This window comes from Methylobacterium sp. GXF4, assembly GCF_000272495.1.
Classification (GTDB): domain Bacteria; phylum Pseudomonadota; class Alphaproteobacteria; order Rhizobiales; family Beijerinckiaceae; genus Methylobacterium; species Methylobacterium brachiatum.
Map to the genome: position 1 here is coordinate 7,501 of NZ_AKFK01000054.1, position 206,711 is coordinate 214,211.

The 206,711-nt window shown below is 70.8% G+C and carries 195 protein-coding genes, 1 other RNA gene and 1 pseudogene (1 of these 197 running past the window's edge); 110 read left to right on the forward strand and 87 right to left on the reverse strand.

Annotated features, from left to right (window positions below):
• The 3 genes in view from WYO_RS10825 to WYO_RS10835 are tightly spaced (at most 3 nt apart) and all read left to right on the forward strand, a layout consistent with a single transcriptional unit that may run on beyond the window.
• Nucleotides 1–2,023: the 3' portion of a TonB-dependent receptor gene (locus WYO_RS10825; RefSeq protein ID WP_007562221.1), read on the forward strand. 197 nt of this gene lie to the left of the window's left edge; the window shows 2,023 of its 2,220 coding nt (coding positions 198–2,220); its start codon lies beyond the left edge, outside the window; it ends in the stop codon at nucleotides 2,021–2,023.
• Between the two features lie 3 nt (nucleotides 2,024–2,026).
• The gene (locus WYO_RS10830) at nucleotides 2,027–2,389 is read left to right on the forward strand and encodes a hypothetical protein (protein ID WP_007562223.1); all 363 of its coding nucleotides are present in this window, start codon (nucleotides 2,027–2,029) and stop codon (nucleotides 2,387–2,389) included.
• Nucleotides 2,386–3,630 carry an MFS transporter gene (locus WYO_RS10835; protein ID WP_007562225.1) on the forward strand — a complete coding sequence of 415 codons (1,245 nt, stop codon included), beginning with the start codon at nucleotides 2,386–2,388 and terminating at the stop codon, nucleotides 3,628–3,630. The genes WYO_RS10830 and WYO_RS10835 overlap by 4 nt, the downstream gene beginning before the upstream one ends.
• On the opposite strand, the gene WYO_RS10840 is transcribed toward WYO_RS10835, so the two are convergent.
• Complete coding sequence (locus WYO_RS10840; RefSeq protein ID WP_007562227.1) at nucleotides 3,615–4,808, reverse strand: MFS transporter; 1,194 nt, start codon at nucleotides 4,806–4,808, stop codon at nucleotides 3,615–3,617. The genes WYO_RS10835 and WYO_RS10840 overlap by 16 nt on opposite strands.
• A 152-nt stretch (nucleotides 4,809–4,960) precedes the next feature.
• Here WYO_RS10840 and WYO_RS10845 point away from each other — a divergent pair, with 152 nt between their 5' ends.
• The 4 genes and pseudogenes from WYO_RS10845 (at nucleotide 4,961) to WYO_RS10860 (ending at nucleotide 11,016) form a co-directional block, all read left to right on the forward strand.
• The gene (locus tag WYO_RS10845; protein ID WP_007562229.1) at nucleotides 4,961–6,775 is read left to right on the forward strand and encodes an IucA/IucC family protein; all 1,815 of its coding nucleotides are present in this window, start codon (nucleotides 4,961–4,963) and stop codon (nucleotides 6,773–6,775) included.
• Nucleotides 6,772–7,779: pseudogene (locus WYO_RS32375) on the forward strand (GNAT family N-acetyltransferase); the annotation flags it as partial. The gene WYO_RS10845 and the pseudogene WYO_RS32375, both read left to right, overlap by 4 nt.
• A 73-nt stretch (nucleotides 7,780–7,852) precedes the next feature.
• The gene (locus tag WYO_RS10855; protein ID WP_128754982.1) at nucleotides 7,853–9,709 is read left to right on the forward strand and encodes an IucA/IucC family siderophore biosynthesis protein; all 1,857 of its coding nucleotides are present in this window, start codon (nucleotides 7,853–7,855) and stop codon (nucleotides 9,707–9,709) included.
• Entirely contained in the window at nucleotides 9,706–11,016 is a 1,311-nt protein-coding gene (locus WYO_RS10860) for a SidA/IucD/PvdA family monooxygenase (RefSeq protein ID WP_007562235.1), read from the forward strand. Before WYO_RS10855 ends, WYO_RS10860 begins: the two co-directional genes overlap by 4 nt.
• A gap of 797 nt (nucleotides 11,017–11,813) precedes the next feature.
• On the opposite strand, the gene WYO_RS10865 is transcribed toward WYO_RS10860, so the two are convergent.
• Entirely contained in the window at nucleotides 11,814–12,821 is a 1,008-nt protein-coding gene (locus WYO_RS10865) for an NAD(P)-dependent alcohol dehydrogenase (protein ID WP_128754984.1), read from the reverse strand.
• 109 nt (nucleotides 12,822–12,930) lie between these two features.
• Between WYO_RS10865 and WYO_RS10870 the strand changes: the two genes are divergently transcribed.
• The 4 genes from WYO_RS10870 (at nucleotide 12,931) to WYO_RS10885 (ending at nucleotide 21,483) form a co-directional block, all read left to right on the forward strand.
• The gene (locus tag WYO_RS10870) at nucleotides 12,931–13,872 is read left to right on the forward strand and encodes a LysR family transcriptional regulator (RefSeq protein WP_039902714.1); all 942 of its coding nucleotides are present in this window, start codon (nucleotides 12,931–12,933) and stop codon (nucleotides 13,870–13,872) included.
• Nucleotides 13,873–14,217: 345 nt separating this feature from the next.
• Complete coding sequence (locus WYO_RS10875; RefSeq protein ID WP_007562242.1) at nucleotides 14,218–16,161, forward strand: BamA/TamA family outer membrane protein; 1,944 nt, start codon at nucleotides 14,218–14,220, stop codon at nucleotides 16,159–16,161.
• A 300-nt stretch (nucleotides 16,162–16,461) separates the two neighbouring features.
• Complete coding sequence (locus WYO_RS10880) at nucleotides 16,462–20,724, forward strand: translocation/assembly module TamB domain-containing protein (RefSeq protein WP_244424148.1); 4,263 nt, start codon at nucleotides 16,462–16,464, stop codon at nucleotides 20,722–20,724.
• A 441-nt stretch (nucleotides 20,725–21,165) separates the two neighbouring features.
• A complete protein-coding gene (locus tag WYO_RS10885) occupies nucleotides 21,166–21,483 on the forward strand; it encodes an HPr family phosphocarrier protein (protein WP_007562246.1) in 318 nt (105 codons plus the stop codon).
• A 6-nt stretch (nucleotides 21,484–21,489) separates the two neighbouring features.
• Here WYO_RS10885 and nth read toward each other — a convergent pair whose 3' ends face one another.
• The 4 genes from nth to WYO_RS10905 all read right to left on the reverse strand — a co-directional run bounded on the left by nth (nucleotide 21,490) and on the right by WYO_RS10905 (nucleotide 25,460).
• Nucleotides 21,490–22,194, reverse strand: coding sequence for an endonuclease III (gene nth, locus WYO_RS10890; RefSeq protein ID WP_007562248.1), 705 nt, complete (start codon nucleotides 22,192–22,194; stop codon nucleotides 21,490–21,492).
• 57 nt (nucleotides 22,195–22,251) lie between these two features.
• Nucleotides 22,252–22,746: a hypothetical protein gene (locus WYO_RS10895; RefSeq protein ID WP_007562250.1), complete on the reverse strand. Its 495-nt coding sequence runs from the start codon at nucleotides 22,744–22,746 to the stop codon at nucleotides 22,252–22,254.
• A 103-nt stretch (nucleotides 22,747–22,849) separates the two neighbouring features.
• Nucleotides 22,850–23,944 carry a GTP-binding protein gene (locus WYO_RS10900; protein WP_007562252.1) on the reverse strand — a complete coding sequence of 365 codons (1,095 nt, stop codon included), beginning with the start codon at nucleotides 23,942–23,944 and terminating at the stop codon, nucleotides 22,850–22,852.
• A gap of 64 nt (nucleotides 23,945–24,008) precedes the next feature.
• Complete coding sequence (locus tag WYO_RS10905) at nucleotides 24,009–25,460, reverse strand: D-alanyl-D-alanine carboxypeptidase family protein (protein WP_047170788.1); 1,452 nt, start codon at nucleotides 25,458–25,460, stop codon at nucleotides 24,009–24,011.
• A 299-nt stretch (nucleotides 25,461–25,759) separates the two neighbouring features.
• Here WYO_RS10905 and queE point away from each other — a divergent pair, with 299 nt between their 5' ends.
• From queE to WYO_RS10930, 5 genes are all read left to right on the forward strand, one after another.
• Nucleotides 25,760–26,392, forward strand: a complete 633-nt coding sequence (queE, locus tag WYO_RS10910) for a 7-carboxy-7-deazaguanine synthase (RefSeq protein ID WP_039902741.1) — start codon at nucleotides 25,760–25,762, stop codon at nucleotides 26,390–26,392.
• Between the two features lie 182 nt (nucleotides 26,393–26,574).
• Entirely contained in the window at nucleotides 26,575–27,933 is a 1,359-nt protein-coding gene (locus WYO_RS10915) for a hypothetical protein (RefSeq protein ID WP_007562258.1), read from the forward strand.
• A 23-nt stretch (nucleotides 27,934–27,956) separates the two neighbouring features.
• Complete coding sequence (locus WYO_RS10920; protein WP_244424142.1) at nucleotides 27,957–29,459, forward strand: hypothetical protein; 1,503 nt, start codon at nucleotides 27,957–27,959, stop codon at nucleotides 29,457–29,459.
• Nucleotides 29,456–29,944 (forward strand): hypothetical protein, encoded by a 489-nt coding sequence (locus tag WYO_RS28990; protein WP_007562262.1) that lies wholly within the window; start codon nucleotides 29,456–29,458, stop codon nucleotides 29,942–29,944. Before WYO_RS10920 ends, WYO_RS28990 begins: the two co-directional genes overlap by 4 nt.
• A 4-nt stretch (nucleotides 29,945–29,948) precedes the next feature.
• Nucleotides 29,949–33,500: a tubulin-like doman-containing protein gene (locus tag WYO_RS10930; protein ID WP_007562265.1), complete on the forward strand. Its 3,552-nt coding sequence runs from the start codon at nucleotides 29,949–29,951 to the stop codon at nucleotides 33,498–33,500.
• 153 nt (nucleotides 33,501–33,653) lie between these two features.
• Here the strand turns inward: WYO_RS10930 and WYO_RS10935 are convergent, their stop codons facing one another.
• Nucleotides 33,654–34,559 (reverse strand): hypothetical protein, encoded by a 906-nt coding sequence (locus WYO_RS10935; RefSeq protein WP_039902744.1) that lies wholly within the window; start codon nucleotides 34,557–34,559, stop codon nucleotides 33,654–33,656.
• 212 nt (nucleotides 34,560–34,771) lie between these two features.
• Between WYO_RS10935 and rfbC the strand changes: the two genes are divergently transcribed.
• The 4 genes from rfbC (at nucleotide 34,772) to rfbA (ending at nucleotide 38,273) form a co-directional block, all read left to right on the forward strand.
• Complete coding sequence (rfbC, locus tag WYO_RS10940; RefSeq protein ID WP_039902746.1) at nucleotides 34,772–35,323, forward strand: dTDP-4-dehydrorhamnose 3,5-epimerase; 552 nt, start codon at nucleotides 34,772–34,774, stop codon at nucleotides 35,321–35,323.
• Nucleotides 35,324–35,431: 108 nt separating this feature from the next.
• Nucleotides 35,432–36,481, forward strand: a complete 1,050-nt coding sequence (rfbB, locus tag WYO_RS10945) for a dTDP-glucose 4,6-dehydratase (RefSeq protein ID WP_007562270.1) — start codon at nucleotides 35,432–35,434, stop codon at nucleotides 36,479–36,481.
• A complete protein-coding gene (gene rfbD / locus WYO_RS10950) occupies nucleotides 36,481–37,386 on the forward strand; it encodes a dTDP-4-dehydrorhamnose reductase (protein WP_007562272.1) in 906 nt (301 codons plus the stop codon). The genes rfbB and rfbD overlap by 1 nt, the downstream gene beginning before the upstream one ends.
• Nucleotides 37,383–38,273, forward strand: a complete 891-nt coding sequence (gene rfbA / locus WYO_RS10955) for a glucose-1-phosphate thymidylyltransferase RfbA (RefSeq protein ID WP_007562274.1) — start codon at nucleotides 37,383–37,385, stop codon at nucleotides 38,271–38,273. The genes rfbD and rfbA overlap by 4 nt, the downstream gene beginning before the upstream one ends.
• A 111-nt stretch (nucleotides 38,274–38,384) precedes the next feature.
• Here rfbA and WYO_RS10960 read toward each other — a convergent pair whose 3' ends face one another.
• From WYO_RS10960 to WYO_RS10970, 3 genes are all read right to left on the reverse strand, one after another.
• A complete protein-coding gene (locus WYO_RS10960) occupies nucleotides 38,385–38,783 on the reverse strand; it encodes a type II toxin-antitoxin system VapC family toxin (RefSeq protein ID WP_007562276.1) in 399 nt (132 codons plus the stop codon).
• On the reverse strand, nucleotides 38,780–39,046 hold the full coding sequence (locus WYO_RS10965) for an AbrB/MazE/SpoVT family DNA-binding domain-containing protein (RefSeq protein ID WP_007562278.1): 267 nt from the start codon (nucleotides 39,044–39,046) through the stop codon (nucleotides 38,780–38,782). Before WYO_RS10965 ends, WYO_RS10960 begins: the two co-directional genes overlap by 4 nt.
• 87 nt (nucleotides 39,047–39,133) lie before the next feature.
• Entirely contained in the window at nucleotides 39,134–39,400 is a 267-nt protein-coding gene (locus WYO_RS10970; protein ID WP_007562280.1) for a hypothetical protein, read from the reverse strand.
• Nucleotides 39,401–39,559: 159 nt separating this feature from the next.
• On the opposite strand from WYO_RS10970, the gene WYO_RS10975 reads away from it, so the two are divergent.
• The 4 genes from WYO_RS10975 to WYO_RS10990 all read left to right on the forward strand — a co-directional run bounded on the left by WYO_RS10975 (nucleotide 39,560) and on the right by WYO_RS10990 (nucleotide 44,151).
• Entirely contained in the window at nucleotides 39,560–40,657 is a 1,098-nt protein-coding gene (locus WYO_RS10975; protein ID WP_007562282.1) for an OpgC domain-containing protein, read from the forward strand.
• A gap of 17 nt (nucleotides 40,658–40,674) precedes the next feature.
• A complete protein-coding gene (locus WYO_RS10980; RefSeq protein ID WP_244424144.1) occupies nucleotides 40,675–41,499 on the forward strand; it encodes a GDSL-type esterase/lipase family protein in 825 nt (274 codons plus the stop codon).
• Nucleotides 41,500–41,656: 157 nt separating this feature from the next.
• Nucleotides 41,657–43,012 (forward strand): lipopolysaccharide biosynthesis protein, encoded by a 1,356-nt coding sequence (locus WYO_RS10985; protein WP_007562285.1) that lies wholly within the window; start codon nucleotides 41,657–41,659, stop codon nucleotides 43,010–43,012.
• A complete protein-coding gene (locus WYO_RS10990; RefSeq protein ID WP_007562286.1) occupies nucleotides 43,009–44,151 on the forward strand; it encodes a GNAT family N-acetyltransferase in 1,143 nt (380 codons plus the stop codon). The genes WYO_RS10985 and WYO_RS10990 overlap by 4 nt, the downstream gene beginning before the upstream one ends.
• 9 nt (nucleotides 44,152–44,160) lie before the next feature.
• On the opposite strand, the gene WYO_RS10995 is transcribed toward WYO_RS10990, so the two are convergent.
• Nucleotides 44,161–44,445, reverse strand: a complete 285-nt coding sequence (locus tag WYO_RS10995) for a hypothetical protein (RefSeq protein ID WP_007562288.1) — start codon at nucleotides 44,443–44,445, stop codon at nucleotides 44,161–44,163.
• A gap of 151 nt (nucleotides 44,446–44,596) precedes the next feature.
• Between WYO_RS10995 and WYO_RS11000 the strand changes: the two genes are divergently transcribed.
• A complete protein-coding gene (locus tag WYO_RS11000) occupies nucleotides 44,597–44,851 on the forward strand; it encodes a hypothetical protein (RefSeq protein ID WP_007562290.1) in 255 nt (84 codons plus the stop codon).
• A gap of 13 nt (nucleotides 44,852–44,864) precedes the next feature.
• Here WYO_RS11000 and WYO_RS11005 read toward each other — a convergent pair whose 3' ends face one another.
• From WYO_RS11005 to WYO_RS11030, 6 genes are all read right to left on the reverse strand, one after another.
• Nucleotides 44,865–47,207, reverse strand: coding sequence for a PAS domain-containing sensor histidine kinase (locus WYO_RS11005; protein ID WP_007562292.1), 2,343 nt, complete (start codon nucleotides 47,205–47,207; stop codon nucleotides 44,865–44,867).
• A gap of 179 nt (nucleotides 47,208–47,386) precedes the next feature.
• Entirely contained in the window at nucleotides 47,387–50,008 is a 2,622-nt protein-coding gene (gene pepN, locus WYO_RS11010; protein WP_007562294.1) for an aminopeptidase N, read from the reverse strand.
• A 111-nt stretch (nucleotides 50,009–50,119) separates the two neighbouring features.
• Nucleotides 50,120–51,307 (reverse strand): MFS transporter, encoded by a 1,188-nt coding sequence (locus tag WYO_RS11015; RefSeq protein ID WP_007562296.1) that lies wholly within the window; start codon nucleotides 51,305–51,307, stop codon nucleotides 50,120–50,122.
• Nucleotides 51,308–51,311: 4 nt separating this feature from the next.
• On the reverse strand, nucleotides 51,312–52,607 hold the full coding sequence (locus WYO_RS11020) for an arsenic transporter (protein WP_007562299.1): 1,296 nt from the start codon (nucleotides 52,605–52,607) through the stop codon (nucleotides 51,312–51,314).
• A gap of 27 nt (nucleotides 52,608–52,634) precedes the next feature.
• Entirely contained in the window at nucleotides 52,635–53,075 is a 441-nt protein-coding gene (gene arsC / locus WYO_RS11025; RefSeq protein ID WP_007562301.1) for an arsenate reductase (glutaredoxin), read from the reverse strand.
• The gene (locus WYO_RS11030; RefSeq protein ID WP_007562303.1) at nucleotides 53,068–53,427 is read right to left on the reverse strand and encodes a metalloregulator ArsR/SmtB family transcription factor; all 360 of its coding nucleotides are present in this window, start codon (nucleotides 53,425–53,427) and stop codon (nucleotides 53,068–53,070) included. Before WYO_RS11030 ends, arsC begins: the two co-directional genes overlap by 8 nt.
• A 50-nt stretch (nucleotides 53,428–53,477) precedes the next feature.
• Here WYO_RS11030 and arsH point away from each other — a divergent pair, with 50 nt between their 5' ends.
• From arsH to murD, 10 genes are all read left to right on the forward strand, one after another.
• On the forward strand, nucleotides 53,478–54,224 hold the full coding sequence (gene arsH, locus WYO_RS11035) for an arsenical resistance protein ArsH (protein WP_039902715.1): 747 nt from the start codon (nucleotides 53,478–53,480) through the stop codon (nucleotides 54,222–54,224).
• 130 nt (nucleotides 54,225–54,354) lie between these two features.
• Nucleotides 54,355–54,795, forward strand: coding sequence for a VOC family protein (locus WYO_RS11040; RefSeq protein ID WP_007562307.1), 441 nt, complete (start codon nucleotides 54,355–54,357; stop codon nucleotides 54,793–54,795).
• A 52-nt stretch (nucleotides 54,796–54,847) separates the two neighbouring features.
• Nucleotides 54,848–55,246, forward strand: an RNA gene (rnpB, locus tag WYO_RS29335) — RNase P RNA component class A.
• 403 nt (nucleotides 55,247–55,649) lie between these two features.
• On the forward strand, nucleotides 55,650–56,717 hold the full coding sequence (gene rsmH / locus WYO_RS11045) for a 16S rRNA (cytosine(1402)-N(4))-methyltransferase RsmH (protein ID WP_007562308.1): 1,068 nt from the start codon (nucleotides 55,650–55,652) through the stop codon (nucleotides 56,715–56,717).
• Nucleotides 56,714–57,127 carry a hypothetical protein gene (locus tag WYO_RS11050; protein ID WP_007562310.1) on the forward strand — a complete coding sequence of 138 codons (414 nt, stop codon included), beginning with the start codon at nucleotides 56,714–56,716 and terminating at the stop codon, nucleotides 57,125–57,127. The genes rsmH and WYO_RS11050 overlap by 4 nt, the downstream gene beginning before the upstream one ends.
• 144 nt (nucleotides 57,128–57,271) lie before the next feature.
• A complete protein-coding gene (locus tag WYO_RS11055; RefSeq protein WP_244424150.1) occupies nucleotides 57,272–59,029 on the forward strand; it encodes a penicillin-binding protein 2 in 1,758 nt (585 codons plus the stop codon).
• Nucleotides 59,030–59,039: 10 nt separating this feature from the next.
• Nucleotides 59,040–60,500, forward strand: a complete 1,461-nt coding sequence (locus WYO_RS11060; RefSeq protein WP_007562315.1) for a UDP-N-acetylmuramoyl-L-alanyl-D-glutamate--2,6-diaminopimelate ligase — start codon at nucleotides 59,040–59,042, stop codon at nucleotides 60,498–60,500.
• Nucleotides 60,501–60,532: 32 nt separating this feature from the next.
• The gene (locus WYO_RS11065; protein ID WP_039902718.1) at nucleotides 60,533–61,984 is read left to right on the forward strand and encodes a UDP-N-acetylmuramoylalanyl-D-glutamyl-2,6-diaminopimelate--D-alanyl-D-alanine ligase; all 1,452 of its coding nucleotides are present in this window, start codon (nucleotides 60,533–60,535) and stop codon (nucleotides 61,982–61,984) included.
• Nucleotides 61,985–62,074: 90 nt separating this feature from the next.
• A complete protein-coding gene (mraY, locus tag WYO_RS11070) occupies nucleotides 62,075–63,160 on the forward strand; it encodes a phospho-N-acetylmuramoyl-pentapeptide-transferase (RefSeq protein WP_007562319.1) in 1,086 nt (361 codons plus the stop codon).
• Nucleotides 63,161–63,364: 204 nt separating this feature from the next.
• Complete coding sequence (gene murD / locus WYO_RS11075; RefSeq protein WP_007562321.1) at nucleotides 63,365–64,729, forward strand: UDP-N-acetylmuramoyl-L-alanine--D-glutamate ligase; 1,365 nt, start codon at nucleotides 63,365–63,367, stop codon at nucleotides 64,727–64,729.
• A gap of 254 nt (nucleotides 64,730–64,983) precedes the next feature.
• On the opposite strand, the gene WYO_RS11080 is transcribed toward murD, so the two are convergent.
• Nucleotides 64,984–66,459 (reverse strand): PAS domain-containing methyl-accepting chemotaxis protein, encoded by a 1,476-nt coding sequence (locus tag WYO_RS11080; RefSeq protein ID WP_007562322.1) that lies wholly within the window; start codon nucleotides 66,457–66,459, stop codon nucleotides 64,984–64,986.
• 284 nt (nucleotides 66,460–66,743) lie between these two features.
• Here WYO_RS11080 and WYO_RS11085 point away from each other — a divergent pair, with 284 nt between their 5' ends.
• The 3 genes from WYO_RS11085 (at nucleotide 66,744) to murC (ending at nucleotide 70,558) form a co-directional block, all read left to right on the forward strand.
• Complete coding sequence (locus WYO_RS11085; protein ID WP_007562323.1) at nucleotides 66,744–67,910, forward strand: putative peptidoglycan glycosyltransferase FtsW; 1,167 nt, start codon at nucleotides 66,744–66,746, stop codon at nucleotides 67,908–67,910.
• Nucleotides 67,907–69,016 carry an undecaprenyldiphospho-muramoylpentapeptide beta-N-acetylglucosaminyltransferase gene (gene murG, locus WYO_RS11090; protein WP_007562324.1) on the forward strand — a complete coding sequence of 370 codons (1,110 nt, stop codon included), beginning with the start codon at nucleotides 67,907–67,909 and terminating at the stop codon, nucleotides 69,014–69,016. Before WYO_RS11085 ends, murG begins: the two co-directional genes overlap by 4 nt.
• A 135-nt stretch (nucleotides 69,017–69,151) precedes the next feature.
• A complete protein-coding gene (gene murC / locus WYO_RS11095; RefSeq protein ID WP_007562325.1) occupies nucleotides 69,152–70,558 on the forward strand; it encodes a UDP-N-acetylmuramate--L-alanine ligase in 1,407 nt (468 codons plus the stop codon).
• Between the two features lie 16 nt (nucleotides 70,559–70,574).
• On the opposite strand, the gene WYO_RS11100 is transcribed toward murC, so the two are convergent.
• Nucleotides 70,575–70,958: a helix-turn-helix domain-containing protein gene (locus WYO_RS11100; RefSeq protein ID WP_007562326.1), complete on the reverse strand. Its 384-nt coding sequence runs from the start codon at nucleotides 70,956–70,958 to the stop codon at nucleotides 70,575–70,577.
• A gap of 10 nt (nucleotides 70,959–70,968) precedes the next feature.
• Nucleotides 70,969–71,238: a type II toxin-antitoxin system RelE/ParE family toxin gene (locus tag WYO_RS11105; protein WP_007562327.1), complete on the reverse strand. Its 270-nt coding sequence runs from the start codon at nucleotides 71,236–71,238 to the stop codon at nucleotides 70,969–70,971.
• A gap of 50 nt (nucleotides 71,239–71,288) precedes the next feature.
• On the opposite strand from WYO_RS11105, the gene murB reads away from it, so the two are divergent.
• The 11 genes from murB to WYO_RS29330 all read left to right on the forward strand — a co-directional run bounded on the left by murB (nucleotide 71,289) and on the right by WYO_RS29330 (nucleotide 82,594).
• Nucleotides 71,289–72,221: a UDP-N-acetylmuramate dehydrogenase gene (gene murB, locus WYO_RS11110; protein ID WP_007562328.1), complete on the forward strand. Its 933-nt coding sequence runs from the start codon at nucleotides 71,289–71,291 to the stop codon at nucleotides 72,219–72,221.
• A gap of 30 nt (nucleotides 72,222–72,251) precedes the next feature.
• A complete protein-coding gene (locus WYO_RS11115; protein WP_007562329.1) occupies nucleotides 72,252–72,485 on the forward strand; it encodes a hypothetical protein in 234 nt (77 codons plus the stop codon).
• Nucleotides 72,472–72,828: a type II toxin-antitoxin system PemK/MazF family toxin gene (locus WYO_RS11120; protein WP_007562330.1), complete on the forward strand. Its 357-nt coding sequence runs from the start codon at nucleotides 72,472–72,474 to the stop codon at nucleotides 72,826–72,828. The genes WYO_RS11115 and WYO_RS11120 overlap by 14 nt, the downstream gene beginning before the upstream one ends.
• A 35-nt stretch (nucleotides 72,829–72,863) precedes the next feature.
• Nucleotides 72,864–73,787 (forward strand): D-alanine--D-alanine ligase, encoded by a 924-nt coding sequence (locus tag WYO_RS11125; protein ID WP_007562331.1) that lies wholly within the window; start codon nucleotides 72,864–72,866, stop codon nucleotides 73,785–73,787.
• A complete protein-coding gene (locus tag WYO_RS11130) occupies nucleotides 73,754–74,710 on the forward strand; it encodes a cell division protein FtsQ/DivIB (RefSeq protein WP_007562332.1) in 957 nt (318 codons plus the stop codon). Before WYO_RS11125 ends, WYO_RS11130 begins: the two co-directional genes overlap by 34 nt.
• A gap of 52 nt (nucleotides 74,711–74,762) precedes the next feature.
• On the forward strand, nucleotides 74,763–76,085 hold the full coding sequence (ftsA, locus tag WYO_RS11135) for a cell division protein FtsA (protein ID WP_007562333.1): 1,323 nt from the start codon (nucleotides 74,763–74,765) through the stop codon (nucleotides 76,083–76,085).
• 91 nt (nucleotides 76,086–76,176) lie between these two features.
• The gene (gene ftsZ, locus WYO_RS11140; protein WP_007562334.1) at nucleotides 76,177–77,940 is read left to right on the forward strand and encodes a cell division protein FtsZ; all 1,764 of its coding nucleotides are present in this window, start codon (nucleotides 76,177–76,179) and stop codon (nucleotides 77,938–77,940) included.
• 440 nt (nucleotides 77,941–78,380) lie between these two features.
• A complete protein-coding gene (lpxC, locus tag WYO_RS11145) occupies nucleotides 78,381–79,328 on the forward strand; it encodes a UDP-3-O-acyl-N-acetylglucosamine deacetylase (RefSeq protein WP_007562335.1) in 948 nt (315 codons plus the stop codon).
• 192 nt (nucleotides 79,329–79,520) lie between these two features.
• Nucleotides 79,521–80,402, forward strand: a complete 882-nt coding sequence (locus WYO_RS11150; RefSeq protein WP_007562336.1) for an outer membrane protein assembly factor BamD — start codon at nucleotides 79,521–79,523, stop codon at nucleotides 80,400–80,402.
• Nucleotides 80,403–80,602: 200 nt separating this feature from the next.
• The gene (gene recN / locus WYO_RS11155) at nucleotides 80,603–82,276 is read left to right on the forward strand and encodes a DNA repair protein RecN (RefSeq protein ID WP_007562337.1); all 1,674 of its coding nucleotides are present in this window, start codon (nucleotides 80,603–80,605) and stop codon (nucleotides 82,274–82,276) included.
• Between the two features lie 117 nt (nucleotides 82,277–82,393).
• The gene (locus WYO_RS29330) at nucleotides 82,394–82,594 is read left to right on the forward strand and encodes a hypothetical protein (protein WP_007562339.1); all 201 of its coding nucleotides are present in this window, start codon (nucleotides 82,394–82,396) and stop codon (nucleotides 82,592–82,594) included.
• Between the two features lie 67 nt (nucleotides 82,595–82,661).
• On the opposite strand, the gene WYO_RS11165 is transcribed toward WYO_RS29330, so the two are convergent.
• Nucleotides 82,662–82,922 carry a hypothetical protein gene (locus tag WYO_RS11165; protein WP_007562340.1) on the reverse strand — a complete coding sequence of 87 codons (261 nt, stop codon included), beginning with the start codon at nucleotides 82,920–82,922 and terminating at the stop codon, nucleotides 82,662–82,664.
• Nucleotides 82,923–83,196: 274 nt separating this feature from the next.
• Between WYO_RS11165 and pstS the strand changes: the two genes are divergently transcribed.
• The 6 genes from pstS (at nucleotide 83,197) to phoB (ending at nucleotide 89,019) form a co-directional block, all read left to right on the forward strand.
• Nucleotides 83,197–84,237, forward strand: a complete 1,041-nt coding sequence (gene pstS / locus WYO_RS11170) for a phosphate ABC transporter substrate-binding protein PstS (RefSeq protein ID WP_007562343.1) — start codon at nucleotides 83,197–83,199, stop codon at nucleotides 84,235–84,237.
• Nucleotides 84,238–84,323: 86 nt separating this feature from the next.
• The gene (gene pstC, locus WYO_RS11175; protein ID WP_007562346.1) at nucleotides 84,324–85,301 is read left to right on the forward strand and encodes a phosphate ABC transporter permease subunit PstC; all 978 of its coding nucleotides are present in this window, start codon (nucleotides 84,324–84,326) and stop codon (nucleotides 85,299–85,301) included.
• Nucleotides 85,302–85,313: 12 nt separating this feature from the next.
• The gene (gene pstA / locus WYO_RS11180) at nucleotides 85,314–86,210 is read left to right on the forward strand and encodes a phosphate ABC transporter permease PstA (RefSeq protein ID WP_007562348.1); all 897 of its coding nucleotides are present in this window, start codon (nucleotides 85,314–85,316) and stop codon (nucleotides 86,208–86,210) included.
• Between the two features lie 22 nt (nucleotides 86,211–86,232).
• Nucleotides 86,233–87,048, forward strand: a complete 816-nt coding sequence (pstB, locus tag WYO_RS11185) for a phosphate ABC transporter ATP-binding protein PstB (protein WP_007562351.1) — start codon at nucleotides 86,233–86,235, stop codon at nucleotides 87,046–87,048.
• A gap of 375 nt (nucleotides 87,049–87,423) precedes the next feature.
• A complete protein-coding gene (phoU, locus tag WYO_RS11190; RefSeq protein WP_007562352.1) occupies nucleotides 87,424–88,146 on the forward strand; it encodes a phosphate signaling complex protein PhoU in 723 nt (240 codons plus the stop codon).
• 177 nt (nucleotides 88,147–88,323) lie between these two features.
• Nucleotides 88,324–89,019, forward strand: coding sequence for a phosphate regulon transcriptional regulator PhoB (gene phoB / locus WYO_RS11195; RefSeq protein WP_007562354.1), 696 nt, complete (start codon nucleotides 88,324–88,326; stop codon nucleotides 89,017–89,019).
• 13 nt (nucleotides 89,020–89,032) lie between these two features.
• On the opposite strand, the gene WYO_RS11200 is transcribed toward phoB, so the two are convergent.
• The 4 genes from WYO_RS11200 to WYO_RS11215 all read right to left on the reverse strand — a co-directional run bounded on the left by WYO_RS11200 (nucleotide 89,033) and on the right by WYO_RS11215 (nucleotide 94,093).
• Nucleotides 89,033–91,183 carry a protein-disulfide reductase DsbD domain-containing protein gene (locus WYO_RS11200; protein WP_007562356.1) on the reverse strand — a complete coding sequence of 717 codons (2,151 nt, stop codon included), beginning with the start codon at nucleotides 91,181–91,183 and terminating at the stop codon, nucleotides 89,033–89,035.
• 156 nt (nucleotides 91,184–91,339) lie between these two features.
• Nucleotides 91,340–91,849 carry a hypothetical protein gene (locus WYO_RS11205; protein WP_007562358.1) on the reverse strand — a complete coding sequence of 170 codons (510 nt, stop codon included), beginning with the start codon at nucleotides 91,847–91,849 and terminating at the stop codon, nucleotides 91,340–91,342.
• Nucleotides 91,836–92,129: a hypothetical protein gene (locus tag WYO_RS11210; protein ID WP_007562360.1), complete on the reverse strand. Its 294-nt coding sequence runs from the start codon at nucleotides 92,127–92,129 to the stop codon at nucleotides 91,836–91,838. The genes WYO_RS11205 and WYO_RS11210 overlap by 14 nt, the downstream gene beginning before the upstream one ends.
• Nucleotides 92,130–92,260: 131 nt before the next feature.
• Nucleotides 92,261–94,093: an aminopeptidase P family protein gene (locus WYO_RS11215; RefSeq protein ID WP_007562362.1), complete on the reverse strand. Its 1,833-nt coding sequence runs from the start codon at nucleotides 94,091–94,093 to the stop codon at nucleotides 92,261–92,263.
• A 187-nt stretch (nucleotides 94,094–94,280) separates the two neighbouring features.
• Here WYO_RS11215 and WYO_RS11220 point away from each other — a divergent pair, with 187 nt between their 5' ends.
• Complete coding sequence (locus tag WYO_RS11220) at nucleotides 94,281–94,541, forward strand: hypothetical protein (RefSeq protein WP_007562364.1); 261 nt, start codon at nucleotides 94,281–94,283, stop codon at nucleotides 94,539–94,541.
• Nucleotides 94,542–94,553: 12 nt separating this feature from the next.
• On the opposite strand, the gene WYO_RS11225 is transcribed toward WYO_RS11220, so the two are convergent.
• Together WYO_RS11225 and WYO_RS11230 are read right to left on the reverse strand one after the other, a co-directional pair.
• Nucleotides 94,554–94,742, reverse strand: a complete 189-nt coding sequence (locus WYO_RS11225) for an Rmf/CrpP family protein (RefSeq protein WP_007562366.1) — start codon at nucleotides 94,740–94,742, stop codon at nucleotides 94,554–94,556.
• 30 nt (nucleotides 94,743–94,772) lie between these two features.
• Nucleotides 94,773–95,693, reverse strand: coding sequence for a 50S ribosomal protein L11 methyltransferase (locus tag WYO_RS11230; RefSeq protein ID WP_039902755.1), 921 nt, complete (start codon nucleotides 95,691–95,693; stop codon nucleotides 94,773–94,775).
• Between the two features lie 310 nt (nucleotides 95,694–96,003).
• Between WYO_RS11230 and WYO_RS31525 the strand changes: the two genes are divergently transcribed.
• The 4 genes from WYO_RS31525 to modB all read left to right on the forward strand — a co-directional run bounded on the left by WYO_RS31525 (nucleotide 96,004) and on the right by modB (nucleotide 98,133).
• Nucleotides 96,004–96,147: a hypothetical protein gene (locus tag WYO_RS31525; protein ID WP_007562371.1), complete on the forward strand. Its 144-nt coding sequence runs from the start codon at nucleotides 96,004–96,006 to the stop codon at nucleotides 96,145–96,147.
• Between the two features lie 43 nt (nucleotides 96,148–96,190).
• A complete protein-coding gene (locus WYO_RS32155) occupies nucleotides 96,191–96,508 on the forward strand; it encodes a hypothetical protein (protein ID WP_007562373.1) in 318 nt (105 codons plus the stop codon).
• A 115-nt stretch (nucleotides 96,509–96,623) separates the two neighbouring features.
• Nucleotides 96,624–97,430: a molybdate ABC transporter substrate-binding protein gene (gene modA, locus WYO_RS11240; RefSeq protein ID WP_007562375.1), complete on the forward strand. Its 807-nt coding sequence runs from the start codon at nucleotides 96,624–96,626 to the stop codon at nucleotides 97,428–97,430.
• A gap of 10 nt (nucleotides 97,431–97,440) precedes the next feature.
• A complete protein-coding gene (modB, locus tag WYO_RS11245; protein ID WP_007562378.1) occupies nucleotides 97,441–98,133 on the forward strand; it encodes a molybdate ABC transporter permease subunit in 693 nt (230 codons plus the stop codon).
• A gap of 39 nt (nucleotides 98,134–98,172) precedes the next feature.
• On the opposite strand, the gene WYO_RS11250 is transcribed toward modB, so the two are convergent.
• Nucleotides 98,173–98,829 (reverse strand): glutathione S-transferase, encoded by a 657-nt coding sequence (locus WYO_RS11250; protein WP_007562380.1) that lies wholly within the window; start codon nucleotides 98,827–98,829, stop codon nucleotides 98,173–98,175.
• Nucleotides 98,830–98,894: 65 nt separating this feature from the next.
• Between WYO_RS11250 and modC the strand changes: the two genes are divergently transcribed.
• The 3 genes from modC (at nucleotide 98,895) to WYO_RS11265 (ending at nucleotide 102,216) form a co-directional block, all read left to right on the forward strand.
• Nucleotides 98,895–100,001 (forward strand): molybdenum ABC transporter ATP-binding protein, encoded by a 1,107-nt coding sequence (gene modC, locus WYO_RS11255; RefSeq protein WP_007562382.1) that lies wholly within the window; start codon nucleotides 98,895–98,897, stop codon nucleotides 99,999–100,001.
• Between the two features lie 164 nt (nucleotides 100,002–100,165).
• Nucleotides 100,166–100,570, forward strand: a complete 405-nt coding sequence (locus WYO_RS11260; RefSeq protein ID WP_244424146.1) for a TadE family protein — start codon at nucleotides 100,166–100,168, stop codon at nucleotides 100,568–100,570.
• Nucleotides 100,567–102,216, forward strand: coding sequence for a TadG family pilus assembly protein (locus WYO_RS11265; protein ID WP_007562387.1), 1,650 nt, complete (start codon nucleotides 100,567–100,569; stop codon nucleotides 102,214–102,216). The genes WYO_RS11260 and WYO_RS11265 overlap by 4 nt, the downstream gene beginning before the upstream one ends.
• 17 nt (nucleotides 102,217–102,233) lie before the next feature.
• Here WYO_RS11265 and WYO_RS11270 read toward each other — a convergent pair whose 3' ends face one another.
• Nucleotides 102,234–102,836 carry a PAS domain-containing protein gene (locus tag WYO_RS11270; protein ID WP_007562389.1) on the reverse strand — a complete coding sequence of 201 codons (603 nt, stop codon included), beginning with the start codon at nucleotides 102,834–102,836 and terminating at the stop codon, nucleotides 102,234–102,236.
• A gap of 526 nt (nucleotides 102,837–103,362) precedes the next feature.
• Between WYO_RS11270 and WYO_RS11275 the strand changes: the two genes are divergently transcribed.
• The 4 genes from WYO_RS11275 (at nucleotide 103,363) to WYO_RS11290 (ending at nucleotide 106,185) form a co-directional block, all read left to right on the forward strand.
• Nucleotides 103,363–104,262 (forward strand): alpha/beta hydrolase, encoded by a 900-nt coding sequence (locus WYO_RS11275; protein WP_007562394.1) that lies wholly within the window; start codon nucleotides 103,363–103,365, stop codon nucleotides 104,260–104,262.
• Nucleotides 104,263–104,272: 10 nt separating this feature from the next.
• Nucleotides 104,273–105,052, forward strand: a complete 780-nt coding sequence (locus tag WYO_RS11280; protein ID WP_007562396.1) for a helix-turn-helix transcriptional regulator — start codon at nucleotides 104,273–104,275, stop codon at nucleotides 105,050–105,052.
• Nucleotides 105,053–105,157: 105 nt separating this feature from the next.
• Nucleotides 105,158–105,625 carry a nuclear transport factor 2 family protein gene (locus tag WYO_RS11285; protein WP_007562398.1) on the forward strand — a complete coding sequence of 156 codons (468 nt, stop codon included), beginning with the start codon at nucleotides 105,158–105,160 and terminating at the stop codon, nucleotides 105,623–105,625.
• A gap of 5 nt (nucleotides 105,626–105,630) precedes the next feature.
• Nucleotides 105,631–106,185, forward strand: a complete 555-nt coding sequence (locus WYO_RS11290) for a TetR/AcrR family transcriptional regulator (RefSeq protein ID WP_007562400.1) — start codon at nucleotides 105,631–105,633, stop codon at nucleotides 106,183–106,185.
• 9 nt (nucleotides 106,186–106,194) lie between these two features.
• Here the strand turns inward: WYO_RS11290 and WYO_RS11295 are convergent, their stop codons facing one another.
• From WYO_RS11295 to WYO_RS11315, 5 genes are all read right to left on the reverse strand, one after another.
• Nucleotides 106,195–107,352, reverse strand: coding sequence for a M20 aminoacylase family protein (locus WYO_RS11295; RefSeq protein WP_007562403.1), 1,158 nt, complete (start codon nucleotides 107,350–107,352; stop codon nucleotides 106,195–106,197).
• Nucleotides 107,349–108,626: a GNAT family N-acetyltransferase gene (locus WYO_RS11300; RefSeq protein WP_007562405.1), complete on the reverse strand. Its 1,278-nt coding sequence runs from the start codon at nucleotides 108,624–108,626 to the stop codon at nucleotides 107,349–107,351. The genes WYO_RS11295 and WYO_RS11300 overlap by 4 nt, the downstream gene beginning before the upstream one ends.
• A gap of 210 nt (nucleotides 108,627–108,836) precedes the next feature.
• Nucleotides 108,837–109,265 (reverse strand): lysozyme inhibitor LprI family protein, encoded by a 429-nt coding sequence (locus WYO_RS11305; RefSeq protein ID WP_007562407.1) that lies wholly within the window; start codon nucleotides 109,263–109,265, stop codon nucleotides 108,837–108,839.
• Nucleotides 109,262–110,011: a glycerophosphodiester phosphodiesterase family protein gene (locus WYO_RS11310; protein WP_007562408.1), complete on the reverse strand. Its 750-nt coding sequence runs from the start codon at nucleotides 110,009–110,011 to the stop codon at nucleotides 109,262–109,264. Before WYO_RS11310 ends, WYO_RS11305 begins: the two co-directional genes overlap by 4 nt.
• A 2-nt stretch (nucleotides 110,012–110,013) precedes the next feature.
• On the reverse strand, nucleotides 110,014–110,487 hold the full coding sequence (locus WYO_RS11315) for a RidA family protein (protein ID WP_007562410.1): 474 nt from the start codon (nucleotides 110,485–110,487) through the stop codon (nucleotides 110,014–110,016).
• Between the two features lie 283 nt (nucleotides 110,488–110,770).
• Here WYO_RS11315 and WYO_RS11320 point away from each other — a divergent pair, with 283 nt between their 5' ends.
• The 4 genes from WYO_RS11320 (at nucleotide 110,771) to WYO_RS11335 (ending at nucleotide 115,749) form a co-directional block, all read left to right on the forward strand.
• Nucleotides 110,771–111,961 (forward strand): aspartate aminotransferase family protein, encoded by a 1,191-nt coding sequence (locus WYO_RS11320; RefSeq protein ID WP_007562412.1) that lies wholly within the window; start codon nucleotides 110,771–110,773, stop codon nucleotides 111,959–111,961.
• A 179-nt stretch (nucleotides 111,962–112,140) separates the two neighbouring features.
• On the forward strand, nucleotides 112,141–113,121 hold the full coding sequence (gene argF / locus WYO_RS11325; RefSeq protein ID WP_007562413.1) for an ornithine carbamoyltransferase: 981 nt from the start codon (nucleotides 112,141–112,143) through the stop codon (nucleotides 113,119–113,121).
• 308 nt (nucleotides 113,122–113,429) lie between these two features.
• The gene (locus tag WYO_RS11330; protein ID WP_047170784.1) at nucleotides 113,430–114,434 is read left to right on the forward strand and encodes an Hsp33 family molecular chaperone; all 1,005 of its coding nucleotides are present in this window, start codon (nucleotides 113,430–113,432) and stop codon (nucleotides 114,432–114,434) included.
• Nucleotides 114,435–114,606: 172 nt separating this feature from the next.
• Nucleotides 114,607–115,749, forward strand: a complete 1,143-nt coding sequence (locus tag WYO_RS11335; protein ID WP_007562418.1) for a hypothetical protein — start codon at nucleotides 114,607–114,609, stop codon at nucleotides 115,747–115,749.
• A 45-nt stretch (nucleotides 115,750–115,794) separates the two neighbouring features.
• Here the strand turns inward: WYO_RS11335 and speG are convergent, their stop codons facing one another.
• The 3 genes from speG to apaG are packed head-to-tail and all read right to left on the reverse strand — an operon-like array spanning nucleotide 115,795 to nucleotide 117,955.
• A complete protein-coding gene (gene speG / locus WYO_RS11340; protein ID WP_163006211.1) occupies nucleotides 115,795–116,343 on the reverse strand; it encodes a spermidine N1-acetyltransferase in 549 nt (182 codons plus the stop codon).
• A 14-nt stretch (nucleotides 116,344–116,357) separates the two neighbouring features.
• Nucleotides 116,358–117,527: an acetylornithine deacetylase gene (gene argE / locus WYO_RS11345; protein ID WP_007562422.1), complete on the reverse strand. Its 1,170-nt coding sequence runs from the start codon at nucleotides 117,525–117,527 to the stop codon at nucleotides 116,358–116,360.
• A 35-nt stretch (nucleotides 117,528–117,562) separates the two neighbouring features.
• Nucleotides 117,563–117,955, reverse strand: coding sequence for a Co2+/Mg2+ efflux protein ApaG (apaG, locus tag WYO_RS11350; protein WP_007562424.1), 393 nt, complete (start codon nucleotides 117,953–117,955; stop codon nucleotides 117,563–117,565).
• 262 nt (nucleotides 117,956–118,217) lie between these two features.
• Here apaG and WYO_RS11355 point away from each other — a divergent pair, with 262 nt between their 5' ends.
• Both WYO_RS11355 and WYO_RS11360 read left to right on the forward strand, forming a co-directional pair.
• Entirely contained in the window at nucleotides 118,218–119,357 is a 1,140-nt protein-coding gene (locus tag WYO_RS11355; protein WP_007562426.1) for a 2'-deoxycytidine 5'-triphosphate deaminase, read from the forward strand.
• A gap of 38 nt (nucleotides 119,358–119,395) precedes the next feature.
• A complete protein-coding gene (locus WYO_RS11360) occupies nucleotides 119,396–119,857 on the forward strand; it encodes an Lrp/AsnC family transcriptional regulator (protein WP_007562427.1) in 462 nt (153 codons plus the stop codon).
• Between the two features lie 106 nt (nucleotides 119,858–119,963).
• Here the strand turns inward: WYO_RS11360 and WYO_RS11365 are convergent, their stop codons facing one another.
• The 7 genes from WYO_RS11365 to WYO_RS11395 form a co-directional block, all read right to left on the reverse strand.
• Nucleotides 119,964–120,485 carry a cysteine dioxygenase family protein gene (locus WYO_RS11365; protein WP_007562430.1) on the reverse strand — a complete coding sequence of 174 codons (522 nt, stop codon included), beginning with the start codon at nucleotides 120,483–120,485 and terminating at the stop codon, nucleotides 119,964–119,966.
• A gap of 290 nt (nucleotides 120,486–120,775) precedes the next feature.
• Nucleotides 120,776–121,501 (reverse strand): 6-phosphogluconolactonase, encoded by a 726-nt coding sequence (gene pgl / locus WYO_RS11370; protein WP_007562432.1) that lies wholly within the window; start codon nucleotides 121,499–121,501, stop codon nucleotides 120,776–120,778.
• A gap of 25 nt (nucleotides 121,502–121,526) precedes the next feature.
• Nucleotides 121,527–122,507, reverse strand: a complete 981-nt coding sequence (gene gnd, locus WYO_RS11375; protein ID WP_007562434.1) for a phosphogluconate dehydrogenase (NAD(+)-dependent, decarboxylating) — start codon at nucleotides 122,505–122,507, stop codon at nucleotides 121,527–121,529.
• A gap of 56 nt (nucleotides 122,508–122,563) precedes the next feature.
• Nucleotides 122,564–125,410, reverse strand: coding sequence for a bifunctional transaldolase/phosoglucose isomerase (locus WYO_RS11380; protein ID WP_007562436.1), 2,847 nt, complete (start codon nucleotides 125,408–125,410; stop codon nucleotides 122,564–122,566).
• 281 nt (nucleotides 125,411–125,691) lie between these two features.
• A complete protein-coding gene (tkt, locus tag WYO_RS11385) occupies nucleotides 125,692–127,767 on the reverse strand; it encodes a transketolase (protein ID WP_007562438.1) in 2,076 nt (691 codons plus the stop codon).
• Entirely contained in the window at nucleotides 127,764–129,680 is a 1,917-nt protein-coding gene (locus tag WYO_RS11390; RefSeq protein ID WP_280109747.1) for a glycoside hydrolase family 15 protein, read from the reverse strand. The genes tkt and WYO_RS11390 overlap by 4 nt, the downstream gene beginning before the upstream one ends.
• Nucleotides 129,681–129,791: 111 nt before the next feature.
• Nucleotides 129,792–130,343, reverse strand: a complete 552-nt coding sequence (locus WYO_RS11395; RefSeq protein ID WP_007562442.1) for a hypothetical protein — start codon at nucleotides 130,341–130,343, stop codon at nucleotides 129,792–129,794.
• Nucleotides 130,344–130,579: 236 nt separating this feature from the next.
• On the opposite strand from WYO_RS11395, the gene WYO_RS11400 reads away from it, so the two are divergent.
• The 11 genes from WYO_RS11400 to WYO_RS11450 all read left to right on the forward strand — a co-directional run bounded on the left by WYO_RS11400 (nucleotide 130,580) and on the right by WYO_RS11450 (nucleotide 143,512).
• On the forward strand, nucleotides 130,580–131,167 hold the full coding sequence (locus tag WYO_RS11400; RefSeq protein ID WP_007562443.1) for an ANTAR domain-containing protein: 588 nt from the start codon (nucleotides 130,580–130,582) through the stop codon (nucleotides 131,165–131,167).
• Nucleotides 131,164–132,177 carry a CmpA/NrtA family ABC transporter substrate-binding protein gene (locus tag WYO_RS11405; RefSeq protein WP_007562445.1) on the forward strand — a complete coding sequence of 338 codons (1,014 nt, stop codon included), beginning with the start codon at nucleotides 131,164–131,166 and terminating at the stop codon, nucleotides 132,175–132,177. Before WYO_RS11400 ends, WYO_RS11405 begins: the two co-directional genes overlap by 4 nt.
• A 66-nt stretch (nucleotides 132,178–132,243) precedes the next feature.
• The gene (locus WYO_RS11410) at nucleotides 132,244–132,486 is read left to right on the forward strand and encodes a hypothetical protein (protein ID WP_128754983.1); all 243 of its coding nucleotides are present in this window, start codon (nucleotides 132,244–132,246) and stop codon (nucleotides 132,484–132,486) included.
• Between the two features lie 506 nt (nucleotides 132,487–132,992).
• Complete coding sequence (locus WYO_RS11415; protein ID WP_007562447.1) at nucleotides 132,993–134,264, forward strand: FAD-dependent oxidoreductase; 1,272 nt, start codon at nucleotides 132,993–132,995, stop codon at nucleotides 134,262–134,264.
• 10 nt (nucleotides 134,265–134,274) lie between these two features.
• Nucleotides 134,275–136,086 carry a NirA family protein gene (locus tag WYO_RS11420; RefSeq protein ID WP_007562449.1) on the forward strand — a complete coding sequence of 604 codons (1,812 nt, stop codon included), beginning with the start codon at nucleotides 134,275–134,277 and terminating at the stop codon, nucleotides 136,084–136,086.
• Nucleotides 136,083–137,687: a sulfite reductase subunit alpha gene (locus WYO_RS11425; protein ID WP_007562451.1), complete on the forward strand. Its 1,605-nt coding sequence runs from the start codon at nucleotides 136,083–136,085 to the stop codon at nucleotides 137,685–137,687. Before WYO_RS11420 ends, WYO_RS11425 begins: the two co-directional genes overlap by 4 nt.
• Before the next feature lie 178 nt (nucleotides 137,688–137,865).
• Nucleotides 137,866–140,562: a nitrate reductase gene (locus WYO_RS11430; protein WP_007562454.1), complete on the forward strand. Its 2,697-nt coding sequence runs from the start codon at nucleotides 137,866–137,868 to the stop codon at nucleotides 140,560–140,562.
• A 229-nt stretch (nucleotides 140,563–140,791) separates the two neighbouring features.
• A complete protein-coding gene (cysG, locus tag WYO_RS11435; protein WP_039902763.1) occupies nucleotides 140,792–142,249 on the forward strand; it encodes a siroheme synthase CysG in 1,458 nt (485 codons plus the stop codon).
• A gap of 89 nt (nucleotides 142,250–142,338) precedes the next feature.
• Complete coding sequence (locus WYO_RS11440) at nucleotides 142,339–142,584, forward strand: type II toxin-antitoxin system Phd/YefM family antitoxin (protein ID WP_007562457.1); 246 nt, start codon at nucleotides 142,339–142,341, stop codon at nucleotides 142,582–142,584.
• Nucleotides 142,574–142,861: a type II toxin-antitoxin system RelE/ParE family toxin gene (locus WYO_RS11445; protein ID WP_007562458.1), complete on the forward strand. Its 288-nt coding sequence runs from the start codon at nucleotides 142,574–142,576 to the stop codon at nucleotides 142,859–142,861. Before WYO_RS11440 ends, WYO_RS11445 begins: the two co-directional genes overlap by 11 nt.
• Before the next feature lie 156 nt (nucleotides 142,862–143,017).
• Nucleotides 143,018–143,512 carry a cupin domain-containing protein gene (locus WYO_RS11450; protein ID WP_007562459.1) on the forward strand — a complete coding sequence of 165 codons (495 nt, stop codon included), beginning with the start codon at nucleotides 143,018–143,020 and terminating at the stop codon, nucleotides 143,510–143,512.
• 15 nt (nucleotides 143,513–143,527) lie between these two features.
• On the opposite strand, the gene nudC is transcribed toward WYO_RS11450, so the two are convergent.
• The 5 genes from nudC to WYO_RS11475 form a co-directional block, all read right to left on the reverse strand.
• Entirely contained in the window at nucleotides 143,528–144,427 is a 900-nt protein-coding gene (nudC, locus tag WYO_RS11455; protein ID WP_007562460.1) for an NAD(+) diphosphatase, read from the reverse strand.
• 6 nt (nucleotides 144,428–144,433) lie between these two features.
• Complete coding sequence (locus WYO_RS11460; protein ID WP_007562462.1) at nucleotides 144,434–144,853, reverse strand: HIT domain-containing protein; 420 nt, start codon at nucleotides 144,851–144,853, stop codon at nucleotides 144,434–144,436.
• Nucleotides 144,854–144,939: 86 nt separating this feature from the next.
• A complete protein-coding gene (locus WYO_RS11465; protein WP_007562463.1) occupies nucleotides 144,940–145,545 on the reverse strand; it encodes a hypothetical protein in 606 nt (201 codons plus the stop codon).
• Nucleotides 145,546–145,606: 61 nt separating this feature from the next.
• A complete protein-coding gene (locus tag WYO_RS11470) occupies nucleotides 145,607–146,470 on the reverse strand; it encodes a universal stress protein (RefSeq protein WP_007562464.1) in 864 nt (287 codons plus the stop codon).
• A gap of 27 nt (nucleotides 146,471–146,497) precedes the next feature.
• Nucleotides 146,498–147,646, reverse strand: coding sequence for an acyltransferase (locus WYO_RS11475; RefSeq protein WP_007562466.1), 1,149 nt, complete (start codon nucleotides 147,644–147,646; stop codon nucleotides 146,498–146,500).
• A 211-nt stretch (nucleotides 147,647–147,857) separates the two neighbouring features.
• Between WYO_RS11475 and WYO_RS11480 the strand changes: the two genes are divergently transcribed.
• The gene (locus tag WYO_RS11480; protein ID WP_007562468.1) at nucleotides 147,858–148,562 is read left to right on the forward strand and encodes a DUF4142 domain-containing protein; all 705 of its coding nucleotides are present in this window, start codon (nucleotides 147,858–147,860) and stop codon (nucleotides 148,560–148,562) included.
• 242 nt (nucleotides 148,563–148,804) lie between these two features.
• On the opposite strand, the gene WYO_RS11485 is transcribed toward WYO_RS11480, so the two are convergent.
• The 3 genes from WYO_RS11485 to WYO_RS11495 all read right to left on the reverse strand — a co-directional run bounded on the left by WYO_RS11485 (nucleotide 148,805) and on the right by WYO_RS11495 (nucleotide 150,859).
• Nucleotides 148,805–149,467: a carbonic anhydrase gene (locus WYO_RS11485; RefSeq protein WP_007562470.1), complete on the reverse strand. Its 663-nt coding sequence runs from the start codon at nucleotides 149,465–149,467 to the stop codon at nucleotides 148,805–148,807.
• A gap of 45 nt (nucleotides 149,468–149,512) precedes the next feature.
• Complete coding sequence (locus WYO_RS11490) at nucleotides 149,513–150,028, reverse strand: NUDIX domain-containing protein (protein WP_007562472.1); 516 nt, start codon at nucleotides 150,026–150,028, stop codon at nucleotides 149,513–149,515.
• Nucleotides 150,029–150,118: 90 nt separating this feature from the next.
• Nucleotides 150,119–150,859 (reverse strand): DUF429 domain-containing protein, encoded by a 741-nt coding sequence (locus WYO_RS11495; protein WP_007562473.1) that lies wholly within the window; start codon nucleotides 150,857–150,859, stop codon nucleotides 150,119–150,121.
• A gap of 103 nt (nucleotides 150,860–150,962) precedes the next feature.
• On the opposite strand from WYO_RS11495, the gene WYO_RS11500 reads away from it, so the two are divergent.
• From WYO_RS11500 to WYO_RS11510, 3 genes are all read left to right on the forward strand, one after another.
• Nucleotides 150,963–151,844: a CoA ester lyase gene (locus tag WYO_RS11500; RefSeq protein WP_007562475.1), complete on the forward strand. Its 882-nt coding sequence runs from the start codon at nucleotides 150,963–150,965 to the stop codon at nucleotides 151,842–151,844.
• Nucleotides 151,841–152,311, forward strand: a complete 471-nt coding sequence (gene dut / locus WYO_RS11505) for a dUTP diphosphatase (protein ID WP_007562477.1) — start codon at nucleotides 151,841–151,843, stop codon at nucleotides 152,309–152,311. Before WYO_RS11500 ends, dut begins: the two co-directional genes overlap by 4 nt.
• 413 nt (nucleotides 152,312–152,724) lie before the next feature.
• Entirely contained in the window at nucleotides 152,725–154,887 is a 2,163-nt protein-coding gene (locus WYO_RS11510; RefSeq protein WP_165486551.1) for a TonB-dependent receptor, read from the forward strand.
• Nucleotides 154,888–155,029: 142 nt separating this feature from the next.
• On the opposite strand, the gene WYO_RS11515 is transcribed toward WYO_RS11510, so the two are convergent.
• Nucleotides 155,030–155,896 carry an ATP-binding protein gene (locus tag WYO_RS11515; RefSeq protein WP_007562479.1) on the reverse strand — a complete coding sequence of 289 codons (867 nt, stop codon included), beginning with the start codon at nucleotides 155,894–155,896 and terminating at the stop codon, nucleotides 155,030–155,032.
• Between the two features lie 154 nt (nucleotides 155,897–156,050).
• Here WYO_RS11515 and WYO_RS11520 point away from each other — a divergent pair, with 154 nt between their 5' ends.
• The 5 genes from WYO_RS11520 to WYO_RS11540 all read left to right on the forward strand — a co-directional run bounded on the left by WYO_RS11520 (nucleotide 156,051) and on the right by WYO_RS11540 (nucleotide 159,871).
• On the forward strand, nucleotides 156,051–156,494 hold the full coding sequence (locus WYO_RS11520) for an OsmC family protein (RefSeq protein WP_007562480.1): 444 nt from the start codon (nucleotides 156,051–156,053) through the stop codon (nucleotides 156,492–156,494).
• 120 nt (nucleotides 156,495–156,614) lie between these two features.
• Nucleotides 156,615–156,980: a nuclear transport factor 2 family protein gene (locus tag WYO_RS11525; RefSeq protein ID WP_007562481.1), complete on the forward strand. Its 366-nt coding sequence runs from the start codon at nucleotides 156,615–156,617 to the stop codon at nucleotides 156,978–156,980.
• An 88-nt stretch (nucleotides 156,981–157,068) separates the two neighbouring features.
• Nucleotides 157,069–158,463 (forward strand): serine--tRNA ligase, encoded by a 1,395-nt coding sequence (gene serS, locus WYO_RS11530; RefSeq protein ID WP_007562483.1) that lies wholly within the window; start codon nucleotides 157,069–157,071, stop codon nucleotides 158,461–158,463.
• The gene (surE, locus tag WYO_RS11535) at nucleotides 158,463–159,227 is read left to right on the forward strand and encodes a 5'/3'-nucleotidase SurE (RefSeq protein ID WP_007562485.1); all 765 of its coding nucleotides are present in this window, start codon (nucleotides 158,463–158,465) and stop codon (nucleotides 159,225–159,227) included. The genes serS and surE overlap by 1 nt, the downstream gene beginning before the upstream one ends.
• Nucleotides 159,224–159,871: a methyltransferase domain-containing protein gene (locus WYO_RS11540; RefSeq protein ID WP_007562487.1), complete on the forward strand. Its 648-nt coding sequence runs from the start codon at nucleotides 159,224–159,226 to the stop codon at nucleotides 159,869–159,871. Before surE ends, WYO_RS11540 begins: the two co-directional genes overlap by 4 nt.
• Before the next feature lie 155 nt (nucleotides 159,872–160,026).
• Here WYO_RS11540 and WYO_RS11545 read toward each other — a convergent pair whose 3' ends face one another.
• The 6 genes from WYO_RS11545 to WYO_RS11570 all read right to left on the reverse strand — a co-directional run bounded on the left by WYO_RS11545 (nucleotide 160,027) and on the right by WYO_RS11570 (nucleotide 165,493).
• Nucleotides 160,027–160,905 (reverse strand): phytoene/squalene synthase family protein, encoded by an 879-nt coding sequence (locus tag WYO_RS11545; RefSeq protein WP_007562489.1) that lies wholly within the window; start codon nucleotides 160,903–160,905, stop codon nucleotides 160,027–160,029.
• Entirely contained in the window at nucleotides 160,905–161,303 is a 399-nt protein-coding gene (locus WYO_RS11550; protein WP_007562490.1) for an MTH938/NDUFAF3 family protein, read from the reverse strand. Before WYO_RS11550 ends, WYO_RS11545 begins: the two co-directional genes overlap by 1 nt.
• A gap of 12 nt (nucleotides 161,304–161,315) precedes the next feature.
• Entirely contained in the window at nucleotides 161,316–162,257 is a 942-nt protein-coding gene (gene secF, locus WYO_RS11555; RefSeq protein ID WP_007562491.1) for a protein translocase subunit SecF, read from the reverse strand.
• A gap of 233 nt (nucleotides 162,258–162,490) precedes the next feature.
• Complete coding sequence (secD, locus tag WYO_RS11560; RefSeq protein WP_007562492.1) at nucleotides 162,491–164,095, reverse strand: protein translocase subunit SecD; 1,605 nt, start codon at nucleotides 164,093–164,095, stop codon at nucleotides 162,491–162,493.
• Nucleotides 164,096–164,152: 57 nt separating this feature from the next.
• Nucleotides 164,153–164,488: a preprotein translocase subunit YajC gene (yajC, locus tag WYO_RS11565; protein ID WP_007562493.1), complete on the reverse strand. Its 336-nt coding sequence runs from the start codon at nucleotides 164,486–164,488 to the stop codon at nucleotides 164,153–164,155.
• A gap of 120 nt (nucleotides 164,489–164,608) precedes the next feature.
• Nucleotides 164,609–165,493, reverse strand: coding sequence for an alpha/beta hydrolase (locus WYO_RS11570; protein ID WP_007562495.1), 885 nt, complete (start codon nucleotides 165,491–165,493; stop codon nucleotides 164,609–164,611).
• 54 nt (nucleotides 165,494–165,547) lie between these two features.
• Here WYO_RS11570 and WYO_RS11575 point away from each other — a divergent pair, with 54 nt between their 5' ends.
• Nucleotides 165,548–166,009 (forward strand): YidB family protein, encoded by a 462-nt coding sequence (locus WYO_RS11575; RefSeq protein WP_268868725.1) that lies wholly within the window; start codon nucleotides 165,548–165,550, stop codon nucleotides 166,007–166,009.
• Nucleotides 166,010–166,063: 54 nt separating this feature from the next.
• Here the strand turns inward: WYO_RS11575 and WYO_RS11580 are convergent, their stop codons facing one another.
• Nucleotides 166,064–167,524 carry a peptidoglycan DD-metalloendopeptidase family protein gene (locus WYO_RS11580; RefSeq protein WP_007562499.1) on the reverse strand — a complete coding sequence of 487 codons (1,461 nt, stop codon included), beginning with the start codon at nucleotides 167,522–167,524 and terminating at the stop codon, nucleotides 166,064–166,066.
• Nucleotides 167,525–167,714: 190 nt separating this feature from the next.
• Between WYO_RS11580 and WYO_RS11585 the strand changes: the two genes are divergently transcribed.
• Nucleotides 167,715–168,281, forward strand: coding sequence for a GNAT family N-acetyltransferase (locus WYO_RS11585; protein ID WP_007562500.1), 567 nt, complete (start codon nucleotides 167,715–167,717; stop codon nucleotides 168,279–168,281).
• Nucleotides 168,282–168,335: 54 nt separating this feature from the next.
• Here WYO_RS11585 and WYO_RS11590 read toward each other — a convergent pair whose 3' ends face one another.
• The 6 genes from WYO_RS11590 to WYO_RS11615 all read right to left on the reverse strand — a co-directional run bounded on the left by WYO_RS11590 (nucleotide 168,336) and on the right by WYO_RS11615 (nucleotide 173,648).
• Complete coding sequence (locus WYO_RS11590) at nucleotides 168,336–168,650, reverse strand: hypothetical protein (protein WP_007562502.1); 315 nt, start codon at nucleotides 168,648–168,650, stop codon at nucleotides 168,336–168,338.
• Between the two features lie 296 nt (nucleotides 168,651–168,946).
• Nucleotides 168,947–170,233, reverse strand: coding sequence for a porin (locus WYO_RS11595; protein ID WP_007562504.1), 1,287 nt, complete (start codon nucleotides 170,231–170,233; stop codon nucleotides 168,947–168,949).
• Nucleotides 170,234–170,457: 224 nt separating this feature from the next.
• A complete protein-coding gene (gene rlmJ, locus WYO_RS11600) occupies nucleotides 170,458–171,306 on the reverse strand; it encodes a 23S rRNA (adenine(2030)-N(6))-methyltransferase RlmJ (protein WP_007562506.1) in 849 nt (282 codons plus the stop codon).
• 66 nt (nucleotides 171,307–171,372) lie between these two features.
• Nucleotides 171,373–172,035, reverse strand: a complete 663-nt coding sequence (locus WYO_RS11605) for a ribonuclease T2 (protein ID WP_007562508.1) — start codon at nucleotides 172,033–172,035, stop codon at nucleotides 171,373–171,375.
• A 2-nt stretch (nucleotides 172,036–172,037) separates the two neighbouring features.
• Nucleotides 172,038–172,499, reverse strand: coding sequence for a hypothetical protein (locus WYO_RS11610; protein WP_007562510.1), 462 nt, complete (start codon nucleotides 172,497–172,499; stop codon nucleotides 172,038–172,040).
• A 162-nt stretch (nucleotides 172,500–172,661) separates the two neighbouring features.
• On the reverse strand, nucleotides 172,662–173,648 hold the full coding sequence (locus WYO_RS11615) for an extensin family protein (protein ID WP_039902770.1): 987 nt from the start codon (nucleotides 173,646–173,648) through the stop codon (nucleotides 172,662–172,664).
• Between the two features lie 213 nt (nucleotides 173,649–173,861).
• On the opposite strand from WYO_RS11615, the gene WYO_RS11620 reads away from it, so the two are divergent.
• Nucleotides 173,862–175,094: an amidase gene (locus WYO_RS11620; protein WP_007562514.1), complete on the forward strand. Its 1,233-nt coding sequence runs from the start codon at nucleotides 173,862–173,864 to the stop codon at nucleotides 175,092–175,094.
• 42 nt (nucleotides 175,095–175,136) lie between these two features.
• Here WYO_RS11620 and WYO_RS11625 read toward each other — a convergent pair whose 3' ends face one another.
• A complete protein-coding gene (locus WYO_RS11625; protein ID WP_039902726.1) occupies nucleotides 175,137–176,030 on the reverse strand; it encodes a LysR substrate-binding domain-containing protein in 894 nt (297 codons plus the stop codon).
• Between the two features lie 111 nt (nucleotides 176,031–176,141).
• Here WYO_RS11625 and WYO_RS11630 point away from each other — a divergent pair, with 111 nt between their 5' ends.
• A complete protein-coding gene (locus WYO_RS11630) occupies nucleotides 176,142–176,897 on the forward strand; it encodes a glucose 1-dehydrogenase (protein ID WP_007562524.1) in 756 nt (251 codons plus the stop codon).
• A gap of 397 nt (nucleotides 176,898–177,294) precedes the next feature.
• On the forward strand, nucleotides 177,295–178,272 hold the full coding sequence (gene argC / locus WYO_RS11635) for an N-acetyl-gamma-glutamyl-phosphate reductase (RefSeq protein WP_007562526.1): 978 nt from the start codon (nucleotides 177,295–177,297) through the stop codon (nucleotides 178,270–178,272).
• Between the two features lie 19 nt (nucleotides 178,273–178,291).
• Here argC and WYO_RS11640 read toward each other — a convergent pair whose 3' ends face one another.
• Nucleotides 178,292–179,437, reverse strand: coding sequence for an AI-2E family transporter (locus WYO_RS11640; protein WP_007562528.1), 1,146 nt, complete (start codon nucleotides 179,435–179,437; stop codon nucleotides 178,292–178,294).
• Nucleotides 179,438–179,601: 164 nt separating this feature from the next.
• Between WYO_RS11640 and WYO_RS31530 the strand changes: the two genes are divergently transcribed.
• Entirely contained in the window at nucleotides 179,602–179,742 is a 141-nt protein-coding gene (locus WYO_RS31530) for a hypothetical protein (protein ID WP_007562530.1), read from the forward strand.
• A gap of 6 nt (nucleotides 179,743–179,748) precedes the next feature.
• Here WYO_RS31530 and WYO_RS11645 read toward each other — a convergent pair whose 3' ends face one another.
• Complete coding sequence (locus tag WYO_RS11645; protein WP_007562533.1) at nucleotides 179,749–180,216, reverse strand: molybdenum cofactor biosynthesis protein MoaE; 468 nt, start codon at nucleotides 180,214–180,216, stop codon at nucleotides 179,749–179,751.
• 150 nt (nucleotides 180,217–180,366) lie between these two features.
• On the opposite strand from WYO_RS11645, the gene WYO_RS11650 reads away from it, so the two are divergent.
• The 3 genes from WYO_RS11650 (at nucleotide 180,367) to WYO_RS11660 (ending at nucleotide 182,097) form a co-directional block, all read left to right on the forward strand.
• On the forward strand, nucleotides 180,367–181,386 hold the full coding sequence (locus WYO_RS11650) for a gamma carbonic anhydrase family protein (RefSeq protein ID WP_007562535.1): 1,020 nt from the start codon (nucleotides 180,367–180,369) through the stop codon (nucleotides 181,384–181,386).
• A 113-nt stretch (nucleotides 181,387–181,499) separates the two neighbouring features.
• Nucleotides 181,500–181,778, forward strand: a complete 279-nt coding sequence (locus tag WYO_RS11655) for a BrnT family toxin (protein ID WP_007562537.1) — start codon at nucleotides 181,500–181,502, stop codon at nucleotides 181,776–181,778.
• Complete coding sequence (locus WYO_RS11660) at nucleotides 181,765–182,097, forward strand: BrnA antitoxin family protein (protein ID WP_007562539.1); 333 nt, start codon at nucleotides 181,765–181,767, stop codon at nucleotides 182,095–182,097. Before WYO_RS11655 ends, WYO_RS11660 begins: the two co-directional genes overlap by 14 nt.
• Before the next feature lie 65 nt (nucleotides 182,098–182,162).
• Here WYO_RS11660 and WYO_RS11665 read toward each other — a convergent pair whose 3' ends face one another.
• From WYO_RS11665 to WYO_RS11710, 10 genes are all read right to left on the reverse strand, one after another.
• Nucleotides 182,163–182,891, reverse strand: coding sequence for an amino acid ABC transporter ATP-binding protein (locus WYO_RS11665; protein ID WP_039902772.1), 729 nt, complete (start codon nucleotides 182,889–182,891; stop codon nucleotides 182,163–182,165).
• A gap of 152 nt (nucleotides 182,892–183,043) precedes the next feature.
• Entirely contained in the window at nucleotides 183,044–183,736 is a 693-nt protein-coding gene (locus tag WYO_RS11670) for an ABC transporter permease subunit (protein ID WP_007562543.1), read from the reverse strand.
• Between the two features lie 63 nt (nucleotides 183,737–183,799).
• The gene (locus WYO_RS11675; RefSeq protein WP_007562545.1) at nucleotides 183,800–184,522 is read right to left on the reverse strand and encodes an amino acid ABC transporter permease; all 723 of its coding nucleotides are present in this window, start codon (nucleotides 184,520–184,522) and stop codon (nucleotides 183,800–183,802) included.
• A 77-nt stretch (nucleotides 184,523–184,599) separates the two neighbouring features.
• Nucleotides 184,600–185,523, reverse strand: coding sequence for an amino acid ABC transporter substrate-binding protein (locus WYO_RS11680; protein WP_007562547.1), 924 nt, complete (start codon nucleotides 185,521–185,523; stop codon nucleotides 184,600–184,602).
• A 381-nt stretch (nucleotides 185,524–185,904) separates the two neighbouring features.
• Nucleotides 185,905–187,026, reverse strand: a complete 1,122-nt coding sequence (locus tag WYO_RS11685; protein ID WP_007562549.1) for a branched-chain amino acid ABC transporter substrate-binding protein — start codon at nucleotides 187,024–187,026, stop codon at nucleotides 185,905–185,907.
• Between the two features lie 50 nt (nucleotides 187,027–187,076).
• On the reverse strand, nucleotides 187,077–187,454 hold the full coding sequence (locus WYO_RS11690; protein WP_007562551.1) for a DUF6867 family protein: 378 nt from the start codon (nucleotides 187,452–187,454) through the stop codon (nucleotides 187,077–187,079).
• Nucleotides 187,451–188,248, reverse strand: coding sequence for an ABC transporter ATP-binding protein (locus WYO_RS11695; RefSeq protein ID WP_007562552.1), 798 nt, complete (start codon nucleotides 188,246–188,248; stop codon nucleotides 187,451–187,453). Before WYO_RS11695 ends, WYO_RS11690 begins: the two co-directional genes overlap by 4 nt.
• Nucleotides 188,245–189,174, reverse strand: coding sequence for an ABC transporter ATP-binding protein (locus tag WYO_RS11700; protein WP_007562555.1), 930 nt, complete (start codon nucleotides 189,172–189,174; stop codon nucleotides 188,245–188,247). Before WYO_RS11700 ends, WYO_RS11695 begins: the two co-directional genes overlap by 4 nt.
• Entirely contained in the window at nucleotides 189,174–190,580 is a 1,407-nt protein-coding gene (livM, locus tag WYO_RS11705) for a high-affinity branched-chain amino acid ABC transporter permease LivM (protein WP_007562556.1), read from the reverse strand. Before livM ends, WYO_RS11700 begins: the two co-directional genes overlap by 1 nt.
• On the reverse strand, nucleotides 190,580–191,497 hold the full coding sequence (locus tag WYO_RS11710; protein WP_007562557.1) for a branched-chain amino acid ABC transporter permease: 918 nt from the start codon (nucleotides 191,495–191,497) through the stop codon (nucleotides 190,580–190,582). Before WYO_RS11710 ends, livM begins: the two co-directional genes overlap by 1 nt.
• A 244-nt stretch (nucleotides 191,498–191,741) precedes the next feature.
• Here WYO_RS11710 and WYO_RS11715 point away from each other — a divergent pair, with 244 nt between their 5' ends.
• The 5 genes from WYO_RS11715 (at nucleotide 191,742) to WYO_RS11735 (ending at nucleotide 196,600) form a co-directional block, all read left to right on the forward strand.
• The gene (locus tag WYO_RS11715) at nucleotides 191,742–193,022 is read left to right on the forward strand and encodes a dicarboxylate/amino acid:cation symporter (protein ID WP_007562559.1); all 1,281 of its coding nucleotides are present in this window, start codon (nucleotides 191,742–191,744) and stop codon (nucleotides 193,020–193,022) included.
• Nucleotides 193,023–193,061: 39 nt separating this feature from the next.
• Entirely contained in the window at nucleotides 193,062–193,979 is a 918-nt protein-coding gene (locus WYO_RS11720; protein WP_128754986.1) for an amino acid ABC transporter substrate-binding protein, read from the forward strand.
• Nucleotides 193,980–194,092: 113 nt separating this feature from the next.
• On the forward strand, nucleotides 194,093–194,767 hold the full coding sequence (locus WYO_RS11725; protein WP_007562563.1) for a DUF1007 family protein: 675 nt from the start codon (nucleotides 194,093–194,095) through the stop codon (nucleotides 194,765–194,767).
• A complete protein-coding gene (locus WYO_RS11730) occupies nucleotides 194,758–195,750 on the forward strand; it encodes a nickel/cobalt transporter (RefSeq protein ID WP_007562564.1) in 993 nt (330 codons plus the stop codon). The genes WYO_RS11725 and WYO_RS11730 overlap by 10 nt, the downstream gene beginning before the upstream one ends.
• A gap of 133 nt (nucleotides 195,751–195,883) precedes the next feature.
• Complete coding sequence (locus WYO_RS11735) at nucleotides 195,884–196,600, forward strand: hypothetical protein (protein ID WP_007562567.1); 717 nt, start codon at nucleotides 195,884–195,886, stop codon at nucleotides 196,598–196,600.
• Here WYO_RS11735 and WYO_RS11740 read toward each other — a convergent pair whose 3' ends face one another.
• Both WYO_RS11740 and WYO_RS11745 read right to left on the reverse strand, forming a co-directional pair.
• Nucleotides 196,601–197,188 (reverse strand): histidine phosphatase family protein, encoded by a 588-nt coding sequence (locus tag WYO_RS11740; protein ID WP_007562571.1) that lies wholly within the window; start codon nucleotides 197,186–197,188, stop codon nucleotides 196,601–196,603.
• A 38-nt stretch (nucleotides 197,189–197,226) separates the two neighbouring features.
• Nucleotides 197,227–197,622 carry a VOC family protein gene (locus tag WYO_RS11745; protein WP_007562573.1) on the reverse strand — a complete coding sequence of 132 codons (396 nt, stop codon included), beginning with the start codon at nucleotides 197,620–197,622 and terminating at the stop codon, nucleotides 197,227–197,229.
• 453 nt (nucleotides 197,623–198,075) lie between these two features.
• Between WYO_RS11745 and WYO_RS11750 the strand changes: the two genes are divergently transcribed.
• Nucleotides 198,076–199,767 (forward strand): HAMP domain-containing methyl-accepting chemotaxis protein, encoded by a 1,692-nt coding sequence (locus WYO_RS11750; RefSeq protein ID WP_007562575.1) that lies wholly within the window; start codon nucleotides 198,076–198,078, stop codon nucleotides 199,765–199,767.
• A gap of 16 nt (nucleotides 199,768–199,783) precedes the next feature.
• Here the strand turns inward: WYO_RS11750 and WYO_RS11755 are convergent, their stop codons facing one another.
• Nucleotides 199,784–200,494, reverse strand: a complete 711-nt coding sequence (locus WYO_RS11755; protein ID WP_039902777.1) for a L,D-transpeptidase — start codon at nucleotides 200,492–200,494, stop codon at nucleotides 199,784–199,786.
• Nucleotides 200,495–200,736: 242 nt separating this feature from the next.
• Between WYO_RS11755 and WYO_RS11760 the strand changes: the two genes are divergently transcribed.
• Nucleotides 200,737–201,855 carry a metallophosphoesterase gene (locus tag WYO_RS11760; protein ID WP_007562579.1) on the forward strand — a complete coding sequence of 373 codons (1,119 nt, stop codon included), beginning with the start codon at nucleotides 200,737–200,739 and terminating at the stop codon, nucleotides 201,853–201,855.
• 55 nt (nucleotides 201,856–201,910) lie between these two features.
• Here the strand turns inward: WYO_RS11760 and recF are convergent, their stop codons facing one another.
• From recF to dnaN, 4 genes are read right to left on the reverse strand one after another with little or no spacing between them, the layout of a single operon-like run.
• Nucleotides 201,911–203,047: a DNA replication/repair protein RecF gene (gene recF, locus WYO_RS11765; protein WP_007562581.1), complete on the reverse strand. Its 1,137-nt coding sequence runs from the start codon at nucleotides 203,045–203,047 to the stop codon at nucleotides 201,911–201,913.
• Entirely contained in the window at nucleotides 203,040–203,321 is a 282-nt protein-coding gene (locus tag WYO_RS11770) for a type II toxin-antitoxin system RelE/ParE family toxin (RefSeq protein WP_244424154.1), read from the reverse strand. The genes recF and WYO_RS11770 overlap by 8 nt, the downstream gene beginning before the upstream one ends.
• Before the next feature lie 11 nt (nucleotides 203,322–203,332).
• On the reverse strand, nucleotides 203,333–203,584 hold the full coding sequence (locus tag WYO_RS28995) for a type II toxin-antitoxin system ParD family antitoxin (RefSeq protein ID WP_007562584.1): 252 nt from the start codon (nucleotides 203,582–203,584) through the stop codon (nucleotides 203,333–203,335).
• Nucleotides 203,585–203,596: 12 nt separating this feature from the next.
• Entirely contained in the window at nucleotides 203,597–204,718 is a 1,122-nt protein-coding gene (dnaN, locus tag WYO_RS11780) for a DNA polymerase III subunit beta (protein ID WP_007562586.1), read from the reverse strand.
• Nucleotides 204,719–204,940: 222 nt separating this feature from the next.
• On the opposite strand from dnaN, the gene WYO_RS11785 reads away from it, so the two are divergent.
• Nucleotides 204,941–206,251: an MFS transporter gene (locus WYO_RS11785; RefSeq protein WP_007562588.1), complete on the forward strand. Its 1,311-nt coding sequence runs from the start codon at nucleotides 204,941–204,943 to the stop codon at nucleotides 206,249–206,251.
• Between the two features lie 27 nt (nucleotides 206,252–206,278).
• On the opposite strand, the gene WYO_RS11790 is transcribed toward WYO_RS11785, so the two are convergent.
• Complete coding sequence (locus WYO_RS11790) at nucleotides 206,279–206,500, reverse strand: hypothetical protein (RefSeq protein ID WP_007562590.1); 222 nt, start codon at nucleotides 206,498–206,500, stop codon at nucleotides 206,279–206,281.
• Nucleotides 206,501–206,711: the final 211 nt, after the last annotated feature.

Below are 206,711 nucleotides of genomic sequence, written 5' to 3' on the forward strand. Positions count from 1 at the left end.
GACCCCGAACCCCTCGGCGGTACTCTCGAAGCTGGTCCCGGGCTTCACGGTGCCGAACGGGACGATCTCCAGCGCCTCCGAGAACTTCCGGGGCCGCAACCTCCTAGTCCTCATCGACGGCGTGCCCGTGAACACGCCGCTGCGCGACGTCTCACGCCTCCTCAACCTGATCGACCTGAATTCGGTGGAACGGATCGAGGTGGTGGCTGGCGCCTCCAGCCTCTACAGCGCGGGCGCTACCGGCGGCACCGTCAACTTCATCACCCGGCGCCCGACGGACGGGGCCCCGGTCGTCACGGTCAACACCGCGGTCCGGACCTTCACGGCTGACCCGGTCCACGGCGTTGCGCCCGAGACCTCGATCAGCGTCACCGGCAAGGTGCCGGACGGCGTCGATTACGCCTTCACCGGCTCCGGCCGGTTCGCCGCCCGTACCTATGACGGCAAAGGCCGGGAACTGCCCTCGGACGGCCAGCTCGGACAGGGTGGCGGCGACCGCTTCCAGCTCGGCAACATCAATTTGCGGCTCGGCTACGACCTGGATCTGGCCAAGCGCGTCGAGTTCGGCCTCACCCAGATCCTGCTCAACCAGGATCCGCGCTACCTGACCGATTACACCGGCGCCTTCGCCCGACCGAATTACGCGCGACCCTATATCGGGCTGCCCGTCGCCGAGGATACGCGCTCGCTCTACCTGCGCTATACGGACCGCGACACGCCGCTCGGCAGTCTGTCGATCCTCGGTTACTACAACGACATCAACAAGCGCTTCAATTACACGCAGTTCGCCTACCCGGCCAATCCGTTCGTCACGTATTCGTTCAATCCGACCGCGCCCACGAGCCTCGCCAACCAGACGGCGCTCGCGACCGAGCGTGGCGGCATCAACCTCACCCTCGACACGGACCTGAGCGCCCTCCTGCCCGGGCTGAAGCTGACCTGGGGCTCCGACGTGATCTCGGAATCCACCCGTCAGCGGGCGCGAGACGGCACCGACGTGTTCACGCCCCTGCAGCAGAACAGCTATGCCGGCTTCGCCCTGATCCAGCTGCCCGTGGGCGAGCGGCTGACCCTGCGCGCCGGCATGCGCTACGAGCATTTCGACCTCGACGTGTCGGGCTTCACGCGACCGACGACCTTTGCGGCGACGGCGGCGCGCAACGCGCTGGGCTACTCGACCTTCGTGCTGCCGGCCCTCAACGTCACCGGCGGCAAGTTCGCCTATTCGGCCCCGACCTTCAACGCGGGGGCGACCTTCAATCTCGTGCCCGGCCTCGATCTCTACGGCGGCTTCAGCCAGGGCTACGCGCTGGCCGATATCGGCGCCTTCACGCGCCGGGCCGGCCTGTCGCTGGCCTATGCCTGCCCGGTGACGCGGCCCTTCTGCCTGCCCGCCGGCACCACCATCGCCTATGCCAGCATCGCGCCCCAGGCGCAGATCGTGAACTCCTACGATTTCGGCATCCGCGGCCGGAGCGGGATCTTCTCCGGCAGCCTCGGCGGCTTCGTGTCGACCTCCGACGACGGCACGACCTTCGACCCGCTCACCAACCGTCTGAGCCAGCAGAAGGAGATGATCTACGGCGTCGAGTTCGTCGGGAACGCGCAGGTCACGGAGCAGCTGAACCTCGGCACCGTGCTGGGCTACCGCGAGGGCCGCTACGACACCAACAAGGACGGCCGCCTCGACAGCGACCTGCCGAACAACCGCATCGGTGCGCCCTTCCACGGCACGGTCTCGGGGACCTACCTGTTCGCGAACGGCGTCTCGCTCCGGGTCGAGGGCGAGGGTTTCAGCGGCCGCGACGCCCGCATCGACCTCGTGGGCACCCGCTATCGCCTCAAGGACGCCTTCACGGTGAACGCCGCGATCGGCGCGCCGCTCGCCGGGGGCGAGCTCTATGCCTCCGTCGACAACCTGTTCGACCGCGCCTACTGGAATCCGACCGCGACCGCGGTGCGCAACCTGACCGTCTACGGGCTCGGGCGCACCGTCACGGTCGGCTACCGCCGGACCTTCTGAGGGATGGTCGCCCTCGAGGAGACCGGCGACCTCGTGGTCCTGCGCTATCTCGGGCCGCCCGAGCCCGGCGACGAGACCGCCTATCTCGACGCCCTGGAGCAGGTCGGGGTGCGGTCCGCGCCGTTCGCGCTGATCCTGATCTTCGGCGGCATCGGCAAGCTCTCGGCCGCCGCCGAACGGGCCCAGGCCCTCTGGTTCAAGCGCACCCGCGCCGATCTCGACCGGCGCTGCCGCGGCCTCGTGATCGTGCGGCCGGGCTTCGAGGAGGCGAGCGCCGACCTGTTCCGCCGGCTCTGGACCTTCCCCATCACGATCGCCCCGGACGAGGCCGCGGCCCGGGCCGCGGCGCAGGCCTACCTGGCATGAGCGCGGCTCCCACCGCCCTGGCCGCTCGGGAAGCAGGTCGCCGCGAGCGGATGTCGCTCTTCGCGGTGCTCGCCGCCCTCTACTTGGCGCAGGCGATCCCCTCCTATCTGATCGCCGCGGCGCTGCCGCCGATCATGCGCGAGGCCGGCGTATCCCGGGCGGCGATCGGCTATCTCAGCCTCCTGTTCCTGCCCCTCGTCCTGAAGTTCCTCTGGGCGCCGCTGATCGACCGGGTCCGGCCTTTTGCGCGGGCCCACCGAGCGGGCTGGGTGGTGGTGACACAGGTCGGCGTGATCGGATGCATCCTCGCTCTGCTGCCGCTCGGCCCTACCAATGTGCCCGGGATCATCGGGATCGGCTTCCTCGCCGCGCTGCTGATCGCGACGCAGGACATCGCCACCGACGGCTACGCCGTGAAACGGCTGCGGCCGGAGGATCGCGCCATCGGCAACGCCATACAGGGCGGCTCGGTGGCCCTCGGGGTGGTGGTCGGCGGTACGCTGAGCCTCGTCCTCTACCACCATGTCGGCTGGGCCGGCATGCTGCTGACCGCGGCCGCCTTCTCGGTGCCGCCGTTGTTCGCCGCCTTCGCCATGCGCGAGGGGCCGCCCGAGATCGGCGCCTCCGCGCCGCGCCCCTCAATCCGGGCCTTCCTGCGACGGCCGGAGATGCGCACCATCCTCTGGGTCGCACTCACCTACCGGGTGAGCGAGGGGCTTGTGAAGGCGATGGAGGGCGCCTACCTCGTCGATGCGGGCGTGCCCCTCGATCGGATCGGCTACCTGTCCGGCGTCTCGGCGATGACTGCAGGACTCGCGGGCTCCGGCGTCGCGGCGCTGCTGGTCCGCCGCTACGGCACGGCCGCGACCCTCGGCCTGCTGGGCGGATTGCGGACCCTCTGCTTCGGCCTGTTTACGGCCCACGCCCTCGGGGCCGTGGTCGGCCTCGGGCCGCTCTTCGGCGCGGCCGGGTTCCAGACCCTGATCCGCTACATGGAGATCGTCGCGCTCTACAGCCTGTTCATGGCGGTCTCCTCCGCGGAGCAGCCGGGCACCGACTTCACGATCCTCGCCTGCGCGCAGCTCGTGGTCTACCTGGTCGGCGCGCTGATCTCGGGCAAGCTCGCCGACCTTCTCAGTTACGGGGCCCTGTTCGGGGTGGCCACCCTGCTCTCCGGCCTCGCCACCGTGGCGACCGTTCGCCTGCTCGGCTCGGGCCGCACAGATCAGGCGACCGGATGACGAGGATCGTCCAGCCGAAGCCGCGCCGCGGCGCCGATCAGGGCAAGCCCCAGGGCCGCGCAGGTCCAGAACGGCAGCGCCGGCGCGATCCGGAATGCCGCGCCGCCGCACAGGGCGCCGATCCCCTGGCCGAGCACGTGGACGCTCGCGAGCCAGCCGGCGGCTGCGGCCTGAGCCTGCACGGGCACCCGGGCGACCAGGGCGGCGGTGTAATGCGGGGTCGCCAGGGCGATGCCGGCGCCCGCCAGGACAGCCCCGAGCATGGCGAGCCAAGCGCCGGGGGCACAGGCGATCAAACCGGTGCCCACCGCGAAGCCGGCGAGCCCGAGGCCGAGATTGCGCCGCAGGTTCGGGCCGAGGCGCGGCACCAGCAGAAGCTGTGTCAGGATCATCGTCACCGCGACGAGGGCGAAGGTCGCGCCAGCCAGTCCCGCTGCCGCGGCGGCGTCGAAGCCGAAGCGCTGCTGCAGGAGCAGGCCGAGCACGATCTGGATCTGGCCGAGGCCCAGGGTCAGGGCGAAGCCGATCCCCATGAGCGGACCGGCCGCGCGCAGGCCGCCGTGGCTGTGCATTCTCGCCGGCTTGGCCTTGGGGCCGCCTGCAAGGTCGGGCGCGGCCAGGAGCAGCAGCGGGCTCGCCGCCAGCGCCACCAGAGGAGCAGCCGTTCCGAGGATTCCGACGCTCATCACCAGATAGCCGAGGATGCGCCCCACCGACAGGCCCGCGCTGAGCCGGCCGAGCGCCGTCGGGCGCGCCGGTTCCGCCACAGCCCCCGCCACGGCGGCCTGAGCGTGCGGCATCACCCCGGCCGCGCCCGCCCCGTAGGCGATCCGCGAGATGACCAGCAGCGCCAGGGCCGCGGCGGTGGGCAGATTCGGCACCGCGAGGGCGAGGGCGAACAGACCGTGGCCGAGCGTCATCAAGGCGGCGAGGACCGCGAACAGCCGGCGCAGGCCCCAGCCGGTCCCCCAATGCCCCCAGAGGGGCGCGCAGACCAGGAACGCGACCGCACCGGCGAAGGCGACGCCCCCGATCGCGGCCGCATCGAGTCCCGTGCGCTCGGCCGCCACCGGTACCAGGGCGAGCACCGCCGATTGCCCGAACCCCACTGAGGCCGCGGCAAGGGATAGCCGCTCGGCCGCCCCATCCCCGGGAGCGCGCGCATCGATTCGAACCATGACATCTCCGTCCGTGGGCAGATTCTATCGGCGCAATTTCGAACATGGCAATCATCAAATGGTATATTTAAAATAGTTCTATAGTAATGATCCCGCATTGCGCCGCGTTATATGGTCATCTATAGCCCATACCGCGAGATGAAGAGGATCGAATGATCGAAGCTGACATCTCATCTGCCGACGTTGCTTGCCAGATATCGGCACGCAGCTTCCTCAACAGCCTGATGCGGGAATGGGCCGGCTGGACCCTGGCGGCTGCCGATTCCCGCGCGGGCGATTCGGCGCGTCCCCTGTTGCGCGTCCCGCTGCCGCGCCGGGGTTCGGTGGTCGAGATCGCGGTCACCCATGTCTCGTCCGTTGGCCAGCACGTGTTCCGACTGCCGTTCCGCGAGCGGCGCGTCGGCCAGCCGTCCCGCATCATCGCCTTCGCCGAGTTCGCCGCCGCGGTCGCCAACGAGCCCACCATCGTCGGACCGACTGCCCCCCAGGCTGCGCCGACCTTCCTGCGTCGGCTCTTCCAGAGCCTCGCAACCGTCGAGGATATTCTCGCCCACGCCCCCGCGCCCGGCATCTTCCTGAGGCGCGACCCGAGTTTCCTCGAAGCCGAGCGGGCGCTCCGCTTCGGCCATTCGGTGCACCCGACCCCGCGCAGCCGGGACGAGTTCACCCTCACGGATTCGCGCCGCTTCGCCCCCGAATACGGACGGGGCTTTCCGTTGCGCTGGTGGTCGGCGGCGCCGGAGGCGGTCGTCCAGGGCTTGGCGCGGACGGAGAGCGCCGCCGACCTCTGCTCAGGTCTCGCCACGGCGGACCCCGCCTTCGATCCAAAAATCCGCGCCGCGAGCGAGGGCCGCGTGCTCCTGCCGATGCATCCGTGGCAGGCGGCGCGCCTCGCGCTCGATCCCGAGATCGACGCCCTGTTCCGCACCGGGCGCCTGCGCGACCACGGTCATGCCGGCGCGCCCTGGTACGCGACCACCTCGCTGCGCAGCCTCTACGCACCGCAGGCGCGCTTCATGCTCAAGCATTCGCTGAGCCTCCGGCTCACCAACTCGCTGCGCCTCATCAAGGACGTCGAGTGCACGCGCGGGCTCGTGGTCGATGCGGTGCTGCGCGGCCCGGTCGGCACGGAGATCGCCGCGCGTTGGCCGTGTTTCCGCGTCCTCGGCGAACCAGCCTACCTCGCCCTCCGCGGGGCCGACGGAAAGCTGCTGCCGCAGACGATCGTGGCGCTGCGCGACAACCCGTTCCGCGGGGCGGACGAGCGGCCGGCCGCGGTCTTGGCCGCCCTCTGCGAGGTCTATCCTGACGGGCGGGGCAGCGGGCTGGCCGATACGATCCTGCGCATCGCCGCGCGCGAAGGTTCCGCCGGTGCAGGCCCCGTTGAAGCCGTGGCCCTGCGCTGGTTCGAGCGCTTCCTCGCCGTCACGGTGGGGCCGATCCTCGAGATCCAGTGCGCGCTCGGCCTGCTGTTCGGCGCGCACCAGCAGAACCTGGTCCTCGGGCTGGAGGATGGCTGGCCGGTCGCGACCTTCTTCCGCGACTGCCAGGGCACGGGCTTCGTGCGCGAATTCCTGCCTGCGCTCCGCGAGGCCGCACCCGGGCTCGACCTGGAAGCCGGGCACCTCCTGACCTCCGCGGAGGCCGCGCGGATCATGGCCTACTACCTCGTGGTCAACAGCGTCTTCGCCGTCACCGGGGCGATCGGCATTGCCGGACTGGCGCCGGAGACCGCCCTCACCGGGGCCCTGAGCCGCTTCGTCGCGGCGCTCGCCGCGAAAGATCTTCGGGACAGGACCTGCCTGCGCCTGCTGCTCGACGCCCCGGCCCTGGGGAGCAAGGGCAACTTCATGATTTGCTTCCGCAATATCAACGAGAACACCGACGTGACCGACCCCCTGGCGAGCTACGTGGACCTTCCGAACCCACTGGTGGAACCGCGCGGTCGCAGGGCGGTCCGGTCATGACGCTGCGCCCCTGCATCGATGCCGCCTCCGGGACGGTGCTGGACGGTTGGGCCGGGACGAGCCGCCACTGGCCCGTCGCCGACGCGGATATCGCGGTCGAGTGCTTGCCTCGCGATGTCCGCGCGGCCCGGCTGCTTGCCTTGCGCGATGGCGAGCCGATCGCCGAAGCAGAGCTGCGCTCAGACCCGGACGGCGTGCGCCTCGCGCTCACCGGCTCCGTGGGCCGCCATCCCGCCGACGCACCGGTCGTGACGGCCCTGGTCGAGGCTGCGTTCCAGCGCTGCCCGGATGCGCGGCGGCTGCGCGTTTCCGGACTCGGGGGCGCGCCGGCCCTGCTCGCCCTGGCCGCGACGGTGGAGAATACCCCGGCCGCCCCCGATGCCATCGTGGAGCGTGCCCTGTTCTACCAGCTCCCCCTGCTCTGGCTGACCGCCGGGGCGCGGACGGCCTATCCGCTGATCCGCTCGCAGCTCGGGCCGCAAGACCGGCTGCCGCCCCTGCGACCGCCACAGCCGAACGGCCCGTTCTACCGGCGCTGGCTGCCGCAGCTCGGCACGACCCTGTCGTTTCGCGCCATCGATCGGCGGCACGACCTCGGCCTGTTCCACGGCTGGATGAACCAGAAGCGCGTCGCCTTCTACTGGGAGCTCGCACAGAGCGAGGCGGAGCTGGACCGCTACCTCGCCGACCAGGAGGCCGACCCGCACCTGTTCGGGGTGATCGGCAGCTTCGACGACGTGCCGGTCGGCTATTTCGAGTTCTACTGGGCGAAGGAGGACCGGCTCGGGCCCTATTACGACGCCGAGGATTTCGACCGCGGCTGGCACGGGCTGATCGGCAATGTCGAGCATCTGGGACGGCCGAAGACGCTGGCCTGGTTCAGGGCGATCACGCACTACCTGTTCCTGGACGAACCCCGGACCCGGCGGATCATGGGCGAGCCGCGGGCCACGCACCGCAAGATGCTGAGCTACTGCGCGGATGCGGCCTACGAGACGCTGAAGGAGTTCGACTTCCCCCATAAGCGCGCGGCCCTGGTCTGCTGCGAGCGCGAGCGCTTCTTCCGCGAGGCCCCCCGTGAGCGCCGGCCCGCTGCCGCACGGCGGGGCGGTGACGGCGCCGCTCTGGCTCGCTCTCAACCGGGCGCTCATCGCCAAGACGATCGCCGAGCTCGCCTTCGAGGAGGCGCTGGCGCCGGAGCCCACCGATCGGGCCGGCACCCAGTGGCTTCTGCGCCTCGACGACGGGATCGCCTACCGCTTCGCTGCGGAGCGCCGGATCTGGGGCAACCTCGCGATTGATCCGGCCAGCCTGGTTCGCATCGCGGGCGCCCATGTGAGCCCGGCCGGCGACGCAGCAGGTTTCCTCGTGGATGCGAGCCGGACGCTCGCGATCGAGCCAGCCACTCTCTGCGCCTATGCGGGAGAGGTGCTGAGCACGCTCTCGGCCGATGCCCGCATCGCGGCGATTGGCCGGGACATGACGGGGGCGGATTTCCTCGCCTTGAGCGACCGCATCCTGCAGGCCTATCTCGACGGCCACCCGAAAGCGCCCGCCAGCAAGGGGCGGATCGGCTGGGGGCTGGCCGATTTCGAGGCCTACGCACCGGAGTTCAGCCCCGAGATCCGCTTGTTCTGGATCGCGGCGGACCGCACCGTCTGCCGCCTCAGCCTGGAGCCCGGCCTCGCCGAGGCCGACCTCGTGGCCGATTCCCTCGACGGGCCCGAGCGCGCTCGGCTGGCGGCAGCCTGTGCTGCGCAGGGCGTCGACTCCACGACTCACCTGCTCCTGCCGGTCCATCCCTGGCAGTGGGACAACAAGATCGTGCTGCACTTCGCGGGCGAGATCGCGGCGCGGCGCCTCGTCCCCCTCGGGGTCTTCGGCCGCGCCTACCTGCCCCAGCAATCGCTGCGGACGCTCGCCCGCGCGGATGCGGACGGCCGCCTCGACGTGAAGCTCGCACTCACGATCCTCAACACCTCCGCCTGGCGCGGGGTGCCGGGCCAGTACATGGCGATCGGCCCGGCTTTTTCGGCCTGGCTCGCGGACAAGGCCGCGCGGGACCCGGCGCTTGCCGGCACGGTGATCCTGCGCGAGCGGGCCGGCGCCTTCTACCCCCACCCCGTCTACGAGCGGATCGCGGCCGCGCCCTACCAGTACCGCGAGATGCTCGGGGTGATCTGGCGGGAGGGCATCGCCGGCCGCCTCGAACCCGGCCGATCCGCGATGATGATGGGTGCGCTCCTGAAGGCGGATGCTGCGGGCCGCCCGCTTGTCTCCAGCTTGATTGCGCGCTCCGGCCTCGCCCCGGAAGCTTGGCTCGAGCGGCTGTTCGACCACGTCGCAGTGCCGCTCTACCATTTCCTCTGCCGCTACGGCGTCGGCTTCATCGCTCACGGCCAGAACGTTACCCTGATCCTGAAGGATGGCGTGCCTTGCGGCGTCGCGCTGAAGGATTTTCAGGGCGACGCCGACCTCGTGGACCAGGACTTTCCCGAGGCCGCAGACCTGCCGGAGGGGGTGCGGGAGACCCTGCTGCGGCGGCCGGCGGCGCATCTGCTGCAGCACCTGCAGACCGGCCATTTCGCCAGCCTGCTGCGTTTCGTCTCGGACGCGCTCCTGCGCAGCGATGGGCTGCCCGAGGTCGCCTTCTACGGCGCGCTCGCGCGGGCTCTGCGCCGCTATCAGGCCCGGCACCCCGACCTCGCCGACCGATTCCGCCAGTTCGAGCTGTTCGCGCCGACCGTGCCACGGATCTGCATCAACCGCGTGCGCCTCAGCCTCGGCTACGGCGATTCCAACCTGCGACCGGTGCCGCGGCTCGGCAGCCCGCTGATCAACCCGCTCCATCGCGCGGAAGCCTCAGCGCTCGTGGAAGCCGGCGCCGCGATCGGCGTCGGGGCAGGCACACAGGCAGGATCCCGCGCATCATGACGGATCACCCGCTCGACCTCGCCGGCATCGGCATCGGCCCGTTCAACCTGAGCCTCGCGGCACAGCTCGACGCGGTGGGCGACCTCGATGCCCTGTTCTTCGACCGGGCGCCGGCCTTCGACTGGCACCCCGGCATGATGCTTCCGGACGTCGCGCTGCAGACCTCCTTCCTCAAGGATCTCGTCACGGCGGTGAATCCGACGAGCCCCTGGAGCTTCCTCGCCTATCTAGTGGCGCAGAAGCGCTTCTACGAATTCCTCAACGCCGAGTTCGAGGCGGTGCCGCGGCGGGAATTCGCTCAGTATCTCGCCTGGGTCGCGGCCCGGCTGCCGAGCCTGCGCTTCGGCACAGCGATCCGCGAAGTCCATTTCGAGGGACGGGCCTTCCGCCTCGACAGCGACCGGGGGACCACACGCGCCCGCAACCTCGCCCTCGGGGTCGGGCTGCAGCCGAGCCTTCCCGCCTTTGCGGAGAAGCTCGACCCGCGCGACCACGTCCATAGCTCCCAGGCCATCTTCGCCCTCGACCGGATCGCGGGCAAGCGGGTCGCGGTGATCGGTGGCGGCCAGAGCGGCGCCGAGATCGTGCTGAACCTGCTGAACCGGGACTCGGACGCGCCCGCCGCTCTCTCCTGGATCAGCCGGCGCCCGAACTTCCAGCCGATCGATGCGACGCCGTTCACGAACGAGCTGTTCACGCCCGGCTACGTCGGGAGCTTCCACGCTCTGCCGGAGGCGCGGCGCCGCTCCACGGTGGGACGCCAGAAGCTTGCGGGCGACGGCATCTCGGCCGCGACCCTGCGGGCGATCTATCAGCGCCTCTACATGCTCCGACATCTCGCCGAGAAACGCCTCGACACGAGCCTGCTGCCCCACCGCACGGTGCTCGATGTCGATCGGGCTGGCGGCTACCGCCTCATCATGCGCAACGGCTTCGACGGGGGCATCGAGGTCGCCCACGCCGACATCGTCATCCTGGCCACGGGCTACCGCTACACGCTGCCGCCGTGCCTGGATCCGCTACGCGAGCGCCTCACCCTCGACGAGGATGGCCGGCCCGAGATCGGCGCGGACTTCTCCGCATCCTGGGACGGTCCCGCGGACCACCGCCTCTTCGTCCTCAACGGCGGCCTCGTCAGCCACGGCATCGCAGAACCGCAACTCAGCCTCATGGCATGGCGCAGCGGTGTCATCGTCAACGCCTTGGCCGGGCGCCCGGTCTTCGAAACTGCTCCACCGGCGCCGCCCTTGACCTGGCCCACCACCCAACCTGAGCGCGTGTTTCACGAGGGAGAAGGCTGCCAGTAACGGGATTGCCCCAATTGATTGAATACGGAGAACGCTTCGCCCGAGGGGTCATTTCAACACCCGAGCGCAGTTCGATACCCCGCCGAGTTTCACCACCGAACGATCGCATTGGGCCGCGCCGGACAAGCAACGGGTCAATTCCGCTGCGGGTGTGTAATGCCGCTTAGGGTTGATCCAGACGCGCTGGAGTGGGGCCCTGATGCTGTGCATGTATATGGGGATCGGCTTCTTATCCTGAGCCGGTCGATCTGTATGGTCCTGGGACGATCCGATGCTGCCGGCATTCCAGAGCGCGTTACACGGCAGGGAGCAACTGACTGTCCTCGAATCCGACAGCGTGAGACCAATACGGTTGTCGGCGGACCGAAAGTAAATCGAGCTCGATTTCAGAGCACTTCACAAAACGCCCGATCACCAAGCGCCCCCCTCCCTCTGCACGCGACTGCGCCGCGGGCGTTATGTGAGAAGTGCTATGCGGGGCAGCAATGCCGGTAGCTTCGGTATATTTCTCTTAATCAATTTCACAAAAAAATTGTTGGGCACCCTTCAACCAACAATCCTTGCGCAATACTGATCGCCGACTTTCACCAGGATCGGATGTTGTTGGTTCCCGCGACCAAGGACGCGCCACCAAATAAATCAAGCGGTCCACTCGCGCAGGCCGACATTGCTGCGTTCAGGGCTAGGTCTGGTGTGAACGTCGAACAGCTAGATCAGGGTCCAATTGTGCGGAAAAAGTGGTGGCGCGCCGAGGCAGGGGAGGGGGCCGCGACGCAGCCCCGCCCGCCGCCTTGCGGTCAGTCGAACCCGATGACGATCTTTCCGAAGGGGCCGCGCTCCAGGTGATCGAGAGCGGCGGGCACGTCCTCGAGGGCGTAGCGTCGATCGATCACCGGCTTCAACGCCATGACGTCCACGGCTCGGACGAGGTCTTCGAGGGCCCGCCGATGGCCGACGCGGATGCCTTGGACCGTGGCGGATTTGAGCATCAGGTTCCCTGCGGCGCCGGACAGGTCGTATCCCGCGATGACGCCGATCACCGAGACGCGCCCATCGACGGCCACGGCTTCGAGCGATCGCGCGAGGTGCGCGCCGCCGACGATCTCCAGGATGTGGTCGATCCCGCGATCCGCGGTGAGCCGATAGACGGCTTCGACCCAACCGTCGCGGTCGATGGCGTGGTCGGCGCCCAGGGCGCGCGCGCGCTCGCGCTTGTCGGGGGCACTCGAGGTGACGAAGACCTCGGCGCCGTGCGCCTTGGCGATCTGAAGACCGAACAGGGCGACGCCGCCGGTCCCCTGGACCAGCACGCTCTGGCCCGCCTTGAGCCGCCCGCGCTCGACGAGCGCGAACCAGGCCGTGAGACCGGCACAGGGCAGGGTGCTGGCTTCCACGAGATCGAGGCTGTGCGGAGCAGCGACGCACCAATCCTCCGGTACGGCGATGTATTCTGCCAGGACGCCGGGATGGACGCCGCCGAGGCATCGGACATCCAGAGCCTTCGCGGTTCCCGGGGGAGGGCCGGCGATCCAGCCGGGGAAGAAGGTCGTGATAACCCGGTCGCCCACCTGGAAGCGAGTGACGCCCGCGCCGATGGCCGCGATCGTCCCGGCGAGATCGGATGCCGGGGTGAACGGGAAATCGAGGGCGAGCCCCATCCCGTGCTCGATCACGAGCGTGTCGCGGTAGTTCAACGACACCGCCGCGGACTTCACCAGGATGTGCCCCGGCCCTGGTTCAGGGATGGGGACCCGCTGCAGCCGGAGTGCCTCGCGGCCGAAGCCGGTCATCTCCCAACGCCTCATCATGGTCATTCGCGAATCTCCGATCGTCTGCCGACCGGTGATGCGTAGCGTTGATCGACGGCCCCCTGTGGCGATAGTTCGGACCCGGATCGGTGCGTGCGGGGCAACAATGATTCCGGGTGATCTGCTGGCGGACCTGCCGATGTTCGTCGCGGCCGTCGAGGCCGGCAGCTTCGCCGCGGCGGCCGCGAAACTGAACCTGACGCGCTCGGCGGTCGGGCGAAGCATCGCCCGGCTGGAACGCCGGCTCGGTGTCCGGCTGTTCCACCGCACGACCCGCTCCCTCGCCTTGACCGAGGACGGGCTGACCCTGTTCGAGCATGCGCGGCGCGCCCTCGGCGAGGTGCAGCTCGCGACCGCGCTGCTCGATTCCGGCCGGCACACGATCGCGGGCCGGCTGCGCGTCTCGATGCCGGTCCTGTTCGGGCGCCTGCGCATCGCGCCGATCCTGATCCGCCTGGCCGACGCACATCCGAAGCTGGAGCTCGATCTCAACTTCAGTGACCGGCTGGTCGACGTGGTCGAGGACGGTTTCGACCTCGTGGTGCGCAACGGGCAATTGCAGAATTGGCCCGGCTTGATCGCGCGGCGGATCGCGTCCCAGCCCATGCGCGTCTGCGCGGCGCCGCACTATCTCGATGGCGCGGGCGCGCCCGAATCCCTGGCGGACCTGACCGGCCATCACGCCGTGCTCTATGGCCGTCCCGGGCGGGTACGTTCCTGGCTGTTTCCACAACCGAGCGGACCAGCGACGGAGATCGTCCCGCCGAGCCGGATGCGGTTCGACGATCTCGGCGCGCTTCGCGACGTGGCGCTCGGCGGGCACGGCCTTGCCTGGCTTCCAGCCTGGCTGATCCAGGACGACGTGGCCGCGGGACGACTCGTGACCGTGCTCGACCATCTGCCGGCGCATGCCTTCGAAAGCCACGCGCTCTGGCCGCAGAGCCCGCATCTGCCGCTGCGCGTGCGCCTCGCGATCGACGCGCTGGCAGCGCTGGTCGCGGAATCGACCTTTCGGGCCGAAAGCGGCCGATCGCCCGCATCGGCTTGAGACCATGCGCAGGCGCCGTCGGCGCGTCATATCGCGGCTCGGTGCGGCAATGCCGCCGTGGTCGCACCACCGGATCTGCCTTCCCGGCCTCTCCCGGGCAAGCGTTTCCCGCCCCGGTCATCCCCCGTCCGTCCCCAGGCCGGGCCGCCCGCATTTGGCGTTCGGCACCCGGAGCTTTACAATACGTGCGGGGACGCGGCTTCAGCTGCGGAGGGGGGATCATGACGCATCACCGCGCGCGCCGCGCCGCCGACTGCGAACGGAGCTGAAGACCGCGTTTTGCGCGTGTCCGTTCGCCTAGGTCGATCGAGTCTGTCCGGTGCGCCGCGTGCGCTGCCGCGGCTGATGCTTGTCGCGGCAACATCCGTGACGCTCGTTGCCGCGCAGCCCGAGACGGCGCGGGCCTTCGACCTGTTCGGCCTGTTCGGCTCGGAGCCTGAGCCGCCGGCACCGAGCCCGACCGCCCTGCCGTATGCGGTGCGAATTACCGGCACCGACGATTCCGACGTGCTTCAGGCGCTCAAGGACATCTCGACCCTCTACCGCCTGCGCCAGGACCCGCCGCCGGACGGGGAGGGGCTCCTGCGCCGGGCCGAGACCGATCTGCCCAAGCTCACCGATGTCCTGTCGGGCTACGGCTATTACCAAGGGACCGCCGCGATCCGGATCGACTCCGTGCCGGTGGCGGGTCAGGCTGCGGCCGCCTCCGCCGTGGGGGCCGCGGAGCGGTGGCGCAATCGCGGCCTCGTGCCGGTGCGGATCGCGGTGGATCTCGGGCCGCTCTATACGTTGCGCCGGATCACGGTCCGCGACGTCGCCGGCCGGCCGTTCCCCGACGATGTGCTGCCGCCGCGGATCACCCGGGTGGACGAGGACGTGCCGGCCCGCTCGGCCACGGTGCTGGCCCGGGAAGCCCGGATCGTGGACGAATTCCGGGCGCAGGGGCACCCCTTCGCCAAGGTAGTAGCGCGCGATCCGGTGGTGGACGATGCCGCCCACGTGATGGATGTGACCTTCACGGTCGATCCCGGGCCGGTGGCCGGGCTCGGGCCCGTGGCGGTCAGCGGTGCGCCGGGGATCGACCCGGCGACGATCCGGTCGTTCATCTATGCCGAGCCGGGGGACCCGTACTCACCCCAGGCGGTGGCGGCGATCCGCAAGTCGCTGACGCGCATCGAGGCGATCGGAGCCGCGCGGGTCCGCGAAGGGACGGCGCTCGACGCGGACGGAGACCTGCCGCTCTTCGCCGAATTGACCGAGCGCGAGCGCAATCTCGTCGGCGTCTCGGCGCGCTATTCCACGGTCGACGGCCCGGGGGTGCGCGCCTACTACGCCAACCGCAACCTGTTCGGGGGCGGCGAGACGTTCCGGCTCGATGCCGACATCTACTACCTCGGGTTGGGCAACGATCCGTTCGCGACCCAGCGCAAGATCGCCCGGATCGGCACCAATGGACTCGGCGGGCGCCTGTCGGCGACCTATGTCCAGCCGGCGCTCGGCGGCACCCGCAACGACTTCCTGGCCAACGCCTTCATCACCCGTGAGGTCCAGCAGAGCTATCTGGTGGATGGCGGCGGGGTCTCGGCGGCGATCCGGCACCGGTTCTCCGACACGTTCTCGGCCCAGATCGGATTGGATGCCCAGGCCGGTCGCTCGAAGGATGCGCTGGGCACGGTCAATTACCGGCTGATCGGCGTGCCGGCCTCGGTGACCTACGATTCGACCGACAGCCTGCTCGACCCAACCAAGGGGTTCCGGGCGATCGCGTCGCTGGCGGCCTACCCCGGTGCGATCTCGTCGCCCGGGATCGTCGTCGCGAAGGCGCAAGGCTCGACCTATTATTCCCTGGACGACGAGTCTCGGTACATCCTGGCCGGGCGGATCGGCTTCGGCTCGGTGTCCGGCGCGCCGCTCGGGGACATCCCGGACAATTTCCGCTTCTTCGCCGGCGGCGGCGGCTCGGTGCGCGGCTATCCGTACCGGACGCTCGGGCCGATCGGGCCGTTCAACCTGCCGATCGGCGGCCGCAGCCTGCTGGAAGCGTCGGTGGAGGCGCGGATCAAGATCACCGACACGATCGGCGTGGTGCCGTTCTTCGATGCGGGCACCGCCTTCGCCTCGTCACTGCCGGATTTCGATGAGAAGATCCGAAAATCGGTGGGCATCGGCCTGCGCTACTACACCGGCATCGGCCCGATCCGCGCGGATCTCGCCTTCCCGCTCGATCCCTACAAGGGCGGCCATGTCCGCCCGGCCGTCCTGTATCTCAGCCTCGGGCAGGCGTTCTGAATGGCTGGTTTTTTCGGGACGCTGAGACAGGCCGGTTCGTCGGCGGTGAACCCCGGCGACGACCCGTTCTCGTGCCAACCTCACACCCATCAGGATGCGGCGCGGGTCCCCTCTCCCGTGCGGGAGAGGGACAGGGTGAGGGGTGCGACTTTTCCGGAGCAACCTGGTCCCTCACCCCAACCCTCTCCCGAACGGGAGAGGGGGCTCGTCGCGGCCTTCACGCACGAATCTGCGCGTCTCGTGGTCTGCAGGGAAGGCAAGAAGGCCGCGCTTGTGCTGGCCTGCCTCGCGCTTCTCTTTATTCTTCTGATCCCCACCGCCGTCCCAACTCACGCCGACGACGGCGAGAAATCCGTGCTCGGCGGGCTCCTGTCCCGGGCGCTCTCGACCCCGTCGTCGCGGGTGGCGATCGGCGCGGTGGACGGCGCGCTCTCTTCGGATGCCACGATCCGCGACGTGGCGGTGAGCGACCGCGACGGCGTCTGGCTGAAGCTCGACCGGGCCCGGATCGTCTGGCGCCGGCTCGCTTTGCTGTCGGGACGGCTGGAGGTGGACAGCCTCGAGATCGGGCGGCTCGAGGTCCTGCGCCGGCCGATTCCCGGGCCGACCCCGCCGGAGGCCAAGCCCGACGGCAAGCTGCTGCCCGACCTGCCCGTGAAGGTCGAGATCAAGGGGTTCAAGCTGGCCGAGCTGGTGCTGGGCGAGCCCGTCGCCGGTCAGCCGGCGCGGCTCTCGGCGGAGGGCAAGGCCCGGCTCGGGGCGGCCAGCGAGGGGCTCGACCTGCAGGCCAGGGCCCAGCGCCTCGACGCCGCCGGGCGCTTCCTGCTTTCCTTGGTCTACGTGCCGGAGGGCGACAAGCTGGAGCTGAGAGCCAATCTCGTCGAGCCGGCCGGCGGCCTGCTGTCGAAGGCGGCCAACGTCCCCGGCACGCCGCCGATCGATTTCGATCTGGCCGGCACCGGCACGCTGGACGCCTGGAACGCCCGGCTCGATTTCGCCGCCGGCCCGGATATCGGCGCCAAGGGCGGCGCCAAGATTTCCCGGATCGGCGCCGAGCGCCGGCTGGCGCTCGACCTCGCCGCGCGGATCGAGGGCCTGGTGCCGGGGCCGGCCGCCTCCGTTTTCGCCGGCACGACCAAGCTCGACGGCAGCGTCGCCTTCGCGGATAGCGGCGCCTTCCGGATCGACCGGCTGGAACTGACCTCGCGCACCGCGCGGCTCGCCGCCGGCGGCAGCCTGACCAAGGACCGGATCGCCGACCTGACGTTGCAGGCCCGGGCCCTGCCCACCGAGGGCGCGGTGACCAAGGCCGGCGATGCCGAGATCGAGAAGCTGGTCTTCGATGGCAGCGTGAAGGGTCCGCTCACCGCGCCGACGGTGCGGGGCAACCTCGACGCGGCCGGCCTGCGCAGCCGCGAATCGGCGCTGGAGCGCGTCGAGGCGCGCCTCGGGGTCGATCCGCAGGGCGACCCGTCGGCCCAGCGCTTTGCCATCACGGCGGACGGCAAGGTCGAGGGATTGCGGCTGGCAGATCCGGCCCTGCGCCGGGCGATCGGCAGCCGCGCGCAGCTGACCCTGCGGGCCGCCTCCGGGCCGGACGGGGTGATCGACGTCGCGAGCCTCCGGGTCGAATCCGACACCGCCAAGGCGAGCTATGCCGGCCGCGTCGGCCAGAACACCCTCGCCGGCACGCTGGACGCCGCCCTGCCGGATCTCGCCGTGTTCTCCGGCCTTGCCGGGCGCGGGCTCGCCGGCAGCCTCGACGCCAAGGCGCGGCTCAGCGGCGATCCGGCCCGCAAGGCGCTGGCGGCCGACCTCACCGTGACCAGCGCCGGCCTCGCCACCGGGATCGCGGCGGCCGACCGGGTGCTCGGCCGCGCCCCGACGCTCCAGGGCCGGGTGTCGCAATCCTATGACGGCTACGGCTTCGACCACCTGCGCCTGGAGGGCTCCGGCCTGACCGCGACCCTGCAGGGCGAGGCGACCTCGGCCGCCGCGGACGTGACCGGACGGGTCGACCTCAAAAGCCTTGCCGACCTCGACGGCCGCCTGACCGGCCGCGCCGGCATCGACGCGCGCATGACCGGCTCCCTGGAGCATCCGCTTCTGGCCGCGACAGTCACGGCGCCGTCGGCGACCGCGGACGGAAAGCCGATCCGCGACCTGCGCGCCGAGGCCGTCCTCAGCGACGCGCTGCTCGCGCCCGACGGCACCCTGAAACTGTCCGGCGAGGTTGCCGGCAAGGCGCTGCGCGGCGGCGCCCATGTCGCGAAGGCCGGGGCCGACTGGGTGCTCGACCGGCTCGACCTCGATCTCGGCTCCGTCTCCGTCTCGGGCAACGCGATCGCGGCGGCCGAGACCTGGCTGTCGGCCGGAACGCTCTCGGTGAAGGCGGGCGACCTCGCCGACATCTCCCCGCTGGCCCCGGAGCCCCTGGCCGGGCAGCTCGACGCTACGGTGAACCTCGCCCGCGACGGCGGCCGTCAGGACGCGGCGATCCGGGCGACCGGTGCCGCCCTGCGCTACGGCGCTTACGGGCTCAACCGCCTCGACGCCGACCTGAAGGGCCGCGACCTGCACGCCCACCCGGTCCTCGACGGGCGCCTCGACGCCGAAAGGCTGCTGGCCGCGGGTCAGCAGATCGATACGGTGCGGCTAGCCGCGCTCAGCAGCCCGGCGGGCAGCGACGTGACGCTCACCGCCAAGGCGCGCGGCTTCAACCTCGACGGGGCGGTCCGGCTCGTGCCGGCCGACGACACGCGCATCGACATCCAGCGTCTGTCCGCCGCTCGCGGCGGCGACCACTTCGCCCTGACCGGTCCGGCCAGCATCACCCTGCGCGACGGCGGCGCGGTGATCGACGGATTGTCGATCGCGGCCGGCTCCGGCCGGGTGACGGTCTCGGGCCGGGCCGGCCAGGCGCTCGATCTCAAGGTGGCGATCCGCGCGCTGCCGCTGTCGCTCGCCCGGATCGCCGCGCCGGACCTCGCCCTCTCGGGCACGCTGGACGGCGACGCCGACCTGCACGGGCCGGCCGCGAGCCCAGAGGGCCATTACGCACTCACGGTCTCGAAGCTCGTGGCGCCGCAGACCCGCCAGGCCGGCCTGCCGCCGGTGGATGCCAGCGCCAAGGGCACCCTGTCGGACGGGCAGGCCAGCCTCGACGGTCGGGTCACGGCCGGGAAGGGCGTCGCCCTGACCGTGGCAGGTTCCCTGCCGGTGGAGGCCGGCGGTCCGCTGAACCTGCGCGCCCGCGGCACCCTCGACGCGTCGCTCGCCAACACGCTCCTGAGCGTCGGCGGCCAGAGCGTCACCGGGCGGATCGCCGTCGACGGCGGCGTGACCGGCACCCTCGCAGCGCCCCGGGCCCAGGGCTCGGCCGTGCTCACCGGCGGCAGCTTCACCGACCCGCTCAACGGCATCCGTCTCACCGATATCGACGGCCGCGTCACCGGCCGAGGCGACAGCCTCGTGGTCGAGCGGCTGACGGCCTCGGCCCGCAACGGCGGCCGCCTCTCGGTGACCGGCCGGGTCGCCCTGGAGCCGGATTTTCCGGGTCAGTTCCACGTCACCGCCGACAGGGCCGAGCTGGTCTCCAGCCCGCTGATGACCGCGGTGTCGAGCGTCGATCTCAACCTCTCCGGGCCGCTCGCCCGGACGCCGCGCATCACCGGCCGGGTCGATGTCGTGTCGATCGACGTGGCCGTGCCCGACCGCCTGCCCGCCACGGTCAGGCCGCTGCCGGGAGTCCGCCACGTCAACACCTCGCCGGAGGCCCGGGCGCGGCTGGCCCAGCGGGCCGACCGGAAGGCGGCAGGGAAGCCCGGGCGGCGCGCGACCAAACCCGCCGTGCCGTTCGACGCCACCCTGGACGTGCGGATCGATGCGCCGAGCCGGATCTTCGTGCGCGGGCGCGGCATCGACGCCGAGCTCGGCGGGTCGCTCCGGGTCACCGGCACGTCGCGATCGCCGAACGCGGTGGGTGGCTTCGGCCTGCGGCGCGGGGTGTTCCAGCTCGTCGGCCAGCGCCTGGATTTCAGCCGCGGCAACCTGACCTTTGCGGGCAGCCTCGCCACCCCGGCCCTCGACTTCGCCGCCGAGACCAAGGCCGGCGACGTCACCGCCAGGGTGGCGGTGAGCGGCTTCGCCGACGCGCCGCAATTCACCCTGACCTCCGACCCGGTGCTGCCGCAGGACGAGATCCTGTCGCGCCTGCTGTTCAAGAAGGCGGCCGGCGGGCTGTCGCCGTTCCAGGCCCTGCAGCTCGCCCAGGCGGTGGCGCAGCTGTCGGGCGGGGCCGCCGGCCCGGACGTGTTCGAGCAGGCCCGCAAGGGGCTGGGCCTCGACAGCCTCGACGTGTCCACGGGCGCGAGCGGCGGCCCGGCGCTCGGGGCCTCGCGCTACATCTCGGACCGGGTCAGCGTCGGCGTGAAGGCCGGGGCCAATCCGGCCGACACGGCCGTGGGGGTGGATGTCGACGTCACCCGCCGGATCAAGCTGAAGGGCGAAGCCGGCAGTGACGGCCGGACCAGCCTGGGGGTGGGGGCGGAATACGAGTGGTAGGGGCGAGGGCGCACCGGACGTCTGTCTTCGTTTCGCGATCTGCCTGAACCATTCGATCATCCTCGCAGTCATCCCGGGGCCGCGTAGCGGAGCCCGGGATCCAGAGCCGCCGACAGGTGAAGGTCTTGCACCGGCGGCGTTTCTGGATCCCGGGCTCGCCTGCGGCGCCCCGGGATGACGGAGCGATCGATTTTGCCGTAGGCGCACACCGGCGCGACGCCGAGCGGTAAGAAACTCTCGTCCCCTCGATCCCGCCGTATCGCCGCGATCGACCAATGATCGGTGCGAACTCCACCACACCGCGGCGCGGTTTCGCGTTCAAAATCCCCATCGGCTCAAACACCTCGGCCGAAGATCCGTTGGCCGGCCGGGCCAAGTCTGCTTAGGTGTCGAAGCAAGCGGCGCGATCAGCCGGAATCCGGGCGGGAAACACGAAGGGCGATGGACGACCTGTTCGAGACGGACGACAATCTTCCCGTGCCCGAGGGCGGCTTCCTGCGGATGCTGCCTATCATCAACCGGCGCGGCCTCCATGCCCGGGCCTCGGCGAAGTTCGTCCAGACCGTCGAGCGGTTCGACGCCGCCGTGACCGTGACCCGGGCCGGCGAGACGGTGGGCGGCCGCTCGATCATGGGCCTGCTGACGCTCGGCGCCGCCATGGGCACGCGCATCGCCGTCACCGCGGTCGGCCCGGATGCGGAGACCTGCCTCGACACGATCGAGGCGCTGCTCGCCAACCGCTTCGGCGAGGACGAGTAGGCCGGCTCAGGTCTCCTTGCCGGGCCAGGTGCAGAGGTCCGAGACCGGGCAGCGCGTGCAGGCGGGCTTGCGGGCCGTGCAGGTGTCGCGCCCGTGCCGGAACAGCCAAATATGGGCGCCGTCCTTGAACCGCTCGGGCACGGCCTGGGCGAGCCCGTCGGCCACCGCGTCCACCGTGGTGCCTTGGGCCAGCGGGATCCGGTTCGAGACCCGGAACACGTGGGTGTCTACCGCGATCACCGGCTCGTGGAAGGCGAAATTCGCCGTCACCTCGGCGCTCTTGCGGCCGATCCCCGGGAGCTTTCGCATCTCGGCCGCGCTGCGCGGCACCGCGCCGCCGTAGGTCTCGATCAGGGCCGCCGACAGCTTGACGATGTTGCGCGCCTTGGACGGCCCGAGCCCCACCGGGCGGATGATCTCGGTGATCTGCGCCGCGCCGAGATCCAGCATCCCGGCCGGGTCCGTGACCCGGGCGAACAGCGCGTCGGCGATGCGCGCCACCGTCGGGCCGGTGGATTGCGCCGAGAGCAGCACGGTCACCAGCAGCCGGAACGGATCGGTGTCGTCGAACCCGGCCTTCGGGTCCGGATCGGCCGCGGCGAGCCGCGCCAGCACGGCCTCGACCCGGCCAACCTCACCCGGCTGCGGCGCGGCGCGGGCCTTGCTCCGTCGCTGTGCGGGCCGGAGGCCGTGGGTTGTGTCGCGCGTCATGGCCAGCAGCTAGGGCCGGGACGGCCGGCCCGACACGCGGCGGATTGACGGCCCCTCTCAGCCCCGCACCCGGCGCCAGGCCACGGGGCCTGCGCCGGGGCCGAAGGTGCCGGCCGCGAATCCCTCGACCCGGCGCAGGAATGCCGACCGGAGGGCGCCGCTCCGGGCCGAGAGCCGGCCCCAGATGTTTTCGGAGGCGCCGGCCGGCTCGCGATCCGCGACGACCGGCACGGCGACCTCGGGCGGCGCCCAGCCCTCGGGCCGCACGCCGAGCAGGTTCTCGGCCGGGATCGCCCGCGGCCGGCGGGGGCGATCCGCCGCCCGGGCGGGAGCGGCGGGCCGACCCGCGCGACCGAGCGCCGCCAGCCGTGTGCGGATCGCCCGGTCGACCGCCGCAGCGGCGTCGGCATCGAGCAGGACGGGGGCCGCTTGGACGGTGAGAGCATCCCGGCTCCAGACGAGGACGAGCACCGGGCGCGGCCGGTCCGACGCGGGTTGCCGGGCCGTCGTCCCGGGAAGGCCGCCCTGTATCACGGTGAAGCGTCGCGCCATCGCCTGTCCCGACCTCTCGACCAATCGTCCCATTCCGGGACGGCGGGGCGCCCCGGAGGCGCCGTTCGGGGCAATGGCTTCAAGGACGGTGCCGCCGGGCAGCTCAGCTCCCGGGGATCGCCAGCGGGTTGTCGGTCAGCGCCGCGGCGTCGGGCGCGTCCACGCGTGGGCGGCCCAGGAAGGCGTCCCAGAGGCGCTGGACGAAGGCCGGGTCGAGGTCGCGCAGGATCAGGACGAGGCGGGAGGTGTGGTCGGGATCGGGCCAAGCCGGCAGGGTCAGGGGGGCGTGGAACACGTGCTGGACCCCGTGGACCACGATCGGGCGCTCCGGGTCGTCGGCCAGCGCCACGATCCCCTTGAGCCGCAAGAGCTTCGGCCCGTGGCCGGAGCGCAGCAGGTCCATGAACATCTCGAAGGCCGGCCGCGGCACCGGCGCGGCGCTGGTGAGGCACAGGGCCTGGATCGCCGCGTCGTGGCGGTTCACGTCGCCGGGGTGGTGGTGCGCGTCCTCCATGGCCGCGTCGCCGAGCCAGGCACGCACGTCGGCGCCCTTGCCGTCGAGGCCGAACAGCCCGCCGAGCAGGTCCTCGGCCGCCGCATCCGGCGGCAGGATCGGCGCTGCCGGGTTGAGGGCGGCGAGCCGCGCCCGGATCCCGGCGGTGTCGTCGGCGAGGTCGGCCTTGGTCAGCACGATCCGATCGGCCACCGCGGCCTGGCGCACGGCCTCCGGATGGGCATCGAGGGAGGCAGCGCCGGTCACCGCATCGACCACCGTCACCACCGCCTGCAGCCGGTACCGGAGCACGAGATAGGGGTGGTAGATCAGCGCGTGCAGGATCGGCGCCGGGTCGGCGAGGCCGGTGGTCTCGATTACCACCCGGCGGAACGGCTTGATCCGGCCGTTGTCGCGCTTGCGCAGCAGGTCTTCGAGGGTCGCGATCAGGTCGCCGCGCACCGTGCAGCACAGGCAGCCGGCGCCGAGCAGGACCATGTCCTCGTCGATCGTCTCGATCAGCAAGTGGTCGAGGCCGATCTCGCCGAACTCGTTGACGATCACCACCGTGTCGGCGAGCGCCGGATCGCGCAGCAGCCGGTTGAGCAGGGTGGTCTTGCCGGCCCCCAGGAAGCCGGTGAGCACGGTGAGCGGGATCGGCTCCGGGCGGCGCGGATCCGGGGCGGGCGAGGCGGTCAGGGACATGACCGCGCAGATGGGGGTTTTCGGGGACGGAGGCAACGCGCCGGGGCGCGATGCCGGGAGGCCGCTACTCCTCGGCGGTCGCCTTCTTGGCCGGCGCCTTCTTCACCTCGGCCTTCTTGCCCTCGGGCTTGGCCGGCGCCTTGTGGGCGGCGGGCTTCGAGAGGCCCTTGCCGGGCTTGGCCTCCGGCATGCCGGGCGTCTCCGCCGACGACGTATAGGCGCTGGCGCTGCGCGGCAGGCCATGGGCCGGCTTCGCGGCGATTTTCGAGGCCGGCTTGGCCGCGGCCTTGGCGGCGCTGGCGGCCTTGGCCTGCTCCAGCCGGGCCTCGCGGGCCTGCTTGGCAGCCTGCAGCGCGGCCTCGCGCTTGGCCTTGGCGGCTTCGAGCTTGGCGGCCCGCGTGTTGGCGGCGGCCGTCTTCTGGGCGTTCTCCTGCGCCTCGAGGATCTGCTGACCCTCGGCCGGGTTGCGGCCGATCCAGACCGCGATCGGCTGGAGCGGCGCCCGGGGCGGGAGCGTCCGGGCGCGCAGAGCCGGGCTGGAGAAGGCGGCCATGGCGAGCGCCGGGGAATTGGCCGCGGAGCCGCCGATCAGCTGCGCCGCCGAGCCGGGGGCGCTGACCGCGCCGGGGCCGTCGTCGATCGCCGGGGGCTTCTTGCCGCCGCAGACGAAGGGACGCATGTCCGGCGGCGCGCCGAGCGCCGAGGCCGGCAGGGCGTCGAGGGTCGGGCTGGTCCAGCCGGCGCTCTGGGTGAAGGCGTAATCGAACAGGTCGGCGGCCTTCACGTCGCGCTCGCGCGGGCTCGGCTGGCCCATCACGACGGTGATGACCCGGCGGCCGTTGCGCGAGGCGGTCGCGACCACGTTGAAGCCGCCCGAGCAGATGAAGCCGGTCTTCATGCCGTCGGCGCCGGGATAGCGCCCGAGCAAGCCGTTGTGGTTGGCCATGACCGCCCGGCCGAACTGGATCGCCGAGATCGAGAACAGGTCGTGGGAATCCGGGAAGTCGCGGATCAGCGCCCGGGCCAGCACGGCCATGTCGCGGGCCGAGGTCCACTGGCGCGGATCGGGCAGGCCGTTGGGATTGGTCCAGCGGCTGTCGCGCATGCCGATCCGCTGCGCGGTCTCGTTCATCAGGTCGGCGAAGCCCTCGATCGAGCCGCCGAGATTCTCGCCGATCGCGTAGGCGATGTCGTTGGCCGACTTGACCATGATGATCTTGAGGGCGTTGTCGAGGGTGAGCTGCGTCCCCGGCTTGAAGCCCATCTTGGAGGGCGGCTCGGAGGCCGCCGCCGTCGAGATCGTGATCATCGAATCGAGCGAGACCTTGCCCTGCCGCACCAGGTCCAGGGCGACGTAGGTGGTCATCAGCTTGGTGATCGAGGCCGGGTACCAGGGATCCGTCGGCGCCTGGGAATAGATCACCTTGCCGGAATCGACATCGACCACGAGGATCGGTGCGGTGACCGCGTTGGCGGCCTGGATCCCGATCAGGCTCGTGCCGAGAAGACCCGTCATCGCCGCGAGTCCGACGGTCACGCGCCGGAGGAGTGAAGAGGACATTCGAGCCCGACTCGTCAGAGGATCGCCAGGGTCGGCACCGCGAGGCACCGCTCTTCCGGCCGGCCGGCCGGGATTCGCGCAGCCCGGACCGCCGGGGCGGCCATCGTGCTGCATCACGGCATCAACGTCTCCACCGTGGCAAGAGCAAGGCGAGACACAACCGCGGGGCTGCGCCGCCTGGTTGTCGGTGGTCCGGGAGGCCCGCGCCGCTTATGTGCGGGATCACGGTCGAGCGAAAAGGTTTCGGGGACACGGTGGCTTACGCGGTCAAGGAGATTTTCCACACCCTTCAGGGGGAGGGCGCCCAGGCGGGACGGGCCGCGGTGTTCTGCCGATTCGCCGGCTGCAACCTCTGGTCCGGGCGCGAGGCGGATCGCGCCGCGGCGGCCTGCCGGTTCTGCGACACCGATTTCGTCGGCCTGGACGGGGAGGGCGGCGGCCGCTTCGCGGATGCGACGGCGCTGGCGGACGCCATCGCCCGGACCTGGGCCGGGGGGCCGGAATGCCGCTACGTGGTGTTCACCGGCGGCGAGCCGCTGCTCCAGCTCGATTCCGCGCTGATCGACGCCGTGCACGGGCATGGGTTCGAGATCGCGATCGAGACCAACGGCACCCTGCCGGCGCCTCCGGGCATCGACTGGATCTGCGTCAGCCCCAAGGGCTCCAATCCCCTGGCACAGACGACCGGCCACGAGCTGAAGCTGGTCTATCCCCAGGCCGATGCCGACCCGGCGGATTTCGTCGGTCTCGCCTTCCGGCACCGCTTCCTCCAGCCGATGGACGGGCCGGAGCAGGGCGCCAGCACCCAGGCCGCCATCGCCTATTGCCGCCAGGACGCCCGCTGGCGCCTGTCGCTGCAGACCCACAAGATGATCGGAATCCCGTGAGGGTGCGGCCGGCCGGCGTAGCTCTGCCGTGCGGGCGCATCTCCCCTCGCCCCGCTTGCGGGCAGAGGGGGGACCCGTATCTCGTTCTGGCGTGAACGGGCCGTCCCATCGCCCCCACCCTTCCCATCCCGCTAAAAATCGGGAACGATCCCCGTCACTTTCCCGCCCCTGGACCGGTGCCCTTGAACCTGGACGATCCATCGCCGCTCGCCCACGCCGCACCGGAGGGCATCTGGCCGATCGATCCGGACCCGCGGGTCACGGATCTGCCCGGGCGTCAGCGCTGGACCTTCGGGGGCGGGCGGGCCCGCGCGGCCGAGGTCGCGGGAACCCTGGTCCCGGCGAGCGATGCCCGGATCGCCTATCTGGGCATCCGCCGGGACGGGCAGGGCCGGCCTTTTCCGGCCGCCTTCACGCACTCGCCCGAGACCGGCGCCGCGCTGGGCCCGCCGGTCCCGCTTCCGGCCCCGGACATCCTCGACATCGACCTGGACAGCCTCGCCGACGTGCCGCTGCCGAGCGGCGTGCCGGCGCTGATCCGGGCCGGACACCCGGCCGCGCTGTACCTGTTCCAGGAGAATCTCGGCGCGTTCGCGGAATGGGACGGCCGAAATTTCGTGGGCCACGAACGGCTGCCGCCGCATCCGGTCGGAACCGGCATCACCGCAAGCCGCAGGGGCATCGCCTACGCCACCGCCGAGGTGCTGGTCGGCGTGAAACTGCCGCAACTTGGGCGCGGTCTGGTCCACACCGAGACCCGGGCGGCAGGCCTGCGGTTCCTGTCGGCGCCGTGCTGGCGCGGCGGCGACCTCCTCGTCCTCGGCGAGCGGGGCGGGCGCCTCGTCCTCTGCCGCCTTGCGGCCGAGTCGGACGCCCTCGACCTGCGCGACCTCGGGCGCGCCGCCCCCGATGCGGATTTCGCCGGGCCGTGGATGAACCGGCTCGGCGACGCCGTCTGGACCGGCCCGGACGGGTTCGTCGCCTGCCGGACGCTCGGTGACGAGACCACGGCCACTCCCTGGCCCGGGGGCTTCACGCCGGTCATCGCCCAGGCGCCCTGGCGGGACCGCGCCGACCTGTATCACCAGCTCGGCATGGCGGAGGGCCGCTATCACGTCGCCGCGCTGGCTCCGGATCCGAACCTCCACCGCCTCGACGGGCCGCATCTGGCGGCCAAACCCTGCACCTATTCCGGCGCGGAGCGGTTCGACGTGCCCTGGCAGGCCGCCGAGGAGGTCCTCAATCTCGGCACCCATGCGGGCAACCTGCTGGTGCCCCGCCTGTCGATGGCCCGCGACACGATCCTGCTCGCCCTCGACATTCCCGGTCCGCGCGGCGGTTTCCTGCGCGGCGAGCGCCTGTCGGGGCCGGTGACCGGCCACGTCCTCCACCACGCCCACGGGGCCGGGCTGCGCCGCCTGCCGGTGGGTCTGGCGGTGTCGCGGATCGGCGACGCGCGGGCGCTGTTGCACGACGGCGTGCTCTACCTCTGGAGCCGGTCGGAATGCCGCTGCCACGCCCTGCGGCTGCGCGCGGCATGAGCATGGTCCTGCGGATCTTTCTGATGCTTGTCCTCGCGCTCGGCGGACATGCCCGGGCCGAGGCGCCGGTGCGGCAGGTCTTCCTCGTGCAGGATTCCGGCTGGATGGAGCCGTTCCTGACCGCGGAGGGCTCGCAGTTCCGGCCCCTGGTCGAGGCCCTGGTCGCGGCAACCCGGGTTCCGGGAGCCGATATGGCCGTGGCGACCTTCGACCAGGACGGGCAGGTCCCGGGCCGGCCCTCGCCGCGCATCCTGTATGACGGCGCCTACGACGCCGCGAAGGTCCGGGCGGCGATCGCCTCGATCGACCTGCCGCGCAAGGCCGGCAGCACGGCCTATGCCGATGCGGATTTCAACGGCGCGCTGCTCGGGGCGATCCGCACCGGCCTGCGCGGCCGGGACGGGGTGATCTGGATGGTCACCAACAACAAGAACAGCCCCGGGAACAGCGCCGAGGTCGAGCGCAACACCGCCGCCTTCTACGCGGCCCTGCGCGACTCGGCGGCGATCAGCCGGATCGTCGCCTACCCGGTGCGGATGCCCCTCAAAGGTCGCAACTTCTCGGAGGGCGGGTTCGTCATCTACGGCATCGGCTACGGCGCGGCCGGCGGCCGAGCCCTCGAATCCGCCGTCAGCGCCCCGGCGCTCAAGGCCCTGTTCAGCCACCCGTCGGTGAGCCTGAAGCCGGTGCTGGCCGGCGGCCTGACCTTGCGCTTCGACCGGCTCGACACCGGCGGCTTGCAGGCCGGGTTGGAGAACGGCGTCCTGATCGTGAGCGGGGCCGATGCCGCCGCCGGCACCGCCCTGCGGCTGACCGCCCATCTGCGCAACGGCCTCTACCCGCAGCGCGTCGCGGCGGCCCGGCTCGCCCTGAGCTGGAGCGAGGTCGGCACCGAGGCGGGGCTGGCCCAGGCCGCGGTCTCGCCCGCCGAGATCGCCGACCTGGCGCCGCAGGCCGAGAGCGGGCCGCTCTCCGTGGTGCTGACCCTGCCGCCGATTCCGCGCCCGAGCGGCCTCGCCGGATTGCTCTCCGACGGCCGCACCGTGGATGGCACCCTGACTCTGCGGCTCGCGGACTTGCGCCTGGCGCTGGATCCGGCCTTCCTGGAACGGGTGCGGCCGATCTTCGGCAGCGGGTTGTTGTCCGGGGACCAGATGGGCGGGCCGGTCGGGGATGCGCGTGCGGTGGAGGGCCGGCTGCCCGGCCTGTTCCGCGACTATCGCGGCGTCTCGGAAGCGTCGGTGAGCCTGCCGGTGCGGATCGAGGCGGCGTTCTCGCCCTGGCCGCTGATCGCCGCCGCCTCCGCCGCCCTGGCGCTGGCCGCCGCGGCCGGCCTCGGGGCCCTCGCACTCGCCCGGGCGCGGGTCCAGACCGTGATGCTCGGCACCGTCCCGAAGCGGGTGAGCCTCCGGCCGTACCGCACCCAGACCCTGCGCGCCCCCGACGGCAGCCGCTGGCAGGTGCGGGCGGGGCTGTGGGGGCCGGCCCGCGCCACCCGCCTGCAGGAGCCCGAACCCGGCGCATGATTCCTTTGCATCTCGACCGCCTGGGGCCTCCCGGGCTCGTTCACGTCCAGGCCCGGACCGGGCAGGATTTCACCATCCCCGCCCCGCAGAACCCGGCCCCGCAGGCCGATCCGATCCAGACCGCGCCGGCCCCCACCGGGACGAGCACCGGGGCGAACCCGTTCAGCACCCTCGAACGGGGGCCGACCACCACGGAATTCGCGCTCGGCGCCGCCGCCCTGGTGGTTCTGGCGGTGCTGTTCCTGTTCGTCCGCCAGGGCGTGCGCACCCACCTGATCAACCGCCGGGCGACGCTGGACGCCGCCAACGGTGCGAGCTGGATGCTGTTCTCGGCGCTGATGCTCACCGCCGCGATCCTGGTCAGCGCCACGGTCGGCCGGCTCTGGCAGGCCTGGGCCGGGCTCGCGGCCGGCTTCGCCCTCTGCCTCGTGCTGTTCGGCGCCGCCCTGGTGCTGTTCCTGCGCGCACCCGAACGGAGGCGCTGAGACCATGGCTGACGCCCGGCCCGCCGAGACCGAGACGCTCCTGAAGGTCCGCCCGACCGTGTTCGTGGCGCTCGGCGGCACCGGCATGGAGGTGCTGCTGCGCCTGCGCCGGCGCATCCTCCAGGCCGACTGGAACGGGACGCGGATCAGCGCCCTCGATCAGTTCCCGGCCGCGTCCTTCCTCTACTTCGACACCGACACCCTGGAGGCCCGCGAGGCCGGCCGGGCGGCCGCCACCGACGCGCTCTCGGCCAAGGTCGCGTTCCGCGAGGGCGAGACCCTGCAGAAGGCGGTCAACCTCGCTCGCTACCAGGCCGAGCGGCGCAGCTACCCGCATATCGATTCCTGGCTGCCCGCCCGGGACCTGTCGCGCATCGACGCCTCGAAGGGCGCGGGGCAGATCCGCGCCATCGCGCGGCTGCTGTTCTTCGACGAGGTGCGCAGCTTCATGGACCGGCTGACCGCCAAGGCCGGCGCGGTGCTGGCCAACGTCTCGAACGAGGCGCAGCTGCGCGCGCTCGGCCTCGACACCGCCACGGACCTGCGCGTCGTCGTGGTGGCGTCGGTGGCCGGCGGCACCGGCTCGGGGGCGGTGATCGATGCCGGCTACGCGATCTCCTCGCTGGAGACGCCCAAGCGACCGGACGCGGTCGATCTCTTCCTCGTCCTGCCCTCGGGCTATGTCGGCGCCAACAAGGACCGGGTCTTCGCCAACGGCGTCGCGACCCTGTCCGAGCTCGAATACGCCATGCGCGGCAATCCCGAGCCGCCCTATGTCGAGAGCTGGGGCGACCATGCCCGGGTCGCCCGCGGGGTCGAGCGGCCGTTCAGCGACGTCTACCTGTTCGACACCCAGAACCTCGCCGACCAGCGCACCGCCGCGATCGGCGACCTCTACGACATGATGGCCGACGTGCTGTTCGAGGATTTCGGCAATTCCGAATTTTCGGGCCGCAAGCGCTCGACCGGCGTCAACCAGACTCAGCACAAGATGCGCAAATGGGCGCCGCCGAGCCCGGACCGCGCCGGCCGCGCCGCCCTGTTCTCCCTGAACTACTCGGCCCTCGGCCAGGCCGTGCTGGCCACACGCGGCAGCCTCGAATTCGAGGAGCACGCCGCCCGGGCGGGTCTGGGCATGGTCGAGGCGTTCTTCGGCGTCGCCCGGGGGCAGGGGGAGCGCCACATCCCCACGGTCGAGGAGCGCGACCGCTTCGCCGCCGACCGGCTCGCCCTGCGCTTCTCCGCCTTCGAGGCCTTCCCGAAGGTGCTGCGCCCGGCGCCCCCCGGCATCCCCGAATACGACCTCGTCGGCACGCTGCTGCAACGGGCGGACGGCTCCTCGATCCAGGAATCGGTGGCGCTCGGCGTCGAGGAGGCGGTGGACGCGATCCGGACCGAGATCGCCAGCCCCCGGGACTGGGCGCCGAACCTGCGCAAGGAGGCCGAGCGCCTGCGCGACGACATCCTGGGCCGCACCGGCTCGGGCGCCGCCTACGGCCCCCGCGGCGCCGAGGTGCTGGACGTGCGCGCCAAGCTCGAGGCGGCCTGGCTCTCCGACCAGGACGGCGCGCTGCCCGCCGCCCTCTACCGCCTGCTCGACGACCAGGAGCGCGGCGGCCTCGACTACGCCCGGGCGCTGATCGAGGGTGTGAAGGAGCTGGTCGAGGCCGATGGCGGCGCGCTCGCCCGTCTCAATGCCGCCGCCGACACCTATGCGCGGCTCGCCGACGAGATGCTGGCCGAGCATTTTTCCGCCTCGCTCAGCCGGCTCGACCAGGTCCGTCCCGGCCTGATCTTCTCGCACCGGCGCGACGCCGAGCGCTACCTGGAGCAGGCCCGGGAGGATCTGCGCGGCTCCTGCGTCCTGCGCATCCGTTCGGTGGCCGCCCGCGAGGCGGCCGAGCTGCTGCGCCGGGTCTCGGCCAAGCTCGGCACCCGGACCGGGCGGGATCCGGAGACCGGCGCCGCCCGCTACGACGGCCTGCTCGGCGCCCTGAACCAGGGCCACGAGGATGTCGGCCGGCTGATGCGCGAGCTGCGTCTCGACATCGCCGAGATCCGCAATGCCATCGAGCGCCCCTCGGGCGGCACCTTCCTGGTCCTGCCCTCGGGCGACCTGCCGGACAAGATCGCGGTCGCGCCCGCCGAGCAGCTGGCCTGGGCCCGGGAGGCGTTCCGGGCCTATGGCGGCTCCCGGGCGATCTTCGCGCTGCTGCGCGAGGAAGACACCCGCGCCGACCTGCTCAACGCGGTGCGCGACATGGCCCGGCGCCGGCTCGGGCCGCACCGCGCCCGCATCCCCTCGGCGCTCGACGCCCTGCGGGAGTTGCCCCCCGCCCGGCAGCGCGAGACCCTGGAGCTGATGCTGCTGCGCTGCATGCCCTGGATCTACGCGCGCTTCGACGCCTTCAGTCCGGGCGGCGACCAGTTCAAGACGATCCTGGCGGTGGAGGGCGCGCGCGCCTTCCAGGCCGAGTTCGGCCCGATCCTCCGGGCGAGCCTGCCGCCGGTGCTCGGCGCCGGCGAGATCGGCTTCCTCGAATCGAGCCAGCGCGGCCGGATCGTCTGCTACTGCGAGCTGTCCGGCGTGCCGCTCGACGTGCTCGGCCCCCTGCGGCGCGACTGGCGCAACGCCTACGCGCAGGAGCTCGACCGCCTCGACGCGATCCCGCTCCACAACCACAAGGACTATCTGCGCTTCCCGGACCCGGTCGCCCCCTCGGCCGAGGAATCCGACGCCCTGCGCGAGACCCTGTCGCTGTTCCTGCGCGCGGTCTGCCTCGGCCTGCTCCAGCGCGCGCCGGAAACCGGGCTGTGGCGCTTCGCCTTCGAACCGGGGGATTGGCGCAGCGTCGGCTCGGAGCGGACCCTGCGGCGCAAGCTGTTCGACCGGGTTCAGCGCGCGGCGATCGCGGCCCAGCTCGCCGAGGCCGAGGCGGCCCTGTCGCCGGTCCAGAACCTCGCGATGGCGGCGCTCTTCGCCTGGACCGCCAAGCGCGCCTACGCGCCCCGGCGCGAGACGGTGAATTTCGACGCCGAGGCCCGGGTCGGCGGGATCGGCCACGCGGTGGCGGACGCGCTGAGCCGGCGCTGGCGCCAGGGCGCCGTCGAGGCCGGCGGCCTGCCGGGCGATCCGGACCGGCTGTTCGACGCGTTCCTCGCCCAAATCGACGCCTGGACGAAGCCGATCCCGGGCAGCCTCGCCGACGTGCCCGCCGAGGAGGCCAACCGCGACCCGGCCGACCCGCCAGCCCTGCGGGCCGTGGACAAGCGCGTGATCGAGCCCGCTTCCTTCACCACGGAGGGGCTGCTGCGGCTCGCCAACCCGGCCGCGTCCGCCCCGCCGCCACCGCCGCCGGCCGCGCTCTTCTACGTCTACCGGGACACGGTCGAAGGCCCGTTCCCGCTTTCCGAACTGGCCGCCCAGGCGCGCGCCGGCACCCTGAGCGCAGCCACCCAGATCCACCCGCAGGGCGGAGCCTGGATCGCCGCCGGCGACCACCCAGCGCTCGCCCCGCTCCTGGCACCACCGCCGCCACCGCCTCCGGCTCGCTGAACGCGCATGCGGTTGGCGACGGTGTGGTCAACGGTCTCACGCGGGCCACACCGTCATTGCGAGCGCAGCGAAGCAACCCAGTGTAGCCCCACATCTTGAGAACGCGCGCTGCCCTCGGTTGCTTCGCTGCGCTCGCAATGACGGCGGTGGCGCTCAGCCACGCATCGCCAAAACCTGCGCCCGCGCCGCCCGGATCGCCGAGCGGGCGAAGCGACCGTTCACCAGCGTGGGATCGGGTTCATCGCCATCCAGCACAGTCCGTCGAAGCGCCGTGAGGGCCGGGTCGCCCCAGGCGTCGAGCAGGCGCCCGAAGGCGAGATGGCGGGCGGCATCGAAGCCGGCCCGGCGGTCGGCCGCGTCCTTGGCGGGATGCGCCGGATGGAGCGCCGCGCAGGGCACGAGGCCGGTCGGGATCGGCGCGGTCGCCGCATGGGTCCGGCCGAGACGCAGGAGTTTGGGCAGGATGTGGCTGTGCGGCCCGGGGGCGCTCGCGCCGCCGGCCGGCGGGATCGGCGTGTAGACCTCGATCCGGCCGAACCGGGCCAGGAACACCCGGTGCGGGCTCGCCGCCACGAGCATCGGCCCGATCGGGTTGCCGGGCGCGAAGACCGGCCGGCCGGCGGCGGCCCGCAGGGCGTCGATCAAGCCGGGATCGGCCACGCGCAGGCAGGCATCGACCGCCCGAAGCCGGAGGCCGAGATCGAACAGGATCGCCCCGCGATCCTGCACCCGCGCGGCCGCCGCGTCGGGCCCGAGCTCCGTCAGCACCGCGCGCCGGCCCATGGTGCAATCCGCCTCGGGCAGGCACAGGGCGACCGCCTGGCTCCAGCCGCCGGTGAAACCGGTCTCGTAGGCGAACGGCACCAAGTCCGGTGACGCGGTGAGCGCGATCGCGCCCCGCGGGGTCGCAAGCCCGATCCGGCCGTCCTCGCGGATCGCCACGGGCTCGGCCGGATCCCGCGCGAAGGCCGCCACCGCCCCGTAGGCGCCGAGGCTCCAGGCACAGGCCGGGTCGGCGATGTGGTCGCGCAGCAGGGACTCAACCGATCCGCCCGTCATCGGCGCCCCATAACGCAAGACCAGCCCTGGCAAAAACCGCTCGGGCGAACATCCCCGCAGGCAACACGCCTTGACACGGCCGGCGAATGACCGGAAGTCGCGGGTCGATCATCGAGGTTGTTCTCGGCGGGGCGGGCGCGATGCCCGGGACGACCGAGGCGGAGATGTCCGCGGGGCTAGCCGACGGCATCCGCGGGGAGGGACGCGCTGGCATGGACGTGATCGAGACCGAGATTCCGGACGTCAAGCGCATCAAGCCGAAGCGCTTCGGCGACAGCCGCGGCTGGTTCTCGGAGACGTTCCGGGTCGACGCGATGGAAAAGGCCGGGATCACGACGCCGTTCGTGCAGGACAACCAGTCCTTCTCGGCGCCGCAGGGCACGATCCGCGGCCTGCATTTCCAGATCGCCCCGCAGGCGCAGGCCAAGCTGATCCGGGTGCTCCAGGGCGCGATCCTCGACGTGGCGGTGGATATCCGCAGCGCCTCGCCGACCTTCGGCAAGTTCGTCGCCGTGACGCTCGACGCGGAGAGCGGCGAGCAGCTCTACATCCCGCACGGCTTCGCCCACGGCTTCTGTACCCTGACCCCCGACGTCATGGTCGCCTACAAGGTCGACGCCTATTACAGCCCCGAGCACGACCGGGCGCTGGCCTGGGACGATCCCGAGATCGGGATCCCGTGGCCGGTCTCCGGCGCGGCCGCGATCCTATCCGACAAGGACCGCCGCGCGCCGAAGCTCGCCGACCTCGGCCAGGTGTTCTGAACGGCGTTTCCAGCCGCCCCGCGGCCGGGCCGTATTTTCGTCACGCCGGGCGGTCTTTAGCTGCCGGCAGCTCATTTTCATCCGCGATCGATCCGAAGGGGACCCGCCATGCGCATTCTCGTGACCGGAGGCTGCGGCTTCATCGGCTCGGCGCTGGTGCTGCATCTCGTCAACGATCTCGGCCACGAGGTCTGCACCCTCGACGCGATGACCTACGCGGCCAACCCGATCTCCCTGGCGTCGCTGGCCGACAACCCGCGCCACCGCCTCGTCGAGGCCGATATCTGCGACCGCGCCGCCGTGCAGGCCGCCATCGCCGACTTCAAGCCGCAGGCGGTGATGCACCTGGCCGCCGAGAGCCATGTCGACCGCTCGATCACCGATCCGGGCGCCTTCGTGCGCACCAACGTCATCGGCACCCAGACCATGCTGGACGGGGCGCGAGGCTATTACGAGGCCCTGCCGGAGGCGGAGAAGACGACCTTCCGGTTCCTGCACGTCTCCACCGATGAGGTCTACGGCTCGCTGCCGCCGGACGCGTTCTTCACCGAGGACAGCCGCTACGACCCGCGCTCGCCCTACTCGGCCTCGAAGGCCGCCTCCGACCATCTGGCGCGCGCCTGGCACGAGACCTACGGGCTGCCGGTGCTGGTAACCAATTGCTCGAACAATTACGGGCCGCGGCACTTCCCGGAGAAGCTGATCCCGCTGATGATCCTCAACGCCCTCGAGGGCAAGAAGCTGCCGGTCTACGGCGACGGGCTGAACGAGCGCGACTGGATCCATGTCGAGGACCACGCCAAGGGCCTGGTCGCCGTGCTGGAGCGCGGCCGCATCGGCAACACCTACCTGCTCGGCGGCCGGGCGGTGCGCAACAACCTCGCGGTGGTGAAGGCGCTCTGCGCGGCCTTCGACCGGCTGCGGCCCGAGAACGGCCCGCACGAGCGGCTGATCAGCTTCGTCACCGACCGGCCCGGCCACGACCGGCGCTACGCCATCGACTGCACCAAGGCCGAGACCGAGCTCGGCTGGCGGCCGCAGAAGACCTTCGAGCAGGCCCTGGAGGAGACCGTGGCCTGGTATCTCGACAACGAGAGCTGGTGGCGCCCGATCCGCGAGGGCCGCTACACCGGCGAGCGCCTGGGGCTGACCCGCTGATGGACATTCTGGTCCTCGGCGGCGCCGGTCAGGTCGGCACCGAGCTGCAGGCCCTGGCTTGGCCGGGCGGCGTGTCGGTGCACGCGCCGACCCGGGCTGAGCTCGACATCACCGATGCGGGCGCCGTCGCCCGGACCCTGGAGGCGCGCGCCTACCGGGCGGTGATCAACACCGCCGCCTACACCGCCGTCGATAAGGCCGAGTCCGACGTGGTCGAGGCCTGGCGCCTCAACGCGCTCGCCCCGGCGATCCTGGCGGCCGCGACCGCTGCCAAGGCGATCCCGCTCGTGCACGTCTCGACCGACTACGTCTTCGCCGGCACCAAGCCGGACGGCGCCTACGCGCCGGACGCGCCGATCGACCCGCAGAGCGTCTACGGCGCCAGCAAGGCCGCGGGCGAACTCGCCGTGCGCAGCGCCAACCCGCGCCACGCGATCGTGCGCACCGCCTGGGTGGTGAGCCCGCACCGGGGCAACTTCGTCAAGACGATGCTGCGGCTCGCCGGCGAGCGCGACGCCCTGACGGTGGTCAACGACCAGCACGGCTGCCCGACCTCCGCCGCCGACCTCGCCGCCGCCCTGGCGACGATCGCCCGGCGCCTGGCCGCGGATCCGGACGCGCCCACCGGGACGTTCCATTATGTGAATGCCGGCGCCACCACCTGGCACGGCTTCGCCGAGGCGATCGTGGCGGGATCCGCCAAACGCGGCGGCCGGTCGATCCCGGTCACCGGCATCCCGACCTCCGCCTACCCGACCCCGGCCCGGCGGCCGGCCAATTCGCGCCTGTCCACCGACAGCCTGACGGCGGCCTACGGCATGACGCCCCGGCCCTGGCAGGCGGCGCTCGACGATATCCTCGACCGGCTCGTGGGGCCGGTTCGAGAGGGAGCTTCCAAGCCATGAAGGGCATCGTTCTGGCCGGCGGATCCGGCACGCGCCTGCATCCGGCCACGCTGTCGATCAACAAGCAGCTGCTGCCGGTCTACGACAAGCCGATGATCTACTACCCGATCTCGGTGCTGATGCTCGCCGGCATCCGCGAGATCCTGATCATCTCCTCGCCGGAGCACCTCGACAATTACAAGCGCCTGTTCGGCACCGGCGAGCAGTTCGGCCTGGAGTTCACCTACGCAGTGCAGCCGCGGCCGGAGGGCCTCGCCCAGGCCTTCGTGATCGGGCGCGACTTCGTCGGCACCGACGACGTGGCGCTGATCCTCGGCGACAACCTGTTCTTCGGCGCCGGCATGCGCGAGCTGCTGAATGAGGCGCGCGCCCGCAAGGCCGGCGCGACGGTGTTCGCCTACCACGTCGACAACCCGCAGGCCTACGGCGTGGTCAATCTCGACAAGACCGGGCGCCCGACCAAGATCGTCGAGAAGCCGCAGAAGCCGGAATCGACCTGGGCGGTGACCGGGCTGTACTTCTACGACAACCAGGTGCTCGACATCGCCGCCGCGGTGAAGCCCTCGGCCCGGGGCGAGCTGGAGATCACCAGCGTCAACGAGGCCTATCTCGAGCGCGGCCAGCTCTACGTTGAGCGGATGTCGCGCGGCTATGCCTGGCTCGACACCGGGACCCATGACAGCCTGCTGGAGGCGAGCGAGTTTGTCCGCACCCTGCAGAACCGCCAGGGTCTCCAGGTGGCCTGCCTGGAGGAGATCGCCTTCCTGCAGAACTTCATCACCCGCGATCAGCTCATCGCCCGCGGCGAGATGTTCGCCAAGACCAATTACGGCCAGAACCTGCTCCGCCTCGCCCGCGAGAGCGAGGACGAGCTCGCGCTGCGGTGAGGGCGCGGGGCTGGCCCCAAGAGTGAAATGTCGGGTGCGGTGGCGCTCCTTCGATGTGCACCGCACTTCGGAAAGCCGCAACAGGGCCGGCGTCGACGCAGTCCCCGGTCGTTACGACAACAGGAAGGCGTCGATCCCACGCTCGGCGAGCAGCTTCACGGCCTTCCGGTCAAACGACGCGAATGTCTCGGCGCCGAGCCGCCGACCGTCGAAGGCAATCACGCCGTCCGCGAAGTCGCCGCCGGCCTCCAGCAAGGCAAGCCCCGCTTCGACCGCGGGGCGATCGAACACCACGTTTCGTGTTTCCATGAATTGCCGGATCGCCCGCGCGATCTGGGATCGAGGTGCGCCATAACGGCGCTCCATCACCCACGCTAATTCGCAGAAGACGTGTACACTGATCGCGACAAGATCGGCGGTCTTTAACGTTCCGATCGCGATGTCTTGCTGCTGCGCGTCATCGGGGGTGACGAGGCGCAGCAGCAGATTCGTGTCGGCCGTGAGTTTCATTCCTCGCCAGCGCCGGCGGCAGCCCCCGCTTCGGCGATGGCGTCTTTGATATCCTCGATCGAGAGCTTTGCGCCATTCGTCGACCCAGCGAAGAAGTTGCGCAGGTTCTCCCACGACCCTTGAGCCCGATCGGCTTTGAGCTCCGCCCGCCCGTCAGGCAGCAGGTCAAGCCTGATCTTGTCACCAGGTTCGATGCCGAGATGCTTCAGCACATCCTTCCGGAAAGTGACTTGTCCGCGCGCCGTCACGGTCAGCGTCGCCATGATGGAGCCTCCGATTCATGACCTGAGGGTAAGATACAGGGATCTGACCCTCAAGCGTAACGCAGCGCAGGCGTCCGGCCGCATCTGTCACTTCGGGCTGCAGCCGATGCAGATGCCCTGAGAGATCTTGTCGTCCTGGATCTGCTGCTGGGTGCGATCGCGCCGATCGTTCGGGGTGGCGGCGCCGGCGCCGGAGGCGGGCGGCATCGTGCGGCCGACGGGAGAGGTGTGCGGCGCCGTGACCGTCGAGGTCGGTCCGCCGCCGGTTCCGGTCTGGGACTGCGCCGCGGCGGCCGTCGCGGCCAGCATCGGCAGCAGGGCCGAGAGGCCGAGGATCGTCATGGTGCGGGTCATCTGTCCGGATCTCCTTGCCCGGACCTAACGCGAGCGTGACCACCCGGTTCGCGCCCCCGGGCGAACTCCCCGTTTGTTCGCCTTTGCAGACCGGGCCCGGCGCCGTATCAGGGGCGCGCATCCCCGATCCAGTGTCGAAACCCCGGAGCCGCCGCGACGATGCGGGACCCCAACGCGATCGACTTCTGGCGCGGCTTCGCCCTCGTGACGATTTTCGTCAACCACATCCCGGGCAACACCTTCGAGCGCTACACCTTCTCGCAATACGGCATCTCGGATGCCGCCGAGCTGTTCGTGTTTCTGGCGGGCTGGTCGATCGGCATCGCCACGCGCCGGCGCGACGGGACCCCGGAGCCGGCCGGCCAGAGCGTGGTCCGGCTGCTCGCCCGCACCGTCGAGGTCTACCGCGCGCAGCTCACCGTGATGCTGCTGGCGCTGGCGCTCATCGCCGGGTCGGCGCTGCTGCTCGACAACCCGCTGATCCTCGAATGGCACAATGCCGGCGGCTTCTTCGCGGACCCGATCCAATCGGTCTGCGGCATGGCGCTGATGACCTACCAGCTCGGGTTCTTCAACATCCTGCCGCTCTACGTGGTGCTGATCGGCATCGCCCCGATCTTCGTGCTGGTCGGCCGTGTCAGCCTGATCGCGGCCCTGGCGCTGTCGGGGGCGATCTATCTCGCCAGCCTCGTCTTCGAGTGGAACGTCCCGTCCTGGCCCGGGGAGGGGGATTGGTTCTTCGATCCGTTCTGCTGGCAGGTTCTGCTGGTGCTGGGCTTCGTGCTCCAGGGCTGGAACCTGCGCTCCGATACCCTGCGCCGCTGGTCGCGACGCCTGATTCCGGCCGGCGTGGTCATCGTCATCCTGGGCATCGCGCTCGCCGTGACGGGTCTCCGGCCGGATCCGCTGATGGTGCCCGAGCCGCGGTTGCTGTTCACGTTCGAGAAAACCTACCTGACACCGGCGCGGCTTCTTCATTTCCTGGGGGTATTGCTCGCCTTCGCGCCGCTCTACGCATTTCTGGCTCCCCGAATCGGGGTGGTCGGGCGCTATCTGAGTCAGCTGGGCCGGAACTCCCTGGCGGTCTTCTCCATGGGCTCGATCCTGAGCCTGATCGGGCAGCTCGTGCGTTTCCAGACCGGCGGCGGCGTGCTGGTCGATATGCTGGTCGCCGGAAGCGGCCTGGTCGGTCTGGGGTTCACCGCATGGTTCGTCGAATGGCGCAGCCGCACCAAGTCGTCCCGGGCCCGGTCGTGAGGCGTGCGCGCGTCCCCGTGCCCCGCTGGGCGCTGGCCGCGCTGATCCTGGGGGCATTGGTGCCGGGGGCGGCTGCGGAGCAACCGGCCGACACGGGCGCCGGTGACCAGCCCGGCCTGTCGCAGGAATGCCGGGTCCCGGGCGCGCAGCTCTACACCATGGCCAAGCTGGGCGCGGTCCGGACCGCGCTCGGCGAGAACCGTCCGCTCAGGATCCTGGCGATCGGCGGCAGCGCCGCGCCGGGCGCCTCGGCCTCTTACCCGGCCAAGCTCGAAGCCGCCCTGGAACGGGCGCTGCCGAAGACCGACGTGTCGATCGACCATCGCGGCCTGCCCGGGGAGATCGCCTCCGGGGCGGCCGAGCGCCTGCGCACCATGGTGGCGGAGGCCGAGCCCGATCTCGTGGTCTGGCAGGTCGGCACCCATGACGCCATCGCCCGGGTCGATGCCGACGCCTTCGCGAGCGCGCTCAGCGAGGCCGTGGCCTGGATCCGCTCGCACGGGATCGACGTGGTTCTGGTCGATCCGATCTACACCGCCAGCATGGCCGCCGACGTCGATTACAACCGGATCGTCGAGGCGGTCCGCACCGTGGCCGCCCAGCAGCAGGTGCCGCTGGTGCGCCGCTACGAGGCCCTGCATTACCTGTCGAGCCGCAGCGACAGGGGCGAGGGCCACATGCTCGGCCGCCAGTTCCGGCTCAACGATCTCGGCCTGCGCTGCATGGCCGAGCACGTGGCGCTGACCATCGCCACCTCGCTGATGCGCACCGACCCGGCTCCGGACCCGAAGGCCGCCCCGGGCGCGCCGCCTTTAACCGAGCCGCAACGCGCCCCGGGCTAGACCCGGAAACCCGCGATCGTTCACCCACGATCACTGGACTATCGCCCCGGATATTGGATCTCGGACGATGCTCCAGCGGGTTTGACGGGACATCGTCTGTTTCCGATCCGGCGGCCGCCTTTCGGGACGATGCTCCGAGCCCGGCGCGGAGCGCGTAGTGTCAGCCACGGCCGTCCCAGCCCCCACCAAGCTCGCCGCCGCCGGCCGGCGGCTCCACGCTTTGCGGAGCGGCCCGGCGCGGGCGGCGCTGACCGTCTTCGCCATCCGGGTCGGGGCGGCCGGCTTCGCCTACGCGGCCCAGGTGCTCGCCGCCCGGCTGATGGGCTGGGACGCCTACGGGGTGTTCGCTGCCGTCTGGGTCTGGACCGCCATGCTCGGCCACACCCTGACGCTCGGCCTGTCGCAGGGCGCCTGCCGCTTCGTGCCAACCGACCAGGCACGGGGCGATCTCGACCTCGCCAGGGGCTATATCCGGGCCGGTGCCCTGGTCACCGGCGGGGCGGCGCTCAGCGTGGCGGGTCTCGGCGGTGCCCTGTTGTGGTTGGAGCCCGGCCTGTTCGCGCCGGCCTACCGGGCGCCGATCGCCGTCGCGCTCTGCGTGATGCCGCTCTTCGCGCTCCAGGATTATCTCGAGGGCGTGGCCCGCAGCCAGAACTGGGTCGGGCTCGCCATCGCGCCGCCCTACCTGCTGCGCCAGAGCCTGATGATGGCCTGCATGGTCGGGGCCGTGCTGCTCGGGGCGCCGCCCCGGGCCGAGGTCGCGATGGCCTGCATGCTGGTCGCCGCCGCCATCGCCACCGCGCTGCAGGCCGGCCTGCTCGTGGCGCGGCTGCGGGCGGATCTGCCCGCCGGCCCGCAGCGCTACCGGTGGCGGACCTGGCTCGGCACCAGCCTGCCGATCGCCGGGATCGACCTCGCCAATGCCGGCTTCACCTTCGTCGACGTGATCGTGCTCGGCGCCCTGGTGAGCCCGGCCGAGCTCGGCCTGTATTTCGCCGCGACCCGGATCCAGCAATTCGTGGTGTTCGTGCATTTCGCCGCCAGCGCGGCGACGCTCCAGCGCTACAGCGCCGCCCATGCCCGGGCCGACCGTCCCCTGCTCGCCGACCTGGTGCGCCGCCAGGGCCGGCTCACCGCGGGCGCCACGGCCCTGGTCGGCGGCGCGATCGTGGGCTTGAGCCCCCTGCTGCTGGCGATGTTCGGCCCCGGCCTCGGGTCCAGCGTGCCGATCCTGGCCGTGCTGGTCGCCGGCAGCGTCGCGGCGAGCCTGTTCGGACCGGGCGAGGACCTCCTGACCATGCTGGGCGGCGAACGCCTCTGCGCCGGGATCACCGCCCTCATGCTGATCGTGGCCTGCGCCCTATGCCTGATGCTGATCCCGCCCTTCGGCCCCCTGGGCGCGGCCCTGGCGGTGGCGCTCGCCACGATCGCGCGCGCCGGCCTGCTCGCCCGCGCCGCCGGCCGACTGCACGGGCTGCCGACCCCGATCTGGTCCGCGGGAGCGATCCGGTGAACGCCGTGGCGCAATCCAAGCGGACGACATCCGGCCTGTCGGTCTCGATCGGCCCCGCGCCCGAGCCGGCGGCGTGGGACGCGCTGTACGCGTCGAGCGCCGCCCCGCACCCGCACTACACGCACCACGCGGTCGCGGCCCATCGGGAAGCCGGGCTGCTGCCCGGGGCGCTCAGCTTCGTCACGGTCCACCGCGGCGGCGATCCGGTCGCGCTCCTGCCCTTCACGCTGCGGCGCGATCTCGCCGGTCTCGGCGGCCGGGTGGCGCAGCCGTTCCTGTCGCCCTTGGTGACCGCCACAGCGCCCCAGGTGATCGACGGACCCGACCGCGCGGCGGCGATCCAGGCCCTGGTCGCCGGGCTGGAACAGGCGTCCGGCGGACGGGCCTGGCGCTGGCCGCTCCTGCCGACGGAAGACGGGGCCGTCCCCGAGATGCTCGCGGCGATGCGGGCGCGCGGCTGGGCCATCGGCATCGTGACGGCGTTCGAGCGCCCTTTGATGGTGCGACGCGCCGATCACGATGCGTTCCTGGCCGGGCACCCGAACCGGTCCCGGTTCAAGGATCTGCGTCGGCGCACCCGCCGCCTCTCCGAGGCCGGCACCGTGGCCCATGTCGGCGCCGCGGGCGGCCCGGAACTGGCACGGCTTGTGGCGGATTTCCTGGCCCTCGAGCGGAAGGGCTGGAAGGGTCAGGCCGGCACCGCCATGGCCTGCCGGTTGGACAGGGCGGCACTCGCGCGGGCTCTCTTCGCCGAACGGCCCGGCCCCATCGGCGTCCGGGCGGATGCACTCACGCTCGACGGCCGGCCGATCGCGATCAGCCTGGCCCTGGTCGGTGGGGGCAGAGCGACGCTCCTGAAGACCGCCTACGACGAGGATCTGCGCAGCCACGCCCCCGGCCTGCTCTTGGAGGCGGAGATCGTGCGCGCCTGCCACGAGACCGGCTTTGCGGACATGCTCGATTCGGCGACGCTCGACGGCTCGGCCCTGGAGAGCCTCTACCGCGAGCGAACCCGTATCGCCGAGATCATCGCCTTGCCGCCGGGGGATCACACCCTGTCCCTGGAGCGACGCCTGCGGCTCGCCCGGTTCGAGCACGCGGCGCGCGCCGCGGCCAAGCGGGCTCTGCGGCGGCGCTGAATCCGACGCCTACCGGTTGCGGTACGGCCCCTCGCCCTGGACCTGGTCGTAGACGCCGTGCCCGGTCCGGGCCCGATAGGCCCTGCCGGCGATCTGGCCGGGGGTGGGCGGCGTGCCGGGCTGGGCGAAGCTCGTCTCCGGACGATAGGCTGGGCCCCAGCCGATCTCCTCGTCGCCGGCCGGGTCTTTGCCGGGGAAGCCGGTGGCGTAGCCGACGCTCTGCGCCAGAGCCGGGGCCGCGGCCAGCCCGAGCAGGGCCGCGAGGGTGAAGCGGAGCGTGGTCCTGGAGCGCATCGATCGTCTCTTTCCATGGCGATCCGCCGGGCGGATCCTCTGAGGGGGAAACGCCGGTGCGCGACGCGCGTTCTCGGGGGCGCATCCGTGTCGCGGGGGGATCCTGCTCCGCCGGCCCGGACGATTCCTCGCCGCGGGGGCCCGGGTCGCCATGGAGGATTGGAAGGCCGGGTTGCGGGCCGAATTGCGGGCGATCGAGATCGCCACCGCCGATGCGGCGGCGTCGGTGCTGCCGGATTTGCTGCGACGCCTGCGCCATCATCAGGCCGGGCTCGGCGGCCCCGCTCTCCTGACGCTCTACCGGCGCTGGCGGATCCGGCGTCTCTCCCGGGCGGTGGCGGATGCGCGCTGGCAGGTGGAGCAGGGTCGGCTGGCGCGTCTCGGCGGTCTCGATCCGCGCCGGTGAATGGGCGACCGGCTCAGGCCGCGGCCGACCGGCGTGCGCCCGGACGTGCGGCCTCCCGCTTCGTGCCGGCGGCACGGCCCGGCTGCTCCTTCTGCTCGGCCGCCGGGGCCGGGAGGCGCACGAGGACGACGGTGCCGACCGTTTCCTCGGAGCGGATGCGCAGCGAGCCGCCGTGCAGCTCGACCATGGAGCGGGTGATCGCCAGCCCGAGCCCCGAGCCCTTGTGGCTGCGGGTCATCTGAGCCTCGACCTGGGTGAACGGCCGACCGAGCCGGGCGAGGTCGGCCCGGGGGATGCCGATGCCGCTATCCTCGACGAACAGGTGGGTGCTGGCGCCCGCCCGGCGGACCCGGACCGCGACGCGCCCCCCGGCCGGCGTGAACTTCACGGCGTTCTGGACGAGATTTGCCAGGATCTGCTGCATCGCGCTCGGATCGGCCAGCAGCTCGATCCCGGGCTGGACGTCGACGCCCAGCGCGATCCCCTTGTCCCGGGCGGCCGCCTCGACCAGCCCGAGCGCGGAGGCGACAGCGGCCTCGGCCGGGATCGGCCGCGGGTTCAGCCGCACCCGGCGTGCCTCGAGCCGGGCCATGTTGAGGATGTCGTCGATCATCGAGAGCAGGTGCGAGCCGCTCTCGCGGATGTCGCGGCAATATTCGGTGTAGCGCGGGGTGCCGAGCGGCCCGAGGACCGCGTTCTCCATCACGTCGGCGAAGCCGATGATCGCGTTGAGCGGCGTGCGCAACTCGTGGCTCATATTGGCCAGGAATTCGGACTTGGCCTGGCTGGCGGCCTCGGCGGCGGCCTTCTGGTCGAGGTAGCGCTCGGCCAAGTCGGCGAGCTGCTGGGTCTGGAGTTCGAGGGTGCGGCGGGAGCGCTTGAGGTCCTTGACGGTCTCGATCAGCTCGCGCTCGGACGCCTGGAGCTGCTCCTGGTGGCGCTTCAGGCTGGTGATGTCGGTCCCGACCGAGACGTAGCCGCCATCCTTGGTGCGGCGCTCGCTGATCTGAAGCCAGCGGCCGTCCGTGAGCTCGGCCTCGAAGGTCCGGGCGGCCATATCGGTGAGGGCGAGGCCGGCCTCGGGGGATTCCCGTCGGACCTGGGGCAGCACGCCCCGGCCCATCACGTCGGTGTAGCTCCGGCCGGATTGCGCATCCTCGGGGCTGAGGGCGTGGAGGTGGCGGAACTTCGAATTGCACAGCACCAGGCGGTTGCCGGTATCCCAGAGGACGAAGGCCTCGGAGATGGCCTCGACGGCGTCGCGCAGGCGCATGTCGGAGGCCGCGTTGGTCTCCTCCAGGGCGCGCTGCTCGGTGATGTCGGTGGCGATGCCGACGAGGTGGCGCCCGCCATCGGTGGCGTCGGGCATGACCTCGGCCCGGGCGCGCAGCCAGACATAGGCGCCGTCGGCGCCCCGCATCCGGAAGGCGTGGTCGACGCAGGTCTGGGCGGCGGCGAGACCCCGGGCGAGGCTGTAGAGGTCGCCGTCATCGGGATGGACCAGGGCGTTCACGGCCCCGAAGGAGAGATATTCGTGCTGCCTCTGGTAGCCGAGCAGGGCGTACATCGAATCGGACCAGTAGATCCGGCCCCGGGCGATGTCCCAATCCCACAGCCCGCAGGCGCCGCGGCGCAGGGCGGTCTCGAGCCGGCCGCGGATCTGCTCGCGGGCGCGGTCGGCCCGGGTGGCCTGGCGGCTCTGCAGCCCGTAGGCCAGGCCGACGCCGACGATCACCAGGATCGCGGCCCCGACCAGCACGATCTGGTCCCGGGCCCGGGCGCTCCAGCCGCGCATCAGCGGCTCGATCGGCTGCAGCACCGCGACCTGTCCGGCCCCGTCGGGCAGGCTGTGGATGGCCGCGAGCACGCTCTCGCCGCCGGGCAGGTCGAGGGCCATGGCGCCGGCGCGCTCGCCGAGCCCGGAGAGCGGCTCGCTGTCGCCGAGCACCTGGGCCAGGGTCGTGGCGTCGGAGGGAAGGGGCGGATGGGCGGCGGCGATGCGGGTATCGGGCCGCACCAGCAGCAGGCGCCGGCCGGGATGCCGCTCGCTCTCCGGCATCAGCACGCGCAGGTCCGAGGCCTTACCGGCGCTCGGGACGATCGCCCGGGCGGCCAGGCGGGCGAAGCCCTCGACCTCGGCCTTGGCGCCGGCCAGGATCTCGGCACGCTGCCCCTGGATGTGGAGCGCCGCGAGCCCGACCAGGCAGGCCAGGAACACCGCCAGGATGCCCGGCACGGCGTAGCGCAGCCACCGCTCGATCAGACCGAGCCGCGGATCCCGTACGCGCATCGGCCAGGAAACGGCGAGACTCGAATCCGCACGCGCGGAGAAGGAAGCGGAAGCCGCCTCCGGCATGGCCGAACCTCACCCAAGGGAACTGCGATCCGTCCGTGGCGTCTCGCGCCCCTCGAATCTGACGGGATAGAACCATCTTCGAGGGGCGTTTGTCCACGGATTTTTTACCATTCGGCCTTGACGGACCCGATGGGTTGCGACTCGGCGAGAGAATCGATTTCTACCGCAAGTTCAGGTACTTAGCCACCTCCCAGGGTGCGTGCGACGATGTCGGCCGTGTCCCGCGACAGGCCCGGGATCGCCTTGATCCGATTAAGCATTTCGCCGGCTTTCGCGGCCCGCGATTTTTCCAGCCGACGCCAGGATCCGAAGGCCGTCAGCAGGCGCGCGGCAACCTGTGGGTTGGTCGAATCCAGCGCCGCGACCGTGTCGGCGACGAGGGAAAATCCGGCGCCGTCGGCCCGTGCGAACTGCGTCGGGTTGCCGAACGCCAAGGTTCCGATCAGCGCGCGCACCCGATTCGGGTTGGTCATTGTGAAGGCCGGGTGCGCTTTCAGCCGGGCGATTCGCTCCAGGGTGCCGGGCTCGGGGATCTGCGCCTGGATCGCGAACCACTTGTCGAGGACCAGCGGCTCGTCGGCGAAGCGCTTCGCGAAGCCCGCCAGCGCGTCCTCCCGGGCCTGACCGGGGATCAGCGCCAGGGTGCCGAGCGCCGCCAGCCGGTCGGTCATGTTGGTGGCGTTCGCCAGGCGCTCGGCCGCGCGCTGCGTCCCGGCCTCGGGATCGCCCGCGGCGATCAGGTCGAGGGCGGCGTTGCGCAGGGACCGGCGCCCGGCCGAGGCCGCGTCCGGGCTGTAGCCCGCGCCGTCGGCCGGGGCGAGGGCGCCGTCGAGGCGCTCCAGGCGCGAGCGAAGGGCCCGGCCGAGGCGCGCCCGCAGGTCGAACCGCGCCCGGTGGATCGCGTCGGGATTGACGTCGGCGGACAGGGAATCGGCGGCTTCACCCTCGCTCGGCAGGGTGAGGACCAGGGCCGCGAAGGCCGGGTCGGCCAGGGCTTCGCCGTCGAGGAAGCGCCCGAGCGCGTCCGCGAAGGCGTCGGCCCGGGCGGGATCGGGGTCGAGGATCAGCCGCAGGGCGACGTCCTGGGCCGCCTGCCAGCGGTTGAACGGGTCGCTGTCCTGCGCCAGCAGCCGCATGCGCTGGGCGTCGGTGAGGTCGAAATCGAGCCGCACCGGGGCTGAGAAGTCGCGCAGGAGCGAGGGCACCGGCTCCTCGGTGACCTGCTCGAACACGACCTCGGCCGCGGCACGGTCGAGGACATAGACCCCGTTCCGGACATCCGGGCAGGTGGCGTTGGTGAGCGGCCCCGCAGCGCCGACGAGGCCGAGCGCCACCGGGATCACCAGGGGCGGGGCGTCGGGGCCGGTCTCGCCAGGGAGGCTCTGGGCGAAGCGCAGGGTGCAGCGGGCGGCCTGCGGATCGTAGGCCATGGCGACGGACAGGCGCGGCGTGCCGGGCCGCTCGTACCAGCCGGCGAAGGCCGAGAGGTCGCGCCCGGTCACGGTGGCGAAGGCCGCCAGGAAGTCCTCCACCGTGGCGGCGCGGCCGTCATTGTCGGCGAAGTAGCGGTCCATGCCGGCCCGGAACGCCTCCGGGCCGATCAGCGTCCGCAGCATCCGGACGATCTCGGCACCCTTGTCGTAGACGGTCGCCGTGTAGAAGTTGTTGATCTCGGCATAGGCCCGCGGCCGCACCGGATGGCGCAAGGGGCCGGCATCCTCGGGGAACTGGCGCGCCCGCAGGGACCGGACCTCGGAGATCCGGTGGACCGGCCGGGACCGCATGTCGGACGAGAATTCCTGGTCGCGGAAGACCGTCAGCCCCTCCTTGAGGCAGAGCTGGAACCAGTCCCGGCAGGTGACCCGGTTGCCCGACCAGTTGTGGAAATACTCGTGGGCGATGATCGCCTCGATCGCCGCGTAATCCCCGTCGGTCGCGGTCTCGGGGCTCGCCAGAACGTACTTGTCGTTGAAGATGTTGAGGCCCTTATTCTCCATGGCGCCCATGTTGAAGTCGGACACGGCGACGACGTTGAATACGTCGAGGTCGTAGGCGCGGCCGAAGGCGGTCTCGTCCCACCTCATGGAACGGATCACGGCATCGAGGGCGTAGTCGGCGCGGGCCTCCTTGCCGGGCTCGACATAGACCGCGCAGGTGACGGCGCGTCCCTCCTGGGTGGTGAAGTTGGTCTCGACCTTGCCGAGCCGGCCGCCCACCAGCGCGAACAGGTACGCGGGCTTCGGATGCGGGTCGTGCCAGATCGCGAAGTGCCGATCGGCCCCGGCGGGGCCGGATTCGACCAGGTTGCCGTTACCGAGCAGCACCGGCGCCTCGGTCCGGTCCGCCTCGATGCGGGTGGTGTAGATTGCCATCACGTCGGGGCGGTCGAGGAAGTAGGTGATCCGGCGGAAGCCGTCGGCCTCGCACTGGGTGCAATAGACCCCGCTCGAGCGGTAGAGGCCCATCAGCTTGGTGTTGGCGGTCGGATCGACCTCGGTGACGAGGCGTAAAGCGAACGGCTGCTGGGGCGGGGCGTGCAGGGTGAGGCCCGACGGGGTCGCGGTGTAAGAAACCGCGGCGAGCGCCGCGCCGTCGAGATCCGCCGAGACCAGGCGAAGGTCGTCGCCGTCGAGATGCAGCGGCGCGCCGGCGCGGCCCGCCGGGTTCGGACGCAGGGCCAGGGTCGCGTCGATCCGGGTGGCGTGCGGGTCGAGGCGGATGTCGAGATCGACGCGGTCGATCAGGTAGTCGCTCGGCCGGTATTCCTCCAGGCGGATCAGCGGCGGCGTCTCGGTGCGCATTCGGCTCTCTCTCCGGATCGGGTTCGGGCCCGTTCTGGTCCCTCGCGCGGCCCGGCGCAACGCGGGCGCGCAGCTCGGATCACGGATCGGAAAGGCGCGGCGGGCCCGGGGTCAGGACGATGTGGCGGCGATGCCCTTCATGCGCCACAACCCGCCGATCAGGACGAGGTTGATCGCGGCGAGCAGCGCCAGCAGGCCCCACAGGGCGTCGGGCCCGATCCGCACCAGCAGGAACGCGCCGAGCGGCGGCGCGAGCGCCTGGGCGACCAAGCCCGGCCGGGCCAGCCGGCCGACGAGCCCCGCGTAGCGCTCCGGTCCGAACAGCACGAGGGGCACGGTGCCCCGCGCGATCGAGTAGACCCCGTTGCCGGCCCCGTAGACGGCCAGGGCGAGGCCGATCACCGGCCCGTGCGCGGCCAGGAGCAGCAGCCCGAGGGCGACCAGCACGAAGGCGGCGGTCAGGGTCCAGAGCGGGTGGTGCCGGCCGCGGTTGGCGATCTCGATCAGCCGCGCCCCGACCTGCGACGGCCCGATCAGCCCGCCATAGGCGACCGCGGTCGCCAGCGTCTCGCCCCGGGCCTGGAGCAGGGTCAGCAGGTGCACCGACACCAGCGCCATGATGGTGCCGCCGAGCACCAGCACGCCCGCCATCAGCAGGAACGCCTGCGCCTGCCAGGGCGCCAGCGGCGCGACCGGCCGCGCCCGCCCGGTCGCCGCCATCGCCGGGGGCGGGGCCGGGGGGATCAGGACGAGGACGAGCGGCAGCGTCACCGCGAGGTGCAGGCCGGCATAGGCGAAGCACGTCCCCCGCCAGCCGAGATGGGCGACCAGGAAGGCCGAGAGCGGCCAGCACAAGGTGCTGGCGAAGCCGCCGATCAGGGTGAGGGCGGTGATCGCCGAGCGCGCCTCGGCGCCGTAGAGCCGGCCGAGGGTGGCGTAGGCGGGATCGTACAGGCCGCAGCCCATGCCGAGGCCGAGGATCAACCAGCCGCCGAGGAAGACCGGGAGCGTGGGGGCGAGGCCGAGCACCGCGAGCCCCGCGGCGAGCAGCAGGGCCGCCGCCGCCAGGACCGGCCGTCCCCCGCGCCTCTGGATGACGGCGCCGACCCGCGGCGACGCGAAGGCCGCGACCAGCAGGCCGAGGGACAAGCCGCCGACGATCCAGGCCAGCGGCCAGCCGGTGTCCCGGGCGATCGGCTCCGCCAGCACGGCGGGAATGTAGAAGGAGGAGCCCCAGGCGAGGATCTGGACCACGCCGAGGGCTGAGATCACCGGCCAGCGGCGGGTCCGGTCGGCCATCGGATCAGCTGGGGCCGAGCAGCGGCAACCACAGAGCCAGCGCCAGCAGCGCGGCCAGCAGCACCGGCACGGTGATCACCAGGCCGACCCGCATGTACTGGCCCCAGCCGATCCGGTAGCCCTTGCTGGCCAGGACGTGCAGCCAGAGCAGCGTCGCGAGGCTGCCGATGGGGGTGAATTTCGGTCCGAGGTCGCACCCGATGACGTTGGCGTAGACCAGGAGCTCGCGCATCAGCGGCGCGAGATCCGGGGCCTGCTGGATCGCCAGGGCGCCGATCAGCACGCTCGGCATGTTGTTCATGACCGAGGACAGGATCGCGGCTCCGAAGCCGGCCCCGACGGTGGCCGCCACCGGCCCGTAGCCGGTGAGCCAGACGAGACCGCGCGCCAGCCCGTCGGTCAGGCCGGCATTCTTGAGGCCGTAGACGACGAGATACATGCCGAGGCTGAACAGCACGATCTGCCAGGGCGCGCCGGCCAGCACCGTCCGGATCGGAATGCGGCCACCGCGCCGGGCCAGTACCAGCATCAGAGCTGCGCCCGCGCAGGTCACGACCGAGACCGGGACCCCGAACGGCGCCGTGACGAAATAGGCGACGAGCAGCAGCCCGAGCAGCGGGAACGCCGCCCGGAACAGGAGCGGGTCGCGGATCGCCTCGCGGGGCGGCTCCAGCCTGCCGACCGGGTAGGCGGCCGGCACGGCGCGGCGGAAATAGAGACCCAGCACCGCCAGGGTCGCCGCGAGCGAGACCAGGTCGACCGGCACCATCACGGCGGCGTAGCGCCCGAAGCTCAGGTCGAAGACGTTGGCCGAGACGATGTTGACGAGGTTGGAGATGACCAGCGGCAGGCTGGTGGAATCCGCCACGAAGCCGCAGGCGATGATGAAAGCCAGAGCCGCCTGAGGCTTGAAGTCGAGCTTGAGCAGGATCGCCAGTACGATCGGCGTCAGCAGCAGGGCCGCGCCGTCATTGGCGAACACCGCCGCGATGGCGGCGCCGAGCACCACGACCAGGGGGAACAGACGGCGGCCCCGTCCGCCGCCCCAGCGCGCGACATGCAGCGCCGCCCAGTGGAAGAACCCGGCCTCGTCGAGCAGCAGCGAGATGATGATCAGGGCGACGAACGTGAAGGTCGCGTCCCACACGATGTGCCAGACCACCGGCACGTCGGCCGGCTGGATGACCCCCGTCGCCAGGGCGACGCCCGCGCCGATCAGGGCGCTCCAGCCGATCCCGAATCCCCCGGGCTGCCAGATGACGAAGACCAGGGTGACGGCGAAGATGGAGAGCGCGAGCATGCTTGTGCGAGTCTCGTCCGCAGCGGCTCAGGCCAGCCCGACGCGGCGGCCCTGCGCGTCGACGACCGGCTCGCCATCCTCCTTGACGAACTCGCCCTGCTGCGCGGGCAGCAGCTCGAGCACCGCCTCGGAGGGCCGGCACAGGCGGACGCCCTTCGGGCTGACCACGAGCGGCCGGTTGAGCAGGATCGGGTGCACCGCGATGGCGTCGAGGAGCTGGTCGTCGCTGAGCGCGGGATCGCCCAGCCCCAGCTCGGCGTAGGGCGTGCCCTTCTCGCGCAGGGCGGCGCGCACCGAGAGGCCCGCGCGGGCCAGGAGCTGCTTGAGCAGCGCCCGCGCGGGCGGGGTCTTCAGGTACTCGACGATGTGGGGCTCGATGCCGGCGTTGCGAATCATCGCCAGGGTGTTGCGCGAGGTGCCGCAATCCGGGTTGTGGTAGATCACCACGTCGATGGCGCGATCAGGCATGGTCCACGTCCTTCGTGTTGGGGCCGCAGGCCGACAGGGCGGCCAGCGCCGGCGCGCAGACCTCCGGGTGACCCTGGCAGCAATCCGTCATGAGAAATTCGACCAGCCCGGATAGGATCGGATAGGCGACGCTGTAGATGATCGAGCGCCCCGCCCGCCGGGACCCGATCAGCCCCGCCTGCTGCAGCTCCTTCAGATGGAAGGAGATGGTGGAGGCGGAGACCCCGATGGCGGCGGCCAGGGCGCCCGAGGCCATGCCGTCCGGGCCGGCCTTCACCAGCGCCCGGAGCGCCCGCAACCGGTGCTCCTGGCCCAGGGCCATGAAGGCTGCGAGGGCTTGCGACTCGTCCATTTTCGTTTCAACATTCAAACGATCGTGCGATCATACGAGAAAGCGTGCCCGTGAACAAGCCTGCGCAGCCCTTCGCCGACGGGATCCCGAACCTGAGCCGGCCGCATTTCGCGGTGCCGACCTCCGGGCAGCTCGCGGTGGCGCAACCCTTCGCGCACGCGCCGCGCTTCCTGATCCTCTACGGCTCGCTGCGGGCGCGCTCGTTCAGCCGCTTCCTCGCCTACGAGGCGGCCCGCCTCCTCGAAGCGATGGGCGGCGAGGTCCGGATCTACGACGCGCACGGCCTGCCGCTGCCCGACGATTCCACCGCCGACCACCCGAAGGTGCAGGAGCTGCGCGCGCTCTCGCTCTGGTCGGAGGGGCAGGTCTGGGTCTCGCCGGAGCGGCACGGCAACCTCACCGGCGTGATGAAGAGCCAGATCGACTGGCTGCCGCTCAGCGAGGGATCGGTGCGCCCGACGCAGGGGCGCACGCTCGCGGTGATGCAGGTCTCGGGCGGCTCGCAGAGCTTCAACGCGGTCAACAGCCTGCGCCTGCTCGGCCGCTGGATGCGGATGATCACCATCCCCAACCAATCCTCGGTGCCGATGGCCTACAAGGAATTCGACGAGGCCGGCCGGATGAAGCCGGGGCCGCTCTACGAGCGCGTGGTCGATGTCTGCGAGGAGCTGATGAAGTTCACGCTGCTGACCCGGGAGCGGGCCGGGTATCTCGTCGACCGCTACAGCGAGCGCAAGGAGCGGGCGCCGGACCGGCTGCAGGACGTGGCGGCCGATATCGGCATCGGGAAGCCGTGACATGGACAGCGCGGCCTACTCGGCCGGGGAGGCGCGCTCTAGCTAGGACAGCGACCGGCCCCGCCGGCCATGTCCGTTTCCGCAGAGGGCGTCGCGACGGCCCTCGCTCCGACAGAGGGATAGCCGCCTGATGGAATACCTGCACACCATGGTCCGGGTGGCCGATCTCGATCGCGCGCTCGCCTTCTACGTCGACGCGTTCGGCCTGAAGGAGGTCCGCCGGGTCGAGAACGAGAAGGGCCGCTTCACCCTGGTCTTCCTGGCCGCCCCGGGGGATGTCGAGCGGGCGCAGGCGACCAAGTCGCCGCTGCTCGAACTGACCTACAACTGGGACCCGGAAACCTATACGGGCGGGCGCAATTTCGGCCACCTCGCCTATCAGGTCGACGACATCTACGCCTTCTGCGCCGAGCTCAAGGACAAGGGCGTGACCATCAACCGTCCGCCCCGCGACGGCTACATGGCCTTCGTGAAGTCGCCGGACGGGATCTCCATCGAGATCCTGCAGAAGGGCTCGGCCAAGGAGCCGCAGGAGCCGTGGGCGTCGATGGAGAATACCGGCAGCTGGTAAAGACCCCGGCGCCCTTGACCCGGACGGCGGTGCGGGCCCATCTGCCCGCGGATCAGCCGGCCGGGCGGCCGCTCCGGACGCATCAGCGCCCGGGGAGGAAAGTCCGGGCTCCATGGAGAGACGGTGCCGGATAACGTCCGGCGGGGGCGACCCCAGGGACAGTGCCACAGAAAGCAGACCGCCCCGGATGCGTCCGGGGTCAGGGTGAAAGGGTGCGGTAAGAGCGCACCGCGGACGCGGCAACGCGGACGGCACGGCAAACCCCACCGGGAGCAAGACCGAATAGGGGCGGCGCGCCCTTCGCGAGAAGGGCAGGCCCGCTCTCCAGGCCAGTCGCCCGGGTTGGTTGCTCGAGGCGGTCGGCAACGACCGTCCCAGAGGAATGGCCGCCACGTCGGCGCGCGCGAGCGCTCCGGCCTTACAGAACCCGGCTTATAGGCCGGCTGATCCCACCGCCCCCGGAACCCCGCCGCGACGCGCGTGCCCGCGCTTTGCCGGGCGGCGCAAGGCGCGGATTTCGCGCGCGGCAAAAACCTTCGGTTAACCGTACCGGGGTCAGATCGGTCGGCTCGCCAGCGCCAGGCTCGCGCGTTGACGATCCTCCGAGGCCCATGATACCCGGCATCCTCCCGTCAACGGCGTGTATCGGATCGCCGGGCGTAACCTGCACTGGTGCAGGTCCCGTCCGTGCGCGGCGTTTCGCGCGCTCTGCATCCGGTGCCGTTCCCGTCACGCGCGCCGCGCTCGCGCGGCCCGGCACAGGGCACCATGAGACGCACGAGCCGCATCCGCGCCGGAATTCCCGGATCGCGTCGAAACACCGATTTTCCCGGCGCCGGCCCGGCGAGGCGCGCATGATTCGGCGCCGCCCCCCGGCCGAGATCGCGGCCGCCGCGCGCTGCGATGGCCCGGTCTCCACCCAGCCCCACGTGCCGGTGCTGCTCGACGAGGTCGTCGAGTCGCTCAGGCTCGACGGCGGCCTGGCCGTCGACGGCACCTTCGGGGCCGGCGGCTACACCCGCGCGCTGCTGGCCGCCGACCCGACGCTGCAGGTGATCGCCATCGACCGCGACCCGCAGGCGATCGCGAACGGCCAAACCCTGGTCGGTGAGGCGGGCGGGCGCCTGCGCCTCGTGCCCGGCCGGTTCGGCGACCTCGACGCGCTGCTCGGCGAGGCCGGCGAGGCCAAGGCCGACAGGGTCGTGCTCGATATCGGCGTCTCGTCGATGCAGCTCGACGCGCCGGAGCGCGGCTTCTCGTTCCGCAACGACGGCCCCCTCGACATGCGCATGGGCAATGACGGCCCGAGCGCCGCCGACATCGTCAACGAGGCCGATGAGACCGTGCTCGCCGACATCATCTACCATTACGGCGAGGAGCGGCGCTCGCGCGCCGTGGCCCGGACCATCCACGAGGCCCGCCGCCGCGGCCGGATCGAGACCACCGCCCAGCTCGCCGAGCTCGTGGCCAGCGTGGTCTGGAGCGAGCCCGGCAGCCACATCCACCCGGCGACCCGGACCTTCCAGGGCCTGCGGATCGCCGTGAACGACGAGCTCGGCGAGCTGGTGCGCGCGCTCCACGCCGCCGAGCGGGTCCTGGCGCCCGGCGGGCGGCTCGCCGTGGTGACGTTCCATTCGCTGGAAGACCGGATCGTCAAGCAGTTCTTCGCCGCACGCAGCGGCCGCTCCGCCCAGGGCTCGCGCCACCTGCCGGGCGGCCAGACCGAGACGATCCGGAGCTTCCGGCTGGTCACCAAGGGGCCGGTCCTGCCGGGCGAGGCCGAGACCGCGCGCAACCCGCGCGCCCGCTCGGCCAAGCTCCGGGCCGCCGAACGCACCGAATCCGAGACGCCCGAACCGCTCGCCGCGCTCCACGCGCTGGCGAGCCTGCCCGAAGCCGCCCGCGGGGGCCATCGCCGATGATCCGCCTGCTGAACCTCCTGGCGGTCGCCGGCCTCGTGGCCTCGGCGATCTACGCCTACTCGATCAAGTACGACACGCTCTACCAGGGCGGTCAGGTCTCCAAGCTGCAGACGGCGCTCCACAAGGAGCGGCAGGCGATCGCGGTGCTGCGCGCGGAGTGGCAGCTCCTGACCCGGCCGGACCGGCTGCAGGCGGCGGTGGACAAGCACCTCGCCCTGGAGCCGATCGGGACCAGCCACCTGGCCCGCCTGTCGGACCTGCCCGCCCGCCCGGAGCGCGGCGACGAGATCGGCCGGCTGCTCGCCGCGACCGCGACGCCCAAGGACAAGGGCAGCATCGAGCCGCGCACCACCGGCTCGATCACCCGCACCGTCACCACGACCCGCACCCCGAATACCGCTTCGAGGTAATCACCCGTGTCCGAAGACGCCGACCAGATCAGACACGCGGCCGCCGAGGTGCAGATCTCGGAGCACGACGCACCGGCTCACGACGCGGCGCATTATGCCGTGTCCGAGCAGGATGCCGCCGCGCTCGAGGCCGCCGCCCGGGCCCTGACGCCGGACCTGCGCGCCGCCCGCGCCAAGGCGTTCGTGCGGAGCATGTTCCGGCTCGCCATCGAGCGCTCGCATATGCGCGTCGCCCTGGTCGGGCTGGTCTTCGTCATGGTGTTCGGCACGATCTCGGCCAAGCTCTTGATGATGGCCGTGTTCGGCGATCCGCCCAGCCAGGAGCACCGGGTCGCGGCCGCCTCCTCGACGGCGTTCCGGCCCGACATCGTCGACCGCAACGGCGAGATCCTGGCCACCGACATCCGCACCGTCTCGGTCTTCGCCGAGCCCGGCAACATCTACGACAAGGACGAGGCGGTGGAGCTGCTCACCGCGGTCCTGCCGGAGCTCAACGCCTCGGAGCTGCGCGCCAAGCTGTCCTCCCGCAAGGACAAGAAGGGTGCCGGCTTCGTCTGGGTGAAGCGCGAGCTGACCCCGAAGCAGCAGGCCGAGGTCCACCGGCTCGGCATCCCGGGCATCGGCTTCCTGCCCGACCACAAGCGGGTCTATCCGAACGGCACCGCCGCCGCCCACATCCTGGGCGCCACCAACCTCGACGGCGTCGGCATCGCCGGCATCGAGAAGTACATCGATTCGACCGGGCTCCAGGCGCTCAACAGCTTCGGGCTGGTCAGCAAGCAGGCCGACCTCAAGCCGGTGCAGCTCTCCATCGACCTGCGCGCCCAGTTCGCGGTGCGCGACGAGCTGGCCTGGGGCATCGACCACTTCAAGGCCAAGGCCGGCGCCTCGATGATCCTCGACGTCAAGACCGGCGAGGTGATCGCCCTGGTCTCGATGCCGGACTTCGACCCGAACGACCCGAAGGACGCGCTGTCGCCCGACCGCATCAACCGCATGAATGTCGGCGTCTACGAGATGGGCTCGACCTTCAAGGCGATGACGCTCGCCATGGCGCTGGATTCCGGCAAGTACAACGTCAACTCGACCTTCGACACCCGCGGCGGCGTGCTGAACTGGGGCCGGCAGAAGATCCACGAGTATCACGGCACCAACCGGGTCATCACCATGCCGGAGGTGTTCACGCATTCCTCCAACATCGGCTCGGCCAAGATGGCGCTCGGCGTCGGGGTCGCCGGCCACAAGGCGTTCCTGAAGAAGATGGGCCTGCTCGACCGGCTGCGGACCGAGCTGCCCGAGAGCGCGGCCCCGATCGTCCCGTCCCGCTGGAGCGAGATCAACACGATCACCATCGCGTTCGGCCACGGCATCGCGGTGGCGCCGATCCAGGCGGCGGCCGCGGTGGCGGCGATCGCCAATGGCGGCGACCTGATCACCCCGACCTTCCTCAAGGCCGCGCCCGACGACAAGGCGCGCGCCACGCACGTCCTGTCGGGCCTGACCTCCGAGGCGATGCGCTACATCATGCGCCTGAACGCCGCCGAGGGCTCGGCCAAGAAGGCGTCGGTCCCGTACTACTTCGTCGGCGGCAAGACCGGCACGGCCGAGAAGGTGATCGGCGGCCGCTACATCCACAACCGCCTGTTCACCACCTTCATGGCGGCGGCGCCGATGAACGATCCGAAATACCTGTTCGTCACGATCATGGACGAGCCGCAGGGCCTGCCGGAATCGGGCGGCTACGCCACCGCGGCCTGGAACTCGGGCGTGGTGACCGGCAAGGTGATCGAGCGCGTGGCCCCGATCCTCGGCCTGCCGCCGCAATTCGAGCCGCCGGTGCGGCCGTTCCCCCAGATGGTCAAGCTCAACGCCTACCACGTCAACCAGCTGGGCGGCCCATGATGGTGCAGCGATGAGCGCCCGGCTCGCCGATCTCTTCCCGGAGGCTGCCGGCCCGGCCGCCGACCTCACCGTGTCGGCGCTGACCGCCGACAGCCGGAAGGTCGTGCCCGGCGGCGTGTTTGTCGCCGTGCCCGGCACCCAGGCCGACGGCCGCCGGTTCGCCGCGCAGGCCGCCGGACGCGGCGCCGTCGCGGTGGCCGGGGAGGGGGATCGTCCCGCCGACCTGCCCGAGACGGTGGCGTGGATCGCGGTTCCCGATGCCCGCCGGGCGCTGGCGCTCGCCGCCGCCCGGCTCGCGGGCGCGCAGCCCGGGACCGTGGTGGCGGTCACCGGCACGGCCGGAAAGAGTTCGGTCGCCGATTTCGTCCGCCAGATCCTGGCCCGGCTCGGCCGCGACGCCGCGAGCCTCGGCACCGTCGGGATCGTCACGAATCGCGGCGCGGAATACGGCTCGCTCACCACCCCCGACCCGGTGACGCTGCACCAGACCCTGGCGCGGCTCGCCCGGGAGGGCGTCACGGAACTCGCCATGGAGGCGTCCTCGCACGGGATCGAGCAGCGGCGCCTCGACGGCGTGCGGCTCACGGCTGCGGGCTTCACCAATCTCGGCCGGGACCACCTCGACTACCACGCGAGCATCGAGGAGTACCTCGCGGCCAAGCTGCGCCTGTTCACCGACCTGCTGCCGGACGGCTGCCCGGCGATCGTCAACACCGACGGCGCCTATGCCGACCGGGTGATCGCCGCGTCCGAGGGCGCCGGGCGGCCGGTGCGCACGGTCGGGCGCGGGGGCCGGCATATCCGGCTGGTCTCGGCGACGACGGAGGGCTTCGCCCAGGCCGTGACGCTCTCGCATGACGGCGCGACCCGAACGGTGCGCCTGCCCCTGGTCGGCGAGTTCCAGGTCGAGAACGCCCTGGTGGCGGCGGGCCTGGTGCTCGCCACCCCGGCGGGGGCCGCCGATCCGGACGGCGTGTTCGCGGCCCTCGACCACCTCACCGGGGTGCCGGGCCGGATGGAGCGGGTCGGCGAGGCGCGGGGCGGCCTGTGCCTGGTCGATTACGCGCACAAGCCCGAGGCCCTGGAGAGCGTGCTGGGCGCGTTGCGGCCGTTCGCGTCGGGGCGGCTCATGGTGGTGTTCGGCTGCGGCGGCGACCGCGACCGGGGCAAGCGGCCGATCATGGGGGCGATCGCCGCGCGGCTGGCCGACGTCGTGATCGTCACCGACGATAACCCGCGCTCCGAAGATCCGTCGGCGATCCGCCGGGCGATCCGCGAAGCCGCTCCGCAGGCCGAGGAAATCGGCGACCGCGCCGCGGCGATTCACGAAGCGGTGCGCCGCCTCGGACCCGGCGACGTGCTGGTCGTGGCCGGCAAAGGCCATGAAACCGGCCAGATCGTGGGAGATCGGACCCTGCCGTTCTCGGACCACGAGGTCCTGCGCGCCGCAATCGCCGAGGCCGCACGCTGATGGCGCGGCCGAATGGGGGACGGGGGCTGACCATGACTGCACTCTGGACCCGAGACGACCTCGAAGCCGCCACCGGCGGCCGGCTGATCGGCGAGGACCGCCCGATCGGCGGCGCGTCGATCGACACCCGCACGCTGGAGCTCGGCGACCTGTTCTTCGCCATCCGGGGCGAGGCGCGGGACGGCCACGACTTCGTCGCCGACGCGCTCAAGCGCGGAGCCGGCGCCGCGGTGGTGAGCGAGGCCCGCGCCGCCGACCTCTCGGCCCACGGCCCGGTGCTGGCGGTCCCGGATGCGGGCGCCGACCCGGTCCTGACCGCGATGACCCGCCTGGGCGAGGCCGCACGGGCGCGCACCGATGCCCAGGTGGTGGCGGTGACCGGCTCCGTCGGCAAGACCGGGACCAAGGAGGCCCTGCGCCACGTGCTGGCCGGGCAGGGCGAGACCCACGCCTCGGCGGCCTCCTACAACAACCATTGGGGCGTGCCCCTGACGCTCGCCCGGATGCCGCGCACCACCCGCTACGGCGTGTTCGAGATCGGCATGAACCATCCGGCCGAGATCGTGCCGCTGACCGCCCAGGTCCGGCCCGACATCGCGCTGATCACCACGGTGGAGCCGGTCCATATCGAGCATTTCGCCTCGGTCTCGGCGATCGCGGACGCCAAGGGCGAGATCTTCTCCGGGCTCGAGCCCGGGGGCGTGGCGATCATCAACCGCGACACCGCGACGTTCGAGCGGCTGCTCGCCCATGCGCGGGCATCGCGCGCCGGCCGGGTGGTGAGCTTCGGCGAGCATCCGGAGGCGGATGTGCGCGCCCAGACGATCGTGCTCCGCCCCGACCTGTCGGTGGTCGACGCCGTCGTGATGGGGCAGCCGGTCACCTACAAGCTCGGCACCGCCGGACGGCACACGGCGCTGAACTCCCTCGGCGTGATGGCGGTCATCCACGCGCTCGGCGCCGACCTCGCCGAGGCGGCCCTGTCGCTCGCCGGGCTGGCCCCGCCGGTCGGGCGCGGCGAGCGCACCGCCCTCGAGATCGACGGCGGTACCGCCTACCTGGTCGACGAGAGCTACAACGCCAACCCGGCCTCGGTCCGGGCCGCGATCGCCACGCTCGCCGGCATCGAGACCGGGCCGCGCGGTCGCCGCATCGCGGTGCTGGGCGACATGCTCGAGCTCGGCGCGGCCTCGCCCGACCTGCATCGCGGCCTCGCCGAGGCGATCGAGGCCGCCCGGATCGATCTGGTCTTCGCCTCCGGTCCGCTGATGCGCAACCTGTTCGAGGCGTTGCCGGTGAGCCGCCGCGGCGGCGTCGCCGACACCGCCGCCGACCTGATCGAGCCGCTGACCCGCAACCTCCGCTCCGGCGACGCCGTGATGGTCAAGGGATCGAACGGCAGCCGCATGGGGCGGATTGTCGAGGTCCTGAAAGCCCGCTACGCGGTCGACCCGGCCCGGCGCGGTCTCGCCGCCGCGCCGTGACCCACCCGATGATCGGCACGCCCGAGCGTTCGCGACGATCGGTGCCGCCCCCCGAAACCCGCGCCTGAACAAAAGGGGCCGAGCGCCCGGATGCTGTACCTTCTCTCGGAACTGAGCGGCACGTTCACGCCGTTCAACGTCTTCCGCTACATCACCTTCCGCACCGGCGGCGCGCTGTTCACGGCGGGCCTGTTCGTGTTCTGGTTCGGGCCGTGGATCATCTCCCTGCTGCGCCTGCGCCAGGGCAAGGGCCAGCCGATCCGCGAGGACGGGCCGCAGACCCATCTGCTGACCAAGCGCGGCACGCCGACCATGGGCGGCCTGATGATCCTGGCGGGGGCCGTCGTGGCGATCCTGCTCTGGGCCAATCCGCGCAATCACTACGTGTGGGTGACCCTGACCGTGACCCTCGGCTTCGGGGCGATCGGCTTCTACGACGACTATCTCAAGGTGACGAAGCAGTCGCACAAGGGCTTTTCCGGCAAGTTCCGGCTCTCGCTCGAGGCGCTGATCGCCATCGCGGCCTGCACGACCATCTCGATCTACTCGCCCGCCGCCCTCCAGAACCAGCTCGCCTTCCCGGTCTTCAAGGACGCGCTGCTGAACCTCGGCTGGTTCTACGCCCTGTTCGGGGCCTTCGTGATCGTCGGCGCCGGCAACGCCGTGAACATGACCGACGGCCTCGACGGCCTGGCGATCGTGCCGGTGATGATCGCCTGCGGCACCTTCGGGATCATCGCGTATCTCGTCGGCAACTCGTTCACCGCGAGCTACCTGCAGGTGAACTACGTCCGCGACACCGGCGAGCTCGCCGTCGTCTGCGGCGCGGTGATCGGCGCCGGCCTCGGCTTCCTCTGGTTCAACGCGCCGCCGGCGCAGATCTTCATGGGGGATACCGGCTCGCTGGCGCTGGGCGGCCTGCTCGGCGCGGTGGCGGTGGCGACCAAGCACGAGATCGTCCTGGCGATCGTCGGCGGCCTGTTCGTCCTCGAGATGATGTCGGTGATCATCCAGGTCGCGTCGTTCAAGCTCACCGGCAAGCGCGTCTTCCGGATGGCGCCGATCCACCACCATTTCGAGCAGAAGGGCTGGAAGGAGCCGCAGGTCGTGATCCGGTTCTGGATCATCGCGGTGATCCTGGCGCTCGCCGGCCTGGCGACCCTGAAGCTGCGCTGAGAAGATGTGTTAGAAGTATCCCACGAAGGCCGATCCCAAACGGGCCCTCATCCTGAGGTGCGGCCGCGAAGCGGGCGCCGCGAAGGAGCTCTCCAGAAGGCCGCGTGATCCTGGGGGCCTCCTTCGAGGCCCGCTGGCGCGGGCATCACAGGATGAGGAGGTTGGGAGGGATCGGCGATGTTGCCACGTTGAATTGAGTTTCCCATGACACCCGTCACCGTCTTCGCGGGCCAGAAGGTCGCCCTGTTCGGGCTCGGCGGCTCGGGGCTGACCACCGCCAACGCGCTGAAGGCCGGCGGCGCCGAGGTGATCGCCTGGGACGACAATGCCGACAGCGTCGCGCGGGCGCGGGAGGCGGGGATCGGCACGCAGGATCTGCGCGGGGCCGAGTGGTCCGGCTTCGCGGCCCTGGTGCTCAGCCCCGGCGTGCCCCTGACCCATCCCGAGCCGCACTGGACCGTCCGGCTGGCGCGCGAGGCCGGGATCGAGATCATCGGCGATATCGAGCTGTTCTGCCGGGAGCGCCGGGCGCGGGCGCCCGAGGCGCCGTTCGTGGCGATCACCGGCACCAACGGCAAGTCGACCACCACGGCGCTGATCGCCCACGTGCTGGCCCAGGCCGGGCGCGACGTGCAGATGGGCGGCAATATCGGCACCGCCATCCTGTCGCTGCAGCCGCCGGATGCCGGCCGCGTCCACGTGATCGAGATGTCGTCGTTCCAGATCGACCTGACCCCGGGCCTCGACCCCACGGTCGGCGTGCTGATGAACATCACGCCGGACCATCTCGACCGCCACGGCACCATGGAGCAATACGCCGCCATCAAGGAGCGCCTGATCGCCGGCGCCGGCCTGGCGGTGGTCGGCATCGATGACGGCCCGAGCCGGGCGATCGCCGAGCGGCGCGCCGGCGACCTCGTGCGGGTCCACGTGCCCACCGGCGACGCCCTCTGCACCGACGCCCTCACCGTGCGCGACGGCATCGTCCGCGATCCCGACGGAACGGCGCTCGCCGACGTGAACGGCATCGGCTCGCTGCGCGGGGCGCACAATTGGCAGAACGCCGCCGTCGCGGTGGCGGTGGCCCGAGCCCTCGGCCTCACCGGCGAGGCGATCCAGGCCGGCCTGTCCTCGTTCCCGGGGCTGCCGCACCGGATGGAGGAGGTCGGACGGCGCGGTGCCGTGCTGTTCGTCAACGATTCGAAGGCGACCAACGCCGATTCCACCGAGAAGGCGCTGACCGCCTTCCGAGACATCCATTGGATCCTCGGCGGCAAGGCCAAGGAGGGTGGGATCTTCCCGCTGGTGCCGTATTTCCAGCGGGTCGCCCATGCCTACCTGATCGGCGCGGCTTCGGACGCCTTCGCGGCGACCCTGGAAGGCGTCGTGCCCTACACCCGCTGCGAGACCCTTGAGGTGGCGGTCCCCAAGGCCGCCGAGAACGCCGCCGCTTCGGGCGCCCCGGAGCCGGTGGTGCTGCTCTCGCCGGCCTGCGCCTCCTACGACCAGTTCCGCAATTTCGAGATCCGCGGCGACCGGTTCCGGGAGCTGGTGCGGGCGCTGCCCTGAGGGGCGCCAAGGGCCGTCATCGACGCCCGAACGCTGCCCGTCATTTTAAGACACCGTAGATGCGCCCCGAATCCGGAGCCGCCGACGGCGCAAGGTCCTGCTCGACCTATGTTTCCAGGGTCCGGGATCTGCGTCGCGGCCCCGGCATGGCGGCGTGCTGGGTCCCGGCGTCACCGCAAGGACGAGCAATCACGCCATCGCGCAGGTTCGAAGACCATCGTCCAGCCTGCGATTGCCCTGAGAAGGCATCCCCGTCAGCGCGCCAGCACCTTGGCGGCGTCCCGGGTGGTGCCGACCGCCTCGGAGACGTCGGCCACCGCCTGCACGATCGCCCCGATATTGCCGGTGATCGCCGTGACCGCGCCGGCGGCGCTCTGCATGCTCTCGGCGAGGTCGCGGGTCACCGCGCTCTGCTCCTCGATCGCCGCCGCGGTGGTCACCACGGTCTCCCGCATCACCGAGACCGAGGTCCCGATCGAGCCGAGCGCCGAGACCACCTCCTGCGAGACCTGCTGCACGCTCGCGATCTCGCCGTTGATCTGCCCGGTGGCGCGGGCCGCCTGATCGGCGAGCGCCTTCACCTCGGAGGCGACCACCGCGAAGCCTCGGCCGGCCTCGCCGGCACGCGCCGCCTCGATGGTCGCGTTGAGCGCCAGCAGGTTGATCTGGCCGGCGATGCTCTGGATCAGGCCGACGATGCTCGACATCGCCGTCGCGCTGTCGGCGAGCCGCTTGGTGTGGCCGTCGGCGTCCCGCACGCAGGCATAGGCGGTGTCGGTGGCGCTCTGGGAGCGCACGATGCTCTGGGACATCTCGGCGACGGAGGCGGCCAGCTCCTCGGCCGCGGCCGCGACGGTCTGAACGTTGCCCGAGGTCGAATCCGCCGCCGAGGAGGCCAGCCGGGCGGCATCGGTGGAGTGCAGGACCGCGTGCTCGATCGCGCCGAAATTGGTGTCGATCAGCTTCCGGAGATCGGCGAGCAGGCGGACCTGCTCGGTGATGTCGGTGGCGAATTTCACCACCTTGTAGGGGTGGCCGGCGGCGTCGAGGATCGGGTTATAGGAGGCCTGGATCCAGACCTCGCGCCCGTCCTTGCCGAGGCGCCGGAACTGCGCGGCCTGATAGGTGCCGTTCCGCAGCGCCGCCCAGAACACCCGGTAGGCTTCGCTGTCGCGATAGGCGGGCTCGACGAACAGGCTGTGGTGCCGGCCGACCACCTCGTCCCGCCCGTAGCCCATCGCGGCCAGGAAGTTGTCGTTGGCCTCGATCACCATCCCGTCGAGATCGAACGCGATCACCGCCTGGACCTTGTGGATCGCCGCGATCTGGCCGGCGCGGTCGGCCTCCTCGGTGCGCTGCCGGGTGATGTCGGTGGCGAACTTCACCACCTTGTAGGGCCGCCCCCGAGCGTCGAGCATCGGATTGTAGGACGCCTCGATCCAGATCGGCCGGCCGCCGCGGCCGACCCGCCGGAACTGGCCGGACTCGAAGCCGCCGGCGCGCAGGCGATCCCAGAACGCCCGGTATTCCGCGGAATCCCGGTAATCCGGATCGACGAACAGGCTGTGGTGCTGGCCGACCACCTCCGGCAGGGTGTAGCCGACCGCGTCGAGGAAATTGGTATTCGCCGAGAGGATGCGGCCGTCGAGATCGAACTCGATCATCCCCTGCACGCGGTCGAGGGCGGCCAGCTTCGCGGACGTTTCACGAGCCTTCAGGGCAGCGAACATGGCGGACCGACTTCTGCTGTGGGGAGATTGGGCTTGGCGCGGCGGCGCGCGACGGGCCGCTTCCAGAACCTGATGGCGATGCACCTCAAGGTTGCGTGGTGAGGATTAACATTCGATGACATCGGCCACAGTACAGGGCGGTCAAATACGGTAGCTCCCCGCGGCCGCGGCAGCGCCGCCCGCCGCTGGGCCTCCCGGCCATAAGGCTCCGTTTACCATTCCCCCACAGGATCGGCCCGACCCACGCGGACCGGCCTCCGTGTGGCCTGGAGTCGTTGCCCGGCATGATCTCACGCGCGGAACGCACACCCCTCACCGACTGGTGGTGGACGGTGGACCGCGGGCTGCTCGCAGCGCTGTTCGCGCTGATGGTGGCCGGCCTGGTCTTCCTGATGGGCGGCGGCCCGCCGGTCGCCGAGCGCATCGGCCTGCCGACCTTCTACTTCCTCAACCGGCAGGCGCTCTACCTGGCGCCGACCATCCTGCTGATCTGCGCAGTGTCGTTCCTGTCCCTGCGCGGGGTCCGGCGGCTGGCGCTGGTCACCTGGATCTGCGGCGTCGCGCTCTGCCTGCTCGCCGGCAAGTTCGGCCCGGAGATCAAGGGCGCGCATCGCTGGATCCAGTTCGGGCCGATCGGCCTGCAGCCGTCGGAATTCGTCAAGCCGGCCTTCGTGGTCGTGGCCGCCTGGGCCTTCTCGGAGGGCGCGCAGCGCCGCGACATGCCGGGCGGCTTCCTGGCGATGCTGCTCCTGCCGGTCACCATCGTGCCGCTGCTGCTCCAGCCGGATTTCGGCCAGACCATGCTGATCACCATGGTGTGGTGCGCGCTGTTCTTCGTCGCCGGCCTGCACCTGATCTGGGTGGCGCTGCTCGGCGTGCTCGGGCTCGGCGGCGTGTTCGCGGCCTACCTGTTCTTCCACCACGTCCGCGAGCGGTTCAACAAGTTCCTCGACCGCGATTCCGGCGGCGGCTTCCAGGATTTCTGGTCGCGGGAATCGTTCCGCTCCGGCGGCTGGTTCGGCACCGGCCCGGGGGAGGGGGTGGCCAAGCGGCACCTTCCGGACGCACATACCGACTTCATCTTCTCCGTCACCGGCGAGGAGTTCGGCGTGATCGTCTGCCTGTGCCTCGTGGCCCTGTTCGCCTTCATCGTGCTGCGCGGCCTCAAGCTGGCGCGGCGCACCGACGACACCTTCTCGCGCCTGGCGATCACCGGCCTGACCACCCTGTTCGGATTGCAGGCCTGCATCAACATGGCGGTGAACACGCAGCTGATGCCGGCCAAGGGCATGACCCTGCCGTTCGTCTCCTTCGGCGGCTCGTCGATGATCTCCCTGGCGCTCGGCACCGGCTTCCTGGTCGCCCTGACCCGCAAGCGCCCGCGCACCGTCCTGCTGAGCCAGAAGCCCCCCGGCACCGCGTCGGCCACCGTCGCCGGAGTGATGCGGTGACCGTCTTCACCCCCACGATCCTGCTCTGTGCCGGCGGCACCGGCGGGCACCTGTTCCCGGCCGAGAGCCTCGCCCACGCCCTGCGCGCCCGGGGCATCCGGGTGGCGCTCGCCACCGACGCCCGGGTCGACGCGATCTCGGGCGAGTTCCCGGCCTCCGAGGTGGTCACGATCGCCTCGGCCACGCCGTCGGGCCGTTCGCCGCTGAAGCGGGCCGCCGCCGTGCTCACGCTGGGCCGCGGCTTCGGGGTCGCCGCCAAGGAGATCCGCCGGATCAACCCGGCCGCGATCGTCGGCTTCGGCGGCTACCCGACCGTGCCGCCGGTGCTCGCCGGCCAGATCCTGCGGGTGCCGACCGTGCTGCACGAGCAGAACGCCGTGATGGGCCGGGCCAACGTCTTCCTGGCGCGGGGCGCCCGGACCATCGCCACCGGCTTCAAGGACGTCCGCGGCGTGCCCGACAAGGCGCGCGCCCCACGGGTCCACACCGGCAACCCGCTTCGCCCGGCGGTGATCGAGGCGGCCGGGATCCCGTATCCCGCCTTCGGCGCCGGCGATGCCCTGCGCCTCCTGGTGTTCGGCGGCAGCCAGGGCGCCCGGGTCATGGGCGAGGTCGTGCCCGAGGCGATCGAGCGCCTGCCCGCCGACCTGAGAGCCCGCCTGCACCTCGTCCAGCAGGTCCGGCCCGAGGACCTGACGGCGGTGCAGAACCGCTACCTCGCCCTGGGTCTCGCCGGGATCGAGGCGGCGCCGTTCTTCAAGGACCTGCCGGCCCGCATGGCCGCCAGCCACCTTGTGGTCTCGCGCTCGGGCGCCTCGACGGTCTCGGAGCTCGCGGCGATCGGCCGGCCCTCGATCCTGGTGCCGCTGCCCGGCGCCCTCGACCAGGACCAGGCCGCCAACGCCGCGACCCTCGACGCGATCGGCGCGGCGCTGGCCCTGAAGCAGACCGCCTTCACCCCGGATCGCCTCGCCGCCGAGCTGGTCGCGTGCTTCGCGACGCCGGCAAAATTGACCGCGGCGGCCGATGCGGCCAGAAGCGCAGGCATTCACGATGCCGCCGAGCGGCTGGCCGAGGTCGTCATCGAGACGGCTCGCCGCTTGTAGCAAGGGGGTTTCCAAAGGGCTGAGCCCTTTGGCGGGGTGTCGGGGCGCAGCCTCTGAGACCGGCGGGCGCCGCCCGCACCCGCGAAAGGTCGCAGACCTTTCGAAACCATGACGTTACGGAAGGTACGACGACAGATGAAGCTGCCCGACAAGCTCGGACCCATCCACTTCATCGGCATCGGCGGCATCGGCATGTCCGGCATCGCCGAGGTGATGAACAACCTCGGCTACACGGTCCAGGGCTCCGACGCCTCGGACAACGCCAATGTCCGCCGGCTCGCCGAGAAGGGGATCCGCACCTTCGTCGGCCATCAGGCCGAGAACGTCGACGCCGCCGCCCTGGTGGTGGTCTCGACCGCAATCCGGCGGGACAACCCGGAACTCCAGGCCGCCCGCGAGCGCCGGCTGCCCGTGGTCCGGCGCGCCGAGATGCTGGCCGAGCTGATGCGCTTCAAGTCCTGCGTCGCCATCGCGGGCACCCACGGCAAGACCACCACGACCTCGCTGGTCGCCACGCTGCTCGATGCCGGCAACCTCGACCCGACCGTGATCAATGGCGGCATCATCAACGCCTACGGCACCAACGCCCGGATGGGCGAGGGCGACTGGATGGTGGTGGAGGCCGACGAATCCGACGGCACCTTCCTCAAGCTGCCCGCCGACGTCGCCATCGTCACCAATATCGACCCCGAGCATCTCGACCATTTCGGCTCGTTCGATGCGGTGAAGGACGCGTTCCGGCGCTTCATCGACAACATCCCGTTCTACGGCTTCGCGGTGATGTGCACCGATCATCCGGTGGTGCAGGACATGGTCGGCCATATCGAGGACCGCCGGATCATCACCTACGGCGAGAATCCCCAGGCCGACGTGCGCCTGCTCGACGTGGACCTGAAGGGCGGGCAGAGCCGCTTCCGCGTCATGATCCGCGACCGGCGCCCGGGCTTCCGCATGGAGATGGAAGATCTGGTCCTGCCGATGCCCGGCAAGCACAACGCGCTCAACGCCACCGCGGCGCTGGCCGTCGCCAACGAGCTCGGCGTCTCGCACGACGCGATCCGCCGGGCCCTCGCGGGCTTCGGGGGCGTCAAGCGCCGCTTCACCCGCACCGGCGAGTGGAACGGGGCGACGATCTTCGACGATTACGGACACCATCCGGTGGAGATCAAGGCGGTGCTCAAGGCCGCCCGCGCCTCGACCGACGGCAACGTCATCGCGGTGGTCCAGCCGCACCGCTACACCCGTCTCGCCTCGCTGTTCGACGATTTCTGCACCTGCTTCAACGACGCCGACACCGTGATCGTCGCCCCGGTCTACACGGCGGGCGAGGCCCCGATCGAAGGCGTCGACCGCGACGCCCTGGTCTCCGGCCTGCGCTCCCGCGGCCACCGCGACGCCCGTCCCCTCGACCGGCCGGAGGAGCTGGCCGGGATCATCGCCGAGCTCGCCAAGCCCAGCGACTACGTCGTGTGCCTGGGCGCCGGCACGATCACCCAATGGGCCTACGCGCTGCCGGGCGAACTCGCTGCGCGGGGGAAGTGAGCGGGATGGGCGTCGATCAGACCGAGTCCGGCACGAGGTCCTCGACGGCGATGTCGAGCGCCCGTGCAAGCCGTTCATAGACGGCGGGATCGGCCGTGCCCGCGCCCGTTTCCAGCGTGGTGAGTTGGCCCTCGGGCACTCCGCTGTCGCGCGCCAGTGCGGCCACCGTCATCCCCCGCTTGGCGCGCCAGAACGCCAGGGGGCTCGGTGCCGCCCGCAAGGCGTCGAGATCGGCCTCGTCCAGGAGTTCTTCGTCGCCGGCGCTCAAGTGCCTCTGCGACTCCTCGATGGCGCGCGCGTCGAGCGTATCCTCCGCCAACTCGCGCAGCCGCTCGAATTCCACCTCCGGCAGGATCACGATGGCCTCTCCGGAGGGCGACCGGGTTCTGACGATGGTCACGGGCACTATCCTAGCCGTAGATCGAACTGCGTGGGCCGACGGCGTGGACAATGATCCGATCCGCCTCGATCGTGAAGACCGCGCGCCAATCCCCAACCCGCAATCGGTAGCGATCTCCCGCGCCCCGCAGCGCCTTCACGTTGTTGGCGAGGCTGTCCGGATCCTGTGCGTAGAGACCCAGCTTCTGGCGGATCAGGTCTTCGGTCGGCTTCGGCATCCGGCTCAGGCTGCGGGCTGCCGTACGGGTGAAGACCAGGCTTCTGCCGGTATCCTTGGCCATCCCGCCCTGATTCCCTCAAGCGAGCCGGTTGATCCGGTCCAAAGCTTAGCATGACCGCATCGCTCCACGACCGTATCCGCGCCGCCGCGCCGGACCTGCGCGGGCGCCTGCTCGCCGACCAGCCGCTGGCCGACCTCACCTGGTTCCGGGTCGGCGGCCCGGCCGAGGTTCTGTTCACCCCGGCCGACGAGGAGGATCTCGCCCGCCTGCTCGCCGCCCTGGAACCCGACGTGCCGGTCACGGTGATCGGCCTCGGCTCCAACCTGATCGTCCGCGACGGCGGGGTGCCGGGCGTGGTCATCCGCCTCGGCGGCAAGGCGTTCGGCAGCATCGCGGTCGAGGGCGACACCCTGCAGGTCGGCACCGCCGTGCCGGATATGCGCCTCGCCAAGGCGGCGGCCGAGGCCGGGCTCGACGGGCTCGCCTTCTACCGCGGCATCCCCGGCTCGATCGGCGGCGCCCTGCGGATGAACGCCGGCGCCCATGGCGGCGAGACCACCGACGTGCTGGTCGAGGCCCACGGCATCGACCGGACGGGCGCGTCGCGCCGCTTCAGCCATGCCGCGATGGTCTTCTCCTATCGGCATTCCGATGCGCCCGAGGACGTGATCTTCACCCGCGCCCTGTTCCGCGGAAAGCCCGGCGACCGCGCCGCCATCGAGGCTGAGATGGAGCGCGTGACCGCGGCCCGGGAGGCGGCGCAGCCGATCCGCGAGCGCACCGGCGGCTCGACCTTCGCCAACCCGGACGGCGGCAAGGCTTGGCAGCTGATCGACGCCGCCGGCTGCCGGGGCCTGACCCGGGGCGGCGCCCAGGTCTCGCCGATGCACTGCAACTTCCTGATCAACACCGGCGGCGCCACCGCCGCCGACATCGAGGGGCTGGGCGAGGAGGTCCGGCGCCGGGTGCGGGAGACCAGCGGCGTCGCGCTGCGCTGGGAGATCCGGCGGATCGGCGTGGATTCGACGATGGTAAGCCGGTAAGGTGTAAGTCGAGCCGGAGGCGTATCGGCCATGCCCGAAAAACGCGCGCGCACCGCCTATTCGAAGATCTCCGTCAAGAGCCAGACGGTGCTGCCCGCGGAGGTGCGCGAGCGTCTCGCGATCGGCCCGGGCGATCGTCTGCGCTACCGGATCACGCCGGAGGGCATCCAGATCGACAAAGCTCCGCCGGAAGGGGAGGATCCGTTCGTGGCGTTCACGGAATGGGGCCGCCCCATCGACGACGCAGATTATGCCGACCTCTGATGCCTCGCCTGTTCCGGCCGGCACCATCGTGGTCGTGCCGTTCCCCTATTCGGACCGGCTGGCCGAGAAGCGGCGCCCCGCCCTCGTTGTGTCCGGAACCGCGGCCGCGGAGGCCGGCTATGTGTGGATCGCGATGATCACCAGCGCCCGCAACACCCGCTTGGCCGGCGACATCGCGATCGCGGATCTGGACGCGGCCGGCCTGGGCGTCGCCTCCGTGGTGCGCCCGCTGAAGATCGCCTGCATCGAACCCAGCCGGATCCTCCGCCGCCTCGGCGCCCTGCATCCCGCCGCGGCGGCGGCGGTTTACGCCGCGATCCATGGCATGGTTGGCCAAGCGTGATCCGATCCCCGACCCAGCTTTCCCCGGAGCCCACCATGTCCAAGCACGTCGCCGTCCTCCTGGGCGGCACCTCCGCCGAGCGCGAGGTCTCGCTCAGCTCCGGCGCGGCCTGCGCGGCGGCCCTCGAAGGGGAGGGGTTCCGGGTCACCCGGGTCGATGTCGGCCCCGACATCGCGTCGGTGCTCACCGCCTTGCGGCCGGACGTCGCCTTCAACGCGCTGCACGGCCCGGACGGCGAGGACGGCACGATCCAGGGGCTCCTGGAGATCCTGAAGATTCCCTACACCCATTCGGGCGTGCTCGCCTCGGCGCTCGCCATGAACAAGGAGCGGGCCAAGACCGTGATGCGCGCCGCCGGCGTCGACGTCCCGGAGGGCCGGATCGTTAACCGCTTCGAGGCCGCAAAAAACCACCCGCTGCCGCCGCCCTACGTGGTCAAGCCGATCGCCGAAGGCTCCTCGGTGGGCGTCATCATCGTGCGCGACGGCCGGACGCACCCGCCCCAGATCCTCGCCTCCGAGGAATGGACCTTCGGGGAGCAAGTCCTTGCGGAACCTTACATAGCCGGTCGCGAACTCACCTGCGGGGTGATGGGCGACAAGGCCCTCGGGGTGATCGAGGTGAAGGCCGCCACGGGGGACTGGTACGACTACGACGCGAAGTACGCCCCGGGCGGCTCGGTACACGTGCTGCCGGCCGAACTTAAACCAAATGTTTACCAGCGTGTCCAAGAGTTGTCGTTAACGGCGCATCAAGCACTGGGCTGCCGGGGCGTCAGCCGTGCCGACCTTCGCTACGACGACACACCGGGTGGAACCGGTCTGCTCGTGGTTCTGGAGGTCAACACGCAACCCGGCATGACCCAGACGAGCCTTGTGCCGGAGATGGCGGCCCATGCGGGCCTTGGTTTCGGTGAGCTCGTCCGATGGATGGTGGAGGACGCTTCTCTGAATCGCTGAGCGGCGGTGACGCTGCCGGTCGTGGCCTTCCCGCGCGCCTCGTCGGCGCCGCGCTGGATCGGCTGACCGGACGCGTCCCCTCCCGCTCCCTCTCGGTGCGCCGGTCCCGCAAGGGCCAGCAGCTGGCCGCGCGCCTGCCGCGGGGCGTCGGCGCCGTCGGCGTCTCCCTCTCCTTCGCCGCTGTGGCGCTCGCCGGCTTCGTGGCGAGCGGGCGCTACGAGTCCTTCGTGGCCGAGCAGGGCCAGCCCCTGGATATCGCGGCGCGCGTCCTCGGCTTCGGCGTCGAGCGCGTGACCATCTCGGGCATCTCGAGGATGTACGAGCGTGAGGTGCTGGGCGCCGCCGGCATCGACTGGCGCTCCTCGGTTCCCTTCCTGGATGTCGTCGCGGTGCGCGAGAAGCTTCTGCGCGTGCCCCTGATCGCCCAGGCTTCGGTCCGGAAGATCTACCCCAACGAGATCGCGATCACCCAGGTCGAGCGCGAGCCCGCCGCCCTCTGGCAGAAGAACGGCGAGATCAACGTGATCGCCGCCGACGGCACCGTGATCGACGCCATGCGGGACGACCGCTACGCCAGCCTGCCCCTGGTCGTCGGCGACGACGCCAACAACAAGCTTCCGGAATATCTCGCCCTGATCGCCGCCGCCGGCCCGCTCTCCGAGCGGATCAAGGCCGGGACCTACGTCTCGGGCCGGCGCTGGACGCTCAAGCTCGACGGTGTCGACGTGCGGCTGCCCGAGATCGACCCGGCCGCGGCGCTCGCGCGCCTCGTCCGGTTCGAGCGCGAGGCCGGCCTGCTCGAGAAGGACATCATCGCGGTGGATCTGCGCATGCCCGACCGCCTCGTGGTGCGCCTGACCGAGGAGGCCGCCGCCGCCCGCGCGGAAGCCCAGAAGGCGAAGAAGAAGGGCGCGGCCAGCTGATGCCCTTCCTGTCGATCTCCGCCCGTCCCGCCTTCTGCGTCCGGTAGCGTCAATGCACAGCCAACACGGCCTCACGCCGCGACTGAAGCCGCTCTCCGCCCGGCGCTCGACCACCCTCTCGGTGCTCGACATCGGCACCAGCAAGGTCGTCTGCCTCATCGCCGAGCTGCAGCCGGCCGAAGCGCTCTCGACCCTGCGCGGCCGGACGCACCTCGCCCGCATCATCGGCATCGGCCATCAGCGCTCCCTGGGGCTGAAGGGCGGGGCGATCGTCGACCTCGCCGCCGCCGAGGGCGCGATCCGCCAGGCGGTGCACGCCGCCGAGCGGATGGCGAAGGTCGAGGTCCAGTCGGTCATCGTCAACATGTCCGGCGGCCGGCTCGCCTCGCAGCATTTCCAGGCCCGGGTGAACGTCCGGTCGGGCACCGTCACCGGCAGCGATGTCGAGCGGGTGCTGGAGACGGCGAGCGCCCATGGCGTCAGCCCCGGCCGGGCCGTGCTGCACGCGCTGCCCACCGGCTACGCGCTGGACGGGCAGGGCGCGGTCATCGACCCGTCGGGCATGATCGGCGAGGCGCTGGGGGTCGACCTGCACGTCGTCACCAGCGAGCTCGCCGCCGCCCGCAACGTCATGCTGGCGGTCGAGCATTGCCATCTCGGGGTCGAGGCGGTCATCGCCACGCCCTACGCCGCCGGGCTCTCGGCCCTGGTGGACGACGAGGCCGAGATGGGCGTGTGCGTCGTCGACATGGGCGGCGGCACGACCAGCGTCGGGGTGTTCTCGGGCGGCCACCTCGTCCACGTGGACGCGGTGGCGGTCGGCGGCCACCACGTCACCATGGACATCGCCCGGGGCCTCTCCACCCGCATGGCCGCGGCCGAGCGGCTGAAGACCCTCTACGGCTCGGCCCTCTCCACCCCCTCCGACGATCGCGACATGATCGCCGTGCACGGGGTCGGCGAGGACGAGGGCGAGGCCCCGGCCCATATCCCGCGCTCGCAGCTGGTGCGGATCATCAAGCCGCGGGTCGAGGAGGTGGTCGAGCTGGTGCGCGACCGGCTGCGCGACGCCGGCTTCGCCGCCCAGGCCGGGCGGCGGGTGGTGCTCACGGGCGGCGCCAGCCAGCTCGTCGGCCTGCCGGAAGTCGCCCGGCGGGTCCTCCAGGGCCAGGTCCGGATCGGCCGGCCGCTCGGGATCCGCGGCCTGCCCGAGGCGGCCAAGGGTCCGGCCTTCTCGGCCGCCGTCGGCCTGCTGGTCTACCCGCAGGTCGCGCATGCCGAGCACTTCGAGCCGCGGGGCCACGGCGCCTTCGCGGCCACGGGATCGGACCGGTACATCAGCCGGGTCGGGCGCTGGATCCGGGACAGCTTCTAGGTTTCACCCCCGTCCTGTTCGGCGGGGGATCGAAAAAATATCGGCGCCGCAGCGCCGCACGGAAAGCAGAGTAAGCGAGAGGCTCGACACCATGGCCATTACCCTCCAGGCGCCGGACATCCGGGAACTCAAGCCCCGCATCACCGTCTTCGGTGTCGGCGGCGCAGGCGGCAACGCAGTCAACAACATGATCGAGTCGGGCCTGCTCGGCTGCGAGTTCGTGGTCGCCAACACCGATGCGCAGGCGCTCACCTCCTCGAAGGCGGAGCGGGTGATCCAGATGGGCCTGGGCGTCACCCAGGGCCTCGGCGCCGGCTCCCACCCGGAGGTCGGCTCCGCCGCCGCCGACGAGGTGATCGACGAGATCCGGGACCAGCTCTCGGGCGCCCATATGTGCTTCATCACCGCCGGCATGGGCGGCGGCACCGGCACCGGCGCCGCGCCGGTCATCGCCCGCACCGCCCGCGACATGGGCATCCTCACGGTCGGCGTCGTGACCAAGCCGTTCCAGTTCGAGGGCGTGCGCCGCATGCGCACCGCCGAGTCCGGCATCCAGGAGCTGCAGGCCGCGGTCGACACCCTGATCGTGATCCCGAACCAGAACCTGTTCCGGGTCGCCAACGAGAAGACCACCTTCGCCGACGCCTTCGCGATGGCCGACCAGGTGCTCTATTCCGGCGTCGCCTGCATCACCGACCTGATGGTCAAGGAAGGCCTGATCAACCTCGACTTCGCCGACGTCCGGGCGATCATGCGCGGCATGGGCAAGGCCATGATGGGCACCGGTGAGGCGTCCGGCGAGAAGCGCGCCAACCGCGCCGCCGAGGCGGCCATCGCCAACCCGCTCCTCGACGACGTCTCCATGAAGGGCGCCCGCGGCCTGCTGATCTCGATCACCGGCGGCTCCGACCTGACCCTGTACGAGCTCGACGAGGCCGCCACCCGCATCCGCGAGGAGGTCGATCAGGACGCCAACATCATCCTGGGCGCCACCTTCGACGAGAGCCTCGACGGCATCATCCGCGTGTCGGTCGTCGCCACCGGCATCGAGCCGCTGCTGATCTCCGCCAACTCGACCAACAACCCGGCCATCGCCGAGACCGAGCAGCGCATCGCCGAGGTGGCCGAGCGCCTGCGGGCCGAGGCCCGGGCCCGGGCCTCCTCGCCGGTTCCGAGCATCCGCACGGACTCGGTCGCCCAGGCCCCCGCGCAGAACCCGGCGCCGGCCGCCCCGCAGCCGGCCCCCGAGGCGCGGACCGAGACCCGGTTCGACGCCCCGGCCCCGGTCGCCCGTGACGAGGTCGTCCTCGCCCCGGCCCAGCCGCGCGCCGCCGCGCCGTTCGTCCCGGCCCCCGCCCCGCAGCAGGCCGAGCCGGCGCCGCAGTTCCAGGCCGGCCCGTTCGTGCCGCCGCGTCCGGCCGCCCCCGCGGCCGCGCCGCTCGCCCGCGCCCCGCGCATGCCGCAGATCCACGAGCTGCCGCCGATCGCCCAGAACCAGATCCTGGCGAACCGGGCCGCCGAGGAAGCGGCGCCGGAATCCAAGCGGACCTCGCTGCTGCGTCGCCTCGCCACCGTCGGCTTCGGCGGCCGGCGCGACGAGATGGAGGGCGTGCCCGCCCCGCGGGCCGCGGCCCCGGTCGCGCCGCAGCCGCACGCCGCCCAGCCGAACGTCGCTCAGCCCCACCTGGCTCAGCCTCATGTGCCGCCGGCCCCGCGCGCTCCGCTTCCGGCGGCGCCGCAATACCGGCCGGCCCAGGGGAGCCTCGATGCCCAGGGCCGCGTCGCGCCGCAGTCGCGGATGATGGACGACGACCAGCTCGAGATCCCGGCCTTCCTCCGCCGCCAGGCGAACTGAACGGCGCAAGACCCGGGACCAGAAGCGGGAGCCGGCGGGAAACCGCCGGCTCTTTGCGCTGCAACGAAGCAACTCTTAGTTGCGGGAAGACAGGATTGCGGTCACAGCGGGGTTAACGTTTGTGACGCTATCCCCAGGCGCGTGATGCATCGGAGCCACAGAATGGCCGTCGGTTAGCCACGCATTAACCAAGCTTTAAGCCTTTGTGCCGTCAGGTTTTTAGCGGCTCCAAACGGCAAGCGTGTCTGTAACAGAGCGTAAGAATCCGTGATTTGGCTGCCCTGTGCGGTGCAGCTATAGACACTCGCAGACCAATGAGACGCGTTGCAGGACACAACCTGATAGCGCGGATAGGGGCTTCAAGCAGCGGACGGATCGGACAGTTTCCTCACCATCCCGGGTCGGGATGGCGGGACCTGATCGCGGCCGGGGGCTAATGAATGCGAACGCATAAACAGACGACCCTGAAGGGTCCGGTGACGCTCTCAGGCGTAGGGGTCCATTCCGGGAACCCGGCCGAGATCACGATCCGCCCCGCTCCGGCCAATCACGGCATCGCGTTTCTCCGCACCAGCACCACCCACGGCAACGACCGCCTGATCAAGGCCCACCACGCCCTCGTCTCCGCCACCGAACTCTGCACCGTCATCGGTGACGTCGAGACCGGTGCCGTCGCCACCATCGAGCATCTGATGTCGGCCCTCTACGGACTGGGCATCGACAACGCCCTGGTCGAGATCGACGGGCCGGAGATGCCGATCCTCGACGGGTCCGCCCTCCAATTCGTTCAGGCCATCGACACGGTCGGGATCGCGACCTGCAACACGCCGCGCCGCTGGCTCAAGGTCCTGCGCCACGTCCGCATCGAGACCGGCCGCGCCTTCGCGGAGCTGCGCCCGATCGACCGGGGCTTCCGCCTCGACGTGGAGATCGATTTCGACAGCCCGGTGATCGGCCGCTCGCGCAAGGCGATGGACCTCTCGCCCGCCACCTACCGCCGGGAGATCGCCGGCGCCCGCACCTTCGGGATGATGAAGGACGTGGAGCGCTACTGGAAGGCCGGCTTCGCGCTGGGCGCCTCGCTGGAGAACACCGTCGCGGTCGGCGAGACCGCCGTGGTCAACCCCGAAGGCCTGCGCTTCCCGGACGAGTTCGTCCGCCACAAGATCCTCGACGCGGTCGGCGACCTCGCGCTGGCCGGCCTGCCGATCCAGGGCGCCTACCGCTCCTATTGCGGCGGCCACCGGATGAATGTCGGCGTGCTCTCCGCCCTGTTCGCCGACCGGTCGAACTACGCCATCGTCGAGGCGCAGGGCTCGCGCCGCGAGACCGTGCTGTCCGAGCTCGGCGTCGGCCTGGGCATCGCCGCCTTCGCGGGCGAGCTCTGACCGCAGCCCTGTGACCCGCGGGACACAGCCGGCAACCAATCCGGGCGGCCGCAGCCTTGCCGCTTTCATGCCCGAATCAAACGTCAGGGTTTAACGGTCCGTGAACGACGGGCCCGGCTCGGTCGGGCCGGATCCAATCACGCGATGGCACGACGGCGCGGGACGTGCGCCGGTCCCGGGAAAGAGCGCCAGATGCCTGTCACCATTCGTCATCGCCGGGCGGCGGCCTTCGTGGCGCCCTTCGTGGCCGTCCTCGGCCTGGGCCTCGGCGGCTGCGACTTCGACCCGACCAACCTCTTCGCCGAGAAGTACAAGCCCGAGGTCGTTCCGGATGTCCCGGCGGACAAGCTCTACAGCGAGGGCTTGGCCAAGCTAGAGGACAGCGACTACGAGGGGGCGATCAAGAAGTTCGACAACCTCGACAAGCAGTACCAGTATTCCGAATGGTCCCGGAAGGCGCTGCTGATGACCGCCTACGCGAATTACGAGGGCCAGAAGTACGACGACGCGATCAGCGCCGCGAAGCGGTACCTGCAGCGCCACCCGGCCAGCAAGGACGCCGCCTACGCGCAGTACCTGATGGCGATGTCGAACTATAAGCAGATCCCGGACGTGACCCGCGATCAGGACCGGTCCGAGAAGGCGCTCGTCGCCCTGCAGGAGCTGGTCCAGAAGTATCCGACCTCCGAATACGCCACCGACGCGCGGTCCAAGATCCAGATCACCCGGGATCAGCTCGCCGGCAAGGAGATGGAGGTGGGCCGCTTCTACCTCGAGCGGCGCAACTTCCCGGCCGCGATCAACCGCTTCCGCGACGTGGTCGCCAAGTACCAGACCACCCGCCACGCGGAAGAGGCGCTCGAGCGCCTGACCGAGGCCTACTGGGCGCTCGGCATCACCCAGGAGGCGCAGAACTCCGCGGCCGTGCTGGGCCACAACTTCCCCGACAGCCCCTGGTACAAGGACGCCCACGCGCTCCTGGCCAAGGGCGGCGTCGAGCCCCGCGAGGAGAAGAGCTCGTTCCTCTCCAAGATCTACCGGAGCGTGACCGGCAAGACCGCCTCGGCCGAGTGACGATACCGGCGGGCCGCGTCCTGCCGCAGGCGGCCTTCGGCGCGCCGTGAAACGCCCCAGGGCCCGGAGCCGCCGCTCCGGGCCTTTCTCGTCCGCGCAGCCCCGCGGCACTGCAGATGCGCCGCGGTGCATTTTTGGGGTGAATCCGCGCCGCAGCAGCCTTATGTCTGCGGTCCCATTCTCAGGAATCCCGTCGCCGCATGCTGGCGCAGCTCGCGATCCGCGACATCGTTCTGATCGACAGGCTCGAACTGAATTTCCGGACAGGGCTGAGTGTCCTGACCGGGGAGACCGGTGCGGGCAAATCGATCCTGCTCGACGCCTTTGCCCTGGCCCTGGGCGGCCGCGGCGATGGCCGCCTCGTGCGTCATGGCGAGCCGCAGGGCGGCGTCACCGCGGTGTTCGACCTGCCCCTGGACCATCCGGCGCGCCGGATCGCGGCCGAGGCCGAGATCGACACAGAGGGTGACCTGATCCTGCGCCGGACCCAGATGGCGGACGGGCGCACCCGCGCCTTCGTCAACGACCAGCCGGTGGGCGTGCAGGTCCTGCGGGCGATCGGGGCGGCGTTGGTGGAGATCCACGGCCAGCACGACGACCGGGCCCTGTCCGATCCGGCCTCGCACCGGGCGATCCTCGACGCCTTCGGGGGCCTGCAGGGCCAGCTCGCGAAGGTCGCGTCGGCCGCCAAGGCCGTGCGCACGGCGCGCGCCGAGCTCGCCGAGCATCGCGCCCGCATCGATGCGGCCCGCAAGGAGGCCGACTTCCTGCGCCACGCGGTCGAGGAACTCGCGGCCCTGGCGCCCCAGCCCGGGGAGGAGGCCCAGCTCGCCGAGCGCCGCAGCATCATGCAGCAATCCGAGAAGGTTGCCCGCGAGCTGAACGAGGCGCTGGACGCGGTCGGTGGGCCGCATTCCGGCGTGCCGCACATCTCCGCCGCCCTGCGCAAGCTGGAGCGCCGCGCCGGCCAGCTCCCGGCGCTGATCGACCCCTGCGTCAACGCCCTCGACGCCGCCATGGTCGCCCTCGACGAGGCGCGCGCGGTTCTGGACGCCGCCGTGGCCGAGACCGAGTTCGACCCGCGCGACCTGGAGCGGGCGGAGGAGCGGCTGTTCGCGCTGCGCGCCGCCTCGCGCAAATACGACGTCCCGGCCGACGACCTCGCCGCCCTGGCGGAGCGCTACGCCGGAGAGGTCGCGACCCTCGATGCCGGCGAGGCGGCCCTGGAGGGGCTGGAACAGGCCCGCGCCAAGGCCGAGGCCCACTATGCCGAGGCGGCGGACAAGCTCAGCGCCGGGCGCCGCCGGGCGGCCAAGCAGCTCGACGCGGCCGTGAAGGCCGAGCTGCCGCCGCTGAAGCTGGAGCGTGCCCGGTTCATCACCGAGATCGTGACCGATCCGGAGGCGCGCGATCCCGCGGGCATCGACCGCGTCGAGTTCTGGGCGCAGACGAATCCCGGGACGAAGCCTGGCCCGATGATGAAGGTCGCCTCCGGCGGCGAGTTGTCGCGCTTCATGCTGGCGTTGAAGGTGGTGCTGGCCGACAAGGGCTCGGCCCCGACCCTGATCTTCGACGAGATCGACACCGGCGTCGGCGGCGCGGTGGCGGACGCGATCGGCCTACGCCTGGCGCGCCTGGCCAGCACCGTGCAGGTCGTGGCGGTGACCCATGCGCCCCAGGTGGCCGCCCGGGCGAGCACGCATTTCCTGATCGCCAAGACCCCGGTCAAAGGTGCCGGACGCGTCGCGACCCGGGTGGCGAGCCTGCCGGTGGCGGAGCGCCGCGAAGAGATCGCCCGGATGCTGGCCGGCGCGACGGTGACCGACGAGGCGCGGGCGGCGGCGGCCCGGCTGCTTCAAGGCGCGGATGCGTGAACGCCGATCAACCTTAACCGTTGGTTGCGCGTAACCTTTCGTTAACCATTCCTCGCGAGACTGCTTCCATCCCGGTGCCGTGCTCAGGCGTACGCGGTTGAAGGGCGGGAGGAAAACATGAAGCCGTCTATCGTCACGTCCGAGGGAAGCCCGCATATGGGCCGGTCCCTCAAGCAGGCGATCAACACGCAACAGCTCGGGCTGACGCTCCGCACCGTCTACGAGGGCAGCGTCGACACGCAGCCGATCACGGACACCCACGTGGAACTGCTGCTTCGCCTTCGTCAGAAGGAGCGGGAACTGCGCCGGGTCGGTTAGGGGCCCCGTGCCCCGAATCGGCACGCGTTCCGGAATGGAGTTCCTCCCGGCGGAAGGCTGCTGAGCCCTACCAGCGCCGCGAGCCGGGCCGCCGGCGATACTCCGCCGCCCGGATCTGCGTGAGAATCCGGTCGAGGTCCACGAGGAGTTCCGCCTCCTCGCGACGCGCCTGCGCCACGGCCTCCGCGTCGCTGCCGAAACGCTGGCGCGCCTGAGCCAGGGTCAGGGCGCGTTCCACGGCCTCGCGGGCGGCATGCAGGGCGAGCCAGGCCGCATCCGGGCCGGCCGCGTCGGGACCTGCCCCTGCCTCGGTCCCCTGGTCATCCACGATCCGAACACCTTCTGATCACTGCGCAGCATCGCTCGCCGATCCTCGGCCGATCGTCCGGTGCCGCCACCCGGTGTGAACGCACGAGCGCCGCAAACCGTGCCGTCACGCGCGCCGCGCGCTGTCATGGCGATGTCATCTCACTGTCGTAACGCCCGGCTCATCGGGCGGCCGGCGCCGGGTCTCTTGGAAGACCGGCCGCACAGCTCTGCCGCGGGCATGGGCTTGCCGGCAGAGAGGCGCAGGCTCTCGCCCGACGGCAACGGAGATACCCTTGAGACCCTTCGCTTACGCGCTCGCCGTCGGCCTCGCGACGGTTCAGCTGGCGTCCGCGGCACTCGCTGCCGATATCACGGGTGCCGGCGCAACGTTCCCGTTCCCGGTCTACTCCAAGTGGGCCGAAGCCTACCGGAAGGAGACCGGCTCGGGACTGAACTACCAGTCCATCGGCTCCGGCGGCGGCATCAAGCAGATCCAGGCCAAGACCGTCGATTTCGGCGCGACCGACGCGCCTCTGAAGGGCGAGCAGCTGGCCAAGGACGGTCTCGTCCAGTTCCCCACCGTTATGGGCGGCGTCGTGCCGGTCGTGAACATCGCCGGTCTCGAGCCCGGCAAGCTGAAGCTGACCGGCGACGTGCTGGCCGACATCTACGCCGGCAAGATCGCGAAGTGGTCGGACCCGCGGATCGCCAAGCTCAACGAGGGCGTGAAGCTCCCCGACGCGACCATCACCCCGGTCTACCGGTCCGACGCCTCGGGCACGACCAACATCTTCACCACCTACCTGTCGCAGGTCTCCGAGACCTGGAAGAAGGATTACGGCGCGGCCACCACGATCTCCTGGCCGGTCGGGCAGGGCGGCAAGGGCAACGAGGGCGTGACCGCCACCGTGAAGCAGGTGCCGAACGCGATCGGCTACGTCGAATCCGCCTACGCCAAGCAGAACAAGCTCGCTTACGCTCTGCTTCAGAACAAGGCCGGCAAGTATCCGCAGCCCGACGACAAGGCCTTCCAGGCCGCCGCCGCCAGCGCCGACTGGAAGTCGGCTCCGGGCTTCGGTATCTCGCTGACCAACCAGCCGGGCGAAGATGCCTGGCCGATCACGGCGGCGACCTTCATCCTGGTCCACAAGGATCCGGCCGACCCGGCCAAGGCCGCGGATACGCTCAAATTCTTCGATTGGGCCTACAAGAACGGCGATAAGCTTGCTTCTGACCTCGACTACGTGCCGCTTCCGGACAACGTCGTCGCCCTGATCCACGAAGAGTGGAAAAACGTGAAGGGTAAGGACGGTAAGCCCGTCTTCAACATGTGAGTGATTTAGGGGGGAGGCTTGCAGCCTCCTCCCTCGCTTCGCGGACTGCACCGCGCTACCACGCCCCCCTTCGCAGAGAATCGCGGATGCCCGCCTTGACCGAGACGATTGCCCTCGCACGACCCCGCGCCGTCGCCGCGCGTAAAGGGCCGAGCCGGAGCCTCGACAACCTGTTCCGGGCTTGCTCCTACGGCGCGGCACTGTTCGTGCTCGTCGTGCTCGCCGGAATCCTGGGGTCGATCCTCTACGGCGGCTGGCCCGCCTTCCGCGAATTCGGATTCGCCTTCCTCACATCCAGCGCCTGGAACGTCGGGACCGAGCAGTACGGCGCCCTGGTGGCCGTGATCGGCACCGTGGCCTCCGCGACCCTCGCGCTGCTGATCGGCGTGCCGGTCTCCCTGGGGATCGCCGTCTACCTCACGCAGCTCTGCCCGGGCTGGGCCCGCAAGCCGGTGGCGATGACCATCGAGCTGCTCGCCGCGGTGCCGAGCATCATCTACGGCATGTGGGGCCTGTTCGTGTTCGCGCCGCTCTTCGCGCGCTTCGTCCAGATCCCGGTCTCGAACCTGGTCGAGGGCATGCCGATCGTCGGCACGCTGTTCTACGCCCGGGTGCCCTCGGGCGTCGGCGTCTTCACCGCCGGCATCATCCTGGCGATCATGATCGTGCCGTTCATCGCCTCGATCGCCCGCGACATGCTCGACCAGATCCCCACCGTGCTGCGCGAGAGCGCCTACGGCATCGGCTGCACGACCTGGGAGGTGGTGCGCCACGTTCTGGTGCCGCAGGCCTCGGTCTCGATCATCGGGGCGATCATGCTCGGCCTCGGCCGCGCGCTCGGCGAGACGATGGCGGTGACCTTCGTGATCGGCAACGCCAACCGCCTCTCGGCCTCGATCTTCGACCCGAGCTCGACCATCGCGTCGCGCATCGCCAACGAGTTCAACGAGGCGGACGGCCTCCAGCTCAACGCGCTGATGGCGCTCGGCTGCATCCTCTTCGTCATCACCTTCGTGGTGCTCATCATCGCCCGGTTGCTGACGCGCCGCGTCAAGCCTGCCTGAGGAGGGCTCACGATGGACGCGTCAAACCCCATGACCACCGCCAACGCCACGCCGCGCCGCACCGGGCGGGTCCGCTCCAGCCGGCGGGTCGCCGACCGGGTGCTGCGCACCGCCTGCCTGATCGCCACGATCGTCGGCGCCGTGGTGCTCGGCTCGATCCTGCTGATGCTGATCGTCCAGGGCGTGCGCGGCTTCACGCCCGGCATGTTCGCGCACCCGACCCCCGGCCCCGGATCCGAGGGCGGCGGCATCGCCAACGCGATCTTGGGCAGCCTCGTGCTCACCGGGATCGGCATCACGATCGCGACGCCGATCGGCGTCATGGCCGGGACCTACCTCGCCGAGTACGGCCGCTTCTCCAAGATCGCCGGGGTGATCCGCTTCCTCAACGACATCCTGCTCTCGGCGCCGTCGATCCTGATCGGCCTGTTCGTCTACACCCTGATGGTGCGGCCGATGGGGACCTATTCGGGCTGGGCCGGCGGCGTGGCGCTCGCCATCATCGCGGTGCCGGTGATCGTGCGCACCACCGAGGACATGATGCGCCTGGTGCCCGGCACCCTGCGCGAGGCCGGCGCGGCGCTCGGCGCGCCGCCCTCGACGGTGATCATCAGCGTCACCTGGCGGGCGGCCTCGGCCGGCATCGTCACCGGGATCATCCTGGCGCTGGCCCGCATCGCGGGCGAGACCGCGCCGCTCCTGTTCACGGCGCTCAACAACAATTCCTGGTTCTCGCCGGACCTGATGGGTGGCGTCGCGAACCTCCCGGTCATGATCTACCAGTTCGCCCTCTCGCCCTACCCGAACTGGCAGAGCCTCGCCTGGGCCGGGGCGCTCCTGATCACCGCGACGATCCTGGTGCTGTCGATCATCGCCCGTCTCGTCATCAAGCCGCAGATGTCGCGCTAAGACCCTTCTCGAGGACACGACGATGAACGCCGCCTCCGCGATCCCCACGGTCGATCTCACCCGCAACCACGCCAACGAGAGTGGGGCGGTCCGCATCGCCGTGAAGGGCCTGAACTTCTACTACGGCAGCTTCCACGGGCTGAAGAATGTCGACATCAACTTCCATGACCGGCAGGTCACGGCGCTGATCGGCCCGTCCGGCTGCGGCAAGTCCACCCTGCTGCGCTGCTTCAACCGAATCTACAGCCTCTACCCGGAGCAGCGGGCGGAGGGGCAGATCCTGCTCGACGGCCAGAACGTGCTCGATCCCGCGATCGATCTGAACGAGCTGCGCTCGCGCATCGGCATGGTGTTCCAGAAGCCGACGCCCTTCCCGATGTCGATCTACGACAACGTGGCCTTCGGCCTGCGCCTCTACGAGAAGCTGCCGAAATCCGAACTCGATGGGCGGGTGGAGCAGGCCTTGCGCAAGGCCGCCCTCTGGGACGAGGTGAAGGACAAGCTGCGCCAAGCCGGCACCGGCCTGTCGGGCGGGCAGCAGCAGCGCCTGTGCATCGCCCGCACCGTGGCCCAGAGCCCGGAGGTGATCCTGTTCGACGAGCCCACCTCGGCCCTCGACCCGATCTCCACCGGCCGGATCGAGGAGCTGATCGAGCAGCTGCGCGACGAGTTCACCATCGTGATCGTCACCCACAACATGCAGCAGGCGGCCCGCATCTCGCAGTTCACCGCCTTCATGTATCTCGGCGAGCTGATCGAATTCGGACCCACGAACCGCATGTTCATGAACCCGGTCGAGCAGCGCACGCAGGATTACATCACCGGCCGGTTCGGCTGAACCAAAACCCCGGAGGACGGACGTTCACCTCCGGGATGCGAAGACGTCAAACGGGATGTTTACCGCTTTCCGCAACGTTGAATACGGTTTCGGCGAGAAAAGAGCACCGCTCTAAAGACTAGGGGCCGCGCCCAAGCGTAACAAGCGCCGGCGCGTCTTCGGAACAGGCTGCTCGGTCGGGGAACATCGGCACGGCCCGGTTGTTCCGGTCGCGGGCTCGGCTCGGGATGCCGATCCTCACCGCTCCGCAGCCTGTTCTCGACAATGCAAGGGAGTGGGCACCGGGGCACGCGCCCCGGCGCCCGTGACCGCAGCGGCGGGTTTCCGCCAGACCTCGCGGATCAAGGTTTGCGGGACGCCATCGAAGGATCCACCATGCCCGGCCATATCGTCAGCTCCTACGACACCGACCTCGATGACCTGCGTCGCTCCATCTCCGAGATGGGCGGCGTGGCCGAGAAGATGGCCGCCGAGGCGACCGACGCCCTGGTCCGCCGGGACGATACGCTCGCCCAGGCGGTGATCGTCGCCGACAAGCGTCTCGACGCGCTCCAGCGCGACATCGAGGAGCGGGCCGTGCTGCTCATCGCCCGGCGGCAGCCCCTGGCGATCGACCTGCGCGAGACCATCTCGGCGATCCGCGTCTCGGGCGACCTGGAGCGGATCGGCGACCTCGCCAAGAACGTCGCCAAGCGCGTCGTGGCGATTTCCGATCAGGCGCCGGCGCAGAAGATCGTGCTCGGCGTGCGCCACATGAGCGACCTCGCCGAGGCGCAGCTCAAGGACATCCTCGACGCCTATGCGAGCCGCGACGTGAAGGCCGCCTACGACGTCTGGGAGCGCGACGGCGAGATCGACGCGCTGTACAATTCGCTGTTCCGCGAACTCCTGACCTACATGATGGAAGATCCGCGCAACATCTCGTTCTGCACGCACCTGCTGTTCTGCGCCAAGAACGTCGAGCGCATCGGCGACCACACCACCAACATCGCCGAGACGATCCACTACCTCGCCACCGGTGAGACCCTGGCGGGCGAGCGGCCGAAGAACGACGCGTCGAACTACGCGACCGTCGGCCCCGCCGCCACGGCCCCGTAACAGGCGGGTCGCGGTGCGGCCGGCCCGATCCGCACGCTGCCCTGTGGGGCAACGCCCGATTGTGGCGGCTTGCGGCTTGAGGGATGGCGGCCTCTGCCGCACCATCGGCGCGTCCGGGTCCCCCGGCGCGGGCGTGCCGGCCGGTACCGAGTACGGAACAGGTTAACGAACGTGAGCATGCAAGTCCTGATCGTCGAGGACGAGGAGGCCCTGACCACCCTGCTGCGCTACAACCTGGAGGCCGAGGGCTTCCTGGTCGATTCGGCGACGCGCGGCGACGACGCGGAACTGCTCCTGGCCGAGCGCACCCCGGATCTGGTGCTGCTCGACTGGATGCTGCCGGGCCTCTCGGGGATCGAGCTGTGCCGCCGCATCCGCGCCCGGCGCGAGACCGAGCGGCTGCCGGTGATCATGCTCACCGCCCGGGGCGAGGAGGGCGACCGGGTCCGCGGCCTCGGCACGGGCGCAGACGACTACATCGTCAAGCCGTTCTCGGTGCCGGAACTGCTGGCCCGGGTGCGGGCGCTGCTGCGCCGGGCCAAGCCCGCCCATGTCGCCGACCGGCTGGCGGCCGGCGATATCGAGCTCGACCGCACCGGGCACCGGGTCCGCCGCGCCGGCGAGGAGCTCCATCTCGGCCCCACCGAGTTCCGCCTGCTCGAATTCCTGATGCTGGCCCCCGGCCGGGTCTTCTCCCGCGAGCAGTTGCTCGACGGAGTCTGGGGCCACGACGTCTATATCGACGAGCGCACCGTCGACGTGCATGTCGGGCGCCTGCGCAAGGCGCTCAACGCGCCCCGGCAGGCCGACCCGATCCGCACGGTGCGGGGGTCTGGCTACGCCTTCGACGAGACGTTCTCGCTGGAAGCCTAGACCGCCCGTCCGGTCACCGAGCCAGCGCCGCGCTCTTGTTGGCTGAGGCCGGCACCGTTTCCAGGGCCGCCAGCACCGTCCCCTCAGTGAGGATCTGCGGCAGCACCTGGGGTTCCCCCGTCCCGGTGTAGAGCAGGTACAGCGGCACGCCGCTGCGCCCGTGCTTCTCCAGCAAGCGCGTGATCTCCGGGTTCTGGTTGGTCCAGTCGCCCTTCAGGTAGGTGACGCCCCGATCCGCCATCGCCGCCCGCACCGCCTGGGTCGAGAGCGAGGTCGTCTCGTTGACCGCGCAGGTGATGCACCAGGCGGCGGTCATGTTCACGAAGACCGGCCGGTGTTCGTTCACCAGGGAATCCAGGCGGGCCTGGGTGAACGGCTGGACGCCGTCAGCGGCGGCCTGGGCGGCGGGGGCCGCCCGGTCGCGGTCGAGGCTGAGCGTCAGGCCTGCGACTGCCAGAATCGACAGCACCGCGAGCCCCTGGGCGACCCGCCCGAAGCCCGGCGTCGCCGCGCGCCCATGCTCCCAGGCCCAGGCGGCGAAGCTTACCAGCACGAGGCCGATCAGCCCGGCGAGCAGCCCCTGCGGCCCGACCTGCTGCGCCAGGACCCAGACCAGCCACGCCACAGTGGCGTAGACCGGGAAGGCCAGAACCTGCTTCAGGGTCTCCATCCAGGCGCCCGGACGCGGCAACACCCGCAGGGCCGGCGGCCACAGGGTGAGCAGCAGGAACGGTAGGGCGAGGCCGAGCCCGAGGCTCGCGAACACCGCGAGGGCGACGCCGGCGCTCTGGGTCAGCGCGAAGCCCACCGCCGAGCCCATGAACGGCGCCGTGCAGGGGGTCGCCACCAGGGTCGCCAGCACGCCGGTGAAGAACGAGCCGCTGAGCCCCGAGCGCCGGGCGAGACCGTCGCCGAATCCGGCGAGCCGCCCGCCGAGATGGACCACCCCCGACAGGCTCAGGCCCATCGCGAGCAGCAGATAGGCGAGGCCGGCGACCACCGCCGGCGATTGCAGCTGGAAACCCCAGCCGATCGCCGCCCCGCCGCCCTTGAGGGCGAGCAACAGGCCGGCCAAGCCGAGGAAGCTCACAAGCACGCCCGCCGTGTAGGCGAGGCCGTGCAGCCGGACGCGGGCGGCGCTCTCACCGGTGTGCCGCACGAGGCCCAGCACCTTGATCGACAGGACCGGGAAGACGCAGGGCATCAGGTTGAGGATCAGGCCGCCGAGGAAGGCGAGCCCGACCGCGCTCACCAGCGTCAGGGCGTCGAAGGCGGGGGCCGCCCGCGGCGCGGCCGGGGCCTCGGGCGCCGCCGTCGGGGCCGGCAGAACCGGCTCGTCGCCATACGCGAAAGCGAGGCGGTGCGTGCCGGCGCCGGTCGCCTCCTCGACGGTCAGCACGCCGGGCAGGGCGGCGGGCGCCGGCTCGGCGGGGCTGCTCCGGGCCAGGGTGAGATGCAGGCCGGCCTCGTCGACGGTCATCACCTGCGCGGCGGCATTGTCGATCGCGGTCTCGGAATAGGGAAAGAAGGACGCGCTCTTGATGGCCTCGGGCTTGAGACCCGCCGCGGCGAAATCGAGCTGCAGGGTGTCGCCCTGGCTGGACAGGCGCAGCGGCCAGAGCGCCGGGGTGGGCAGGGCGGTCCGGGCGCGGGCGAACAGGGCGGCCTGATCGGCATCGGGCCGAGGCTCGCCCACCGGGAGGGTCAGGGCGAGGTCGGCGGAGCCCGGCACGCATTCGGTCTCGCAGACCAGATAGGTCAGCTTGGCCTGGATCCGCACGGGATCCGCCGGGTCGAGGCTCGGCGGCGGCGTGACCGGCACGAGCAGGGTGACCTCGCCCTCGTAGCCGTAATTCATCAGCGTCGCGATCGCGATGCGCTCGGGCGCCGGCCACCGGATCGCGCCGGCGTTGAAGCCCGCCGGCAGGGTCCAGGTCACCTCGGGCGGCAGGCCGGAATCGCCCGGATTGCGCCAGTAGACGTGCCAGCCCGGCTTCACCTGCATCCGCACCGCCAGGGTGAATGGCTGCGCGCCCGCCACCGCGACGGGCTCGGCGACCAGGCTCGCCCGCACGAGATCGGGCGGCGTGCGGAAACCTTGGGCCGACGCGGCCGACAGGCTCGCGGCGAGCATCAGGACCAGGAAGGCGAGGCGGCGGATCATGCTGTCCCTTCGCGCGCGGGGCGGTCGCGGTTTCACACGGGGGTCCGCGGGACCGGCGCCGGCTTTTCTGTGACAAGGCGACTTATAGCGCGGGGGTCCGCATCCTGTCCTCCGCTCCGCGCGGTGAGACGGAGACCATGACGCCGCTGGGGTCGCTCAGCGGGGCTCGAACAGGATGAGGTAGAGGAACGCCCGTCGCTGATCCGCCTTCAGATAGGCCAGCCGGTTGACGGCCGACCGGGCCGTCTGGAGCGCTGCCCGCGCGTCCGTTTGCAGGAACGACAGGGACGGATCGTAGTCGGCGGCGTGCCGCCGGTCCTGCAATTCGACGACCGCCCGGGCTATCGTTTGCGTATGGACATCGAACCCGCCGGTCGGCTCGCAAGATTTGATCTTCTGCTTCAGATTGGCCCGGTAGATATCACTGCACAAGCTCTTCAGTCGCTGATGGGAGATCGAGCGGTAAGCCAGCGTCCATAGCGGATGAGTCCGCATCCTCCTGCCCACCGCCTCATCGGCTGCGGCGGTCAGGATCGCGTGAAACAAGCCGTAATAGGCGTTCGAGAAGGTCCGGCGCAGGTCGGCTTGCCGCAGCGAGCCACGGCCGGTCTGACGAAGGAGAGCATCTGCCTGATTGAACAGATGCTCGGGATTAATCAGCGCCAAGTTCGTCGAGCTCGCGCTGCTCGGCGTATTCGACGACGATACGCAGCGGTTCGCCGGCTTTGCGCAAGGCCTGACTGATGGCGAGGCCGGCATCGAGCAACTTGTCGCCGTCGAGCTGCTGAATAGCGTCGTCGGAGACGATCAGCTGCACGCGCCGGACATCATCGCCATCAGACCCTTCCATGTCGCCGAGGCGGACGGCCTGCACCAGGGGGCTGCCGAAGGACGCGTTGGCGGCCTTCTTGGCGACTTCGGCGAGATCCGGAGAACGTCGGGGCACGATCGATCACTCTCGATGATCCGGATCGGCCAGCCCATGGCGCGAACGAACGGAGGCCGACTCGGAGGTCCGTTCACTCTGTCTTGCCGCCTGCGCCCGCACAAGGGCAAGCCTTGAGCGACAGCCCGCCCTCACTCCGCCAGCGGCGCCGTCGCGCGGTCCAGCCAGCCGCGGGTTTCCGCATCGAGGAGCGGCGCGAGGGTGTCGCGCACCCGGGCGTGATAGGCGTCGATCCAGGCCCGCTCCTCCGGTGCGAGCAGGTCCGGGCGGATCAGCCGCCGGTCGTAGGGGGCGAGCGTCAGGGTTTCGAAGCCGAGCATCGGGCGCTCGCCGCCCGGGATGGCGCGCGGCTCGACCAGGACGAGGTTCTCGATCCGGATCCCGTAGGCGCCGGGCGCGTAGTAGCCGGGCTCGTTCGACAGGATCATGCCGGGTTCCAGGGCGACGGTCCCGGTCTTGGCGATGCGCTGCGGGCCCTCGTGCACCGACAGGAACGAGCCGACGCCGTGGCCGGTGCCATGGTCGAAATCGAGCCCCGCCTGCCAGAGCGGCGCGCGGGCGAAGGCGTCGATCTGGGCGCCGGTGGTGCCTTTGGGGAAGACCGCCCGGGCGATGGCAATGTGGCCCTTCAGGACCCGGGTGAACCGGTCGCGCATCGCCTCGGTGGGCTCACCGACCGCGACCGTGCGGGTGATGTCGGTGGTGCCGTCCGGGTATTGCGCCCCGGAATCGATCAGGAACAGCTCGCCCGGCCGCACGATCCGGTCGCTGGCGCGGGTCACCCGATAATGGACGATCGCCCCGTTCGGGCCGGAACCCGAGATCGTCGGGAACGACACGTCGCGCAGGTCGCCGCCGGCCGCGCGGAAATCCTCCAGGGCCTCCACCGCGGCGATCTCGCTCAAGCCCCCGGCTTCGGCGGCGCCGTCGAGCCAGGCCAGGAAGCGCACGACGCTCGCGCCGTCGCGGGTATGGGCGGCGCGGGTGCCGGCGATCTCGGCGGCGTTCTTGACCGCCTTCATGCCGGTGATCGGGTCCTTGCCGATATCGGCGGTCCCACCCGCGGCCTCGATCTTCTCCTTCAGGGCGACGGCGCCCGTGGCGGAATCGACCCGGACGCGCACGCCGCTGAACGAGCCGAGCCCATCATCGAGATCGGCGCGCGACAGGATTTCGGCCACCGGCGCCAGGGCCGCCCGCAGCGCCGGATCGACCTTGGGTGAGGACAGGAACAGCCGGGCCCGCCCCTCGCGCGGCAGGATCGCGTAGCCGAGCGCCAGCGGCGTGTGGCCGACATCGGAGCCGCGCAGGTTGAACGCCCAGGCGAGATTGTGCGGGTCCGAGATCACCAGGGCGTCGCAGCCGCCCTCGGCCAGGGCGTCGCGCACCCGCGTGAGTTTCTCGGCGACCGTCTCGCCCGCGAAGGCCTCGGGATGGATGACCACCGGCCCGGCGGGGGGCTTCGGGCGCCCGGCCCAGACGGCATCGACCAGGTTCGGAACGGGGCGCACCGAACCGCCGGCCTTCACCGCGGCCCGCTCCAGGCGTCCAACACCATCCGAGGTGTGCAGCCATGGATCGTAGCCGAGCACCTGATCGCGCTTCAGGTTGTCGGCGATCCAGGCTTCGGCGGTCGATTCGGCCAGGGGCACCACGGTGATCACGCCGGTATCGACCTGCTCGGGCGCCTGCAGGGTGTAGCGGCCGTCGACGATCAGCGCCGCCGACTCCATCAGCACCACCGCGGTTCCGGCCGAGCCCGTGAAGCCGGTCAGCCAGGCGAGCCGCTCCGCGTCGGCCGGCACGTATTCCGATTGGTGCTCATCGGCCCGGGGCACGACGAAGCCGTCCAGCGCGCTCTCGCGCAGGGCCGCGCGCAGCGCCTCGATCCGCTCCGCCCCCTTGCGGTGGCTCGGATCGTCGAAGGTCTGGAAACGGGGTCGGGGCGGACATGGCTCTGTCATCGGGGGAGCCTATCGCCGGGTGGTCCCTGGTCGCAACCGCGTGGGATCCGGAAGCGCGCTGCTCGGTTCGGCATCGGGACTCCCGGACGCCGACAATTCCTTCGCTGAACGCAGCCCGACGCTGTAACCTATGGTTTAGTGTCGTGCGCAATCTTATCACGCCAGTTCTTTGCCCTATCTCCCGCTCATGCCACGCCGCGTCTTCTACCGGATCAGCGACAGACCCGACGGCCTCTTCGACGCCATCACCACGATCGAGCCCGATACGGTGATTCGGCGCGACGGTTTCGGCTCGCTGGCCGAGGCCGAGGAATGGGTGGAGGGCCTGCGCGTGCTGATGGCCGCGTTGGGCGCTCCGGTGGCGCAAGCGGACGCGGCGGGCAGCCCGGACGCCGAGACGGCCCCGGAGGATGCGGCCCGACCCGGGACGCTCCGAACCGCGCGATAGCGCGGCCGTCGGTCAGGCGCTCGCCGGCGGCAGGTCCCGGGCACGGCCGGTCGGCACACCGTCATAGCCTTCGAGCCAGGCGATGCGGGCGGGCGAGTCAGCCGGATAGGGACAGGCGTCCTTGGGCCGGCCCCGGGCCCGTGCATACGCGCCCTCGGTGATCGGATCGGCAAGGGGATCGTGGTGCAGCGTCTGGCTCATGCCCGGGCAATGCGCGGGCCGGTCGCCGGTTCAGCGGCGCGGCCGCTTCGCCGCACCGCCCCGCGCCAGCACCAGGGCGACCCAGCCCTCGATCAGGCCGTGGCGCACGAGGTGGAACCCCTGGTGGCGATAGGTCGAGAGCACGCCGGGCACGTCGCGCTCGATCAGCCCGGAGAGCACGAGCACGCCCGCGGGGGCGACCACCCGGGACAGGCTCGGGGCCAGCCGCCGCAGGGGACGAGCCAGGATGTTGGCGAAGACGAGGTCGAAGTGCCGCGGCCGGTCCGCGAGCCGGTGGCGCACCCCGGGCCCCTCGTAGAGCTTGAGGTAGGGCCCCAGACCGTTGAGTCGGGCGTTCTCCCGGGCGGTGCGCACCGCCACGCCGTCGAGGTCGCCGGCCACCACCGGCTGCCGCAACGCCTTGGCGGCCGCGAAGGCCAGGATCCCGGTCCCGGTGCCCACGTCGAGGACATGCGCCGGGCGCCGCCGCTTCAGCTCCGAGACCAGCGCCCGCAGGCAACCGAGGGTCGTGCCGTGATGGCCGGTGCCGAAGGCCAGGGCAGCCTCGATCTCGATCGGCAGGTCGTTGCCGCGCACGGCGTCGCGGTCATGCGAGCCGTGCACGAGGAAGCGGCCGGCACGGACCGGCTTCAGCCCCTCCAGGGAGGTGCGGACCCAATCCTGCTGATCGATGGTGCGGAACTCGGCGATATCGGCCTCGTCCCCGATCACCGGGCGGATCAGGTCGCGGACGTAGTCCTCGTCCGGCGCGTCGGCGAAATAGGCCTCCAGCCGCCAGGTGCGGCCATCCTCGTCCTCGAACGCCGCAACGGCGGTCTCGGTGGGATCGAACATCTCGCCCAGCAGATCCGTCATCGCCCGGGCCGACCGCTCGTCGGTCGTGAGGCGCAGGATGTGAGTCGGGCGGTGGGGCGGCAGACCTTCGAGCATGATGCCCGGCTGTAGCGCCCGGGCGCGCCGCATCACAGGGGCAGGGGCGAAAAAAACGCATTCCCGTCCGTCCGCGGGAGCCGACCCGGCACGGCCGGGCGAATCGAGGCCGGCCTTTCGATCGGCCTCGGTGGTTTGTTGCTGCTCAGACACATCTGACAATACACGTGCTAGAAACCATCTAAATCAGTTTCCGCTCGCGACATCGCAGATTACAACAGTCTCGGCTTCCCCAAGGCCAGACCCTCAACTCTGGCGCGCCGCTCTTCGGGGTCCGGCGCGCCCGTTTTGATCTGATGACAGCGCAGCCATGAACTCGCCTCTTCTCGTCAGCCTTGCCGTCACGCTCACGACCACGCTGGCGGCCACGCTCTGGGCCGCGCTGGTCGCGACCGGCATGTCGCCGGCGCCGGACGGCGACGCGACGGACCAGCGCGACATCCGGACCTGGTGACCGGGCGACGGCTTCCGCGATTCGCAGCGGATGGCGCCTAGGAATGCGGCAGCGTGTCTGCGCGTTAACCACAGAATCCACCGATTGCCTGCGGAACCGGCTGCGCGAGGCGGCGTTTTTGCCGGCTTTCTCGAGAGGCATCATCGAGCAGGGTGCGTACAGCGTGATCAAGTCCAAGCGTTCCGGACCGCGCGGGCCCGTCGTCGTGAATGACGGGGCCGTCCTTCCGTCGCCCCGCGAGCGGCTCTTCGGCGGGCCTGCCCCGGACGGTCCGCTGCCGGGCCATCTCTTGGTCCTGCTGAGTCGGCTCCACCGGGCGGAAGCCACGCCGAAGGAGCGCCGGGAGCCGCCGCACGCCTGAACATGTCGGAATGCCCGCCAGCCCCTGCGCCGCGCTTGGCCCGCGGGGGCGGCGGTCTTATGGTCCCCGGGCACCCGGCCGGATGACGGGTGGCGAATAGGGGATTCCCGAGCCGATGCGCGTCTCCCGACGGATCTGGATCCTGCTCGCCGCGCTGGCGCTCGTCCCGGCGGGCCGGGGTCACGCGGCAGAGCCCGTCGTCGTCTTCGCGGCCGCCAGCCTGAAGAACGCGCTGGACGACGCGACGGCCAACTGGACCAAGGAGACCGGCAAGGCGGTCCGGATCTCGTATGCGGGCTCGAACGCCCTCGCCAAGCAGATCGAGGCCGGGGCGCCGGCGGACCTGTTCATCTCGGCCGATCAGGCCTGGATGGACTATGCCGAGAAGGCCGGCAGCCTGAAGCCGGGCTCCCGCATCGACCTCTTGCGCAACGCGCTGGTGCTGATCGCGACGGGCCCGAAGATTGTGGGCTCGGATCCGCAGGTGGCGCTCGCGCCGGATCTCGGCGCGACGCTCACCCGGATGCTCGGGGGCGGCAAGCTGGCGATGGCCACCATCGATGCCGTCCCGGCCGGGAAATACGGCAAGGCCGCCCTGGAGAAGCTCGGCGCCTGGGATTCGGTGAAGGGCCAGGTCGCCCAGGCCGAGAACGTGCGGGCCGCGCTGCTGCTGGTCGCCCGGGGCGAGGCGCCGCTCGGCATCGTCTACGCCACGGATGCGGCGGCCGAGCCGAACGTCCATGTGGTCGCGACCTTCCCGTCCGACAGCCACCCGCCGATCATCTACCCGGCGGCCCTCATCAAGGAGTCGCGCAATCCCGACGCCGCCACCCTGCTGACCTATCTGCGCAGCCCGGCGGCCCGGGGCGCCTTCGAGCGCCAGGGCTTTACACTGGTCGGGACGCCCGGCGCCGGCCACTAGACCCGCGACCTTGTTCGGCCTGCCCCCCGACGCCTGGAACGCCGTCGCCCTGAGCCTGCGGGTGGCGAGCGTCGCCACGCTGGCGAGCCTGCTTCCGGGCCTCGCCGTGGCGTGGCTGCTGGCGCGGCGCCGTTTCCCGGGCCGCGCGCTGCTCGACGGGCTGGTCCACCTGCCGCTGATCCTGCCCCCGGTGGTGACCGGCTACCTGCTGCTGCTCGCGCTCGGGCGGCGCGGCTTCCTGGGCAGCGCACTGGCGGAGATCGGCATCGTCTTCGCCTTCCGGTGGACCGGGGCGGCCCTGGCCTGCGCGGTGATGGGATTCCCGCTCATGGTCCGGGCGATGCGGCTGTCGATCGAGGCGGTCGACCCCAGGCTCGAACAGGCGGCCGGCACCCTCGGGGCGAGCCCGCTCGCGGTCTTCCTGACCGTGACGCTGCCGCTCAGCCTGCCCGGCTGCATCGCGGGCGCCGTGCTCGCCTTCGCCAAGGCGATGGGCGAGTTCGGCGCAACGATCACCTTCGTGTCGAACATCCCCGGCGAAACCCAGACCCTGCCTTCGGCGATCTACACGCTGACCCAGGTCCCCGGCGGGGAGGGGCCGGCTCTGCGCCTGACCCTGATCTCGGTCGCCCTGTCGGTGGCGGCCCTGCTGGTCTCGGAATTCCTGGCCTCGCGCGCCGCGCGACGTCTGCGAGCCGGCTGAATGGCGGGACGAGCCAGAATGCCGGTAGGCCGGCCGCGATCAGGCATAGGCGTAAGGTCCGCCCCGCTCCAGCGCCTGCCGGTAGGCCGGGCGGGCATGAATGCGCGCGAGCCAGGCGGTGACCCGCGGCCCAGCGCCGGTCCCGCGCGCCGCGAAGGCTTCGAGCGGGAAGCTCATCATGATGTCGGCCGCGGTGAAGTCGGCCCCGCAGAAATACGGCCGGTCGGCGAGCTCGCCTTCCCAGAAGGCCGCGTGCCGGCGCAGGTCCGGATCGACGAAGCTCCGCAGCACCGTGTCGGCGATCCGGCGAACCAGGGGCCGCAGGGCCCAGGGGCTGCCCGGGGCGAGACGTGCGAAGACCAGCTTGAGCAGCAGCGGCGGCATGGCCGAGCCCTCGGCGTAGTGCAGCCAGTAGGTGTAGCGCGCCCGCTCGGGCGTTCCCGGCGCGGGCACCAGGGCACCCCCGGCCCGGTCGGTCAGGTAGGTGACGATGGCGCCGGTCTCGGCCACCACGATCCCGTCCTCGGTGATGACCGGCGACTTGCCGAGCGGGTGGATGGCTACGAGTTCGGGCGGCGCCCGCATGGTTTTGGGATCCCGGGCGTAGCGCTTGACCGTGTAAGGCAGGCCGAGTTCCTCGAGCAGCCAGAGCACGCGCTGCGAGCGGCTGTTCTCGAGATGGTGGACGGTGATCATCGGAGGCGCTCCATGGCTTTGTCCAACGCGTCGCGCCGCCGCCCGTGCCGCCAGGGACGCGGCCCGTGAGCATCCAGGTCGATGTCCATCTCCGGCGCGGCGCCTTCGCCCTCGACGCGGCGTTCGCGGCGGGGCCGGGTCTGACCGCCCTGTTCGGCCGCTCGGGCTCCGGCAAGACGACGCTGATCGACCTCATCGCGGGGCTGGCCCGGCCGGATCATGGCCGGATCGTCACTGACGGCGCGACGCTGGTCGACAGCGCGGCGGGGATCTTCCTTCCGCCGCATCGCCGTCGGGTCGGGGTGGTGTTCCAAGATGCACGGCTGTTCCCGCATCTCAGCGTGCGGACCAATCTCGGCTACGGCCGCGTCTTCGGGCGCCAGCAAGCCGACCCGGCCGGCTTCACCGCGGTGACCGAGATGCTCGGGATCGGCCACCTCCTCGACCGGAGGCCCGCGGGCCTCTCCGGCGGCGAGCGCCAGCGGGTGGCGATCGGGCGGGGGCTGCTCGCCAAGCCGCGCCTGCTGCTGATGGACGAGCCGCTGGCGGCCCTGGACGAGGCCCGGAAGGCCGAGATCCTCCCCTATATCGAGCGCCTGCGCGACGAGGCGGGCGTGCCCATCGTCTATGTCAGCCACGCGGTCGCCGAGGTGGCGCGGCTCGCCACGACGGTGATCGTGCTGGAAGCCGGGCGCGTGGCCGCGTCGGGCCCCGCCGAGGCGATCCTGCGCCGGGCCGATCTCGTGCCGATCCACGAGGCGGAAGCCGGGGCGCTCCTCGACATGGTCGTCGCGGGAGCCGATCCCGAGACCAGGCTCACCCGGCTGACCGGCCAGGCCGGGCAGCTGCTGGTGCCGGGCCTGGCGGCCCGCGCGATCGGGACGCGGCTGCGCGTGCGGATCCCCGCCCGCGACGTGCTGGTGGCGACCGAGCGTCCCCGGGGCTTGAGCGCGCGCAACATCCTGCCAGGCCGGGTCGCGACGCTGACTCCGAGCGGCGCCGAGGTCTCGGTGGAGATCGATTGCAACGGCGCGTTGATCGCCGCGCGCGTCACCGCGGCCGCGATCCGCGAGCTGGACCTGGCGCCGGGACGCCCGGTCCATGTCGTGATCAAGAGCGCCGCCTTCGATCCGGCGGGAATCGGGACGCTGCGACCCGCCGTGGCAATCTGAGCCGCCCGTATTCGCGCCGAAGCACTGGAATTCGGGCGATGACCACAACCTTTGATTAGAAAATTAATGCCACCATGGGTTGTGCGGCTGCAGCGGCTGCACGAGCTTTGAAGGGCGTTTCGATGAGCTGGCTCCGGGTCCTTAAGCGAAACGGTCGCGCCGGATTGGCCTGCCGCCGCGGCAGTTCCGCAGTCGAATTCGCCCTGGTCGCGCCGATCCTGCTGATGCTGTTCGCCGGCATCACCGCCTTCGGCATCTGCCTGGGTGCCGCCCACAACCTGCGTCAGATCGCGGCCGAAGCCGCCCGCGCCTCCATCGCGGGCGTCACCGACAAGGAGCGCGAGACCCTGGCCCAGACCATGGTGCTCCGCAGCCTCAGCAGCGGCGCGATGTTCCGTCCGGAGAGCGTCAAGGTCCTGGTCGGTCCCGACCCGAAGGACGCCACAATGTACACGGTCACCCTCACCCTGGACGCCAACACGCTGGGGATCAACGCCTTTTCCAAGCTGATCCCGATGCTCCCGACAGTCCTGCGCAGCACCATCAGCATCCGGAAGGGCGGCTTGTGACCGGAGGGCGGGCAGCGGTTCTGGCCCGGAGCTTCGGCCGGGCCCGGGGCGGCAACGTGGTGATCCTGGTGGCGCTCGGCAGTTCCCTGCTGATGGGTGCCGGCGCGGTCGGGATCGATCTCGGCCAGGTGTTCCAGGCCCGGCGCAAGGCGCAGGGCGCGGCCGACATCGCCGCCATGCTGGCGGCCGTCGACCCGGTCAAGGCCGACGCGGTGGCGCGCCGCTCCCTCGGCGACAACGGCTACGACGCCGCGCAGGCGACGGTGGCGACCGGCGGCTACGATGCCAGCGCCCCCAACGTCGCCCCCGGGAGTCGTTTCAACCCTGGGGTGAGCCCGGCCAACGCCGTGCGGGTCGGCCTGGCGACCACCGTGCCGGTGACCTTCGGCCGGGCGATCGGGCTGCCCGGCACCGTGCCGATCCGGGTCACCGGAACCGCCGCCAGCGCGCAATTCGCGGCGTTCACGATCGGCTCGGGCACCGCCGGCCTGAAGGACGGCATCCCCAATGCCGTGCTCGGCGCCCTGCTCGGGGCCAAGCTGTCGCTGGGCGTCAGCGACTACGCCGCTTTGGCCAGCGCCAAGATCGACGGCCTGCGCGTGCTCGATGCGCTCGCGGCGAGCCTCAACCTGCAGGCGGCCAACTACACCGAGATCGTCCAGGCCCATGCCAGCGTCGGGCAGATGCTGATGGCGATGCGGGTCGCCGCGCAGGGCAATTCCGCCGCCGTCTCGGCCCTCTCCGGCATCCTCAACGCCCTGCCGAATGCCGGCAACCTCGTGCCGGTCGGGCAGGTCGACGCCTTGGGCGATGTGGCGGCGCTCGCCCCCGGGCGCGGCCTGGCCGGCCCTTCGCTGAACCTGATGGACCTCGTGGCGGCCACGGCGTCGCTGGCCAACGGGCAGAACCAGGTAGCGATCGACCTCGGCGCCACCGTGCCGGGCCTGCTCTCGACCCGGCTGACCCTGGCGATCGGCGAACGCCGCCGCAGCTCCGGCTGGGTCCGCCCCGGCAGCCCCAACGCCACGGTGAAGACCGCGCAGACCCGGCTGCTGATCGAGGCCACGGTCTCGGCGCCGCTCGGGCTCGGGACCGTGTATCTGCCGATCTACGCCGAGGTCGCGCCGGCCCAGGCGACCCTGCGCACGCTCAGCTGCTCCGGTGCGAGCGGCGGGCGCCAGGCCACCATCGAGGCGCAGACAGGGCTCGCCACCCTGGCGATCGCCGCTGTGTCGCGGGCCTCGATCCAGGGTGGCAGCACGAGCCCGGACCTGTCGCAGCCCGCCGTCCTGATCGGGCTGCCGCTGGTGAACGTCTCCGGCCGGACGGTGACGAATATCGGCGCGGGCACGCAGACGCTGACCTTCACGGATGCGGACATCGCCAACCACACCGTGCGGACGGTATCGTCGGGGAACGTCCTGCAATCCCTGACCGGCAGCCTGCTCGGCAACCTCAGCCTCAACCTGAACGGCCTGGGGCTGAACCCGCTGCTGCAATCCGCCCTCGCCACGACGCTCGGCCTCGCCGCCGGGCCCCTGGACTTCGTGCTCGACCAGGTCTTGCGCAGCCTCGGCCTGCGGATCGGCTACGCGGATATCGAGATGGACGGCACCCTCTGCAGCCAGGCCGTGCTGGTGCAGTGAGGCCGTCGCCCGGCTCCTCAATGGCCGCGCCGGCCCCCGGCGCCGGCTGGCGCCTTGGCGATGCTCTGGCCGAGGCGCAGCAGCAGCATATCGATCAGCAATTGCAGCTCGGAATCCGCCACCCCTTCCAGCGCATCCCTGCACTCGATGGCCCGGTCGATCGCCACCGACAGCGCGTCCAGCGGCTCGATGCGCGCGGCGACATCCTGATCGGCGTCGCGCCGGCTGTCGGTCACGTCGATGATCAGGCCGTGCCCGGTCCGTCGGCTCGAGGCACTCGCGGGCACGCGGCCGCGGTCGAGGATCCACCGGACCTGACCGGACGGCGACAGGGTGCGGTACTCGGCCACGAACGGGCCGCCGCGCTCACACACGGCCTGGAAATGGCGCACCAGGGCCGGGCGGTCCTCGGGATGGATGCAGGATCGGGCGATCTCCAGGGGGATCGGCCGGCCGGCCAGGCCGGGATCGCCCGCCAGCACCTCGGCGGCGCCGGCATCCAAGATGCAGCGCTCGGAGCGGGGCGACCACGACCACGCACCGATGACGCCGGAAGCGTCGAGGGCTGCCGACAGATCGACCGGCAAGCCGCGCGTGCGCTTGATCGCGTCAACAACCATGGGCGACCTCCGAAACCGGCGTGCCCCTCGCACGCATCCCTCGCAGTCATACAACCCTTGATGGAATTAAGAGGTGGTTAACTCAACAGCGCAACCTCAATTCCCTCCCGGTCATTCTACTGACGCAGCGAGACAATTTGGCGCGAGCAGCCCACGGCTTGCGGCGTTCTCCCGGCAGCGCGAACGCGCGGGAGTTGTACGTTTCGGCAACGGCCTCAGCCGATCTGCGTGATCAACGTGAACGCGCCGAACAGCAGAACCGCGCCGACCACCGCCGCGAGCAGGATCAAAGCCGCCCGCGATTCCCGAACATCCGGCGTCATAGGCCTCCCCGTTCGTCCCATCCGCTCCCGCTCCGCGCGGTCTTTGCAGATGAGAGTCGCACCGTTCGGCTTGGCTGTCGACGGCGGGAAGCCGGATCGGGCGACACAAAGCTTTGGCCGATCCAGCGCGTTCTTTGACCGGTTCGGCGGCGCCAGCCTATGGATCGTCCGGCACGATGCCCCGGTGTTTCAGGGAGCCGCCGATGCGAAGCGATGTCGAGTTCTGTTCGGAGGGTCGGACGCTCCGCGGGTGGCTCTACCGGCCGGGCGCAGCGGCGGACACTGCCGCAGCCGTGGTGATGGCCCACGGCTTCTCGGCGGTCAAAGAGCAGTATCTCGACCGCTACGCCGAGGTCTTCCAGGCGGCGGGACTGGGCGTCCTCGTCTACGACCATGCCAATTTCGGCGCCAGCGAGGGGCTGCCCCGGCAGGAGGTCGACCCGGTGCTGCAGAAGCGCGGATACCGGGATGCGATCAGCTTCGCGCAGACGATCCCGTGGATCGATCCTGCGCGGATCGGGATCTGGGGCACGAGCTACAGCGGCGGCCACGTGATCGAGGTGGCGGCGATCGACCGCCGGGTCCGCTGCGTGGTTGCACAGGTGCCGTTTATCAGCGGCTCCCTCTCGGCGCAGCGAAGGACCCGGTCCGATCTCGTGCCGGGCCAGCTCCGCCGTTTCGAGGCGGACCGGGCCGCCCGCTTCCGCGGCGCGGCGCCGGCCATGCTGCCGGCCGTATCGGCCGACCCGCTCCAGCCCTGCGCGATGCCGGGACCGGACGGTCACGCCTTCTTCACCGGCACGCACGATTTCGCACCGAACTGGCACAACGCGGTGACGCTGCGGAGCGCCGAGCTGTCCCGCGAGAACGAGCCGGGCGTGCATATCGCTCGGATCAGCCCGACGCCGCTGCTGATGATCGTCGCCCAGGACGATGTCCTGACCGCCACCGACCTGTGCCTGGAGGCCTATCAGCGCGCCCTGCCGCCCAAGGACCTCGTGATGGTGCCGGGCGGCCATTTCGACCCGTATCTCCGGCACTTCGACCGCACCAGCACCGCCGCGCGCGACTTTCTGGTCGCCCATCTCGGTGCATTCGCCTGACCCATCCGCCGTGTTCCGCCCTGCCTCCGTTCCCGGCCCGAAGGTCATCTGCGTCGGCTGCGATTACCCGGATAACGGGACCGTCGGACCGCATTGCCACCCCCGCGCGCAGCTCATCTACGCGACGGCCGGCGTGATGGAGATCCGCGCGGCCGGCAGCCTCTGGCTCGTGCCGCCGCAGAGGGCGCTCTGGGTCGGGGCCGGCATCGTTCACGCGATGCGCGCCCGGGGCGCGGTCTCGCTGCGGACCCTCTACATCGCGGCCCCGGCCGTGCCGGCGTCCCTGCCGAACGAGCCGGCGAGCCTCGCGGTGACGCCGCTTTTGCGCGAGCTGATCCTGCGCGCGATCCAGCCTGTCCCTGAGGCGGACGAAGACGGGCGGCAAGACCGTCTCTTTGCCGTCCTGCTCGACGAGGTGGGCCTGCTCCCGCGCTGCCGGCTGTGCCTCGCGATGCCGGCCGATCCCCGGCTTCGGCGCGTCTGCGAGACCGTCTTGGCCGATCCGGGTCGCCGGCGGGACATGGCGGCCCTCGCCGAGATCGGGGGAGCCTCACCGCGGACCTTGGCGCGGCTGGCCGAGCGAGACCTCGGGGTTCCGTTCTCGATCTGGCGGCAACAGGCCCGCGTGCTGGCCGCGCTGCCCATTCTCGTCGGCGGCGGATCGGTCGCGGAGGCGGCTTTCACGCTGGGCTACGACAGCCCCAGCGCCTTCGCCTCCATGTTCCGCCGCATGACCGGGACGGCACCGGCTGCCTACCGGACCGCGGGCGCCGAGCCCGAGGCCGCATGAACGCCGGTGATACGGGCCACCCACCGCGACGCTTGCTCCATTGACTTGGCATACCAACCCGCGCATCTTTGTACCGATCGGTACAAAGATGCGAGGACATGCGCGATGTCGGACCGTCCGCCCTTTCCGCCCTTCACCGAAGAGACCGCCGCCCAGAAGGCCCGCATGGCCGAGGATGCCTGGAACGGGCGCGCCCCGGAGCGGGTGTCACTGGCCTACACGCCGGACAGCGTCTGGCGGAACCGCAGCGAGTTTCTGACGGGACGCGAGGCGATCGTGGCCTTCCTCCAGCGGAAATGGGCGCACGAACTCGATTACCGGCTGATCAAGGAGCTCTGGACCTTCGGCGGCAATCGGATCGCCGTGCGCTTCGCCTATGAGTGGCGCGATGCGGCGGGACAGTGGTTCCGCTCGTACGGCAACGAGAACTGGGAATTCGATGCGAACGGGCTGATGCGGCGCCGGATCGCCAGCATCAACGACCTGCCGATCGCGGAATCCGATCGGAAATTCCACTGGCCGCTGGGCCGGCGCCCGGACGATCACCCGGGCCTAAGCGACCTCGGCCTCTAGAAGCGGTGACGGCGCGGTCCGAGGTCCTGCCGGCGCTCGCGGAGGTGTTCCGCGAGCACGGCTATGCGGGCGCCAGCCTCGCGCTGATCAGCCAAGCGACGGGCCTGGGCAAGGGCAGCCTCTATCACCTGTTCCCGGGCGGCAAGGCCGAGATGGCAGCCTGCGTCCTCGAAGAGATCGACGCCTGGTTCGAGACCAACCTGTACCGTCCGCTGCGCGAACGGGATCCGCCCGAGCGGGCGATCTCGGACATGTTCGATTCCGTCGCGAGCTATTTCCGGTCCGGGCAACGGGTCTGCCTGGTCGGCGTGCTGGCTCTGGGCACGAGCCGCGACCTGTTCGCCGAGGCGGTGCGCGGCTACTTCGCCCGCTGGGTCGCCGCCCTGGCCGACGCCCTGCGGAGGTCGGGGCAGGACGCGGCGGCGAGCACGGCGCTGGCGGAAGAGGTCGTCGCGCAGATCCAGGGAGCGATCGTGCTGGCTCGGGCGCTCGATCAGCCCGCGCTCTTCGCTCGCGCCCTGGCGACGCTGCGGTCGCGGATGGCGACCGCAGCGGGTTGAGCGGCCGCCTCAGGCGGCGGTGCGGCTCTCGACCATCCGGGCCAGGAAAGCGCTGCCGATCGGGATGATCGAATCGTCGAAATTGTAGCTGGCGTTGTGCAGGCCCGGACCCGGGTTGGAGCCGAGCCAGACATAGGCGGCCGGCACCACCTGGGCCATGTCGGCGAAATCCTCGCTGCCCATTTTCGGGACGGCGTTCGGCTCGACATTCGCGGCCCCGAGCAGCTCGGTCGCGACCGCGGTGGCGGCGGCGGCCTGCTCGGGGGCGTTCTCCAGGACCGAGAACATGTCGTGGATCTCGACCTTGACCTCGGCGCCGTAGGCGGCCGCGAACCCGGCGGCGATCGCGCGCATGCGGGTCCCCGCCAGCGCCCGGACCTCCTTGTCGAAGGTGCGGATCGTGCCGGCCAGGTGGGCCGTCTCCGGGATGACGTTGTAGGCGGTGCCCGCCTCGATCCGGGTGATCGACAGCACGATCGACTTCAGCGGGTCGGCGTTGCGCGACACGATCGACTGCAGCGCCTGGGCGAGGCCGGTGGCGATGATGATCGGGTCGTTGCCGCCATGGGGCTGGGCCGCGTGGGCGCCCGTGCCGCGGATGTGGATGTCGAAGAAGTCGGCCGCCGCCATGACCGGGCCGGGGCGCAGCTTGATCCGCCCGTGGCCGCCCGGCTGGTTGTGCAGGCCGTAGATCTCGTCGCAGGGGAATTTCTCGAACAGCCCGTCCTTGAGCATCGCCCGGGCGCCGCCACGGCCCTCCTCGGCCGGCTGGAACACGAAGACCGCGGTGCCGTCGAAGTTGCGGGTCTCGGCGAGGTAACGGGCGGCGCCGACCAGCATGGTCGTGTGGCCGTCATGGCCGCAGGCGTGCATCTTGCCGGGATAGGTCGAGCGATAGGGGAGGTTGGTCTCTTCATCCATCGGCAGGGCATCCATGTCGGCGCGCAGGCCGATCCGCCGTCCGTTGTCGGTGCGGCCCTTGAGCAGCCCGACCACCCCGGTGCCGCCGATCCCGCGATGCACCTCGCAGCCGAACGTCTCCAGAAGGTCGGCGACGATGCCGGAGGTGCGGACCTCCTCGAAGCCGAGTTCCGGATGGGCGTGCAGGTCGCGGCGCAGGGCCGTCAGCTCGTCGGCAAAGGTCTTGATGTGGTCGATGGGGCTCATGTGTTCGGGCTCTCGGGGGCGTGTCGTGCGGGGTCTGCCGCGGCGTCGCAGGCTCCGGGCGTGCGGACCTCGTCGGTCCGCCGGAACGGCGTGAGCGTGTCGAGGACGTCCACCGCCTCGGCGACGTGGGCGCGCTCCCGCTGCAAGTAATCGGCCACCGCCCGCCGGAAGGCCGGATCGGCGATGTCGTGGGCGGAATGCATCAGCACCGGCTTGTAGCCGCGGGCGAGCTTGTGCTCCCCCTGCGCCCCGGCCTCGACCCGCTTGAGGCCGCGGCGGATCGCGAAATCGATCGCCTGATAGTAGCAGATCTCGAAATGCAGGAACGGGTGGTCCTCGATGCAGCCCCAGTTGCGTCCGTAGAGCGCCGTGTCGCCGATCAGGTTGATCGCGCCGGCGATGTACGCGCCGTCCCGCTTGGCCATGATCAGCAGGACCCGGTCGGCCATGCGCTCCGACAGGATCGAGAAGAACCGGCGGTTGAGGTAGGGGCGCCCCCATTTGCGCGCGCCCGTGTCCATGTAGAAGGCGTAGAACGCGTCCCAATGGGCCTCGGTGATGGCGGCGCCGGTCAGGTGCTCGACGGTGATCCCGGGCGCGAGCGCGTCGCGCCGCTCCTTGCGGATGTTCTTTCGTTTGCGCGAGGCGAGGGCGTTGAGGAAATCGTCGAAGCTCGCGTAGCCGTCATTCTCCCAGTGGAACTGCTGGTCGGTCCGTTGGAGGAAACCCGCCGCCCCGGCCCGGTCCCACTCGGCCTCGCGCATGAAGGTGACGTGGACCGAGGATGCCTTGGTCTCGCCCCGCAGCGCCCGCAGGCCCGCGACGAGGCCGGCGGTGGCCTCATCGGGATCCGCGCCCGGGGCGATCAGGAAGCGCGGACCGGTCACGGGCGTGAACGGCACGCTCACCTGCAGCTTCGGGTAATAGGAGCCGCCGACCCGCTCGTAGGCGTCGGCCCAGCCGTGATCGAACACGTATTCGCCCTGGCTGTGGGACTTCAGATAGCAGGGTGCCAGGCCGAGCAGCGTGCCGTCGCGCTCCACCGACACGTGAAGCGGCAGCCAGCCGGTCTTGCGCGAGACGCAGCCGGATTCCTCCAGCGCCGACAGGAAGGCGTGCGAGACGAACGGGTTGTGGGTCTCGTCACCCGCCGCCAGGGTCTCGGGGGAGAACGCGCAGGCATCCCAGGCCGCCGCGCCGATCTCCTTCAAGCCGGGGATCGCCCGCACGGTGAGTGTGGGAGTCTCCGGCGCCGGCCCGGGTTCTTGCTTCATGGGCTCAATCTAACCGGGGTCGGCAGCCGGGCAAGCGGGCGGATGCGCGCGGCTGCCCGGCGGCCTTGTCAGATCGCCGACGGCGTCACGCCCCCGGGCGCGCAGCGGGGCGGCGGGCGGAAGGCGGCGCGACGATGCGATCGTCCGGGGGCGCCTGGACCGGGCCTGCGGAGGCGGCCGCGCACCGAACGCCTCGCGTTCGACCCCGGCCTACTCCTGGAATGCGCCGACGCAGTTCACGTCATCCGGCTTGCAGGCGAGATATGCCGTCAGCGCCTTGGTGCGCGCATCCGTCAGCCCCTTGAGGCAGCCGCTCAATTCCATCGGGTAGGCGGAGCCGCCCTCCAGGCCCATGGTTTCGAGGGCACAGGTCGCATCCCGATACGAGAGCCAGGCCTTCTGCGCAGCCCGCAGCGCCTCCTTGGTCTTCGGACCGACCTTCTTCATCAGCTGGACATAGACCGCGTTCAGCGCGGCGTCGGCGGTGCGATAATCGGCACGCGCGCATTCGTTGAGGTCCGACTGGACCATGCTCTCGCACCGATCGGCCGCCAAAGCGGGGATCGACGCGAGCAGGATTGCGGCGAGGCCGGCCGCCGCCCCGACGATCCGACGGCGCACCGCGATCGTCGCTGTCATGGAACGAAACCCTCGAACACCATCTGATCGGCGTGTGCGCCCGCGCGGGCGCGCTGATCCTCGCTCCGCACCGTCCAGGCCATCACCGGGATGCGGCTGAGGAGCCGGCACAGGTAGGTCGGCGCGCAGGGCAGATCATCGACCCGCCAGGACAGGAAATCCGGCCGGCTGTCGGCGAAATGGAGCAGGTTCGACAAGGCCCGGCGCGTCGCCCAGGGCATGGCGGCATAGGCCGGGTCGTCCTGGGTTGTCTCGGCGACGATCCCGCGGGGAATCGCCGGCGGGCACAGGTCGCGCAGAACCGCGACCACCTGCGGATCGAAGGATTTGAGCGCCACGGGACCGCCATAGGCGGCGGCCAGCTCGGCCGCACGGGTCGCCAGCCGGGGATCGCCGTCGTAGCGGGATTTGACCTCGATCACGACCGGCACCGCCCCGGCGACCGCCGCCAGGAAGTCCGCCAGGGTCGGGATCGTCTCAGAGGTCCCGGCGACGGACAACGTGCCCAGCTCGGCTGCGGATTTGGCCCCGATCGCCTCGCTCGCCCCGGTGAGCCGGCCGAGCGCGGCGTCGTGGAACACCATCGCCTCGCCGTCGGCACTCAGCTGGACGTCGCACTCGATGGCGAAACCGCCCGCCACAGCGGCGCGGGCGGCGGCCAGGGTGTTTTCCGGCCGGCCCGCCGCGCGGTCGTGCAACCCGCGATGCGCGATCGGCCGCGCGGTGAGCCAGTCGGGAGCGGCCACGTCTAGCGGACCTCGAACATCGCCTCGACCTCGACGGCGGCGTCGAGAGGCAGTTCGGCGACGCCGACCGTCGAGCGGGCATGGCGGCCGCAATCGCCCAGCAGCTCGACCATGAGGTCCGAGGCGCCGTTCATCACGCCCGCCACCGCGGAGAAGCCGGGCGCGGCGTTGATGAAGCCGCCGAGTCGGACGCATTGCTCCAGGGCGCGGTCGAGGTCGCCCACCGCGGCCTCGAGCTGGGCCAGCACGTTGAGGGCGCAGAGCCGGGCCGCCGCCTTGCCGGCCTCGGCCGAGACGTTGCCGCCGACCTTGCCCTTGTGCTCGGGGGCGATGGTCCCGTCCGGCCCGAAGCAGACCTGGCCGGAAATGACCACGAGATTGCCGGTGCGGACGAACGGCACGTAGTTCGCCACCGGTGCCGCCGCCTTCGGCAGGGTGAGGCCCAGCTTCTCGAGACGGTCCTTGATCGTGCTCATGCGATTCTCCCGCGCTGACTCGAATCTGCGGGAGCAGGAGCATGCCCGCCCCCCGCCGCGCAAGGGGATAGGCCAAGCGGACTAGCCCGTTAAGGCGTCACTGAAATCCGGTCCGCGCAAGCCTCGCGCAGAGCGGTGGGGCGAACGGCATGGTCCCTGCAACGTTGACAGGAGGCGGTTGATTCATAGTAATCGCGCGCGTGCCGCCCATGACGAGGCGGCACTTTCATTTGGAGCCGGCTAACGCTTGCTCCAAGCCTTTACAACGACGGAGACGGGATCCGTGACGTCAGCCCTTCTGCCGACCTACGTCCGCGCGCCGCTCGCTTTCGAGCGCGGCGAGGGCGCCTGGCTCGTGACGGAAGCCGGGGAGCGATACCTCGATTTCGGCGCCGGCATCGCGGTCAACGGCCTCGGCCACGCGCATCCGCACTTGGTCGGCGCGCTCACCGAGCAGGCCAGCCGGATCTGGCACACATCCAACCTGTTCGAGATCCCGGGCGGCGAGCGCTTCGGCCGCCGCCTGGTGGACGCGACCTTCGCGGACGTGGTGTTCTTCTGCAACTCGGGGGCCGAGGCCAACGAGGCGGCGATCAAGATCGCCCGGAAGTACCACGCCGCCGGCGGCAATCCGGAGCGCTACCGGATCGTCACCTTCGTGGGCGCCTTCCACGGGCGGACCCTTGCGACGCTGGCGGCCGGTGGGCAGCAGAAATACATCGAGGGCTTCGGCCCCAAGGTCGACGGATTCGACCAGGTCACGGCCGGCGACTACGCCGCGCTGGAGGCCGCGATCGGGCCGGAAACGGCGGCCCTGATGATCGAGCCGATCCAGGGCGAGGGCGGCGTGCGGGTGATCCCGCATGCGGACCTGCGCCGCCTGCGCGAGATCTGCGACGCGAACGGCCTCCTGCTGATCATGGACGAGGTCCAGACCGGCGTCGGGCGCACCGGCAAGCTGTTCGCCCATGAATGGTCGGGCATCACCCCGGACATCATGAGCGTGGCCAAGGGCATCGGCGGCGGCTTCCCGATGGGCGCCTGCCTCGCCACCCGCGAGGCGGCCCGCGGCATGACCGCCGGCAGCCACGGCACCACCTTCGGCGGCAACCCGCTCGCCATGGCGGTGGGCAACGCCGTGCTCGACGTGGTGCTGGAGGACGGCTTCCTCGACCGCGTCGCCCATGCCGGGCTCCTGCTCAAGCAGAAGCTCGCGTCCTTGCGCGACCGCCACCCGCATGTCTTCCAGGAGATCCGCGGCGAGGGCCTGATGCTCGGCCTCAAGCTCGGCGTGCCGAACACCGATTTCGCCGCCGCCGCCCGGGCTGCCCATCTCCTGGTCATCCCGGCCGGCGACAACATCGTCCGCCTGCTGCCGCCGCTGATCGTCAGCGACAGCGAGATCGACGAGGCGGTCCGGCGGCTCGACGAGGCCGCCGCATCCTTCGAAGCCCTGCGCGGGGCCGCCGAATAGCACGTCGATCCCGCAGTTTCAGAATCACCGCCCTGCGCCGCGTTCCGGCGCAGGGCGGTGCGAAGCATTTTCGGGCGCGGTCGATCCCCGCCGCGCGTGACGAGAATGCCCCTCACCAGGAGATAGAGTGTCGTTCATGATCAGGTGATCGTGGAGCAGGCTCTAGCGAACGTGACGCGATGAAAGCCCAGATTGACGGCCGGGCGCGTGCCCCAGTCCCGCACCTGAACGGTGCCGGCCCCCGCCACTTCCTCGACCTCAAGGACTTCTCCGGGGCGGAGCTGCGCGGGGTGCTCGATGCGAGCGCCGCCATGAAGGCGCGCCGCCGAAAGGGCGAGCGCGCCGCCGAGCGCCCGCTCGTGGGCAAGACCCTCGCCATGGTGTTCGACCGGCCCTCGACCCGGACCCGCGTCTCCTTCGACGTGGCGATGCGCGAACTCGGCGGCGAGACCCTGATGCTCACCGGCTCCGAGATGCAGCTCGGCCGCGGCGAGACCATCGGCGACACCGCCCAGGTGCTGTCGCGCTTCGTCGACGCGATCATGATCCGCATTCTCGACCACGGTCAGATGCTGGAGCTGGCCGAGCACGCCACCGTGCCGGTGATCAACGCGCTGACCAAGGTCTCGCATCCCTGCCAGATCATGGCCGACGTGATGACCTTCGAGGAGCATCGCGGGCCGATCAAGGGCCGCAAGGTGGCGTGGTCGGGCGATTCCAACAACGTCCTGGCGAGCTGGGTCCACGCGGCCGCGCGGCTCGACTTCAGCCTCGACATCGCCAGCCCGCCCGAACTGGCGCCCCCTCCGGCTCTGGTCGCCTGGGCCAAGCGCGAGGGCGCGAAGATCAACGTCACCACCGACGCCTTCGCGGCCGTCCAGGGCGCCGATGCCGTGGTGACGGATTGCTGGGTCTCGATGGGCGACGACGACGAGGGTCACCGCCACAACCTGCTGAGCCCCTACCAGGTAAACGCCAAGCTGATGGCGGCCGCCAACCCGGACGCGATCTTCATGCACTGCCTGCCCGCCCATCGCGGCGAGGAGGTCACGGCCGACGTCATGGACGGGCCGCGCTCCGTGGTGTTCGACGAGGCCGAGAACCGCCTGCACGCGCAGAAGGGGATCCTGGCCTGGTGCCTGGGCGCGGGCACGCCCTGATCCCGGGCTCGCGCTTTTCGGGACCGCGCCCCATATGGGGGTGAGCGGGCGGCTCTCGCGGCCCGCCTCCCCATCACGGCTGCCGGACGGCAGCACCCCGGCGACGGATGTGGCGCGACGCGCCCCCTCTCCCGTGCGGGCGCGGGCGGGGTGAGGGATCAGATCGTTCCGAACGGGCCCTGTTCCTCACGCCATCCCGCTCCTCGCCGGAGCGGGATCTGCGCCCCGGCACGTCGGAGCGGCCGCCGCCGGAGCCGGGCGTATCGATCGGAGCGGGCATGACCTCAGGACCAGAGTCGCAATCCCAGATGCAGGCCGGGCAGCCTGTCGGCAATGGCCATGGCGGTACGGATGACGCCGTGCTGCCCTTCGCGGTCGAGGCGCTCGACGTGCGCGGGCGCCTGGTCCGGCTGGGGCCCTCGGTGGACACGATCCTGCGCCGCCACGGCTACCCGGATTCCGTCGCCCGGCTCCTGGGCGAGGCCGCCGCGCTGACGGTGCTGCTCGGCTCGTCGCTCAAGTTCGAGGGCCGGTTCCAGCTCCAGACCAAGACCGACGGCCCGGTGGCGATGATCGTGGTCGATTTCGAGGCGCCCGACCGCCTGCGCGCCACCGCGCGGTTCGACGCGGAAAAGGTTGCGGCCCTGGGCGCGCGTCCGCTGAAGGATGCCGACCTGATCGGTGCCGGCCATCTGGCCATGACCATCGACCAGGGCTCCGCCGCCAGCCGCTACCAGGGCGTCGTCGCCCTGGAAGGCCAGAGCCTGGAGGAGGCCGCGCACCAGTATTTCCGCCAGTCGGAGCAGATCCCCACGCAGGTGCGCCTCGCGGTCGCCGAGGCCGTGGAGGAGGGCGCTGGGCATTGGCGCGCTGGCGGCTTGATCGTGCAGTTCCTGCCCCAGTCGATCGACCGGGCTCGCCTCGCCGACCTGCCGCCGGGCGACATCCCGGAGGGCCACACGCACCTGTCCGGGCAGGCAGTCGAGGACGATGCCTGGGTCGAGGCGCGCTCGCTCGTCGGCACCGTTGAGGATCACGAGCTGGTCGATCCGAGCGTGTCGAGCGAGCGCCTGCTCTACCGGCTGTTCCACGAACGGGGCGTGCGGGTGTTCGACCGCCAGTCGGTGCACGAGGCCTGCCGCTGCTCGCGGGAGCGCGTCATGGGCATGATCCGCTCGTTCTCGCCCGAGGAGCGGCGCGACATCGTGGCGGATGACGGGCGCATCGTCATCACCTGCGAATTCTGCTCCCGCCGCTACGATCTCGACCCGCAGGAGGTCGAGGCCGAGATCGGCGCGCAGCCGAACCAGTAGAGGCCCGGGCCGCGCGTACGATCGGCCCGGCTCTTCGGCCAACAACGGCCAAGCTTCTGCACGCGAAACGCGGATGCATCAGTATTCGTTGCGTGAATTTTTGAGGATCGCGAACCGAACCGTTTCCGGATCTTCGACGTTGCGTGGCTGCTTCAATATCGGAGGAGACGCCATGCGAACGTTGTCGATCGGGTTGGCCGCGCTGCTGATCAGCACCTCGGCCTATGCGCAGCAATCGGCGGGAGCCGATCGCGGTGGCGGGATGGCCGGCCGGGCCGGGGCGGGCGGCTCGGAATCGAGCATGCGGAGCGGGGCCGACCGGAGCGGATCGCAGAATGGCGACCAGGCTGCCTCGGGTCGCGCCGGCGCCGAAACCGGACGGGCCGTGCAGGGCCGGGATGGCGGACGGGAATCCGGCGACCGGATGGCCCAGGATCGCGGCCGAGCCGGTCCGGAAGCCGGCGAGCGCCGCGGCGACCGCGCCGAGCGGGATGCGCGCGGTGACCGGGATGGCGCGCGCGCCGAACGGGGCGACCGCGCCGATATCCGTGGCCGGACGGAGAGCCGTACGGAGCGCCGGACCGATATCCGGTCGGATCGGGTCGAAGGCGGTCTGCGCCGCGAGGGCCGGTTCGTGTTCATCGGCGGTCGCCGGGTCGTGTACGGCTCGCCCGAATACCGGCGCCTGATTGTCACTGAGAATCGCGGCCCCCGGGTCCGCTACGTCGTGATCCGCGGCCAGCGGGTCCTCTACGGCTCACCCGAGTACCGCCGCCTTGTCAGCACCCGTGAGAGCCGACCGCGCGAGCGCTTCGTGACCATCCGGGGCCAGCGCGTCGTCTACGGCTCGCCCGAATACCGCCGTCTGGTATCGGTGCGCGAGGAGCGGTTCGTGACGATCCGCGGCCAGCGGGTGCGCTACGGTTCGGATGAATATCGCCGGCTGAGCGGCGGCGGCACGGTCAATGCCAGCTTCCGGACCGAGACCCGCGCCGGCATCCGCAGCGACCGCCGCGACGCGCGCGACGGAACCCGCAACGCGGTGCGCAATGAAGGGCGCGACACGGACCGGGCCGCCAATCGCGAGGGCCGGAACGACGGTACCCGCAACAGCGACATGCGGGGCGGCCAGCAGGACGGCATCCGCAACGCCTCGGAGCGCGGTGACCCGCAGGGCGGCGCGCGGCCGGCCGGCACCGACAGCGGCCGGATGGGCGGCGCCGAGCGCGGCGGCATGAATGCCAGCCCGTCTCAGGGCGGCGCAGCGCAGGGCGCCGGCAAGGCCGGCCGCGAGTCCGGCGCCGGCCGCAACTGAGCACGAATGGGGAGGGGCCTCGGTGGCCCCTCCCGCATCGGCGGGTCAGACCTTCAGCACCGGCTCGGCGATGTCGCCGCCGCCGCGGGCCTTCAGATAATCCGGCTGGAACAGGCACATCCGCACGGCGTCGCGATAGCGGCCGTTCACGAAGAACTCGTCCTTCAGCACGCCCTCGGGCCGGAAGCCGCAGCGCTCGTAGATGCGCACCGCCCGGGCATTGTCCCGGTCCACGTGCAGGTACAGCTTGTGGATGTTGAGCACGCTGAAGGCGTAATCCATGGCGATCCGGGTCGCCTGCCAGGCATAGCCCCGGCCCTGGAAGCTCGGGTGGATCGCGATCTGGAACTCGCAGCGCCGGTGCAGGTGATTGATCTCGACGAGCTCGATCAGGCCCGCGGGCTCGCCGCTCGGATCGGCCACGATGAAGCGGCGCTCGGTCTGGTTGTGGATGTTGCGCTCGTAGAGCTGCTGCAGTTCGGCGAAGGACTCGTAGGCCTCCTCGAACCAGTAGCGCATGATGCTGTCGTTGTTGTTGAGCTGGTGGACGAAGCGCAGGTCCTCGCGTTCCAGCGGTCGCAGCTTGATGGTGATGCCGGTAAGCGCGTTCATGACGCGGAAGCCTCGATCAGGGCCCTCAGGAACCGCTCGCCCTTGCCGAGCGCGTCGAGGGTGATGAATTCGTCGGGTTGGTGGGCCTGGGCGATGTCGCCGGGTCCGCACACGACCGTCGGGATCCCGGCCCGCTGGAACCGCCCGGCCTCGGTGGCGTAGGGCACCGCGATGGTGCGGTTGCGCCCCGCGAGCCGCAGGCACAGCCGCTCGGCCTCGAAGCCGGGTTCGGGTGCGAGCCCGGGAATGTCGACCTCCTCGATCGTCTCGATTCGCCCGTAATCACCGTACCGGTTCAGGCGCTCCCGCGTCACCCGTTCGACCTCCTCGGCGAACAGGCGCTGGATCTCACCCGGGTCGAGGTCGGGCAGGCCGCGATACTCCCAGTGGAAGCGGCACTCCTTGGCGAGGATGTTGCGGGCCGTGCCACCCTGGATCGTGCCGACATGGATCGTGGTGGCGGCAGGATCGAACCGCCCCGAAGCGTCGCCGCGCTCGACCATCCGGTCGGCGATCCGGCTGAGGCCGGCGACCAGCTCGCAGGCCGCCGCCACCGCGTTCGCCCCGAGCGCCGGCCGGGCCGAATGGGCCTCGTGGCCGTGCACGATGGTCAGGCAGGTGACGATGCTCTTGTGCGCGTCGGCAACCTCCATCCCGGTCGGCTCGCCGACGATCACCGCGCCGGGCCGCGGCAGGTCGGCGCCGAACCGCGTGATCGCATCCATCGAGCCGAGGCAGGTGGTCTCCTCGTCGTAGGAGAGTAGGATGTGGATCGGCCGCCTGAGATCGGCAGCCAGCATGTCGGGCACCAGGGCCAGAGCCAGGGCATCGAACGCCTTCATGTCGACGGCGCCGCGCCCATAGGCCCGGCCGTCGGCGACGCGCAGGGTGAAGGGGTCGCTGGTCCAGGCCTGGCCCGCCACCGGGACCACGTCGGTATGGCCGGAGAGGACGACGCCGCCCTCGACCATCGGGCCGATCGTGGCGAACAGGGCCGCCTTGTCGCCGGCGGCGTTCGGCAGGCGGAGATACGGGACACCCCAGCCGTCGAGATAGGCGCAGACGGAATCGATCAGGGCGAGGTTCGACTTGTCGCTCTCGGTATCGAACGACACGAGGCGGGCGAGCATGTCGAGCGGGCTGAGCCGCTCGCCGATCCCAGACATAAATCCCTCCGGAGCGAAGCCCCGGGCTCGGGACCTCAGTGCAGGCTGCGGCGGACGTGCGGACTGTCGAGGGAGAAGGCGGGAATCTCGGCCTCGAAGCTTTCGCCGGCCACCGTCGCCATGGTGTAGCTGCCGGCCATCAGGCCATCGGGCGTGTTGAGCGGGCAGCCGCTGGTGTAGCAGAAGGACTCGCCCGGCTCCAGCACGGGCTGCTTGCCGACCACGCCGGTCCCCCGCACTTCCTGGCAGGCCCCGTGCCCGTCGATGATGCGCCAATGGCGGGAGCGCAGCTGGACCTGCTCGCTGCCGGTGTTCACGATCTCGACCGTGTAGGCAAAGAAATACCGGCTCTCATTCGGCGAGGATTCCTCCTCGACGAAGCGAGGCTGAACGGTCACTCGAATTCCTCGCGTCTCGGCCTTGTACATCGCCCTATAAGGCCCTTCTTCGAACGGTGCGATCCGATGAACACGGATTGAACACGCTTCACTGGCGGTGGTAGTGGGCGGTGAAATCGCCGTCAATTGCGGCGGACTACCTCGCGCGGATGATGCCGCAGGCCGGTCGGACGGGGACGGAGCGCGGTACCGGGCGTGTCGCGCACCCGGTTAAGCCGGCATTAGCCAGTCCCGGCGGAGAACGTTTCCGGACGCGGATCCACCCGGAGGCGCGCGAAGGAGTCGAGGCGCGATGAACGCGGGCGCAGGCATGGATGCCGCCGATTCGCAGGCCGCCGATTCGGCCGTAGAGACCCGCTCCGGCATCCTGCCGGCCGAAGCGATCGCGGCCCTGGCCAGGACGGGCGGCATCCGCGCGGCCGAGCCCTTCGCGGGCGACCAGATCCAGCCGGCCAGTCTCGACCTGCGCCTCGGCGCCACGGCCTACCGGGTCCGGACCAGCTTCCTTCCCGGCGCCGCCCGCACGGTTCAGGCCTGCGTCGAGCGCCTGTCGCTGCACCGGATCGACCTGCGGCCGGGCGCGGTGCTGGAGACGGGCTGCGTCTACATCGCCGAGTTGCAGGAAAGCCTGGCGCTGCCCGGCGACTTGGCGGCGGCCGCGAACCCGAAGAGTTCCACCGGACGCATCGACGTGTTCACCCGGGTGATCACCGACCGCGGCGAGGCGTTCGACCAGGTCGAGCCGGGCTATACCGGGCCCCTCTACGCCGAGATCTCGCCGCGCACCTTCCCGGTCCTGGTCCGGACCGGCTCGCGCCTGTCGCAGATTCGGTTCCGCCAGGGTTCGCCGCGGCTCACCGAGGCGGAACTCGGCCAGCTGCATCTGCGCTCGCCGCTGGTCGATTCCGACGCCCCGTCCTTCCAGGGCGGCGTCGCGGTCTCGGTGGACCTGTCCGGGTTCGACGGGCTGATCGGCTACCGGGCCAAGCGCCATACCGGGCTGGTCGATGTCGACGCCCCGGGTCGCCACCGGGCCGTGGATTTCTGGGAGCCGCTGCCGGCCGACGGCTCGGGCGCCCTGATCCTCGATCCCGGCCAGTTCTACATCCTGGCCTCGAAGGAATCGGTCCAGGTCCCCCCGGACCACGCCGCCGAGATGGTGCCGTTCGATCCCCTGGTCGGGGAGTTCCGGGTCCATTACGCCGGCTTCTTCGATCCCGGCTTCGGCCATGCCGGGGCCGGCGGCGCGGGCGCCCGCGCGGTGCTCGAGGTCCGATCGCGCGACGTGCCGTTCCTGCTGGAAGACGGCCAGATCGTCGGCCGGCTCGTCTACGAGCGGATGCTGGCCATCCCCGGCACGCTCTACGGCGCCGGGGCCGGCTCGAACTACCAGGCCCAGGGGCTGAAGCTCTCGAAGCACTTCTTCCTGTAGCCCCGGCAGCCTGGACCCCGCGCGGGAGCAGCTTTCGCATGGACGCGGTGGACCGAAAGATTCTCGACGTCCTTCAGCAGGACGCGACGCTGCCGGTCGCCGAGCTGGCCGAGCGGGTCGGGGTGAGCGCCGCCCCGTGCTGGCGCCGGGTCAAGAAGCTGGAGGCGTCGGGGGTGATCCGGGGCCGGGTCGCCCTGGTGGATCGCCGGAAGGTCAACGTCCCGACGACGGTGTTCGTGGCGGTGAAGGCGCCGCGCCACGCGGCCGACTGGTCCGACGCGTTCCGCCGGGTCGTCGCGGGCTTCCCGGAAATCGTCGAGGCCTGGCGCCTGACCGGCGAGATCGACTACCTGCTGCGCATCGTCGTGCCCGATATCGAGGCCTACGACGCCGTCTACCAGCGGCTCATCGCCAAGCTCGAATTCTCGAACCTGTCCTCGTCCATCGCCATGGAGGAGATGAAGTACACGACCGCCGTGCCGACGATCTACATGGATTGACGGTTTCGACCTGGAGCGTCGGCGCCATCGCGAGCGCGAGCGCGACGCGGCACCCCGGCGCGCTGAAACCGCGCGCGGCGCCGGCCATGACGGCGCGGGTCTCACATCACCCCGGCGCGACCTCGTAGGTCCGGTGGATCGACGAGGCCTGCTCCCGGTGATCGTAGCCGTAGACGTGGATCGAGATCGCCGTCTCCGGACCCGCGTTGGCGATCCGGTGCAGGTTCGGGCCGGTGGGCATCATGCAGGCCACGTAGCCGGGGACCCGGACCGCATCCAGGGTCGCGACCGCGTGGGTGTCGCTGATCGGGCGATACCACGTTTCCCGCAGGCTGCCGCTGAGCAGGCCGAAACAGCAGGAGCAATGGTGGTCGTGGACCGGCGTGACCGCTCCCGGGCTCCACACCATGGCCCAGACGCTGATCGCCCGCGTGCCGAACAACAGGTTGCGGCCGAGCCCTTCCGGCGGCGCGACCAGTCGCGTCCGGTCCAGCAGATCGGGCCGCGCCAGGATCTTCAGCAGGGTCGCCCGGGCCGAGGCCAGATAGGCGTCCGCGGAGCTTTCAGCCGAGAGAGCGAGATCCGCCATCATGGCTTCGACGTCAGCCGGCTGGGTCAGCGGGGTCATGCGCGGCCTCCTCAAATGCCCTCCGTCAGGCTGGGCGAAGCCTAGCGCGGCGGGGCCGGAGACGGATTGCGAAGTTCAGGCTCGGATCGCCCGGGCGAGCAATGACATTTCGTCAGATCTTGGAAGAGCCGAAACCCGTTTCCCGACGGTCGACAAACCCGCTGTCCGCTGGCGCGAGGGGGCTTACCGAAGCAACAACGCCGTGGACGATTCGACGGGGTGAACGATCGATCCCTCGCCGCGCCCCGGGGCAGCGTCGCCCGATCAGACCGGAATGTGCGGTCGGAGGTTCAGCCGGCGGCGGCCTCGTCGAGCAGCCAGGCCACGTCGCCCTGGCTGGTCACCCGGCCGGCGGGCAATGCCTCGCCCGCGGCAAGCCGGGCCAAGGCGCGGCGCTTGCCGGCACCGGTCACCAGGAACAGCACGTGCCGCGAGGAGGCCAGGGCCGGGAAGGTCAGGGTGATGCGCGGCACGAACGGCTCCAGGCCGGCCTCGGGCACCGGAGCGACCAGCCGGTCGGTCTCGCCGAGCGCCGGCTTGCCGGGGAACAGCGACGCGGTGTGCCCATCCTCGCCCATGCCGAGCAGGACGAGATCGAACAGCGGACGGGCGGGATCGAGCCTGTCGGCTCCGTAGAAGTCGAGCAGGATCCGCTCGTAGGCCCGCGCCCCGGCTTCGGCGCCCGCGTCGGAGGGGATGAAATGCAGGTGGGTTGCGGGGATCCGGGATCCGTGGCCGAACACCTCGCGGACCATCCGGACATTGCTGCGCTCGTCGTCCCAGGGGACCACCCGGTCGTCGCCGAAGAACCAGTGGATTCGCTCCCACGGCACCCGGGCGGCGTAGTCCGGCCCGGCGAGCAGGCCGTAGAGCACCTTCGGGGTCGAGCCGCCGGCCAGGCAGATCGCGATCCGCTCGGATTCGGTCTCGCTGCAGGCCACGATCAGCCGCTCGGCGGCCTCGCGGGCGACCGCCTGCGGATCGGGCAGGACGTGGGTTCCGGTGGGAAGGCTCATCGGCGAATCTCGGCGTGTCCCGGCCTCACGACTTCTTCGGTTCCTGGTGGCCGCCGAAGCCCTTGCGCATGGCCGAGAGCAGCTTGTCGGCGTAGCTCTCCTGCTCGCGGGAGCGGAAGCGCCGGTACAGGGCCGCGGACAGCACCGTCGCCGGGACGCTCTCCTCGATGGCGGCGTTGATCGTCCAGCGGCCCTCGCCCGAATCCTCCACGTAGCCGGAGAAATCGTGGAGGCTCTCGTCGCCGGCCAGGGCCTGGGCGGTCAGGTCGAGGAGCCAGGAGGAGACGACGCTGCCGCGCCGCCAGACCTCCGCGATGTCGCCCATGTTCAGGTCGAACCGGCGCTCGGCCGGGAGCGCCTCCGAATTGGCGTGCTTCAGGATGTCGAAGCCCTCGGCATAGGCCTGCATCAGCCCGTACTCGATGCCATTATGGACCATCTTGACGAAGTGGCCGGCCCCGGTCGGCCCGGCATGGATGTAGCCCTGCTCGGCGCGCGGGTCGCGGCCCTCGCGGCCGGGCGTCTTCGGGATGTCGCCGATGCCCGGCGCCAGGGTCTTGAAGATCGGGTCGAGGCGGTCGACGGTCTCGGTGTCGCCGCCGATCATCATGCAATAGCCGCGTTCCAGCCCCCAGACGCCGCCCGAGGTGCCGACATCGACGTAGTGCAGGCCCTTGGCCTTGAGTTCGATGCCCCGGCGCACGTCGTCGCCGTAGAAGGAATTGCCGCCGTCGATGATGCAATCGCCCGCCTGCATCAGGCCGCCCAGAGTGGTGACCGCCTCTTCGGTGATCGCGCCCGCCGGCAGCATCACCCAGGCTGTGCGGGGCGCTTCGAGCTTGGAGACCAGATCCTCCAGGCTCGACGCGCCGATTGCCCCGGCCTCGACCAGTCCGGCCACCGCCGCCGGGTTCTGGTCGAACACCACGGCCGTGTGCCCGTCGCGCAGGAGGCGCCGGACGATATTGCCGCCCATCCGGCCGAGGCCGATCATGCCGAGTTGCATCTTCGATCTCCTCAGGATTGCCCCACGCCGTCGCGGCGCGGGGCGGGTGCCGTCGCCTAGGCCACTGCGGCCTTGAGCGCCGCCGCAATGCGCTTCAGCCCGGTCTCGAGATCACCCTTGATATGGACCCGCAGCGCCCGGCGGCCGCGCTCGGCCAGCACCGCGAAGTCGCCGCGCGCCTGCGCGGCCACCACGGTGCTGAAGCCCAGAGCCCGGCCGGGGATCGGCAGGTCCTCGGATGGCGCCGAGGTGATCTGAAGGAACACGCCGGTGTTCGGGCCGCCCTTGTAGGCCTGCCCGGTCGAGTGGAGGAACCGCGGCCCGAATTCCAGGCAGGTCGCGACCTTCCGGGCATCGCGCACCGCAAGCCGGGCCTCCTGGAGGATGCCGGCCGTCTTCGGGTCGCGGGGGACGTAGGCGAGGAGCCCGAGATAGTCGCCGTCCTTCAGGCGGGCGACCTGCGCCTTGAGCGCCGCTTCCAGGCCGTCGGAAGCCTGGGGCAGGGCCTCGGCGTTCTTCGGGTCGGCGAACAGGGCGATGGCGTCGTCCTCGAACAGTGGCGTCTCGGCGGGGAGGGCGCCGTTGCGCTCGGCCTCCGAGAACAGCTTCTTCGTCTCGATCTTGCTGGCCTCGACATCGGGCTGGTCGAACGGGTTGATGCCGAGCACCGCGCCGGCCACCGCGGTGGCCATTTCCAGGCGGTAGAATTCCTGCGGCAGCTGCTCGACCGAGTCGAGGGTGATGCGGGCGATCGGATGGCCGTCGCGCTCCAGGGCGCGCAGGGCCTCGTCCTGAGCCTCCTGCGCCTGGCCGTCGAGGCGCAGGTAGATGAAGAACCGGTCGCGGCCGTAGACCGCCGGGACGCTCGCCGGCTCACCGTCCACGGGCACGAGGCCCTTGCCCTGCTTGCCGGTCGATTCGGCGATGAGCTGCTCCGCCCAGGCGCCGAAGCTGTCGATGCCCGGCGAGGCGATGACCGTCACCTTGTCGCGGCCGGCGAGACCGGCCGCGCCCATCGCGGTGCCGAGCAGCACGCCCGGGTTCTGGGCCGGCGGCACCACCGGCCCGCAGGAGCGGACCATGATCCGAGCCGTCTCCAGAAGCGCCTTCACGTCGAGGCCGAGGGCGGCCGCCGGGACGAGGCCGAAGGCCGACAGCACCGAGTAGCGGCCGCCGATCTGCTTCACGCCGTAGAAGATCTTTTTGAAGTGATCGCTCTGCGCGGCGCGCTCCATGTCGGAGCCCGGGTCGGTCACGGCGACGAAATGGTCGCCCGCCCGGTCGCCCAGCGTTTCCTTCACGCGTCCCAAAAAGTAGTCGCGGAACACGTTGGGCTCCAGCGTCGAGCCGGACTTGGACGAGACGATGAACAGGGTCCGGCCAAGATCGATGCTCGCCTCCAGGGCGCGCACCTGATCCGGATGGGTCGAGTCCAGGATCTGAAGCTTCGGGAAGCCCTCGCGCTGGCCGTAGGTCAGGCTCAGCACCTCGGGGCCGAGGCTGGAGCCGCCCATGCCCAGCACCACGGCATCGGTGAAGCCTTCCTGCTTCACCCAGTCGGAGAAGGCGGCGTAGTCCGCGGCCTTCTTGAGCTCGTCCTCGACGATGTGCAGCCAGCCGAGCCAGTTCGCCTCGTCGTGGCCGGACCAGACCGTGGCATCGCCGGCCCAGAGCCGGCGGATCGCGCCGCTCGCCCGCCAGGCTTCGACGGTCTTCTTCGCCTCGGCCGCGAGGGTGTCGTCCATGACGAGGCTCTGGCCGTCGAGGCGCTGGCCGAGGAGCGCGGCGCGCTTGCCGGCGACCGCGCCGAGCAGGTTGTCGGCGGCATCGATGAAGAGCTGCACGCCCTCCTTCACCAGCTGCTCGGCCACCGCCTCGATGTCGATGCCGGCGCGGGCGAGCCGAGCCATGACGGCCTCGGCGCCCGGCACGTCCTCCTCGATCGTCGCCCGCACGGTGCCGTGGTCGCGGAACGCGTCCATGGTGGCGGGCGGCATGGTGTTGACGGTGTTCGGCCCGATCAGCTCCTCGACATAGAGCACGTCGGAATAGGCCTTGTTCTTCACGCCCGTCGAGGCCCAGAGCAGCCGCTGCGCCTTGGCGCCCTTCGCCGATAGCGACGTCCACTTCGCCTCGGAAAAGATCTTCCGGTAGCGCTGGTAGGCCAGCTTGGCGTTGGCGATCGCCACCTTGCCCTTGAGCTGGCCGAGCGCCGCCTTCTCGTCAGGGTCGTTGGCCTCGGCGATCTTCTCGTCGAGCAGCTTGTCGACCAGCACGTCGATCCGGCTGATGAAGAAGCTCGCGACGCTCGCCACCTTCGATACGTCGTGGCCGGCTTTCGCCCGTTCGTCGAGCCCGTCGATGAAGGCGCGGGCGACCGCCTCGTAGGCCTCCTGCGAGAACAGGAGCGTCACGTTGATCGAGATGCCCTCGCTGGTCAGCTGGCGGATCGCCGGGATGCCCTCGGGGGTGGCCGGCACCTTCACCATGAGGTTGTCGCGGGCGACCGCCTTGTGCAAGCGCCGCGCCTCGACGAGGGTCGCCTCGGTGTCGAGCGCCAGGTAGGGCGACACTTCGAGGCTCACATAGCCGTCCGCTCCGTCGCTCGCCTCGTAGACCGGGCGGAGCACGTCGGCGGCGGCCTGGATGTCGGCGATGGCCAGACCCTCGTAGAGGTCGATGACCCGGCTGTCGCCGGTCTCCTGCACGGCCTTCAGGCTGGCATCGTACTCGTCCGAGTGGCCGATCGCCTTCTCGAAGATCGACGGGTTGGACGTCACCCCGCGCAGGCCGTCCTCCTCGACGAGGCGCTTCAGCTCACCCTTCTGGATGAAGCCCCGGGCCACGAAGTCCAGCCAAACCGCCTGATCCTGTTCGTCGTGCAGGGCCTTGAGCGCGTTCATGTCGGTTCCTCGTTGTCCCGTACCGCGTTCTCTCGTCCGGAACGCTCTGATTCGCCGATAGGCAGGCCTTGGTTCCTACCGATCAGGGCCGCGGCCGGCAGAACCGGCCGCGACAGGCCCCTCTCCCGTGTGGGATTGGGTTGGGGTGAGCGTCGAGACCTTTCTGCGAAAGTCCGATCCCTCACCCTGTCCCCCTCCCTCCAGGAGAGGGGACTTGGACTTGGTGCGACGATCACCGCCCAAGCCCCGATCGGGGCTACGGATCACGCCGCGCACGCCCGTTATGCCTTATGCTTGGCCAGCTGCGCCCGGGCGGCTTCCAGAACCTTGTCGGGGGTGAAGCCGAACTTGGTCTGGAGGTCCTTGATCGGCGCGGAGGCCCCGAACGTGTTCATGCCGATGACCGTACCCTCGGTGCCGGCGTAGCGGTCCCAGCCGATCATGCTGCCCTGCTCGACGGTGACCCGCGCCTTGACGGCGGGGGGCAGGACGGAATGCCGGTAGGCCTCGTCCTGACGCTCGAACAGGTCCCAGGACGGCATCGAGACGACGCGCGCCTTCACGCCCTCGGCCTTCAGGGCCTCGTAGGCGCTGACGCAGAGCTGCACCTCCGACCCGGTGCCGATCAGGATCACCTCCGGGGTGCCGTCGCAATCGCCCAGGATGTACCCGCCCTTGGCGGTGCCGGCGGCGGCGCCGTACTTGGTGCGGTCCAGCGTCGGCAGCGGCTGGCGCGACAGCGCCAGCACCGCCGGCTGGTTCTTCAGCGAGAAGATCACCCGGTAGGCCTCGGCGACCTCGTTGGCGTCGGCCGGGCGCAGGGTGACGAGGCCCGGGATGCAGCGCAGTGACAGGAGCTGCTCCACCGGCTGGTGGGTCGGCCCATCCTCGCCCACGCCGATCGAGTCGTGGGTGAAGATATGGAAGATCGGCAGCTCCATCAGCGAGGCCAGCCGGATCGGGGGGCGCATGTAGTCGGCAAACACCAGGAAGGTGGCGCCGTAGGCCCGCAGACCGGAGAGGCCGAGCCCGTTCACGATCGAGCCCATCGCGTGCTCGCGCACGCCGAAATGCAGGTTGCGCCCGCCCGGCGAGAACGGCCCGAACGAGCCGGCGCCCTCGAAGGTGAGGTTCGACTTGTTGGACGGCGCCAGATCGGCCGAGCCGCCGAGCATGAACGGCACGTGCTGCGCGATGGCGTTGAGCACCTTCCCGGAGGATTCTCGGGTAGCCATGCCCTTGGCGTCGGGCTCGAAGAACGGGATGTCCTTGTCCCAGCCGTCGGGCAGGCGGCCTTCCAGCAGGGCGGCGAGATCCTCGGCATGGTCGGCATCGGCCGCCCGCGCCTTGGCGAGCAGCTCCTGCCAGGCATCGTAGAGGGCGGCGCCGCGCTTGCCGATGCCGTCGCGGAAGTTCTCGTGCACGCCGTCCGGCACCAGGAACTGCGCGTCCTCGGGCCAGCCATAGGCGCGCTTGGCGCCCTTGACCTCGTCCTCGCCCAGCGCGTCCGAATGCGCCTTCGGGGTCCCCTGCTTCTTCGGGGCGCCGTAGCCGATCACCGACTTGACGACGATCAGGGTCGGCCGGTCGTGGGTGGCCAGGAACGTCTCGAGGGCGCCCGAGATTGCGTGCAGGTCGTTGGCGTCGGCCACCCGCAGCACCTGCCAGCCATAGGCCAGGAACCGGGTCGCGACCTCCTCGCCGAAGGCCAGCTCGGTGTGGCCCTCGATCGTGATGGTGTTGTCGTCGTAGATCCAGCAGAGGTTGGCGAGCCGCAGGTGGCCGGCGAGCGAGGCGGCCTCGGAGGCCACGCCTTCCATCAGGTCGCCATCCGAGCAGATCGCGTAGACGTTGTAGTCGAACAGCGGCAGCTCGGGCCGGTTGAGGCGCGAGCCGAGGAAGCGGCCGCCGATCGCCATGCCGACCGAGTTCGCCACGCCCTGGCCCAGCGGGCCCGTGGTGGTCTCGACGCCGGTGGTGAAATGATACTCCGGATGGCCCGGGGTCCGGCTGTCGAGCTGCCGGAACTTCTTGATCTCCTCCAGGGTCACCGCGGGCGCGTTGCCGCCGTCGCTCTCGGCCACATTCGCGAGGTGCAGGAGCGCGTAGAGCAGCATCGAGGCGTGGCCGCAGGACAGCACGAAGCGGTCGCGGTTCGGCCAGTGCGGATGGGCCGGATCGTAGCGGAGGTAGTGGTTCCACAACGTGTAGGCGACCGGGGCGAGGCCCATCGGCGCGCCGGCATGGCCGGAATTGGCCTTCTGCACCGCGTCGATCGCGAGCGTCCGGATGGTGTTGATGCTGAGCGTGTCGATCTCAGCGAAATCCGCCTTGGTGGGGGTATCTGCGCCGCTCATGATGTCGCGTCTTCCAGTTCGCCTCTTGCGTGCCGCTTGTCGGCTTCACGCTGCCGAAGGACGGCGGGAGGGGCTCCGTTGGCCTTACCACCCTGCCGAGCCGCCGGCCCTTCGCCGCGCGTATAGCTGAGCAGCGTGTTGACGAGCGCGACATGGGTGAACGCCTGGGGGAAGTTACCCACAAGGCGCTTGGCTTGCACGTCGTATTCCTCGCTGACCAGGCCGAGATCGGTGCAAATGCCGAGCAACCGCTCGATGAGCGCCCGCGCCTCGTCCCGCCGGCCGAGGCCGATCAGGTTGTCCGCATACCAGAACGTGCAGGGCAGGAACGCCCCCTCGTTGCCGGACAGGCCGTCGGTGGTCTGGCCCTCGGTCTCGTAGCGGAGGATGAAGCCGTCGCGCATCAAGCCTTTGCCGATCGCCTCGACGGTGCCGACCACCCGGGGATCGTCCTGCGGTAGGAAGCCGGTATGGGCGATGAGCAGCAGGCTCGCGTCCAGCGCCTTCGACCCGTAGGATTGGACGAAGCTGTTGAGCGCGGGATCGAAGCCCTTCGCGCAGACCTCGGCGTGGATCTCGTCCCGGACGGCGCGCCAGCGCGCGGCCTGTTCCTCGGTGGCGCCCGATTCGTGCATCTCGTGCATGCGCAGCGCCCGGTCGAACGCGACCCAGGCCATCACCTTCGAATGGGTGAAGTGGCGCCGCCCGCCGCGGACCTCCCAGATGCCTTCATCCGGATCCCGCCAGGCCTTCTCGAGATGGCCGAGGATCGCCAGCCCGACCCGCAACCCGTCCTTGCTGATCGGCAGGCCCCGGGCATGGGCCTGGTAGAGCGCGTCGAACAGCTCGCCGTAGACGTCGATCTGGAACTGCGAGGCGGCGGCGTTGCCGATCCGGACGGGCCGCGAGTTCTCGTAGCCGGGCAACCAGTCGAGCTCGATCTCCGGCAGCAACCGCTCGCCGGCGATGCCGTAGAGGATGTGCGCCTGTTCCGGGTTGCCGGCCACCGCCCGCAGCAGCCAGCCCAGCCAGTCGCGCGCCTCGTCGATGTAGCCACCGTCCATCAGGGCGATCAGCGTCAGGGTCGAGTCGCGCAGCCAGCAGAACCGGTAATCCCAGTTGCGCTCGCCGCCGAGCCCCTCGGGCAGAGACGCGGTCGGCGCCGCGACGATGCCGCCGGTGGGTTCGTAGATCAGCGCCTTCAGGGTCAGGAGCGAGCGCTGCAGCATCCGGTCCCAGGCCGTGCCGCCGGCGCAGCGCGCCGACCATTCGCGCCAGGCCTGGTCGGTCGCCTCGAGCGTCTTGCGCGGCTCGATCGGGTGCGGGTCGTCCTCGTGGGAGGCGCCGTAGCTCAGGACGAAGCGGTGCCGCTCGCCGGCATGGACGGTGAACTCGGACACGGTGGTCTGCGCGTCCGACCCCTTGAGGTGGACGTCCGTGCGCAGCACGACCTTGTGCGGGCCTGAGACCGCGCGCAGGTCGCCCAGCTCCGAGCGCGAGACCCAGGGCACCGCGGAGCCGTAATCGAACCGCACCGCCATCTCCATGCGCATGGCGACGCGCCCGTGCACGCCCTCGACCAGGCGCACGAGATGGGAGCCGTCGCCGACCGGCATGAAATCGGTGACCAGGACCTCGCCGAGCCGGGTCTTGTGCCGGGTCTCCAGCACGAGGCTCCCCGGGCGGTAGGCCCAGCTGGTCTCGACATTCTCGGCCTCGGGGAAGATCTTCCAGAAGCCGTGCGCCTCGGTGCCGAGCAGGCTCGTGAACAGGGCGGCGGCATCGAAGCGCGGCCAGCACAGCCAATCGACGCTGCCCTGCCGGCTGATCAGCGCGGCGCTGCGGCAATCGCCGACCAGTGCGTAATCCTCGATGCGTGCAGCCATCCGGCCCCGGCTCCAGCGCGGAGCCAGGCGCCCCGGCCATCCGCTGCAACGCACCTAGGACGCCCGGTTGCGAGGTCCAGAGGCTGCGTGCGGACGGCCAAGCCTGACGTTATGTGCCGTTGTATTGTCGGTCACGCCTCAGCGCAGGCACTCGGCCACCGCCAGGGCGACCGAGCCCTGCATGGCCGCCGCGCCGTCCCGCATCAGGCTGGCGGCATCGCCCACCGCGCGGGCGGCGGGCACCAGCTGTCCGACCACCGACGCCGCGAAGGGCAGGGCGGAGGGCGGAAGCAGCCCGGCCTCGTCCGACTCGGCGGCCTCGGCACGGCCGGCGGCGAGGGGATCGGTCACGCGCAACGACGTCTCGGGGCAGCGACGACCGGGGCAGGGGTGCCGGCCCGCGACCGCGACATGCGGATTCGGCCGCCCGGCGAGCGCCGGCCGGGCCGCCGACGGGACGGGGTGCGCGGTGGGCGGCGCGGCCAGCGGATAGGCCTCGGCGAAGGCGAGGGAAGCCGGCCGGCGGACCGGCACCGAGATGGGCGCGGCCTTGGCGAAGGCGGTGGCCGAGGGGGCGGCGGGCGCGCTCAGGGCGGCGCGGGCCTCCGGGTTCGTCGTCTGCGACGAGGGGCAGTAGATCGAGGCGACACCCAGGATCGCCACGACCACCAGGGTCGGCAGGAACGGCATCGACACGCGTCCGGCGACAGCGTCCGTCAGGGCAAGCGGGTCTGGCCTGCGCATCCGTGTCACCGATCCCCACCGTCGTTCCGTGAGCGCCAGGATGCCCCCAGCATTGCGGCGGAAGCTAGACCGTTTGTTTGCGCGGCGGTAACGATGGGGCCGGTTGCAGGGCATGCACCTTGCTTGGCCGACGAGGCCCGAACCGGGCCGCCCCGCGAGAAGACCAGCCCGACCGGGCCACGATGACCGAATCCAATCTCACCGTCGCCGTGATCGACCCGAGCCGCGCCCGCGCGGCGATCCTGGAGGAGGGCCTGCGCGCGGCCGGCATCGGCCGGATCGTGGTGATCCCCGACACGGCCGACCTGCTGGAGCGGATCACCGCCCTCAAGCCGGACGTGGTGGTGATCCATCTGGAAAGCCCGAGCCGCGATATCCTGGAACAGATGTCGGGGGTCTCCCGGCAGGTCGAGCGGCCGGTGGCGATGTTCGTCGACCGGTCGGACACGACCATGATGCAGGCCGCGGTCGATGCCGGGATCTCGGCCTACGTGGTCGACGGGCTGCGGGCCGAGCGGATCAAGTCAATCCTCGACATCGCGATCCTGCGCTTCAACGCCTTCGCACGTCTGCAGCGGGAATTGTCGGAGGCGCGCGGCGAGCTGGCCGACCGCAAGCTGATCGAGCGGGCCAAGGGCATCCTCATGAACCTGAAGGGGCTCACCGAGGATGAGGCCTACAAGCAGCTCCGGCGCAAGGCCATGAACGAGAAGCGCAAGATCGCCGACATCGCCCGGGCCATCGTCACCACGGCGGATCTGCTCGGATGAGGCTCCAGCTCGGCTACGTCCCGCTCTGCGATGCCGCGCCGCTGATCGCGGCCCACGAATTCGGCTTCGCCCGGTCCGAGGGGCTGGAGCTCGACCTGTCCGCCGAACCGTCCTGGGCGACCCTGCGGGACCGCCTCGCCCTCGGGCATCTCGACGGCGCGCATATGCTGGCGCCCCTCGCCTTGGCGAGCCGGCTGGCTCTGTCCGGGCCGCCCTCCGACCTCATCGTGCCGCTGCAGCTCAGCGCCAATGGCAACGCCATCACGGTCTCGCGTGATCTCTGGGCGGCCATGGCACCGGCGAGCGAGGGCCTGGCCGACGTGGCCCGGGCCTTCGCCCGGGTCGCGGCCGAGCGCCGGGACGCGGGCCGGCCGCTGACGCTCGGCACCGTGCATCCCTTCTCCTGCCACAGCTACCAGCTGCGGCTATTCGCGGAGGCCGGCGGTCTCGATCCCGCAGCCTTCCGGACCGTCGTGGTTCCGCCCCAGCACAGCGTCGAGGCCCTGGCCCGCGGCTTGGTCGACGGCTACTGCGCCGGCGCGCCTTGGAACGCCGTCGCCGTGGCGGCGGGCCACGGGCGGATTGCGGCGCTCGGCTGCGACCTCGCGCCCGACGCCCCCGAGAAGGTCCTGGCCGTGTCGGCCCGACTCGACGGCGCGACGCTGCCGCTGGTCCGGGCGGTGGCGCGCGCGGGGCACTGGTGCGCGAACCCGGATAACCGCGCCGACCTCGTCCACCGCCTCGCGCACCGGACCTATCTCAACCTGGATGTCGACCTGATCGACCGGGCGTTCCGGAGCGTCGCGGTCCTGGACGCGGCGGGCGCGACGCGGCCGATGCCGGGACCTCTCGACGTCGGCGCGCGGGTCCAGGAGCCGCGCGTCGAGGCCGTCCGCTGGCTCGTGGCGCAGATGCGCGCATCGCGACAAATCCCGCAGGACGGCCGCCCGGAGGTGGAGGCGGCGGCCGTCTTCAGGCCCGACCTGTACCGTGCCGCCATGGCCGTTTGAGCCGCGGAAGACAAACCGACCCTTTCGTCATTTGCGGTCTGTATAGACTTCAGCGGGCTGGGAACGTTGCCGGGTCTCGGCCGTTACATCGCTGCCATGCCCGGATGCCGTAAACTCGATACCGAATCGTCGACATCGCATCCGCGCAGCCGGATCGAGCTTCGACGTTATGTTCGCCGCGGTGCCAAGGCGCCGCGCGCCAGCAATGATAACCGCCGTCCCGGCGGCATCCCGTCGTGGTACTGGGTCCTCGTGGCCGGTGCGATGCCGACCCTCGGCCTGCTGGCGATGCTCTCGACGTTGATCTGATCGCGCCCGAGCGTCGGGCCTAAAGCCGTCGCGTCGGCCAAAGCTCCGCCGTGATCCCGTCTGCTGCGAAGCATCATAGCGCCACGCGCAATTGCCGACTGAGGCACCTCACAGGCACGCTGCGATGGCGATGAGGTCGTCACGCGATCCGGCCGCGCTCGGCGCTCAGTTCTGAGCTGCGATCCACCGCCTGCCCGAGTTGACCGTTTAGGCGACCCGCCGCCTGCTTTTTGTGCAGCGCGTCCAGAGTGCCTCCGGCGCTAGCGAGCCTCAGCAGCGGCGCCGATTGATCAATGATCCCAACATTCTAGCGCCGTGTGCCGCAATTGGCACGGGAAATGCTCTGTTGATCGCGTCCGTCAACGACGACGGGCAGCGCCGTCAGCGAGGCCGCTGATCCGGTTCTCCTGAGGCTTCAAGCCTGCTTCGGGGGATGACCGGCAGCGGCTTTTTCGTGGGCGGTCCGCCGACGATCCTGCACTCGAGGTCCCAGACGCGATCCAGAGATGGCGACATCCCCGTTCGACGACACCAGCGCACAGGATGCGCGCGCCCAAACCGGTCTGCCGCGCGAGCGGCTCGTCGTGGTCGGCAACGGCATGGCCTCGCTCCGGTTTCTGGAGCGGCTGACCGAAGGGTCGCCCGGCCGCTTCGACGTCACATGCGTCGGCGCAGAGCCCAAGGCCGCCTATAACCGGGTCCTGCTCTCCTCGCTGCTCGGCGGCGAGGTCGACGAGGCAGCCTGCGAATTTCGCGGCCTCGATTGGTACGCGGCGCACGGCATCCGCCTGATCACCGGCGCTCCGGTCACCCAGATCGACCGCGAGAACGGCCTCGTCCTGGTCGGCGAGGCCCACGTCCTGCCCTTCGACAAGCTGGTCCTCGCCGTCGGCTCCCTGCCGATCCGCCTGCCGAAGCCCGGCATGGATCTTCCCGGGGTCATCACCTTCCGCGATCTCGCCGACGTGGCGGCGATCCGCCGGGCGGCCGTGCAGCACGCCCGGGCGATCGTGATCGGCGGCGGGCTGCTCGGGCTCGAGGCGGCGGTCGGCCTCGCGCGGCTGGGCGTCGACACGACCCTGCTCCACGTCATGGACCGGCTGATGGAGCGCCAGCTCGATCACCATGCCGCCGCCTTGGTGAAGCGCGCCATGGAGGCCCGCGGCGTCCGGGTGATGCTCAAGGCCGACACGTCTCGCATCGAGGGCGACGGCAAGGTCGAGCGCCTGATCCTTGCAGACGGGACCGTGCTGCCGGCCGATCTCGTGGTCATGTCGGTGGGCGTGCGCCCCTCCGTGGCCCTGGCGCAGGGAGCGGGGCTGGAGATCGGCCGCGGCATCAAGGTCGACGACCGGATGACCACCTCGGACCCGCGCATCTTCGCGCTCGGCGAATGCGCCGAGCATCGGGGCCAGATCTACGGGCTGGTCGAGCCGGCCTACGAGCAGGCCGACACCCTGGCCCGGCATCTGGCCGGCGGGAGCGCCGCCTATGCCGGCACCTCGCTCGCCACCAGCCTCAAGGTCTCCGGCCTGCCGGTTTTTTCCGCCGGCCTCGTGGACAGCCCCGAGGATGCCGAGGCCGTCGTCCTGTCCGATCCCGGGGCCGGCCTCTACCGCAAGCTCCTGGTGCGGGACGGCCGGCTGATCGGGGCCGTGTTCGTCGGCGACATCGCCGAGCAGGGCGCGTGCAAGGGCCTGATCCGCTCCGGCGATCCGGTCGAGAGCGTCGAAGATTTGATGTTCGGGCGCTCGGCGCCCGAGCCGCTGGCGGCTTAGGGAGGCGCAGATGGCCGAGACCACCACACCGACCGCCCTGGACGGCTTCAATGCCGAGCAGAAGCGCTACCTCGAAGGCTTCGCCTCGGGCATCGCGGCGGCGCGCCTGACCGGCGGCCTGGCGATCGGGCAGGGCCCAGCCGCACCGGCGGAGCCGACCGGGCCGGACGCGATCCACATCAAGGCGCAGGACCGGACCGTCAAGGACGGCGGCAAGCTCTGCGAGCAGGAGAAGTGGAAGCGCGCCGAGCACCCGTTCGACAGCCACAACCGGCTGATCGCGGACGCGACCGCCGGCAAGCAGCCCAAGCCCGAGGACAATTTCCGCTGGCGCTATCACGGCCTGTTCTGGGTCGCCCCGAACCAGGTGAGCTACATGGCCCGCCTGCGGATCCCCAACGGCATCCTGCACCATTGGCAGTTCGCCGGCGTCGCCGACCTCGCAGACCGGCACGGCGGCGGCTACGTCCACGTCACCACGCGGGCCAACCTCCAGGTGCGCGAGATCGGGCCCGAGCACGCCCAGCCCTTCCTCGACGGGCTCGTCGATATCGGCCTCACCGCCCGCGGCGCGGGGGCCGACAACATCCGCAACGTCACCGGCTCGTCCACCGCCGGCATCGACGCCCAGGAATTGCTGGATACCCGCCCGCTGGCGAAATCCTGGAACAACTGGATCATCAACGACCGCTCGCTCTACGGCCTGCCGCGCAAGTTCAACGTCGCCTTCGACGGCGGCGGCGTGATGCCGACCCTGGAGGAGACCAACGATATCGGCTTCCAGGCGATCGAGGTGCTGGACGGCGCCGCGGTAGCGCCCGGGATCTACATGCGCCTCGTGCTCGGCGGCATCTCCGGCCACCGGGACCTCGCCCGCGACACCGGCATCGTGCTCAAGCCCGAGGATTGCAACGCGGTGGCGGACGCGATCATCCGGGTGTTCATCGAGAACGGCGACCGGACCAACCGCAACAAGAGCCGGATGAAGTACGTGCTCGACGCCTGGGGCTTCGACAAGTACCTCGCCGCCGTCGAGGACAAGCTCGGCCGCAAGCTCGACCGGGTCGATCCCGCCCATGTCGCGCCGCGCCGGCCAACCGACCGGTTCGCCCATGTCGGCGTGCACGCCCAGAAGCAGGCCGGCCTCAACTGGATCGGTGTCGTCCTGCCGGTGGGCAAGATGACCAGCGACCAGGTCCGGGCGCTGGCCGAGATCGCCCGGGAGTGCGGCGACGGCCAGATCCGCCTCACCGTCTGGCAGAACTTTATCTTTTCCGGTGTTCCGGACGCCAAGGTCGCTGAGGTCGAAAGCCGTGTGGACGCGCTCGGGCTCACCATCAAGGCGGCCGGCATCCGCTCCGGCCTCGTGGCCTGCACCGGCGCCCGGGGCTGCAAGTTCGCCGCCTCCGACACCAAGGGCCACGCCCTGATCATCGCCGACCATGTCGAGCGTGCCGTCACCGAGCTCGACGTGCCGGTGAACGTCCACCTCACCGGCTGCCACCATTCCTGCGCCCAGCACTACATCGGCGATATCGGGCTGATCGGAGCCAAGGTGGTCGTCTCGGAGGAGGGCGACACCGTCGAGGGCTACGACATCGTGGTCGGCGGCGGCTTCGCCGAGAATCCGAAGATCGGCACCGAGATCTGGAAGGCCGTCAGAGCCGAGGACGCGCCCTTCCGCGTCGAGGCGCTGCTGCGCACCTACCTGGCCCGCCGGCAGGGCCCGGACGAGAGCTTCCAGGCCTTCACCGCCCGCACCGGCGCCGAAGCCCTGCGGGACGCCGCCGAGGAACAGCCAGCCCTGAAGGCCGCAGCATGAGCGAGCACGTCGCGCCCCCCCTCGTCCTGATCCCCGAGACCGCGCCCTTCGACGCCGACCAGCGCTCGTGGCTCTCGGGCTACTTCGCGGCCCTGCTCGGCCCCACGGTGACGGGAGCGACCGCGCTCGCACCGGGCGAGGCGCCCCCCGGCGGCCCTAAGCTTGCCGACAACGACGACGCGCCCTGGCACGACCCGTCGGTGCCGATCGGTGACCGGATGGCCCTGGCCAAGGACCGGCCGGAGCCGCAGAAGCTGATGGCCGCCATGGCCCAGCAGGATTGCGGCCAGTGCGGCTACAATTGCGCCGACTACGCCAACGCGATTTTCCTGAAGAACGAGGAGCGCCTGAATCTTTGCCAGCCCGGCGGCAAGGAGACCCTGCGCATGCTCAAGAAGCTGGAGGAGGAGTTCGGCGCCTCGTCCGGCGCGCCCGCCGCCGCCAAGGCCGAGGGCGACGCGCCGAAGCAAGCGGCCGATCTCGGTCCCCTGGGCTTCTGCCGGGAGAACCCGGTCGAGGCGCTGTTCCTGTCCCGCCGCCGCCTCAACGATCCGGGCGGCGAGAAGGAGACCTGGCATATCGAGATCGGGCTCGACGGCACGCCGATCACCTACGAGGCCGGCGACTCGCTCGGCCTGTTCCCGGCCAACGCCCCGGCCCTGGTCGACGCCGTGATCGCCGAGCTCGGCGCGCGGCCCGAGCGGGTGATCGGCGACAAGACTTTGCGCGACCACCTGCTCAAGGATTACGCGCTCGGCGCGGCGCCCGACAGCCTCTACCAGCTGCTGTCGCTGCTCACCTCGGGCGCGGCCCGCAAGAAGGCGCAGGCCCTGGCCTCCGGCGAGGACCCGGACGGCGACGCCGCCTATCTCGACGTGCTCGGCGCCCTACACAAGTTCCCCGGCGCCCGGCCCGACGCGGAGGTCTTCCTGGAGGCGCTCGACGAGCTGCAGCCGCGGCTCTACTCGATCTCGTCCTCGCCGAAGATGGATGCCGGGATCGTGTCCCTGACCGTGGACGCGGTGCGCTACAACCACCGCTCCCGGCTGCGGCTGGGCGTGGCCTCGACCCATCTCGGCGAGCGCCTGCCCGAGCAGACCAAGGTGAAGATCTACTTGCAGAAGGCCCACGGCTTCGCCTTGCCGGCGGATCTCTCCAAGGACGTGATCATGTGCGGCCCGGGCACCGGCATCGCGCCGTTCCGGTCGTTCCTGCGCGAGCGCGCCGCCACCCGGGCGCCCGGGCGCAACTGGCTGTTCTACGGCCACCAGCGCCAGGCCACCGACTTCTTCTACAAGGACGAGCTGACCAAGCTGAAGGACGACAAGATCCTCACGCGCCTGTCGCTCGCCTGGTCCCGGGACGGCAGCGAGAAGACCTACGTCCAGGACCGGATGCGCGAGAACGGCGCCGATCTGTGGAAGTGGCTCGAAGGCGGCGCGCATTTCTACGTCTGCGGTGACGCCAAGCGCATGGCCAAGGACGTCGAGCGGGCGATCATCGACGTGGCGGCCCAGTTCGGCGGCAAGAGCCCCGAGGACGCGGTCGCCTACCTCGCCGCCCTCAAGAAGACCGGCCGCTACCAGGCCGACGTGTACTAGCCGCGCCTTCTCCGTGCGGGCCGCGGCCCATGCGGAACGCGACGCGCCCCCTCTCCCGCACGGGAGAGGGGACCCGCGCCCATCCGGCAACGGGGACGATCCACGCGCTGTCAGGTGACAGGAAGCGCGGCCCACCTCTTGCGGCGGATGTCGAACAAAAACTTTCGAGGACCGAGCCATGACCCTGTCCGTGGCAGACCCGACGGTGCGGACGACCTGCCCCTATTGCGGGGTCGGGTGCGGCGTGCTCGCGACCCCGGACGGGACCGGCGGCGTCGCCATCGCGGGCGATACCGAGCATCCAGCCAATTTCGGCCGGCTCTGCTCGAAGGGCTCGGCCCTCGGCGAGACCGTGTCGCTGGAGAACCGGCTGCTCCACCCGCATATCGACGGGACCCGGGTCTCCTGGGATGCCGCGCTCGGCACGGTGGCGGACAGACTCCGCGCGGTGGCCGAGACCCACGGGCCGGACGCGATCGCCTTCTATCTCTCGGGGCAGCTCCTCACCGAGGATTATTACGTCGCCAACAAGCTGGCGAAGGGCTTCATCGGCACGCCGCATGTCGACACCAATTCGCGGCTGTGCATGTCGAGCGCGGTGGCGGCGCACCGGCGCGCCTTCGGCTCCGACACGGTGCCGGGCTGCTACGAGGATCTGGACGAGGCCGACCTGATCGTCATGGTCGGGTCGAACACCGCCTGGTGCCACCCGATCCTGTTCCGCCGGATGGCCGACGCCAAGGCGCGGCGCGGCACCAAGTTCGTGGTGATCGACCCGCGCCGGACCCAGACCGGCCAGGAGGCCGACCTGTTCCTCGGGATCCGGCCCGGCAGCGACGTGGCGTTGTTCTCGGGGTTGCTCGTCCACCTGGCGGATAACGGGTTCCGCGACCGGGCCTTCGTGGACTCCCACACCGCCGGGCTCGACGCGGCCCTCGACCGCGCCCGCCTCATCGCGCCGAACCTCGCCGCGGTCGCGGCGGCCACCGGCGTGCCGGACTCCGACATCGCCGCCTTCTACGACCTGTTCGCCGGCACCCGCCGGGTGGTCACCACCTTCTCGATGGGGGTGAACCAGTCGGCCCAGGGCACCGACAAGGGCAACAGCATCATCAACTGCCACCTCATCACCGGCCGCATCGGCGAGACCGGGATGGGGCCGTTCTCGCTCACCGGCCAGCCCAACGCCATGGGCGGGCGCGAGGTCGGAGGCCTGGCCAACATGCTGGCCGCGCACATGCATTTCGCCCCCGAAGAGGTGGACCGGGTGCGCCGGTTCTGGGGCGCCCCCCGGATCATCACCGGCGAGGGCATGAAGGCGGTGGCGCTGTTCGAGGCGGTCAGCCGGGGCAAGATCAAGGCCCTGTGGGTGATGGGCACCAACCCGCTGGTCTCGATGCCCCGCGCCGATTTAATCCGCGAGGCCCTCGAGGGGCTCGACCTCTACGTCGTCTCCGAGGTGATGGCGGATTCCGACACGGTGCGGGGCCTCGGCAAGACCACGGTGCTGCTCCCGGCCCTGGCCTGGGGCGAGAAGGACGGCACGGTCACCAATTCCGAGCGGCGGATCTCCCGGCAGCGCCGGTTCCTGGCCGCCCCCGGCGAGGCGCGCGCCGACTGGGCGGTGCTGTCCGAGATCGGCCGCCGGCTCGGCCACGAGAAGGCCTTCGCGTTCCCCTCGGCCGCCGCGGTGTTCCGCGAGCATGCCGGCCTCTCGGCCTACGAGAACAACGGCACCCGCGACTTCGATCTGGGTGCGCTCACCGACATCAGCGACGCCGCCTACGACATCAACCTGCCGGTGCAATGGCCGATCCCGAAGCGCTCCGGCCCCCGGGGCGCGCCGCAGGGCAAGGCAAGGCTGTTCGGCGACGGGCGGTTCTATACCTTCGACCGGCGCGCCCGCTTCGTCGCGGTGCAGCCGCCGGGCCTGGCGCAGGCGGTCTCGGAGGATTTCCCCTTCGTGCTCAACACCGGCCGGGTGCGCGACCACTGGCACACGATGACCCGTACCGGGAAGAGCCAGCGCCTCTCGGCCCACCGCGCCGTCCCGTTTATCGAGGTCCACCCAGATGATGCGGCCAGGCTCGGCCTGACGGAGGGCGGCATCGCACGTCTGCGCACCGAGCACGGCGAGGCCGAGCTGGAGGTGATGATCACCGACAGCGTAGTGCCGGGCAGCCTATTCATGCCGATGCACTGGGGCAGCGCCTACGCGTCGAAGGCCCGGGTCGGCGCCCTGGTGCGCGGCGTGCCGGATCCGGTCTCGGGCCAGCCCGAGCTGAAGGCGACCCCGGCCGCGCTGGAGCCCGTCGCGTATCGCGCCCGCGGCTACCTGTTGTCGCGCCGGCAGGTGGCGCTGCCGGAGGGCTGGTGGTGGGCGCGGGCGGCGATCACCGGCGGCTGGGGCCTGCAATTCGCCACGGCGGCGAGCTCCAGCGCCGTCGCGCTGATGGTCCGCGGGCTGATCCAGAGCGAGGCGCTGGCCGGCTTCGAGCTTGCCGAATATGCCGACCACGCCCGCGACCGCTACCGCTGCGCCGTCTATGACGGTGCGCGGCTGGTCGCGTGCCTCGCCTACGCCCCCGCGGAGGCCCGCCCCGATTGGGAGGCGGCCAAAGCCCTGTTCGCCGTCGCGGAGCCCGAGGCGGCCGAGCGCCGGGCCCTGCTCTCGGGCCGCGCCGCCACGGCGCCGGCAGGCCCGGTGGTCTGCGCCTGCCACGGCGTCGGCGCCGACGTGATCGCGGCCACGATCGCGGCAGGGGCCGGCTCGGTCGAGGCGGTGGGCGCCGCCTGCAAGGCGGGCACGAATTGCGGCTCCTGCATCCCGGAGATCCGCAAGATGCTCCCCGGCCAGACCGCCCGCGCCGCGTGATTTTCTGATATGCTGGCGAGAGAAGAGTGGCTGGCTGCTCCTGCTAGATCCCCTCATCCTGAGGTGACCGCGTCAGCGGGCCTCGAAGGAGACCTCCAGACGGCCGCGCGATCTCTGGAGGCCTCCTTCGAGGCCTCCGCTGCGCTCCGGCACCTCAGGATGAGGGGACGGACGGGACCATCCGGCTCAGGACGATCAGGACAGACTCGTGACCGATTCCCCCGTCCCCCTGCGCGCAGCCCGCGCCCCCCGCGAGACCCAATCCGCCGGCCTCGAGCCCCTGGCGGTGCTGCCCGTGTTCGTGCCCCTGCGCGGCAAGCGGGTCGTGCTCGCCGGCTCCTCGGGCGGGGCGCCCTGGAAGGTGAAGGTCCTGGCTGCGGCCGGCGCCCATGTCGACGTCTACGCGCCCGAGCCCAGCGACGAGCTGCGCGCGGTGCCGGGCGAGATCGTCGACGGCAGCGTCGCGCTGCACGCGCGCGCCTGGACGCCGGACGACCTCTGGGGCGCGGCCTTCTGCATCGGTGCCCTAGAGGACGAGGCCGACTGCGTCGCCTTCGTGGTCGCGGCCCGGGGCGCCGGCGCCATCGTCAACGCGGTCGACCGGCCGCATCTCTGCGACGTGAAGTTCGGCGCCATCGTCAACCGCTCGCCGCTGGTGGTCGGCATCTCAACGGAAGGTGCGGCCCCGGTCTTCGGCCAGACCGTGCGCGCGCGGATCGAGGCGATGCTGCCCCGCGGGTTCGCCCGCTGGGTCGGGGCCGCCCGCGACTGGCGCGACGGCGTCACCGCGCGGTTCCACGGCTTTGCCGAGCGGCGCAGCTTCTGGGAGCGCTTCACCGACCGCGCCTTCGCGGAGCCCGACCGGGCGCCGACGCAGCAGGATCTGGCCGAGCTGCTCGGCGACACCGAGGCGGCCCCGAAGGGCGGCGCGGTGACGCTGGTCGGGGCGGGCCCCGGCGACGCGGAGCTCCTGACCCTCAAGGCCCTGCGGGCGCTGCGCAACGCCGACGTGATCCTGTACGACGACCTCGTCGCCCCCGAGATCCTGGATTATGCCCGCCGCGAGGCGCGGACCATGCTGGTCGGCAAGACCGGGCACGGCCCCTCCTGCCGCCAGGACGACATCAACGCCCTGATGGTTCAGCTCGCCCGCACCGGCAAGCAGGTGGTGCGGCTGAAATCCGGCGACCCGCTGGTCTTCGGCCGGGCCGGCGAGGAGATCGAGGCCTGCCGGGCCGCCGGCATCCCCGTGACCGTGGTGCCGGGCATCTCGGCCGCGCAGGGGGCGGCGGCGGCGCTGGGCCTGTCGCTGACCCATCGCGACGCCGCCCGCCGCCTGCAATTCGTCACCGGCCACGACCGCCGCGGCGCCCTGCCGGACGATTTGAACTGGGGGGCGCTCGCCGATCCGAGCGTGACCACGGTGGTCTACATGCCCAAGCGCACCCTGCGCGCGCTGCTCGCCCGGGCAGTGGACGAGGGCCTGGCGCCGACGACTCCAGCCCTGCTGGTGTTCAACGTCAGCCGCCCGAACCAGGCCTCGCTGCGCGGCACCGCCGCCGACCTCGCCGACCGGGTGGAAGCCGCCGGCCTCGACGGCCCGGCGCTCCTGATGGTCGGCGAGGCGTTCTCGGAGATGCGGGCCGCGGTGCCGGCCGAGGCGGGACGGGCGCGATTAGCGATCTGAGCGCAGGCAGTCTCAGTCGACGCGTCGAAATTCAGCACCGAATCTGGTATCGAATCGAGGCGACAGAACGCGATCTTTCGGAGCTTGAGATGCAGGCCGTGCTGGCGAACGTCGCTGTGAGCGTATCGGATCTGAAGAGGAGCCCCACCGGCGTGTTGAGTGAGGCGCAGGGCGAAACCGTCGCGATCCTCAACCACAACCGGGTCATGGCCTACATGGTCCCGCCGGCCGCCTACGAGGCGATGATGGAGCTGATCGACGACGCCGAGCTGGCTACCGTGATCCGGGCGCGGTCCGACGAGGTACCGGTGAAGGTCGGGCTGGATGAACTATGAGCTGCTATTCCTTCCCTCCGCTCTGAAGGAATGGCGCAAGCTGGGCGACACCATCCGCCAGCAGTTCAAGGCCAAGCTCGCCGAGCGGTTGGCATCACCGCATGTCCCGGCGGACCGGCTGCACGGCGCGGAATTCAAGGATTGCTACAAGATCAAGTTGCGCGCCTCGGGCTATCGCTTGGTCTACCGGGTCAGTGAGGCCGCGATCACGGTGACCGTGGTGGCCGTCGGCAAGCGCAGCCGGGATGACGTGTACCGGACGGCTCGGAAACGATGAATGCGGTCGAGCAGGTCGGCCGCCTCTGACCGGCCGAAGCGGCGTTCGCCCAACCCGCGACGATCTGCGCAAGCGCCCGTGCCTGGGAAACCGCCAGGCCGGCCCCAGAAAAGGCCTGCGCGGCGAAAGACGCCCGCGGGATCCGGGAGGCGCTCCATGACGACAGGTTCTTGGCTCGGTGTTGCGGCCATGCTCATCATGGCCGGGCCTGCCCTGGCCGCGGAGCACGACGCGCCCGGGATGGTGGTCAAGCCCGATGCGGCGTCGGTGGTCTACGGGCCGGGGCCGGCGAACCTGCCGAAGGGCACGCAGATCAGCCAGGTCGCCGGGGATCCGGCCAAGCCCGGGCCGTTCGTGCTGCGGCTGAAATTCCCGGCCAACACGGTGATCGCCCCGCACACGCATTCCAAGCCGGAGACGCTGACGATCCTGTCCGGCTCGATCCACCACGCGCATGGGCGGACCCTGGACAAGGCGCAGGGCGCAGCGTTGAAGGCCGGCGGCTTCGTCTACCTGCCGGAGGACATGCCCCATTCCCTCTGGACCACCGACGAGCCGGTCGAACTGCAGGTCAACGGTTCAGGCCCGTTCGGGCTGAACTACATCAACCCGGCCGACGACCCGAGCCGGCCGAGCGGCGGAAAGGGCTGAGCCCTTGCGGCTCGATCAGGTCTCGCCGGCCACGAAGGCGCGCATCAGGTAATTGGCGATCGCCATGGCCGGCGGGGCCTGGATCCCCTCGGGATGGGTCCCGTCCAGCATGGCGGCGACGGAAGCGCGGTCGAACCAGCGGGCATCCTCCAGCTCGCTCGGGTCGGTCACGATGGCGCCGTCCAGCGCCTCGGCCGCGCAGCCCAGCATCAGCGAGGACGGGAACGGCCAGGGCTGCGAGGTCCGGTAGGTGACCGCGCCGACCCGGATCCGGGTTTCCTCGAAGACCTCCCGGCGGACCGCGTCCTCGATGGTCTCGCCGGGCTCCAGGAAGCCGGCGAGGCAGGAATACATGTTGGGTCGGAAATGCGGGCCGCGGCCGAGCAGGCAGGTCTCGCCCCGGCGCACCAGCATGATCACCACGGGATCGACCCGGGGGAAATGGTGGGCCTTGCAGGCCGGGCATTCCCGCCGGAAGCCGCCCGCCTTCGCGACGGTGGCGGTGCCGCAATTGGCACAGAAGCCGTGCCGGGTGTGCCAGTCGAGCATCGACTTGGCCACCGCCAGCAGGCCCAGCTCCTCGGCCTCCACGGCGGATTCGGTCGCGATGCTGCGCAGGTCGAGAGTGCGGGTCTCGCCGGCAGCAAACCCCTCCGCGGCTTCGGCCGGTGCGGAGGCCGCGAAGACCGGCCGGCCGTCCCGGTGCCCCAGGAAGATCCGCGTCCCGGAAAGCTCGGATGCGTCGGCGGGGGTGATCAGCGCGGTCGGCCCGCGCAGCACGATCCGGTCGCCGCAGATCAGGACGAGGCGGGCATCCGGCGCGTCGAAGGCGGGCACGGCCTCCTCGGGCTGCTCGGCCGAGTGCCGGTCGAGGCGATTGCGGACGAAGCCGAGGGTGTCGCGGGGATCTGTCATTCGGGTTCAGGCCGCGGAGAACAGGGCGCCGGCGCGCTCGATCAGCTGGGCGCGGGCATGGAACGGGTAGGGTTTGCGGGTCTCGAAGCCCCAGACCGGCCCCGGCCAGGCCGGGTCGGAGCGGAAGCGGCCGATTACGTGGACGTGGAGCTGCGCCACGACGTTGCCGAGCGCGCCCACATTGACCTTGTCGGGCTTCGACAGGGCCTGCATCACCCCGGTGGCGATGCGGGTCTCGCGCCACAGATCCGCGGCCTCGGCCTCGGACAAGTCGGTGATCTCGGAGACGTCCGGCCGACGCGGCACCAGGATCAGCCAGGGAAACCGGGCATCGTCCATCAGCAGCACGCGGCAGAGGGCGAGGTCGCCCACCTCGACGGTGTCGGCGGCCAGGCGCGGATCGAGGGCGAAGGCGGACTCGGTCATGGACAGACGATGTAGCGCAGCTTGCGCTGCGGCGCGCCTCCCTCGGCCGCGGATCGATGACGCAAGGTGGGTGGTCTTCCGTTCCGTCAGAACGAGGGCACGGCGCCCTGACGGCCCGCCGCGATCGTGCCGACCGAGAGGGCGCCGTCCGGCCCGGATTGGGCGAACAGCGTGACGGCGGCCCCGGGCTCGAGCAGGGCCTTCTCGCCCGGCGCGATCGCGGTGACCGGGGTCCCGGCCGGGATCTCGAAGCTCGACTGGCCGCCGCCATAGCCCAGGGTCAGCCGGAGCGGGCGCCCGCCCTTCAGGTCGGCAACCCAGCCCGCCGTCAACGTCGCGCCCGGATCGGTATCCCAGGGCTGGGTGCCGGCCTCGAATCCGCGCTCGGAGGGGGAGTACAGGGTCACCGCCTTGGCGCGGCGCGGCTCGGGCCCGGACGCGGCCAGCACGCTGACGTAGCTCTCGGGCTTGATGTTGCGCAGGGCCGCCTCGGTCACCGCGAAGACGCGGGTCCGCGGGTTCATCCGCAGGGTCAGGGTGCTGCCGCCGGGGCGGCGGATCTGGATGCGGTCGGCCTCCGCCCATTCCACGATGCCGCGGAACCGGGCGGTGGTCGGCTGCGCCCGGACAGCGGTCGCGGCAACGACCGTCAGCAGGGCGGCGAGGAGGAAGCGGGTTACGGATGTCGTCACGGGGATCCTGGTCCGGCTGCGGGGGCCGAACGCCAGGGGCGGGCGCCGGTTCCCGTCGCGCTCAGTGCGCGAGCAGAACCGGCATGTCGGCATGGGCCAGGACGTGGCTGGTGACGCCGCCGAAGATCATCTGCCGCAGGCGGCTCTGGGTATAGGCGCCCTTGATCAGCAGATCGCAGCCGAACGCCTTGGCTTCGGCGAGGAAGGTCTCGCCCGGCGCCCGCCGGCCGGCCGGGAGGGCCCGGTGCGAGGCCGCCACGCCCTCGCAGGCCAGGGCCTGGGCGAGGTCCTGGGCGCTCGGCCCCGGCACCATGCCGCCCTCGACGCTGAGCACCAGCACCCGCTCGGCCCGGCGCAGGAACGGCATCGCGAAGGCCACCGCCCGGGCGGTCTCGGTGGAGCCGTTCCAGGCGATCAGGATCGCGTCGCCGAGCGTGGTGGGGGCGGTCGGCGGCGCCAGCAGGATCGGGCGGCCGCCCTCGAACAGGGCGGTCTCGAAGGTGGTCATGCGCGGGGCGTTGTCGGTCGTCCCAGGCCGGCCGACCACGGTGGCCGAGAACAGCCGGGCATATTGGCCGAGGAACGCGTCGCCGGTGGGCACGTCCTGCCGCCAACGGTAGCGCGGCCCGGCATCCGCGACCTTCTCGGGGATGCACAGCCCGTCGCGGGCGTGCCGCGGGATGCCGGCCCCGTCCATGAAGGCGACGAAGCGCCCGCCCGCCTCCTCGGCCTCGGCCCGGTCGGCCTCCTCGTCGCGCAGCCAGGTCATGCCGCCGACCATGTCGACCGGCACGTACTCGGCGAGGGCCGGGCGCAGGGACACACCTTCGATCAGGCTGCCGAAGCGGGTCGCGGCGAGCCGCGTCGTCTCGAACACGGAGGTCAGGCCGTCGTGCATCGCGACGGGAACGAGCAGGGTCTTCATCGCGGCTTCCTCCTCCGGTGCGTGAGGCTAATCCGCCCGGCGCCCGGGGGGAACCGGGGTCGGGGCCGCGCGCACACGGTTTTGCGCGTCCCGCGGATCGAGGACGGCTCTCGCCCATCGGGTCAGCGGGCGCTCGACGAAGCGGTGCACCAGCAGAGCGGCCACGACGCTGGCGGCGACCATCACGGCGAGGCCGCCCCACGGATGCAGGGCCGGGGCGAGGCCGAGCCGCACGAGCACTTCGCGCCCGAGCCGCAGGGCGAAGGGATGCACGAGGTAGAGGGCGTAGGAGGCGTCGCCGAGGACCACGAGAGCGCGCACCGGTGCCGGCACCGCCGCGACCTGCGCCGCAGCGCGCTCCGGGCCCAGGGCCGCGGCTACCAGCAGACAGGCCGGCACACCGACGAGCAGCGGGCGCAGGACGCCGTCGCCCGCGCCCTCGCCGACGAGCAGGCGGGCGGCCAGGGCCAGCCCCACGAGCCCAGCGAAGGCGAGGCCGAGACGGAGCGTCCCGCTCGGCCGAAATCCCTCCCGGTAGGCGAGGGCGAGCCCGGCCCCCAGCAGAAACTCCAGCACGATCGGGTCCGCCCAGAACCGGATCGGCACCGGCAGCCCGGGTACCAGCAGGCCGACGGTCACCAAGGTCACCAGGGCGAGGGCGAGCCAGGCCACGGCGCCGCGCCGGCCGAAGCCGAGCCCGATCGCGAAGAGCCCGTAGAAGAACGCCTCGTAGTTGAGGGTCCAGCCGAGCCCGTAGAGGGGCTGGATGGTGCCGTCGGGCCGGGCCGCCGGCCAGAACAGGAACCCGGCCAGGATGGTGCCGGGCGCCCTCAGCAGCGCCGCCGCATCCCCGAGAAGATCGGGTCGAACCACGGCGACGGCCAGGAACACCAGGCTCACCAGCCAGTAGAGCGGCACCACCCGGGCGGCCCGGTGGGCCAGGAAGCGGGCGCGTCCGCCCGGCGCGCCGAACAGATTCTTGCTCGCGTGCACGATGACGAAGCCCGAGATCACGAAGAACAGGTCGACCCCGCCCCACCACGGCAGCGCCGTACCGGGATCGAGGGCCGGCCCCGCGCCGCGGGCGGCCATCAGCCCGGCCTCGTGGCGCGCATGGTGCCAGACCACCATTAGGGCGGCCGCGGCGCGCAGGATCTGGACTTCGAACAGGATCACGGCGCTGCCGGCATCAGTAGAATCCCCTCAATCCCGCTGGCTAAGCAAAAAATCAGCAGGAACCATAAGTCCATAGCCCCGTTGACGAACCAATTCGCGAGCATGTCGCCGCATGGTCTCGGCTGCGAGGTCTTGGCCCTCGGGAGAGGTCTAGGCTCCACCATCCGGCCCAGCGTGCCGGCTCGCGTTCCCATCATGTACTGAGGTCACAATGCTGAAGAATTACGCTGCTGCGTCCGCGCTCGTCCTGGCTGTGTCGACCCCGGCCTTCGCGCAGGACGCGAACGATTTCCGCCTCCAGTCGATGCAGGCGAATTCCTTCGAGATCCAGTCCTCGCAGATCGCCCTGTCGAAGTCGCGCAACCCGAAGGTGCGGTCCTACGCCCAGGAGGCGATCCGCGATCACCGCGCCGCCAACGTGGCGCTGGCCGGCGGCGAGACCAATTCCATGGCGGGCCGTGACCCGGGCCTCGGCGGCCTCGTGACGGCGCCGCTGTCGGTGGCCGGGAGCGCTGTCGGCGCCGGCGTCGGCGCGGCGACCGGCGTGGTCGGCGGCACCCTGGCGGGCGGCCCGGTCGGCGGCCTCGAGGGCATCGGATCCGGCGCCGCCAACGGCGCGCAGGCGGGCAGCCGCCTCGGCCGCGGCGATGCCACCGCCACCGGCGCCTCCACGCTCGTCCCGCCGAACGCGCAGCAGCAGGCGATGCTCGCCGAGCTGTCGGCGACCCCGGCCGGCCCGCGCTTCGATCGCCTCTATGCCAGCCAGCAGATCCAGGCGCATCAGATGTCGATCGCGATGACCCAGGCCTATGCCCAGGGCGGCCCGAACCCGGCCCTGCGCAACTACGCCCAGCAGGCCCTGCCGGCCCTGCAGATGCATTACGACCACGCTCAGCGTCTGCCGGGCGCCATGTAAGTTCGCGTATCGCCCGGCCTCGGCCGGGCGGCATAGGAAAAGGCGGCGGGTGCGAGCCCGCCGCCTTTTTCGTGTCTGGTCGCGACGCCGCCGCGCCAGAGGGTCTCGAAGGATGAGGCGGAGGTTCGGATATCCGGCGCGCGGATAGGTCGTCCCGCGGAGCCCCGTCTCGTCAAAGCGGTCTATGAGCCGGGCTCGACCGGATCGCGGTCGAGCCCGGCGCTTTGCCTTGCGGCCGTCCCTCAGTCGCAGGCCACCGCGGTCGGCAGGACCTTGCGGCCGGCCTGGTCCACGGCGGGGTGGAAATCGCCGGTCTCGGGATCGCGCACCAGCAGCACGCCGTTGGCGACGCCGAAATGCGCCCCATGGATGTTAAGCCGGCCGTCCTCTACCCGCTCCTTTATGAACGGGAAGGTCAGCAGGTTCTCCATGCTCTGGCTGACCATGGCGTGCTCCATCCGGGTCAGGTAGTCGGGCGCGCTCGAATCCCCGGCCTTGGCCTCGGCGGGAGCTACGAGCGAGACCCACTTGCCGATGAAGTTGCTGCTCGAGAGCGGCGCGGCCTTGTTGGCGAAGGCCTTGATGCCGCCGCAGGTGGCGTGGCCGAGCACGACGATGTGCTTCACTTCCAGCGCCTGGACCGCGAACTCGATGGCCGCCGAGGTGCCGTGATAGGCGCCGTCCGGCTCGTAGGTCGGCACGATGTTGGCGACGTTGCGGATCACGAAGAGCTCGCCCGGGCCGGCATCGAAGATCGCCTCGGGGGCGACGCGGCTGTCGCAGCAGCTGATCACCAGGATCTGAGGCTCCTGGCTCTGGGCGAGCTGCGCGAAGCGCCGGCGCTCGGTCGGGAACCGGTCCGCCAGGAACGCGCGGTAGCCCTCGGTCAGGAATTCAGGGAACATGCAGTCTCCTCGAGTTTGGGTGATCTCGCAGGTGCGAGATCCGGGTCAGTGATCGTGCCAAGTCAGAACGTGCGGCCGGGTCGGAATAGTCCCTGCGGCAAGATCGGCCGCCAGGTCGGCGAGACCGGCCGGCTCGACGCGCTCGCCGCTGGCGCGGAGCTCGGCGAGGGGCCACCAGCGCGTCCCGATCACCGGGTTGTCCTCGGTCTCGGCGAGCCGGCTGGTATCGATCCGGTCGTCGGGCAGGCGGACCAGGAAGTAGCGCTCGCGCGCGTCGCGTGACTGCCGGAACAGGTGGAACGGGCCGTCGCAAACCGCGACCTGGGGGCCGATCTCGACATCATCGCGGCCGATCTCCTCGCCCAGCTCGCGCCGGCAGGCGGTGACGTGATCCTCGCCGGGCTCCAGCCCGCCGCCGGGCATGAACCAGAACCGCAGCGGCTCGCCATCCGGTCCCTTGGCGTGGACCGACGCGTAGGCGATCAGCAGGATGCGGTCCTGCGGGTCGAGGACGATCGCCCGGGCGATGTGGCGGATCGGGGGGGAACTCGGTTCGCTCATGGGACTGAGCTAGAGCGCACCGGCCCGAACGGACATGGGTCACGGTCGATCAGCAAGATGTGATCGGTCACAAGAGCTTGAGGCGACCGATCACGCCACCCGCACGGCCGGCGCCCAGATCACCACCGGCAGCCCGTGGGCATCCCGCTCCGGCGGGTCCGGCAGGGGCACCGCGCGCCCGTCGAGGATGTCCCGGGCCACCACCAGGGCGGCCAGCGCGTCGAGATGATCGTCGGCGGGCACGCCCTTCGCCCGGACGTCGAGCAGGGCGGCCGGCAGGCCCGCCGCCGCGAGCAGGCTCCGGCGCAGGGCCAGGCCCTCCCGGGCCCGGGCGCCCTTCTTCGGCAGCCCGAGGGGGCGCAGACCGTTGAGAGCGTGGAAGGCCACCTCCGGGTGGACCTCGTACACCCGCGCCAGCGCGTCCGGCCGCGCCCGCAGCAGCTCGTCCACGGCCCGGACATATCGGAAGATGTTGTAGCCCTGGATCGAGGGCGCGAAGGGCGGCTCGCTCGCCGTCCGCGAGGCGGCCTTGGCGGCGTCGTAGTCCGGCGCGTAGACCGCCGCCCGGGGCGGCATCGGGAAGACCGAGGACCGCGCGGGTCCGAGACGGGCGCGGGCGGCCCGGTCGGCGGCCCGGCCGCCGCCGAGGATCCGGTCCGGCAGGCCGATCGGCACGTCGATGCCGACGATCAGGGGCTGCTCCGGCGCGTCGAGCAGCGCCGCCACATCGGGAAACAGCGCGCAGCGGTGCCGGCCGGGATCGTCGAGATCCAGCAAGGCCCCCGCCCAGGCGCCCCGGCAGCCATCGAGCCCCGCGACCCAGCGCGCCATCCCGTCCCCGTATCGATCTCGCCCCGCGATGCGTTCTTGCCCGGGACGCGGCGGAAAGCTATCGGCGACCCGAAGGGCGTCCCGCCGGCCCGGGAGAAGCGTGATGAGCGAGATCCGTCCCCGCCGCAGCGTGCTGGCGATGCCCGGCTCGAATGCCCGCGCCCTGGAGAAGGCGCGCACGCTCCCCGCCGACGTGATCCTGATCGACCTGGAAGACGGCGTCGCCCCGGGGAAGAAGGCCGAGGCCCGGGCGATGGTGGCCGCCGCCGTCTCGGGAGCCGGCTTCGGCCCGCGCGAGGTGGTGGTGCGGATCAATCCACCCGAGACGGAGGACGGCGAGGCCGATCTCGCGGCGCTCGCGGGGGCGGGGGCCGCCGCGATCCTGGTGCCGAAGGTGCGCAGCTCCGACACGCTGATCGCGGTGGGCTCGCGCCTGCGCCGGCTGGGGGCGCCGCTGGCGACGCGGATCTGGGCGATGATCGAGACCCCGATGGCGGTGGTCAACGCCGCCGAGATCGCCGGCGCCGCCCGGGACGTGGACGGACGGCTCGCCGCCCTGGTGATTGGCCCCAACGACCTGGTGAAGGCGAGCCGGATCCGCCCCCCGGGACGGGCCGCCCTGCGTCCCTGGCTGATGACCGTCCTGGCCGCGGCACGGGCCTACGAGATCGAGGCGATCGACGGCGTCTTCACGGACCTGCGGGATGCCGCCGGCTTCGCGGCGGAATGCGCCGAAGGCCGCGATCTCGGCTTCGACGGCAAGATGCTGATCCATCCGAGCCAGATCGGCCCGGCCAACGCCGCCTTCGGGCCGGACCCGGCGGACATCGCCGACGCACGCCGGGTGGTGGCGGCCTTCGACGCGCCCGAGACTCAGGCGCATGGGGTGATCGCGCTGGACGGGCGCATGGTCGAGCGCCTGCATGTCGAGGCCGCCCGGCGCACCTTGGCGTTGGCCGAGGCGATCGCGCGGCTCGGCGCGTGAGCGCGCTGCCGGAAGTCGGGCTGCGCCTCCTCGACCCCCGGCTGCTGGGCTGGGGGTTTCCGCGCTGGGGCTCGGCGGCCGCCGCCGGCCTCGACCTCCATGCCTGCCTCGACGCCCCGCTGGTCCTGCCGCCGCGCAGCGCCCCGGCCCTGATCCCGGCGGGCTTCTGCGTCTTGATCCGCAACCCCGACTGGTGCGGCCTGATCTTCCCCCGCTCCGGCCGCGGCCACCGCGACGGGCTGGTTCTCGGCAACGGCACCGGGGTGATCGACGCCGATTACGAGGGCCCCCTGATGGTCTCGGCCTGGAACCGCGACGACGCCAATCCGGTCCGGATCGAGCCCGGCGACCGGATCGCGCAGCTGGTCTTCACCCGGGTGACCCGGCCGGTCCTGACGGTGCTGGAGGACGAGTCCGCTTCGGGCTCGGGCCGAGGCGCGGGCGGGTTCGGGTCGAGCGGACGGTAGGCGACACGCATCGGATCCGGGACCGCGCGAGGCCGCCGGATATCCGGTTCGCCGCCCCATCCCGCGTCTCCGCCGTTCCCCTCCCGATGCGTGAGGATGCGGGCGAGGATTGAAGTTTATCCGACAATTATATGAGATATTTCGTTTCTATAAATCAACGCAGATCTGTAATACCTTTCATCCTCGAACACGAAACTCTATAGTAGATCATTCCGCCAGCTTATAATTTATAAAATCTAGGTTTTATTTCTTGCTCGAACATTTCGGCGCTGCTAGCGGCGATGTGTTGGCCCAACAATGATTCCCACGCCGATCCGCTCTGCGGAGAGAAGAATCGACCGCCGACATAGTTTCACGACTTGATCGGCGTCCGCTTCGTCATGACCTGCACGCATGTCCGCCACGTTGCACCTTTGGCAACGCTTCTCCTTCTGACGCACCACGCCGCTCTGGCGCAGGAAAGCTCGGGCCAGCCCGCGACAACCGCGGTCCAACTCGAAACGCTGTCGGTCGAGTCGCGCAATCCGGCCGCGGGCCGGGTCGGGCTGGGGGAGGCGGGCGGCCTGCCGAAAGCGTTTTCCGGCGGCCAGGTCGCCCGCGGCAGCCGGCTCGGCATTCTCGGCAACCGGGATTACATGCGCACGCCGTTCAGCACGGCGAGCTACACCGAGAAGACGATCCGCGATCTCCAGGCGGTCAGCGTCGGCGACGTCCTGACGCGCACGGACCCGTCGGTGCGCGCCTCGATCGGCAGCGGCAACCGCTACGACGCGCTGACGATCCGCGGCTTCCGGGTCGACAACCGCGAGTTCGCCCTGAACGGCCTGTACGGGCTCGTGCCGGATTACCGGATCGACCCCGCCCCCCTCGAACGGATCGAGGTGCTCAAGGGTCCGGCGGCGTTCCTGTTCGGGACCTCGATCTCCGGCAGCATCGCCGGCACGGTGAACGTCGTCACCAAGCGCGCGGGCGACGAGCCGCTGAACCGGGCGACCGTCGACTACGCCTCCACGACGCGGGGCGGGGCAGAGCTCGACGTGGCGCGGCGCTACGGCGACGCGAAGCAGATCGGCGTGCGGATCAACGGCGCGGGCCTGGGCGGTGCGACGCCGATCGACCGCACGGCCCAGCGCAACGGCGTCGGGTCGCTGGCCCTCGACTACGACGGCGACCGGTTCCGGCTGTTCCTCGACGTCATCTATCAGCACGACGCCTATGACGCCCAGACCCGCGGCGGCAATCCGGTGGAGGGCCTGCGCGTGCCCCGGGCGCCCGACCCGCGCCGGAACATGTCCCAGACCTTCGATTTCTCCCGGTCCGACAGCCTCACAACCCTCGGGCGGGCGGAGTTCGACCTGACCTCGGACATCACGCTGTTCGCGGCCCTCGGCGGCAACCGCTTCACCTACGACAAGCAGGAGAACCCCGCCTTCACCCTCCTGGACCGGACCGGGCGGACCAAGGTGAACTCGATCTTCCAGACCGGCGACACCGCGACGCTGTCGGGCGAGACGGGGGCCCGGGCGCGCTTCGACACGGGCTGGATCAAGCACGAGGCCGTGTTCACCGCGACGTATCTCGACCAGGATCTGACGCTCGGACAGATCACCTACCCGGACTATGACTCCAACCTCTACGCGCCGGTCCGCCTGGCCTGGCCGGGGCAACCGAAGGCTGCCTTCCCCCGGGGTCGGTCGAGCTACAACCGGATGACGAGCTACGCCGTCGCCGACACGATGTCGGTCGCCGACGGGCTGGTCGAGCTGATGGTCGGCGCGCGCCGGCAGGAGATCGAGCTCGGCAGTTACGCCCCGGTCACGGGCCTCCTGAGCAGCACCTACGACAAGAGCGCGACGACTCCGGCCTTCGGCCTGGTGGTGCGGCCCACCGAGGTGCTGTCGCTCTACGCCAACGCGGTCCAGGGCCTGACGGCGCTGAAACCGCCCGGCTCCGCGGTCAACGTCGCGCAGACCTTCCCGCCGGCCCGGTCGCGGCAATACGAGATCGGGACGAAACTCGACTTCAAGACCTTCGGGGCGACGCTCGCCGCCTTCCAGATCACCCAGCCGGCCGGCAACGTCGATCCCGTGACCCACGTCTTCAGCGTCGGCGGCACGCAGCGGAACCGCGGCTTCGAGGGGACGATCTTCGGCGAGGTCGTCCCGGACCTGCGCGTCATCGCCGGCGCGACCCTGCTCGACGCCCGCTGGCGCCGGACCCGGGGCGGTCTCTACGACGGCAATCCCGCCACCGGCGCGCCGCGCTTCCAGGCCACCGCGGGCCTCGAATGGGACACGCCGATCCTGCGCGGCCTCACGGCGATCGCCACGGTCGTCTATACCGGCGCGTCCTATGCCGGCACGACGTTCACCAACCTGCCCTTCTCGAAGATCCCGGACTGGACGACCCTGGATCTCGGCCTGCGCTACGCCACGCTCGTGCAGGACAGGCCGGTCACGCTGCGGGCGACGATGAGCAACGTCACCGACAACCACTTTTGGATCGCCAACCCGAACGGCGCCCTCATCCTGGGCGCCCCGCGCACGGTTTGGCTGTCGGCTTCCATCGACTTTTGAGAGGCCAAGCCGTCATCGCGAGCGGAGCGAAGCGACCCAGCGCAGCGCGCGATCCGAGGAGGGTGCGTAGCCCTAGGTTGGTTCGCTCCGCGCGCAATGACGGGGGCGCGCGCGGGCCGGATGCTTCAGGCGCCGGACCGTCTCAATCCAGCACCTTCCCCATCCGCCCGGCGAGATCCTGGATGAACTGGAAGGCGGTGCGGCCGGAGCGCGAGCCGCGGGTGGTGGCCCATTCCAGCGCCTCGGCGCGCAGGCGCTCGGGCGGCAGGTCGAGGCCGTAGCGCTCCGCATAGGCCCGGATCATCGCCAGGAACTCGTCCTGGCTGCATTTGTGGAAGCCGAGCCAGAGACCGAACCGGTCCGAGAGCGAGACCTTCTCCTCCACGGCCTCGCCGGGATTGATCGCCGTCGAGCGCTCGTTCTCGACCATGTCGCGGGCGAGCAGGTGCCGGCGGTTGGAGGTGGCGTAGAACAGCACGTTGCCGGGCCGGCCCTCGATGCCGCCGTCGAGCGCGGTCTTGAGCGACTTGTACGAAGTGTCGTCGCCGTCGAAGGAGAGGTCGTCGCAATAGACCAGCCAGCGATGCGGATCGGGCCGCAGCAGCGCCATCAGGTCGGGCAGGGCCTCGATATCCTCCCGGTGGATCTCGACGAGCTTCATCGGCCGCGCCCCCGCGGGCCGGCGGGCGTTGATCTCGGCATGGGCGGCCTTGACCAGCGAGGACTTGCCCATGCCGCGGGCGCCCCACAGCAGGGCGTTGTTGGCCGGCAGGCCGCGGGCGAAGCGCTCGGTGTTCTCGATCAGCGTGTCGCGGGCCCTGTCGATGCCGGTGAGGAGGCCGATCTCCACCCGGGCCACCTGCGGCACCGGGGTCAGCCGCCGCTCGGGCCCCCACAGGAAGGCGTCGGCGGCGTTCGGGTCGAAGGCCGGCGCCGCGGGCGGCGCGGCCCGCTCCAGCGCGGTGGCGATCCGCTCCAGGAGCGGCATCAGGGTCTCGAGGCTCGTCATCGGATCGGGGGGTTTGGCTGCCGGATCGGTCGAGCAACCGTACTACGGCGTTCGGTTACGGAAATCATCCGTCTCGGGGCGTTCCGAACGCGAAGCCGAATCGGGCGTTGGATCTTCCGCGAGGGCGGCCCGGGTCGGCCCCGGGAGGGCGCGGATGGAAGCGGGACCGACGATCCGGATCGCCCAGGTCGGGGCTTACGTCTTCACCGTCGATTTCGGCGCCGCTCTGCCCGGCCTCCTCACCGACGAGGCGCCCCCGATCGGCGGTGGCACCGGTCCGGTCCCGGAGCAGATGCTGATCGCCGGGGTGGCGAACTGCCTGTGCGCCAGCCTGGTCTTCGCCCTAGGCAAGTTCCGGCAGGACGCTCAGGGCGTCGCCGCCGAGGCCAGTTGCCGGGTGGCGCGCACCCCGGAAGGCCGGCTGCGGATCACCGGGATCGACGTGCGCATCCTGCTCGGCGCGGAATCCGACGCGATGCCCCGGATCGACCGGGTGCTGGAGCAGTTTCAGCGCTTCTGCACCGTGTCGGAGAGCGTGAAGGTCGGGATCCCGGTCGCCGTCACGGTCGAGGATGGCGGCGGGCGGCGCCTCGCATGACCGGCCCCGGGCCGGATCCCGAATGTCCCGCGGGCGAAGACCGCCGCGCCGCGTTTCTGCGGACGGAATGATCCGCCCTTCGCCCCGAGACGTTCCCCCTAGCCTGCACAGGAGCGACGCATGGCCCAAGACAACCGGGACGCTGCAACCGAGCCGGGGGCCTTGGCCCAGCTCTTCAACCAACGCGCCAATGCCGGCGATGTCGAGGGGCTGGTGGCGCTCTACGAGCCGGGGGCCGTCCTGGCCGCCGGACGGGTGGTCGCCACCGGACATGACGAGATCCGGGCCTTCTACGCCAACCTGCTGGGGCGCAAATCCGACTTCCCGGCCCCCGAGACACTCGAGCCCGTGCGCAACGGCGATCTCGCCCTGACCTTCGCCCGTCTGCCCAACGGCACGCTCTCGGTGGAGGTCGCCCGGGCGCAGCCGGACGGCACCTGGCTCTGGGCGATCGACCAGCTGAAGATCGCGCCGCCGAAAGCCTGAGGGCGGCCCCGCGCTTGTCCCACCGGACGCGATGCGGCAAAGCGGGGGCCGCGCGCCCCGAGCCTGCGCGCCGATCCGAGCCGACACGATGCACGACATCCGCGCCATCCGGGACAACCCGGACGCCTTCGACCGCGACCTCGCCCGCCGGGGCCTCGCGCCGCTCTCGGCCGAACTGATCGCCCTCGACGAGGCGCGGAAATCGTCCGTCTCGGCGGCCCAGGCCAACCAGGAGCGGCGCAACGCGCTCGCCAAGGAGATCGGCGGCGCCAAGAAGGCCAAGGACGAGGCCCGGGCCGCCGCCCTGATGGCGGAGGTCGCCGCCCTCAAGGCCGCCGAGCCGGCGCTGAAGGCAGCGCAGGATGCGGCCGACAAGACGCTGTTCGACCGTCTCGCCGCCATCCCGAACCGGCCGAAGGCCGACGTGCCGGACGGCGCCGACGAGCACGGCAACGTGCTCTACCGCAGCCACGCCTCAACCCGCGAGCGCCTGACCGAGGGGAAGGAGCATTTCGAGCTCGGCGAGGCCTGCAGGCTGATGGATTTCGAATCCGCCGCGAAGCTCTCCGGCTCGCGCTTCGTGGTGCTCAAAGGCCAGCTCGCCCGGCTGGAGCGGGCGCTCGGCCAGTTCATGCTCGACCTGCACACGCAGGAGCATGGATATTTGGAAGTTGCGCCGCCGGTGCTGGTGCGTGACGAAGCTATGTTCGGGACGGCGCAGCTGCCGAAATTCGAGGACGATCAGTTCGCCATCGTCGACGGCTCGTCCCTGAGGAAGGTCTACGATGCTTTTGCGAGCATGCGGGCCGCTGGTAACGGTAGAAGTGGGGCTGAATTTATAAGTGACGATGTCCGCGACTGGATGGATCAAAGTCGGCGCTGGCTCATCCCCACGGCGGAGGTGCCACTGACCAACCTCGTGCGCGAGTCGATCCTGCGCGAAGAAGAGCTGCCCCTGCGCTTCACCGCGCTCACCCCCTGCTTCCGGGCCGAGGCCGGGGCGGCGGGGCGGGATACGCGGGGTATGCTGCGCCAGCATCAGTTCAACAAAGTCGAGATGGTCTCGATCACGACGCCAGAGGAATCGGCCAACGAGCACGAGCGCATGCTCACCTGCGCGGAGGCGGTCCTCAAGAAGCTCGATCTGCCCTACCGGGTGATGACGCTCTGCACCGGCGACATGGGCTTCGCCTCCCAGAAGACCTACGACATCGAGGTCTGGGTGCCGGGCCAGCGCACGCACCGGGAGATTTCCTCCTGCTCGGTCTGCGGGGAATTTCAGGCCCGCCGGATGAACGCCCGCTACCGGGGCAAGGACGGCAAGCCGGCCTATGTCCACACCCTGAACGGCTCGGGCGTCGCGGTCGGCCGCGCCCTGATCGCCGTGATGGAGAACTACCAGAACCCGGACGGGAGCATCACGATCCCGTCGGTGCTCCACCCCTATATGGGCGGGCTCAACCGGATCGAAGGGGCCCGCTGATGCGCATCCTAGTCACCAACGACGACGGCATCCACGCGCCGGGGCTCGCCACCCTGGAGGAGATCGCCCGGGAGCTGTCCGACGACGTCTGGCTGGTGGCGCCGGAGAGCGACCAATCCGGCGTCTCGCACTCGCTCTCGCTGAACGACCCGCTGCGCCTGCGGCAGGTCTCCGAGACGCGCTTCGCCGTGAAGGGCACACCCTCCGATTGCGTGATCCTCGGCGTGCGCCACATCCTGGGCGAGCACGGGCCGGACCTGATCCTGTCGGGGGTCAATCGCGGCCAGAACGTCGCCGAGGACGTGACCTATTCGGGCACGATCGCGGCCGCCATGGAGGGCACGATCCTCGGCATCCGCTCGATCGCCCTGAGCCAGGCCTACGGGGCCGGCGGGCGCAGCGCGCTCAAATGGGATTGCGCCCGCGAGCATGGCCCGAAGGTCGTCCGCAAGATCCTGGAGACCGGGATCGAGCCCGGCATCCTGATCAACGTGAACTTCCCGGATTGCGAGCCGGCCGACGTGCAGGGCGTCGCGGTGGCGGCGCAGGGCTTCCGCAACCAGGCGCTGCTGTCGATCGATGCCCGGGTGGACGGGCGCGGCAACCCGTATTTCTGGCTGGCCTTCGCCAAGGCCCGGTTCGAGCCGGGCCACGGTTCGGACCTGAAGGCGATCGCCGAGAAGCGGATCTCGGTGACGCCGCTGCGCCTCGACCTCACGGACGAGCCGACCCTGACCCGCTTCGCGCAGGCCTTCTCGGCGTGATCGACCTGGGCGGCCTCGAGGAGGCTGCCGGCAACGCGGCCTTCGTCATGGCGCTCCGCGGCCGGGGGATGCGGGACACCGCGATCCTGCGGGCCATGGAGCAGGTCCCGCGTGAGCCCTTCGCCCCGCCCGCCCATCGCGCCCAGGCCCGGCGCGACATCGCCCTGCCGCTGCCCTGCGGCGCCTCGATGACCGCGCCGACCCTGGTGGCGCAGATGCTGGCGCTGCTGCGGGTCGAGCCCGGGCACCGGGTGCTGGAGATCGGCACCGGCTCGGGCTACGCCACGGCGCTGCTCGCCAAGCTCGGGGCCGGCGCGGTCCTGAGCCTGGAGCGCTACGCGACGCTCGCCCGGGAGGCCGCCGCCCGGCTCACCGCCCAGTCGGAGGTCCATGTCGTCCAGGCCGACGGCCTCGCGCCCGAACTGCCGGATGGCGGCTTCGACCGGATCCTGGTCCATGGCAGCGTCGATTCCATCCCGCCGCACTGGCGCGCGGCCCTGGAACCGGGCGGCCGCCTGGTGACCGGGCTCATCCAGGACGGCCGCTGCCGGATCGCGACCCTGGCGACCCCCGAGGCCGAGCCGGACCTCGGCCCGCCCACCCGCCTGGCGGCGCTGGTGCCGGGGTTGGCGCGGGTGCTCTGACGTTCACTGTTCCACGCCGTCATTGCGAGCGCAGCGAAGCAACCCAGGGCAGCTCCCGATCACGAAACGTGGCGCATCACTGGCGTGCTTCGCTGCGCGCGCAATGACGGTGCGGGTCCTTCGACAGGAGGCGAGAACGGCACACCGGACGGTGTTCACCCGATCCGGCGCGAGGCCCGCCACAGCCGCCACAGCCTCCGCCAGCGCGGTAGGTCTGTGATCGTGTTGAGCGGGTCGTAGCTCGCTCGCTCCATCGTCGCGAGATAGGGCTCCACCAGGGCCACCGGCAGGAAGGCCGTGCCGGCGAGCGGCGCGATGGTCGGGCGGGCGGCCTCGAAGGCCTTGAGATGGGTCCGGGCGAGGTCGCGCAGGTCGGCGCAGGCCCGGCGCAGGCCCGGGCCGCCGCGGCCGCTGGTGATGTCCTCGCGGGTGACACCGTAGCGGCCGAGCACGTCGGCCGGCAGGTAGACCTGGCCCGAGCGGGCGTGCCAGGGCAGGGCGCGCAGCAGGCCGGTGAGGCCGTAGGCCACGCCGGCATGGCCGGCGGCCCCGGCGCCGCCCGGCTCGGTGCCGTTGCCGATCACCAGGCTCGCCAGACGGAACAGGGCCGAGGCGGTCTCGCCGCAATAGCCCTCCAGATCGTTCACCCGGGGCATCGGGTCCTCGTAGAGGTCGAACACCCGTGCGTCGATCAGGTCGACGAAGGGCTGGCGCAGCAGGCGGTTGACGCGGATCGCCTCCTCGAGGGCCGCCGCCACCGGGTTCGCGCGGACATCGCCCCTTGCCTCGCCCTGGAGCGCGTCGCGCCACCATTGCAGGCGGATCTCGCCGGCCATCGGGTTCGAGGCGGCCTCGCGCACCCGCGCAATGGTCAGGCTGAAGGCGTAGAGGGCGAAGAGGTGGGGGCGGGCGGCGGCCGGGGCGAACAGGGTCGCGTAGTAGCGGTCGGGGTCGCCCTCCCGGACCAATTGCTCGCAATGGGCCTGCGCGAAGGGCAGGCCGGTCTCGGCGGGCTTGTCGTCGACCTCCGGCATCAATCGACCACGATCAGGGCGGCCGCGACCTTGCGGTTCTCGGCCACCAGGATGTTGTAGGTCCGGGCCGCCGCCCCCGTCTGCATCACGTCGAGGCCGACGCCGGCATCCTTGAGCCAGCCGCGCAGGGACGGGTCGATCGCCGCGATGTCGAGGCCGGTGCCGACCAGCAGCAGCTCGATCCCCGCCGCCTCAGCCTGGACCGGCCGCAGGGAGGTCCGGTCGATCGCCTTCGGGGAGGTCACGTCCCAGGCGCGCACCCCCGAGGGCAGGAGCAGGAGCGAGCCGCGATGCGACATCCCGGCGAAGCGGAAGCCGCCATTGCCGTAGGTGTCGATGATGTGGCGCCCCGGCACGAAGCCGGACTCGAAGCTTTTCGGACTCGGCTGCTCGGCCATCTCGGGAAAAAACTACTCCGCGGGTTGCGGGACGGCGGAGCGCTCGGCCGCCGCCCGGGCGCCCGAGAGCATCAGCCCCAGATAGATCAACACCGGAGTCGAGACGAAGATCGCCGAGTAGGTGCAGATCACGACGCCGCAGAGCATCACGATGGCGAAGCCCTTGATCGCCTCGCCGCCGAACAGGACCAGCGCCAGGAGCGACAGGCCCGACGAGATCGAGGTCATCACGGTGCGCGACATGGTCGAGTTGATCGACAGGTTCAGCAGGTCGACCGTGGGGATCGTCTTGTAGCGCCGCATCAGCTCGCGGGTCCGGTCGAACACCACCACGGTCTCGTTGAGCGAGTAGCCGACGATGGTCAGGATCGCGGCGATCGAGGTCATGTTGAACTCGATGCGGGTGATGATGAACACGCCGACCGTCAGCACGATGTCGTGGAGCGTGCCGACGATGGCGCCGAGCGCCAGTTCCCGCTCGAACCGGAACCACAGGTAGAGCAGCACCGCGACCACCGAGAGCACGACGCCGAGGGTGCCGGACTGGACCAGCTCGCCCGACACGCGCGGGCCGACGGTCTCGGTGCGGCGGAAGTCGTAATCGGCGTCGAAGGCGGCGTGCGCCTTGTTCATCACCGCGGTCTGGCCCTGCTCGCCGGGCTGGAGCGGCAGGCGCACCAGCACGGTGCCCTGGTTGCCGAGTTCCTGCACCTCCGGCTCGCCGAAGCCGAAGCCCACCGCGGTGTGCCGGATCGCGGCCACGTCGGCGGTGCCGGACTTGGCCTGCAGCTCGACCAGGGTGCCGCCCTTGAAGTCGATGCCGAAGTTCAGCCCGATGGTGAGGAACAGCACCACGGTGGCGAGCGACAGCACCGCCGAGAGCGGAAAGGTGAGCCGCCGGAAGCGCATGAAGTCGAAATGCGATTCATCGGGCCAGAGGCGGAGCAGGCGCATTTTTTTCGGACCTAACGTGTGGGAGATGTCAGCACCGGCACGATCCCGTCCCACCCGCGACCTCATCCTGAGGTGCTTGCGCCCCGCGCAAGCCTCGAAGGAGGCCCCCAGGCTGCGCGCGGTCCCTGGATCCCTCCTTCGAGGCCCGCTGGCGCGGGCACCTCAGGATGAGGTTCGGGGTTTGGAGCGGCGGATCACACCGGCGGCGATGCATCTCCCGAAAGGAAGTTCATTCAGAACGGCAGGGCCTTCGGCCTGAACGTCTTATACCACACCGCGATCATCATCCGGGTCAGCGTCACGGCGGTGATGACGGTGGTCAGGATGCCGAGGATGAACACCACGGCGAAGCCCTTCACCGGACCGGAGCCGAGAAAGAACAGGATCAGCGCGGCGATCGCCATGGTCGAGTTCGAGTCGATGATCGTCGCGAAGGCGCGGTCGAACCCGGCCTGGAGCGCGGAGATCAGCGAGCGGCCGGCATGGCTCTCCTCGCGCATGCGCTCGTAGATCAGCACGTTGGAATCCACCGCGGTGCCGATGGTGAGCACGATGCCGGCGATGCCCGGCAGGGTCATGGTCGCCTCCAGCACCGACATCAGGCCCAGGATCAGCCCGACATGGACCATGAGGGCGATGTTGGCGATGAAGCCGAAGGTCCCGTAGGTGGCGAACATGAAGCAGACGACGAGGCCCGCCGCCACCAGGGTCGCGAGCTTGCCGGCCTGGATCGAGTCCCGGCCGAGGCCGGGGCCGACGACGCGGCGCTCGACCACGGTGAACTTCGCCGGCAGGGCACCGGCCCGGAGCAGGACCGACAGGTCGTTGGCCTGCTGAACCGTGAAGTTGCCGGTGATCTGGCCCGAACCGCCGGTGATCGCCGAGCGGATCACGGGGGCCGAGACCACTTCGTTGTCGAGCACGATCGCCATGCGCCGGCCGACATTCTCGGAGGTCGCCTGGCCGAAGCGCTGCGCACCGCGCAGGTTGAATTTGAAGCTGACCATCGGCTCATGCGACTGCTGGTCGAAGGCCGGCTGGGCGTCGGTCAGCTCGCCGCCATCCGCCATGACCCGGCGCTCGACCGGCACCTTGGCGCCCTTTTCGTCCTTGGAGGGCAGCATGTCGACGTCGCCCGAGGGGCTGTCGGCGAGCATGCGGAACTCGAGCTTGGCGGTGGAGCCCAGCAGCTTCTCCAGCCGCTCCGGGTTCTGCTCGCCCGGAACCTGGATCAGGATCCGGTCGGCGCCCTGCTGCTGGATCGAGGGCTCGGTGGTGCCGGTGGAATCGAGCCGGCGGCGGATGACCTCGATGCCCTGGCTGACCGCCCGGCGGGTGCGGTCGGTGATGCCGGCATCGGTGAGCGTCAGGCGGATCACGCCGCCGGGCTGCTCGGTGATGTCGAGGGTGCGGGCAGCAGTCTGGCCGATCGCGCTGGTGATCGGCAGCGACAATTCCTGCAGCTTGGGCAGGACCTTGGCCCTGGCCGCGTCGTCCGCAACCTTCACCTGGACGCCGCGCTGGAGCAGGCCGATGCCGCCGTCGGCGCGGACATTCTCCTGCTGGAGCGTGCGGCGCACGTCGTCGCGCAGCGCCTTGGCCTGGGACGCGATCAGCTCGTTCTGATCGACCTCTAGCAGCAGCTGCGAGCCGCCCTGGAGATCGAGGCCGAGCACGATGCCCCGGGTCGGGACGATCCAGGTCGGGAACCAGGACGGCAGGCTCGCCACGAAGCCCTTGCGCTGCTCGGGCGTGAAGAAGCTCGGGACCGCCAGCATCAGGCCGATCAGGATCGCCGCGAGGGTCGTGATGATCTTCGCACGGGAGAAGCGCAGCATCGGCCGGAATTTTCTCTTTCGGGCCGGCGGGTTACGCCGGCCGCTTCACGGGGGGTGTCAGGCGGCCTTGGCCGGGCCGCCCTTGGCGCGGACCTCGGAGATCATCGTCCGCACGACCCGCACGCGGACGTTCGGGGCGATCTCGACCTCGATCTCGGGCTGGTCGTCCACGGCCTTCACCACGCGCCCGACCAGGCCGCCATTGGTGACGATCGTGTCGTCCCGGCGCACCGCCCGGATCAGCGCCTGGTGGTCCTTGACCCGCTTCTGCTGCGGTCGCAGGATCAGGAAATACATGATCACGAAGATCAGGACGAACGGGATCACCTGAAAGGCGATCTCCGCTCCGCCAGCGGCCGAAGCGGCCCCTTGCGCGAAGGCGGGGGTGATCAACGAGCGTCTCCTGCGATTGGCACGCAGGCCTGCCGCCGGATACGGCGTCCGCAGACCTGTCTGAAAGCGCGCGGACTATAGCCAGGGGCTTCCCGAAAGCAACGCCCCGCGCTCAGGCCGTCACAGCAGGCCGAGCACGGCCGCCGCGAAGGCGTCCGGCGCCTCTTGGGGAACGTTGTGGCCGACCCCCGCGACGATGGCGCGCCGGTAGGGCCCGGTGAAGTGCCGGGCATCGGTATCCTCCGCCGGGGGCGGGCCGACGCCGTCGTCGGCGCCGAGCAGCGCGACCGATGGAACCGTGATCTCCGGCTGGGCCGCCAGGAGAGCCTCGATCTCGACGAGCGCCGGGTCACCGGGGACCAATCCGAAGCGGTGGCGGTAGGAATGGACCACCACTTCCACGAAATCCGGGTTCTCTTCGAAGGATCGGGCGGTGCGGGCGTAGGTTTCGTCGGAGAATTGCCAGGTCGGGGACCAGAGCCGCCATAACAGGGCGCAGAATGACGCGCGGTTGGCCGCAAGCCCGGCGCGGCCGCGCTCGCCGTGGAGATAGTACTGGTACCACAGCCTGTGCTCGACGTCCGGCGGGGCCGGATTGCCCGCGGCCGGGATATTCTGGATGTTGTAGGCCACGCCGCCGCTGACCAGCCCGGCCGCCCGGGCCGGCCAGAGCGCGGCCACCACGCAGGCCGCCCGGCCGCCCCAATCGTAGCCGGCGAGCACGGCCCGCTCGATCCCGAGGGCATCCAGGAAGGCCAGAAGGTCGGCGCCGAGGGCCGCCTGCTCGCCGGAGCGCAGGGTGGCGTCGTCGCGGAACCGGGTCGGCCCGTAGCCCCGCAGATACGGGATCAGGCAGCGTACGCCGTCCGCGGCAAGGCGCTCGGCCACCGCGTCGTAGGCGTGGATGTCGTAGGGGAAGCCGTGGAGCAGCACGGCCGGCTTGCCGTCCGGCGGGCCGACCTCCCGGTAGGCGACGTCGAGTACACCGGCCTGCACGCGCTTCATGGATCACGCCCTCGATGACGACGGCATCCTATACGACCCCCGCGCAATTGCCGCATGCGCTCTTGCCGGCGGCCCGATCCGCCCGACCTTGGGCGCGGTGACGGAACCGGGGGACACGACGCGATGGGCCTGCTCGACGGTGTGAAGACCATGATCGGCGACGTGGTCGCGGCGGCCGACCGGGCGGTCGTGAGCACCGGCAGCGGCAAGCTCGCTTTGGCGCTGGCCAAGTTCTACCCGGGCGGCCTCGTCGCCTTCCTGGACCGGCTGCGCGAGACCGGCCACGGCGAGGCCGTCGAATCCTGGATCGGCCCCGGGGAGAACCGCCCGGTCCCGGTCGAGGCTGTGGCGCGATGCCTGCCGGATGCGGTCACCGAGCGGCTGGCCTACGACCTCAACCTGCCCGCCGGGCGGGTGGCGACGGCACTCGCCGAGTTCCTGCCGGCCGCGGTCGCGGCCCAGAGCGAGGATGGCCGCCTGAAACCCCAGCCGAATTTCAGCACGCAGGTGCGCTGACAAAGAAACGGCGGCCCCTCCCGGGACCGCCGCCTCAAACCGCGTCGTGTCGTCTCAGTTGCTGGCGAGCTGGGACATCGGGTCCACGGGCGAGCCGCCCTTGCGGATCTCGAAGTGCAGCTGCGGCGAGGTCACGTTGCCGGAAGCGCCGGACTTGGCGATGGTCTGGCCGCGCTTGACCTTGTCGCCGGGCTTCACGTCGATCTCGCCGTTATGGGCGTAGGCCGAGACGAAGCCGTTGGCGTGGCGCACCAGAACCAGCTTGCCGTAGCCCTTCACGTCCGAGCCGGCATAGGCCACGGTGCCTTCCTCGGCGGCCTTGACCGGCGTGCCTTCCGGCACCGCGATGTTGATGCCCTCGTTGCCGGAGGTGCCGTAGCCCGAGATCACCCGGCCCTTGGCGGGCCAGCGGAAGCTCTCCGACGGGGTCGCGTCGGCGACGGACCCGGTGGCGGCGGGCTCGGGCTTGGCGGGCGCCGCGGCGGCGACCGGCTTCGGCGTCTCCTTGACGGCGACCTTCTCGGGCTTCTCGGCGGCGGCGGCCTTCTGGGCCGCCTCCTTGGCGGCCTTCGCCTCGGCGAGCTTCTGGGCGGCCTCGGCCTTCGCGGCCGCCTTGGCCTCGGCCTTGGCTTCCTGGGCCTTCGCCTCGGCCTTGGCCTTCGCGTCCGCCTTCGGATCGGCCTTCTTCTCGTCCGCCTTGGCGACCTGGCCGGGGCGGACATTCTGCTTCTTGTCGGCCTCCTTCACGGACGCCTCCTTGCGGGACTTCTCGTCCGCGGCCTTGCGGGCGGCGGTATCCCGGGCGAGCGCCTCCTTGCGGTCCGCTTCCTTCTCGGCGGCGGCGCGCTTGGCGGTCTCCTTGGCTTCCTCGCGCTTGGCCTCCTCACGCTTGGCGGCCTCCTTGGCCTCCTCGCGCTTCGAGGCGACCTTGGCCTCCACCTGGCGCGCATCCTCGCGCTTCTCCTCGGCGGCCCGGGCCGGACGCGCGGTCATCGGGGCGGCGGCCGGGTTCAGACCGGAGGCGTTGTAGACCGGGATCACGATCTGCCGGCCGGGGGTGATCTGGCTGGCATTGGACAGGCCGTTGGCCGACAGGATCGCGGAGGCGGGCACCCCGAAGCGCGTCGACATCTGGTTCAGGCTGTCGTTCTTCGACACGGTGATCTGCGTACCGCCCTGCGCGCTCCAGCCGGGGGTGCCGGTGGAGGCGACGCGGGTGGCCGGCGCGGCCGCCGGGGTCGGGGCCGGGATCGCCGTGGCGGCCGGGCGGGGAGCCGCACCGGGGGCGCCGAGCGCCTCGGACTGGATCCGGCCCGTGCGAATCGCCGGCGCCGGCTTGAGGCCGCCCTCCGGCAGGCTGCCGGTGGCGGCAGGCTCCGACGAGAAGGGGTTGGAGAATGGGTTGCTCAGGCGCGATGCGTCCGAGGAACAGGCGGCGGCACCGCCGCCGATGATGCCGATGAGGGCGACGCGCGACAGCGTCCGTAACCCTCGACCCGTACCACGCACCCGCATCGACGCACCCGTTTGCCTGACGCAACTTGATGCCCCAATGAAGACGGATTCAGGTTAAGCAACCGTTCCCGTCCGGCATATCCATGACGCCGCCGCGCTCTGTTCGACAGGTCGTCAAAGTCTTCGCGGGATGAAACGCGGGGGTATGACCGTGCCTTTCCCGGCCCGGCCGCGACCCCACATCGCAACGATGTTTACCATTCGCGCCACCCGCGACAGCCTCGCCGACCTGCCCCGGATCGAGACCGCGCGCCTGTCGATCGCGGCGTTGCGGCCCGAGGATGCCCAGGATCTGCGCCGGCTCACCGATGACCCGGCGATCACCGCGGCGGTCGATTTCCTGCCGGCTCCGTTCACGGTGCGCGATGCCGAGCAGTTGATCCGCAGCGGCGCGCGCGGCCACGACCGTTTCCTCGGGGCCTGGGCGCGCCCCGCGGGGGCGCCTGAGACGGGCACGGGGACCTCCCCGGACCCGGCCGGGCCCGACCTCGTCGGCGTGGTCGGCACCCATTTGCGCGGCCCCGGGGCGATCGAGATCGGCTACTGGATCGGCGGAGCGGCGCGCGGGCGCGGCTACGCCTTCGAGGCGGTCTCGGCGATCATCGGGCTTCTCGTCCGGCGTTTCCCGGCGCGGATCATCGTGGCGGAATGCCGCCCCGGCAACGTCGCCTCCTGGGGGCTGCTTCAGAAGCTCGGCTTCCGCGACACCGGGGAGGAGGGGCATCGTCCCGGCCGACGCCTGCTCCGGAGGAGCTGAGCGGCACTCGGCGCGATCACGCCGGCCCGGCGGGCAGCCTCCCGGCCGGTGCCGTCAATTCGCGGCCTGCGCCGCCTCGGCGGGCGCCGCCGCGACGGGCTTTTGCCGACGCTTCTTCTTGTGGCCGTCGACCCTGATCGTCCGCTCATCCTCGGACACGCGCTCGACCAGGGCGAAGCCGTGCAGCTCGGCGAGGCAGGCCAGATCCTTCGAGTGCTCCTCGGTCAAGGCGTAGAAGGCGGCCCGCACGATATCCTTCTTGGTCGCATCGGGATGCTTCTCGCGGACGGCCGCGCGCAACGCCTTCGGCGTCATGCCGGGCGCGGCGACACTCCGCAACGTGTCCGACAAAGCCTTGATCTGCGGCATTTCCAAATGTCCTCAACCCACTCATGCACAATAGGCAAAGGACAATACGTGACTCCGCGCCCGCATCGCAAGTTCCGCGCGCTCAGCGACGCGGATGAACCGTTCGATCATCAGAGATCTACGTCAAGACATCTATCAGGATAGAGATATTCTATATTTGAACTCACAGAGGAAACCGGAATTCGACCCGGTCCGCGCGAGGCATGCGCATTTGTCTTCGCGCATGAAAAAACCCCCGGGCGGCTGCCCGGGGGTCGTCGAAAAGCCCGGCCCGGAGGCCGGTCCGGAGAATCGGATCAGAACGTGATGCCGGTCTCGACCATGTAGCGGTCCTGCGAGGTGCGGTTGCCGTAGCGGCCGAAGCCGGTACCGGGCGCGATCGTCCCGCCGTCCAGGACGGACGCGCGCGTGATGCCGCCGAGCTCGACATGGGCGTATTCGACCCGGAAGAAGTAGCGGTCGAACGTGAAGGTCGGCGTGACGGTCACCGAGAAGGCGTTGCTGCCGGGGCCGAAGCCGAGCAGGTTGGGGGTGGTCCCGCCGCGCACGCCGGTCTGCTCGGTGTACTCGACGCGCCCGGCCAGGGAGAAGATGTCGTTGAAGGAGTAGGCGGCCAGAAGGGCGCCGCCGTAGGTCGACGCGCTGCTCGTGATCCCGACGCGCTCATCCCGCTCGACATTGGTGAACTGGAAGTAGGGCGAGACGATCCACGGGCCGTTCGCGTAGGTGTAGTTGATGTTGAAGATGCCGCTATTCTGCTGGAAGTTCGGGGTGGCGAACTGGTAGCGCGGGCTGCGGTCGAGGGCGTTGGTGCGGCCGAGGTTGAGGCCGCCGTTCACGCCGATCGTGTTGTAGTCGTCGAGCTTGTAGGCGACGTTGCCGGTCAGCCAGCTGATCTCGTTGGAGAAGAAGCCGTCGGTGCCGGCGAGCGAGACCGAGAGCGGGCCGCTGCTGTAATTGACCTGCACGCCGTGGTTGATGAAGTTCTCCTGCACGAACAGGAGGCCGCGGTTGATGTTCAGGTTCTGGTAGGTGAACAGCAGCTCCGTGCCGATCAGGGTGAACATCCGCCCGCCCTGGACCGACCATTCATCGTTGATCTGGATCCGGCCGAAGGCCACCGGGACCGGTCCGAACAGCAGATCGGTCTGGGTGAACGTCCCGAGGGTCGGGAAGCCGAGCTGCGGGATCGAGTAGGCGCCCGCCTGAACGTAGAACTGGAACGCGCCTTCGGGCTTCTGGATGATGCCCTGGAGATTCGAGAAGTCGACTCGCGCCGAGCGGTCCCGGTCGTTCGGGGCGGCGGGCGTCGAGAACGACGCGAACGGGTTGGTCTGGGTGTAGGCGTAACCGGTCACGGCGCCGCCGACATAGAGATCCCCCAGCGGGCCGGCCGAGAAGCAGGTCGGGTTCGGGTTGGCCTTGATGACGCCGCCATAGGCCGGGCCGATCAGCGTGGCCTTGCAGGGCTCGGCCGGGGGCGGCACGGGCACGGGGGTGGGGGCTTGCAGGTCGGCCGCGAGGATGCCGGTCGAGGAGAGCAGCACGGTGGCCAAGCCGGCCAGGGTGGATCGCTTCAGCATGATGTCGCAGCTCGCTGGAATTGGTTCCCGGTCAAGCTGACACCGGCCCGCCGATGACACAAAAGCAAACAAATGGCACTTGCCTAGTTTTTAGTCATTCTTGCAGGGCCGCCGCGGGTCTGCAGAGAAATGTGGCTTTGTCGCCACAACAGCTTGCCCAGCGCCTGCGCGAAACGTCTTAAGGAAGTGCGACGCCGGCGCGAACTCGGCCCAATAGTGACGAATCAATCCCGCGGGCCGATCGGATCGCAGCGAAACCCGCCGAACTCCCCGCGGGCCAGGCGCTGAGCTAGAGCCGGCAAGAACAGCAGCGCCTCCTCGGCGAGGCGCCAGGGCGGATTGACCACGATCAAGCCGCTGCCGCACAGCCGCGTCGGGTCGTCCGGCCGGTCGATCAGCAGGTCGAGGCGCAGGGCCGGGCGGGGCAGGGCGGCGTCGAGGTCCCGGACCATGCGGTCGATCGCGGCCGCATCCTTGATCGGGTACCAGGCCAGGAACAGGCCGGTCGGCCATTTAGCCACCGCCCGGGCGAGGTGGGTCCCGAGCCGCTCGATCTCGCCCGGCACTTCGTAGGGCGGGTCGATCAGCACCAGGCCGCGCCGCTCCGGGGGCGGGATCTGAGCGTTCACCGCCGTCCAGCCGTCGAGGCTCAGGACCTTGGTGCGCCCGTCGCACTCGTAGCGCTCCCGCAGGGTCGCGGCGTCCTCCGGGTGGAGCTCGACGAACACGCCCTTGTCGCCGGGCCGCAGGGCCTCGCGGATCACCGCGGGCGAGCCGGGATAGGCGGTGGCGCCGTAGCGGGCCTGCACCGCCGCCACCGCCTCCCGGTAGGGCGCGAGCAGCGCCTCGATTTCGGGCGCGAAGGGTTCGCCCATGCGGCCCCAGCCGTCCCGCCACTCGCCGGTGCGGGAGGCCTCGTCGGCGGTCAGGTCGTAGACGCCCAGGCCCGCGAAGGCGTCGAGCGCCCGGAACGGCTTGTCCTTGAGGCAGAGATGGGCGAGCACCCGCGCCAGGACGAGGTGCTTGAGCACGTCGGCATGGTTGCCGGCGTGGAAGGCGTGCCGATAGTTCATGGCGTCGCCGTCAAGCGGATCCCGCGGCCCGGGTCCAGCCTCGAACCGCGAAAACGGTCAAAAAAGTCAGCGGGCGGCGTCGAGGGTGATTTCGGGCGCGCGGCAATTGCCGCGGGCGACCTCGGGGCAGGGGGTGAAGCCGCGTAGGTCCTTGGAGAAGCAGATCCGCACCTCCTGCAGCTGCCCGCGGGTGCAGGTCACCGCCATCATGTCCGGGCGCAGGCCGCGATTGGCGGCGACGAATTGCCGGGCGATCTCGATCGGCGCCAGGCTCTGCGGGGCGCCGCCCCCCTTCAGGCCGTCGGGAATGGTCACGGCGAGGCGCGCGTCGCGGGCGGCCTGGAAGTAGCGGGCCGGGTCGAGGCCGGAGCAGGTGCCGTGGGCGCGCCATTCGTGCCGGGCGAGGCCCTCGCTCGGATAGACCTGGCCGGCCACCTCGAGCGCCTGCCGGGTCGGCGCCCGCTCCACCGCGGAGCAGTTCTGCGGGTAGCCGCGGGTGTATTGCGGCCAGAGCCCGTGCACCACGAAGCCGAGGCCGCGGCCGGGGGTGCATTGCACGTCGTTGCGCCGCTCGCCGACGCCGGCGCAGTAGGTCGGCGACCACGACAGGGCCAGCACGTAGAAATCGAACGCGCCCGGCTCGCCCCGGCGGCTGAAGCCGCCATAATCCTGGGCGGCGGCCGGCCCCGCGAGCAGCAGGCCGGCCAGGCAGGCGGCGCGGACGCGCATGATCAGGGCCGCGCCATCCGGCAGGCGGTGGCGTAGGCGTAGGCCAGGTCGCGGTCGAGGCCGTGGACGCAGAACTCCACGCCCCAGGTCGCCCCGATGATGCCGAGGCTCTCGCGGACCGAGTAATCGACCTTGCGGCGCACGCCGTCCGACGTGGTGACGGTGGCCGAGCAGAACCGGCGCGGATAGGTGTCCAGGCCCCAGGGCCGCCAGGCGGTGCGCTCGATCGTGTCGAAGGACCGGATCGTCATCGACGAATTCCAGTACTTCGCCTCCTTCTCGGCGAAGTTGGTCGAGACCCGCTCCAGGACGCTCGGATCCTGGCAGCCCGGGATCTGGGCGTCGAACGGGAAGATCCGCTCCTCGGCGGGCTCGATATCCTCCCGGGCCGAGCGGGCCAGAGCCGGCTGAGCGACGGAGAGGAGGGCCAGCCCGAGGGCCAGGCTGTGAAGGATCGGGCGCATGGCGCGTGCCTCGGCGGGGGTGCTGTCCTGCATGCGCGAGACGATGGCCCCGCCAGGGCGCCAGTCAAGCTCCCGCATGCAAACAGGCACGCTTTAGCCGATCTGTGCGGCTCGGCCGCTACAGGTCCGGGCCTCTTTTCGAGTCGCCGAAAACCGACCGTCTCAGTAGATCGGCCCCGTGCTCGGCGGCGGCGCGCCGAGCTGCAGCGGCTCGTCGTAATCCTGTGCCGGCTCCTCAGGGGCGGCGGCGACCCGGGGGGCGGGGCGGACCGGCGGCGCGGCGGTGTAGGCCGAGGCCGCGGGCAGGCGGGTCGGGGCGCGGGCGACCTGGGTCGGGCTCGCGGCCTTCGACATCGGCGCGACGCCGTAGGGATCGTCCTCCTCGATATCCACCGGGGCCTGCGGGGCGGCCGGCTGGCGTGGCGGCGGCAGCGGGCGCGACAGGGGCCGCTCGGCCCCGGTCCCGAGCTGGGGCGTGAACTTGATCAGCGGCTGGCAGATCCGCTTGAGGCCGCGCGGGTCGTGCCGGGCGAGGTCGACATGGATGTGGTCGTAGTGGAACACGTTCGAGCCCGGGGCCAGCACCGTGGTGAAGCGCTGGCAGGCGCCCAGGAAGATCTCGCGCAGGAAGCCCTGCTCGGCCTCCGTCCCGCGCCAGCCGCCCTTGATCGTGATGACGTGGCCGTCGGCGAGCTTGATCGACATCACGTCGATCGCGTTGCCGAAGCCGTGCTCGGAGAGCTTGGCGCCGGGCTGGTTATTGCGCCCCCGGCAGGAATAGGAACCGGCATTGATCTCGGCCACCGGGACGCCGAAATACAGGTTCGCGGCGGGTTGGATCGTGTCGGCGAGCCAGGCCTCGGCCTCGGCGAGCGCCGGGCAGCCCAGCGTCATCCGCTGCTTCATCACCACCGTGCCGCCGGCGAGCCGCGTCACCCGGAAGGGCTGCTGCATGCCGCAGGGGCCGGGCCCGTCCATCGCCGCGATCGGCGTGATGAACTCGGTCGGCTCGACCAGTTTCTTCGCCAGGCAGACTTGCTCCGCCTGGTCGCGCCACGGGTCGCGCCGCTCGAACCGGTTGATCGAGCAAGCGGTGAGCCCCGCGCCGAACAGCGCCAGGGCGGAGAACAGGGATACGCCACGCCACATGACCCAGACGATGCGCACGGTCGCGTAAAGCGTTCGTCAACGCCGATTCGCGAATGGCCCGGCCTGTGGCCTTCGAGAACCGCCCCCGGTCGCCATGCGGTCGGGGGCGGTTCTCAACCCTCGATGTCACGCGCTCGCCGAGGCCGAACCGGCCTCCACTTCGGCGGCGAGCGCTTGAGTTGACAGCGACCCGGCCTGGGGACTGAATACAGTATGCTGTCAATCCTCGACCTCCGCGCCCGCATCGAAGCCGGCACCCTGACGCCCGCGGGCGCGATCGACCTGTGCCGCGCGGCCCTCGCCGCGCGGGAGCCGGAGCTGCGGGCGCTGGTCACCCTGGACGACGACCCGGCCATCCCGGATTCCGGGCCGCTCGCCGGCATCGCGGTCGGCGTGAAGGACATCATCGACAGCGCCGGCCTGCCGACCCAGATGGGCTCCGCGCTCTATGAAGGCTGGCGGCCCCGGGGCGATTCCGCGGTGGTGGCGCGCTTGAAGGGCCTCGGCGCGGTGGCCCTGGCCAAGACCACCACCACGGCGTTTGCCAGCAGCGACCCGACCGAGACGGTCAACCCGCACGATCCCGGCCACAGCCCGGGCGGATCCTCGGCGGGCTCGGCCGCCGCGGTGGGGGCGGGGCTGCTGCCCCTCGCGCTCGGCACCCAGACGGCGGGCTCGGTGATCCGGCCGGCGAGCTATTGCGGCTGCGCGGCGGTGAAGCCGTCCTTCCGGCTGATCCCGACGGTCGGGGTGAAGACCTATTCCTGGGCGCTCGACACGGTCGGCCTGTTCGCGGCCGGTGTCGCGGATGTCGCCCACGCCCTGGCGCTGGTCACCGGCCGCCCGGAGATCGCCCGGTGCGAGCCCGGCTCGGCGCCGCGCATCGGCCTCGTGCGGCAGGATTTCGCCGAGGCGCCGGAGCCGGAAGCCGAGGCCGCCCTGGCCCGCGCCCGGCAGGCGGCCGAGCGGTCGGGGGCGCAGGTCACCGACCTCGCGCTGCCGCCGGAGCTGGCACTCGCCTGGGAGCGCCACCGGATCATCCAGAACTACGAGGGCCGGCTGGCTTTGGCCTGGGAGTACGATTCGCATCGCGACGCCCTGCCGCCGCGGGTCCGGGAGCATCTCGATGCCGGCGCGGCGATCGCGGCGGCGGAATACGACGATGCCCGCCGCCATGCCCACCGGGCCCGCCGGGTGCTCAAGGGCCTGTTCTCCGAGTACGACGCGATCCTGACCTTCTCGGCCCCGGGCCCGGCCCCAGCGACCCTGGCCTCCACGGGCGATCCGCGCTTCAACCAGCTCTGGACCCTGATGGGCGTGCCTTGCGTGAACGTGCCGGTGCCGGGCGAGCGCCTGCCGGTGGGCGTGCAGGTGATCGGCCGCTTCGGCGACGACGGCCGGGCGCTGGCGGTGGCCCGGATGATCGAGGACGCCCTGCGCGGCTGACGGGGAGCCGGCGCCGCGCGCACGTCCGAAACCCGCCTCCGCTCACAGCTCGGGAAACTCCTTGGCGACGTGGTCGATGAGGGCCCGTACGGCGGGCGGCAGGCCGCGCCGGGTCGTGAAGACGAGATGGACGATGCCGTCCTTGCTCCGCCAGTCCTGGAAGATGCGGACCAGCTTGCCGGAGGCCACATGCGCCGCGCAGGCATGGTCGGGCAGGAAGGCGACGCCCAGCCCGTCCGCGGCCGCGTCGCAGAGGACGGCGTAATCGGCGCAGGTCATGCGCGGCTCGTGGCGCAGCACATGCACGGCCCCGTCGTCGCGCTCGAGGGTCCAGGTGACTTCGCCCGCCTCGTCGTTGGTGCCGAGCGTCGCGAAGGACGCGAGATCCGCGATGTCGGCGCCGAGCTGGCTCGCGGTCTGGGGGCTGGCGACGAGTATCCAGCGCGAGTTGCCGAGCACGCGCAGGGTGAGGGAGGCGTCGCTCGTCAGCGCGCGGCGAACGCGCAGGGCGAGGTCGACCCGCTCCTCGATGAGATCGACCGCCCGATCCGTCACGACAAGCTGGAGCTGGACCTTCGGGTAACGGGCGAGGAAGCCGCGCGCGATCGCGGATATCACCTTCGCCAGATTCGCCGGGCAGCTCATCCGGATGCGGCCATGCGGCTCGGCCTGTGCCTCGGCGACGAGCGCCTCAGCCCGCTCCGCCTCCAGCATCATCGCGCGGCAGCGCTCGTAGAAGCTCTGCCCGACCTCGGTGACGCGGAAGCGGCGGCTGGAGCGCTCGATCAGCCGCACACCGAGCCGCGCCTCCAGCGCCGAGATGCGGCGGCTGAGCTTCGATTTGGGCTCGCGAAGCGCCCGGCCGGCCGCGGCATAGCCGCCATGGGCCACCACCTCCGCGAAGTAGACGTAGTCGTTGAGATTGTGGCGCATCATCGTTCCTTGAATGGAACGCTAAGTGCCGGATTTGCCCTCTGCAAGGATCATCGTTGTCGGCGAATCTCTCTCGGCATCGGCCGCCGCGCCGCTGAACCGAAGGGAACGACGATGACCAACCGATTTGAGAACAAGGTGGTGGTGGTGACCGGCGCCACGAGCGGCATCGGTCTCGCGACCGCCAAGGCCTTCTCGCAGGAAGGCGCGTCCGTCTTCATCACCGGACGCCGTCAGGATGCGCTGGACGCGGCCGTCACGGCGATCGGCGGTCGCGTGACAGGCGTGCGCGGCGACATGGCGACCTTCGCCGACATCGACCGCCTCTACGATGCGGTCCAGCAGAAGCACGCGCAGATCGATGTCGTCTTCGCCAATGCGGGTGGCGGCGGGTTCGCCCCGCTCGGTGCCATCACCGAGGAACAGTTCGACCAGACCTTCGACACCAACGTGAAGGGCACGCTCTTCACCGTCCAGAAAGCCCTTCCGCTCTTGAAGGATGGCGGCGCGATCGTGCTGACCGGCTCGACCGCGGGCATCGAGGGGACGCCCGCCTTCAGCGTCTACTCGGCCAGCAAGGCGGCGGTGCGCAACTTCGCCCGCAGCTGGATCCTCGACCTCAAGGATCGCGGCATCCGCGTCAACGTCGTCAGCCCCGGCGCGACGCGCACGCCGGGCCTCGTCGGCCTGGCCGGCGAGGATGTGGAGAAGCAGCAGGGCCTTCTCGACGCCCTGGGCTCGCGGATCCCGCTCGGGCGGGTCGGTGAGCCGGAAGAGATCGCCAAGGTGGTTCTCTTCCTGGCTTCGGACGCGGCGAGCTTCGTCAACGGCGCCGAGTTCTTCGTCGACGGCGGCCAAGCGCAGGTCTGACCGAACCGGGCGAGGCCCGGGGCGATCGCGCCCACTGGTCCGGTCGCCGGCTCCACCGAGCGGCTCCAACCCACGCTAGGCATCCCGGAAGGGGTCCTGGCGCGGCCGCTGCCCGCGTCCCCGCCCGGGGGCTGGGCCGACATTCCGATTGACGAGGCCGGCGGGCAGCAACATGCTCGCGCGCCATGCCCAGGAACCGGACCCTCTGTGACCGACGCCGACGTCGCTGCCCCCAAGCAGCGGCTTCTCGGGCTGCGCGTCGATCCGTGTCCTTCCGCGTCGTGACGGCCTCACCGTAGGCCTCGCCCGCCGGACCGGCCCAGGCCCGCGTTCCTGAACCTCCGCAGCCCTCGGCTCCGGGGGTTTTCTTTTGCCCGAACTCCAGAAGGACACCACCATGAGCCTCCGCGTCGGCATTGTCGGGATCAGCGGGTTTGGCGGCGGCGAGGCGATGCGCCTGATCGCGAGCCACCCGTCCTTCGAGTTGGTCTACGCCGCGGGCGAAAGCAGCGCCGGCAGCCGCTTGGTGGAGCGCTTTCCCGGTGTCCCGGCCAAGCTGGCGGAGCTGAGGATCGAGCCATGGGACCCCGAGGCCCTGCCGAAGCTCGACGTGCTGTTCGCGTCGCTGCCCACGGGCATGTCGGAAGCGGCGCTGGCGCGCGTCCCCACGGACGTGAAGATCGTCGATATCGGCGGCGACCACCGCTACGTCCCGAATTGGGCCTACGGCCTGGCCGATGTCTGGCCAGCTCAGATCGCGGGCCGGACCCGCGTCGCCAACCCGGGCTGCTTCCCCGCGGCGACGCTGACCGCGCTGGCCCCGCTGCTGGCCGATAGGCTGATCGAGCCCGGCAACATCGTGATCGACGCCAAGACCGGCCTCTCCGGAGCCGGCCGGGGCGGCGCCGACAGCCGGTTCGGCTACGCCGAGACCAACGAGAACCTCGTGCCCTACGGCCTGCTCGAGCATGTCCACATGCCCGAGATCGCCGAGACGATCGAGCGGCTGAGCGGCGGCAGCGCGGCCGGCCTGGTGTTCACGCCCCATCTGGTGCCGATGACACGCGGCATCCTCGTCACGATCTACGGCCGCGGCCAGGCCACCACGAGCCAGTGCCTGGACGCGGCCCGGCGCTTCTATGCCGGGCGGGCCTTCGTGCGCGTGACCGACAGGCCGCCGCAGACCAAATGGGCGACCGGCTCGAACCTGGCTTTCGTCAGCTATGCGGCCGATCCCGCGCGCAACCTGGTGATCGCGATGGGCGTGGTCGACAATCTCGGCAAGGGCGCCGCCGGTCAGGCGGTGCAGAACGCGAACCTGATCTGCGGCCTGCCGGAAACCGCGGGGCTGGACGGCGCGCCGATCTGGCCGTGACGGCGGCGCGCCGCGCGCCTCAACTGCTCGGCTGCTCGTGCAGCGTGTCCTCGACGTAGAGCTGCTCCAGCAGGACCTTGATCACCGCCATCAGGGGCAGCGCCAGGGCGATGCCCCAGAGGCCGAAGATCACGCCCAGGATCAGCTGGCCGGCGAAGATCGTGGCCGGCGGGATGTCCAGCGCCCGCTTCTGGATGAACGGCGTCAGGCCGTAGCTTTCCAGGCATTGCACCGCCAGGTAGACGCCGATCGAGCCGATGACCGCCTTCAGGCCCGAGGCCAGGGCCGCCAGGATGATCACGAGCCCCGCCACCAGCGGGCCCACGGTCGGCACGAAGGCCAGCAGCCCGGCCTGGAGGCCGAGGATCAGCGCGCCGCCGATGCCCAGGAAGGCCAGCCCGGCCCAGGTGCAGACGAAGATCACCGCCATGATGATCAACTGGCCGAAAAGCCAGTGCCGCAGGGTCTCGCCGGCGCCGTCGAGGACCTTGGCCGCGCGGCGGCGCTTCTGCGGGGGCACGAAGCGCAGCACCCCGTCGCGGTAGGCCTCCGGGTCGGCCGCGAAGGCGAGCCCCAGGAAGGCGATCACCAGCAGGTTTCCGAGCGCGTCGAACAGCCCGAGGATCACGGCCGCCGCCGGCCCGAGGACGCTGCCCGCATCGGACACGATCGAGCTGCTGCCCTTGAGCAGGCCGTTGGCGAGGCCGCCGAGACCGCCCTCCCGCTGGCTCGCGTCGGTGGAGCCGTCCTTGCCGCCGCCCTGCGGGGCGAGGCTCGGCACGTCGATGCCGCGCTCGGACAGCCAGCTCGACACGGTGCCGGCCTGGTCCTTGATCGTGGTGCCGAGGTCGCGCCCCTGCTGCACGATGGTGGCGCCGCCATAGGTCCCGAAGCCGATCGCCGCGACCGCGACCGCGAGGCTCGCGATGGTCAGGCGCACGCCCCGGGGCAGGGGCAGGACGCGGCCGAGCCCCCGGGTCAGGCCGTCGAGGAACACGCCGAGCAGCACGCCCGCGAAGATCAGGAGCAGCGTGCCCACCGACATCCAGGCGAGCGCCAGCGCCGCCGTGAAGCAGACGACGGCGATGCCCGAGGCCGCCAGCGGCAAGGCGCCCTGCCAGGGGCCGACCGGGCCGTCCAAGTCCCGAGATTGACCGTCCGTCATCACCGCTCCCGTACCGCGGGCTCACGAACGCCGCGGGCCGGCCATGGTCAAGTGTGGCTCTCTATCAGCTTGTGTGCGGTGCGCCGAGACCGGACGGCGTTTCGCGCGTTGTCCGCCCGCGCAGCCGCTCCCGCAGGGGGCCGGGCGCCCCCAGGAGAGACCGCGTGAGCAGCAACGAGCCCCATACCCGTTCCCTCGGCCCCGGCCGGACCGTGGATACGGGGGACCAGCTCAGCAGCGTGGTTCTCCTCGGCCTGGCGATCGCGGGCGGCCTCGCGGCCGTGCTGCTCAACGCGATCCTGTAGGCCGGATCAGCGCCAGCGCTCGGCCGCCGCATCGTCGTGGGCGGCGGCCTCGACCCAGCCGCCGGTGGTGCCGTCGGCCAGGTGCTCGCGCTTCCAGAACGGCGCGCGAGTCTTGAGATAGTCCATCAGGAAATCCGCCGCCTCGAAGGCCGCGACCCGGTGGCTCGAGGCGGTCACCACCAGCACGATGCCATCGCCCGGCGACACCAAGCCGTGCCGGTGGATCACCCGCAGGGCCTGGAGCGGCCAGCGGGCGACGGCCGCCTCGGCGACCCGGAGGATCTCGGCCTCGGCCATGCCGGGATAATGTTCGAGCTCCAGGGCGGCGAGGCGCCCGCCCTCGTCCCGGCACAGGCCCGTGAAGGTGACGATCGCGCCGGCCCGGCCGCCGAGTTCCGCGCCGATCTGGGCGATCTCGGCGGCGGTGTCGAAGGGCTCGGCCTGGATGGCGACGCTCGGGGCGGGGGCACTCATGGTCGGGTCCAACGATCCTCGTCCGGCGGTCTTCGGGCGGCGCGGGACGCTCCCGCGCCTGTCACACCCGGCTGCGCCTCTATATGGCACGCTGAGCCGCATTCGCCCGCGGGCGTGATCGGTTGGCAACCGGCGGAGAAGGATGACTGTGTGACCCCCGACCTGATCCTGCCCTACGCGGGCGTCCTGCCGGATTTCGCGAGCCGCCCGGTCTGGTGCGGGCGCGGCAGCACGGTGATCGGCGCCGCCCGCATCGGTACGCAGGCCTGGATCGGCGACGAGGCGGTGATCCGCGCCGACGGGCAGGCCATCACCCTCGGGGACCGGTTCTGGCTCGGCCATCGCTCGACGGTGCATATCGCCACGCTCACCCACGGGACGCAGGTCGGCGACCGGGTCACGGTCGGGCGCAACAGCGTCGTGCATGCCTGCACGGTGGGCTCCGACGTCGTGATCGAGGACGACGTGGTGATCCTCGACGGGGCCGAGATCGGCGACCACGCGGTGATCGAGGCCGGCGCGACCGTGTTCCCCCGCATGAAGCTCGAAGGCGGCCACGCCTATGCCGGCAGCCCGGCGCGGCCGAGCCGGCCGGTGGGCCCGGACGAGGTCGCCGAGCGGGCCGAGCGCCTGCGCGAGCGGATGGGCGACGGCGCGGCCGCCGATCCCGGGCAGCCGCCCGAGGTCGAGGACAGCGTGTTCGTCGCCCGCACCGCGCGCCTGCGCGGCCGGGTCAGCCTCGGGGCCGGCGCCAGCGTGCTGTTCTGCTGCGACCTGAACGCCGAGGTCGGGCCGATCGTGGTCGGGGCCGACACCAACATCCAGGACAACACCGCGATCCGCACCCGGGCCGAGGGCGTGGTGATCGGGCGCGACACGACCATCGCGCACAACGTCCGGATCGCCGATTGCCGGATCGGCGCCCGGGCACTGATCGGGATCGGCGCCACGGTGGCGCCCGGCACCTTGATCGCCGACGACGTCATGCTGGCGGCCGGCGCCACCACGGATCCCGGCCAGATCCTGGAGGCCGGCTATCTCTGGGGCGGCCGCCCGGCCCGGATCCTGTCCCCCCTCGACGCGGAGAAGCGCGCGATGATGATCCGCATCGTCGAGGGCTATTGCCAGCACGGGCGCGAGTATCGGGCCGCGCAGGCGGGGGTGGGTTAGGACCGTCTTGCGCCTCTTGTGCGGCCGATCGAAGAGCCCGGACAGGGCACGGGGATCGCTGTGCGAACGTCCTTGTCGGCTGGCTATTCTGTAACTACGATATTGCCGTGCATATGGTCTGGGATGAGCGCAAGCGCGCGATCAACCTGCGCCCCGAGCCGGAGGGGCATGGTCTCGATTTCGTCGATGCCCGCGACCGTTTCGAATGGGACAGCGCCGTCATCGTTCCGACCTATCCGGGACCGGACGGCCGCCCGCGATTCATCGCCATCGGCTGGCTCGACGAGCATTTGCGGGCGCTGGTGTTCTCGCCGCTCGGGACGGAGGCGGTGACGGCCATCAGCCTCCGCCCGGCCAGCCGCAAGGAGAGGAGCCTCTATGACCAAGCGTAAGGCAGGCCCGATCAGCGACGCCGAGGAGGCCCGGATCCAGGCCGCGATCGCCCGCGATCCGGACGCACCGGAGGTCACCGACGAACAGGCCGCGCAGGCACGTCCGGCCTCCGAGGCCCTGGATCCGGCACTCTTCGCCAGACTCACGCAGCGTGGCCGTCCGAGATCGGCGACCCGCAAGAAGCTCGTGACCCTGCGCCTGCCGCCGGACGTGATCGAGGGCTACCAGGCCACCGGCCCGGGCTGGCAGGTGCGGATGGGCGAGGTTCTCGCGGCCGGTCTCAAGACCGGCGTGCGCGGTCGCAAGCGGACGGCGTGACGCGGGCAGACATGCCCTTCGTCACGCGGCAATATCCGAGATCCTTCGGCCAAATCCCAAAACAATCAGTGCTGCAGGATCTTCGACAGGAAGGTCTGGGCGCGCTCGGAGCGGGGGCTGCCGAAGAAGTCCTCCTTCTTGGCATCCTCGACGATCTCGCCGCGATCCATGAAGATCACCCGGTCGGCGACCTTGCGGGCGAAGCCCATCTCGTGGGTCACGACCATCATGGTCATGCCCTCCTTGGCGAGCTCCACCATCACGTCGAGCACCTCGCCGACCATCTCGGGGTCCAGCGCCGAGGTCGGCTCGTCGAACAGCATCACCACCGGGTTCATGGCGAGCGCCCGGGCGATCGCCACGCGCTGCTGCTGGCCGCCCGAGAGCTGGCCCGGGAACTTGTCGGCATGGGCGCTCAGGCCCACCCGGGCCAGCAGGTCGAGGCCGCGCTTCTTCGCGTCCTCGGCGCTGCGCCCCAGGACCTTGCGCTGGGCGATGGTGAGGTTGTCGGTGATCGACAGGTGCGGGAACAGCTCGAAATGCTGGAACACCATGCCGACCCGGGAGCGGAGCTTGGGCAGGTTGGTCGCCTTGTCGGCGACCTTGGTGCCGGCGACCGTGATCTGGCCCTTCTGGAACGGCTCGAGGGCGTTGACGCACTTGATCAGAGTCGACTTGCCCGAGCCCGACGGGCCGCAGACGACCACGACCTCGCCCTTGGCGACCTTGGTGGTGCAATTCGTCAGCACCTGGAAGTCGCCGTACCATTTGCTGATGTTGTCGATGGCGATCATCGTCTCGCCGGGCGCGGCATCCGGCACGCCGGCGACGAGGGTGCCGGGCTGGAGCCCGGCATCCCGGGGGGCATGGGCGGCGTCGGCGACGGGCTCCTTGACGGACGGGGCCGGCATCGGGGTCGAGGTCATGGCGCGGACTCCAGTGTCGGTCAGCGGATGATGGCGACGCGGCGCTGCAGGCGACGCACCAGGAACGAGGCCGTGAAGCAGATCACGAAGTAGACGATGGCCGCGAAGATATACATCTCGACGAGGCGGCCGTCGCGCTGGGCGACCTTCGAGGCGGCGCCCATGAAATCGGTGAGCGAGAGCACGTAGACCAGCGAGGTATCCTGGAACAGCACCACGGTCTGGGTCAGCAGAAGCGGCAGCATGTTGCGGAAGGCCTGAGGCAGCACGACGTTGGCCATGGTCTGCCAGTAGTTCATGCCGAGCGCCAAGGCCGCCCCGGTCTGCCCCTTGGGGATCGACTGGATGCCCGCGCGCATGATCTCGGAGAAGTAGGCCGCCTCGAAGGCCATGAAGGTGATCAGGGCCGACGGGAAGGCGCCGACCTGGATCGGGGTCGAGGCGCCGGTCACGTAGGCGCCGATATACGGCACCAGGAAGTAGAACCAGAAGATCACCAGCACGAGCGGCAGCGAGCGGCACAGCTCGACATAGCCCTTGGCGATGTGGCTGAGCCCCGGCACGCTCGACAGCCGGGCCATCGCCAGCAACGTGCCGATGATCACGCCGCCGACGGCCGCCATGGCGGTGAGCGTCACCGTGAAGACCATGCCCTGACCGAAGAGGTAGGGCAGGGACGAGAGGATGACGTTGAAGTCGAAATTCGAGAGCATCGGGGCCTGTTCGCGGTGGCCGTGCGCCGGCGGAGCGGGGAGGTCGGGGGGCGGGCCGGCGCCTCAGCGCTGGCCCGGGATCGTGACGGCGCGCTCCAGGAAGGTCGCGGCGGTGACAACCACGAGGTTGATGATCACGTAGAGCAGCGTCGCCGCCGTGAACGCCTCGAATACCTGGAACGAGAATTCCTGCATCGAGCGGGCCCGGGCGGTCAGCTCCAGGAGGCCGATGGTCAGGGCCACGGAAGTGTTCTTCAGGTTGTTCAGGAATTCCGAGGTCATCGGCGGCAGGATGATCCGGTAGGCGTTCGGCAGCAGGACGTATCGGTAGGTCTGGTAGACCGTGAAGCCCATCGCGGTGCCGGCCATGCGCTGGCCGCGCGGCAGCGACTGGATGCCCGCCCGGACCTGCTCGGCCACCCGCGAGGCGGTGAAGAAGCCCAGGCACACCACGGCCGTGTAGAACGGCGCGTCGGGCAATTGCTTGATCGCGTCGCCGACCTGCGTCGGCACCACCTCGGGCAGCACGAAGTACCAGAGGAACATCTGCACCAGCAGCGGCACGTTGCGGAACAGCTCGACATAGGCCGTGCCGATCGCGTTGGCGGTCTTGGACGGCAGGGTCCGCATCACCCCGATCAACGAGCCGAGGAAGAACGCGATGATCCAGGAGCACAGGGCGGTGGCGATCGTCCACATGAGCCCGGAGAGCAGCATGTCGAGATAGGTGCCGGTGCCCTCGGGCGAGGCGTCGAAGAAGATCCGCCAGTTCCAGTTGTAGTTCATCGCGCCGGTTCTATCCTGATCTTGCAAACACGCACCGCGGGATCGGTCCCGCGGTGCGCATCATTCGCGGCGAACGCTCAGTAGGCGGCCGGATCGGGGCTGGCGATCGGCGTGGTGAACTGCTTCTTCATCTCCGCGCTCATCGGCAGGTTGAGGTTGATGTTGCGCGGCGGGATCGGCTTGGTGAACCACTTGTCGTAGAGCGCCTTACCCTCGGGGCTCGTGTAGAGCTTGGCGGTGGCCTCGTCCGCGACCTTCTTGAAGGCCGGGTCGTCCTTGCGCACCATGATGCCGTAGGGCTCGGGCTTCGACAGGGCCTCGGTGGAGATCTCGTAGGCCGAGGGGTCCTTGGCGGAGGCCGCCAGCGAGGCGAGCAGCACGTCGTCCATCACGAAGGCCACGGCGCGGCCGGTCTCGACCATCAGGAACGCCTCGGCATGGTCCTTGGCGGGCAGGATCGTCAGGCCGAGCTTGCGCTCGGTGTTGGCCTCGTTGATCTGCTTGATGTTCGTGGTGCCCGAGGTCGACACGACGGTCTTGCCCTTCAGGTCGTCGATCGTGTGCAGGTTGGCCGACTTCTTCGACACGTAGCGGGTCGCGGTCAGGAAGTGCGAGTTGGTGAAGTTCACCTGCTTCTCGCGCTCGGCGTTGTTGGTGGTCGAGCCGCATTCGAGGTCGATCGTGCCGTTCGCCATCAGCGGGATGCGGGTGGCGGAGGTGACCGGGTTGAGCTTCACCTCGAGGTTCGGCAGGCCGAGATTGGCCTTCACGGCGTCGGCGATCTTGAAGCAGATGTCGAGGGCGTAGCCGATCGGCTTCTGGTCGCCGCCGAGATAGGAGAACGGCACCGAGGCGTCGCGGTAGCCGATGACGATGGCCCCGCTATCCTTCACCTTCTTGAGGGTACCGGTCAGTTCCTCGGCCCGCAGGCTGAGGGGGGCCAGGGCGAGGCTCAGGCCGAGCGCCGCGGCAAGGCCGCGGCGAGCGATATCAGACTGCATCGGTACGGAACTCCTGGATCAGGCCGAACGGGATCGGCTGGCGGCTCGGCGCTCGGGCCCGCCCGCTCGGGCGAGGCCTTTGCAATGATGGTGCCGGGAGGCCGGCCGCGGTGCCGCGCGGGACCGCGGCAGACGACGCAGGACCAGCCGCCGCCGCGCGAGCGTCCACGGTTGCGTGCCCCTCCGCCGTCATTCGGCCTCCTCCGGCCCGTCGAGACACCCTGCTCCCCGTGCCGCCGGCATCATGCACAATTCTTGGGCGTACGCACGCGGCGGTGCGGCCGCAATAACGATTAAGGCTGACGAATCCACTGCGCCGAACACAGAGACGCCGCCCCGCATAGCGATGCAGGACGGCGTCGGCCCGGAATGCGGGTCGGACTACTTGGTCAGTTCGTTGCCGGTGTAGTCGATCTTGCCGTCGGCGCCCTTCTTCCACTCGTACAGGACGTAGTCCGGCCGAGTGATGTCGCCCTTCTTGTCGTAGGCGATCGGGCCGACCACCGTGTCGACCGGCTTGCCCTGGTGCAGCCACTCGGCGAGCTTCTTGCCGTCGCTGGAGCCGGTCTCGGCCATCGCCTTGGCCAGAACCTGCACGGCCGCGTAGGAGTAGAGCGTGTAGCCCTCGGGATCGATGTTCTTGGCCTTGAACGCCGCCAGCGCCGCCTTGGCGTTCGGGTTCTTGCGGGCATCCGGCGGGAAGGTGGTCAGCGTGCCCTCGGCGGCCGGGCCGGCGATCGCCACCAGTTCGCGGTCGACCATGCCGTCGCCGCCCATCATCGGGGCCTTGAGGCCCTGGTCGCGCATCTGGCGCAGGATCAGGCCGGCCTCGGTGTAGTAGCCACCGAAATAGACCACGTCGACGTTGGCCGATTTCAGCTTCGAGACCAGCGCCGAGTAATCCTTCTCACCCGGGTTGATGCCCTCGAACATCACCGGCTTCACGCCCTTGGCCTTGAGCACCATCAGGGTCTCGTCGACCAAGCCCTTACCGTAGGGGGTCTTGTCGTGGACGAAGGCGATCTTCTTGTCCTTGAAGTTCGCCACGAGATAGGCGCCCGCCACCGCGCCCTGCTGGTCGTCGCGGCCGCAGGTACGGAACGTGTTCCACATCCCGCGCTCGGTGAACTTCACGTTCGTGGACGCCGGGGTGACCTGGATGATGCCGGCGTCGAGATAGACGTCGGAGGCCGGGATCGACACGCCGGAATTGTAGTCGCCGACCACCATCTTCACGCCGTCGCTGGCGAACTTGTTGGCCACCGAGACGCCCTGCTTCGGGTCGGAGGCGTCGTCGCCGACCAGGACGGTGATGGTCGTGCCCTTCAGGGTCCCGGCCTTATTGAGGTCCTCGACGGCCTGGCTGGCGCCGTTCCTGAACTGGACGCCGATGGCGGCGCTGTTGCCGGTGATCGGCGCCGCGATGCCGAGCTTCACCTCCGCGGCCTGGGCCGCAGCGATCATCGTGCCGAGGGCGAGCCCGGCCAGCAGAATCGATCTCATCGCGAACATCCCCTTCGATACTCGGTCCGCCCCGGTGGATCCGGCCGAACTCACCCGACCCCGCCGGAGACGGGCGTGCGTTCGCGCCACGTCAGCGGAGAGGTCTTCTCGTAGAGCCAGCGGTACTGGCTCGTCATCTGGCGCGTGCGCGTGAACCGAAAGCCCACCGTGCCGATGATCATGACCACGATCGCGTCGATCGCATAGTAGTGCAGCGAGACCAGCGTGCCCGAAAACAGCGCGAAATGGATGAAGCGCACGGAAGCGGCCACGAGGAGCAGGGCCCCCAGGCATTGCCAGAACGGCCGCCAGCCCCGGGCGATCGCGCGGGCGGCCATCCAGCCGGCCCAGCCGCCCATCACCACGGTGACGAGCAGGAACAGCCAGGCCGACTGCTCCTCGTACAGGATCCCCTGAAGCATGCTCATGCCCCGACCGGGCCGGTATGGCCCCCCTCCAGATAGGCGGCCTTGACGTTCGGATCGTCGAGCAGGGCCCGCCCGGTCCCGCTCATCGTGACCCGGCCGTTGACCAGCACGTAGCCGCGATGGGCGAGCTTGAGGGCGTGGTAGGCGTTCTGCTCGACCAGGAAGATCGTCATGCCGTCCGTGCGGTTCAGCTCGCGGATCGCGTCGAAGATGCCCTTCACCACGAGCGGCGCCAGGCCGAGCGACGGCTCGTCGAGGAGCAGCAGGCGCGGCCGGCTCATCAGGGCGCGGGCGATGGCGAGCATCTGCTGCTCACCGCCCGACATCGTGCCGGCGCGCTGGTGCAGGCGCTCCTTCACCCGCGGGAACAGGGTGCAGACCTTCTCGAGATCCTCCTGGAAGTAGCGCTCGCCGTGGAGCGAGGCGCCCATCTGGAGGTTCTCGAACACGCTCATGCGCGCGAAGACCCGGCGGCCCTCCGGCGACTGGGCGACGCCGAGCCGGGCGATGGCGTGGGTCGGCATCCGGGTGATGTCGCGCCCGTCATAGGTGATCGTCCCCGTGCGCGCCTGCGGGCTGCCGAAGATCGTCATCATCAGGGTCGACTTGCCGGCGCCGTTGGCGCCGATCAGGGTGACGATCTCGCCCTCGGCGACGTCGATATCGACGCCCCGGAGGGCGGCGACGCTGCCGTAATAGGTCGAGACGTCGCGCACCGCGAGGAGCGGGGGCTTGCCCCCCGCCTGGATCGCCCGGGTCTCCTCGACCAGGACGTTGATGCCGGCCACGCTCATAGCGACGCCTCCGAGCGGTTCACGTCCGGAAGGGTCGGGTCCCCGTGCGGCACGGTGATGCCGACCTCGGCTTCCACGGCTTCCACCTCGTCGTCCTCGACGCCCAGATAGGCGGCGATCACCTTCGGGTCCGCCCGCACCTCGGTCGGGGTGCCGTCGGCGATCTTCTGGCCGTAATCCAGCACGACCACGTGGTCCGAGATCTCCATCACCACCGACATGTCGTGCTCGATCAGCAGCACGGAGGTGTCGTGCGCGTCGCGGATGTGGCGCAGCAGCGCGTTGAGCTCGGCCGATTCGCGCGGGTTGAGGCCCGCGGCCGGCTCGTCGAGGCAGAGCAGCACCGGATCGGTGCACATCGCCCGGGCGATCTCCAGCCGGCGCTGGGCACCGTAGGGCAGGGCGCCCGCCGGATCGTCGGCCCGCGCCATCAGGTCGATCCGGTCGAGCCAGGCCTTGGCCCGCTCGATCGCCGCCCCTTGCGCATCCCGGTAGCCCTTGAGGCCGAGCAGCCCGAACAGGGTGTAGCCGGAGGCGCGCATCAGCGGCTTGTGCTGGGCGACCAGCAGGTTCTCCAGCACCGTCATGCCCTGGAACAGGCGGATGTTCTGGAAGGTCCGGGCCACCCGAGCGGTGCTGTTGACCGCGTGATTGGGCAGCCGTTCCAGCAGGTGCGTGGTGCCGTCGGCATGGGCGAGCCGCAGCATGCCCTCGGTCGGCTTGTAGAAGCCGGTGATGCAGTTGAACACCGTGGTCTTGCCGGCCCCGTTGGGGCCGATCAGGGCGGTGATGTCCCCGCGCCTGGCCTCGAAGGACAGGTCGGAGACGGCGGTGAGCCCGCCGAACCGCATGGTCAGGTGCTCGACGGCGAGCACCGGCGGGGCGGAGGCCTGCGCCTGCGCCCGGGGTTCCGGATGAAGCGCCATCAGCCGTGCCCCTCGCTCACATGCGCGCCCGAGACGGCGCGGCGCTCGCCCAGCGACACCGAGGGCAGGCGCACCGAGATCAGCCCCCGCGGCCGCCAGACCATCATCGCCACCATGGCGAGGCCGAACAGCAGCAGGCGGTACTCATTGGGATCGAAGCCCTCGCCGAACACGGCTTTCAGGAAGCCGAGATTGCGCAGCATCTCGGGGCCGCCGACCATGGCCACCGCCGCGATGGCGACGCCGACCTGACTGCCCATGCCGCCCAGCACCACGATCGCCAGGATGATCGCGCTCTCCAGGAAGTTGAAGCTCTCCGGGCTGATGAAACCCTGGCGCACCGCGAAGAACGAGCCGGCGATGCCGCCGAACGCCGCCCCCAGGGCGAAGGCCGTGAGCTTGGTCGCCGTCGTGTCGATCCCGAGCGACCGGCACGCGATCTCGTCCTCGCGCAACGCCTCCCAGGCCCGCCCGATCGGCAGGCGGCGCAGGCGTAAGGTGACGAAGTTGGTGAACAGGGCCAGCGCCAGGATGAGGTAGTAGAGGAACACCAGCCGGTGCATCGAATCGTAGGGGATGCCGAACCGGGCGGCGAAGCCGTCCTCGCCGGCGCTGAACGGGATGCCGAAGAAGGTCGCCCGCGGGATCGACGAGATGCCGGCGCCGCCCCCGGTGACGTCCGTCCAGTTGATCAGCACCAGGCGGATGATCTCGCCGAAGGCCAGCGTCACGATGGCGAGGTAATCGCCGCGCAGGCGCAGCACGGGGAAGCCGAGCAGCATCCCCCACAGGCCGGCGAACACACCCGCCAGCGGCAGGCAGATCCAGAACGACAGGCCGAAGGTGGTCGACAGGAGCGCGTAGGAATAGGCGCCGACCGCGTAGAAGGCGACGTAGCCGAGGTCGAGCAGGCCGGCGAGGCCGACCACGATATTCAGGCCCCAACCGAGCATCACGTAGGTCAGGATCAGGATTCCGAGATCGATCCAGTAGCGGGCCGAGGAGAGGCCGCCGGTGGCCGCCGCGGCGATCGCCGGCAGGGTCAGGGCGATGCCGACGAACAGCCAGAGGCCGAGCTTCGACGTCTTCTGGCCGGCATCGGGCTCGGCGTGGACCGCCTCGGTGGCCTGGGCCGGGGAGGGGGTCAGGGCGCGCCGCGCGTCCCGGCGCAGGAGCACCAGGCGCTGGAGGATGCGGGCGACGAAGATCGCCGCGCACAGGCATGCCACCAGGCCCCAGCGCGGGGTCAGCAGCAGGTCGCTGCCCGGGCCGGGATCGGTCCGGTAGGCGATGATCGGGACGCAGAGGCCGAAGGCGACGAGCGCGTAGAGCGCGGCGTCGCGCAGGATGCCGGCCATCGCCGATTCGGGGATGGCGGCTTGGGTCGCGGGCTTGGAGTTCGCCATCAGACCTTCTCGACCTCCGGCCGGCCCAGGATGCCAGACGGCATGAAGATCAGCACGATGGCCAGGATCGAGAACGCAGCGACGTCCTTGTACTCGATGGAGAAGTAGGCCGACCAGAAGGTCTCGATCAGCCCGATGATCAGCCCGCCGAGCACGGCGCCGGGGAGCGAGCCGATGCCGCCGAGCACCGCCGCGGTGAAGGCCTTCACGCCGGGCACGAACCCGTCCGAGAAGGACACGACGCCGTAATACATCAGGTAGAGGACGCCCGCGACGGCGGCCAGGGCGGCGCCGAGCACGAAGGTCAGCGAGATCGTCCGGTCGACGTCGATGCCCAGCAGCGCGGCCATCTTGCGGTCCTGCTCGCAGGCGCGTTGCGCCCGGCCGAACGGGGTCCGCTGCACGAGGTACCAGAAGCCGGTGAGCAGCACGGCCGTGACCGCCATGATCAGGCACTGCTTGTAGGCCAGGAACACCGCGTAGCCGTCGCGCTCGAACAGCGTGATGCCGCCCGAGAGCATCGGCGGCGTCGGCTTGTTGCGCGCGCCCTGCACCACCTGGACGAAGTTCGAGAGGAAGATCGAGACGCCGATCGCCGAGATCAGCGGCGCCAGCCGGAACGAGCCGCGCAGCGGCCGATACGCGATGCGCTCGATCGCCCAGCCCCACAGGGCGGTCAGAATCATGGCGACCACGAGGACGACCAGGAACGCCAGGGCGATCGAACTAACGCCCAGCCAGGTCGTTAGAAGAAGGAAGGTGATCAGCGCGATGAAGCACGACACCATGAACACATCGCCGTGGGCGAAGTTCACCATTCCAATAATGCCGAACACCATCGTGTAACCGATCGCGATCAGACCGTATATCGAGCCGAGCGTGAGCCCGTTTATCAGCTGTTGTACGAAGACGTCCATGTATTCTCGCGGGCGCAGGTTTTTCGTCCAGCCTGCAGAGACGGCAGGCGAGCTGGGAGAGCAAGTCCCGTACCGCAGCTGCGTCGTTCCGGCCACAGGTTTCAACCCCGGGCGAACGTCCCGAGAAAACAGTCGGGCAGGTCAGTAACAAGCCCCGAATGGGCTTGCGCCTGGCGTAGTTCGTGCTTCACGTTAACGAAAATCAATGCTGGTCCATCCCGGGCGGCGACGAGGAGCAGTACCGATGTCGGGTTCACGGCTCACCACGTTGATTTTCATCGGTATGCTGCTCGGGATCGCGGTGGGCTACGCCTGCAGCATCACCTGGCCGGATCCGCAGACCGCCAAGGAGATCGCCGGCTACATCGCCCTCGTGTCGGACATCTTCCTGCGCCTCATCAAGATGATCATCGCGCCGCTGGTGTTCTCGACCCTGGTGGTCGGCATCGCGCATCTCGGCGACACCGCCGCGGTGGGCCGGGTCGGCGGCAAGGCGCTGCTGTGGTTCGTCGGCGCCTCGTTCTGCTCGCTGATGCTGGGGCTGATCCTGGTCAACCTGATGCAGCCGGGCCACAACCTGAACCTGCCGCTGCCCGATGTCGGCGCCGGCACCGGCCTCAAGACCGCCTCGCTGTCGCTGAAGGAATTCGTCACCCACCTGGTGCCCAAGAGCGCCGTGGAGGCGATGGCCAACAACGAGATCCTGCAGATCGTGGTGTTCTCGATCTTCTTCGGCGTCGCCCTGGCGGCGCTGGGCGAGAAGGGGCACTTCCTGGCCCAGGGCATCGAGGGCCTGGCCGACGTCATGCTCAAGGTGACCGGCTACGTGATGCTGTTCGCCCCGGTGGCGGTGTTCGCCGCCATCGCGGCGACGATCACGACGCAAGGGATCGGCGTCCTGGTCACCTACGGCAAGTTCCTGGTCGAGTTCTATGCCGGGCTCGCGGTGCTCTGGGCGCTGCTGATGGGTGTCGGCTTCCTGATGCTCGGGGGCAGCGGCATCATGCGGCTGTTCAACCTGATCAAGGAGCCGTTCGTGCTCGCCTTCTCGACCGCGTCGAGCGAGGCGGCCTACCCGAAGATGCTGACCAACCTCGAGAAGTTCGGCGTGCCCAACCGCATCACCTCGTTCGTGCTGCCGATGGGCTACTCGTTCAACCTCGACGGCTCGATGATGTACTGCACCTTCGCGGTGATGTTCATCGCCCAGGCCTACAACATCCCGCTCTCCTGGGGGCAGCAGCTCACGATGCTGTTCCTGCTGATGGTCACCTCGAAGGGCATGGCCGGCGTGCCGCGCGCCTCGCTGGTGGTGATCTCGGCGACGCTGGCGCAGTTCAACATCCCCGAGGCCGGCCTGCTGCTGATCATCGGCATCGACCAGTTCCTGGATATGGGCCGCTCGGCGACCAACGTGCTCGGCAACAGCATCGCCACCGTGGCGGTGGCCAAGTGGGAGGGCCAGCTCACCGCCACCGACCAGCGCCTCGACCATGTCGGCACGGTCCCCTCGCCGGCCGAGTAGGACGGCACGGGGTCACGCGGAGGGCACGGGATGTCGGCGATGCGGTGCGGCTCGGTCCTGGCGGGCGTCCTCGCCCTGGCGCTGGCGGGGCTCCCGCGCCCCGCCGCCGCCATCGAGGTGCTCACCGGCACGCTCAAGCGCGTGGCCGAGCGGGGCGAGATCGTGCTCGGCTACCGGGAGAGCTCGGTGCCGTTCTCCTTCGTGGAGGGCAAGCACCGGGACGGCAGCCCCCGGGTGATCGGCTACGCCATCGACCTGTGCGGCGAGATCGCCGACGACATCCAGGCCGCGATCGGCCGGAAAGTGGCCGTCCGGTACGAGCCGGTCACCGCGGAGACGCGCATCCCGGCCCTGACCTCGGGGAAGATCGACCTCGAATGCGGCTCGACCACCGCCAATGCCGAGCGGCGCCGGAGCGTCGCCTTCTCGCCGGTCGACTACATCAGCGCCACGCAGCTGCTGGTGAAGAAGGGCTCCGGCATCGCCTCCTATCGGGACCTCGGCGGCAAGACCGTCGTGGTCACGGCCGGCACCACCAACGAGAAGGCGGTGCGCGACCTGCTGGCCAAGCTCAAGATCCAGGCGCAGATCGTGACGGCGCCCGACCATGCCGCGTCCTACGCGATGGTGAAGGCCGGCCAGGCGGACGCCTTCGCCACCGACGACGTGCTGCTCTACGGGCTGATCGCCACCGACAGCCAGGACGGGTCGACCTACACGGTGCTGCCCGACAAGCTCTCCTACGAGCCCTACGGCATCATGTTCCGCAAGGACGATCCCGAGCTTGCCGGGATCGTCACCCAGACCTTCACCCGGCTCGCCGAATCGCGCGAACTGCGCTGGACCTACGAGCGCTGGTTCCTGAAGCGCCTGCCCAACGGCGAGCGCCTCGACATCCCGATGTCGAACGACCTGCGCACGAGCTTCCAGCTGATGGGGCTGGACGCGCAGGAGTGATCGTTTCGGGCCGCCGCCCGCGCCCGGTGCCTCGCTTTCGCCCAACCAGCGGATGAGGAAGGGGCCGCGTTTCTCGTGGTCCCCCCCCTCTGCAGCGAGCGTGCCGCCGCCCCATGCCGATCGCCGCGCCTTTCCCCAAGACGGCCGCCCTGGTCCTGGCCGCCGGCCTCGCCTGCGCGGCCACCGCCGCGTCCGCCCATCCCCATGTCTGGGTCACCGCGAAGGCGCAGCTCGTCTACCAGGACGGCAAGCTCGTCGGCGTGCGCGACACCTGGAGCTTCGACCCGGAATACACGGCCTTCGTCACCCAGGGCCTCGACGCCAACAAGGACGGCAGGCTGGCGCCCGACGAGCTGGCCGGGCTGGCCGCCGAGAACACCGCGAATCTCGCCGAATTCGGCTACTTCACGAAGCTGAAGGTCGGCGGCAAGGACCAGGCCTTCGCCGACCCGAAGGAGCCGGCGATGCGCCTGGACGGCAAGGCCCTGGTGCTGAGCTTCCTGCTGCCGCTCAAGGCGCCGATCCAGCAGGGACGGGGTGTGGCCGCCCTGGAGGTCTACGACCCGACCTACTTCGTCGCCTTCTCGTTCGCGGAAGGCTCGGACGCCGCCACCCTGGCGGGCGCGCCGCAGGGCTGCGCCGCCACCGTGACCCGGCCGAAGACGGAGCAGCCCAAGACCGCCGAGGCGGGCTCCCCGGGCATGACCGAGGCGTTCTTCGAGGCGCTCACGGCGGCCTCGTCCTACGGCGTCCAGTTCGCCAGCCGGGTCCTGGTCGCGTGTCCGTAGGGATCGGCATCGCGGCGCCGGCCCGGTTCGGGCGGCTCGGGCTGCGGCTGGGGCTGATGGCCGGCGCCGTCGTGCTGGCCGCCGGCGTGGCCGCCGGGCTGGCCTGGCTCATCGCTCCCGGGATCGCGGCGCCACCGCCGCGTTCGCCCTTCGGCATCGGCTTCCGCGAGGCGGCCCCGGCCGCCACCGGCCTCGGCGGCGTGATCCTGGCCCTGCAGGCGAGCTTTTCCCGCAGCCTCAACGCCGCCGTCGTGGCGCTGAAGGGCGGCGGCGACTGGACGCCGCTGGTCGGCCTGGCCTTCGCGTATGGCGTGTTCCACGCCGCCGGCCCCGGCCACGGCAAGGCGGTGATCGCCGGCTACATCCTGGCCGGGGAGCGGGCCCTGCGCCGGGGCTGCGCGCTCAGCGCCTGCGCGGCCCTGCTCCAGGCCCTCGTCGCGGGGGCGATCGTCGGGATCGGCACCGTGGTGCTCAACGCCACCGCGGCGAGCGTGACCCGGGCCGGAACCCTGATCGAGACCGTCAGCTTCGCCCTCGTCGCCCTGGTCGGGCTGGCGCTGACCTGGCGCAAGGCCGGGCAGCTCGTCCAGCTCGGGACGTCCTGCGGCCCCGGCTGCGTCCACCTGCCCGACGCCCGGACCATCGACGCCCTCGATGGCTGGCGCGCGCGGGCCGGCGTGGTCCTGGCGGCGGGATCGCGCCCCTGCGCCGGGGCCGTTCTGGTCCTGGTCTTCGCGGTCTCGCAGGGGGTGCCGGGGGCGGGGATCCTGGCGGTCCTGGCCATGGCTCTCGGCACCGCGCTGACCACCACGGCCCTGGCCTGCCTGGCGGTCTTCGCCAAGCGCGCGGCCCTGCGGCTCGCGGGCGGCCGCGGCCAGGGGGGTGTGCTGGCGATCGGCGGCCTGGAATTGCTGGCCGCCGCCTTCGTGCTGGTGCTGGGCGTGGCGATGCTGTCCGGCCTCGCGCTGAATCTCGGCGGCTGATCCCGGACTAAAAGGCCGGGACCTCTTGCGGGTCCAGGGCAGGGCCCTGGCAGCTGGGGGCCGGACGCGAAATCGCGTCTCGCCAACGGGACTTGCGCGTGTCACGCTGCATTCTTGCGGTGGAGGAGCGCGGATGCACGCCGACTTCCAGACGATCCTGAACTGGCGCCTGCTGGCCGGATCGCATCCCTTCCCAGGCCCCGATGGCGGGACCTGCATCAACGAGGCGGCGATCGTGGCCGCGGGGCTGCCCTACCGGGCGATCCGCTCCAGCGCCGATTGCCCGCCCTGCTTCTCGAGGCCGATCGCGGCCTACGCGCTCGGCCTCAACGACGCGATGCCGGATGAGGCCCGGACGCAGCTCATCGCCTTCGTGCTGCGGCTGTCGGGCAGCGCCGACCGGCCGGAGGTCGAGGCCGCCCGCACCCGGCGGCTCGCGCTCGAGAGCATCCGGCGGATCCTGGCGCCGCTCTGCGCCCGGGCCGGCATGGCCGAGCATGAGGAGGCCTGCGCCGGCGCACCGGACTTGGCCCTGGCTCTGGCGGCGGCGCGGTCGGCCGCGTGGCAGGGCGGCGCGCTCGCGCAGGAGGCGGCCCGGGCGCGGCGCTGGCGGGACGGCGCCCTACAATCCGCGGTCGCCCGCACCGCGACGGCGGCCCAGCGCGCCGCCGAGGATGCCCGCTGCGCCGCCGAGGTCGCCGAGGGCGCGGCCCCGTTCGTGCCGGACGTCTGGGTGCGGGCCTGCGCGATCCTCGACGATGCCCTGGCGATCGGCCGGCAGGCGCCGGAGATCGACCTCCGCGGCGCCCGCGCGCGCCTCGATGCCGCCCGGGGCCGGGTCCCGGCCTGATCAGGCCAGGACGGGTTCGGCGGCGAGGTCCAGCTCGACGGAGGCGCAGTTCTCCAGGAACGTGCCGGTGAGGTGGTAGAAGAACGTCCCGTGGCCGACCACCGCGATGGTCGTCTCGGGGCGCGCCCGCAGCCAGTCCCGGAATCCGGCGACGCGGGCGTCGAACAGGTGCCGCGGCTCCACCGGGTAGCCGCCGACCTCGCAGCCGGGCTCGGCATGCCACCACACTTCGGGCAGGTGCCCGACATCGAGATGCGGGAACTCGGCGGCGATCTCGGAGGCCGCCCGGCCGACGTCGCAGCTGCTCTCCTGGCATTCCCGGTGCAGCACCTCGACCAGCACGCGCGGCCGGCTCGGGTGCTCGCCGAACAGGATCGCGGCGGTCTCGATCGCCCGGGTCAGCGGCGAGACCACCACCAGCTCGAACGGGATGTCCTTCAGGCGCTCCCGCGCCTCAGAGGCCTGGGCCTGGCCCCGTGGGGTCAGCCGGGCGTCGAGGAGGCCGGGATCGCTGCCGCCCTGCCGGCGGGCGGCGTTGAAGGTCGATTCGCCGTGGCGGATGCAGATGATGCGGGTGGTCTCGGGCATGAGGCTCGGCTGTGGCGTGTGGCGGGAGGGCGGAACGCTCAGGCGAAGCGGCCGCCGCGCTGGATGACCTCGATCTTGTAGCCGTCCGGGTCCGTGGCGAAGAAGAACCGCGCCAGCACGGTCTCGCCGTGCTTGAGCGTCTTCACGTCGGTGGCCGGAAAGCCTTCGCGGACGTGCCGGGCGTGCTCGGCCTCGACGTCGTCGACCACGACGGCGATGTGGCCGTAGCCGTCGCCGAGATCGTAGGGCTTGTCGCGGCCCTTGTTGACCGTGAGCTCGAGCTCGAACGGCGAGGCCGGGTCGCGCAGGTAGATCAGGGTGAAGTCGTCGAAATCGTAGCGGTCCGCGACTTCGAAGCCGAAGGCGCGCGCGTAGTAATCCCGCGCGCGCGCTTCGTCGCGGACGCGGATCATGGCGTGGACAGGCTTGGACATGCGGCGGCGGTTCCGGATCGTGCGAAGAATGTCGGACGCGGCCTATGTGGCGCCGGCCCGCTGCCGCGGAAAGGGCCGGCCTGCCGCCATTCCCATCGGATCGGCGGCTGCACAGCGCCACGGCAGCGACCGCCCATGTCCGGCCGCGGTTACCAAGACAGATCCGCCCAATATCGGACGATCTCTAATACAACCCCACAATTTCTTTCATGACTTAATTATGGAATGTATTCATTCCGCACTTCATGCATTCATGCGCCCATTTCGGACGCTGCCCTGCCGTATCAGACGGCTGAATGGGGATTCCGAAGCATCCGACATTGCCTTCGCGGCAAGAATTGACCATCCTCATGCGTGACATGCAGATTTTAGCGCACGCTTAACGCGTTTGCTGTAACGTTGATAGATATCAATGCCGTGCTGCCCGGCCGGGCCAAACAAAACGGAAGCTCCATGCTGCGCCTGTCCAACATCCGGATCTTCACCAAGCTGATGGTGATCCTCACGTTGATCGGCGTCATCGTCGGCGGCTGCGTCTGGTACGCCCAGTCGCGGATGCGCCAGATCGACCAGGATTACAGCGCCTTCATCAACAACGAGGCGGCCGCGACCGCCGAGGCCCGCCGGCTCAACCGGCTCGTGTTCGAGCTCAATTACTGGGTCTACCGAATCATCGCCGAGACCGAAGAGGCGCAGATGCAGAGCGCCAATCGCGGCTTCGAGGCCGCCGTGCTCAAGGTGAAGCCGACCCTCGAAACCCTGCGCAAGAGCGCTCCCACCTTCACCGCCCGGATCGACCAGCAGAACGGGCGTATCGAGCGGTTCATGCGCGATGTCGGCGAGGTGCGCCGGCTCGGCACCAGCAACCAGAACGACAAGGCCATCGCGCTGGTCCACACCGCGCTGGATCCGGTCTTCTCCGAGCTGGTGGAGAACGGCAACACGCTCGCCGACGACATCGGCACCTACATGGTGAAGGGCTCGGACGACCTCACGGACCAGACCAACGCGACCTGCTTCAGCCTGATCCTGTTCAGCGCCCTGGGGATGCTGGCCGGCCTGCTCGCGGCCGTGTTCATCTCCGCCATCGGCATCACCCGCCCGCTCGACCGCCTCGTCTCCGTGCTGCAGCGGATGGCCCGGGGCGAGATCGACGCCGAGATCGCGGAGGCCGCCCGCAAGGACGAGATCGGCGCGGTCGGCAAGGCGGTCGAGGGCATCAAGGCGATGGTGGCCCGGAAGGCCGCCGAGGAGGCCGAGATCCGGCGCGCCGCCGACGCCGCCGCCGCGGCCGAGCGGACCCGGACCATGCTGGAACTCGCCGACGGCTTCGAGCGCGCCGTGGGCGGCATCGTCGGCCTGGTCTCGTCCTCGGCCACCGAGCTGCAGGCGACCGCCCAGACCATGACGGCGAGCGCCACCGAGACCGCCAGCCAGTCGACCACGGTGGCGGCCGCCGCCGAGGAGGCCGCCGCCAATGTCGAGACCGTCGCGGCGGCCGCCGAGGAGCTCGGCTCGTCGGTCCAGGAGATCGGCCGGCAGGTCCTCGGCTCGGCCAACCTCGCCCAGGCTGCGGTGGGCGAGGCGGACGAGACGCACCATCTCGTCCAGGCGCTCAGCCAGGCGGCCACCCGTATCGGCGACATGGTCGGGCTGATCTCGAACATCGCCGGCCAGACCAACCTGCTGGCCTTGAACGCCACCATCGAGGCGGCCCGCGCCGGGGAGGCGGGTCGGGGCTTCGCCGTGGTGGCGTCCGAGGTGAAGGAGCTGGCCGCGCAGACCGCCAAGGCGACGGAGGAGATCAGCCAGCAGATCGGCCAGATCCAGGGCGTGACCGGCCAGGCCGTCTCGGCCATCGAAGGGATCACGGCCCGCATCCGGGAGATCGATTCGGTGGCGACCTCGATCGCCGCGGCCGTCGAGGAGCAGGGGGCGGCCACGCAGGAGATCGTCCGCAACGTCGCCCAGGCGGCCATCGGGACCAACGAGGTCACGACCAACATCGCCGGCGTCGCCCAGGCCTCCGAGGAGACCGGCTCCGCGGCCAGCCAGGTGCTCGATGCGGCCGGCGAGCTGTCGCGCCAGTCGGAGCATCTCGGCGCCGAGGTCTCGCGCTTCCTCGCCACCGTGCGGGCGGCGTGATCCGAAGATCCGCCTTCTACGCCGGCAGGACGACCACCTTCGTCTTGACCGGCGTGCGCGCGTAGAGGTGGATCATGTCCTGGCTGAGCAGGCCGACACAGCCGCTCGTGATTCCCGAGCCGATCGATTCGGGGTCGCTGCTGGCGTAGATCGTGTAGAGCGTATAGGCGCCGTTCTGGTAGAGATGGAGGGTGCGGGCGCCCAGCGGGTTGTCGAGGCCGCCCGGCATGCCGCGGGCGTATTTCGCCGCCTCGGGCTGGCGCTTGATCATCTCCTTGGGCGGCGTCCAGGTCGCCCATTCGGACTTGCGCCCGACATAGGCGTCGCCGCTCCACAGGAACCCGTCGCGGCCGACATTGGCGCCGTACCGGGTGGCGGATCCGTCGCCCTCGACGCGGTAGACGTAGTAGTTGCTGGGATCGACGATGATCGTGCCGGCGGCTTCCTTCGTGTCGTAGCGGACCGTCCGGCGATAATATTTCGGATTGACCTTGCTGATGTCGACCGCCGGGATCGGGAACTTCTCGTCGGGCATCGGCCCGTAGACCTTCGCCGCCTCGGCGAGGAGCAGGCCGTCGGATGTCGCGCAGCCGGCCAGTCCCAGCGCGCCGAGACCGGCGGCCGATCCGGCCAGAAACGACCGGCGGCTGAGAAGCCCCGCCGGGCGCCCGCGCAGAGCCGCCTCGTCCCTGTCGCCGGCACCGGCGTTCCAACCGTCCCTGATCATCATCCCGGACTTCCTATGACCCGCGGCCCGATGCGGTAACGCTCCGGGCGACATCAGTCGCGCATACGGCTAAGCTGAGATTGGCAAGGCCGATCTCTCTAGGCAAGCTCGGCCTTTACGTCGCGAGTGTGGCCGAAACCGTGCGGCGTCCGGATCGGACGGCGGATCCGAATGGGCCCGCAGATCCCCGGGATCGCGGCACGCTTTGCCTTCGGGTCGTCGCCCGGTCCATGTAGCGGCCCATGATCCGCCTCATCCCCAGCCTGCCCGCTCTCTACGTCATCGCGCGGGGGGCGTGGCCCCTGCCATGGCCGCTCGCGCTCAAGCTGGGCTTGGCCGGCGTCTTGTTGGTCGCGTCCCAGTACCACCTGTGGAGCCGGATCTCCTCGGGCTCGGTCTTCGCGCCGGAATTCCCCCGCCCGCTGGTGGTGCTGTTCAACTGGGCGTTCGGCGCGATCGCGTTGGCGGCCCTGATGCTGCTCGCCCTCGACGTCGTGGCGCTGGCATCCCTGGCCCTCCCCGGGGGTGGTTGGGCGATCCCCACCGCCTGGCGCTACGCGGCTGCCCTCGCGGCGGCGCTCCTCGCGGCGATCGCGGTGCGGCAGGCCGTGCGCGTGCCGCCGTTGAAGGACCTCACCGTCGCGATCGCGGACCTGCCCCCCGGCTTCGACGGCTACACGATCCTGCACCTCACCGACCTGCATATCAGCCGGCTGTTCCCGGCCGCCTGGGCGCGAACCGTCGTCGCACGCGCCAACGACCTCGGGGTCGACCTGATCGCGGTGACCGGCGACTTCATCGACGGCTCCCTCGCGTCCCGGCGGGACGATGTCGAACCCCTGCGCGCCTTGCGGGCGCGGGACGGCGTCTGGGCCGTGCCGGGCAACCACGAATACTTCTTCGATCACGATGCCTGGATGCGCCACCTCGCGGGGCTGGGGATCCGCATCCTCGCCAACGCCCACACGGTCCTGCGGCGCGACGACCATGCGCTGGTGCTGGCGGGCGTCACCGATCGCTCGGCCCCCGCCACCGGCCATCCGGGGCCCGACCTGGAGGCCGCCCTGGCAGGGGCCCCGGCGGGCGCGCCGATCGTGCTGCTCGATCACCAGCCGGCCCGGGCCGCGCGGGCCGCGTCGCGTGGGGTGGCGCTGCAGCTGTCGGGGCATACCCATGGCGGCATGATCCGCGGCCTGGACCGGCTGGTGGCGCGCGGCAATGCCGGGTTCGTCTCCGGGGCGTACCGGGTCGGCGGCATGCTGCTCTACGTCAGCAACGGCACCGCGCTGTGGCCCGGCTTCGCCCTTCGGCTGGGTCGCCCGTCCGAGCTGACGCGGATCACCCTGCGGCCGGCGTCGTGACGCGGATCCGATGCTGACGAGCGGGTGAGGCGGCCGATTGCCCGGTCGCCTCCCGTTACCCCCCGATCCGCAGCACCTCGGTCCGGTCGCCCGCCTGCGCGAAGGCGGCCGGGTCGGCGCCGGTCATCCAGACCTGGCCGGGCAGCGCGTCGAGGGCCTCGAACAGGCCGGCCCGGCGGCGCGGGTCGAGATGCGCCGCGACCTCGTCGAGCAGGATCATCGGGGCGATGCCGCTCATCGCCCGCACCAGGCGGGCATGGGCCAGGACCAGGCCGATCAGCAGGGCCTTCTGCTCGCCCGTCGAGGCGGTGCCGGCCGGGACGTCCTTGGGGCCGTGCCGGACCACGAGATCGGTGGTCTGCGGCCCCGTGAGGGTGCGGCCGGCGGCCCGGTCGCGGTTGCGGCCGTTGCGCAGGGCCAGCCGGAAGCGGTCCTCCGCCTCGATCGCCGGCCAGACCGCCACGAGGTCGTCGAGGTCGCCCTCCAGGCGGATCGACGCCCAGGGGAAGGGCTGCGCGTCATCGCGGGTCTCGGCGATCAGACGGTCCAGGCGCTCGGCGGTCTCCCGGCGGGCGAGCGCCACCGCGACCCCGAGCTCGGCCACCTCCCGCTCGACCGCATCGAGCCAGCGCCCGTCATCGGGCCGGTCCTCGAGCAGCCGGTTGCGCGAGCGCAGGGCCCGCTCCATCGCGGAGACCCGTGCCCCGTGGCCGGCATCCACCGCCAGGACCAGCCGGTCGAGGAACCGGCGCCGGTCGCCGGCGGCGCCGCGGAACAGGCCGTCGAGATCCGGGGTCAGCCAGACCACCCGGACGAATTCGCTGAACGCCACCGGCGAGGGGGCGGGGGCGCCGTCGATCCGGCACAGCCGGCTCGAGCGCCCGTCCGGCCCCGGCGGCTCAAGGCCGGTGCCGAGGCGATGCTCGGCGCCGTCCCGGTCCAGGGTGAGCGACACGGCGAAGCCCCCCGGGCCGTCGGCGCGCGCCATCGCGGCGAACTCGGCCCGGCGCAGGCCCCGCCCCGGCACGAACAGGGAGATCGCTTCGAGCAGGTTGGTCTTGCCGGCGCCGTTCTCGCCGACCAGGGCCACGAAGCGGGCGCCGGGGTTGAGTTCAAGATCGGCGTGATTGCGGAAGTCGCGGGCGATCAACCGGGTAAGGCGTGTGGATCCAGCGGTGTCGAGTTCACTCATAAGGCGGCACGTTGGACCGGTCGCGCGCTGAGTGCAGCACGCGATCGATCAAGATTTGGTCGTCGAGGACGCGATGAAGGATCAGGTAAGATCGGAATATGAGGATCCGTACGGTGAGAGCAATCTCCGGCGCGGGCCTGCCCATTATCAGCTGCCGACCGAGCGCCTGACATCGGGTGCGCAGCTCCGCGACGAAGCTGCGAGCGCGGGCGGGATTGTCAGCCGCGATGACGTCACCGATCTCGCGCAGATCGGCTCGGGCGCGTCGCGACACGACGACAGGCTTCAAGGAGCAGCCTTCTCCATGGCGGCATAGCGCGCCTCCAAGGCATCCAGCGTGGCGTCGAGCGGTTCGTAATCTCCACTCTCGACGCCCTCCCGCCAAGCCTCGCGCATCGTCCCAAGGCGATCCTCGTGCTGGAGCAGCAACGCGACACCGGCGGCGACCGCCTCCTCCGGTGAACCGTAGCGACCCGCCGCGACCAGACGATCGAGCGAGGCTTCCTGAAAGGGGTCGAGGATGACGGCTTTCGGCATGGCGGCCTACGACTACACCCGCATCGGCATCAGCACGTACAGGGCCGGCGCGCCCTCGCGATCCTGGATCAGGGTCGGCGAGCCCGGGTCGGCGAGCTTGAACAGGGCGGTGTCGCCCTCGAGCTGCGCGGTGATGTCGAGCAGGTAGCGGGCGTTGAAGCCGATATCGAGGCCCGCCGCCTCGTAATCGACGTCGAGCTCTTCCGTGGCGCTGCCCGAATCCGGGTTGTTGACCGAGAGCGCCAGGCGCCCCTCGGTGAGCCCGAGCTTCACGGCGCGGCCGCGCTCGGACGAGATCGTCGAGACCCGATCCACCGCCTTGGCGAAGGCGTCGCGCTCCACGGTCAGCCGCTTGTCGTTGTTGGCCGGGATCACCCGCTGGTAGTCGGGGAAGGTGCCGTCGATCAGCTTGGAGATCAGGGTCAGGCCCCCGGCGAAGCGCAGGCGGATCTTGGCCGGCGACAGGTCGACCGCGACGGTCTCGCCGCCGTCGTCCAGGAGCTTCTGGATCTCGGCCACCGCCTTGCGGGGCACGATCACGCCGGGCATGCCGACGCTGCCCTGCGGGGCCGGGATCTCGACCCGGGCGAGCCGGTGACCGTCGGTGGCGACCGCGCGCATCACCGGGCCGCTCTCGGTCTCCAGCGTGTGCAGGTAGATGCCGTTGAGGTAGTAGCGCGTCTCCTCGGTGGAGATCGCGAACTGCGTCTTGTCGATCAGGCGCTTGAGGTCGGCGGCGGCGACCTCGAAGCCGTGCGGCATCTCGCCGGCGGCGAGATCCGGGAAATCGCCCTCCGGCAGCGCGCCGAGCGCGAAGCGCGACCGGCCCGAGCGGATCGTCATCTGGCCGGATTCGCCGCCGGTCTCCAGCGAGACCTGGGCGCCGTCGGGCAGCTTGCGCACGATGTCGTAGATCACGTGCGCCGGCACCGTGGTCGCGCCGGGATCGGCCACGTCGGCCGGCACGCTCTCGGTGACCTCGATATCGAGGTCGGTCGCGCGCAGCTGCAGGCTCGAGCCGTCCGAACGCAGGAGCACGTTCGACAGGATCGGGATCGTGTTGCGGCGCTCGACGACCCGGTGCACGTGGCCGAGCGACCTGAGCAGGGCCGCGCGCTCGACGGTGACTCTCATCGCAGTACTCAAGTGATGGGGGAGGGCGCCGCGGCCGGCATCCCTCACGAAAACAGGCCGATCAGCTTGGCGAACGGGGCGGGCGAACGCAAGGCCGCTGCGCGGGCCTCACACAGCTACGCCGTCCGCGGGGCGGATTCAGGGTTCCCGCCGGGGCCGCCCCGTGCGAAAGCGCCGCGTTCAATCTGAAGCGGCACCGTACCGCCCGAGCACCAACAGATCATGCTGCAGACTGTCGAGACCGCAGGCCCGGGCGGCGCCGCACCGAGTGCCAGCCCCGGTCGCATCCTGGCCGCGAGCTTCGTCGGCACGGCGATCGAGTTCTTCGATTTCTACATCTACGCCACGGCCACCGCCCTGGTGATCGGCCCGGTCTTCTTCCCGCCCGGCGCCCCCGGGGTGCAGCAGCTCAGCGCGTTCGCGACCTTCGCGATCGCGTTCATCGCCCGGCCGTTCGGGGCGGCCCTGTTCGGGCATTTCGGCGACCGGGTCGGCCGCAAGGCGACCCTGGTGGCGTCCCTGCTGATCATGGGCGTATCCACCGTCCTGATCGGCTGCCTGCCGACCTACGCCACCGCCGGCTGGTGGGCGCCCGCCGCCCTGTGCGTCCTGCGCTGCGGCCAGGGCATCGGGTTCGGCGGCGAATGGGGCGGGGCGGCCCTGCTGGCGGTGGAGAACGCGCCGCCGGGCAAGCGCGCCTGGTACGGCATCTTCCCGCAGCTCGGCGCACCGGTCGGCTTCATCCTGGCCAATCTCGGCTTCCTGTGCCTCAGCTTCGGCCTGACGCCCGAGAGCTTCCAGGCCTGGGGCTGGCGCCTGCCGTTCCTGGCCTCGGCCGCCCTGGTCGGCGTCGGGCTCTATGTCCGCCTGAAGCTCACCGAGACGCCGGCCTTCAAGGCGGCGCTGACGGAGGCGCGGCCCGAGCGCGTGCCCTTCGCGACGATGCTGACCCATCACGGCCGCGCGGTCCTGATCGGCACCTTCGCCATGGTGGCGGTCTACGCGGTGTTCTACCTCTCGACGGTCTTCGCCCTCGGCTACGGCACGGGGACGCTGGGCTACACCCGGCCGACCTTCCTGCTGTTCGAGTGCATCGCGGTCTGCTTCATGGCGATCGGGACCGTGATCTCCGGGGCGGCGGCCGACCGGCTCGGGCGCAAGCCGGTGCTGCTCTCCGGCATGGTCGCGGTCTTCCTGCTCGGCTTCCTGATGGGGCCGATGCTCGGGAACGCGGCCGCCGCCGGGACCTGGCCGCCGGTGCTGGGCTTCCTGTGCCTCAGCCTCCTGACCATGGGCTGGGTGTTCGGCCCGATGGGCGCCGTGCTGCCCGAGCTGTTCCCGACCCGGGTCCGCTACACGGGCGCGTCGGTGACCTACAACCTCGCCGGGATCCTGGGCGCCTCGGGCGCGCCCTACATCGCCCAGGAGCTGGCCTCCTATGGCGGGATCGGGTTCGTCGGCCTGTACCTGGCCGTCGCCGCGGTGCTGAGCTTCGTTGCCGTCCTGGCCATGCGCGAGACCGCGCACGACTGACGGTCCCGGTTCGCAGATACGGATCAGTCAGGCGCGGATCGGGGCGGCCGGCTCGTAGCGGCCGAGGAACCGGGTCCGGTCCCACAGCTCGATCGCCTCGTCCGTGGCCATGGCCCGGGCGCGGCGGCGCGCCTGGGTGTCGTCCTGGGCCGGGACGACCTCGGCCGAGAATACGCGTCCGGCACGGTCGAGCTTGAACGCCCGATAGGCGCGGCTTCGCTGAGCGGTCTGTGCATCCAGGTTGAGCATCGGATCCTCCTGTGAGGTCCGAGCCTTCCGGCATTCGGTTAACCGTCCGTAAACGGCCGCTGTCAGCTCCGCTTGTCGAGAGGCCGGCCCAGCAGGCGCGCGAACTCGGCCTCGATCTCCTCCACGGAAAACGGGTTGCCGGCGGCCTTCGACTCCGGCCGCGGAGCCGGCACGGGCTCGGCGGGCGGTTCGGCCGGGGGCGGCGGGGCGG

Excerpts from the sequence above, each read along its gene's own strand:
- WYO_RS10830 (WP_007562223.1), top strand. The coding sequence starts at position 2,027 with ATGGTCGCCCTCGAGGAGACCGGCGACCTCGTGGTCCTGCGCTATCTC.
- WYO_RS10835 (WP_007562225.1), top strand. The coding sequence starts at position 2,386 with ATGAGCGCGGCTCCCACCGCCCTGGCCGCTCGGGAAGCAGGTCGCCGC.
- WYO_RS10840 (WP_007562227.1), bottom strand. The coding sequence starts at position 4,808 with ATGGTTCGAATCGATGCGCGCGCTCCCGGGGATGGGGCGGCCGAGCGG.
- WYO_RS10845 (WP_007562229.1), top strand. The coding sequence starts at position 4,961 with ATGATCGAAGCTGACATCTCATCTGCCGACGTTGCTTGCCAGATATCG.
- WYO_RS10860 (WP_007562235.1), top strand. The coding sequence starts at position 9,706 with ATGACGGATCACCCGCTCGACCTCGCCGGCATCGGCATCGGCCCGTTC.
- WYO_RS10865 (WP_128754984.1), bottom strand. The coding sequence starts at position 12,821 with ATGAGGCGTTGGGAGATGACCGGCTTCGGCCGCGAGGCACTCCGGCTG.
- WYO_RS10870 (WP_039902714.1), top strand. The coding sequence starts at position 12,931 with ATGATTCCGGGTGATCTGCTGGCGGACCTGCCGATGTTCGTCGCGGCC.
- WYO_RS10875 (WP_007562242.1), top strand. The coding sequence starts at position 14,218 with ATGCTTGTCGCGGCAACATCCGTGACGCTCGTTGCCGCGCAGCCCGAG.
- WYO_RS10885 (WP_007562246.1), top strand. The coding sequence starts at position 21,166 with ATGGACGACCTGTTCGAGACGGACGACAATCTTCCCGTGCCCGAGGGC.
- nth (WP_007562248.1), bottom strand. The coding sequence starts at position 22,194 with ATGACGCGCGACACAACCCACGGCCTCCGGCCCGCACAGCGACGGAGC.
- WYO_RS10895 (WP_007562250.1), bottom strand. The coding sequence starts at position 22,746 with ATGGCGCGACGCTTCACCGTGATACAGGGCGGCCTTCCCGGGACGACG.
- WYO_RS10900 (WP_007562252.1), bottom strand. The coding sequence starts at position 23,944 with ATGTCCCTGACCGCCTCGCCCGCCCCGGATCCGCGCCGCCCGGAGCCG.
- WYO_RS10905 (WP_047170788.1), bottom strand. The coding sequence starts at position 25,460 with ATGACGGGTCTTCTCGGCACGAGCCTGATCGGGATCCAGGCCGCCAAC.
- WYO_RS10920 (WP_244424142.1), top strand. The coding sequence starts at position 27,957 with ATGCTTGTCCTCGCGCTCGGCGGACATGCCCGGGCCGAGGCGCCGGTG.
- WYO_RS28990 (WP_007562262.1), top strand. The coding sequence starts at position 29,456 with ATGATTCCTTTGCATCTCGACCGCCTGGGGCCTCCCGGGCTCGTTCAC.
- WYO_RS10930 (WP_007562265.1), top strand. The coding sequence starts at position 29,949 with ATGGCTGACGCCCGGCCCGCCGAGACCGAGACGCTCCTGAAGGTCCGC.
- WYO_RS10935 (WP_039902744.1), bottom strand. The coding sequence starts at position 34,559 with ATGACGGGCGGATCGGTTGAGTCCCTGCTGCGCGACCACATCGCCGAC.
- rfbC (WP_039902746.1), top strand. The coding sequence starts at position 34,772 with ATGGACGTGATCGAGACCGAGATTCCGGACGTCAAGCGCATCAAGCCG.
- rfbB (WP_007562270.1), top strand. The coding sequence starts at position 35,432 with ATGCGCATTCTCGTGACCGGAGGCTGCGGCTTCATCGGCTCGGCGCTG.
- rfbD (WP_007562272.1), top strand. The coding sequence starts at position 36,481 with ATGGACATTCTGGTCCTCGGCGGCGCCGGTCAGGTCGGCACCGAGCTG.
- rfbA (WP_007562274.1), top strand. The coding sequence starts at position 37,383 with ATGAAGGGCATCGTTCTGGCCGGCGGATCCGGCACGCGCCTGCATCCG.
- WYO_RS10960 (WP_007562276.1), bottom strand. The coding sequence starts at position 38,783 with ATGAAACTCACGGCCGACACGAATCTGCTGCTGCGCCTCGTCACCCCC.
- WYO_RS10965 (WP_007562278.1), bottom strand. The coding sequence starts at position 39,046 with ATGGCGACGCTGACCGTGACGGCGCGCGGACAAGTCACTTTCCGGAAG.
- WYO_RS10970 (WP_007562280.1), bottom strand. The coding sequence starts at position 39,400 with ATGACCCGCACCATGACGATCCTCGGCCTCTCGGCCCTGCTGCCGATG.
- WYO_RS10975 (WP_007562282.1), top strand. The coding sequence starts at position 39,560 with ATGCGGGACCCCAACGCGATCGACTTCTGGCGCGGCTTCGCCCTCGTG.
- WYO_RS10995 (WP_007562288.1), bottom strand. The coding sequence starts at position 44,445 with ATGCGCTCCAGGACCACGCTCCGCTTCACCCTCGCGGCCCTGCTCGGG.
- WYO_RS11000 (WP_007562290.1), top strand. The coding sequence starts at position 44,597 with ATGGAGGATTGGAAGGCCGGGTTGCGGGCCGAATTGCGGGCGATCGAG.
- WYO_RS11005 (WP_007562292.1), bottom strand. The coding sequence starts at position 47,207 with ATGCCGGAGGCGGCTTCCGCTTCCTTCTCCGCGCGTGCGGATTCGAGT.
- pepN (WP_007562294.1), bottom strand. The coding sequence starts at position 50,008 with ATGCGCACCGAGACGCCGCCGCTGATCCGCCTGGAGGAATACCGGCCG.
- WYO_RS11015 (WP_007562296.1), bottom strand. The coding sequence starts at position 51,307 with ATGGCCGACCGGACCCGCCGCTGGCCGGTGATCTCAGCCCTCGGCGTG.
- WYO_RS11020 (WP_007562299.1), bottom strand. The coding sequence starts at position 52,607 with ATGCTCGCGCTCTCCATCTTCGCCGTCACCCTGGTCTTCGTCATCTGG.
- arsC (WP_007562301.1), bottom strand. The coding sequence starts at position 53,075 with ATGCCTGATCGCGCCATCGACGTGGTGATCTACCACAACCCGGATTGC.
- WYO_RS11030 (WP_007562303.1), bottom strand. The coding sequence starts at position 53,427 with ATGGACGAGTCGCAAGCCCTCGCAGCCTTCATGGCCCTGGGCCAGGAG.
- WYO_RS11040 (WP_007562307.1), top strand. The coding sequence starts at position 54,355 with ATGGAATACCTGCACACCATGGTCCGGGTGGCCGATCTCGATCGCGCG.
- rsmH (WP_007562308.1), top strand. The coding sequence starts at position 55,650 with ATGATTCGGCGCCGCCCCCCGGCCGAGATCGCGGCCGCCGCGCGCTGC.
- WYO_RS11050 (WP_007562310.1), top strand. The coding sequence starts at position 56,714 with ATGATCCGCCTGCTGAACCTCCTGGCGGTCGCCGGCCTCGTGGCCTCG.
- WYO_RS11060 (WP_007562315.1), top strand. The coding sequence starts at position 59,040 with ATGAGCGCCCGGCTCGCCGATCTCTTCCCGGAGGCTGCCGGCCCGGCC.
- WYO_RS11065 (WP_039902718.1), top strand. The coding sequence starts at position 60,533 with ATGACTGCACTCTGGACCCGAGACGACCTCGAAGCCGCCACCGGCGGC.
- mraY (WP_007562319.1), top strand. The coding sequence starts at position 62,075 with ATGCTGTACCTTCTCTCGGAACTGAGCGGCACGTTCACGCCGTTCAAC.
- murD (WP_007562321.1), top strand. The coding sequence starts at position 63,365 with ATGACACCCGTCACCGTCTTCGCGGGCCAGAAGGTCGCCCTGTTCGGG.
- WYO_RS11080 (WP_007562322.1), bottom strand. The coding sequence starts at position 66,459 with ATGTTCGCTGCCCTGAAGGCTCGTGAAACGTCCGCGAAGCTGGCCGCC.
- WYO_RS11085 (WP_007562323.1), top strand. The coding sequence starts at position 66,744 with ATGATCTCACGCGCGGAACGCACACCCCTCACCGACTGGTGGTGGACG.
- murC (WP_007562325.1), top strand. The coding sequence starts at position 69,152 with ATGAAGCTGCCCGACAAGCTCGGACCCATCCACTTCATCGGCATCGGC.
- WYO_RS11105 (WP_007562327.1), bottom strand. The coding sequence starts at position 71,238 with ATGGCCAAGGATACCGGCAGAAGCCTGGTCTTCACCCGTACGGCAGCC.
- murB (WP_007562328.1), top strand. The coding sequence starts at position 71,289 with ATGACCGCATCGCTCCACGACCGTATCCGCGCCGCCGCGCCGGACCTG.
- WYO_RS11115 (WP_007562329.1), top strand. The coding sequence starts at position 72,252 with ATGCCCGAAAAACGCGCGCGCACCGCCTATTCGAAGATCTCCGTCAAG.
- WYO_RS11120 (WP_007562330.1), top strand. The coding sequence starts at position 72,472 with ATGCCGACCTCTGATGCCTCGCCTGTTCCGGCCGGCACCATCGTGGTC.
- WYO_RS11125 (WP_007562331.1), top strand. The coding sequence starts at position 72,864 with ATGTCCAAGCACGTCGCCGTCCTCCTGGGCGGCACCTCCGCCGAGCGC.
- WYO_RS11130 (WP_007562332.1), top strand. The coding sequence starts at position 73,754 with ATGGATGGTGGAGGACGCTTCTCTGAATCGCTGAGCGGCGGTGACGCT.
- ftsA (WP_007562333.1), top strand. The coding sequence starts at position 74,763 with ATGCACAGCCAACACGGCCTCACGCCGCGACTGAAGCCGCTCTCCGCC.
- ftsZ (WP_007562334.1), top strand. The coding sequence starts at position 76,177 with ATGGCCATTACCCTCCAGGCGCCGGACATCCGGGAACTCAAGCCCCGC.
- lpxC (WP_007562335.1), top strand. The coding sequence starts at position 78,381 with ATGCGAACGCATAAACAGACGACCCTGAAGGGTCCGGTGACGCTCTCA.
- WYO_RS11150 (WP_007562336.1), top strand. The coding sequence starts at position 79,521 with ATGCCTGTCACCATTCGTCATCGCCGGGCGGCGGCCTTCGTGGCGCCC.
- recN (WP_007562337.1), top strand. The coding sequence starts at position 80,603 with ATGCTGGCGCAGCTCGCGATCCGCGACATCGTTCTGATCGACAGGCTC.
- WYO_RS29330 (WP_007562339.1), top strand. The coding sequence starts at position 82,394 with ATGAAGCCGTCTATCGTCACGTCCGAGGGAAGCCCGCATATGGGCCGG.
- pstC (WP_007562346.1), top strand. The coding sequence starts at position 84,324 with ATGCCCGCCTTGACCGAGACGATTGCCCTCGCACGACCCCGCGCCGTC.
- pstA (WP_007562348.1), top strand. The coding sequence starts at position 85,314 with ATGGACGCGTCAAACCCCATGACCACCGCCAACGCCACGCCGCGCCGC.
- pstB (WP_007562351.1), top strand. The coding sequence starts at position 86,233 with ATGAACGCCGCCTCCGCGATCCCCACGGTCGATCTCACCCGCAACCAC.
- phoU (WP_007562352.1), top strand. The coding sequence starts at position 87,424 with ATGCCCGGCCATATCGTCAGCTCCTACGACACCGACCTCGATGACCTG.
- phoB (WP_007562354.1), top strand. The coding sequence starts at position 88,324 with ATGCAAGTCCTGATCGTCGAGGACGAGGAGGCCCTGACCACCCTGCTG.
- WYO_RS11200 (WP_007562356.1), bottom strand. The coding sequence starts at position 91,183 with ATGATCCGCCGCCTCGCCTTCCTGGTCCTGATGCTCGCCGCGAGCCTG.
- WYO_RS11215 (WP_007562362.1), bottom strand. The coding sequence starts at position 94,093 with ATGACAGAGCCATGTCCGCCCCGACCCCGTTTCCAGACCTTCGACGAT.
- WYO_RS11220 (WP_007562364.1), top strand. The coding sequence starts at position 94,281 with ATGCCACGCCGCGTCTTCTACCGGATCAGCGACAGACCCGACGGCCTC.
- WYO_RS11225 (WP_007562366.1), bottom strand. The coding sequence starts at position 94,742 with ATGAGCCAGACGCTGCACCACGATCCCCTTGCCGATCCGATCACCGAG.
- WYO_RS11230 (WP_039902755.1), bottom strand. The coding sequence starts at position 95,693 with ATGCTCGAAGGTCTGCCGCCCCACCGCCCGACTCACATCCTGCGCCTC.
- WYO_RS31525 (WP_007562371.1), top strand. The coding sequence starts at position 96,004 with ATGAACTCGCCTCTTCTCGTCAGCCTTGCCGTCACGCTCACGACCACG.
- WYO_RS32155 (WP_007562373.1), top strand. The coding sequence starts at position 96,191 with ATGCGGCAGCGTGTCTGCGCGTTAACCACAGAATCCACCGATTGCCTG.
- modA (WP_007562375.1), top strand. The coding sequence starts at position 96,624 with ATGCGCGTCTCCCGACGGATCTGGATCCTGCTCGCCGCGCTGGCGCTC.
- WYO_RS11250 (WP_007562380.1), bottom strand. The coding sequence starts at position 98,829 with ATGATCACCGTCCACCATCTCGAGAACAGCCGCTCGCAGCGCGTGCTC.
- WYO_RS11270 (WP_007562389.1), bottom strand. The coding sequence starts at position 102,836 with ATGGTTGTTGACGCGATCAAGCGCACGCGCGGCTTGCCGGTCGATCTG.
- WYO_RS11275 (WP_007562394.1), top strand. The coding sequence starts at position 103,363 with ATGCGAAGCGATGTCGAGTTCTGTTCGGAGGGTCGGACGCTCCGCGGG.
- WYO_RS11285 (WP_007562398.1), top strand. The coding sequence starts at position 105,158 with ATGTCGGACCGTCCGCCCTTTCCGCCCTTCACCGAAGAGACCGCCGCC.
- WYO_RS11295 (WP_007562403.1), bottom strand. The coding sequence starts at position 107,352 with ATGAGCCCCATCGACCACATCAAGACCTTTGCCGACGAGCTGACGGCC.
- WYO_RS11300 (WP_007562405.1), bottom strand. The coding sequence starts at position 108,626 with ATGAAGCAAGAACCCGGGCCGGCGCCGGAGACTCCCACACTCACCGTG.
- WYO_RS11305 (WP_007562407.1), bottom strand. The coding sequence starts at position 109,265 with ATGACAGCGACGATCGCGGTGCGCCGTCGGATCGTCGGGGCGGCGGCC.
- WYO_RS11315 (WP_007562410.1), bottom strand. The coding sequence starts at position 110,487 with ATGAGCACGATCAAGGACCGTCTCGAGAAGCTGGGCCTCACCCTGCCG.
- argF (WP_007562413.1), top strand. The coding sequence starts at position 112,141 with ATGAAAGCCCAGATTGACGGCCGGGCGCGTGCCCCAGTCCCGCACCTG.
- WYO_RS11330 (WP_047170784.1), top strand. The coding sequence starts at position 113,430 with ATGCAGGCCGGGCAGCCTGTCGGCAATGGCCATGGCGGTACGGATGAC.
- WYO_RS11335 (WP_007562418.1), top strand. The coding sequence starts at position 114,607 with ATGCGAACGTTGTCGATCGGGTTGGCCGCGCTGCTGATCAGCACCTCG.
- argE (WP_007562422.1), bottom strand. The coding sequence starts at position 117,527 with ATGTCTGGGATCGGCGAGCGGCTCAGCCCGCTCGACATGCTCGCCCGC.
- apaG (WP_007562424.1), bottom strand. The coding sequence starts at position 117,955 with ATGTACAAGGCCGAGACGCGAGGAATTCGAGTGACCGTTCAGCCTCGC.
- WYO_RS11355 (WP_007562426.1), top strand. The coding sequence starts at position 118,218 with ATGAACGCGGGCGCAGGCATGGATGCCGCCGATTCGCAGGCCGCCGAT.
- WYO_RS11360 (WP_007562427.1), top strand. The coding sequence starts at position 119,396 with ATGGACGCGGTGGACCGAAAGATTCTCGACGTCCTTCAGCAGGACGCG.
- WYO_RS11365 (WP_007562430.1), bottom strand. The coding sequence starts at position 120,485 with ATGACCCCGCTGACCCAGCCGGCTGACGTCGAAGCCATGATGGCGGAT.
- pgl (WP_007562432.1), bottom strand. The coding sequence starts at position 121,501 with ATGAGCCTTCCCACCGGAACCCACGTCCTGCCCGATCCGCAGGCGGTC.
- gnd (WP_007562434.1), bottom strand. The coding sequence starts at position 122,507 with ATGCAACTCGGCATGATCGGCCTCGGCCGGATGGGCGGCAATATCGTC.
- WYO_RS11380 (WP_007562436.1), bottom strand. The coding sequence starts at position 125,410 with ATGAACGCGCTCAAGGCCCTGCACGACGAACAGGATCAGGCGGTTTGG.
- tkt (WP_007562438.1), bottom strand. The coding sequence starts at position 127,767 with ATGAGCGGCGCAGATACCCCCACCAAGGCGGATTTCGCTGAGATCGAC.
- WYO_RS11395 (WP_007562442.1), bottom strand. The coding sequence starts at position 130,343 with ATGCCGTTCCTGCCGACCCTGGTGGTCGTGGCGATCCTGGGTGTCGCC.
- WYO_RS11400 (WP_007562443.1), top strand. The coding sequence starts at position 130,580 with ATGACCGAATCCAATCTCACCGTCGCCGTGATCGACCCGAGCCGCGCC.
- WYO_RS11405 (WP_007562445.1), top strand. The coding sequence starts at position 131,164 with ATGAGGCTCCAGCTCGGCTACGTCCCGCTCTGCGATGCCGCGCCGCTG.
- WYO_RS11415 (WP_007562447.1), top strand. The coding sequence starts at position 132,993 with ATGGCGACATCCCCGTTCGACGACACCAGCGCACAGGATGCGCGCGCC.
- WYO_RS11420 (WP_007562449.1), top strand. The coding sequence starts at position 134,275 with ATGGCCGAGACCACCACACCGACCGCCCTGGACGGCTTCAATGCCGAG.
- WYO_RS11425 (WP_007562451.1), top strand. The coding sequence starts at position 136,083 with ATGAGCGAGCACGTCGCGCCCCCCCTCGTCCTGATCCCCGAGACCGCG.
- WYO_RS11430 (WP_007562454.1), top strand. The coding sequence starts at position 137,866 with ATGACCCTGTCCGTGGCAGACCCGACGGTGCGGACGACCTGCCCCTAT.
- WYO_RS11440 (WP_007562457.1), top strand. The coding sequence starts at position 142,339 with ATGCAGGCCGTGCTGGCGAACGTCGCTGTGAGCGTATCGGATCTGAAG.
- WYO_RS11445 (WP_007562458.1), top strand. The coding sequence starts at position 142,574 with ATGAACTATGAGCTGCTATTCCTTCCCTCCGCTCTGAAGGAATGGCGC.
- WYO_RS11450 (WP_007562459.1), top strand. The coding sequence starts at position 143,018 with ATGACGACAGGTTCTTGGCTCGGTGTTGCGGCCATGCTCATCATGGCC.
- nudC (WP_007562460.1), bottom strand. The coding sequence starts at position 144,427 with ATGACAGATCCCCGCGACACCCTCGGCTTCGTCCGCAATCGCCTCGAC.
- WYO_RS11460 (WP_007562462.1), bottom strand. The coding sequence starts at position 144,853 with ATGACCGAGTCCGCCTTCGCCCTCGATCCGCGCCTGGCCGCCGACACC.
- WYO_RS11470 (WP_007562464.1), bottom strand. The coding sequence starts at position 146,470 with ATGAAGACCCTGCTCGTTCCCGTCGCGATGCACGACGGCCTGACCTCC.
- WYO_RS11480 (WP_007562468.1), top strand. The coding sequence starts at position 147,858 with ATGCTGAAGAATTACGCTGCTGCGTCCGCGCTCGTCCTGGCTGTGTCG.
- WYO_RS11485 (WP_007562470.1), bottom strand. The coding sequence starts at position 149,467 with ATGTTCCCTGAATTCCTGACCGAGGGCTACCGCGCGTTCCTGGCGGAC.
- WYO_RS11490 (WP_007562472.1), bottom strand. The coding sequence starts at position 150,028 with ATGAGCGAACCGAGTTCCCCCCCGATCCGCCACATCGCCCGGGCGATC.
- WYO_RS11495 (WP_007562473.1), bottom strand. The coding sequence starts at position 150,859 with ATGGCGCGCTGGGTCGCGGGGCTCGATGGCTGCCGGGGCGCCTGGGCG.
- WYO_RS11500 (WP_007562475.1), top strand. The coding sequence starts at position 150,963 with ATGAGCGAGATCCGTCCCCGCCGCAGCGTGCTGGCGATGCCCGGCTCG.
- WYO_RS11515 (WP_007562479.1), bottom strand. The coding sequence starts at position 155,896 with ATGACGAGCCTCGAGACCCTGATGCCGCTCCTGGAGCGGATCGCCACC.
- WYO_RS11520 (WP_007562480.1), top strand. The coding sequence starts at position 156,051 with ATGGAAGCGGGACCGACGATCCGGATCGCCCAGGTCGGGGCTTACGTC.
- WYO_RS11525 (WP_007562481.1), top strand. The coding sequence starts at position 156,615 with ATGGCCCAAGACAACCGGGACGCTGCAACCGAGCCGGGGGCCTTGGCC.
- serS (WP_007562483.1), top strand. The coding sequence starts at position 157,069 with ATGCACGACATCCGCGCCATCCGGGACAACCCGGACGCCTTCGACCGC.
- surE (WP_007562485.1), top strand. The coding sequence starts at position 158,463 with ATGCGCATCCTAGTCACCAACGACGACGGCATCCACGCGCCGGGGCTC.
- WYO_RS11545 (WP_007562489.1), bottom strand. The coding sequence starts at position 160,905 with ATGCCGGAGGTCGACGACAAGCCCGCCGAGACCGGCCTGCCCTTCGCG.
- WYO_RS11550 (WP_007562490.1), bottom strand. The coding sequence starts at position 161,303 with ATGGCCGAGCAGCCGAGTCCGAAAAGCTTCGAGTCCGGCTTCGTGCCG.
- secF (WP_007562491.1), bottom strand. The coding sequence starts at position 162,257 with ATGCGCCTGCTCCGCCTCTGGCCCGATGAATCGCATTTCGACTTCATG.
- secD (WP_007562492.1), bottom strand. The coding sequence starts at position 164,095 with ATGCTGCGCTTCTCCCGTGCGAAGATCATCACGACCCTCGCGGCGATC.
- WYO_RS11570 (WP_007562495.1), bottom strand. The coding sequence starts at position 165,493 with ATGAAGCGCGTGCAGGCCGGTGTACTCGACGTCGCCTACCGGGAGGTC.
- WYO_RS11575 (WP_268868725.1), top strand. The coding sequence starts at position 165,548 with ATGCGCTCTTGCCGGCGGCCCGATCCGCCCGACCTTGGGCGCGGTGAC.
- WYO_RS11580 (WP_007562499.1), bottom strand. The coding sequence starts at position 167,524 with ATGCGGGTGCGTGGTACGGGTCGAGGGTTACGGACGCTGTCGCGCGTC.
- WYO_RS11585 (WP_007562500.1), top strand. The coding sequence starts at position 167,715 with ATGTTTACCATTCGCGCCACCCGCGACAGCCTCGCCGACCTGCCCCGG.
- WYO_RS11590 (WP_007562502.1), bottom strand. The coding sequence starts at position 168,650 with ATGCCGCAGATCAAGGCTTTGTCGGACACGTTGCGGAGTGTCGCCGCG.
- WYO_RS11595 (WP_007562504.1), bottom strand. The coding sequence starts at position 170,233 with ATGCTGAAGCGATCCACCCTGGCCGGCTTGGCCACCGTGCTGCTCTCC.
- rlmJ (WP_007562506.1), bottom strand. The coding sequence starts at position 171,306 with ATGAACTATCGGCACGCCTTCCACGCCGGCAACCATGCCGACGTGCTC.
- WYO_RS11605 (WP_007562508.1), bottom strand. The coding sequence starts at position 172,035 with ATGCGCGTCCGCGCCGCCTGCCTGGCCGGCCTGCTGCTCGCGGGGCCG.
- WYO_RS11610 (WP_007562510.1), bottom strand. The coding sequence starts at position 172,499 with ATGCGCCCGATCCTTCACAGCCTGGCCCTCGGGCTGGCCCTCCTCTCC.
- WYO_RS11615 (WP_039902770.1), bottom strand. The coding sequence starts at position 173,648 with ATGTGGCGTGGCGTATCCCTGTTCTCCGCCCTGGCGCTGTTCGGCGCG.
- WYO_RS11620 (WP_007562514.1), top strand. The coding sequence starts at position 173,862 with ATGCTGTCAATCCTCGACCTCCGCGCCCGCATCGAAGCCGGCACCCTG.
- WYO_RS11625 (WP_039902726.1), bottom strand. The coding sequence starts at position 176,030 with ATGATGCGCCACAATCTCAACGACTACGTCTACTTCGCGGAGGTGGTG.
- WYO_RS11630 (WP_007562524.1), top strand. The coding sequence starts at position 176,142 with ATGACCAACCGATTTGAGAACAAGGTGGTGGTGGTGACCGGCGCCACG.
- argC (WP_007562526.1), top strand. The coding sequence starts at position 177,295 with ATGAGCCTCCGCGTCGGCATTGTCGGGATCAGCGGGTTTGGCGGCGGC.
- WYO_RS11640 (WP_007562528.1), bottom strand. The coding sequence starts at position 179,437 with ATGACGGACGGTCAATCTCGGGACTTGGACGGCCCGGTCGGCCCCTGG.
- WYO_RS11645 (WP_007562533.1), bottom strand. The coding sequence starts at position 180,216 with ATGAGTGCCCCCGCCCCGAGCGTCGCCATCCAGGCCGAGCCCTTCGAC.
- WYO_RS11655 (WP_007562537.1), top strand. The coding sequence starts at position 181,500 with ATGGTCTGGGATGAGCGCAAGCGCGCGATCAACCTGCGCCCCGAGCCG.
- WYO_RS11660 (WP_007562539.1), top strand. The coding sequence starts at position 181,765 with ATGACCAAGCGTAAGGCAGGCCCGATCAGCGACGCCGAGGAGGCCCGG.
- WYO_RS11665 (WP_039902772.1), bottom strand. The coding sequence starts at position 182,891 with ATGATCGCCATCGACAACATCAGCAAATGGTACGGCGACTTCCAGGTG.
- WYO_RS11670 (WP_007562543.1), bottom strand. The coding sequence starts at position 183,736 with ATGCTCTCGAATTTCGACTTCAACGTCATCCTCTCGTCCCTGCCCTAC.
- WYO_RS11675 (WP_007562545.1), bottom strand. The coding sequence starts at position 184,522 with ATGAACTACAACTGGAACTGGCGGATCTTCTTCGACGCCTCGCCCGAG.
- WYO_RS11680 (WP_007562547.1), bottom strand. The coding sequence starts at position 185,523 with ATGCAGTCTGATATCGCTCGCCGCGGCCTTGCCGCGGCGCTCGGCCTG.
- WYO_RS11685 (WP_007562549.1), bottom strand. The coding sequence starts at position 187,026 with ATGAGATCGATTCTGCTGGCCGGGCTCGCCCTCGGCACGATGATCGCT.
- WYO_RS11690 (WP_007562551.1), bottom strand. The coding sequence starts at position 187,454 with ATGAGCATGCTTCAGGGGATCCTGTACGAGGAGCAGTCGGCCTGGCTG.
- WYO_RS11695 (WP_007562552.1), bottom strand. The coding sequence starts at position 188,248 with ATGAGCGTGGCCGGCATCAACGTCCTGGTCGAGGAGACCCGGGCGATC.
- WYO_RS11700 (WP_007562555.1), bottom strand. The coding sequence starts at position 189,174 with ATGGCGCTTCATCCGGAACCCCGGGCGCAGGCGCAGGCCTCCGCCCCG.
- livM (WP_007562556.1), bottom strand. The coding sequence starts at position 190,580 with ATGGCGAACTCCAAGCCCGCGACCCAAGCCGCCATCCCCGAATCGGCG.
- WYO_RS11710 (WP_007562557.1), bottom strand. The coding sequence starts at position 191,497 with ATGGACGTCTTCGTACAACAGCTGATAAACGGGCTCACGCTCGGCTCG.
- WYO_RS11715 (WP_007562559.1), top strand. The coding sequence starts at position 191,742 with ATGTCGGGTTCACGGCTCACCACGTTGATTTTCATCGGTATGCTGCTC.
- WYO_RS11720 (WP_128754986.1), top strand. The coding sequence starts at position 193,062 with ATGCGGTGCGGCTCGGTCCTGGCGGGCGTCCTCGCCCTGGCGCTGGCG.
- WYO_RS11725 (WP_007562563.1), top strand. The coding sequence starts at position 194,093 with ATGCCGATCGCCGCGCCTTTCCCCAAGACGGCCGCCCTGGTCCTGGCC.
- WYO_RS11735 (WP_007562567.1), top strand. The coding sequence starts at position 195,884 with ATGCACGCCGACTTCCAGACGATCCTGAACTGGCGCCTGCTGGCCGGA.
- WYO_RS11740 (WP_007562571.1), bottom strand. The coding sequence starts at position 197,188 with ATGCCCGAGACCACCCGCATCATCTGCATCCGCCACGGCGAATCGACC.
- WYO_RS11745 (WP_007562573.1), bottom strand. The coding sequence starts at position 197,622 with ATGTCCAAGCCTGTCCACGCCATGATCCGCGTCCGCGACGAAGCGCGC.
- WYO_RS11750 (WP_007562575.1), top strand. The coding sequence starts at position 198,076 with ATGCTGCGCCTGTCCAACATCCGGATCTTCACCAAGCTGATGGTGATC.
- WYO_RS11755 (WP_039902777.1), bottom strand. The coding sequence starts at position 200,494 with ATGATCAGGGACGGTTGGAACGCCGGTGCCGGCGACAGGGACGAGGCG.
- WYO_RS11760 (WP_007562579.1), top strand. The coding sequence starts at position 200,737 with ATGATCCGCCTCATCCCCAGCCTGCCCGCTCTCTACGTCATCGCGCGG.
- recF (WP_007562581.1), bottom strand. The coding sequence starts at position 203,047 with ATGAGTGAACTCGACACCGCTGGATCCACACGCCTTACCCGGTTGATC.
- WYO_RS28995 (WP_007562584.1), bottom strand. The coding sequence starts at position 203,584 with ATGCCGAAAGCCGTCATCCTCGACCCCTTTCAGGAAGCCTCGCTCGAT.
- dnaN (WP_007562586.1), bottom strand. The coding sequence starts at position 204,718 with ATGAGAGTCACCGTCGAGCGCGCGGCCCTGCTCAGGTCGCTCGGCCAC.
- WYO_RS11785 (WP_007562588.1), top strand. The coding sequence starts at position 204,941 with ATGCTGCAGACTGTCGAGACCGCAGGCCCGGGCGGCGCCGCACCGAGT.
- WYO_RS11790 (WP_007562590.1), bottom strand. The coding sequence starts at position 206,500 with ATGCTCAACCTGGATGCACAGACCGCTCAGCGAAGCCGCGCCTATCGG.